The organism is Halorussus rarus, from assembly GCF_003369835.1.
GTDB classification, from domain to species: domain Archaea; phylum Halobacteriota; class Halobacteria; order Halobacteriales; family Haladaptataceae; genus Halorussus; species Halorussus rarus.
Genome location: NZ_QPMJ01000003.1, coordinates 1 through 223,039 on the forward strand (window position 1 = coordinate 1; position 223,039 = coordinate 223,039).

Here is a 223,039-nt window from a genome sequence, read left to right on the forward strand (position 1 = left end):
GCAACGAGGCGTTGAGCCCGCGAGCACTAACAGATCGCGCCACACACTCATCACCGCACTTGGTACCCGGACGAACTCGGGTCCAGGCGCAAACTGGATTGCACGTAATCATACGGTCGGCAATCGGTCATTGGACCACCGACACTGGCGGAGAAATTCGCGGTTCGATTCCGCGAGTCGGCGTTAAGGCGGCCACAGCGGCGGGGCGACACCCGTACCCATCCCGAACACGGCAGTTAAGCCCGCCTGCGTTTCGGCAAGTACTGGAGTGCGCGAGCCTCTGGAAACCCCGATTCGCCGCCTCCCACTCATCCAACGGCCCATCACAGCACCGCGCTGTGGTGGGCCGTTTTCATTTCGAACGCGGCCAGCCGAGACCGACGGCGAGCGACCGCTATGTTTAAGCGCGCGGAACGAATACCCGCAAGTAGCGCCAAGGTGGCAGAGTCCGGCCGAACGCAGCGGCCTGCAGAGCCGCCCACCGCCGGTTCAAATCCGGCCCTTGGCTTCTCTCGTTTCGATTCCGCCGAGCGATTCGTATCGCCCGGCCGGCCGTCAAGCGCTGTCGGTGGAAGGAGTAGATAACTCGACGGCGTCTCACAGCCGACTTCGGTCCTGCCCGACTCGGAGTTCCACGAGGGCCGCCGGAAGACACCGCGGCTCAGTTGGTCGCCGTGGTCACGTAGCCGTCGAAGTTGAGGATCACCCGCTGTGCGAAGTCGCCGAAGATCGCCTTCCCCGTCGGCGACCGGCTCCGGCCGACGATGAAGGCGTGGTCGCAGCCGTATTCGTCGCCGGCGTTGATCATCCGCTTCGCGCGCTCGTCCTCGTCGGCGACCGTCACGGCGATGTCGAACTCGATGTCGACTCCGTCGAGGACGTCCTCGGCTACTTCCCGGATGTCGTTGACCGCGCCCTCTATGACGGCGTCACTGCCGTAACTGACGTTCTCGACCCGGCCGATGGATTCGAGCGCCTCGATGTCCGCCTCGTACGATTCTTCGTCGAGGAACGCCAGCAGTAACAGGTCGGCGTCGGCGGAGGCCGCGTACTCGGCCGCCTCGCGCAGCAGATTCCTGTGGGTGACGGTGTCCTCGAAGACGACGAGCCCGTGGTTCATACCCCCATACGACGCCGAACCGGAATAAAACCATCGGCGGGGTGCGTATCCGCAATCCGCCCGGAGCGCGTTTCTGCCCCGAGTCTGCAGGGTCGGGCGCGATGCCGTCCCGCCGCCGGTCGCAGCGGGCGGACCGCGGCCGGCGTCCCGCGGAGCGAGATTGTTAAGTAGTGTTCGCCGTCTCTATGCAACAAATGCCACCGGCAGCCGACGACGGGCCGACGACGAAGGTCGGACGGCTCCTCGAGCGCTACGACCTCGGGGAGGCGTTCGGGGACCGACTCGAGGCCGCCTGGCTGGGCGAGGGCGTCGAGCGACGCAGCCTCCGCGATCTCGCCGACCTGTTCAACCGCGAACTGCTCGCGGTCGCGATGGAGGACGCGGGGATGGCGGCGCTCGACGGCGAGGTCGAGAACATCTACCGACTGCTGACCGACGACGACGTCTCCAGCGGGATGCGGACCGACGCCCGGCGCCGGCTCGACCGCAACGGCGTCGACGTCGAGTCGCTGGAGCGGGACTTCGTCTCCTACCAGGCGATACGAACGTACCTGAAGGACGTCCGCGAGGCGGAGTACGACGACTCGGCCGCCGACGACCGGGTCGAGAAGGTGGCCGAGAGCGTCCGGCGGCTCCGGTCCCGGACCGTCTCGGTCGCCGAGGGCAACCTCGACCAGCTCCGGAACGCCGACGAACTCGAACTCGGCGAGAGCCGCGTGCTCGTCGACGTCACCGTGCTCTGCGAGGACTGCGGCGCCCAGTACTCCTACGACGAGTTGCTCGAACGGGGCGGCTGCGACTGCGAGCCCGACGTCAGATCTCGGTGACGCGGTCGTACTCGTCGTCGAGCGCCTCGGCGTCCTCGATCAGCAGCGCCACGACCAGGTACGGCGCGAAGTCCGCGAAGTAGTCGACCAGCCCGGCGATCCGCTCGGAATCGATGGCCTCCAGCGAGTCGAGCAGCATGAACGGCACCTCCTCGTACAGCTCGTGGACCAGGTAGCCCGCCAGCGCGAAGATGAGTCCCGTGACCTCCCGCTCGCTTTCTGAGAGGTGGTCGACGGTGTCCTCGTAGGTTGCGCCGGAGTCCGTCGTGCGCACGACGTGGAGCTCGAACTGGGTCCGCTCGACCTTCTGGCGGCCCTCGCGGACTTCCCGGTCGACCCGCTCGATCCAGATGCGGTCGATGTTCTCGTACGCGAGGATGTCGAGGATGGCGGCCATGTGCTCGTTGAACTGCTCGATGGCTTCCTGCTCGACCTGGTCGATGCGGGTCCGGAGGTCGACCAGCTCGTCGCCGATCTCTTCGCGGCGCTGTTCGAGCGTCGACTCCTCGTCGAGCTGCTCCTCGATGACCTGGATCTCCTCGGTGACCGAGTCGAGTTCGGACTCGAGCTGGCCGAGCTCGAACTCGAGCTCGTTGGCCTCGCGGTGGTGTTCGAGCACCTCGCTGGTGCCGTCGCCGTCGTCGGCCTCCTCGACCTCCTCCTCGAGCGACTGGATCTCCTCGCGCAGCTCGTCGGCCCGGCGCTTGTGGTCGTCGAGTCGCTGTTCGCGCTCGTCGATCTCATCCTCGAGCCCCTCGACCCGCTGCTCGACCGTCTGGCGTCGCTGGACGCGTTCGCGGCGCTCGCGGCGCTCGCTCAACAGCGACTCGATGTCGTCCTCGAGTTCGGAGACGGCGTCGATCTTCTCGGCGCGCCGGTCTTTGAGCTCGTCGAGGGTGGTCTCGATGTTCGACTGGGCGACGGTCGACCCGCAGGTCCAGCAGGTCACCTCGGTGTCGGGCTCGACCAGCTGGTCGGTCACCGACCCGTCCTTCACCTGGGTGCCGCCGTCGTGCTGGAAGACCCGCTCGTCGTGGGAGCCGAGCATCTCCTCGTTGAACGAGATGGCGCTCTGGAGCTGGCTGATGTCGGCGTCGAGCCGCTGCTTCTCGTCGCGCAGCCGCTGGAGGCGCTCGTCGATCTCCTCGTCGGGCTCGGGGGCGTCGGGCAGTTCGTCGAGCTCCTCGCGGCAGTCCCGGAGTTCGGTCCGCAGCGAGTCGAGGCTCTCCTCCTCGGTGTCGATGTCGTACCGGACGTCCTCGAGCTCCGAACGCGTCTCGCGGAGCTCCGCGAGCGCGGAGTCGACCTCGCTCTCGCCCGCCTGGTCGTCCGGGTCGGCGTCGAGCGACTCGATCTCGGCCTCCTTCTCGGCGAGCGCCTCGCGGGTCTCCTCGATCTCGGCTTCGAGTTCGCTCCGGCGTTGCTCGAGCTCGGGGAGGTCGCGCTTGCGGTCCTCGATGTGCTCGAGTTGGGCGTCGATCTGGTCGCGTTCGGACTGTAGCGACTCGATCTCGGCCTCGATCTCGTCGGTGTCGATGGGCCGCATGATGATCTCGCGGAGGTCGTCGCCGCGGGCCACCGCCCGGCGGGCCTCGTTCTGCTCGAGCAGGAACGCGAACAGGTCGGCCAGCGAGGGGTCGTCGAGGTAGCTGTCGCCCGACCGGACGACGCCGTCCCCGTTGCGTTCGAGGGTCCGCCGGTAGGTCTCGTCGCCCATCCGGAGTTCGACGACGCCCGCCTCGGCGTCGCCCTTCAGGGTCGTCTCGTCGCTACCCATCGCGGTCATGACCGCCTGCAGGAACGAGGTCCGGTTCGTCGCGTTCCGCCCCGCGAGGACGGTGACCCCTGGCGACAGCTCCACGTCGGTCTCGTCGATGCCGCCCACGTTCTCTGCGTGGAGAGCGGCGACGTCCTGACTCGCTTGGTCCATACGCTTACGTACGGTAGCAATAGTATAACGATTTCCCTCGCGGAGTCCGGACATCGTGAACGTATTACGATTATTGCTTGAATTACTCTCTGTATTCGAGAAATAATCGCGGGGATTCGCGTGACCGACGAGACTCCGGACGTGCGTCCAGATTACCGCCGTCTCGCTCACCTGACGGGGCTTTTCCCGCGGGGCGACGGTGAGCGGCCGGGATTCCCCCTCCGCTCTCGACGAACGTCCGAGCCTATGCACGACAGGAATCAAATAGGTTCCTAGACCGGCAAACGAGCTGACTATTCTCGGAATATATTAGGAGATAATAACTCTGGATGGTCGGAGTATATCGTCCGGACACCTTCGGCTCACCTTAGTATTACTGCCGGAAATTATCCGCCTGGGCGACCGGCCGTTTCAGCCGTCACATGGTGCGCCGCCCGGCCGGTAGTCGCGGCTGATTCGTTCCCACTCGCCGGCCTGGAACCGGTGGTAACTCTCCGCGGCCAGCACGAGCGTCTCGCCGAAGGCCGAGGTCGTCGCGGACGTCGGTGTGCCGCTGGGTCACCGGCGCGATGGTCTCCACGGCCATCTCGCCGCCGACCGCGAAGGTCACGCCCCAGTAGGGGCCGGCGAACCCCATCCCCGTAATCACCGCCGGACCGACCCGACCCAGCGCAGCAGGAATTGTATCGGACTCAAACTGTCCCTCGGTCACGGGAACCGAGTCGCCGGTCCGCGAGACGCATTGAGAATCCGACGCGTTTCGCCGGCGCGCGGGTTTCGACGACTGTCGCATAAAGGTTCATGTGCTGTCGAACCGTCGGTGGGGTCGATGGAAGCAGACTGTACCCGCTGCGCCGGTCGCATCAGACGCGTCAACGGTACCGTGGCCTGCCCGAACTGCGGTTACGCGCCGGCCCACGGCGCCGACTGACGCGACTCGGACCGAGAGACGACTGTCGTATCGAACTGGAACTGTCGAACCGAACGGGGACAATCCAATCCCGCGTCTCGCTTCGAGGGTCGGGCCGACATCATACTTCCCGTCGCTGCGGGGCCTTCTGAGCGGTTACCCGAAGTTCGGTCCCTCGACCGCCTCGTCCTCGGCGGTCCGCCAGTCGTGCTCGGCCGACCACGACAGGTCGCGCTCGGCCTTCGCAGTGGTGAACGCCGACGCCTCGCCGTCGAAGGCGCTCGCGTCCGGACCCTCGTCGTACAGCGCTTCGAACAACTGCGCGGTCTCGACGCCGAGGTAGTTCTCCGGAGCGTGACACAGGTACGGCTCGTGGCCCTCGAAGTCCGCCCGGAGCGCCGCCTCGACGAACCCCGCGAAGTCCCGGACGTCGACGTACGACCAGAAGTTGCCGACCCCGCCGACGTCGGGCGCACCGGGCGGCGCGGACTCCAGGTCGTCGAGGTCGAACGACGCCCGGACGTCGGCGATCTCGTAGCGCCCGGGGTACTGTATCCACGAGGGGCGGACCGACGCAACGGGGACGCCGTCGCGCCGGGCCACCATCGCGGCGACCGCCTCGCCCGCGACCTTCGAGGCGCCGTAGGGGTCCTCGGGCCGGAGCGGGTGGGCCTCGTCGACGGGCAGGTACTCGGGTTTCAGCACCGAGTCGGCGAACGGGAAGCCGTAGGCCGACTCGCTCGACGCCCAGACGACCTTGGCGTCGGCCCGGCCGGCCGCGTCGAGCACCGCGTACGCGCTCAGGACGTTGTTCTCGAACACCCGCGACCCGGCGTGGTTCAGCGGGTCGGGTATCGCGGCGAGGTGGACGACCGCGTCGGGGCCGGCGTCGGCGATAAGTTCGCCCGCCTCGCCGCCGTCGGTCAGGTCGACCGCGAAGAAGTCCGCCCCGTCGGGCACGTCGCCCTCGGGGAGTCGCCGGTCGAGTCCGACGACGTCGTAGCCCTCGTCGAGTAGCCTGTCGACCACCCATCGGCCGGCGCCACCCAGCGCTCCGGTGACGACGACGCTGTCGATGTTCGCTGTCACGGTCGGGCGAACGCGGACCGCGGTAATGAATCCCGCGATGGCGGCGTCGGCTCCGCGTCGATGCGTTCCACGGCGGACGAGCGACCCCGCCGACGTCGAATCCGGCGACGCCGAACTCGCCGTGTGTCGGACCGGTTCGCGTCCGGCCAGACGGCCGTCGTCGGTCCCTGCGAAATATCGAGAACGACCGTTCTGATATCCAGAACGCTTATGTTCGTCGGCCGCAAGAATTACCTAACCATGGAGGCCAAACACCCTGTTCGCACCACCGAAAAGACGCTCCGGTTGGTCGAGGAGCTGATGGAGCAGGGGCAGTGCCGGGTGACCGAACTCGCCGACGCGCTCGACATGGGCAAGAGCACGGTCCACAACCACCTGACCACCCTCCGCGAGCACGGCTACGTCGAACAGGTCGGCGAGGAGTACCGGCTCGGGCTCAAGTTCCTCGAAGTGGGCGGCAACACCCGGAAGTCGATGGAGATCTACCAGGTCGCCGAGCCCGAGATCAAGCTGCTCGCCGAGGAGACCGGCGAACTCGCCAACCTGCTGGTCGAGGAGCAGGGACTGGGCGTCTACCTGATGCGGGCCAAGGGCGAGAAGGCCGTCGACCTCGACACCTACGCCGGCCTCCGGGTCAACCTCCACACCACCGCGCTCGGGAAGGCCATCCTCGCGTACCTCCCCGACGAGCGGGTCGACGAGATCGTCGAGCGCCGCGGCCTCGAGCGCAAGACGGCCGCGAGCATCGGATCGAGGGAAGAGCTGAACGAGTCGCTGGCGGCGGTCCGCGAGCGGGGCTACGCCATCGACGACGGCGAGCGCCTCGAGGGACTGCGCTGCATCGCCGCGCCCGTGAAGTCCTCCTCGGACGAGGTGCTGGGCGCGGTCAGCGTCTCGGCGCCCGCCCGCCGAGTGAGCGACGACGACCTCCACGGCGAGCTCTCCGAGCGCGTGCTCAACGCCGCGAACGTCATCGAACTCAACGTCAACTACTGACCCGGCGCGGTCCCGTTTTGCGCTGCGGAACGACTGCCCGGCATTTCAGAACGAGGTCTCCGACGGTCCGGTGCCGTCCGGCGCTCCTACTGGTCGCCGCTGCCCCAGCCGTAGGCCTGCCAGCCGCCGTCGGCGGTCAGGACCTCGCCCGTGACGAAGTTGTTCCGCCCGACGAGGAACAGCGCGCACTCGGCCATCTCCTCGACCGTGCCGAACCGGTGGAGGGGCGTCCGGTCGCGGATATCGTCGTCGGTGTACCCGCCCGAGCTCTGGGTCTGGTCGGTGATCTCGGTCCAGATGAACCCCGGCGCGAGCGCGTTGACGTAGACGTCGTGCTCGGCCCACTCGACCGCCAGCGTCCTGGTGAGGTTGTTCACGCCCGCCTTCGACGCGCAGTAGGGCGACCGGAGCTGGAGCCCCCGCCCGCCCATCAGCGAGGAGATGTTGAGGATGGCGCCCTCGCCGTCCTGCTCGATCATCTGCCGGCCGGCGGCCTGGCAGCCGATGAACGTCCCGACCAGGTCGACGTCGACGACCTTCCGCCACTCCTCGACGTCGAACTCCTCGGCCGGCCCGAGCGTCGTCACGCCGGCGTTATTCACCATGACGTCGAGCCGACCGAACTCCTCGACGGTCGTCTCGACCAGCGCCGCCATCTCGTCCTCGTCGGTGACGTCGGCCTCGACCCCGATGGCGGTGCCGCCGGCCTCTTCGATGTCCGCGGCGACCGACTCCGCGCGGTCGGCCGACCGGGAGTTGACGACGACGTTCGCGCCCTCCGCGGCGAACCGCTCGGCGATTCCCTTCCCGATGCCCTGGCTCGACCCGGTGACGATCGCGGTCTCCCCGCTCAGTCGCTCGCTCATACCCGATAACAGCGGCGAGTGCCGACTTCATTCTGTCGGTGCGGGGCGTCGCGACCGGCGGGTCGCCCCCGGGTCGGTCGCGACCGAGCGCGCGCGGCCGGCGTCCGGTCAGAGCCCGTAGAGTTCCTTCGGCCGGTCGTACGCGACGTGCTCGACGAGCCGCTCGGCGTTGCCGTACGGAATCCGGCCGCGCTCGACCATCCGGCCGACGACGTTCGCGAGCGTCCGCCGGAACATCTCGAACCGCGAGCCGTACGAGACCAGCTTCCGGGAGTCGCTGACCATCCCGGCGAAGTTCGCGAGCAGGTCGACCGACGCCACACGCTCCAGTTGGTTCTCGATGCCGAACGGGCTGTCGTTGAACCACCACGCCGGGCCGACGCTCACGTTGGGGTAGGCCCGGGCGACGACCGTCGCGTCCGGGTAGTGGGTCGGGTCGAGCACGTAGAGGACGATCTCCATCTCCCCGTCGAACGCGTCGAGGAAGTGGTCGAGGTCCGCGACGAGGTCGACGTCCTGGGTCGAGACGTCGCCGCCGGCGTTGGGGCCCAGTTCGTCGTACAGCGACGCGCGGTAGTCCCGGACCGCCCCGACGTGCAGCTGGGTCACCCACCCCGCCTCGCTGTTGAGCTCGCCGACGAACTCCAGCAGGAACGCCCGGTAGTCCTCGACTTCCTCCGGTGAGAGGTTCTCGCCGCGTCGGGCCTTCTCGTACACCGCGGCCGCCCGTTCGCGGCTCACGGGCTTCGACACCGGCTCGGTCCCCGTACCGATATCGCAGGCGACGCAGCCGCGCTCGTCGAAGTAGTCGTGGCTCGCTTCGAGCGCGTCGAGGAAGGCAGCGAAGCCGCCGCCGTCCACGTCGACGTCGGTGGCGTCGTCGAGCTCCGCGACGAACGACGACCACGACTCGGTGTCGATCTTCAGCGCGCGGTCGGGCCGCCACGTCGGCCGGACGTCGACGCCTTCGAACTCCTCGGCGGCCCGCTCGTGGTACGCGAGGTCGTCGGTCGGGTCGTCGCTGCTGCACAGCACCTCGACGTTCATGTCCCGGAGCACCTGCTGGGGACGCAACTCGGGCGCGGCGAGCTGGCGCTTGGTCTCGGTCCAGATGTCGTCGGCTGTGTCGGCGTTGATCGGTTCGCCGATGCCGAACCGCCGCTGCAGGTCGAGGTGGACCCACTCGTAGGTCGGGTTGCCCGCGAAGTCGGGGAACACCTCCGCGAGCGCGTCCCACTTCTCGCGGTTGCTCGCGCCGCCGGTGATCCTCTCCTCGGGGACGCCGCGCTTGCGCATCAGCTGCCAGACGTAGTGGTCGGTCGCGCCCTCGACCTCCCAGACGTCGCTCCACGGCTCGTTCTCGACGACCTCGGCGAGGTCGACGTGGTTGTGCGGATCGACGACGGGGAGGTCCTCGATAGACTCGTAGAGTCGATAGGCGGCGTCGCTGTCCAGCAGATACCGCTCGTCGATGAATCCCATGGACGCTAATGCCCGGACGTCGCCAATAAAGGTTCGCACGTCGGGGAATCATCGCGTCGAGGGAGCCGACGTAGCTTCGCGCTCGCACCCGACTGTCCAACCGGATTCCTGGCGGACTGAAAGGGCGAGGCGTGGTCGGCGAACCCCGACGAAGTAAGCACTGGAACGACCGAGCGAAGCGAGGGAGTGAAGCGCGCAGCGAGTCGCGGGAGTCCGAGCGCGCCGAGGGCTTTCGAGACCACGATGGTAACCACTCCGACGACTGTAATAGATAGTCGACGCCAGAAAGCCCTCGGCGCGCTCGCGGCCGCTGAGCAGGATAGGGCCTGCTCAGACGGCTCCTCTACGGCGCGAGCACGCCTCGCCCTTTCAGTCCGCCAGGAGTCGATTGGTCGGCCGGTCGTCGCTCGTGGGTCGGTTACCCTCCTCTGATTTTACTCCCCGTCGACCTGCTCCAGCAGTCCCTTCATGTAGCCGACCGCGAACAGCCGGCCCATGTCGGTGTAGCCCGACATCGCGGCCTCGCGATCCTCCTCGCCGAGCATCCGGGGGACGTGGTCGGGCCGGATGGGGCCGTCGAATCCGACGTCGCGGTAGGCCGCCATCGCGGCCAGCATGTCGGTCTGGCCCTCCTCGTGCCAGGTCTCGACGAACTCCTCGGCGGTCCCCTCCACGTCGCGGAAGTGGACGAAGTGGATGCGGTCGCCGAACCGACGAATCGTCTCGGGCACGTCCGCGCCCATCGCCGAGAAGTTCCCCTGGCAGAACGTGAGCCCGTGGTTCGGGCTGTCGTGGAGGTCGAGGATGCGCCGGACGTTCTCGACGGAGTTGACCAGCCGCGGCACCCCGCGGACCGACGCCACCGGCGGGTCGTCGGGGTGGAGCGCCAGCTTCACGCCGGCCTCCTCGGCCACCGGGACCACCTCGTCGAGGAAGTACTCTAGGTTCTCCCAGAGCTCGGCCTCGGTGACGCCAGCGGCGGGGTGCGCTGGCGCGCCCTCGGACTGGGCGTGGTCGTACGCCGTCGTCCGGGAGTCGCCCCGGAGCCCGACCGAGTCGGACGTCCGGAGCACGCCCACGGGGTTCTCGGTCCACACCCAGCAGTAGACGCCGATGCCGACCTCGCCCATGTTCCGGAGCAGGCGCTTGACGGTCGCGATCTCCTCGTCGCGGCCCTCCTCGCCGAGCACCGTCTTCGTCATCGGCGGGCGGTCCTCGACCACGTCGAGCGAGAGGCCGTGGTCGGCGAACCGGTTCTTGGTCCGCAGCAGCGAGTCGTACGTCCACCACTCCTCCTCCCCCCAGAACCGCACCACGGCGGTCGAGAGCCCGAGCTGCCGGGCGATGGTCCACCGCCGGTCGGACCGGGGCGGGAGCATCAGCGTCGTGTCCATGCCACCGGCTTCGGAAAGCGTCGTCAAATAGCTTGTGCGCCCGCCGGCCCGAGAACCGCGGGCCGCCCCGGTGCCGGTATCGCTCCTCCTCAGGAGTCCTCGCGGCCCTGCCGCTCGAGGACGTCGACGAACCGGTCGGCGAACTCGACCGTCCGCCTGGGTAGCCCGTACCGCTCGGTCTCCATGCCGTATTCGCGGAGCTCCGAGACCGTCTCCTCGGTGTGGGGCAGCGTCGTCACCGTCTCGCGCACGTCGATCTCGAGGACGCCGTCGTCGGTGTCCAGCCAGGGCTGGGTCCGCTGCTTCTGGTCGTACTCGATGGAGTAGGTGTCGCCGCCGACAGCGGCGACGACGTCGTCGACCGCGCCGACCTCGACGCGGTCGTCGTCCGCGACCAGGAACAGCGTCCCGTCGACGCACTCCGGCTCGTATCGTTCCATGCGGCGGGCTATACCCGCTCGCTCAATAATACTGTCGTCGCGGGCCGACCGCGGCCGCGTAAAAGAATCAGGTGGAACCGCGCGCCTCAGCGCTCGGCGCTCGCCTCGGGCTCCTCGGTGGCGCCCTCGAGGGGTTCGCTGTCCCAGTACTCGTGGTCCGGGTCCTCGCGGAAGCAGGCCGCCTTCCCGTCCGCGTCGTCGAGGTCCAGCAGCTCCGGCGTCTGCTCGCGGCACGCCTCGCGGGCGACCGGACACCGGGTGTGGAACCGGCAGCCAGACGGCGGGTCGACCGGGTCCGGCACGTCGATATCCCGGACGGGCGGCTCCTCGGCCTCCATGGCGTCGAGGTCGAGGTTCGGCGTCGCCCACCGGAGCACCTCGGTGTAGGGGTGGCGCGGGTCGTGGATGAGCCGCTCGGCCGACCCGATCTCGACGATCTCGCCAAGGTACATCACCGCGATGCGGCCGTCGCCGTGCTCGGCGAAGTACCGCGCGTTCGAGAGGTCGTGGGAGATGAACAGGAACGAGGTGTCGAACTCCGACTGGAGCTCGAGCATCAGGTCCATGATCTCGATGCGCAGCGACACGTCGACCGCGCTGATGGCCTCGTCGGCCAGGATGGCGTCGGGGTCCATCAGCAGGGCGCGGGCCAGCGCGACCCGCTGCTTCTCGCCGCCCGAGAGCTGGTGGGGGTACCGGTCGAGGAAGTCGTCGGCCGGCGTCATCCCGACCCGCTCGAGCAGCGAGTGCATCCGGCTCCGGCGCTCGGCCTGCCCGACGTTCGGGTGAGTGTGCCGGAGCGGCTCCGAGAGGATGTTGACGATGCGCCGGTTGGGGTTGAGCGCGCTGCCCGGGTCCTGGTGGATGATCTGCAGCGCCTGGCGGATCTCCTCGTGGGCGATCTCGACGTCGCCATCGCCGTCCTTGGCCTCCCAGACGTCCTGGCCGCGGTACTCGATGGACCCGCCGGTCGGGCGCTGGAGCCCGATCATCGTCTTGCCCAGCGTGGTCTTGCCACAGCCCGACTCGCCCAGGAGGCAGACCAGGTCCTGCTCGTGGATGTCGAGCGAGACGCCGTCGACCGCCCGCACCACGTCGGGGTCACTGGTGAACCGCTCGATGAGCCCCTGCTCCTTGTCGAAGTGGACCTCGACGTCGTCGAGCGACAGCAGCGGCGTCTCGCCGCCGGCCTCGGCACGGTCTCTCACCGTCGACCGCCCGGACTCGGCCGGCCGGTCGCCGACGAACTCCTCGGCGGTCTCGCCGAAGTTGAGCGGGATCTCCTCGCGGGCGTCCCGCCAGTGGTGGCACGCCGTCCGGTGGTTGTCCCCGCCGTCGATCGCGGCGAACGGCGGGTCGTCGGTCCGGCACTCCTCGGTCGCGAGCGGACACCGCGGGTGGAACCGGCAGCCCGACGGGAGGTTGACCGGCGCCGGCCCCTCGCCCTCGATGGGCTGCATCTCGGTCAGCGGCGCGTCGAGGTTCGGCGTCGCGTTCAGCAGCTTCCGGGTGTACGGGTGCGCGGAGTCGCCGATGATCTCGTCGCGCGGGCCGATCTCGGCGAACTGGAACGCGTAGATGATGGCCATCCGGTCGGCCAGCGACGCGACCAGCGGGAGGTCGTGGGTGATGAAGATGATGGTCAGGTCGTACTCGGTCTGGAGGTCGTCGAGCAGCTGCAGGATCGACCGCTGCATCAGCAGGTCGAGCGCGGCGGTCGGCTCGTCCATCACCAGCACCTCCGGGTCGAGCACCATGCTCAGCGCGATGAGCGCGCGCTGTTGCATCCCGCCCGACAGCTCGTGGGGGTACGAGTCGAGCACCCGCTCGGGTTCGAGGTAGAGGCTCTCGAGGAGCTCGCGCGCGAAATCCAGGCCCTCCGAGACGTCCTTGTCGTGGGCCTTGAGCGTCTCCTTGAAGTGGGCGCCGACCTTCATGGTCGGGTTGAACGAGCTCATCGCGCCCTGGAACACCATCGACACCTCCTCCCAGCGGAACTGCCGGAGCTCCTCGTCGGAGAGCTCCAGGACGTCGACGGTCGAGCCGTCCTCCCGGTTGTACTGGATGCTCCCGGTGAGCTTGCCGGGGTCGGGCACGGCGTCGAGCAGCGCGGAGGCGAACATCGACTTGCCGCTCCCGCTCTCGCCGACGATGCCCAGCACCTCGTGGCGGTCGATGTCGACGTTGACGTCCTCGAGGACGTACGTCTCACCGCCGCTGTAGGTGACGTTCGTGTCTCTGATCTCGAGGATGGGGTCCTCGACCACCTCGTTCGATACCGCCCGGTCGCTAGATGAACTGTCCACAGCCATTTACATCATCCCCGTGGTCGACGAACTACTCTCCTCCTCGACGGACTCGGACTCCCCGGTGAGCCGGGTCCGGACCCGGGGGTTGAAGATCCGGTCCATCCCCTGGCTCAGCAGGATGAGTCCGAACGCCAGCCCGACGATGGCGAGTATCGGTGCGAGCAGCCAGTAGAGCGTGTCCATGCCGAAGAGAGCGCCCTGGCTGTACGCGTTGTTCAAGGTGACGCCCCAGTTCTGTCCCGTGTAGGGCAGCACGCCGATGAAGTACAGCCCCACCGACGCGAAGATGGTGTACCGCGCCGCGAGCACGAAGTTGACCATCACGTACGGCATGATGTTCGGGAGCACGTCCTTCAGGATGATGCGGGGCGTGCTCGTTCCCATCGTCCGGGCGGCCTCGACGTAGCTCTCCTCGCGGATCGACAGCACCTGCGAGCGGATCGACCGGCCCAGGCCGGCCCAGTAGTTGATCGTGAGTATCACGCCGAGCAGGATGGGATTCTCCGGGCTCAGCGCGATGGCCAGCACGATGACCAGCGGGAGGCCGGGAATCGACATGAAGAAGTCCGAGATCGAGGTGATGACGGTGTCGACCGTGCCGCCCTTGTACCCCGACACCGTGCCGACCACGACCGCGACGCCGGTCGCCCACACGCCGCCCGCCAGCACCATCAGCAGGATGAACGGCGTGGAGTCGATGATGAGCGCCAGCAGGTCGACCCCCGACTTGGTCGCGCCGAGCGGGTACGCCCAGTTCTGGAACGGGCTGAGGAACCGCTCGGCCTGGTTCGGACTCGGCTCGCGCCAGAGGCCGAACACAGCCATCACCGCCATGAGAACGTAGACGCTCAGGATCAGGATACCGAGCCGGGTGCGCACGTCCGACCACGCGACGAGTGCCGGCTCGTATATCATCCGATTGTACCACTCCTCGAGCCGTTCGCGCCGGCTCATCTCGACCGACGACGCCTCCGCGCGCCAGTCGATGTCCTCCGAGGAGGAGTCCGACTCAGTAGCCATCCGAATCACCTGCGCTGATGCGCGGATCGATGAGCCCGTACGTCATGTCGGCGACGTAGACCGCGACCACCAGGGTGGTCGTGATGACCAGGAAGCAGCCCATCATGAGCGGGTAGTCGTTCGCGTTGACCGCGCTGATGAGGTAGTAGCCCAGCCCCGGGTACGAGAAGATCTGTTCGAGCACGACCGTCCCGCCGAGTCGGAACCCGATCAGCAGCAGCAGACCGGTGTACATCGGCAGGATGGCGTTGCTCGCGACGTACCGGGTCGCGATGCGGCCGTCCGAGAGCCCGCGGAGCCGGGCGACCTCGACGTACTCCTCGCCGAGCACCTGGATGCCGTTCCCGCGCATGTTGAGCGCGGTCGACCCGATGCCGCCGATGGCGAACGCCAGGATGGGCAGCGCGGCGTGGCGCAGTACGCTCGCGACGTACTCCACGGTGAGTCCGGCCTCGACGCCCCGGGCCACCGCGTTCCCGGTCGGGAACACGCGCCACAGGTACCCGAGGAAGAACACGAAGAGGACCGCGAAGATGTAGTAGGGCACCGACATCAGGAAGATGGACCCGCCCGAGGCCAGCTTGTCGAACTTCGAGCCCTCCCAGTACGCCTGGACGGCCCCGATGAGCACGCCGACCACGAACATCAGCACCGTGGACGTCACTACCAGGAACACCGTCCACGGGAGCGCCCGCGCGAGGACGTCCATCACCGGCGCGTTCAGCGAGATCGACCGCCCGAGGTCGAACTGGAACACGCCGACGATGTAGTCGAGGTACTGCTGCCAGAGCGGCGCGTCCGGCCGGATGTTCTGGAGCGCCTCGATCCGGGCGTTGACCTGTTCGGCGTCCATGCCCTGGCGGAGCAGTTGAACCCGCAACTGGGTGAACGGACCGCCGGGGAGCAGCCGAATCAGCCCGAACGACAGCGTCGCGACTGCGAGGATAGTTAACGGGATTCTAGCCGTTCGTCTGAGGTAGTAGTTCACCATTCGTTAATAAACGATAGTGCGGTCGATGGCCAAGAAACTATCCCTTGTACTGGAGGTCGCCCTCGTGGGTCCACCACCACTGGGGCCACTTGACCCGGCGGTTCTCGCTGCCCTCGGCGGCGGTAGTCCACTCGTCGTCCGTCGTCCACGACTGCTCGAACTTCGAGACCAGCCCGAGGAACGGCAGTTCGATGTGGCTGTGCCACGCCGCCTTCTGGACGAACGGCTTCGACTCCGCGTCGGTGGATTGCCGGGCGATCTTCTTGGCGGTCTCGAGCGGGTTGAGCGTCATCTCGCCGCCGTTGCGGCCGGGGATGGTCTGCTCGGTGTCGGCCTTCTCGCGGTAGTTGTGGCCGCCGCCGATGTCGGAGGCCCACAGCTGGTAGTACAGCGGGAAGTACGGGAACGCCGACCGCGACCCGCCGGGCAGCCAGTAGAAGCTCCCCATCTTGAAGTTGCTGTTGGAGTACTGGCCGAACCAGTCGTTGGTCGGCTTCGTGCTGACCGAGAAGTCGAAGCCGAAGTCGTTGAGCTGGCTGGTGACCGTCTGGGTCATCGTCGTCCAGTCGGTCCAGCCCGCCGGCGAGTAGTAGCTCCCGCCGAGCTTCTCCCCGTTCGAGTTCTGCCAGGTGCCGCCGTTCTTGGTGTAGCCGGCCTCCTCGAGGAGCGAGGCCGCCTTGTCGGTCTGGCTCGACTTCGCACCGTACGTCTCGAAGTCGTCGTACCAGTCGCCGAGCCAGTTCTCTTGATCCTCCGGCGCGACGCCGCAGGGGATCGGCGCCACGAACTTCGTCCGCGGGCCGGCGTTCTTGACCAGCGACTCGCGGTTGATGACGTGGGCGACCGCCTGGCGGACCTTCCGCTTCCCGAAGTCGGGGTCGTTGTGGTTGAACACGATGCCGTACCCCCACTTGGCCGGGATGTTGACCTCGACGACGTGGTCGGGGAACCGGTCGGCGATCTCCGGCGGCGTGAACAGGCTCGGCGCCGCGTCGATCTGGTCGCCCGCGATGAGCGCCTGGTGCTGGGGCGTGTTACCGCCGAAGCTCTCGATGGTGAAGTTCTGGAAGTTGACGTTCCCCGCGTTGTAGAACCGCTCGTTGCGCTCGAACTCGAAGGCCTGGCGGCCCTTGCTCACGAACGAGAACATGCCGCTGGCCACCGGGTCCTCGTACGCCCACTGGAGGTACTCCGACTCGGACTTGTCGAGCCACTGCTCGTGGGTCTCCTTCTTGGTGTCGGCGAAGAAGTTGGTGAGCTCGAACTTGACGATCTGGGGGTTCGTCGGCCCGGACAGCATCAGCTTGGCCGTCCGCTCGTCGACGATCTCGTAGTCGTCGAGGTAGCCCCAGAGCGTGTTGCCGGTCTTCTTCGCGAGCTGGAGCTGGACGTCGAGGTCCTCGGTCGTCCAGTCGTCGCCGTTGTCCCACTTGAGGTCCTCGCGGAAGGTGAGCGTGACCTCCTGGTTCTCGATCTGCAACTCCGAGAGCGCACCCTTCAGGAACTTCTTCTTGTTGAAGGAGTACTTCAGGAACGGCGCGAAGACGCTCCTGTGGGCGGGCCAACTGAAGTTCTGGCTCGCCGCCTGGTTGAAGTGGAGGTCGACCGGGTTGCCGGTGTAGGCCGCGACGTACTCGGCGTCGTGGACGTTCACGCTCCCCTCGGTGGTCGTCTCGGTGTCGTCGCCACCGTTCCCGCCCTCGGTGGTTCCCGACCCGGAGTCGGTCGTGGTCTCCTGCGACCCGTCGCCGCCTGAACAGCCGGCGAGCGCCGCCATGCCGGACGACCCGGCCACGGCAAGCATCTTGCGCCGGCTAATCATGTCACTGTACTCGCCCCGTCCGCTGTCGGATGACATAACATTGTATATGTTAACATAGGGGGTGATAAACATTGTGATGGTCATTCATTACCATGGACGTGGCGGACGGTCCGTCCGACTCCCGGTCGCCGGGCCTCGCTCGACCGAACGGCCGGACTCGGCCGTACGCTCGCTCGCGAGTGTGCCGGAGAACTGTCGCACCCGACCATCGCGTCGCATCGGGGAATCGCCGCGGCGCGGTTCGCGTTCGACCGGTCCGGCTCGGTGAACAGAACTCTTTTCCCGATTCCCGCCGCCCCGGTCATACGTCGATGAACGAGTACGACGACTGCTGGCTCCGGTACGAACCGGTCGCGGACGGCGAGCGCCGGGACGCGTACCGGCGCCGGTGTGCGCACGCGTACGTCGCGGAGAAGGCCCCCGAACTCGCCGCGGTCCGCGACGAACTCCGGCGGGCGCTCCCCGACCTGCTCGGCGAGGACCCCCACCTCTGGCAGCATCCCCCGGAGACGGTCGAGGGGTTCCTCGCCGTGGGCACCCCCGACGACATGGCGATGATCGCCGAGTCGGTTCCGGTCGAGGAGGTCGAGGCCCTCGCGGACGGCGGCTACCTGCTCCGCGCGGTGACGTGGAACGGCGCGGACTGTCTCGTCGTGACCGCCCCGTCCGACCGGGGGCTGGTGTACGGGACCTTCCACCTCCTCCGGCTGCTGAGCACCGGCGAACCGATCGACGATCTGGACGTCCGCGAGGAGCCGGCGTATCCGAACCGGCTCATCAACCACTGGGACACCCCGTTCCGCCGGTCGGTCGAGCGCGGGTACGGCGGCGAGTCCATCTTCGACTTCGAGCGGCTCCCCGACCTCCGGGAGCGCTACGAGGACTACGCACGGCTGCTGGCTTCGGTCGGAATCAACGGCGTCGTGCTCAACAACGTCAACACGACCAAGCCCCCGCGGCCGAGCGCCGACGAAGCGTTCGACGCGCTCGAGGGGTGGCAACTGCTCGAATCCCGGCGGCTCGAGGACCTCACCGGGCTGGCGTCGGTGTTCCGGCGCTACGGGATCCGGACCTACCTCTCGGTCAACTTCGCGGCGCCGATGCTGGTCGGCGACCTCGACACCGCCGACCCGCTCGCCGAGGACGTCCGGGCGTGGTGGCGCCGGAAGGCCGACGAGGTGTACGACCTGATCCCGGACTTCGGCGGATTCCTGGTCAAGGCCGACTCGGAGGGCCAGGCCGGCCCCTACGACTACGACCGCGACCACGTCGACGGCGCGAACGCCATCGCCGAGGCGCTCGCCCCCCACGGCGGTCGGGTCTGGTGGCGCGCGTTCGTCTACGGCTCCCACGAGGACCGGGCGGTCCAGGCGTACGACACCTTCGAACCGCTCGACGGCGAGTTCGCCGACAACGTCACCGTCCAGGTCAAGAACGGCCCCATCGACTTCCAGCCCCGCGAGCCCGTGTCGACGCTGTTCGGCGCGATGCCCGACACCGACCTCGGCCTGGAGCTCCAGGTCACCGGGGAGTACACCGGCCAGGGCGTCCACGCGACCTACCACCTCCCGATGTGGAAGGAGATCTTCGAGTTCGACACGCGCGCCGACGGTGAGGGGTCGTCCGTGAAGTCGCTGTTCCGCGACGACGGCGAGGGCGTCGTCGGGGTCGGCAGCGTCGGCGAGGACCGCACCTGGACCGGCCACTACCTCACGCAGGCGAACCTCTACGCCTTCGGCCGGGCGGCCTGGGACCCGGACCTGTCGACCGAGGCGGTGACCGAGGAGTGGGTCCGCCAGACGTTCGGCGCCGACGAGGCGGTCGTCGACACCGTGACCGAGATCCTGCTGGACTCGTGGGCGGCCAACGTCGACTACACCACCGGCGGCCTCGGACTGATGCACATGATGCACAACGGCGAGGAGTACCTCGAGAACCACTACTACCCCTCGCCCGGCGAGTGGCCCGGCTACCACGGCGCGACCGAGGACGGTATCGGCGTCGACCGGACGTCCACCGGGAGCGGCTACGCCGGCCAGTACCGCGACCCGGTCGCCGAGCGCTACGAGTCGGTCGAGACCTGTCCCGACGAGCTGCTGCTGTTCTTCCACCACCTCCCGTGGGACCGCGAACTCGCCGACGGGACCACCGTGGTCCAGCGGCTCTACGACAACTGCTTCGCCGGCGTCGCCGAGGTCGATCGCCTCCGGGGGCTGTGGGACGCCCTCGACGGGAAGATAGACGACCGGCGTCACCGCCACGTCGCCGCGCGCTTCGACGAGCAGGTCGCCCAGGCCGAGCGGTGGTGCGAGGTGCTCACCGAGTACTTCTACGAGCACTCCGGCATCCCGGACGAGCACGGCCGGGTTCCCGCCGAGTAGCGCCCGCACCACTACCTTTTTCATCCGTCTCCGCCGAAGCCGTATCATGTCGAAGACATCGGCGCTGCTCGACCTCCTCTGCGCCCAGCGCGGGCAGATGCGGGTGATCATCGGGGTCCTGGTCGCGATGGGCTTCCTCCTCGCGCTCTCGATCCCGTTCGTCGGCCCGGGCGACCGGGTCTACCCCATCCTCGTCATCGACATCGCGCTCGTGGTCGGGCTGTTCGTCCTCTTCAGCGCGACCTACTGGTACTGCACGAAGCGCGCGATGGACGACTGACTCCGTTCCGACGGCAGAACGTCCCTTCCTACGATTCGCCCGCCAGAAAGTCAGCCGTCTCGGCAGCGAGCGCCCGGACGTCCTCGTCGTCGTCCTCGTCCGCGACCCGTCGGAGTTCGGGCACCGCCGCGTCGTCGCCGAGGTGGCCGAGCGCCCGCACCGCGCGGGCGCGCACGACCGTTCCGTCGTGGTCGAGGCAGTCGACCAGCCGGTCGCTCGCGGGCGCGACGACCTCGGGGTCCGCGGCCGCCAGGTGGCCGAGCGCGTCGACCGCGCCGCCGGCGACGCCCGGGTCCACGTCGTCGAGCAGCGCGACGAGTTCGTCCACAGCGTCAAATGCCGGCTCGGGCTCCTCCTCGGTGACGGCGACCACGACGTTGACCAGCGTGCGCCGGCCGGAGGTCCGGCGCTTGCGCTCCCCTTCGACGTGCTCCGCGATGGTGCGCTGGGTCACCTGATCGTCGACGAGGTCGCCGACGCCCTCGGGTCCGGGGCCGGGTTCGGTGACCCGGACGGCGTCGGCCAGCCGGCCCGCGTGCGGCGCGACGAGGTCGGGCCGGGCGACGACGAGCTTCCCCAGCGCGGTCGCGGCGGTCAGTTGAACGTCGACGACCTCGTCGTCGGCCGCGTCGACCAGGCCGTCCAGCCGGTCCTCAAGCGCTCCCGGCTCGTCCCCGACTACCTCGTCGAGGACGGCGATGGCCCGCAGCGCGATCGCGGCGTTGTCGTCGTCGGCCAGCGCCGCGACGTCGTCGAGCAGCGGGCGCACGGCGTCGACGTTTGTCTCGGCGAGCGCCTCGCAGACGTCGACCCCCGTCTGTTTCACCATCGGGTTCGCGGAATCGAGGGCGGCCCGGACCTCGGTCTCGTCGACGTCCTCCGGGTTCACTGACTCCGGGTCGACCCCCTCCAGCGGCTTCGACGAATCAGTTGGCATGGACGTACGATGCGGTCCGTCCGGTAAATACGTGGGGGTCGGTCGGCCCTCACCAGCGGTGGTGGACGTGCTCGTAGACGTGCTCCTCGTAGACGTCCCGGACGCCGCCACGGGTCTCGTGGGAGAGCCGCGGGAGGTCGGCGGCCGCGGCGTTCTCCCGGACGTGGTCGGGCGTCGTCGACCCCGGAATCACGGTGGTCACCGCGTCGTGGTCGAGAATCCACCGGAGCGCGAACTGCGCCATCGTCGCGTCCTCGGGCACGTACTCCCGGAGGTCGTCGACCGCCGCCAGCCCCGCCTCGAACGGGACGCCGGCGAACGTCTCGCCGCCCTTGGTGCCGACGCCGGCGTCGACGCCCTCCTCGGCGGCCGCGCGCCGGTGGTCGTCCCGGCCGAAGTCCGCGGCGTCGTCGAACGCGTCGGCGAGCAGCCCCGAGGCCAGCGGGACGCGCACGATGAGGCCGACGTCGCGGCGGGCGGCCTCCTCGAAGAACAGTTCGCTCGGGCGCTGGCGGAGCGGGTTGAAGATGAACTGGACCGACTCGACCACCGGGTACTCGATGGCCTTGAGCCCCTCCTCCACCGTCTCGACGCTGACTCCGGCGTGGCGGATCTCGCCCTCCTCCTTCAGTCGTTCGAGCGCGTCGAAGACCTCGGGGTCGTAGAACGCCTCGGTGTCGGGGCAGTGGAGCTGGACAAGGTCGAGCGCGTCGACGCCGAGCCGCTCCTTCGAGCCCGCGACCGACTCGGCCAGCCCCTCGTAGGAGTGGCCGCCGTCGGGGTCGGGCGCGGCCTTGGTCGCGACGTAGACGCGCTCGTCGGGGTCGTCGGCAGCCAGCACCTCGCCGATGACGCGCTCGGCCCGGCCGTCGCCGTACACCTCGGCGGTGTCGAGGAAGTTGACCCCGGCGTCCAGCGCCGCCCGCACCGAATCGTGGGCGTCCTCGTCGCTCGCTTCGCCCCACGCGGGGCCGACGTTCCACGTCCCGAGCCCGATCTCCGTGACCTCGAATCCCGTGCTGCCGAGTGTTCGTCGTTGCATACCGATACCGAGGGAGCGCGGCGCTAAAAAACTCCCTCCGGCGGCAGTTCCATCCGACGGAATTCCAGTTGCCGGAACGTTCGGGGCAACAGAAAGATTATGCCACGGGTCTGCAAACCCGGGACTCACACCGATGGACACGCACACTGTTGCGGTGATCGGAACCGGACCCGACCCGGAGAACCCGACGGTAGACGGCTTCGCGATGGGGTACCGGCACGCCGAGGCGTACGCGAACCACGACCGGTGCCGGCTGGTCGCCTGCGCCGACATCGTCCCGGAGAACGCGACCGCGTTCGCCGAGACGTTCGACCTCCCGGCCGAGAACGTCTACGAGGACCACCGCGAGATGCTCCGGGAGGTCGCGCCCGACGTCGTCAGCGTGACCGTCCCGCCCGACATCCACCCGGACGTCGTCGTCGACTGCGCGAGCAGCGAGGGCGTCGCGGCCGTCCACTGCGAGAAGCCGATGGCCCTCACGTGGGCGGGCGCACGGCGCATGGTCGAGGCGTGCCGGGACCGCGACGTCCAGCTGACGTTCAACCGCCAGCGCCGGTTCGGCCGGCCGTTCACCGAGGCCGAGCGCCTGCTCGACGAGGGGGAGATCGGCGACCTCCGGCGGGTCGAGATCGGCTGGGGCGACTTCTACGACACCGGCGCCCACACCGTCGACCTCGCGGGGATGTTCAACGGCGACCGCCCGGCCGAGTGGGTGCTCGCCGGCCTCGACTACCGCGAGGAGGACGTCCGGTTCGGCGTCCACCAGGAGAACCAGATGTGGGCCCAGTGGCGCTACGAGAACGGCGTCCACGGCTGCGTCTCGACCGGCGAGGGGTCGGCGTTCGTCGGGGCCGCGCTCCTGCTCCGGGGCACCGACGGCGCCCTCCGCATCGACGCCGACGACGGGCCGATGCTCGAACTCGAGCAGGACGGCGCCCGCCGGGCCGTGGACGTCGACGGCGAGACGATGCACCACACGCCCGACGAGGACGGTCGATTCGGTTCGCGGTTCCACGACCGGGCCGTCGGGGAGGTCGTCGACGCGCTGGAGACCGGCCGGGAGTCGGTCCTCTCCGGCCGGGTCGGGCTAAACGCCGCCGAGATACTGTTCGGCGGCTACGAGTCGGTCCGCCGGCGCGGCCGGGTCGACTTCCCGCTGGAGATCGACGGGAATCCCCTCGAGGAGATGGTGGAGTCGGGTGCGCTCGCCCCGACCCCGCCGGCCGAGCTCGAGAGCCCGTAACGGCCGACCTACCGCCTCCCGATCGTTTCCTCCCTTCGTTCTTCGTTCCTCGCCGGCGAATATCGGTCCGAGAGCACCGCTGGCATCGCGATTCGGCTGTCCAAAGGATTTATCACACTCCGAGTAAACCTGTGTGAACAATGCACGAGGACGAGCCGCCGTACCTGCGCGCGGACGCACCCACCGGAGAGCGCGTCGACGACCTGTTGAGTCGGATGACCGACGCCGAGAAGGCCGGCCAGTTGGTCGGCACGTGGCTCGGCAACCTCGACTTCGCCGCGAACGAGTTCGAGGACGTCGCCGACGCGGTCCGGGACCACCACCTCGGGGTCGCCGCGCCGTTCGGCTGGGCCGGCTCGCCCGCCAAGCGAATCGGTGACGCGGTCGAGGCCGCCAACGGTCTCCAGCGCGTCGCGACCGAGGAGACCCGGCTGGGGATTCCGCTGCTGCTGAACGTCGACGCGGTCCACGGTCACGCGTACGTCGCCGGGTCGACCGTGTTCCCGAACGGACTCGGCGCCGCGGCGACCTGGGACCCCGAGGCCGTCGAGGAGGCGGCGAGTATCACGGCCACGGAGGTGCGCCGGACCGGCGCCCACCAGAACTACTCGCCGACCTGCGACGTCGGCCGCGAGCCCAGGTGGGGCCGCATCTTCGAGACGTTCGGCGAGAGCCCCCAACTCTGCGCCGAGCTGGCCGCGGCCAAGGTCCGGGGCTACCAGGGCGACGGGCTCGCCGACCCCGACTCGGTCGTCGCCACCGCGAAGCACTTCCCGGCGTACGGCGAGTCCGAGCGCGGCGAGGACGCCTCCCCGGTCGACGTCTCGGAATACAAGCTCCGGAACGTGTTCGTGCCGCCGTTCGAGGCCGCGCTCGACGCGGGCGTCGAGTCGGTGATGCCCTCGTACAACTCGATCAACGGCGAGCCGATGCACGGCTCGTCGTCGTTCCTGACCGACCTGCTCCGCGGGGAGCTGGGCTTCGAGGGCCACGTGGTCTCGGACTGGGCGGGCGTCCGCCACCTCGACCAGGACCACGGGACGGCCGCCGACGCCCGCGAGGCCGTCCGCCAGTCCCGCGAGGCGGGCCTCGACGTCGAGTCGGTCGGCCACGTCGAGCACGCCGCGCATCTGACCGACTTGCTCGAGTCCGGCGACCTCGACTCGGAGCTGGTCGACGCGGCCGTGCGACGGGTCCTCCGGCTCAAGTTCGAACTCGGCCTGTTCGAGGACCCGTACGTCGACGCGGACCGGGCGCACGAGACGCTGGCCTGCGACGACCACCGCCGGACCGCCCTGTCGGCCGCCCGCGACAGCATGACGCTGCTGAAGAACGACGGGCTCCTCCCGCTGTCGGGCGACGAGGACGTGTTCGTCGGCGGGCCGAACGCCGACAGTTTGGTCCACCAGCTCGGCGGCTGGAGCGTCACCGAACCGACCGACGTTCCGGGCGAGACGGTGCTCGAAGCGATTCGGAGTCGGGCCGGCGGGACCGTCACCTACGAGCGGGGGACAACGCTCAACGAGGGACTCGACGTCGACGCCGCGGTCGAGAAAGCCAGCGAGGCCGACGTCGCGGTGCTCGCGCTCGGCGAGGGGTGGTACCTCCACGAGTTCGGGCCGTCGGTCCAGGCGGGCATCGAGACCGGCGCGTGGCCGACCCGGACGGAGCTCGGGCTCTCGGACGCCCAGCGGGAGCTCGTCCGGCGGGTCCACGAGACCGGGACGCCCGTGGTCGGCGTCCTGATCACGGGCCGCCCGCTGGCGGTCGACTGGATGGACGAGAACGTTCCGGCGATCCTCATGGCCTACTACCCCGGGACCGAGGGCGGCACCGCGGTCGCCGAGACGCTGTTCGGCGACAACGACCCGAGCGGCCGGCTCCCGGTGTCGGTCCCGCGGTCGGTCGCCGACCTCCCCCAGCACTTCGACCACCTCGCGCACCCGACGCCCATCGGCGAGGACGAGCACCCCGACTCCTACGACCCGCTCTACGAGTTCGGCCACGGGCTGAGCTACGCCGAGTTCGCGTACGACGACCTCCGGGTGACGACCCCCGAGGCCGCGCCCGAGGGCGACGTCGAGGTCGCGGTGGAGGTCTCGAACGCCGGCGAGCGCCCGGGCACCGAGACGGTCCAGGCGTACGCCCGCCAGGAGACGAGCTCGCGGGTCCAGCCGACCCGGAAGCTGGTCGGCTTCGACCGCGTCGACCTGGCGCCCGGCGAGTCAGCGACCGTCTCGCTGACGATTCCCGTCGAGCACCTCGGCTTCTACAAGCCCCGAACTGGCCACGTCGTGGAGTCCGGCACGTACCGCGTCGCGGTCGGCGACGAGACGGCGTCGTTCGAGGTGGTCACGTCGCCCGCGGTGACGTCGACAGAATAGCGCCCCATCGACGCGAGGATTCCTGATGCCGAACAACGCGATTCGACGTGCGGGGCAAGGATTTTTTGAATCGCGGTCTCCGTTACAGGCATGATACACCAGGACGACGGCCCGGACGCGGTGCTCGCGGTCGACGGAGACCGCGGTCGGCGTGACGCGGCGGTCGACGCGCTCGACGACGCCGGCTTTCGCGCTCGGTCGGCCGAGACCTGCGAGGCGGCGCGCTCGGCGCTCGCCGACCGCCGTTACGACTGCGTCGTCACCTGCGCGGAACTGGCGGACGGCGACTACCGGGACGTACTCGCGGCGGCCGAGGCGGCCGACCCGTCGGTTCCGGTGGTCGTTCGCTCCGACGGGGTGGGCGCCGCCGAGGCGCTCGACGCGGGCGCGGCGGACCGCGTCGGGACGTCGGAGACGGCCGACCTGGTCGCGCGGGTCTGCCGCGTCGTCGACGACCGGCGGTCGCGGCGGGAACTCGAACGCGACAGCAGCATGCTCAACTCGTTCCTGGCGTCCATCCCCATCTCGGTCTACTTCAAGGACGAGCGCGGGCGCCACGTCCGGGTCAGCGACAGCATCACCGGGAGCGACGTCGACCGGCCCATCACCAACGAGGAGGGGAAGGTCCACCGGTCGGCCGAGGACGTCCTCGGCAAGACCGACTTCGACCTCTACCGCACCGGGTCCGCGGTCGAGGCGACCGCCGACGAGCGCCACGTGATGGAGACCGAGTCGCCCATCCTCGACAAGATCGAGAGCTACGCGGTCGCGGGGCTCGACACCGCCGCCGAGCACGGGTGGCACGGCTACTCCTCGACGTCGAAGGCGCCGTGGTACGACGCCGACGGGGAGCTGGCGGGCACCGTCGGCATCACGCTCGACATCACCGAGCGCAAGAAGTACGAGCAGCGCCTCGAGCGCCAGAACGAGCGGCTCGAGCAGTTCGCGAGCCTCCTCTCGCACGGCCTGCGCTACCCGCTCACCGTCGCGCGGGGCAACCTCGACCTCGTCGCCGGCGACGCCGACCGGGAGCGACTCGACGCCGTCGACGGGAGCCTGGACAGGATCGAGAAGCTGGTCGAGGACATCCTCGACCTCGTCCGGTACGGCTCGACCGTCGACGACGTCGCGGACGTCGACCTCGAGACGGTCGCGACCGCCGCGTGGGAGGCGGTCGACGCCGCCGACGCGATGGCGCTGGACGTGGACTCGACCGCGCCGATATCCGCCGACAGACCCCGCCTGCGGCGCCTCCTCGAGGACCTGTTCCGGAACGCCCGGGACCACGCCGGCCCCGACGCCACCGTCTCGGTCGGCGCGACGCCGACGGGGTTCTACGTCGCCGACGACGGGCCCGGCATCCCGCCGGACCGCCGCGACCGGGTGTTCGACCGGGGGTTCTCGACCGGCGACGGCGGTCGCGGGTTCGGTCTCACGATCGTCCGCCAGATCGCCGCGGCGCACGACTGGGGGGTCTCGGTCGACGAGGACGACGCGGGCGGCGCGCGCTTCGAGTTCGTCTGCGCCGGCATCGCCGACCTCGCGTAGTCAGCCTCGACCGGAACGCCGCTTTCCGGGAACCTCGACCGCCGAGAGTGAGACAGACGTGGTCGGGTCACCGAACCGGACTCGCACCGGGTTCACCGCGTCCGGCGCCCGACCGGGAACTCCGTAACCGTCGACCGGACCTCAGTAGCTGTCGTACACCGTCTTCTCGATGGTGTAGAACTCCAGCCCCTCGTCGCCCTGCTCGCGCCACGTCTCGCTCGACGACTGCTTGAACCCGCCGAACGGGACGTGGAGTTCGAGGCCGGTGGTCTTCGCGTTGACCTTGGCGACGCCCGCCTCGATCTCGTCGACGAACCGGTTGGCCTCGGTGTGGTCGTCGGTGACGACGCTGGCCGAGAGCCCGTAGTCGACGTCGTTGGCGACGTCGAGCCCTTCGTCGAAGTCGCTCACCTCGATGACCGCCACGACCGGTCCGAAGACCTCCTCCTGGGCGATCCGCATGTCGTTGTCGACGTCGGTGAAGACGGTCGGCTCGACGAAGTAGCCCTGCTCGGTCTCGGCCGACTCGGGGGTACCCCCGCCGGCCGCGAGGGTCGCGCCCTCGTCCTGCGCGATCTCGATGTAGTCGAGCGTGGACTCGAGCTCGTCGGCGCTGACCTGCGGCCCCATCTCGTGGTCGAGGCCGGGGCCGATGTCGACGGACTCGGCGCGGTCGACCAGTTCGTCGACGAACTCGTCGTAGACGTCCTCGTGGACCACGGCGCGCGAGCACGCGGTGCACGACTGGCCGGTGGTGCCGAACCCGCCGCTGGCGACGATGTCGGCCGCCTCCGCGGGGTCGGCCGAGGCGCTGACGACGGTCGGGTTCTTGCCGCCGAGCTCGGTCTGGACGCGCTTGCCCGCGTCGGTCGCCTGGTCGTACACCATCTGGCCGACCTCGCTGGAGCCGGTGAACGACACCGCGTCGACCGCGTCGTGCTCGATGAACTCGGTGCCGACCGTGCTGCCGGGCCCGGTGACGACGTTGAGCGCGCCGTCGGGGAGCCCCGCCTCGTCGAGCGCCTTCGCGAGTTCGACCGCGGGGCCGGGCGCGGCCGACGCCGGCTTGAGGACGACGGTGTTGCCGGCGGCGAGGGCGGGCGCGAGCTTCCAGGCCGGGATGGCGATGGGGTAGTTCCACGGCGTGATGAGCGCCGCGACCCCTACCGGCTCCTTCACCGTGTAGAGGTTCTGATCCCGTGTGCTCGGTCCCTTCACCGTGCCGCCCAGGTCGGCGGCCTTCCCCGCGAAGTAGTGGAAGATGTCGATTGCGCGCTGGACCTCGCCGCTCGCCTCGGCGTAGGCCTTCCCCTCCTCGGCGACGAGCTGCTCGGTCAGCTCCTCCTTGCGGTCGGCCAGCCGGTTGCCGGCCCGCCGCAGGATGCGGCCCCGCTCGGGCCCGGGCGTGGCGGCCCACTCGTCCCGTGCGGCGGCCGCGGCCTCGACGGCCTCGGTCGCGTCGGCCTCGCCGGACTGCTGGTAGCTCGCGACGACCTCGCTCGGGTCGGCGGGGTTCTCGACCTCGACGGTATCGCCGGTCTCGGACTCGACCCACTCTCCGTTGACGTAGTTCTTCTCCGGCATCGTCTCCCGTTACTCGAGCCGCACATACCACTGTTACGGTCTCGCGAAGTTTGCCCGGGCCGGCGCGGTCCACCGCAGTTCCCGCACCGGTCCACCGCAGTTCCCGGTCCGGTCCACTACACTTTTGCCGGTCGGCCCGGACCACGCGAGTATGGCAGTCGACGACTACCTGCGCGGCGTCCGGCGGCGCGACTGGGAGGAACTGGCGGAGGGCACGCTGCGGATCGCGATGGTCGGGCTCGGCTGGTGGACCCGCGAGCAGGCCATCCCCGCGGTCCGCGATTCGAAGTTCTGCGAGACGACCGTCGCGGTCAGCTCGAGTACTGAGAAGGCCGAGTCGGTCGCCGACGAGGCCGAGACCGGTACCATCGACACGGCCCTCACCTACGACGAGTTCGTCGACGGCGCCGCGACCGACGCGTACGACGCGGCGTACGTCTGCACCCCGAACGCCTACCACCTCCCGTACGTCGAGGCGGCCGCCGACCACGGCAAGGCGGTCCTCTGCGAGAAGCCGGTGGAGGCGACGGTCGACCGGGCCGAGGAGCTGGTCTCGGCCGTCGAGGACGCCGACGTCCCGCTGATGGTCGCCTACCGGATGCAGACCGACCCGCAAGTCCGGCGGATGCGCGAGCTGATCCGGGAGGGCGCCGTCGGCGACCCGGTCGCGGTCCACGGCCACATGGGCCAGCAGATGCTCGACGTGGTGTCGGGCGACCCCGACCAGTGGCGGCTCGACCCCGACCTCGCGGGCTACGGCGCGACCGTGATGGACCTGGGCATCTACCCGCTCAACACCGCGCGGTTCGTGCTCGACGCCGACCCGACGAGCGTCACCGCCCAGATGCACTCCGAAGACGAGGCGTTCAGGAAGGTGCCCGACCAGCACGCCACCTTCACCATCCAGTTCGACGACGGGACCTACGCCGCCTGCACCGCCAGTCAGCACGCCCACCTCTCGGGCCACTTCCGGGTCGTCGGCACCGACGGCGAACTGGTCCTGCAGCCGTCGTTCCTCGGCCAGACGCCCCAGACGTTGACGCTCCGCCAGCCCGACGGCCGGGAGGTCGAGATCGACGACGGCCGCCGGGACCTGATGGGCGACGAGATGACCGAGGAGTTCGACTACTTCGCCGACCGCGTCCTCCGGGAGGTGCCGCCGTCGCCCGACGGCGAGCACGCGCTGGTCGACATGCGGGCGCTCGGGGCCATCTACGAGGCCGCCGAGACCGGCGAGACGGTCGCGGTCGAGTAACCGGGCGGAGTCCCGGCTCGACGCCGGACACTCCGCGAGGGCCGCCCCGCCACCGTCTCACAATTCACAAGCTTTACTATCGATACTGGGAATATCTCGCACGCAATGGTTGACCACGCGAAGCTCCGCGACCCGAACGCGGAGTATACGATGCGGGACCTGTCGGGCGAGACGATGGGTCTCACCGCCGAGCGCGGCGGCGTGCGCGACGCCGAGATCACCGACGTCCAGACCACGATGGTCGACGGCAACTACCCCTGGATTCTGGTGCGGGTCTACACCGACGCCGGCGTCACCGGCATCGGCGAGTCCTACTGGGGCGGCGGCGACGCCGAGATCATCGAGCGGATGAAGCCGTTCGTGGTCGGCGAGAACCCCCTGGACATCGACCGGCTCTACGAGCACATGATCCAGAAGATGTCCGGCGAGGGCTCGATCTCCGGGAAGGTCATCTCGGCCATCTCGGGCATCGAGATCGCGCTCCACGACGTCGCCGGCAAACTCCTCGACGTCCCCGCCTACCAGCTCGTCGGCGGGAAGTACCGCGACGAGGTCCGGGTGTACTGCGACCTCCACACCGAGGACGAGGCCGACCCCCAGGCCTGCGCCGACGAGGGCGTTCGCGTGGTCGAGGAGCTGGGCTACGACGCCATCAAGTTCGACCTCGACGTCCCCTCCGGTCACGAGAAGGACCGCGCGAACCGCCACCTCCGCAACCCCGAGATCGACCACAAGGTCGAGATCGTCGAGGCCGTCACCGAGGCCGTCGGCGACCGGGCCGACGTCGCCTTCGACTGCCACTGGTCGTTCAGCGCCGGGAGCGCCAAGCGCCTCGCGAGCGCCCTCGAGGAGTACGACGTCTGGTGGCTCGAGGACCCCGTCCCGCCGGAGAACCACGACGTTCAGGCCAACGTCACCCAGTCGACGACGACCCCCATCGCGGTCGGCGAGAACGTCTACCGCAAGCACGGCCAGCGCACGCTGCTCGAACCCCAGGCGGTCGACATCATCGCGCCCGACCTGCCCCGGGTCGGCGGGATGCGCGAGACCCGGAAGATCGCCGACCTCGCGGAGATGTACTACATCCCGGTGGCGATGCACAACGTCTCCTCGCCGGTCGGCACGATGGCCTCCGCGCAGGTCGCTTCGGCCATCCCCAACTCGCTGGCGGTCGAGTACCACAGCTACCAGCTGGGCTGGTGGGAGGACCTCGTCGAGGAGGACGACCTCATCCGCGAGGGGCGCATGGAGATCCCCGAGGAGCCCGGCCTCGGCCTGACGCTCGACTTCGACGCGGTCGAGGAGCACATGGTCGAGGGCGAGGAGTTGTTCGACGAGGCGTAGCCGACGTCGAGCTCGCGGAGCTTCGCTCCGCGGCGTTCGATGAAGCGTAGCTTCGGCGAGTAGTCGGACCCCGGCGCTCGGCGCGACTTCCACCCGAATCGTCGCTCGCGCCCGTCGGCCGAGCGCCGCCGCACCCCCGTCGCCGCGTCTGTCCCCTCGCTCCGGCGATACTCTTTTAACGGTATCCACACATGAGCAACTATGCGCTACTACCGACTCCCGGGCAGAGAGTGCAGTTCTGACGCTGCGGCTCTCGTTGCAGTCGACGACGAAGGCTCCGCGTACGACCTGACGACCGCCTCGGCGGACCTCGGTTCGTTCACCGAGCTCTGCCGCGCGGCGAACGCCAACGGCGCGTCGATCGACGAGGTCGCGCGCAACCGCATTCCGGACGCCGAGGAGCTCGACGTCGCGAACCCGGGGGCCGACGCGCTCCAGCCGGTCGTCGCCGAGGAGGTGTGGGCCGCGGGCGTCACCTACCGCATCAGCGAGGAGGCCCGCAAGTCCGAGAGCGGCAAGCCGGAGGTCTACATCGACGTCTACGACAGCGAGCGCCCGGAGCTGTTCCTGAAGGCGACGCCCTCGCGCACGGTCGGCCCCCAGGAGGCGGTCGGCGTCCGGGGCGACTCGAACTGGAACGTGCCCGAGCCCGAACTCGGCGTCGTGCTCCACCGCGGCGAGATCGTCGGCTACACCATCGGCAACGACGTCTCCAGCCGGGACATCGAGGGCGAGAACCCGCTGTACCTCCCGCAGGCGAAGGTGTACGACCGGTGCTGCTCGCTGGGCCCGTGCGTCGCCTCGGCCGAGACCGTCGGCGACCCCCACGACCTCACGATGTCGCTGACCATCGAGCGCGACGGCGAGACGATGTTCGAGGACTCGACCTCGACCGGCGAGATGGCGACCAGCTGCGAGAAGCTGGTGTCGTACCTCCGGAAGCACAACAGCCTGCCCGAGACGCTGGTCCTGCTCACCGGGACCGCGCTCGTGCCCCCGGAGACGTTCACCCTCGTCGAGGGCGATGACGTCACCATCGACATCGACCGCATCGGACGACTCGTGAACGGTACGGTCACCGTCTGAGTCCGCCCGACGCGGTCGTCGACCGAGCCCAGACTCGCGCCACGAGAGCGTCGACGTATCGCACCAGAGCACCAACGCATCTGTCCTGTCACGGGGCGGCGTCCCGCGGCGTTCGAACGCGCCGGGGACGCCGACTTCCCACGCGAAATCTGACTCCGAGTACCGGACGCGAAACTCCGACTTCGACCCCCGAACGACGCGGCGACGCGACTGCCGGGACGAGAAATCGGAAAGGAACGAATTACGTCTCGCCGGCCTACTCGGCGTCCTCGACGCTGGTCTCTGTGAAGTAGGTCCGGCCGTTCGCCGGGACCTCCTTGGTCGCGGTCACCTCGAACGGTGCCGTGTCCGCGACGTCGCTCGCCGAGTGGCCGACGCGGAACTCGTAGGGGCCCGCCTCGACGGCCAGATCCATGTCGCGGTCGTGGAACGCGAGCTGGGAGGCGTCGACCTCGAAGCGGACGCGCTTTTCCTCGCCCGCGTCCAGGCGGACGCGCTCGAATCCGACGAGCTCCTGGACCGGTCGGGCCTGGCTCGGGTTCTCGGCGCTGGCGTAGAGCTGGACCACGTCGTGGCCCGCGCGGTCGCCGGCGTTCCGGACCGTCACCGTCGCCGCGATGCTCCCGGCGGGTTCGAGCTCGTCGGTCGACAGCGAGAGGTCGCGGTACTCGAACTCGGTGTAGCTCAGCCCGTGGCCGAACGGGTACAGCGGCGCGCTGTCGGAGTAGACGTACTCCTCGTTGGCGGTGTTGGGTTTGCGGCTGTAGTGGACCGGGAGCTGGCCGACCGACCGCGGGACCGAGACCGCGAGGTGACCGCCGGGGTTGTGCTCGCCGAACAGCACGCTCGCGACGCCCTCGCCGCCGCGCTCGCCGGGCAGCCACGCCTGCACGACCGCGGGAACGTTCTCGGCGATCCACTCGATGGAGTGGGGTTTGCCGCTGACCACGACGACGACCAGCGGCGTCCCGGTCTCGTGGACGGTCTCGACGAGCTCCCGCTGGACGCCCGGCAAATCGAGGTCGACCACGTCGCAGCCCTCGCCGCTGGTCGCGACGCTCGGGTTGTCGACCTGGGCCTCGTCGAAGTCCGAGAAGTCGACCGCCGAGCGCGCGCCGACGAACGCGACCGCGACGTCGGCGTCGGCTGCGGCGTCGGCAGCCGCGTCGAACTCGTCGGTCGAGGGGCCGGTCGTCGTACAGCCCCGCTCGTAGCTCACCTCGAAACCGGCCGCCTCGCCGCGGGCGGCGACCGCGTCGAGGGGCGTCGTCGCGTCGAGTTCGACCTCCTCCTCGGGGTAGTGGGCGGCGTAGGCGTAGTCGCCCAGCATCTCCTGGGCGTCGTCGGCCTTGGGTCCGACGACCGCCACGGAGTCGAGGTCGTCGCCGGTCAGCGGCAGGAGGTCGCCCTCGTTCTTCAGGAGGGTCATCGACTCCTCGGCGGCGCGGGTGGTCAGCTCCTCGGCCGCGTCGGTGCCGAACGGCTCGGCGGCGGCGTCGGCGTCGACGTACGGGTCGTCGAGCAGTCCCTTCCGGAGCTTCGCGCGGAGCACCCGGCGGACAGCGGCGTCGAGCGTCGCCTCGGCGAGCTCGCCGTTCTCTATGGCCTCGACGAGGTGCTCGCCGTAGCAGTCGGTGTACGGGAGCTCGACGTCGATGCCGGCCTCGACGGCCGCGACGCCGGCCTCGCGCTCGGAGGCCGCGACGCCGTGCTCGCTCCGGAGGAACTCGACGCTGTAGTAGTCCGAGACCACCGTGCCGTCGAAGCCCCACTCCCCGCGGAGCACGTCGGTCAGCAGCCACTCGTCGCTGGCGCACGGGATTCCGTCGATGTCGTGGTAGGCGTTCATGACCGCCTCGGCGTCGGCGGTCCGGACCGCGGCCTCGAACGGGAACAGGTGGGTCTCGCGGAGCTCGCGCCGGCCGACGTCGACCGAGCTCCGGTTCTTGCCGCCCTCGCCCGCGCCGTGGCCGGCGAAGTGCTTGAGCGTCGCCGCGATGCCGTCGCCGTCGCCCTGGAGCCCGTCGACGTAGCTGCACGCCATCGCCGCGACCAGGTACGGGTCCTCGCCGAACGTCTCCTCGACCCGGCCCCACCGGAGGTCCCGGGCCACGTCGAGCACCGGCGAGAGCGCGTGGGCCGTGCCGATGGCCTCGAGCTGCTCGCGGATGGTCGCGGTGACCTCCTCGACCAGGTCGGGCGACCAGGAGCTCGCCAGCCCCATCGTCTGGGGGAACGTGGTCCCCTGCGGTCCCATGTAGCCGCTCAAGCACTCCTCGTGGGGAATCGCCGGGATGCCGGGCCGCGTCTCCTCCTGCAGAAACTCCTGGAGCTCGTTGGTCCGCGCGGCGGCCTCCCGCGGGGGGAGACTCCCCTCGCCTCCGATGCGGGTCAGGTGGCCGATGCCGTCCGCGAGGTGCTCCTCGACCGCCGCCCGGTCGAGGCTCCCGTCGTCGTCGAGCAGCTTCTCGGCGTTCACCGAGCCGAGCTGGGCCGCCTTCTCCGCGACGGTCATCTCCTCGAGGAGTTCGTCGACGCGCCGGTCGACGGAGGGTCGATGGACTCCGTCCTCTGGTTGCGTTTGCATCACGTGTGTTCTCGTAATCGCGTCTCTTAATTGGTTCGGACGTGGTACCGCGTCGCCCGGTCCGTCGCGTCACGTGTCGGCTTGACACGGGGGTTCTCTATTTCAGAACGGGTTTCGACTCCACTTCCGTCACGAACGAGACGAGTGCCGCAGGTGAACGGTCGTTTAGCGGGTCGAACTGTCTGCTCTCGTGAGCGAATCCCAACCACGGACTACGGGTGAGAGAGATCCGCGTTCTGTAATAGAGAATCGAGTGGAATCTCGCGAACGTACCCGGCTGCTCATTCTGCGATCGTTCACCGGCTCTGTCGCCTGAAATGGACTTGTTTTCCCGCCCGATCAGGGTCCACGTCGACGCATGCCGGTAAGAATAACAGCATTAGTTTTGTTATACACGGCGGCATCATGTGAATCTGAAGAAATATTACGACCTTTAATTCCTGGTATGTCATTCCCAGGCGTTGCGAAGGTGTTGCGCATAATAGAACAGGTGCGTGGTATCACCGACGAATAGCTCTACCCGCTGCATCGGCTCGGGGCGTACACTTTCTATTCTGCTGCACCTGTCATTAGGGGATAAAGCTTAAGTCGTTCGCGCCTAATTAGAGAACGAGGAGTTACTTCTTTATCTAAAACATAAATTAATAAGGGCGACGGTACGCAAGCGTGGAACAAAAAAGGAACACCCGAGACAGCGACGGCGACGTCCCGACCGAACCACAACCCCTCCTCTCCGCCCGGTTCCGAACTCGAAACTACGGCCGCCGCCCGTCGAGCACCGGAATCTCCGCGACGCGCTCCTCGGGGAGGTCGTCCCAGAGCACGCCCGACGGCTTCTCGTGGCCCGTCTCGGTCCGGATCGTCCGCGTGGGCGTGACCACGAGGTCCATCGGCACGTCGTGGGCCTCGACCGCCACCGCCTCGTCGACCACCTGCGCGTCGTGGACCGTGGTCGCGACCGGCGTCTCGGCGTCCACGAGCTCCAGTTCCCGGAGGACCGCGTACTCGAGGTCGCTGTACCCCTCGCCCTTGCCGACGCGCGCGCCGTCGTCCGTGACCGCGACGCTGCCCGACACCACGAGGTCGACGGGCGCCACCTCCTCCGGTGCGACCTGCCTGGCGTACGACTCGACGTGCGAGACGGTCGGCGCGCTGTCGTACTCCTCGGCCGGAATCGCGCCGGGGTCGAGCTCGTAGAACGGCTCCTCGTCGCGGAGCCTGGGCACCGCCATGTAGACGGTCTTGCCCTCGCGGAGCGCGCGCCGCCGGACCGGCAGTTGTGGCGCGTCGGGGTTCGCTTTGATCGCGTCCGCCGCCTGCCATTCGTCGGTCTCGGCCAGTCGGTCGGCGGCGTCCTCGGCGCCGGCGACGTTCGGGATGCGGTCGTGGGGCGGGAACGGGAACCGGGCGATGCCCTCGGCTTCGAGGTGGTCCCAGATGCGCTCGCGGAGGTCCTGCTTGCTCGTACTCACACGTCACCGCCCTCCGTCGCACCGCCCTCCACAGACACCGGTTCGCCCCGCTTCGCACTCTCGGCCAGCAGTTCGTCGTAAGAGCCGTAAGCCCGCGGAATCCCGAGGTCGTCGGCGAAGGCCGCGGCCGCGTCGGCGTCGCGCGAGGCGACCGCCAGGACCACGTGGTCGGTGTCCTGAATCGCCGGCACGACCGCCGCGCGGCCGATGTTCGCGGTGCTGATGACGCCGAAGTTCATGTCCGACACGTCGCGCGCCCGGCGGAAAAATCACGCGCTCGGCGACCCGTTCCGCGACGATTCGCACTCGCCGCCCGCGAATCCCCTCGCCGGCGACGCGGCCCCGGTCTCGTCGCCGAAAAGTAATCATTAAACGGCCCGCGTCGAAACGCTTCGAACATGCAACGACGAGCCGCGACGGCGTACGCCGTCCTCTTCCTCGTGATCGCCGTGGGGTCCTACACGCTCATCGGCGTGGCCCAGGAGCCGGGGGTCGACCTCGAAGGGGAGACGTACGCCCAGAACGACACGGTCGCCGTCAACGGGTACGAGTACACGGTCTCCTCGGTCGGCGACGGCGAGGCGACGCTGGCACGGGTCAACGAGTCGGCGCGCTACACCGCGGAGTGGGCGAACAACTCGACCGTCCAGCTCGACAACTCCACGTACCGGGTCCTCATCCCCAACACCTCCGACCCGGGGCAGCTCACCGTCCGCCAGCAGTTCAACCTGAGCGACAACGTCACCACGGTCACGCAGGCCGACACGGAGTACGTCGTCGTGAACGGGACCGGCGACAACCGGTCGCTCGTCCCGGTCGACGAGTACAAACGCCAGCAGTTCGGCCAGCCCGACACCCGCCAGTACTCGGAGGGCCAGACCTTCCAGCTCGAGGGGAACCAGACGACCGTGACGAACATCACCGCCGACGCCGCGACCCTGGCCTGGACCGCACCGCGAACGGAGGAGACGTCGGTGGCCGAGGGCGCGCAGGTCGACCTTGGGCCGGAGAACGACAACCGGACGTTCGTCGGTCACTTCGTGAACGGGACGGTCGACGGCGAGCAGACGACGCTCGTCCAGCTATCGCCGGACGTCGACGAGTACCAGGAGCAGGTCGATGCCCGGGACCACTTCAACGAGCGCATCGCGGGCCTGTGGGGCGTGGCCATCCTGAGCGGGCTCACGGTCGCGCTGCTGTTCGGATTCGCCTTCCTGCCGAACAAGTAACGGTCCGGCTCTCGCTTTTTCACCGCGTTCGCTCGTCGCTTACCGTCGGACTTGATCCATCGAGCGCGTTTCTCCCGTCCGCGCCGCTGGCGCTCTGCTTCGAGGAGGATTCTCCGCGTCTGCTCGGAGTCCCGGCGAGCGCCGTGACGGTCGGCTCGGGACGTCAGTCCCGGGCCACCCACGCGAGTCCCGCGCCGATGGCGATGGCCGCCACCGCGCCGAGGCCCTGGCCGAGCAGCAGGAGCAGGCCGCCGGACTTGTACGCCCACGGCGTTCCGACGATGGTCGCGAGGCCGACGAGGACGAGCAGCACGCCGACGCCGACGCCGAGCGGTTCGAGCGCGTTCGCGTTCGCAGTCGCCATGTGTCGACCCTCCGGCTCCGAGCGGTTAACTGTTGCCGAAACGCGCGCAAGTGAACGACGCCGGCCGGAGCGCCGAGCCAGAGTGGTCGGAGAGCGCCGGCGGGAGAACGAGCCGCGTCAGTCGCGCGTGCGGTCGCTGTCGAGTTCGATGTCGGCCTCGTCCAGCAGCTCCTCGACCTCCTCGCGCTTCTCCTGGTGCTCGGCCAGGAACTCCCGCATCAGCTGTGCGGCCTGCTCCTTGCAGTCGCCGCAGAGCCGCTCGCCGCCGACGCACTCGTCGTACACCTCCCGGGCGAACTCGTCGTCGTCGCCCGCCAGCAGGTAGGCGTACAGCTCGTACACCGGACACTCGTCGGCCCGGCCGCCCAGTTCGCGCTGCTCCTCGGCGGTCTCGCGGCCGCCCGTGGTCGCGGCCTTCACCTTGTCGTAGCCGTCCTCGGGGTCGTCGAGCAGGCTGATGTGGCTGGCCGGCACCGACGAGGACATCTTCCCGCCGGTGAGCCCGGTCATGAACCGGTGGTAGATCGAGGAGGGCGCGACGAAGCCGTAGCCGCCGTGGTCGATCTCGACCTCGCGGGCCAGCTCCTCGGCCTCGTCGCGGTCGAGCTCGAACGAGTCGACGTGCTCCTCGAACACCCGCTTCTCGCCCTCGACGGCCCCGATAAGCGCCTCGAACGCCTCGTCGGTCGCGTTCCGGTCGAGGAACCGGACCCGGGGCCGCAGGGGCTCCTTGCCGGCCTCCCGGAGCTTCGCGACCGCGCCGTTCCGGGCGTCGTCCGCGGCCATCTCGTCTTCGAGCCAGTCGGCGGCGTCCTCGCAGCGAACCGGCTCGGCGTCGCCGCCCTCGGCGCGCTCCTCGGCCTCCTCGGAGAGCGCGGCGTAGGCGGCCGCGAGCAGTTCGCGCTCCTCGGGGTCGGCCTCGAAGCTGGCGTAGGCCTTCGTGACCCCGAAGTAGCGCATCCGGGCCGCGAGGTCGCGGGCGAGCCGGACGTGGGGGTCCTGGTCGGGCCCGACCGGGATGACCGTGGGCTTGGGCTCCTCCAGTTGGGGGTAGAGGATGTCGGCCATTTGGGTCACGACGCTCTGCATGTGCGAGACGCTGGTCTCGCCCGAGAACCCGTAGATGTTCTCGAGCTCCGAGAAATTGGCCTTTGACCCCAGCTCGAACGCGAGGTCCTGGACGTCGCGGTCGGCCGACTGGCGGTAGACGGTCCCCTCCTCGGGGTCGAACCCGAGCGCCAGCAGGCTCAGCAGGTAGTCCCGGGCGTGCTCGTCGATCTCGTCCCAGGTCATCCCGCGGGCGCTGTTGGCCTCCAGGTCGGCGATGAGCGCGTAGGCGTCGCCGCCCCGCTGCTGGTGCCAGATTATCTCGTCGAACACCAGCTTGTGGCCGATGTGGGGGTCGCCCGTCGGCATGAACCCCGAGAGCGCCGCGAAGGGCTCGTCGTTGCGCATCGCGTCGGCGACCCGCCGGTAGTCGCGGTGGCCGAAGATGACCCCGCGGCGCATCAGGTAGTGGGGGTCGGGCACCTCGGGCAGCACCTCGTCGAACTCCTCGATGCCGAACTCCTCGAACAGCTTCCGGTAGTCGGCGACGGTCGAGGAGCCCCAGGGGTCCAGCGTGGTCTCGTCCTCGCCGGTCGCGGTGCCGCCGTCGGTGCGGATTCGGGGCGACACGTCGGGCTCGCGCCAGCGTTCGCCCGACGCGCGGCTGTGGTCGTCGGGCGATACGTCGGTCTCGCGTGCGGATTCGTCACCGGTCATAGCGGAATCGACTGGCGGCGAGCCAATCTACTCCAGTGTAGGTGCTCGTCGGCGCAAAAAGGGTTCGCTTCGGCGGTGGCGTCATAGGGTCGATTGTAGCTGTTCTCGGTACTGTTCTCCATCCGAGATGTAGTGAGCGTCACAAGGTCCGACGATTGAACAGACGGTACGGAACTACAACCGACCCTATCGGGACCGCTCGCCGAGGGCGTCGGCGACGAGTCGCGACTCGGCGCGCCGGAGCAGGGTCGACGCGGTCGAGACCGCGCAGTCGAGTTCGGCGGCCACCGCCTCGACGTCGCCGTCTCGCGGCACCTCGTAGTAGCCGACGCCCCACGCCGCGGCGAGCGCCTCGCGCTGCCTGCCGGTGAGCGTCGCCCCCAGGCCGCGCGTGAACGGACCGACCGACAGCACGGTGACGTCCACCGCGTCGGGGAGCGCGTCGAGGAGGTCGCGGAGGTCGTCGCCGTGGCCGACGGCGGTGAGCCGCATCGTCCGGTCGGAACGGAACTCGACCGGCGGAACCACCACGACGGTGTTCCGCCGGAACGCGTCGAACAGCGGGGCGTCGCGGTCGGTGTTCGGCGCGCGGACGTACAGGAAGAACCCGTCGTCGCCGTCCGGCCGCAGGTCGTACTCGGCGACGTCGTCCCGCGCCGCGAGGACCGACTCGTAGGCCGCCGGGTCGCCCTCGACGTAGAACAGCAGGGTCCGGGTCCCGTCGCCGGTCTTGCCCTCAAGCAGCACTTCGCGCTCGACGGCCGGGGAGTCGCAGACGAACGCGTGCATCGGATGGATGGTCTCCGACGTGTGCTCGACCACGAGTTCGAGGGACTTCACGGGCGACCTATCGACGCCTTGTTACTTAAAGACCCGATGAGTATCGGGAATAGGACGGTCACCGTCACGCCCCGAGAGACGAGTATGCGGGACGCGATGGATTCTCCGGGAGACGAAGCGGGCACCGGACGGCGGGCTCACCTCGAACGGAGCAGGCGCGTGTGGGACCGCTGGAGCGACCACTACGGCTTGAGCGAGGCCGACTACGAACCGATGCGGGGGACGGCGGTCGAGTATTTGAACCTCGAACCGGGCGACGCCGTCCTGGACGTCGGCTGTGGCCCCGGCGTGAACTTCGCGTCGCTCCGGGACGCGGTCGGCCCCCACGGGCACATCGTCGGCGTCGATTACAGCCCGGCGATGGTCGACCGGGCCCGCGCTCGCGTCGCCGACCGCGGCTGGGAGAACGTCACCGTCCGCCGGGCCGACGCGGGGCGGGTGGACCTGCCTGCCGAGAGCTTCGACGCGACGCTCGCGACGCTCTCGCTGAGCGTGATGCCGTCACCCCGGGCCGTCGCCGAGCGCGTGCACGAGGCGCTCCGCCCGGGCGGTCGGTTCGTCGTCTTCGACGTCCGGGCGTTTCCGTCGGGACCCCTCCGGGTCGTGAATCCGCTGGTGCGGCGAGCACTCCACCTCGTCGGCAACTGGAACACCGAGGCCGACGTCCCGACCGCAATCGAGTCGGCGTTCGGCGAGTGCGAGGTCGTCGAGACGTACTTCGCGGGCCTGAACTACACCGCAGTTGCGACTCGCGACCTCAACTCCGGCGGTAGCGATCCGGGAAGTAACTAGACCGCGAACGAACGGCTCCCTCGTGGCTTCAGGGCGTCAGCCGCTTGACGGCCAGCCAGGACACGCCCTCCGCCCCGACGAGCGCGAAGATCATCCGCTTGCGGACCCCGTGGGCCAGCCGCACGTCGAGCGCGAGGTCCCGCGGCGAGAAGACGCGGTCGGCCGGCAGCACCCGGACCAGCGCCTCCGAGTGGCCCAGGTCGTCGACCGACTCCACGTCGGCGTAGGTCCGGAAGTCCGCGCCGAACTTGAAGCCGGTCTTGGGCACGACGCCGCGCTCGCGGAGCGCCCGGTACACCCGGAGCCGGCGGTCGAACCGCTCGCCCTCGACCTCGCGACCGCGCTCGCCGACCGTCCCGGGGTCGAGCGAGAGCGCGCGCTCGTCGGCGAGGTACGCGGCCTCGACCAGCGAGAGCTGGAGGGCGTGCGGCCGGTCGGGGTGGCCGTCGCGGTCGTCGAGCGGCTGGCCGTAGAACCCCCGTTCGTGGAGGACCTCGGGCGGGTCCCAGACCAGCACGCGGTCGTCCAGCAGATCGGCGGCGACGTCCCGGGGCAGGTCGGTGCCCGAACTCCCGCGGAGGTCCGCGCGGTCGGTCTCCAGGTAGGTGATCTCGCTCTCCTCGTCGACGACCGCCAGCACCGTCTCGCCCAGGTCATCGGCTGGCACCGCCGCGCGCTCGCCGACGACCCGGACCCGGTAGAGCACCGCGTCGTCCCACGGGCCCTTCCCGCGGGGATAGACCACGAGATCGACGTTCGACCGCGGGGCGTCGACCCACCCGTCGCGGGCGGGCGAGAGGTAGAACCCCCGGTCGCGCAGGTCGGCGTACACGAGGAATCGGGTGGCGATCTCGCCGCCCGCGTCGGCGAGCAGCTCCCGGAAGCCCATCCCCTCGACCGAATCGATGTCGCCCTTGAACAGCAGGTAGGCGGCCTCGACCCGCGAGAGCGCGATCTCCTGGCCGCCGAGCGGGCGGCCGTACCCGCTGGAGTCGTAGAAGCGCTGGCGGGCGTCGCCGCCGACCACCACCTCGCCGTCGCGCAGGCGTCCGTCCATGGTCGCCGTTCCGGTTCGCGGCGTCAAAGGGGCTCCGGTCTTTTGCGAGGTCGAGGACCGCTACGCAACCTACGAGCCCTTGGCCTTCTGTACCCAGTCCGGTTTATCGACCTCCGCGCTCCCGATGTCGCTGAACTCGCCGTTCGCCTCGAAGGACCCTTCGCTACTGGTCCCCTCGTAGCGGAACTCGACCGGCCACGCCGCCTCGCTGACGTACATTCTGCCGCTGGGGTCGCTCACCCACGAATCATCCCCCTCGCTAGTCCCCGTAATCGTCAGCGCCGCGACTGCCCTCCCGTCGCGTACCTCCACGCTGTCCACCGCGTACGTGAGGCTGTCGACGAAGTCCAGGTCCTCCCGTGCGGTATCGACCGCGGTCCTCCTGTCGAACCGATTCTCCCCGGTGCTCAGGTCGTACGCGCTGTATTCGACCTGACCGCCCAGCCCCTCGGCCATGTACACCTTGCTGCCGGACTGGTACGTGGCGTAGTTCACCGATCGCTCGCCGCTCGACGCTTGCACTCGCGTCAGCCCCTCCTCCGATTCGGGGTCGTACCGGGCGGTCTCGCTCACCTTGTAGGTGCTGTCGTCCGTCGATTCGATCTCGTAGTCTAAGGCGAAACTGGTGCTCTCGATGCCGTCGATCACCTGGTCGTTCAGGCGCTCGACGTCCGTGACGCCCTCCTCGGACAGCCCGTCCGGGTAATCGAAGTTGACCCTGGTGGTCGTCGAGTCTTTCACCGCGGCCTCGGTCCGTCTGTCGCTCTCCGTCGCGTCGGTCCCGGGCGTCGGACTCTCGTCACCCGTACACCCGCTCAGTGGAACTACTCCGGAAACTCCTGCCAGTGTCACGAAACGGCGTCTTTTCACAACAGAACGACAAGATTGAAAAGTGATAAATATTCGCTATCTGTGACATCGCGTATGACACGTGGCTTCGGAGAAGCGGAGTTCGCTTCTCGGCTGCCGGAAACGGTGACCGCCGTCGCCGGACTCGTCACGCAGCTCGGCGACATGTGGTTCGTCGTGGTCGGCATCTGCGCGCTCTTCGTGCTGGCGTCGCGGGACCGCTCGCTCACGGACGCGCCCGCGACCGACTGCGTCTACCTGCTCGCGCTGACCGTCGGCGCCTACTCGCTGACGGTCGCGCTCAAGCACGCCTTCGGCCTGCCCAGGCCGCCGGGAGCCGCCACCGCGACCCCGCCGGCGTGGATTCCCCAGTTCGGCCACGCCGCCTACGAGTCGATGGTGACCGGCGACAGCTACGGCTTTCCCAGCGGTCACGCGCTGAAGACGACCGCCGTCTACGGCGCCGGCGCGCTCGCGCTGGACGTCTGGGACCGCGAGCGCCGACTCGCCCTCGCGGCCGGAATCGGCGTCCTCGTCGCGGCGTCGCGGGTCGTCCTCGGCGTCCACTACGTCGTCGACGTGGTCGCCGGGGCGGCGGTCGGCGCGCTCTTCCTGGCCGTCGCCGTTCGATCGACCGACCAGCGACCGGCGCGGGCGCTCGCGCTCTCGACGGTTCTCGGCGCGCTCGCGGTCGGCGTCGCGGGCACGTCGAAGTCGGTCCTCGCGCTCTCGGCCGCGGCCGGCGGCCTGGTCGTCTGGGTCGGCACCGACCGGGTCCGCGCCGCGCGGACCGACGCGGCCGAGGGCTAACTGGGCGCTTCCTCCGTCGCTTCTCCTGCTTCTCCGTCGTTCATCTCGCGACAGTCGGGGGCGAGACACCCCGACTCCTCGCGTGCATCGCCGCCGTCGCCGTCTCCCCGGACCAGCGGCAGACCGCAGTCGCAGGTGCCGACCACCTCCCGGTCGGGGAGCGCGAACGTCGCCTCGCAGTCGGGGTAGCTCTCGCAGCCCAGGAAGAGGGTGCGCTCGCGCAGCACCCGGAGGTCGCCCCCGCAGTCGGGACACGACCACTCGCGGTCGAACCGCTCGCGGACCGCGGCGTCGAGGTCCTCGCAGTCGCGGTCGATGCACAGCTCGAAGCGCGCGCCGCGGTCGACCGCCATCCGCGGGAGGCCGCAGTCGCAGGTCGATTCGAGCGTCGCGGCGTCCCTCGGCAGGCCGTACTCGGCCGGGCAGCCCAGGCAGGTGACCGCCCCGCGGGCCCGGACGAGGGTGCCGTCGCAGTCGGGGCAGGTCCCCGCCTCGACGCCCGCCGGGGTCGCGGCGTGGCTGCCGCGGTGGGCCCGGCCGCGGCTCTCGACCCGGAGGCGCTCGCCGTCCTTGACCGCGACCAGGGCGAACCCGCCGTCGCCGTCGACCTCGCGGTGGACCGCGTTCGCGCGGGTGAGCCACGCGACCGGCTGGTACCCCGCGGCGTCGTGGACGAGCACGGTACCGTCTGGCTTGTGGACCACCACGACCCGGCCGCGCCGGCGGGTCGGCTCGCTCCCGGCGTCGTCGCTCGCGGTGTAGGTCGTGGTGCACTCTCCGGCGTAGACGTGGACTGTCTCGCTCACGGACCCGGTTCGTTCCGTCCTCGGCCTTAAACTCTCGCGCGGTCCGTGTCGTGACGGTTCATTTATATCTCGGGCGGACGACCTCCCCGCATGGTCTCCCGCGACACGAAGGAAACCGCGCTCCTGGTCGCCGTCGCAGTGGTCGGATTTCTCGCCGCCAACGCGCTCGACGCGCCGAGCGCCGTGGCCTGGGGTATCCTCATCGGAATCGGCGGCGTCGGTCCCACCGTGCGCGACGAGTGGCGCCGCCGGCAGGACGTCTGAGGAGTCGGCTCCGTCCCGGGACGCGTGACGACCCGCTCCCTCCGTCAGCCTCCCGATCTCGGAAAAACCTATCCCCGTCCGCCGCGTCGGTCGGGGCGTGCAATCGACGGCTGTGCTGTTCGACATGGACGGCGTCATCGTGAACTCTGAGCGCTACTGGGTCGAGACCGAACAGGAGGAGATCCTTCCCGCGGCGGTCGACGGCGAGCCCGACACCAGCGAGACCACCGGGATGAACTTCCGGGAGATATACGACTACCTCGAGGAGCGCCACGAGATGACCGCGAGCAAGGACGAGTTCGTCGCCCGCTACGAGGAGACGGCCCGCGACATCTACGGCGAGCGGGTCGACCTGATGGACGGGTTCGAGGACCTGGTCGCCGACCTCCGGAAGGACGGTCGGACCGTCGCGCTGGTCTCGTCGTCGCCCCGCGACTGGATCGACCGGATGCTCGACCGGTTCGACCTCCGCGAGGCGTTCGACGAGGTCATCAGCGCCGAGGAGATCGACGGGAGGAGCAAGCCCGAACCCGACGTCTACGAGTACGCCGCCGAGCGGGTCGGCGCGGAGCCCGAGGACTGCATCGCCGTCGAGGACTCCACGAACGGCGTGAAGTCGGCGAAGGCCGCCGGAATGAAGGCGGTCGGCTACCGGAACCAGTCCGACGAGGAGCTGGACCTCTCGGCGGCCGACGCGGTGGCCGCCTCGCCCGCGGAGCTGCGCGAGATACTGCTTGGCGAGTCGTAGTCGGCCCAGACGGCCGATTCCCGGATTCTCCGATTCGTCGCGAGCCTCCACCTTCATTGCGGTCGCGACCGAACCGACGAGCCATGCTCCCGGTAGCCGACGCGTTCGAGCACGAGTACCGCGGCTGCGACGTCGTCTACGGCCGCGGCTGCGCGGACCGACTGGGCGAGTACCTCGCCGACCGCGGCCTCGACCGCGCGCTGGTCGTCTGCGGGTCGAACGTCGGGGCCAACGACGACCTGATGGACCCGGTCCGGGCCGGCCTGGGCGACCGCCTCGTCGGCGTCTTCGACGGCACGACCCCGGAGAAACAGGCCGAGGCCGCCTTCGAGGCCATCGACGCGATGGAGGAGGCCGACGCCGACGTCCTGGTCGGCGTCGGCGGCGGCAGCAGCCTCGACGTGGCTCGGCAGGCCGGCGTCTTCGCGGCCGACGGGCGGTCGCTGGCGGACCTACGCGAGGAGGCCCGCGACGACGGGGAGGTCGCCCCGCCCGACCCGGACGCCGCCGAGCGACCGCCGGTCGTCGTCATCCCCACGACGTTCGCCGGCGCGGACGTTTCTGCCGGCGGCTCACTCGAGGTCCTCTCGGCCGGCGAGTCGCCGACCGGACAGCCGGTCACCGCCAGCGGCTCGGCGATGCCACTCGCGGACTTCGCCGACCCGGCGCTGTTCGAGACGACGCCCGCCGGCGCGCTGGCCGGGTCGGCGATGAACGGCGTCGACAAGGGTATCGAGACGCCCTACGCCCGGGACGCCGACCCCGTCAGCGACGCGACCGCGGTCCACGGCCTCCGGCTGCTGAGCGAAGCGCTTCCGGCGGTCGTGGGTGACGGGGGTTCGGAGGAAGACGCCGCCGCGCTGATGGACCGCGCGGTGGTCGGCGCGCTCCTGGTCCAGTTCGACCGGAAGCTCTCGGTCGTCCACGCGTTCGGCCACGGGTTCGCCCGCCGGTACGACGTCCAGCAGGGCGCGGTCCACGCGGTCGTGGTCCCCCACGTCCTCCGGTACCTCTTCTCGGCGGTCGACGCGGCCCGCGACCTGCTCGCCCAGGGATTCGGCGTCGAGACCGAGGGGCGTTCCGACGACGCGGTGGGCGAGGCGGTCGTCGACGCGGTGACGGAGCTCCGGGATTCGCTCGGCACGCCGACGCGTCTCCGCGACCTCCCTGAAACGCGCGAGGAGGACCTGCCCGCGATTGCGGAGTTCGTCGTCGACGACCGCGTCATGGAGCGGGCGCCTGCCGGCCTCGACGCCAGCGCCGAGGACGTCGAGGACGTGCTCCGCGAGGCGTGGTGAGGGCTCTCGGCGAGCGTTCTTGTCGGATTCGCCAGGGGACGCGCCCACCGTCCCCGACCTGTCCGCGACCATAGAGAAACGCCTTTGGGACCCCGACGCCGTGAAACGAACGATGGAAGTCGCCGAGGCCGTCCCCGACCCCGAGTTCGTCGAGGTGTTCCCGTTCGAGGAGTTCAACGACATGCAGCGCGAGGTCGTCGACGCGCTCGTCGCGACCGACGAGAACGTGGTCGCGAGCGCGCCGACCGCCAGCGGGAAGACCGCGCTGGCCGAACTCGCCATCTGTCGGACCCTGGAGGCCGGCGGCACCGCCCTCTTCGTCGCCCCGATGCGGGCGCTGACCAACGAGAAGGAGAGCGAGTGGGAGCGGTTCGAGGACCTGGGCTACTCGGTGTACGTCGTCACGGGCGAGCGCGACCTCAATCCCCGCCGGGCCGAGCGCGCCGACATCCTGGTGATGACTCCCGAGAAGGCCGATTCGGCGACCCGGAAGCACGACTCGCGCCGCTACGCCTTCATCCGCGAGGTCGACTGCTGCGTCATCGACGAGGTCCACCTGCTCGACTCCGAGAAGCGCGGCAGCGTCCTCGAAGTGACGGTCTCGCGGCTCCGGCGGCTCTGCGACCCCCGCGTGGTCGCGCTCTCGGCGACGATGCCCAACGTCGAGGACGTGGCGGCGTGGCTCGACGCCCCGCCCGAGACCACCTTCGAGTTCGGCGACGACTACCGGCCGGTCGACCTCCACTCGGGCGTCGAGACCTACACCCACGGCGACAACTCGTTCGCCGACAAGTACAGGCGGCTCTACCGCGCGCTCGACCTCGCCGAGCCCCACATCCGCGACGACGGCCAGGCGCTCGTGTTCGTCTCCTCCCGGCAGGACACCGTCCAGGCCGCCAAGAAGGCCCGCGACGAGCTCGCCGAGCGCGACGTCCCCATCGGCGCCCGCGGCGACTACGACTTCCACAACGACGCGAAGGAGCTCCAGAACGACACCCTCCGGCAGTCGGTGCTCGACGGAGTCGCCTTCCACCACGCCGGCCTCTCGAAGGCCGACAAGGACCGGGTCGAGGAGTGGTTCAAGCAGGGCAAGATAGAGCTGCTGTTCTCGACCTCGACGCTGGCGTGGGGCGTCAACCTCCCCGCGCGGTGCGTCGTGCTCCGGGACACGAAGCTCCACGACCCCCTCGAAGGCGAGGTCGACATGAGCCCGCTGGACATCCTCCAGATGCTCGGCCGGGCCGGCCGCCCGGAGTACGACGACGTGGGCTACGGCTGGGTGGTCTGCGACCGGTCGGAGGCAGACAAGTACCGCCGGCTGCTCCGGGACGGCAAGGAGATCGAGTCCCGGCTGGCCGAGGACATCGACGCCCACCTCAACGCCGAGATCGCGATGGGCACCATCCGCGGGCTCGAGGACGTGATGGAGTGGCTCGAGACCACCTTCTACTACGTCCGGGCGGAGTCGAACCCCGACGAGTACGACTTCGAGGGGCTGCGCGACCGGGTCCGGGCCACCCTCGAGCGCCTGGTCGACCGCGGGTTCGTCGAGACCGGCGACCAGCTCGACGTCTCGGCCACCCCGCTGGGCCGGCTCGCCTCGAAGTTCTACCTCCGGCTCGACACCGCCGGGGAGTTCCGCGACCTCGCCGAGCGCGAGACCGTCGAGGACGGCGACATCCTCCGGACGGTCGCGGACGCCGCGGAGTTCGACAGCGTGAGCGCCCGCCAGTCCGAGCGCGAGGCGGTCGACTCGGTGCTGGTGGGCCAGGGCGCGGGCGACCTCGACCCCGGCGCGCGCAAGGTGCTGGCCATCCTGCGCTCGACGATGACCGGCACCACGCCGGCCGAACTCCGGAGTGACGCCTGGGTCATCACCCAGAACGCGCTCCGGCTGCTCGCGGCGCTCCGGGCCTTCCTCGACCGGTTCGACCGGCCCCGGGCCGCCAACCTCGCCAGTCGAGTCGAGGCCCGCATCGAGCACGGCGTCAGCTCCGACGCGGTCGGGCTGACCGCCGTCGACGGCGTCGGCTCGGGCCGGGCGAGCAAGCTCGCCAAGGAGGGCATCGCCACGCCCGCCGACGTCCGGGAAGCGGGCGAGTCCGGCCTGGTCGACGCGGGCCTCTCGGCCGGGGTCGCCGAGGCGGTCCTCGAGAGCGCCGGCGACCTGCCCAGGGTCGACGTCGAGTGGGGTTCGTTCCCCGACTCGGTGCCGCAGGGCGAGAACGACATGCGCGAGGTGACGGTCCGGAACGCGGGCGACGGCGCCCAGGCCGGCGTCCGCGTGACGGTCAACGGCGTCGAGATGACCGAGACGACCACCTACCTCGACGGCGAGACCGCGGTCCCGGTCGGCGTCTTCGGCGGCGCCGACGACGAGATGGAGTACACCGTGGAGGTCGTCTTCCCGGAACTCCCGCTGCTTCCGGTGACCGACTCGCGGACGGTGCGGGTGGAGTGAGGACGCGGCTGCGCTGCGTCGCCCCGTCAGTCGGCGCTCGCGGCCGCCTTCTCGGCGGCCCGCTGGAGCATCCCGTTGTTCGTCGTGTAGTAGTAGTAGGCGCCGGCGCCGACCGCGGCGACCACGTTCGAGACGGTGACCGCCCAGAACACCGCGAGGACGCCGTAGTCCAGCACCAGCGCGCCGACCGCGGCGACAGGCAGTCGGACCGCCCAGTACTTCAGCAGGTTGGCGGCCAGGCTGACCTTCGTCCGGCCCGCGCCGTTGAATCCGGCCTCGAACAGGTACATCGCGCCGATGGCCCAGTAGCCGAACACGAGGATCTCGAGGTACCGGACGCTCAGCGCGACGCCCTCGGCCGACATGTCCGGCACGAACGTCGTGGCGATGAGCTCGGGCGCGACCCACTGGACCGTCCCGATGGCGGTCAGCCCGACCGCGGCGATGCCCGCGCCGAGCCACGTCGTCCGGCGCGCCCGGTCGGGTCGGTTCGCGCCGAGGTTCTGGCCGACGACGCTCTGGGCCGCGCTCATCAGCCCCTGGGCGGGGACGAAGGCGACGGTCGCGACCTGCGCGCCGATGTTGTACGCCGCGAGCGCGGCGGGGGTACCGACCGCCGAGATGACCGCGATGACGAGCACCCGGACCGACTGGCTGGCCGCGGTCTGGGCGCCCCGCGGGAGCCCGACGTCGATGATCTTCCGGTACTCGTCGCGGTCGAAGCCGACGGCCTCGCGGGTGAGCGCGAACCCGTCGCGGCCGCGCACGTAGAGGGTGAACATGACGAGGAAGCTGACGAGGTAGCCGCAACCGGTCGCCAGCGCCGCACCCTGCATCTCGAGCCGGGGGAACACCCACCAGCCGAGGATGAGGAACGGGTCGAGCGCGACGTTGGTGGCGACCGCCGAGACGTTGGCGTACATCGAGGCCCGGGAGTCGCCCCAGCCGATGAACCCGCCCTCGAGCGCGTCGCTCATGCTCGCGAACGGGAACAGGACCGCGAGCCACGCGAGGTAGGTGGCCGCGAGCGGCGTCACCGAGTCCCCCGAGAGCACCAGCGAGACGACGGCGTCGGCCCCGAGGAAGACGACGATGGCGACCGCGGTGCCGCCCGCGAGCGCGGCGGTCAGCCCGTGGAACGCGGTCCGGCGACCCCCGGCGAGGTCCTCGGCGCCCGCGCGCTGAGAGACGACGACCTGGGTCCCGGTCAGCAGCATCGTGGTGACGCTGAACAGCAGCGCGGTCACGGGGAACACCGCGCCGACGGCTGCCACGGCGGTCTCCCCTAGGCGGCCGACCCAGAACGTGTCGACCACCTGCTGGACGACGATCACGAGGTTCTGGACGACGAGCGGCGCCGCGAGAACCAGCAGTGAGCGCGCGAGCGACCCCTCCGTGATTTCGTCTCGCAATACGCCAGGCATCGTTTATATCGCTTAGTCAGTAAGAAAATATCGCATCTGATAATAAATTTTCCGATGCGTTCGCATTCCCTGGTGCGCGTCTCTCGGTACCAGTTAGCGCGATTGCGGGAACTCCGACCCGGTGTAATAAATAGCTACCCCTCCTCGATGCGGACATGCTCGGAGCGGAACGCCGCGCGGTCGCCACCCGCGCACCGGACCTCGCGTCGCTCACACCCGGTCGGACCGGGAACCTGAGCGTGCGCCGCGACGACCGATTCGCGGTCACGCCGACCGGCGTGGCCTACGACCGCATCGACGCCCCCGACGTCCCCGTCGTCTCGCTCGACGGCGAGCGGGTCGCCGGCGAGTCGGCCCCGTCGAGCGAGACCCCGATGCACGGCTCGGTGTACCGGGAGTTCGACGCGGGCGCCATCGTCCACACCCACTCGCCGTGGGCCTCGACGCTGGCGATTCTCCACGAGCCGATTCCGCCGGTCCACTACATGCTCGCGCTCGCGGGCACCACGGTGCCGGTCGCCGACTACGCTACCTATGGGACCGCCGAACTCGCCGCGAACGCGGTCGAGGCGATGGAGTCGGCCGACGCCGAGGCGTGCCTGCTCGCCAACCACGGCCTGCTCGCGACCGGCGACGATGCCGACGACGCGCTCGAGACCGCCGTCAACGTCGAGTACACCGCCCGCATCTACTGCCAGGCCAAGGCGTTCGGCGACCCGGTCGAGCTGAGTCACGAGGAGATGGCCGCCGTGGCCGAGAAGTTCGAGGGGTACGGCCAGGGCGACGGGTAGCCAGTCCTAGTTGCGCTCTCGGTGAAGTTCGTGTCCGAATTCGGTGGAAAACCGACTCGGCGCGTGCTGGCGCGCCCTCGTGGCGCGCCCATGCACGCGAGGGAGGCGGCCGCGTTCAGGCGGCCGCCGAGGCTGGGGAGGTGTGAGGCCCGCGGTCGCGGTGCCGTGCGGTAATTCAGAGGTGACGGCGGTAGCTAGCTCCACTCGCCTCTTCCCGTTCGCGCCGCCGTCTCGGTAGTCATTCTCCCAATCCAATCGAGAGAAACGTCTCCAGTCGAACCGCCTACGTCTCGGTGTTGGTGTTCTCGGTGTCCGTGTCGGTGTAGTCGGTCGTCGTCTCGGTCCGGGTCGTGGCGTCGCGCTGGCGACGCTCGCGCTTGGCCCGACGGCTCGCGCGGCCCATCTTGTAGGCGATGTACAGCAGGTAGACGCCCGCGACGCCGACGAGGGCGTAGATGAGGTACTCGACGGTCTCGCCCGGACCCTCCCTGAAGATCGGCGCGAGGAACATCTCGACGACGTTCACGGGGTCGCCCATGAGCCCCGTGACGCCGAGGATACCCCACGTTATCGCCCCGACGGCGACGAGCAGGATGGCGAACCAGTCCAAGCCGTTGGTCTTCATAGTGTGAGATAGGCGTTTGACGTGCTTTGTTATTGTGGCCTTATAGCGGCGGACGGCCGCTGGGCCTCGGTTCCGGTCCGTTTCGCGGAGTCGTGACGCCAGCCGGCGGACGGAACGGGAGGTCCGGCGGCGGCGAATGGTATCGTTACGGGGGTTTTCGCCGGGGCACCCCGGCCGAACGCCCGCCGCGACCCGGATACCCCACCCTTTTCACCACCCGCATCCAATACAGAGCCAATGAGTCGCCGCCGGAAACCCGATTGGCTGAAGATGCAACCGCCGTCCGGCCGGGAGTTCACGGGCATCAAGCGGACCCTGCGCGACCACGACCTCAACACCGTCTGCGAGGAGGCCAACTGCCCCAACCTCGGGGAGTGCTGGTCCGGGCGCAACTCCGACTCCGGGGGCACCGCGACGTTCATGCTGCTGGGCGACCAGTGCACCCGCAACTGCGGCTTCTGCGACGTCGACACCGGCGGCGGCCAGCCGCTCGACCCCGACGAGCCCGCGAACGTGGCCAGCGCCGTCGCCGAAATCGGCCTCGACTACGTGGTGCTGACGTCGGTCGACCGCGACGACCTGGAGGGCCAAGGCGCGGCCCACTTCGCCGAGACCATCCGGGAGATCAAGCGGCGCGACCCCTCGATCCTCGTCGAGGTGCTGATTCCGGACTTCCGGGGCGACGAGGACCTGATCCGCGAGATCATCGAGGCCGAACCGGACGTCATCGCTCACAACGTCGAGACCGTCGAGCGACTCCAGCAGCCGGTCCGGGACCCGCGTGCGGGCTACGAGCAGAGCCTCGGGGTGCTCGAGCAGGTCGAGCGGGAGTCGGACATCTACACCAAGACCAGCCTCATGCTCGGGGTCGGCGAGTACGACCACGAGGTGTACCAGACCCTCTCGGACCTCCGGGAGGCCGACGTCGACATCGTCACGCTCGGCCAGTACCTCCAGCCGTCGCGGGACCACCTCGACGTGTCGAGCTACGTCCACCCCGCGAAGTTCGAGACCTGGCGCCGGGTCGCCGAGGACGAACTCGACTTCCTCTACTGCGCCAGCGGGCCGATGGTCCGGTCGTCGTACAAGGCGGGCGAACTGTTCGTCGACGCCGTCCTCCGGGACGGCAAGACCGTCGAGCAGGCGCGCCGCGAGGCCCGCCGGGCCTCGGTTTGAGCGAGCGGTGGAACCGCGCGCAGGAAAGCCCGAAAGGATTCCGTCTAAGTGCGCGTCGGACCCCGCGAACCCAGTCGACCCACCCGAGTCGGCGACGACGCTCCGAGCCGGGCGACCCCTGCTACTGATTCCCACACCGGTTCGCGCAATACTTGCCATTCGTTCACCGAGGAGCGCCCTGAGAACGACACCGTCAGACGAACGCCTATTTTCCACGACAAAAGTTTAGAAATCGATGTTCGATTGGGTGTAAAATGGCTATTTGAGTGCCGAACCCGGGGGAGAATCGTACCTATGGAAAGTTAGTTACGAAAACCCTATATTGCGCGCGGGTGATTTAGTCGATATGTCAGGACGGGTTCGACCGTGAGCATCGTACACCGAGACCCGAAGGACCGCGTACAGGTCCTCGACGAGGACGGTACCGTGGTAGAGGGCGCGGACGTGCCCGACATCTCCGACGAGGAGATGCTGGACATGTACCGCGAGATGAAGTTGGTCCGGCACTTCGACGAGCGCGCGGTCTCGCTCAACCGGCAGGGGCGGATGGGCACCTACCCGCCGCTCGCCGGCCAGGAGGGCGCCCAGATCGGCAGCGCCCACGCGCTGGCCGCCGACGACTGGATGTTCCCGAGCTACCGGGAGCACGGCGCGGGGCTCGTCCGCGGGCTGTCGCTGGAGCAGACCCTGCTGTACTGGATGGGCCACGAGCAGGGCAACGCCATCCCCGACGACGCCAACATCTTCACCGTCGCGGTGCCCATCGCGACCCAGATCCCCCACGCGACCGGCGCGGCGTGGGCGTCGAAGCTGAAGGGCGAGCAGAAGGCGTTCCTCTGCTACTTCGGCGACGGCGCCACGTCGGAGGGCGACTTCCACGAGGGGCTGAACTTCGCCGGCGTCTTCGACACCCCCACGGTGTTCTTCTGCAACAACAACCAGTGGGCCATCTCGGTCCCGCGCGAGCGCCAGACCGCCTCGGCGACCATCGCCCAGAAGGCCCAGGCGTACGGCTTCGAGGGCGTGCAGGTCGACGGGATGGACCCGCTCGCGGTGTACAAGGCGACCAAGGACGCCGTCGAGAAGGCCAAGAACCCCGGCGAGGACGACCTCCGGCCGACGCTCATCGAGGCGGTCCAGTACCGCTACGGCGCCCACACCACGGCCGACGACCCCTCCGTGTACCGCGAGGACGAGGAGGTCGAGCGCTGGAAGCAGAAGGACCCCATCCCGCGCATGGAGAAGTTCCTGCGCAACCGGGGACTGCTCGACGAGGAGGCGGTCGCGACCGTCGAGGACGAGGTGAAAGAGCGGGTCGCCGACGCCATCGACGCGGCCGAGTCGGTCGAGCGCCCCGACCCCGAGGAGATATTCGCCCACGTCTACGCCGACATGCCCCGGCACCTCCGCGAGCAGCTCGAGGACTTCGAGGGGCTCCGCGAGCAGTACGGCGACGACGCGCTTCTGGAGGACTGACCATGAGTCAGGCAGAACAACAGCAAGAAACCGAGAACCTCACGCTGGTGCAGGCGGTTCGAGACGGACTGTACACCGAGATGCAGCGGGACGACGACGTGCTCGTGATGGGCGAGGACGTCGGCCGGAACGGCGGCGTGTTCCGCGCGACCGAGGGCCTGTTCGACGAGTTCGGCGACGACCGGGTCATCGACACCCCGCTGGCCGAGTCGGGCATCATCGGAACCGCCATCGGAATGGCGGCCTACGGGCTGAAGCCGGTGCCCGAGATCCAGTTCATGGGGTTCATCTACCCCGGCTTCGACCAGATCGTGAGCCACGCCGCCCGGCTCCGCACCCGGAGCCGCGGCCGGTTCACCTGCCCGATGGTCATCCGGGCGCCCTACGGCGGCGGCATCCGCGCCCCCGAGCACCACTCCGAGTCCACGGAGGCGTTCTTCGCCCACCAGCCGGGCCTGAAGGTCGTCATCCCCAGCACCCCGTACGACACCAAGGGGCTGCTCACGTCGGCCATCCGGGACCCCGACCCCGTGATGTTCCTCGAGCCGAAGCTCATCTACCGGGCGTTCCGCGGCGACGTGCCGACCGAGTCCTACGAGGTCCCCATCGGCGAGGCCGCCGTGCGGAAGGAAGGGTCGGACATCTCGGTGTTCACCTGGGGCGCGATGACCCGACCGACCGTCGAGGCCGCCGAGGACCTCGAGGGCGAGATCGACGTCGAGGTCGTCGACCTCCGGACCGTCTCGCCGCTCGACGAGGACGCCATCGTCGAGTCGTTCAAGAAGACCGGCCGGGCGGCGGTCGTCCACGAGGCGCCGAAGTCCGGCGGCCTCGGCGCCGAGATCACCTCCATCATCCAGGAGGAGGCGCTGCTCTACCAGGAGTCGCCGGTCGAGCGCATCACCGGGTTCGACACCCCGTTCCCGCTGTACGCGCTCGAGGACTACTACCTGCCCGAACCGGCCCGCATCAAGGAAGGCATCCGCGACGCGGTGGACTTCTAACATGGTCAGAGAGTTTAAGCTCCCCGACGTCGGCGAGGGCGTCGCCGAGGGCGAGATCGTCAGCTGGCTGGTCGAGGAGGGCGACCCGGTCTCCGAGGACCAGGCGGTCGCCGAGGTCGAGACCGACAAGGCCATCGTCGAGGTGCCCTCGCCGGTCGACGGCACGGTCCGCGAGATAATCCCCGAGGAGGGTGAGGTCGTCGCGGTCGGGTCGGTCATCATCACGTTCGACGTGGAGGGGGAGGAAGCAGAACCGACCGACGAGTCGACGACCGAATCGGCCGGGTCCGACCGGCAGCCCGAGTCGCAGGCCGAGACCGCCCAGGAGCCCGAGGTTTCGGGCGACAGCGGGGCCGAGGCCGGCGAGGTCTCGACGAGCGAGGGCCGGGTGTTCGCCGCGCCGAGCGCGCGCCGGCTCGCCCGCGAACTCGGCGTCGACCTCGCGGCGGTCGAGGGGTCGGGCCCGAGCGGCCGCGTGACCGAGTCCGACGTGCAACGGGCGGCGGATTCCGGCGGCACCGAGGAACCCGACGAGGACGCCGGCGGCCCCGAGCCGATGGACGGGTCGGGGAGCACCGGCGGTCCCGCGTCCACCGACGCGGTCGGCGTGGGTGACGGGTCGGCGCCCGGCGAAGGCGCGGGCTCGACCGGCGGAACTGCACCGGCCGGGGGCGCGCCGTCCAGCGTCGAGTCGGCCGACCGCGACCGGACGCTGGCCGCGCCCGCGACCCGGCGCGTCGCCGAGGAGCAGGGCGTCGACCTGAACGCGGTGCCCGCGTCCGAGCAGCGCGACGGCCAGGCGTTCGTCACCAGCGAGGCCGTGATGGAGTACGCCGAGGCCCAGCGGCAGGCCCAGCGCGAGCAGGCCGAGGCCGCCGCCGGAACGACCGAGGGCGAGCGGGTCGAGCGCATCGAGTACAGGGGCGTGCGCAAGACCATCGGCGACGCGATGTCGCGGTCGAAGTACACCGCGCCCCACGTCACCCACCACGACACCGCGGTCGTCGACGACCTGGTCGACACCCGCGAGCGGCTCAAGCCCGAGGCCGAGGAGCGGGGCATCCGGCTGACCTACATGCCGTTCGTGATGAAGGCGGCCGTGGCCGCGCTCAAGCAGCACCCCAAGCTGAACGCCGAACTCGACGAGGAGGCCGGCGAGATCCTCCGGAAGAACTACTACAACGTCGGCGTGGCGGCCGCGACCGACGCCGGCCTGATGGTGCCGGTCGTGGAGGACGTCGACAGAAAGGGCCTGCTCCAGATCTCCAGCGAGGTCAACGAGGTCGTCCAGAAGGCCCGCGACCGCTCGATCTCCCGGGACGAGCTCCAGGGCTCGACGTTCAGCGTCACCAACTTCGGCGCCGTCGGCGGCGAGTACGCCACGCCCATCCTCAACTACCCCGAGGCGGCCATCCTCGGCATCGGCAAGCTCGAACAGCGCCCGGTCGTCGAGGACGGGGAGGTCGTGGCGAAGCACACCCTGCCTATCTCGCTGACCATCGACCACCGCATCGTGGACGGCGCCGACGCCGCGGCGTTCGCCAACACGTTCATCGAGTACGTCGAGAACCCCGAACTCCTGCTGCTGGAGTAGGATCGGGCGGACTCTTTCGCGGGGACCGTGACGAACCCTCCGGTTCGCTTGGACCGTCGACCCATCCGGTCGCTAACGGGATTTTGCGCGGTGCGTACGTGTTGCCGACTGACCGTCCGACGCTCTGCCGTGGACCGGTGCTGTCCGGGAGGTGGCTCCAGCGGAATCAGGGTCGGTAGGATGGCGGAGGTTACGGGCGACAGCTTCCGAAACCAACTTACTCTGACGGAAGAATCGCGTCCGTATGGGACGAGAGCCCCCAGAAGCGGTGGCGACGACGTTCCTCGAGCGATTCGGTGACGGCGAGTTCGACGAGGCGGACGACCTGATCCATCCCGAGGGACCGCTGGAGGGCGCCGGTGACGCTGCGATGATTTTCTCGCTGATCCTGACCGATGTCCTCGCTACCCTCGTTCTGGGAGCAATTCCCATAGCGGTCACTGAAACGGCGATCGTCGAGGAAAGCCCGACTAAAGCAAGCGTCGAAGCGAGTCTCGACGTCGCCGGAGTGGCCGAAATCGATGCGCTCGTCGAGTTACGCCCCTGCGACGACGATGAACGCGACCTCGGCGACGGGAGACGCGACGGTTGGTGCGTCTGGAGCGTCGATACCGACCTGTGAGAGCCGTCTCGCTGATAAACTACTATACACCTCCTCGCTTACTGGCAAATATGGCCGAAGTCACGCTCCGCGACGTCGAGGCCGCCCGGGCGGCGTTCGACGACGCGGTGGTCCAGGAGACCGGCATCGACCGGAGTCGGTCGCTGAGCGAACTGACCGGCGCCGAGGTCCACCTCAAGATGGAGCACCTCCAGCGCACGGGGTCGTTCAAGACCCGGGGTGCGTTCAACAAGCTCCGGCAGCTCGACGGGCGCGGCGACGTCGACCGGGTCGTGGCCGCGAGCGCGGGCAACCACGCCCAGGGCGTCGCGCTGGCCGCGACGAACGTCGGCATCGACTCGACCATCGTGATGCCCGAGAACGCGCCCCAGGCGAAGGTCGAGGCCACCCGCGAGTACGGCGCGGACGTCGAGCTGCGCGGCGAGGACTTCCGGGCCGCGATGGAGTACGCCGAGTCGCTGACCGAGGCCGCGGGCACCGAGTTCGTCCACGCCTACGACGACCCGGCCATCGTCGCGGGCCAGGGCACCATCGGGATCGAGATCCACGAACAGCTACCGGAGGTCGACACCGTGGTCGTCCCCATCGGCGGGGGCGGGCTCGTCGGCGGCATCGGCGCCGCGCTGGCCGAACTCGACCCCGACGTCCGGGTCGTCGGCGTCCAGGCCGAGCGGGCCGCCACGGTGCCCGATAGCCTGGAGAAGGGACTGCCGACGACAATCGACTCCCCGGAGACCATCGCCGACGGCATCGCGACGGGGAGCGTCTCGGAGCTGACGCTCGGGCTCATCGACGCGCACGTCGACGAGGTGGTGACCGTCTCCGACGACGAGATCGCCCGCGCGGAGCTGCTGCTGCTGGAGCGGGCCAAGCAGCTGGTCGAGGCGGCGGGCGCTTCCTCCGTGGCCGCGGTGCTCTCCGACGACCTCGACGCGGCGGGCGAGACGGTCGTCCCGGTGCTGTCGGGCGGCAACATCGACATCTCGATGCTCCAGACCGTGCTCACCCAGGCGCTGACCGAGCGGAGCCAGCTGCTCCGGCTCCGGGTCCGCATCGACGACCAGCCCGGCGAGATGACGACGCTGTCGGGCATCATCGCCGACACCGGCGCGAACATCCGGACGGTCCGCCACGACCGCGCGGTCGACGACCTGCGCGTCGGCGAGGCCTACCTCGTGTTCCAGGTCGTGACCAGCGGCCGCGGCCACGCCGAGAACATCATCGAGCGGGTCAGGGACGCCGGCTACGAGGTCGAGCGGGTGGCGTAGCCGGGCCGACGTCTCTGCCGCGCGACACGACGGTGACGCCCGCGTCACCCGCCGACACCGACGCCGTCGGGCGACGTCGGCGTCCGCGAGCGCTTATGGGGGCGCCGCGAATACACCCGGACGAGACGCGGCGCGCGCCGGTCCCGTCTCACGTCCGAGCCGCCGACGCGCCGCGACCGACACCCATGCAACACGACAAAGCAGCCTTCGCCGCCGACGTCGAATACGACGAATCGCTCGACGACCTCCCGACCGACGCCGAACTCGAGGAGACCGTCTCGAACCTCGAGGACCGCGGCTTCGAGGTCGTCGTGGTCGACACCGCCGAGGACGCGCTCGCCGAGGTCAAATCCCGGATTCCGGCGGACGCGTCGGTGATGAACGGCCACTCCACCACGCTGGAGGAGATCGGCTTCACCGAGTACCTGAGCGAGGGCGACCACGACTGGGAGAACCTCCACGCCGAGATCTTCGCCATCGACGACGACGCCGAGCGCGCCCGGGCGCGCCGCGAGGCCCAGACCGCCGACTACTTCCTGGGCGGCGTCAACGCCATCGCGCAGTCGGGCGAACTCGTCGCGGCCGACGCCTCGGGCAGTCGGGTCGGCGCGTACCCCTTCGCGGCCGGGAACCTGCTGCTGGTCAGCGGGACCAACAAGGTGGTCGCGGACCTCGACGCCGCGCTCGACCGCGTCGAGAACGTCGCCTACCCGCTCGAGGACGCCCGGGCCCAGGAGGTGTACGGCGCGGGCAGCGCGGTCGCCAAGCAGCTCATCTACCGGTACGAGAACGACGAGGGCCGGACGACCGTCGTGCTCGTCCGCGACGAGTTCGGCTACTGAGGCCGGATTCCGGTACACGCTCCGTTTTCCCCTCTCCTCCCGCTCCGTTTCCGCACCGTCACGCGAAGCTCGGTTTCTATCGGTAGGCTAACTAATAAGTCGCCCTCCCGCGTGGGGTCTCGTATGGACTTCGAGCTCACCCCGTCCCAGCGAGCGCTCCAGGCGGACGTCCGCGAGTTCGTCGACGCCGAAATCCGCCCGCGCGCCATCGAACTCGACCGCGACGAGGAGTACCCCGGCGACGCGCTGTCCGAACTCGGCGACCGCGGCTACGCCGGCATCACGCTCCCCGAGGCGTACGGCGGCCGCGGCGAGGGGCTGGTCGAACTCGCGGTCCTCACCGAGGAGCTCGCGGCGGGGATGATGACCGTCGCCAGCGCGTTCGCGCTCAACCTCGGCGTCGCGACCGTCATCGAGCGGTTCGGCACCGAGGCCCAGAAGGAGCGATACCTCCCGGAGATGGCGAGCTACGACACCGTGGGCGCGCTCGGCCTCAGCGAGGCGAACGCCGGCGCGAACAAGCTGGAGATGGAGACCTCTGCTGAAAGGCAAGGCGACGAGTGGGTCGTCGACGGCCACAAGCAGTGGGTCACCAACTTCGAGCGCGCCGACGTCGTCCTCACCTACGCGAAGACCGGTCCCGACGCCGACGCGCCCCACAACATCAGCGCGTTCCTCGTCCCGACCGAGGAGTTCGAGGTCGAGGAGGTCTGGGAGACGCTGGGCGCGCGCAACGTGAAGTCGCCGCGGGTCAGCCTCGACGCGGTCCGCGTGCCCGACGAGAACATGGTCGGCGAGGAGGGCGAAGGGTACGTCCAGCGCGGCGAGGTCCACACCGGCGTGAACGTCCCGGCCCGCGGGGTCGGCATCGCCCGGGCCGCGCTCGAAGACACCGTCGCGTACACCAGCGACCGCGAGCAGTTCGACCAGCCCGTCGGCGACTTCCAGGGCGTCCGGTGGGACGTCGCGAAGATGGCCGAGCGCGCCGACGCCGCCCGACTGCTGACCCTCCGGGCCGCCGACCGGGCCGACCGGGGCGCGGACCCGACCCGCGAGATGGCGATGGCGAAGGTCCGCGCGACCGAGGCCGCGGTCGAGAACGCCAACGACGCGATGCAGCTCCACGGCGGCAAGGGGTACACCACCGAGCACCACGTCGAGCGCTACCTCCGGGACGCCCGGCTGCTGACCATCGCCGGCGGGCCGAACGAACTCCACAAGAACAAGCTGGCCGACGCGGTGTACGCGGAGTTCGAGTGAAACTCGTCGAGCACGAGTGACACGTTACCACGCGGAGCTCGCCGCAAAATCCACCTGATTTTTCACCCGCAAGCCCGACGTACTGACCATATGGTCGTCGGAGACATCTCGACCGGGACGGACGTGCTCGTAATCGGCGCGGGACCGGGCGGCTACGTCGCCGCCATCCGCGCGGGCCAGCTCGACCTCGACGTGACGCTGGTCGAGAAGGACGCCTACGGCGGGACCTGCCTCAACTACGGCTGCATCCCCTCGAAGGCGATGATCACCGCGTCGGACCTCGCCCACGAGGCGGGCCACGCCGAGGAGATGGGCATCTACGCCGACCCCGAGGTCGAGATGGGCGAGATGGTCGGCTGGAAGGACGGCGTGGTCGACCAGCTCACCGGGGGCGTCGAGAAGCTCTGCAAGGCCAACGGCGTCGAGCTGATGGAGGGCCGCGCGGAGTTCGCCGACGAGAAGAAGGCCCGCGTGGTCCACGGCGGCGAGGGCCAGGGCTCGGAGACCGTCGAGTTCGAGCAGGCCATCGTTTCGACTGGAAGTCGGCCCATCGAGGTGCCCGGCTTCGACTTCGGCGACGAGCCGGTGCTCGACTCCCGGCAGGCGCTCGCGCTCGACGAGATTCCCGAGAGCCTCGTCATCGTCGGCGCGGGCTACATCGGGATGGAGCTGGCGGGCGTGTTCGCCAAGCTCGGCACCGACGTCACCGTCGTCGAGATGCTCGACTCCGTGCTGCCGGGCTACGAGGACGACCTCGCCCGCCCGGTCAAGAAGAAGGCCGAGGAGCTCGGCATCGACTTCCACTTCGGCGAGGCCGCCAGCGACTGGGAGGAGTCGGGCGACGGCATCACCGTCCGGACCGAGAGCGTGGACCGCGAGGCGCAAAGCGCCTCGGACAGCGCGAACGGCGAAGCCGTGAGCGGCGACGTCTCGGAGTTCGGCGCCGAGAAGGTCCTCGTGGCGGTCGGCCGCGAGCCCGTCACCGACACCCTCGAACTCGACAACGCCGGCGTCGAGACCGACGAGAACGGCTTCATCCCGACCGACGACCGCGCGCGCACAGAGGTCGAGCACATCTACGCCATCGGCGACGTGGCCGGCGAACCCATGCTCGCCCACAAGGCCAGCAAGGAGGGCCAGGTCGCCGCGGAGGTCATCGCGGGCGAGCCCGCGGCGCTGGACTACCAGGCGGTCCCCGCCGCCGTCTTCACCGACCCCGAAATCGGCACGGTGGGCCTGACTGAGGAGGAGGCCGAGGCGGACGGCTTCGAGCCGGTAGTCGGCAAGTTCCCGTTCAACGCCTCGGGCCGGGCGCTCACCACGGGCCACGCCGACGGCTTCGTCCGGGTCGTCGCCGACGAGCCCAGCGGCTTCCTGCTGGGCGCCCAGATCGTCGGCCCGGAGGCCTCCGAACTCGTCGCGGAGCTCGGCCTCGCCATCGAGATGGGCGCGACCCTGGAGGACGTCGCGGCCACCATCCACACCCACCCGACGCTCTCGGAGGCCGTGATGGAGGCCGCCGAGAACGCGCTGGGCCACGCCATCCACACGCTGAACCGCTGAGTCCGCGCTCCTTCCTGGCCGGTGTTCCCGCGCCCCGATGGACCGCCCCGACTGCGTCGAGCCGAGCGGCCCGAGGCGGTCCGGCGCTCGACCGGCGGACGTTCTACCCCTCGTCACGGCCCGTTCGGCCGTTCGTGGCCACTCTTCCGCCCCTTTTCCGCCCGAAAGGAATATAACACGCTCGACGGAACCGACGTATCAACGGACGCATGAATCGCCGAACCCTCCTCCGACGCGGCGTCGCGGCGGCCGGCGTCGTCGGCACGGCAGGCTGTCTCGAGCGGGTCCCCCTGCTGTCGTCCGAGAACTCGGTGACGGTCCCGGACGCCGGGGACCCCACCTATCGCCGGTGGCTCCCCGGCACCGACGGGCTCGAATCGGTGGACGGCTACACCGTCCGGTACGAGTCGGTCGCGGACCTGCGGGGGGCACCCCGCATCGAGGCCGACCGGGACCTCCGGCGGTGGCTCGTCGCGGGCCGACTCGACCGCCTGCGGAAGCGCTGGGACGACTTCGGTATCGGGGTCGAGGACGTGGAAGACGTCGTCAGACTCGACGGGGCGGCCGACTACGCCGACCCGTCGCCCCGGGCGGACGTGGTCCGGGGCTCGTTCGACCCCGAGGCCGTCGGCGAGACGCTCGCCGAGAGCGACTTCGACCGGAGCGGGACGTACCGCGGATTTCGGGTCTTCCGACGGGGGTCGCCGCCCCGAGCGACCGGCGTCGGCGAGGGCGGCGTCGTCCACGTGCGGGCCGAAGCCCCGGAGGGGTTCCTGCGGCGCATCGCGGACGCGAGACGCGGCGAGGCGCCGCGACGTCACGAGACCGACGCCGACTTCGGGCGACTGGTCGAGGGGGTCGGCCAGCCCGCCGTCGGGGCGGTCTCGCGTCGCGCGGGCGCGTCGGAGCCGAATCCCGACGCGCTCCTGTTCGAGGGCGGCGTCGGCGTCGGCAAGGCGTGGTTCGTCGGGGACGCGGCCGTCTACGCCCGCTTCGTTCTCCCGTTCGGCTCCGAATCGGCGGCGGAGACCGACCCGGTGCGCGAGGCGATGACCGACGACGACCGGTTCGACGGCGTCGAGGTCTCCCGCACCGGCCGCGCCGTCTTCGCGGACGCGAGGATCGATCTCGATTCGTGAGGCGGTCCCGGCGTTCCCGGCTCCGTCGGTAGCGAGCGGAGAACTCCCGTCGAGTCCCGCCGGCATCGGGCCATTCAGGCAACCCTAGCGAACTATTATGTTGTTTGATACCGTATCACACGATATGCCCGACCGCAGTACAACCGGCGGCCTGTCTCCCTTCGAGCGGCTCCGATCGCGCTACGAGGACGAGGATCTGGTCTGTCCGAAGTGCGGCTACGACGACGCCGACGGGCGGTGGCTCGCCGCGACCGCGGGCGACCGCGTCCAGTACCGCCACCTCTGTCCGAGCTGCGGTTACGTCCGGCGTCGGACGTTCCGGTTCGGCGGGGAGTGACGCCCGCGAACTGATCGCTTCGCCCGCAGTGCCGCCGCCATCGGGCGAATAGGTCGCCCGCCGACCCCTCGGTTTCGGGTCCGCGACGGAACAGATTTATGTTGCGATGGTTGCTCGGTCGGAGGTATGGGACTGTCTGGCCCCGAGGGGTCCTCGGAGAACGAACACGGCTGGGAGGTCGTCGAGAACATCGACGTCGACGAGCCCGGCGCCGCGGCGAAGAACACCATCTACCGCTGGGTCGACACCGAGGCCGGCGTTGTGCTGTACTACTTCACCGGCGCCGAGAAGGGCGGGCTGACCGCGGTCCCGCTGGGCCAGACCGACCTGGCGTCCGGCGAGGAGTGACGCGGGGCGCAGGACGCGACCGTCGCCGCTCCGGCCGGTCGGGGCCGGCGCGCAGCTATTTCCGTCTGGCCGTCTAGCCGACTCTCATGGATTTCGATTCGGAGCGACGACGCTTCCTCGCGGCGGCGGCCGCGACCGGTGCGATGGGGCTGGCCGGGTGTGCGGGCTCTGACGGAGCGCCGGAAGACCGGACCGAGACGACCGACTCCGGCGCTCCGTCCGAACCGGGGGCGACCGAGACGACCGCTGCGGGCCCGCAGCTCCCCGACGCGGTCGGGCTCGAGACGCTGGCGACGGGGTTCGAAGTCCCGCTCGACGTGGCGTTCGCGCCCGACGCCGACCGGCGGTACGTCGCCGACCAGCCGGGTCGGGTGTTCGTCCACGATCCCGACGGGCTGCGCGACGAGCCGTTCCTCGACCTGCGCGAGACGGTCGTCACCGGGTACGAGATGGGGCTGCTCGGCCTCGCGCTCCACCCGGAGTTCGCCCAGAACCGCCGGACGTTCGTCCGGTACAGCGCCCCGCCGCGGGAGGGGACGCCCGACGGCTACAGCCACACGTTCGTGCTCGCGGAGTTCGAAGCGACCGACGACGGCACGGCGGTCCGCCCCGACTCCGAGCGGACGATCCTGGAGATTCCGGAGCCCCAGTCCAACCACAACGCCGGGTCCATCGTCTTCGGTCCGGAGGGGTACCTCTACGTCGGCGTCGGCGACGGCGGCGGGGGCGGCGACCAGGGCACCGGCCACGTCGGCGACTGGTACGACGAGGTCGACGGCGGCAACGGGCAGGACGTCACCGAGAACCTGCTCGGGAGCGTCCTGCGCATCGACGTGGACAGCGAGTCGCCGGAGGCGACTCGGACGGGAGGCGGTGGAACCGCCGACGGCGAGCCTTCCGGGGACCGCAACTACGCCGTTCCCGACGACAACCCGTTCGCGGGCGGCGGCGCGGGACTGCCCGAGCACTACGCCTGGGGCTTCCGGAACCCCTGGCGGATGGCGTTCGACCGCGGGCGCCTCCTGGTGGCCGACGTGGGCCAGAGCGCCTACGAGGAGGTGAACCTGGTCGAGCGCGGCGGCAACTACGGCTGGAACGTCCGGGAGGGCGCCCACTGCTTCTCGGCCGACGAGTGCCCGGACAGCACGCCCGACGACGTCCGGGGCGGCGAACTGCTGGTCGACCCCGTCGTCGAGTACCCCCACTCGGGAGACGGGGTCACCGGCGAATCGGTCATCGGCGGCAACGCCTACCGGGGGTCGGCGCTGCCGGGCCTGACCGGCGCGTACGTCTTCGCCGATTTGGCGGCCGAGGGGCAACTGTTGGCCGCGACGCCCGCCGACGAGGGGCTCTGGCCCATCAGCGTCGTGGAGGTGGCCGGCGACGACGCCGGGAAGGTCGGTCGCGTCTACTCGTTCGGCCGCGACGCCGACGGCGAACTCTACGTCCTCGCGAACGGCGAGGACGGCGGCGGCCTCCACCGCATCGTGCCGGCCTGACGACCCGTCTCGCGCGGCTCGGCCCGCGGGACTTTACCCCGCCAGTGTCAATACGAGGATATGGTCGGACTGCCGGACGAGCGCGAGCGCCTCGCGTGGTGGGGCTTCACCCTGCTGGTCGCGGCCGTGTTCGCGTTCACCCTCTGGGCGTTCGTCGGGACCGTGGTGCTCGGCGTGTTCATCTACTACGGGACGCGCCCGCTCTACCGCCGGCTCCGGACCGAGTTCACGTCGGACCACGCCGCCGACCTCACCCTCCTCATCGTGCTCGTCCCGGTGTTCGCGCTGGTCGGGTACACCGTCCTCGTCGGCCTCGACCAGTTGAGCCAGTTGACCGGGACCTACCCGGCGGTGTTTCGCGGCGAGATTTCGGAGTCGCCCGAGGAGGCGACGGGGGCGATCACGAACGCCACCGGCGTGCTCGGTTCCGGGTCCGGAGCCGGCGGGATGGGCGAGGCGTTCTCGACGGCCGTCGGGGTCCTGGGCGCCCTGACCGGCGGCCTGGCCCACCTCGTGCTCTCGTTCCTGCTGGCGTTCACGCTGCTGCGCGAGGACGACCGCATCGCGGCGTGGTTCACCGACCAGTTCGCCCCCGAGGGGTCGGCGGCCTACGCCTACGCGGTGTCCGTCGACGAGGACCTCCACACGGTGTACGTCGGCAACGTCCTGACGGTGTTCGCGGTCATCGTGCTGGGTCTGCTCGTGTACAACGGCCTCGACGTGTTCTCGCCGTCGACCATCGGCGTGCCCGTCCCGACGCTGCTCGCGCTGCTGACGGGGCTGGCGACGCTCGTGCCCCTCGTGGTCGGGAAGATAGTCTACGTCCCGGTCGGACTGTACCTCGCCTATCTGGCCGCCACCGGCCCCGGACCGCTCTGGTTCCCGGCGGCGTTCTTCCTCGCCTGCTTCGTCCTGCTCGACCTCCTGCCGGTCGCGGTCCTGCGGCCCTACATCGCCGGTCGGAACATCCACGGCGGGCTGATGATCTTCGCCTACATCGGCGGCACGATGCTGTTCGGCTGGTACGGGCTGTTCCTCGGCCCGCTGCTGGTCGTGGTCGGCGTCCACCTCGCCCGCATCGTGCTCCCGGCGCTGGTCCACGGCGACGCGGTCACCGGCGAGGTGCTGACCGCCGAGTCGCTCGGCACCGACCCGTCCTCGATAGTCGAGAGCCCCGCGACCGACGCCCCGGACGCGGACCCGACCGCCGACGAGCGGACGACCGACGGAGGGAAGGCCGACGAGCCCGAATCCCGGCACGAGACCGATGGGTGAGGACGCCGACCGGGACGACGATGCGGACGCCTTCCGGACGCCGGCGGGCCGCGGCCGGGCCGCCTTCGAGATCCGCGGCTCGGAGTTCGTCGGCCACCTCGGGCCCGCGGCCGACCGCGAGGCCGCCGAGGCGTTCGTCGCCGATGTCCGAAGCGAGCACGCCGACGCGACCCACAACGTGCCGGCCTACCGGGTCCGGGAGTCGGGCGGCCGGTCACAGGCGTCCGGCGACCGGTCGCGGAGCCGCGACTCCGGCGCCGGCCTGCTCCGGGAGTACGGCGACGACGACGGCGAGCCCTCCGGGTCGGCGGGCAAGCCCGCACTCAACGTCCTCCAGCGCGAGAGCGTCGAGAACGTCGTCGCGGTCGTGACCCGGTACTACGGCGGGACGAACCTCGGCGTGGGCGGCCTGGCGCGGGCCTACTCCCGGGCGGTCAAGGCGGCCCTGGACGACGCCGGCGTCGTCGAGCGGCGGCCCCGCGAGCGGTTCGACGTCGCGGTCGACTACGACGACTCGGGGACGGTCCGGGGGATTCTGGAGAGCGCGGGCGGCGAGGACGGCGTCGAGTTCGACGCCGACTACGCCGAACGCGTCGCGTTCGCGGTCCGGGCGCCGGTCGACCACGCTGCCGCGGTCCGCGACCGCATCCGGAGCGCGACGAGCGGCCGGGCCGACATCGACGCCGACGCGGAGTGACCGTGGAAAGTCCCGTCTCCTCAGCCGCCCAGCGGCACGCCGCCGAAGACGACCAGCGCGACCACCCAGTAGGCGACGTAGAGGCCGCCGAGCAGGTAGCCGTGCCACCGCTTCAGCCGACCCTGGTGGAAGAAGTACGCCGCGAGCGCGGTCACGACGACGACCGCCGGCAGGTGGAACGTCAGCACCGACGACGAGACGGTGACCTCGCTCAGCAGCATGATGACGCCGACGTTGCCGGTCACCGAGAAGAGCACGCTCCCGATGACGTTGCCGACGCCGATCTCGGGGACGCCCCGCCGAACCGGTTCGAGCGTGAGCAGCAGGTCCTCGAAGGTCAGGATGGCGGTCAGCACGGTCGCGCCGAAGACGGTCTCGTCGATGCCGAACCCCTCGACGACGACCCCCGACCCGGCCTCGAGCAGCATCGACGCCAGGACGATGCCGACCAGCGAGAGGACGGCGAGTCCGACCCACACGAATCCGGACCCGGACCGCCCGGCGATCAGGCGGTCCTCCGGGATGTCGGAGAGCGAGGCTGGGACGGCGGTTCCGCCGTCCGCCTGTATCGACTCGCCGAGCTCGGTGTTCCGGAAGACGGGGGTCTCGCGCCGGTACTCCCGGACGAGGAAGTAGCCGAACATCAGGACGAACGACCCGACCAGCAGGACGCCGTGGACGAGCGTCAGCGTCCGCGTGAGGACGAACGGGACCAGCAGCAGCGGCCCGAGCGCGAAGAGCGCGACGTAGTCGGTCGGCAGGTCCACCGGGAACGGCTCGACGATCGCGGCGAGCGCGAGCGTGATGCCGACGATGGCGAGCCCGGTCCCCAGCGCCGTCCCGAGCGCGGCCCCCTCGAGGCCGCCCGACGAGAGGACGAGCGCCAGCACCGTGTCGTCGAACTCGAACCCCGTGAAGACGATCGCGAGCGCGAACAGCGACATCTGCAGGCCGAACGCGGCCCGCGTGAGGTAGCTGATGAGCTTCTCGACGCAGAACGTCATCAGGGCCGCACCGCCCAGGAGGACGAGCACCGCCCCGACCAGACCCTGGCTCTCGACGAACCCCTCCAACGCGCCTTCGATACCGCCTTCTTCACCCTCTTCGCCCGATTCTCCCGCCTCCTGGGCGAGCGCCGGCGCGACCGCCACCCCCGCGACGAGCGACGCCACCAGCACGACGCCGAGTACCCTCCCCACCCGTGACATGGGTCCGAATCACGGCGTCGTCGTACATGTATCCTGTACTCCGCATAGCCGAGTCCGTTGAACGAACCTACACGCGCCGACCTCTCCCGTCAGGACGATGCGCTCGTCCCCTCGAGAGACGACGCCCCCGACCCCTCGCGGGACGACGCCCCGTCCTCTCCGACACACAAAACATATCGCCGGGAACGCCGAACAACTACGAAATGAGCGACGCCCCCAGCCCCGAGGCCGAGTCAGCCGGCGAGGACGACGCCGAGGACGACGCCGAGGCGGCCGACGACACCGCCGCCGGCGAGGCCGAGACCGTCGACCTCGACTTCGGCGAGACCGGCCGCATCCCCGCCGTCGCGCAGGACGCCGACACCGGCGAGGTGCTGATGCTCGCGTACGTCACGGCCGAGGCCGTCGAGCGGACCCGCGAGACGGGCCTGGCCCACTACTACTCCCGGAGCCGCGAGGAGCTGTGGCAGAAGGGGGCGACCAGCGGCCACGTCCAGCGCGTCCGGGAGGTCCGGGTCGACTGCGACGGCGACGCGCTGCTCTACCTGGTCGACCAGGAGGGCGGCGCGTGCCACACCGGCTACGAGTCGTGCTTCTACCGGACGCTCGACGGCGAGGTCGTCGGCGAGAAGGCCTTCGACCCCGAGGACGTCTACGAGTAACTCGACGCTACCCACCAAACACGATGAGCGACCAACAGCCCGCGACCGAGACCGACCTGCCCGCGGCGCTCGCCGACGCCGACGCCGCCTACCGCGAAATCGACGACCGCATCGCCGAGTACGGCGAGGGGACCGTCGAAGCGCTCGCCGACGCCTACGACGAGGCGACCCGCCTGCTCGACCGCTACGAGGGCCAGGCCACCGGCACCGGCCGCGAGAACTTCAAGAACTTCATCCAGTTCCAGGAGCAGTTCGGCACGCTCGTCGAGGACCTGTCCGACGACCTGCCCGAGCGCGACGCCTTCGAGGCCGCGAACGACCGGTTCGACAAGCGCCGGCTGAGCGAGGCCGACTTCGCGGCCGCCCGAGACCGCCTCGAAGCCGCGAGCGACATCGCCGGCCTGCTCGACGAGCGCCGCGAGGCGCTGGCCGAGTACCGCGAGGTCCGGCGCGACGTCGGGCGCGCGCTCGCCGACGTCAGGGAGGAGATCGACGACCGCGAGCGGCTGGTCGAACTCGACGCGGCCGACCTCGACGCGCCGGTCGAGGAGATCCGCGACCCCGTCGAGACGTACAACGACGCCGTGAGCGAGGCGTTCGCCGCGTTCAAGGCCGACGCCAGCGCCCGCGAACTGCTGGACTTCCTGGCCGCGACCCGCGACTACTCGCTGGTCGGGTTCCGCGACCCGCCCGAGAGCCTCCGGCGGTTCGTCGAGTCGAGCGACACCGGCACCGAGCCGGTCCCCGACCTGCTGGAGTACGCCCGCTACTCGAACTCCAAGCTCGACCACTACGTCGACGACCCGGCCGCGCTCAAGCGCGCCGTGGCGACAAACGAGACGTACCTCGAACGGCTGGACGCCGAGCCCCTGCAACTGGCGTGGCCGCCCCAGCCCGCGTCGGAGCTCCGGTGGCGAGTCGACGAACTGGTGTCGGTCGTCGCCCGGTTCGCGCCCGAGGACGTGGTGGCGGCGCTCCGCGAGGTCCAGTCGGTCGTCCGCGACGAGGAGCGGTTCGAGCACCTCCGGACCGTGGCCGAGGCCCGGACCGAGCTCTCGGCGGCCGAGCGCGAGAAGGTGGCCAGCGGGGCCGTCGAGGACGAACTCGACGTCCTCCGGGAGCGAAAGCGGCGACTCGAGGAGGCGCTGGCGGAGTACCCCGAGCGGTAGCGACGGGGAGCGCGAGTCTGGCCGCGACGCGCTCAGGGGGCCGGCCGTCCGTAGGCGTCGCGGAGCCGTGCGGCGACGTGGCCCGTGAAACAGCCCACCACCCCGGCGATCGGGATGCTCACGACGACGAGGCCGCCGACCTGGAGGGCGGTGAGGAGGGCGTAGTCGATCTTGTACCGGAGCACGTTCGTGGGCAGGACGATCCAGTTGTAGCAGATGAGGACCAGCAGCGAGAGCAACACCCCGAGGACCGCCGACGCGGCGCCGTCGACGAACTCGTTCTCGTAGGAGTCGCTGTTCCAGCCCGCGACCAGTCCGCCGGCGACGAACGAGGCGGTCGAGGGGAGCAGCGAGAAGAGCGGGAAGACGACCGCGAAGACGACGGCCTGGCAGAGGGACCCGAGGTAGACGGCTTTCCTATCCATTAATCGACATTCATCCGCTCCGGGTAAATAGATTTCTCCGAGAAAAAGCGGGATTCGAACAGCGTCAAGCCGCTCGCTACCCGGCGCAATCGCCCTACGCGTCGGCCTTCGCCGCCAGCAGCTGGCCCTCGAGCTCCTCGGCGAGCTCCTCGGCGCGGTCTGCGTCGCGGGCCTCGGCGTAGATGCGGACCATCGGCTCGGTGCCGCTTGGCCGTGCCAGCACCCAGGCGTCGCCGTAGTCGATGCGGTAGCCGTCGAGGGTCGTGGTGTCGGCGTCCGAGTCGGTGGCCTCGCGCTCGGCCGCGGCCAGGATGGCCTCGCGCTCGGCGTCGTCGTCGAACCCGATGTTGATCCGGACGTTGTGGTAGCCGTCGTAGGGCGCGACCACCTCGCTGGCCGGCCGGTCGGCCAGGAGCTCGAGGAACTTCGCGGCGGTGTAGGCGCCGTCGCGGGCCAGCCGGTAGCCGGGGAAGAAGATGCCGCCGTTGCCCTCGCCCGCGACCGGGACCGGCCGGTCCTGGCGCCGGAGCTCCCGGATGCGGGTGATGATGTTGGTCGATCCGATGGGCGTGAGTTCGAGGTAGGCGTCGCGGTCGTCGGCCACGTCGACCAGCCGCTGGGAGACGTTGACCGCCGAGACGACCGCGTCGCCGGGTTCGAGTTCGGCGGCCGCCAGCGCCGCCAGGGTGGCGTCGCCCTCGACGTACTCGCCGGTCTCGTCGTAGAAGATGGCCCGGTCGGCGTCGCCGTCGTGGGCGATACCGACGTCGGCGTCGCTGGCCCCCACGAGCCGGCCGAGGTCGCCGAGGTTCTCCGGGACGGGCTCGGGGTCCCGGCCGGGGAAGTGGCCGTCGGCCTGGCTGTTGGCGGTGACGACCCGGCAGCCGAGCCGCCGGAAGAACTCGGGGCTGGTGAGCGCGCCCGCGCCGTGGCCCGGGTCGAGCGCGACCGTGAGGTCGGCGTCCGCGATGGTCTCGCGGTCGACCGCCGCGAGCAGCTCGTCGACGTACGCCCGGCGCACGCCCTCGACGCGCCGGCTCTCGCCGGTCCGGCTCCACGACACCGACTCGAACTTCTCGGCGAGGAACTTCTGCTCGATGCGCTCGAGCGCCTCGACGGTGAGCTCCACGCCGTCGTCGCCGACCAGTTTGACGCCGTTGTACTCCGGCGGATTGTGCGAGGCGGTTATCATCACGACCGGAATCCCCTCGCGCTCGGCGTACGCCTGCGCGCCCGGCGTGGGAACGATACCGAGCCGGTCGACGTCCGCGCCGACGCTGGCCAGCCCGCTGGCGGCGGCGTCCGCGAGCATCCCGCCCGTGGCGCGGGTGTCCCTGGCGACCCCGACCCGATCGGCCCGCCAGGCCGTCCCCGCGGCCTTCGCGACCTTGAGCGCGAACTCCGGGGTCAGCTCCTCGTTGGCGACCCCCCGAGTACCACTCGACCCGAACACTTTCATGCCTCAGGGTCAGGATTCCCGGGCAAAAGTTATTCCGGAGCGTGCCGGCGCGAGCCAGAGGTTCTCAGTCGGCCCACCCGAGCTCGCGGTCGCACGTCCAATCCGAACGTTTTCACTCCCGGGCGACCCTCCTTCGGACATGGGCATCAGCATCGACGAGAAGCGGGTGTACGGCGCCAGCGAGGGGCCGACGCCGGTGTACGTCGCCGGCGAGTTCGGCGTCGCCCGCGTGGACACCTCCGACGACCTCGTGGGCGAGTTCGGCCTCGCCCGCCGGTGTACGGCCCGCGACGCCGCGGGCCGGGACGGCCGGCTCGCTGTCGCGACCGACGAGGACGTGCTGGTCGGTGCCGGGGACGACGCCGACGGCGAAAGCACTGCGGCGACGACGTTCGAGGCCCTCGACCTCGGCCCGGCCGCGGCGGTCGGCTTCGCCCCGGACGGCCGACTGGTGGTCGCCCGCGACGACGGGACGGTCGTCCGGCGAGCGACGGGCGGCGAGACGGCCGACGGGTCCGAGTCCGGCGACTGGACCGCCCTCGGCGAACTGGCCGGCGTGCGGGCAATCGACGGCGACTTCCTCGCCGCGGAGTCCGGCGTCTACCGCGCCGCGGACGACGGCCTGACCCGCGTCGGCCTCGACGACGCCCGGGACGTGACCGCCGCCGGCGTCCCGCTGGCCGCGACCGGCGAGGGCCTGTTCCGGCTCGGCAACGGCTGGCTGAGCGAGCGCGACGGCGCGTTCCGCGCGGTCGCCGCGGCGGAACCGACCACCGTTGACGACGACCGCCCGACGCTCCCCGAAGCGCACGCCGCGGGCGAGGACGGCCTGTTCGCCCGCGAGGGCGGCGGTGAGCGAACCGGGGGTGAGGGCGAACGAAGCGAGCCCGAACGACGGCAGACGTCGTCTGCCGGTAGCTCGCGAGCCTCGGCGGACGACGCGTCCGACGGCGAGTGGCGCGCGGTCGATCTGCCGGTCTCGGGCGACGTCGCGGCGCTGGACCGTGGCGAGGCCGGCGCCTACGCGGTCACCGAAGACGGGACCTTCCTGCTGACGGTCGGCGACGGCTGGAACCACCAGATACTCGGCCTCCGCGGCGTGCGGGCGGTCGCCGCGCCGCGGTAGGGCGTGCGGAGCGACGAGGCGGACCGCGATACGCGTTCTCAGCGCGTCGCGGCGACCAGCAGCACGAAGCCGAGGCCGACCGCGACGAGGGCGCCGACCCACATCACCACGGCCGCGAGGCTCGCGTCGACGGCCCCGCGGGTCGCCACGGAGACGACGACCAGCAGCATCGCCAGCGAGGCGAACAGCCCGAACACCAGCGGGACGGCTCTCGACACGACCGCGACTCCGCAGGCCCGCTCGATAAACCTTCGTCTCACGTCGTTCCGGACCGGCCGGGCGCGGACCGGAATCGATTCGCGTGGAGCCGGGCGAGCGCCGATTGAAAACCGATTTACCCGCCGACGTTCACCCCTCCCACATGATTGTCAGCGGGTCAGCCTCGCAGGTGCTGGCGGCCGAACTCGCGGCCGCGCTCGACGAACCCCTCGCCGGCGTCGAGTACGAGCGATTCCCGGACGGCGAACTGCTGGCGGCCGCGCCCGGGGTCGCCGCGGCGGACGTCGACCGGGTCGTGGTCGTCGCCTCGACCGTCTCCTCGGACGCCCACGTCGAACTCCTCCAGCTGCAGGACGCCGCCCGCGAGTGGGGCGCCGACGAGGTCGTGACCGTCCTGCCGTACATGGGCTACGCCCGCCAGGACGCCGCCTTCGAGGCTGGCCACCCGGTCTCGGCCCGCGCGGTCGCCCGGGCCGTCTCGTCGGGCACCGACCGCGTGCTCACGGTCAACCCCCACGAGGACGCGGTCTGCGACTTCTTTTCGGTGCCCGCCGAACCGGTCGACGCCGCGGGGCGACTCGCCGCCCCGCTGCCCGCCGACCTCGCCGACCCCGTCTTCCTCTCGCCCGACGAGGGCGCGCTCGACATCGCCGAGTCGGTCCGGGACGCCTACGGCGCCGGCGCGGTCGACTACTTCGAGAAGACCCGGATCTCGGGGTCGGAGGTCGAACTCACCCCGAGCGACGCCGACGTGGCGGGCCGGGACGTGGTCGTGACCGACGACATCATCGCCACCGGGTCGACGATGTCGGGCGCTGTCGAGATCCTGGCCGAGAGGGGCGCCGCCCGGGTGTTCGTCACCTGCGTCCACCCGATGCTGGCCGCCGACGCCTTCACGAAGCTCTCGAAGGCGGGCGTGGTGGGAATCTACGGGACCGACACCGTCGAGCGGCCGGTCAGCGAGGTGTCGGTCGCGCCCGTGCTCGCCGAGAAGTTGTAGGGGCAGTTCGGTGGACTGCTCGATACGTACGCGGTCAACAACTCCTTGTTCGTAGACCTATTAACGGATCTATGGCTCTCTCGGACAACATGGAGGAAGTGGAACCGACGGTGCTCATCGGACTCGGATTCGTCCTCTTTCTGATCCCCGAACCCGCGACGTCTACGCTCGGTATCGGCCTGATGTTACTGGGTATCGTCTGGTGGATCCAGTGGGCGTAACACCTGTCTACTGAATCCGGTCTACCACTCGAACTTCGCTCTCCGAGCACCGCCGGAGTCGAACTGCTGGAAATCCGCCGGGAACCGGAGGAACCCCGTCGGTTCCGACGCTACGCCTCGGCTTCCGCCAGCGGCGCGACCGCGATAGTCATCTCGACGCCCTCGACGTCCCACGACTTGCGGTGGCCGTCCTCGACGTCGCCCACCTCGTCGGCGCGGACTTCCTCGCGGACGAGGTCCATGCGCTCGGCGACGAGGTCGGCCACGCGGTCGTCGGCCACGTCGAGTTCGAGGCGGACCCGCTCCTCGATGTCCAAGTCCATCTCCTTGCGCATCTCCTGGACCCGGCGGATGACCTCGCGGGCGTACCCCTCGCTCTCGATGTCCTCGGTGAGCTCGGTGTCGACGTAGACCACGCCGCGCTGGTCGCCGTCGGCGTCGAAGCCGACGCCGGTGACGCCCGCGGGCGTCTCGGTGACGAACTCGACCATCTCGTCGGTGAGTTCGACGTCCTCCCCGAGGTCGTCCGCGACCGCGGTCTCGAGCGCCGCGAGGGTCGGTTCGGCCACGCTGGCGTCGTTGAGCGCCTGCATGACCCGGCCGGCGTCGTCGCCGAACTCCGGACCGAGCACGCTCATGTCGGCCTCGGCGCTGTACCGGAGCTCGCCCCAGTCGTCGCCGGGCGCGACGACTTCGATCTCGCGGGCGTTGAGCCGGTCGGCCAGCAGGTCGCGGTGGCGCTCGACCGCCTCGACCGTGCGCTCGTCGTCCGCGGTGACCACGATGCGCGTGACGGGCCACCGGAGCTTGCGCTCGGCCTGCTGGCGGGCGTTCGAGCCGGCCTCCTCGATGGCACGCAGCAGCGACACGTCGGTCTCGAGCTGGGCGTCCTCCCAGTACTCGTCGACCGCGGGCCAGTCGAGCATGTGGACCGTGTCGTACCCCTCCTCGCCGGTGAGGGTGCCGTAGATGGTCTCGGTGACGAAGGGGGCGTACGGCGCCAGCAGCGCGACGACCGTGGTCAGCACCTCGTAGAAGGTGGCGTAGGCCGCCAGCTTCGAGGCGCTGTCCTCCTCCTCCCACATGCGCTCGCGGACGACCTGGATGTAGAACCGCGAGACGTCCTCGACGACGAACTCCAGCAGCGCGTCGAGCGCCCGGTCCTGCCGGAACTCCTCCCAGTGGTCGGTCATCTCGGCGACGACCGTCTGGAGCCGGGCGAGCACCCACTCGTCGACCAGTTCGAGGTCGCCGTCGACGTCGTCGAGCGTGGTCTCCTGCGGGTCGAAGCCGTCGAGCCGCATGTACGGCAGCGGGAACCGGAACACGTTCCAGAGGATGTTGAGGTCCCGCTGCATCTCGGCGGTCTCGTCCCACGAGAACCGCATGTCCTCGCCCTGCGGGTTAGCCGAGAGCAGGAACATCCGCATCGGGTCCGTGCCGTGCTTCTCGATGACCTCGTGGGGGTCGACGAGGATGCCCTTGGACTTCGACATCCCGCGGCCGTCGGGCATGTTGGCGTAGCCGTGCATCAGCACCTCCTCGTAGGGGATCTCGCCGACCGCGGCGGTGCCCATGCCGAGCTGGGACCAGAACCACCCGCGGGTCTGGTCGTGGGCCTCCATGATGAGGTCGGCGGGCCACAGCTCCTCGAACCGGCTGTCGTCCTCGGGGTAGTCGAGGGTTCCCCACGAGGCGACCGAGGAGTCGAGCCACACGTCGAACACGTCCGGGACGCGGGTGTAGGTGGTGCCGTCCTCGGTGATGGTGAGGTCGTCGACGGTCCCCTTGTGGAGGTCGACGGAGTCGGGGTCGACGTCCTGGTCGACGCGCTCGGCGAGCTCCTCGCGGGTGCCGACGACCACGACGTCGTCCATCCCGCCGTCCCAGTCCTCGGGCGTCCAGATGGGGATGGGGATGCCCCAGTAGCGCTGCCGCGAGACGTTCCAGTCGGGCGCGTCCTCGACGAAATCCCGGAAGCGGTTGTCCCGGGCCCACTCGGGGTGCCACTCGCTGTCCTCGATGTTCTCCAGCAGTTCGTCCTTCACGTCGGTGATGGTGATGAACCACTGGTCGGTGACGATCTGGATGATGCCGGTGCCGCAGCGCCAGCAGTGGCCGTAGCTGTGGTGGGTCGTGCCCGCCGAGAGCATCAGGCCCGCGTCCTCCAGGTCGGCGATGATGTCGTCGTCGGCGTCCTTGACGTACTGGCCGGCGTACGCGCCCGCCCGGTCGTCGTAGACGCCGTCGCCGTCGACCGGACAGAAGATGTCGAGCCCGAGCTCGCGGCCCCGCTCGAAGTCCTCCTCACCGTGGCCCGGCGCGGAGTGGACCAGCCCGGTGCGGTCGACCTCGACGTAGTCGGCGGTGTAGACCTGCAGAGCGCCCTCGCCGGCGGGGTGGTCGGGCACTTCCTCGTCGAGCGGGTGGTCGTACTCCCAGCCGACCATCTCCTCGCCCGAGAACTCGCCCTCGACCTCGTAGTCGTCGTAGCGGCCCTCCTTCAGGACCTCCTCGACGCAGCCGTCGGCGAGGTAGAGGACCTCCTCCTCGCCGTCCTTCTCGGCGCGGACCTGCTGGTAGGTCACGTCGCCGTCGACCGCGACGAAGGTGTTTGCGGGGATGGTCCACGGCGTGGTGGTCCAGATGACGAGGTAGCCCTCGCGGTCGCGTAGGGGGAACTTGACGTAGATGGAGGGGTCCTCGACGTCCTCGTACTCGACCTCGTTGTTGGCGATGGCGGTCTCGCAGCGGGGACACTGCGAGATGGAGCGCTGACCCTGCTCGACCAACCCCTTCTCGTGGGCCTGCTCGAAGCCCCACCAGGCGGCCTCCATGTACTCCGGGTTGACGGTCTTGTACGGGTTCTCCCAGTCCATCCAGACGCCGAACGACTTGAAGTCCTCCTGGAGGCCCTCGAGCTGCTCCTCGGCGAACTCCTTGCACTCCTCGATGAAGTTCTCCTCGCCGAACTCCTCGATGTCCTTCTTGTTCTCGAAGCCGAGGTTCTCCTCGACCCGGGTCTCGATGGGCAGGCCGTGCATGTCGTAGCCGGGCCGGTCGGTCACGTCGTACCCGCACATTCGGAGGTACCGGATGTAGGCGTCCTTCAGCGTCTTGTTCCAGGTCGTGCCCATGTGGGCCGCCCCGGAGGTGTACGGCGGGCCGTCGACGAAGAAGTAGTCCTCGCCGTCGGCGCGGTGCTCCACGGTCTGCTCGTAGGCGTCGACCTCGTCCCAGTAGTCGAACACCCGGTCCTCGACCTCGTGGGGTTCGTACTGGTCGTCTACTTCGCCGAACCTGCTCATACCTCCTCTGTGCTCCTACGGAGTTAAATCGAGTTCGGTTGGGCAGTTAGGACTGTAACCGCCCGCGGTCCGGCGACCGACCTAGGGGTGACTCCGGCCGGTCCGGCGGCCGACCGACCGCCCTCGCTTCCGGTCGCCCTCGTCCTCGCCGTCGACCACACGTATTTTTACTATCAGCGGTCCAAGCCGTCGGTATGGCCGCGACGCCTCGGGACCGCCTCCTGAAGAACGCCACCGGCATAGCGAGCACCGTCGTCACCGGCGTCTGGCTCGCCGCCATGTTCACGGGCCAGGACTGGTGGCTCGCGGCGCTGCTGTTCGGCTACATCGTCGTCGTGCCGGTGGTCGCGATGCTGTTCGGCGACGAGGAGGACGTCGAGGAGTGGTGGGACGACGACGGCGAGGGGTGGTGGGACGACGGCGAGGGCGCGTGGACGGGCGAACGCGAGACCGACGAGTCCGACGCCGACGACCCCGCCGAGACCAACAACCGCGACGCGCTGGAGACCCTCCGCGACCGGTACGCTCGCGGGGAACTCACCGACGAGCAGTTCGAGCGCAAGCTCGAGCGGCTGCTCGACACCGAGTCGCTGGAGGACGTCGAGGACCGCGCGCGCCTCCGCGACGAGCAGACTGAGTCGTACGAGCGCTCCTCCTGATTTTCGCCGAACTCCCCGCGTTCAGACGACGTCGCGGAGCTGCCAGAGCGTCGATACCTCGTACGTCGGCGAGACGTCGGCGTCGGGCGCCGACCGACCCTCGCGTCGGACGAGCGCGGCGTCGATGCCGGCGTTGTCGGCCGCCGCGACGTCGACCGCGCGGTCGCCGACGTAGAGGGCGGACTCGGCGTCGAGCGTCTCCATCGCGGCCTCGACGTTGTGCGGGTCCGGCTTGCGGCGTTCGAGTCCCGAGGGCGTGAACCGACAGCCCCGCACCGTCTCGAAGCAGCCGGTCAGGTCGAACCGCCGCAGGAGAAAAGAGAGCACGCGCGGGTGGTTGTCGCTGACGACGCCCAGCGGGTGGCTCAGTTCTCGAATCGCGGCGGCGTCGTCGTACAGCGAGCGGAGCCCCGACCGGATCTCGGCCAGTTGCGCCCGGACACCTTCCCGGGCGGCCTCGGCGCAGAAGGCGTCGCGGTCGATGCCGGCCGCCCGGCAGCGCTCGGTGATGGACGAGACGTTGCCCCGGAAGAAGTCGGCGACCACCGTCTCGGGCGGGGCCGACAGGTCGAACCGCCGCTGGACCCGCCGCATCGCGTCGGTCATCGCCTCGCGGTCGGGTATCTCTGCGATGACGCCGTCGCAGTCGAACAGTACCGCGTCGTAGCTCATCCTGTCTGGACGGTATCGCGTTGGGACGTAAAACGCTACCTGATGGGAGGCGCTCGGGGGGTGAGCGCCGCTCACCCCGTGACCGCGACGCATCGAAACGCAGAAGTGTCACACCGCTGGCGTCTGAGACATGGACACCCCCGCGGAGGCCGCGCTGGAGCGCCTCGAGTTCCTGACCGCGTCCCCGAACCGCTATCGGCTGCTGCGGTCGCTCTCGGAGGGAGCGGCGTCGCCGGACGCGCTCGGCGACGGACTCGACCTCCCGCGGTCGACGCTCCGGCGGAACCTCACCGCCCTCGAGGAGCAGGGGTACGTCTCCCGTGCCGTCACGGAGAACCGGTACGAGATCACCGAGGCGGGCGAACTCGCGTGCGACGCGGTCGCCGACGCGCTCTCGACGGTCGACCTCGCGGCGTCGCTCGGCCCCTTCTTCGAGCGGTTCCCGGCCGAACTCCCCATCGGCACGGACGCGCTGGCGTCGTGCGACATCACGGTGTCGACGACAGACACCCCGTTCGAACCGCTCTATCACGTCCGCCGGAGCGTGCTGGACGCGACCCGTATCCGGGGGTTCGTGCCGACCATCAATCCGCTCTACCTCGACACGCTGCGCGAGTGCGTCGACGCGGACCTGACGCTCGACGTCGTCGCGCCGCCGACCGGGTACGAGTCCGCGAGTCCGGACTACGACGAGACGCTCCGTGCGCTCGGCGCCGCCGAGAACGTCACGCTCCGGGAGTCGTCCGCGGTGCCGGAGTACGCGCTCGGCATCGTCGACGAGACGGTCCTGCTCGGGGCGTTCGACGAGCGGATGCGGACCCACTCGGTGCTGCTGGCGCCGTCTCAGTCCGAACTGCTGACCTGGGCGGAGGAGCAGTACGATGACGTCGAGGCCATCGCGACGCCGCGGTGAAGAGCCCCGACCGGCACCCCGGGAGCGCCGGTGTGCGACGCCGGATAGAATCGAACAGCCTCAACCTTGATACGCCGCCCGGCCGAACGGTACCGAATACAACCATGAGCGAAGACGACTGCATCTTCTGCCAGATAGTCGACGGCGACATCCCGAGCCGAACCGTCTTCGAGGACGACACCGCGATGGCGTTCCTCGACGCCAACCCGCTGGCGCCGGGTCACACCCTCGTCATCCCGAAGGAGCATTACGAGACCTTAGAGGAGACGCCCGAGGACGTGGCCGCCCACGTGTTCGGCGTCCTCCACCGGCTCAACACCGCGGTCGAGCACGCCGTCGACGCCGACGGCACCAACGTCGCGTTCAACAACGGCGAGGCCGCCGGCCAGGAGGTCCCGCACGTCCACGGTCACATCATCCCCCGGTTCGAGGGCGACGGCGGCAACCCCATCCACGCCATCGCCGGCCAGCGTCCGGACCTCTCCGACGCGGAACTCGACGAGATCGCCGAGGAGATCCACAACCAGCGGTGAGCTGAGCTCGGCCGGCGCGGGACGGCGGCCTGACCCGCGGATTCGGGGTCCTCCGGACGCGCAGCGACGCGTCGAGCGCCAGCCGCACTCTTTTATATCTTCATAGTACAATGTAGGATCAATGTCGTACTCCACCGCAACGCTGGTCGGCGCGACCGGCGGCGCAGGCGCGACCCGACTCGCAGTCGAACTCGGCGCGACGCTCGCCCGCGACGGCCGGGCGGTCGCGGTGCTCGACGCCGCGTTCGCGACCGAGGGGCTGGCCCGCCACGTCTCGGGCCGGGTCGACCCGGACCTGACGAAGCTCCTGACCGAGGAGCGAACGCTCGACGACGGTCTCCGCGAGCACTCCGCCACCGCCGACCTCGACGGCCGACTCGACCTCTGCCCGGTCCACGCACCCTTCGAGCGACTGGCCCGCGCAAAGACCGCCGACGCCGCCCAGCGGTTCGAAGCCCTGCTCGACGAGGCGGCCGAGGACTACGACCACGTGTTAGTCGACGCCCCGCCGGTCGCCGCGAATCAGGCCGTCGCCGCCGCGACGGGGGCCGACCGGGTCGCGGTGGTCGCGCCCGCCAGCGAGCGCGGCGTGGACGCGGTCCAGCGCGCCCGCGGGCGCGTCGCCGACGTGGGCGCGAGCGTCGACGCCGTGGTCGCCAACCGGGTCGCCGCGGACGCCGACTGGCCCGACCGCGACGGCGATCCCGACCATCCGGTCCGGAGCGCCGACGCCGCCGTGCCCGAGAGCGCGGCGACCGACGCCGAATCGGTCCCGGCCAGCGCGCCGGACCCCGAAGCCGGCTTCGCGCCCGCGGTGGCGCGCGCCGCGGAGGTGGTCCTCGGCGTCGAACTGGACCTGGCGTTCGAGGAACCCGGGCTGCTCGACGTCGAGCCCGACGAACTGCTGCCGGACGCGCTCTCCTGAACCGGTTCGGCGGAGCGCCGACGAGCGACTTCAGAGCAGTTCGTCGCGCCCGCTCATCGTCTCCGAGAGGGCGTCGCGCTTGCGGACAGCCGCGTCCTCCTCGCGGGCGAACGCGCCCTCCACGACGTCGCTCGCCCCCGGGAGCGGGTCGTGGGTCTCGACGAACGCCGCCAGCGCGAACTCCGTCTCGGACGCGCCTGCGAGCTCGCGGGCCTCCGTCCGCGAGAGGTCGGCCGACAGCCAGTCCCGGAGGATTCGACGGGCCTCGGGCGTCAGGGGCGAGACGCCCTCGCAGCCGAGCAGGTGGAGGGTCTTGGCCGCGGTCACGGGTGCGACGCCCGCCTCGCGCGCGGCGTCGCCGACCGCCCGGCCGGCGGTGTGCCCCTCCAGCACTGCGGCCGCCGAGGCCGCGTCGCAGGGGAGGTCGTCGGCGAACGCCGCGAGTCGCTCCCGGAGGTCGGCCGGACTCTCCGCGGTGGCGTCGACCGACGCGACCCCGCGGTCGCGCTGCTCGGTGGTGACCTCGAGCCCGTCGGCGATGTCCGAGAGCGTCACGGCCGCAGGTTGTCACGTCACCGACTTAAATTCACCCGTCACTAGACGGGATGATAACGCGACTTCGACCGGAGCGTACCGATTACCGGTACGCTCCTCGGCGCGCCGCCGGGCGTTTCTCCGCGAATCGGCGTTCGTTTAAATACTATCTCGGGCGAAGTTTCGACTGTGATGAGCGAAGCAAACGCGGCGGCCCGGAGCTGCCCCGAATGCGACGGACGACTGACTCCCGACGGCGGCGAGACCGTCTGCGAGAAGTGCGGCCTCGTCGTCTCGGAGGACCGCATCGACCGCGGCCCCGAGTGGCGGTCGTTCGAGGACGACGACGCCCGCAAGAAGCGGACCGGCGCGCCGCTCACCCGGTCGCGCCACGACCGCGGGCTCACGACCGAGATGGGCCACGGAAACGACCTCCGACTCACCGGACGGAAGCGCCGTCGGGTCGCCCGGATGCGCAAGCACCACGAGCGCTCGCGCATCGGGTCGAAGACCGAGCGCAACCAGGTGTACGCGTTCACCGAGATCCGGCGGCTGGTCAGCTCGCTCGACCTCTCGAAGAACGTTCGGGACCGGGCCTGCGTCCTGTTCGAGTCGGCCCAGTCCGAGGACCTGCTCCGGGGCCGGTCGCTGGAGGGGTTCACCGCCGCGGTGGTGTACGCGACCTGCCGGACCGCGTCGGTCTCGCGCACGCTCGACGAGGTGCTCGAGGTGGCCCGCGCGAGTCGGAGCGAGTTGAAGGCCGCCTACGACGCGATGAACCAGGAACTCGGCCTCTCGACCGGACCGGTCGACCCCCGCGAGTACCTGCCGCGGTTCGCCAGCAAGCTCGACCTGCCGACCCAGATCGAACGCGAGGCCGCCGACCTGGTCGAACGCGGCCGCGAGGAGAACCTCATCTCGGGCCGGAACCCCGGCGGGTTCGCGGCGGCGTGCCTGTACGTCGCGGCCCGCGGGACCGACCACCAGCTGACCCAGGCGACGGCCGCGGAGGTGGCCGACGTGACCCCCGTGACGCTCCGGTCGTCGTACAGGGACCTACAGGACTGACGCCGGCGAACCGACGACGCGACGCGTCTCTTCTGCGAGGCCCGCGAACCGCCGAGCCGCGCGGCTCTCCGGCGCGACCGCGGCCACCGGCGAGCCGTGGCGCCCGGCCCGGCGGACCCGGTCGTCGTCGGGCACCGCCACGACCGGCGCGCCGAGGACCCGCCGGACCTCTCCGGTCGGGGGACGGTCGCCCGCCCGGTTCAGCGCGACCGCGGCCAGTCCGGCGTCGAGTTCGCGGGCCAGTTCGCGCGTCCGGACGGCGTCGGCCAGCGCGAACTCCCGGGCCGACGTGACCAGGACGCACGCGTCGGCCGCGAGCAGCGGCATCCCCGCGTCGGCAGCCATCCCGGCGGGGCAGTCGAGCACGACCCGGCCGTAGGCGTCCGCGACCGCTTCGACCGCTCCGACGAGGTCGCTCACGTCGCCGGCGCGCGCTCCGGCGAGCGTCCGACCGCAGGGGAGCAGGTCGACCGCCCCGTCCTCGCGGACCGCCTCGACCGGGTCGGCCCGGCCGGCCAGCACGTCGTGGAGGTCCGGGCCGCGGCGGGCGGTCAGGTCGGCCATCGAGAGGTCGGCGTCCACGACCACGGCGTCGAGTTCGCCGCCGAGGTTGAGCGCGACGGTGGACTTGCCGACGCCGCCCTTCCCGCCCGCGACCGCCAGGATCACGGCGACCTCCCGGAGCGTCCGACCCCGAGCGCGTCGATGCGCCGGGCCACGGCCGCGAGCGCGGGCCGGTCGGTCGGCGCCGGTTCGACCCGCGCAGGCGAATCGTCTCTGTCCACGCCCTCGCGTTCGCCGCCACTCCCGCGTTCGCGGTCGTTCCCGCACTCGGACCGCGCCTCCACGTCCGAGAGCCACGAGTCGACCGCCTCGGGGACCGGCGATTCCCCGTCCGTCCCGGCCTCGACGGTCGGCACGGCGTCGGCGGGCGGCCGGGGGTCGCCGAGCGACCGGACGACGCCCTCGGGGGACGCGTCGTCGACGACGGCGTCGGCGTCGCGCTCGGCCGCGTGGACGCCGGCTCGCTCGGTCCAGACGAGTTCGGCCGGTGGTTCGGCGGGCGGCGCCCGGACCGCGTAGCCGAGCGCGAGGCACTCGTCGGCAGCCACCGCGCCTTCGAACCCGCCGTCGTCCCACCCGGCCTCGGGCACGCCCTCCCGGCGCGGCGGCAGGACCGGACCGTCGAGGCGGTTCGCCACCCTGACGCGGCGGGCGGTCGCCGCCGGGTTCCGGACGAGCAGTTCCACGAGCGAGACGTCGGCCCGCGATTCGACGCGCCAGTCGAGTTCGACCATGGCCGGGGTTCGTCACGTCTTCGGGGATAAAAGTGGGCGCGCCGACCTGTGGCTCCGTAGCTCCCGGTGCAGGGTAAGTCAGATCCGAATCACGGGCCCGTCCAGCCACTGAGCCGCCGACTCCGCGTCTTCGAAGCCGTCGATCTCTCGCGCAAGCACGAGCGGGGCGTCCATCGCCGCCACTCGCGCGACTGCCAGCGCGGTCTCGGCGGACTCGTCGAGGTCGGCGCGGTTCGGCACCGCCTCGCGGGCGTCGGCGAGCGCGTCCCGGAGTTCGTCGGCGAGGTGGTCGCGGGCGGCCCGCCGGAGGTTGTCCGCGCGGTCCGCCAGTCGGAGTCGCTCGCGACGCTGCTCTCGGTTGGCGCGGGCTCGTTCGCGGGCGCTCGCCAGGGCCTGCTCGGCCGCGATGCGGTCTGTCTGGACCTCCGAGAGCCGGCGGGTCGCGTCCGCGAGCTCCGACTCGGCCGCGGCGGGGTCGGCGTCCGCGTCGCGGAGCGCCCTGACGCGCCCCTGAAGGGTCGCGACGCGTTCGCGCAGTTGCTCGGTGGCGTCGCCGGCCTCCGCGACCCGCCGCCGGGCCGCTTCGAGGTCGACCGCCGCCACGTCTAGTTCGTCGAGGCGCGCTTCGACCGCGGCGAGGTCGTCGGCCTGGGGCGCGACGTGACCCCGGGAGCGGGCCGCCGCCGCCAGGGCCGGCCGGACTGCAACGTCCATTTCGGCGCGAACCACGCCGACGCGGTCGTGGATGGGCCCGGGCGACGGACACTCGACGGCGAGCGAGGTATCGGCGGCGCTCCGGTCGCGGCCGCCGCTCTCGTCGCGAATCGCGGCGGCGACCCCCGATGGCGTGACGTCGTTCGCGACTCCGCGGTCGACGCTCCGGAGGTCGACGGCCCGGCCGGTCAGGATTTCGCCGGCGAGGTGCACCCTCATAGCTCGGCGTCGCGCATCGCCTCGGCGTCCGGGTGGTCGGTGCCGACCGCGAACTTGGCGTAGGGGGTGCTCGGCCGCTCGCGGTCCTCGTAGGCCGCGGCGGCCTCCCGAACCGCCTCGGGGACGGCCTCGAACTCGTTGAACGGCGCGGTGCGCTCGACCTGGACGTCGCCGGCGTGCTTCGCCCGGAGCCGGAGCGCGAGGAACGCGCCGAGCTCCGTCGCCTCCAGCAGCGCCGCCCGGCCGAACCGCTGGACGACTGTCTCCTCGTGTCCGTTACAGACGTTCCGGAGCGTCTGGCGAGCGGCCTGCGAGTACGTGACGACCAGCAGCACGCGAGCAGATTTCTTACCGAATCAATTTAAAATTAATCCACTTGGCGGGGATGCGAGTCTACCGGCTCCGGACCGTCCACTCCCCGTCGTCGAACTCGACGACCGTGTCGAACAGCGAGGTGAGCGTGCTGACGGTCTGCTGGTCGCAGGCGTCGGGGTCGAGGTGGAAGTGGGCGGTCACGTCGGCCGCGTCGAACCGCCCGGTCAGGACGTGGAGGAACTTGTAGGCGGTCTGGAGGTCGGCGTACTGGAGCAGCGCGGTCAGCGAATCGAAGCAGGCGACCGTCCGGGCGTCCGAGCCCTTCCAGGCCTTGAGGACCTCGCTGAGCTTGATCCCGAGACCGGTCAGGTCGCCCGGACTCGACAGCGTCTCCACGACGTCGTCGCTCGAACGGGGCGCGGCGTCGCCGCCGACGCTCGCGGCCGCCGACCGGGTCGTCTCGCCGACGCTGACGAACTGCATGTTCCGCGGTCGGCCGCCCGCGTGGTCGAGCCAGTCCTGCATGCACGCGTCGGGCGAGCGGGTGTACGTGACCCACAGCACGTTCTCGTCGTCCGTGTCGTCGAGCGTGAGGAGGTCGAGACACGCCTCGTCGGTCGCCTCGTGGATGGACGGCGCGAGCAGCAAGACGCAAGCGCCCCGCTCGAGGTCGGGGGCGAGCAGGTCGCCTTCGTCGTTGCCCTCCGTGTGCATCGGTGATCTCCGTCGTGTCGCGCCGCTTCGACCGCGGCCCAGCGGGCCGAATCAGTTTGTGTTCTACTAAGGGAACCTAGTTTATTTATCTTCCCCTCTGAATTACCTTACGAGCGACCCGTCAACGAAGTTTGTCGACCTCGAAGGCCGCGCCGTCCGTCTCGGGCGTCTCGCCCTCCGCGTCGAGCAGGTCGACCACGCGCTCGCGGGCCTGTTCGGGCGACTCGGCGACCACGACCAGGCCGTCGGCGCGTTCGTCCCCCGAGGCCCGGTAGGCGGCCAGCTCGTCGCTCTCGAACTCGGTGGCGTAGGTCCGGAGCACGGTCAGGACCCGCCGCTCGGTCGCGGCGAGGTCGGCCTCGCCCGACTCGAACTCGGCGAGCGCGTCCTCGACGTTCCGGAGGGCGGAGATGCGGTCCATCTTACGTCGTCCGCAGGTGGTCGGTCGAGGGCTCGTACACCTCGCCCTTTTGCTTGAGTTTGTCTATCTCGTGTTCGGCTTTCGACTGCTCCATGCCGATCTCGTCGGCGCGGGCCATCACCTCGTCGACGGGCGCGCCCTCCTCGTAGTCGTCCTCGATCTCGGCGATGAGCTGCTTGAGGTTCTTGATGCGGTCGCGCTGGGTCTTCGACGTCCCGGTCTCGACCACGTCGGCGTCGAACTGGCCGGTCTCGGGGTCGACGCCGATGTCCTGCAGGCACGACCGGGTGATCTCGACGGCGCGCTCGGCGTCGGCGATTTCGACCTCGTCCGAGAGCCGGACCCGGGCGCTGGCCTCCGCGAGCCGGACCAGCGCCTCGAGCTGGCGGGCGGTGACCGGGACCGGGGCGTCCTCGTCGGCTCCCTTCGACCGGAGGTCGACGTAGAAGTCCTCGATGGTCTCCATCGCCTCGTCGGTCATCGTCGGGAAGCAGTTGCGCTTCGAGTAGGCGATGTACTTCCGCAGGAGGTCCGGTTCGATGGTGGGCGCGACCTCCTGGGTCTGGTCGTCGACCTCCGCCTGGGAGATGTTCGGCGCACTCATCTCCGTGCGCTGGGTGTTCAGCTGGCCGGCGTAGTTCGTCTGGAGGATGTGTTCGGCCAGTCGCTTGTCCTCCTCCTCGTTGGGCTCGTCGGTGACGGTGAAGATGAGGTCGAAACGCGAGATGAGCGCGGGTTCGAGGTCGATCTGCTCGCCGATGGGTTCGTACTGGTCGAACCGCCCGTACTTGGGGTTGGCCGCCCCGAGGAGCGAACACCGGGACTTGAGCGTGGCGTTGATGCCCGCCTTCGAGACCGAGATCTTCTGCTGTTCGAGCGCCTCGTGCATCGCCGAGCGGTCGTCCGCGGCCATCTTGTCGAGCTCGTCCACCGCCGCGATGCCCTTGTCGGCGAGGACCAGCGCACCGGCTTCGAGGGTCCACTGCTGGCCGTCGCCGAAGTCGTCGCGGACCGCAGCCGCAGTCAGACCAGCCGAGGAGGAACCCTTCCCGGAGGTGTACACCGAGCGCGGGGCGATGTTCTGGACGTACGAAATCATCTGCGACTTCCCCGTACCGGGGTCCCCTATGAGGAGCATATGTAAGTCGCCCCGAATCCGGGACTCGTCCGGCAGATGTTTAGTCACGCCGGAGAACAGCTGGAGGATCATCGCCAGCTTCTCCTCGTCGTAGCCGTAGATGGCCGGCGCCATCGACTCGACCATCTGCTCGTAGATGTCGTCCTCGTTCGAGAGTTCGACGATCTCCTTCTTGTCCTCGTCGGTGATGTCCATCTCCTCGAACTCCTCGTCCTCGATGGTCACCGACATGCCGTCCATGTACACGTCGAAGACGGCGGACTTGTCCTGGTCGCTGCCCTGCTGTTCGAGGTGGAGGACGCCCGTGACCTTCACGTGGTCGCCGGGCGTGACCTCGCCCGTGATGTCGTCCTCGATGTGAACGTCGATGCTCTGTGGCGTCTCCCCACCCCGAAGGCCTTCGGGGCTCTCCTGCACGCGAATCTTCTGGGAGTCGACGAACTCCGACTGGTCGAAGTTGATCTGGAACGGGCCCTGGCGCTCGCAGCCCTGGCACTCGTGGGGCTCCTGGAAGTCGCCGCCGCTCTGGGGGATGTAGGTCAGCGTGCCGCAGCGCTGGCACTCGAAGGCGGCCTCCTGTATCTTGGGCCGGACGTTGGTCGCCTTCCGGACGATGCCCTGCACGCTGACCAGCGTGTTGACGTGGCGGGCCCGGATGTCCCGGATGTCGGTCTGCTCGTCCAGGTTCTCGATGCGGACGTGGGCCTGGCCGAGGCTCACGTCCACCGGGAGGTCGTAGAGCCGCAGCGCCTCCTCGGCGTACTCGCGAAGCTGTTCGGGCTGCGAGATGAAGTCGTCGGCGAGGTCCGCGTCGTACCGATAGAGGTCCGTCCAGTCGACGTACAGCGACCGCTGCTCGTTGGGGTAGTTCTGGGCGAGCTCCCCGATGTCGTCGCTGTAGTACCGCCGGTAGAACTGCTCGAAGTTGTCGATCAGCTCCGTGTTCTCCGCACGAGCCATTCATAGTGGCTTCGGGCCTCACCCTGTAAGAAGTTTCGTAAATGGACCGAAAGTGAAAGTGACCGCGGGCGTGGCCCAGCGGAAGATACGTATTGGTCGCGTTTCATGAACACGGCATGGCCGACGAGCGCTCACCGTGGCTGGTCCCCGGTCTGCTCGCGCTCGGCATCGTCGCCGTCGCGGCCGGGAGCGTCGTCGTCGCGTTCGCGACGACCGCGCCGTTCCCCGAACGGCCCCCCGAGAAGCCGGACACCCTCACCCGGGAGAACGTCACCGAGTTCGTCCAGCGGTACGAACACGCTCGCGTCTACGACCAAATCGCGGACGGCGCGAACCGGGTCGAGATCGACTGCGAGGCCGACCTGCTGGACCGGACCGACCGGGGATTCCGCGTCTCGGTCGCGTGCGAGGGGTACGCCAGCGGCCCGAACGTCGACGCCGACTACGCGGCGGAGCCGGTGACGTACCTCGTCAACGAGAGCGCGACCAGACGACTCGGTCCGGCGGACTGACCGGCCGGTCGACGGTGACCGTCGGCAGCAATCCGCGCTGACGACTGCCGGACGAATCGCGCCGGCGAGCAGCGTCCGCCGGCTCAGTCGTCACCGAGCAACCGGCGACCTGCCGTGACAGCACCGGCGCCCACCAGCGCGCCCAGTCCGTAGGCGTCGGCGTCCGGCGGCACGCGCTCGCCGACGTCCGCAAGCAGTTCGGACGCGCCGCCGAGCGGTCCCGGCGAGTCCGCCCCGCCGGCGTTCAGCAGCCACCCGGCCTCGCCGGCGTCGGTGGCGGTTCCGCCGGCGACCAGGAACTCGCCGCCGTCGACGGCGTGCACCGCCCGGCCCTCGCTGTGCTCGCCGTCGAAGTAGGTGGTCTCCCAGCGGAGTCGCCCGGACGGGTCCGTGCGGAGCACCCAGGCGCCCCGGGGACCGTTTTCCTCGGCGCTCGCCCGCTCGCGCGTGCCGACGAGCAGGTAGCCGTCGTCGACGGCCGCCACGTCGTGCAGCCAGTTCCACGGGCCCGTCGAGTGGGAGCGCTGCCAGCCGGGGGCCCCGTCCGCGGCGACGCGCAGGTGCCACCCCCGGCCGTCGTCGTCGACCGCGAACCGGCGATTGCCGAGGGCGACCGCGCCGCCCTCGTCGGCGTGAAGCGCCTCGATGCGGCTCCCCTTCCGCACGTCGGCGGTGTATCGCCACCGCGTCGTTCCGTCGGGGTCGAGGCGAACCACGAGAGCGGACTCGCCCTCGCCCGCATCCGGCCCGCCGGCGTCGCCCCGGTCCGCGGGCGTCGTCGACCCGCCGACGTACCAGGCGTCGCCGGCGGTGCTGACCGCGTTCAGCCGCCCCTCGCGGTCGGACTCCCCGAGCGTCCGCGCCCAGCGCCGGTGGCCCGCGAGCGAGACGCGGGCGACCCACGGTCGGGAGCCGGCGTCCCGGTCGAGCCGCCGCCGGCCGGCGACCAGATAGCCGTCGGGGACGCGGGCCAGCGCGTCGATACCCCCGCTGCCCGCGGTCGGCTGGAGGGTTCGGGTCCAGACCAGTTCGCCCGCCCCGTCGAGCCGGACCAGCCAGGGGTCGGCCGAGAGCGGTCCCTCGACCCACGGACCCCTCTCCCGGATGTTCGTCGTCCCCGCGAGCACCGCGCCGCCGTCGGGGTGAGCCGCGCCGGCGGCGAAACTGCTCGCCGCGGCGCCGAGCGTCCGTTGCCAGCGCGGCCGGCCGCTCGCGTCAGTCCGGACGACCAGTCCGCGGTAGTCGCGCTCACCGGCGATGCCGGCGAGCAGGTAGCCGTCCGATTGCGGGACTATCGCGTCGACATTCGCTAACTCCATCTTCTCGGCGTAGGTCCGGGTCCACGCGGCTGCGGGGGCGCCGGACGCCGCCGTCTGCGGCGAGCCGTCTGCGCCGCGACCGGTCGTCTCGGCGCCGCGGGCCGCCGCTGCTCGGCCACCGCCGGCCATCGTCGCTCCGGCGGCGCCGAGGGTCGCGAGGAACGTCCGTCTGGAGGGCATGGTCGACGGATTGTCTCATACCGGTAAGGTTCTTGTCGTCCGGGCGTCGCTTCTCCTGCCGGCGTCCGCCCACTGCCCCTGTGGAACTGTCGGTCGCGTACCCCTGCTGGAGGTCGTCACCATCGACACGACCAGCAGGGCCAGGAGAACCGCCGGGACCGCGAGAGCCCGCAGGACTGGCGCTGAACTGTCCCCCGGCTCTCAGTCATCGGCCGCGGCGGCGTCGGCCAGCGACGCCGGGTCGACCGGCGCGTACCTGGTTATCGAGGCGAAGACGTCGTCTTCCATCGCGAACCGCTCGCCCGACGTGACGCCGTAGGCCTCCCGGTCGCCGAACCGGGTCGCGACGAACCGCCGGGCGACGAGCGCCTTCCGGCCGTCCTCGTCCTCGTCGATCTGCCACTGGGCTCCTTCCAGCAGTAGCGCCGCGGTGACCACGTCGAAAAGCAGGTCAGCCAAGCGCTTCGCGTGATACTGGGCGTACTCGTCGTCCTCGGTCGCGAGCGTCCCAAGCGCGGTCTGGAGGTCGCGGAACTGCGACTCGACCTCCCCGGCCACCCGCTCCAGCGCCGGGTGATCGACGGCGTCGAGCTTCTCCTGCACGTACGGAATCAGCGCCTCGTGGGCCTGCTCGCGCTCCAGCGCCCGGAGCACGTCGAGCGCGAGGACGTTCGACGGGCCCTCCCAGATGGGGAGCACCTGCGCGTCCCGGAGGAGTCGCTCGGCGGTGTGCTCGCGCACGTAGCCGTTCCCGCCCAGGATCTCCATCGCGTACGACGTCGTGTCGACGGCCATCCGGCCGGTCCTGTACTTCGCGATCGGAATGAACAGTCGCATCAGTCGGTAGGCGTCGGAGTCGTCGCCGACGCGCTCGCGCTCGTCCAGCAGTCGGGCGGCCTCGAAGGAGAAGGCGGCCGCCGCCTCGTAGTCGACCGCCATGTCGACCAGGTCCCGGCGCATCAGGGGGTACTCGTCGATTGGGCTACCGAACGCCTCGCGCTGGGCGGCCCGGACCTTCGCCTCGAGGAGCGCCCGACCCATCACGCCGACCGCGCCCGCGGCGTTCGTGAGCCGTTCGAAGTTCATCATCTCGGCCATGTACCGGAACCCCTCGCGCTCCTCGCCGACGAGGTACGCCTCGGCGCCCCGGAACTCGATCTCGCCGGTCGGGACCGAGATGGTGCCGAGCTTGTCCTTCAGCCGCCGGAAGTGCGCGTCGTTGACCTCGCCGTCGGATATTGTCCGCGGCACGAGGAACAGCGATAGCCCCTCCACCCCGTCGGGCGCGTCCGGGGTGCGCGCGAGTGCGAGCGCACCCTCGGCGTCGATGTTCGAGCAGAACCACTTCTCGCCGTACAGCTCGTAGACGCCGTCCTCGTCGGTGGACTCGGCGCGCACCCGGTTGGCGCCCACGTCGGACCCGCCCTGCTCCTCGGTGAGGAACATGGCGCCCTCGATGTGGTCGTCCAGGTCGCGGGCGGTCAGCCCTTCGAGGTAGTCGCTCAGGGTGCCGTCGTCGAACTTCTCGAGCACGATGGCGGCCCCGGTGGTCATTGAGACCGGACAGCAGAACCCGATGTCGACGTAGCAGAGCAGCGCCTGCATCGTCAGCGCGTGGGTCAGCCCGACCGGCTCCTCCCGGCCCGGCGGCGCGTGGAAGGTGTCGTGGGTCAGGCCGAACTCCTCGTAGGCGATCTCCTCCTGCTCACGGAGCAGCGGGTGGTACTCGACCTCGTTGCGCCGCTCGCCGTACTTGTCGAACGACCTGAGCTCGTGGCCCTCCCGGTCGATGCGGTCGGCGGTGTCGGCCAGCCGGTGGCCGAGCACCTCGCCGAAGTCAGCGAGGACGTCTTCGGCCCACTCGAACTCGTCGTCGGGGTACGCGCGCCTGGCCTCGAACTGCAACGTCCGGTCGAGCTCCCAATAGTTGCAGTGGCGTCCCTCGTCGAGGTCGGCGTAGTCTATCGGCTCGGATGCCATTTGACTGACCCTTCGGCGGGGTGTGTCATAAATTCACGTCCGGGAGCGAATCGAGGAGCGGTGCTCGGCGCGTCGTCGCACTCACCGCTGGTCGGTCGAGAGGCGTCACCTCCTGCGTCCTCACCGTTCTCTCGGCGGTTTTCATCGACGATATGCAAGGGCGCGCCGAGAGGCGCCTGCAGTAAAAGGCCGAATGGGACCGCCGGAACTTCGCTTCGCTCGTTCCGAGCCTTGCCTCACTTCGTTCGGCAAGACGCCCGGATTCTGAACCGTCGCAAGACGGTCCGGGCGTGCGGCCTTCGGCCGTTCCGGGCTGCGACTTGCGGGGTTCGAATCCTCTATTCGCCCATTCTGCCGACGTGGAATGAGGCTCGCGCACGCTACGCGGCGCTCGCGGACTGCGTCGGCAGAATGGGACCGCCCGGATTCGAACCGGGGTTATCGGCACCCAAGGCCGAAAGGATACCAAGCTACCCCACGGTCCCGCACCAGACAGTAGCGCGGGAGTGACTGTAAAGCGTTTCGTTTGGAGCGGCGAACCGCCCGACCGCATCCTTACGCAACCGCCGTCATGGCGGTTACACGCCCCAGATGGCCGCGATGCCGGCGGTCGTGGCGATGGCGAACAGGACCTGGAGCGGCGCGCCCACGCGCACGTAGTCGGTGAACTTGTAGCCGCCAGGCCCGTAGACGAAGAGGTTGGTCTGGTAGCCGACCGGCGTCATGAACGCCGTGGAGGCCGCGAACGTGACCGCCAGCACGAACGAGAAGGCGTTGCCGCCCAGCTGGACGGCCGCCTCGGCCGCGACCGGAATCATCAGCACGACGCTGGCGTTGTTGCTGACGACGTTGGTCAGGACGGCCGTCACGACGTAGAACAGGCCGAGGACCGCGACGGCCGGCAGGACGTCGGCCGAGAGCACCAGCAGGTCGGCGATCAGGTCGGCCGCGCCGGTCTCCTCCATCGCGATGCCGAGCGGGATGACGCCCGCGAGCAGGAAGATGACGTCCCACTCGACGGCGTCGTACACCTCCGGGGGTTCGAGCACCCCGGTCAGCACCATCACCAGCGCGCCGGCGAGCGCCGACACCATGATGGGGAGCACGTCGAGCGCGGCCACCCCGACGACGGCCGCGACGATGCCGATGGCGAGCGGAATCTTCGACTCGCGGTAGTCCGGGCGCTCGACCTCCTGGGCCACGATGAAGTCGCGGTTGGCGTTGAGCCGGCCGATGCTGTCCGGCGTCGCGTAGACCAGCAGCGTGTCGCCCACCTGGAGCTCGGCGTGGTCCATGCGCTTGCGGATGTACTCCGGGCCGCGCCGGAGGGCCAGCACCGTCGCGTCGTAGCGGTCCCGGAAGTTGGCGGAGGCCAGCGTCTCGCCGACCAGCGACGACCGGGGCGCGACCACCACCTCCACCAGGTTGCGGTCCCGGTCGGCGGTCTCGAGCTCCTCCTCGGTCACGTCGGCGTTCGGGACCAGCGCGAGCCCCTCGGCGTCGATGAGGTCGAGCAGCGTGTCGCGGTCGGTCCGGACCGCGAAGATGTCGTCGGCCTGTATCTCCTTCGGGCCGAGCGGCTCGGCGAACGTCTGGCCCCCGCGGACGAGCTGGACGAGGTCGACGTCGAGGTCGGTCTCGGCGAGGGCGTTCGCAACGGTCCGGCCGACCAGCGGCGAGTCGGCCTGGACGACCACCTCGGTCAGGTACTCCTCGAGCTCGAACTCCTCGGTGAGGTCGTCCTCGGGCGGGATGCGCGCGGGAGTGAGCCACCGGCCGACCGTCATCAGGTACGCCGCGCCCACGACCGAGACGATGGCCCCGAGCGCGGTGAACTCGAACATCGAAAAGGCGTGGAGCTCCGGGAACAGCTCGGGGTTCTGCGCGCCGAGTCGGGCCGCGAGGTCGCTGGCCAGGATGTTGGTCGAGGTGCCGATGAGGGTGAGCGTCCCGCCGAACATCGAGGCGTACGACAGGGGCAACAGCAGCTTCGAGGGAGAGGTCTTGCCCTCGTGGGCGAGGTCGGTCACCATCGGCATCAGGATGGCGACCGCCGCCGTGTTGTTGATGAACCCGGAGATGGAGCCGACGACGCCGACGGTCGCGCCGAGCTGGCGGGTCTCGTCGTCGCCGGTGAACGCCGCGATCTTCCGGCCGAGGATCTGGACCGCGCCGGTGCGCTGGACCCCGTAGCTCAGGATGAACATCGCCAGCACCGTGATTGTCGCGGAGCTGGCGAACCCCGAGACGCCCTCGGCCGGCGACACCCCGGTCCACGGTTCGAGCACCATCAGCGCCACCATGATGCCGATGGCGGTGATGTCGATGGGGACGGGTTCGGTGGCGAACAGCGCCAGCGCCGCGAGCACGACGAGGAAGACGACCGCTATCTCCGGCGTCAGCGAGAGTACCACGTCCGGTTACAAGTCGGGGCGAGGGCAAAAAAGATGTGAATGCGGTACCTGGCGAACGTCACTCGCGCTCCCACACCGCAATCCGGCCGTCGCCGTCGACGGTGACCAGGAGCCCGTCGATTGTGAACTCGAACCGCCAGCGGCCGTCGCGCGACCGGCGCTCGAACAGCGCGTCGAGCGCCTCGAGGTCCACCGCCTCGTACAGCTCGAAGTCGGCGTCGGTCGGGTCCACGCCTTCGGCCGCGGCGACCGCGTCGATGACCGTCTCGCTGAGCGACGCGTCGCCGGCGGTGTCGTGGAAGGTCTCGTGAATCGGCGTCTGCCCCGAACGGAGCGTATTCCCGTCTGCTGTGGCCATCGACAGGGAGTTCTATCTTTCCGACCATTAAAGCCCGTCAGACGCTCGTCTGACGCGCGGCGGCGCGGCTCCTCGACGCATCGCCGAGAGGCAGTACGGCGTCAGTCCTCCTCGCCGTGGAGTTCGAGTTCGGCCACGATCTCGTAGGGGTGGCTGTCCTTCCGGATGCCGTCGAGGATCTTGAACGCCTCGTCGGGCGCGAGGAAGTGGGTGGTGACGACCCGGCCGAGGTCGGTCGGCTCCAGTCCGTCGATGAAGCCGTACTCCAGTAGCTTCCCGAGCGCGTGCTTGGTCGGGATCTCGCCGATCATCCGGTCGTTGAGCCGCTTGGCCCGGCCGCCCGCGACGGTGATGTTCGCCAGCGTCTCCTCGACCGCGGCGCTCTCGTCGTACAGCGTCCGGACGTCCTCCATCTCGCCCTTCAGCAGCTTGAACGCCACCTCGTCCTCGGTCATCTCCATGCTGTTGTGGTAGCCGGCGTCGGGCTCGACCAGGACGTACACCTTCCCGCGGTCGTGGTAGTCGGGCCGGCCCGCCCGGCCGAGCATCTGGTGGAACTCCTGGACCGAGAGCCACTCGATGCCCATCGCGAGCCGGTCGAAGATGACCTGCGAGGCCGGGAAGTCGACCCCGGCCGCGAGCGCGGCGGTCGTCACCACGGCCGCGAGGTCCTGGTTCGCGAACATGCGCTCGACCTTCTTCCGGCGGCCGTAGTCGAGGCCGGCGTGGTACGGCGCGGAGCTGTACTCCAGCCGGCGGGAGATCTCGTGGCACCGCCGCCGGGAGTTGGTGAAGATGATGGTCTGGCCCCGGTAGCCCTGCGAGGACTTGCTGTCGTACTCTCGTTTCACCAGCTTGTTCTCGATGTCGGGCTTCTCCTGGCCGTCGGCGAAGGTGACGTGGCGTTCGAGGGGCACCGGCCGCTCCTCGAACTCGACGAGGTTGGCTTCGAGGGACTGCGCGAGGTCGCCGGGGTTGCCGACGGTCGCCGAGAGGTACACCCACTGGGCCCCGCCGTAGCCGTCGCGGCGCTGCCGGCGCTGCTCGGCGTAGTGTTTCAGGCGCGCGATGAGCCCGTCGAGCCGGTGGCCGCGCTCCTGCTCCTTGAGGGTGTGGACCTCGTCGATGACGACCGTCCCGATGTCGCCGAGGTCGCGGCCGGTCCGGAGCGCGTGGTCGATGCCCTCGTAGGTGCCGACGATGACGTCGGCGTTCGGGTCGAAGGCGTGGCCGTCGTCTCTGACCCGGCTCGCGCCCACGCGGATGGTCACGTCCACGAGGTCGCCGTACTCCTCCTCGAAGTCCTCGTGCTTCTGATTGGCCAGCGCCACGAGGGGAACCAGGAACAGCATCTTGCCCCTTCCGTCGAGCACCCGGTCGATGCCGGTCATCTCGCCGACCAGCGTCTTGCCGGTCGCGGTGGCGCTCACCACCAGCTGGTCGTCGCCGTCGAGCAGCCCGTTCTCGACCGCGAGGCTCTGGACCGGCAGCAGCTCGTCGAACCGGTCCTCCAGCAGGTTCTGGATGCCCGGATGGAGCCCCAGCGAGTCGACCCGGACGTTCTCGACGTCCTCGACGTTCGCGCTTATCTCGTCGAACTTGGTGAGGTCGGGGTCGAGCTGTCCCTTCAACAGGTTCGTGATCCGCTCGAGGTCCTGGACCTCCAGCAGCAGCTCCTCGAGCCGGTCCTGGGCCTCGCGGGTCATGTCGCCCTGGAACGAGAGCTGGCGCTCCAGCTCCTCCTTGGCGCAGTCGGGACAGATGTGCTCGTCGCCCGTATCGACCGCGGTCTCGCTCGTGATTGGCGAGTACCGCCCGCTCGACGCGCAGAACCGACAGGTGCGGACGGCCTTCGCCTCCAGTTGGTAGCCGTCGAGCATCTCCTGGAGCTCCTCGCGGCCCTCCGGCGAGGTCTGCTCGGAGATGCGGATGCGGTCGGCTCTGCGCGCGATCTCGACGAACTGGTCGGGGTCGCGCGGCTCCTCGCTGGTCCCGCGCTTGACGCGGAACCTCCCGGGCCGGGGCCCGGCGCTGGTCTCCTTGAGTTCGAGTTTCGCTTGGAAGACGCGCTCGCCGTCCCGGTTCACCACGGCGGTGTAGTGACCCGACGACTCGTGGAGGAACAGCGCGTCGACCTGCGGGACCTGCTTCGACACGGTTCGGAGTAATAGCTCGCAGTATTTGAGCGGTTCGGAACCGCGAACCCGGCGACTCGCCCGCTGCGGCCCGGAGATTCGCGACGGGCCACTCCCGGACGTTCCTCGTTCGATTCCTCCGCAATCCGACACGGAAATGCAGCCATACTCGATGATAAGCCGACAATAACCACTGGGCCCAGCCGTTATTCCGGAGCTACCGCTCGGCAACCGGCAAATAACAAAGACCGATTCGTGGTAAGCGCCGGATGCGCACAGACCGACAAACCATGAGGGGGAGACACAACACGCGGTTACCAGAGCGGTTCGACGAACAAGTGACGCTTGAAATCGAGGACGACGCGGACGGCACGCCGACCATCCGGATGCAGGACGAGTCGGCGGCCGACGCGTGGATCTCCGCCGACATCAAGGCCCTCGTCTCGCTCCCCGAGTACGAGTAACGACCTCGACGCCTGCCTCGTTCTCGCCTGCTATTCCTCCGCCGACTACTCCACCAGTTCGATCTCGTCGTCGCCGTTCGGCACCGCACAGAGGAACGCGCCGGGCTCGTCGCCCTCGTTGCGGTACCAGTGGACGACGCCCGCGGGGATGAGCAGCGAGTCGCCCTCGCTGACGGTGTACTCCTCGTCGCCGATTCCCACGGTGTACTGGCCTTCGAGGACGTACTGCTCGTGTTCGACCTCGTTGGTGTGCTCGGGCACCGACGCGCCGGGGTCGAGCTCGAACCGGCGGATGGCGAAGTTCGGGGCACCCCGGCTCTCGTCGACGAGCACGCCCTTGCGCATCCCGTCGGCCGCGCCCACGTCCTCGTACTCGACGTCCTCGTTCCGACGAATCAGCGGCTTTGGTTGCTGACTCATGGGCGGGGGTACGCGCGGCAGTCGTAAAAAGCTGCGTCGAGCCGACGGACCGGACGAGGGGTGCGGTGAATCGGGACCAGACTCGGCGACTCAATCGGACTTCGGCGCCTCCGAGATCTCCGCGTAGGGCGTGAACCCGTCGTCGGGGGTCACCACGCCCGACCGGAGCGCGCAGGCCGCGGCGCCGAGCCCCCGCGAGGACAGCGGGCCGCGGCGCACGCACCGGAACGCGATGTTCTTGGCGGCGTTGTAGTCGTCGTGGGCCGACGCCTCGCACTTCAGGCACTCGAACTGCCGACGCTCGAGGTCGCGGTTCTGCGGATGGGTGAACCCGCACTCCATGCACCGCTGGCTGGTGTACTCGGGGTTGACCTCTACGACCGCGATGCCACGCTCGGCGGCGCGGTACTCCACGAACGAGAGGAGTCGCTCGAACAGCCACTCGTGGAGCGGGCCCGCCTCGGGGAGCAGTTCGCGGACCTCGCTCAGTTCGCCGAACGCGATGAGCTCGCAGTCGTACTCGTCGGCCTCGTCGACGATGCCGTTGGCCACCTCGTGGAGGCGCTGGCGGACGAACCCGTCGAGCCGCTCGCCGGCCTGCCGGAGGGTCCGGGCCGCGCTCCGGGTGCCGGTGGCGTCGAGCGACGCTCGGACCCGCTCGAACTCCTCGCGGCGGTGGTTGAGCTCGCCCGCGTCGAAGAACCGGGCGGTGCTGGTGACCGCGAGGTTCTCGACGCCGAGGTCGACGCCGAGCACCGTCGCGCCCTCGGTCGGCGGGTCGACCGCCGGGCTGGGCGTCCGGAATCCGAGGTGGAAGGTGAACTCCCCGTCGCGGTAGTGGAGGGCGCTCTTGGCCGGCTCCCAGCTCTCGTCGTCGAGGTACTGCGACTGGTAGCCGCCGTCCGCGGGGAGGTCGAACTCGCACCGGACGCGCTCGCCGGTCGTGGTGAGGCTGACCGTCCGGTCGTCGAACACCGTCATCGTCCGGGTGTCGAACGCGACGGTCGGGGTGGTGAACTCGGGCTTGCCGCCGTCGGGCCAGCCCGACGAGCCGCCGGTCGCGTCGCTCCCGGCGACGCCGTCCCGCTGGCGGCTGCGCTTGATGGCCTCGGCCGCGCGGTGGGTCGCCAGCACGGCGTGCTGGCTCCCGAGGTCGGTCTCCTCCCGCAGGCGGTCGTACGCGAGCTGCTGGACCTCGCTTCTCGTGTGACAGACACCCCAGGCCTCGTTGACCGCGAGCTGGCAGCCGCGCTTCCACTCCTCGACCAGCTCCCGAAGGCGTGTGGCGTCCGTCGGAGACACGGAAAGTCCGGTTACTGCCGTCCGTCTGCAATATTCGGTGTCTGCCACGTTGTACGTCAGTGTCTCAGGGGGCCTCTTGAATACTTTGACTTGGCCGCAAGGCCTAAGTTAATCCGATTATCGGCCCTTCGAAATCCGACGGTACGCGTCGACGCCTGCTCGCGGCCCTACTGTTAAGAGCCTGCCACAGCTAACCACACGTATGAGAAGCTTCACGGTCGGGCGGGCGTTCGGCATCCCCATCAAACTCGACCTGACGTTCCTGCTCATCCTGCCGGTGTTCGCGTGGCTCATCGGCTCGCAGGTGGGCCTCTGGGTGGACAACCTCAACTTCTTCCTGGACCCCGACCTCAGTCGGACCGCGCTCACGACGGGCAACCTGCAGTGGATTCTGGGCGCGGCCGCCGCCGTCGGGCTGTTCGCGGGGGTGGTGCTCCACGAGCTCGGCCACTCGCTGGTCGCGATGCGCTACGGGTTCCCCATCGACTCCATCACGCTGTGGATCTTCGGCGGCATCGCCCAGCTGACCGAACAGCCCGAGAACTGGAAGCAGGAGTTCGCCATCGCCATCGCGGGGCCGGCGGTCAGCGTCGCGCTGGGGGTCGTCTCCTACCTGGCGCTGTTCGCGGTCCCGGACGGGCTGCCGACGGTCCGGTTCCTCTTCGGCTACCTCGCGCTGATGAACGTCGCGCTGGCGGCGTTCAACCTCCTGCCGGGGTTCCCGATGGACGGCGGCCGGGTGCTCCGCGCGATCCTGGGCCGGACCCGGTCGTTCGCCGAGGCCACCCGGATCGCCGCCGAGGTGGGCAAGCTGTTCGCCATCCTGCTCGGCCTGTTCGGCCTGTTCGGCAACTGGCTGCTCATCGGCATCGCCTTCTTCATCTACATCGGCGCGACCAGCGAGGCCCAGCAGACCGTGATGAACGCGGCGTTCCGCGACGTGCGGGTCCGGGACGTGATGACCTCCGCGGACGACCTCGATACGGTCGAGCCCGACATGTCGGTCGCCGACCTGATGGAGACGATGTTCCGCCAGCGCCACACCGGCTACCCGGTACTCGAGGACGGCGAACTCGTCGGGATGGTGACCCTCGACGACGCCCGCGAGGTGACGGAGGTCGAGCGCGACGCCTACACCGTCGCGGACGTGATGAGCCGCGACCTCAAGACGATTCCCGCCTCCGACGACGCGATGTCGGCGTTCGAGAAGATCCAGCAGCACGGCGTCGGCCGCCTGCTGGTCATCGACGCCGAGGGCGAGCTCACCGGGCTGGTCTCGCGGACCGACCTGGTGACCGCCTTCGACATCATCCAGAAGAGCGGCCGGGCCGACCGGATCACCCCCGCCGACCAGCCCGTGAGCGAGGCCGAGCGGCCCTCCAGGTAGCATGTGCGGCAGACTCTCGCTGTTCGCGCCGCCCGGCCTGCTCGCCGAGCGGTTCGACGCCGACCCGGTCCGCGAGCTCGACCCCCGGTACAACGTCGCGCCCGGTCAGGACCACCCGGTCGTCCGGAACGACGACCCCGAGTCAATCCGCTTCCCGACGTGGGGACTCGTCCCGACGTGGGCCGACGGCCCGTCGTCGTCGGGGCACGTCAACGCCCGGGCCGAGACGCTGACCGAGAAGCCCAGCTTCCGCGAGGCGTTCGCCGAGCGCCGGTGTCTGGTCCTCGCGGACGGCTTCTACGACTGGAAGGGGACGCCCACCGGCAAGCAGCCCTACCGGGTCGAGCGCGAGGACCGCGAGCCGTTCGCGCTCGCGGGCCTGTGGGAGCCGGCACCGGGCGCGGACGACGGGGACGAGGGGAGTGCGAACGAAACCGACGGCGCCGGCGCGACCTTCACCGTCGTCACCACCGAGCCGAACGCCGTCGCCGAACCGGTCCACCACCGGATGCCGGTCGTGCTCGACCCCGAGGGCGAGCGCCGCTGGCTCCGCGAGGACGACCCCGAGGCGCTGACCGACCTGCTCGGCCCGTCGCCGACCCCGGAGATGCACGCGTATCCCGTTCCCTCGGCGCTCGGCGACCCCGCGAACGATTCGCCAGACCTGGTCGAGGAAGTGCCGGCCGAGGAGGACGTCCAGACCGGCCTTGACGAGTTCTGAGTCCCCGGGACCGCGACCCCGTCGTCAGGGCCGGTCGCCGACCGTCGCCTCGTTGTACTTCTGCTTGTAGCTCCCGCCGACGCCGAACTTCTGGAGGTCGGCCCACTGGTAGTGGAACCGCTCCTCGCTCTCGTGGTACACCGGGAGGTTCGCCATCGCCTCCCAGTTGGCCTCCTCCATGGTGATCGCCGCCTCGGTGCGCACCTGCCGGGCCTGGTCGGTCGGTGCGGGGTTGTTCTGTATCTTCTGCCACGCCTGGATCGCCCGCTGGGCCGACTGGGAGTCCTCCGGCCAGTTGTTGTACGACTCGGGCGCGCCCAGCGAGGGGTCCGACGTCGCCGGGTTGAGGTGCTTGACGAACGCGTCGGGTGCGGCCCACGGCACGATCCAGCCCAGCGTGAACGCGTCGACGTTGCCCTGTCGGACCTGCTTGAGCAGCGCCGAGAACGGGGCGACCCGCATGTTCAGGTCGATGTGGGCGCTGGCGAGCTTGTCCCGGAGGAGCTGGCCGACGCTCTGCCACGCCTGCGAGGACTCGTAGGCGATGAGCTCGAACGAGTACTTGTTGTTCGGGCCGTAGCCGGCCTCCTCCATCACCTGCCGGGCCTGGTCGAGCTGGGTCTGGTCGTACCCGTACGGGTAGTTCTGCTCGGCGTGCTGCTCGTAGGCCGACGCCCCGCCGGGGTACACCGGCGGCGCGGTGTAGTGGTAGGCCGCGCTGCCCCGGCCCTTGAACACCTGGTCGATGACCTGCTGCTGGTTCATCGCGTAGGCGGTCGCCTTCCGGGCCGGTTCCTCGACCCGGGTCATGTTGAACCCGATGTAGAAGACGTTGAGCGTGACCACCGAGAGGTAGTCGAGGGTCTCGCCGTTCCGGGCCGGCCCGTACGTGCCGACCTCCCGGCCCTTCTCGTCGGTGTTCTCGACGCTCACCTTGCTCTGGTCGTACCGGGAGGTCGGGATGGTGAACGCGTCGGCGTTCCGGTTCATCGCGTAGTTGTACCGGGCGTTCGGGCTGGTGATGATCTGCCAGTGGACCCGGTCGACCCGCGGTCCCGTCCCGTGGTAGTTCTCGAACGCCGAGACCACCGCCTCGGTCTCGCGCGACCAGTTCTCGAAGGTGAACGGGCCGGCGCCGACGGGGTTCGCGGTCGCGAACTGCTGGTAGTCCATCCGGCCGTCGTACCCCTGGATGTCCCCGACGATGCCCTCGGGCACGGCCGCGAACTGGTTGTTGGCGAGCACCTGCAGCACCGACGCGAACGGCTGCTCGATGTTCAGCCGGACCGTGTAGTCGCCGACCGCCTCGACGCCCATCGACTCCGGGACGTACGCGCCCTCGTCGTCGGTCTCGTGGACCACGCCGACCGACGTGAGGATGTCCGCCTTCGCCCGGGAGTTGTCCGAGGCGGCGAGCCGCTCCCACGAGTAGACGATGTCCTGGGCCGTCACCTCGTCGTCGTTGTGGAACTGCACCCCCTGCTTGAGGTCGAACGTGTACGTCGTGAAGTCGTCGGACCGCTCGTACCCCGCGGCGATGAGCGGTTCGACCGGGATGCCGCCGTCGGGCCAGTTCAGCAGGCCGTCGAATATCTGTCCCGTGACCTCGCCCGACGCCGTGTCGGAGGCCTTCACCGGGTCGAGCGTGCTCATCGACTGGTTGATGAGCCTCAGCGTCCCGCCGGACTGGCCCTGCGTCGTCGTCTGCTGGTCGGTCACTTCGCCGTCGCTCTCCGCCGCGCCCGTTCCCGTCAGCGCGACCGACGCCCCCGCCGCCCCGGTCGCCCGGAGGAACCCCCGCCGGGACACGTCGCCGTCGGCCCGCTCCGCGTCGTTGTTGGTAACCATTGCCACTCGCGAATCGGGAGAGTCGCGGAAGAAACCTGCAGGTCGTTTTCCACGGCGCCGAGAGAAACGCCGGATTTCCGATTGCGGCCCTAACAGAAACGTCCCGTCGGGGGACCGCCGGACCGCGCGGTGGTCGCGGAGTACCAAAGAGGGAGAGTGAGGAAGGGGGACGCATCGAATCGGTCGCGGAGAACCGAAAGGAGATAGCGAGACTGCACGGCGCCCCGGAACGAGAACTTTCGCGGGAGGGTTGGTGACACGACGGCGGGAGGCCAGCCCGCCACCAGAGCCTCCGGCGACGCCGGCGGCCGTCCGTTGCACGCTCTGCGCCCGAGCCGTCGGGCGCATCTACGTCTGATGGCCGATTCGGACTTTGTTATGGGCCGTGTTCCCGGCGGCAGGTCGCGGTTGTGGCGGGTTCAGTTGCGGGCTGACCGGACGTTTACGTCGGCTGAACCCGGCGTTCCGGAGAACGATCGCCGAAACAGTTCAGATGAGTAATGAATCTAGACGGAACTCTGCCTCGACTGTAGAAGCGTCGGATGGTGGACGATCCAGATGCGAGAATCGGACCCTGCGAGGCGCGCAACGAAGCGAGCACGTCTCGCAGGGTTCGATTCTCGCACCGATGGACTGTCGGCTCCTCGCTTCGTTCGTCGCCAGAAAGGTCCAGGTGCGAGAATCGAACCCGCGTCTCAGCCTCCACAAGGCTGAAGGATGGTCCACTACCCCAACCCGGACACGTACGTGGGGATAGTCGCCAGGAATTAAAATACGTTACGACTCCGCGCGATACTGGCAGTCGGTCACAGGCGGCGCGGTACCGGACGACCGCCGCGTCGTCGCCGACGCAGGCGGCCGCGCCGGCGCTGCCGGGCGACGACACCCTTTTGGGCGCCAGCACCCAACCAACGCCCAAGCGTGGCCGTCACAGACAAGATCTACGTCAAGAATCACCGCCAGATCGGCTCCCAGCTCGAGACCAACATCCCCAAGGGAGCGTTCAAGGGCGCGACCCTCGACATGCTGTTCCAGGGCGAGAACCTGGCGCAGCTCGACGACACGACCCAGGAGCGCGTCCTCGACTTCGCCGAGGACTTCCTCGACTGCGACTGCCAGTCCAACCCCTACTGCGGCTGCGCCGAGAAGAAGTTCATGCGCTACCTCCTCCGACTGCGCGAGCAGGGGCTCGGCCCGGAGGCCGTCGTCGACGTGATGACCGACGACTACATGGTGTACGCCTACCCCGGCGACATCCTCTCGTTCCTCGACGACTCGGTCCGGACGCTCGAGGCGGTCGAGGAGCTGGCCGACGTGGAGGGCGACGAGGAGGCGGCGGCAGAGGCCCGCGAGAAGAAGTCGACGCTGTCCGGGTAGTCACCCGATGCGGTAGGTGTCGTCGGTGTCGAGCTCGTCGTCCAGGTCCTCGAGATGGACGACCTCCTCGACGTCGTCGCGCTCCTCGACCTCCTGCTGGAGGCGGCTCGCGTACTGCTTGTACTCCTGGAGCTGCTCGCGGAGGTGCTCGGCCTCGAGTTCGAGGCGCTCGTGCTCCCGGACGAAGCTCTTGGGCACCTCGACCTTCGGGGGGAACTCCGCGCCGTCGGTCTCCTCGCCGATCTCGCTCTCCGGGACGACCTGGACCCGGCCGTCGTGGGCCACCAGCGTGTCCACGTAGTCGCGGAACACCGCCGAGAGCGAGATGTCCCGCTCCTCGGCGATCTCCCGGAGCGTCTCGAAGGAGTCCTCGTTGACCCGGAAGGAGATGGTCTTGTTCTTGTTACCCATTGGTGATACGTCGCACGCCGGACCACTTAAGGATTGGCAGCGCCCCGCTCGGTCCCGCGGAATCGACTCCCGGGCGCGCCGACTCGGCCGCGACTCGGCCTAACCCCGAATCTACGTGCTCGACGCACTTTACTTCGACCCCGATTCCGTTCGGCCGAGAACGGGCTGGCCTCCTCTTGAGTACCCGGTTCCTACCGTCGCGTATGACGACTTCCGAGCGGTATAGCTCCCCGCACGCTCGACTGACCCCGCCGCGCGACCGACGCGGTCCTCCGCGGGTTCGACGCGTCCGGCCGTGCCCCCGCCGGGGTTCGCCCTCCGACCAACGCGACGACCCGCCGGTGCCGGAGGTCGAATCGTGGTAGACCCGGCGCTCGCGAGCCGGCTTCAGTTCGCGGTGACGACCGTCGTCCACATCATCTTCCCCGTGATGAGTATGGGGCTCGCGCCGTTCCTCGTCTACTTCACGTGGAAGGAGGTCCGGACCGGCGAGGCCCTCTACGAGCGGCTCCGGCGGTTCTGGACCAAGATCTTCGCCGTGAGCTTCGCGGTCGGCACCGTCACCGGCCTGGTGCTGGAGTTCGAGTTCGGCACCAACTTCGCGGCGTTCTCGGCCGCCGCGGGCGAGCTGTTCGGCGGCCCGCTCGCGGTCGAGGGGATGATGGCGTTCTTCCTCGAAGCCACCTTCCTCGGGGTGTTCGTCTTCGGCCGCGAGCGGGTCTCCGACCGGCTCTACTTCCTGTCGTCGGTCATGGTCGGGCTCGGCACGTGGCTGTCGGCGGTCTGGATACTGGTCGCCAACTCCTGGATGCAGACGCCCCGGGGCTACGAGCTCGCCCGCGAGAGCGGCCGGCTGACCGTGCTGCTCACCGACCCCATCGCCGCGTACGCGAACCCCCGCTTCCCCTGGATGTTCGTCCACATGCAGAACGCCGCGGTCCTCTCGGTGGCGCTGTTCATGGCGGGCGTCGCGGCCTACCACGTCTACCGGCGCCGGCACCTCGGCGTGGTCGACGGGGGCAACCTCGACGCCGAGTTCTGGCGGGCGACCCTGAAGGTCGCGCTGGTCGTCCTGCTGATCACCGCGCCGCTCCAGGTGCTCCACGGCGACGCGTACGGCCGCCACGTCGCCGAGACCCAGCCCCAGAAGTTCGCCGCGATGGAGGCGGTCTGGGAGACCGACAGCTACGTCCCCGAGTACATCGTCGCGTTCCCGACCAGCGTCGACGACCTGCTCAACCCCCGGGCGAAGGACATCTTCGGCATCGGGATTCCGGGCGGGGCGTCGTGGCTCGCGTCGGGCGGGAACGCCCAGGCCGAGATCACCGGCCTGAACGAGTTCGAGGGCTCGCCGCCGGTCGCCGTCGTCTTCTGGTCGTTCCGGGCGATGGTCGCGCTCGGGTTCTGGTTCGTGCTGTTGGCGTTCTGGGCGGGCTACCGGTGGCGGACCGGCGAACTGTTCGAGGACCGCCTGCTCCACAAGGCCCTGATGGCGTCGTCGGTGCTGGGTATCCTCGGCGTCGAACTCGGCTGGATCGTCACCGAGGTCGGCCGCCAGCCGTGGGTCATCCAGGGCGTGATGCGGACGACCGAGGGCGTCTCGCCCGGTCTCACCGGCACGGAGGCGACCCTGACGCTGGCGGGGTTCGTCGGCGGCTACCTCGTCCTGCTGTCGCTGTACACCTACGTCGTCGGCCGACTGATCCGGCGCGGGCCGGAGACCGAGGACGGGGCCGAACCGACCCTCCCGGACCGCGAGCGCGACCCCGGCATCGCGCCGGCAGCGACGGAGGTGAGCGAGGATGATTGAACCGTCTCCCCTCCGGACCGTCTGGTTCGGGGTGGCGCTCTCGGACCTCTGGTTCGTCGTGGTGTTCTGGTTCCTCGCGATGTTCCTGTTCCTCGACGGCTGGGACTTCGGGGTGGGCGCCGTCTTCGCGCTCAGAGACGACCGCCACGAGCGCGAGCAGTGCCTCGCGGCCATCGGCCCGTTCTGGGACGGCAACGAGGTCTGGCTCGTCGTCTTCGGCGGCGGCCTGTTCGCGGCGTTTCCGGCGGTGTACGCCGCGCTGTTCAGCCGCCACTACCTCCTGCTGTTCGGCGTCCTCGGGACGCTCATCCTCCGCGGGATGGCCCCGGAGTTCTACGAGCAGCGCGAGGACGAGGCGTGGCGGCGGTGGTGGGGCCGGGCGTTCGTCGCCGGCAGCGTCGGCGCGCCCTTCCTGCTGGGGGTGTTCGCCGGCAACTGGCTGCTCGGAGTCGACGGCGTCGCGCTCGCCTCGGTCGTCGTCGGCCTCGCCGTGATCGCACTCAACGTCGCGTCGGGCGCGGCGTTCCTCCGGCTGAAGACCACCGGCGGGCTCCGCGACGAGATGCCGGCGCTCGGCGTCCGGGCGGCGGCGGCCTACCTCGCGCTCGTCGTGGTCGCGCTCGGCCTGCTGGCGCTCCGCCCCGGGTTCGGGGACGCGCTCCTGACGCCAGTCCCGGCCGCGCTCGTGGCCGGCTCGGTCCTGCTCGGGGTCGGCTACGTCCTGGCGGCCCGCCGGGACCGCCCCTACGTCGCGCTCGGCGCGGCGGGCGGACTGACCGGGGCGCTGGTCGCGCTGGTCGCGGCGCTGCTGTACCCGACCGTCGAGCCGATGACCGGCCTGACCGTCGAGGAGGCCATCATCGGCGCCCCCGCGGTGGAACTGCTGACCGTCGGGGCCGCGCTCCTCATCCCGCTGGTGCTCACCTACTTCGCGGTGCTGTACTCGGCGTTCAGCGGCCCCATCGACGCCGAGGAGTCGTACTGAGTCGCGCGCCGAGAGCTCTCGGTCCCGCGGCGACCTCTTCCGTCTCGAGGCCGACGTCCCCTTCCCGGTCGTTCGTCGGTATCCCGCTCCGCCGTCCCGACCGCTTGGTACTCGCTCCGCCGCTCCGACCGTTGGGTATTTACTCGTCAGGATTGTCGATAGTTCGCATGGTTATCAGGTTCCTGCGCGACCATCCGGTGCTGAGCGGCGGACTGCTCGTCGGTGCGGCGTTCGGCGTCGGTTCCGCGATCGACTCGCGGCTCGACCCCGCCGCGTGGCGTCCGCCGGACCCGCCCGACCTGCGCGGTGCGCTCGCGCAGAACCGCGCACTGACCGGGTCGGAAACCGTCGTCACCTGCGAGGGGCCGGAGGACGTCGCCTTCGACGACGAGGGCCGCCTCTACACCGGCGTGGCCGACGGCACGGTCAGGCGGACCGTCGACCCGGTCGACGCCGACGCGACCGACGCCGCGCTGGAGGTGTTCGCCCGCACCGGCGGGCGACCGCTCGCGCTTGAGTTCGACGGCGACGACCTGCTCGTGTGCGCCGAGGACGCCGGCCTGGTGTCGGTCGGGCCGGACGGCGACGTCGAGACGCTGGCGACCCGGGCCGGCGGTCGTTCCATCGCGTACGCCGACGACCTCCACGTCGCCGACGACGGGACGGTCTACTTCTCGGACGCGACCGTCCACGACCAGTACCAGGACGAACTGTTCGAGCTGCGGGACACCGGGCGGCTGCTGGCCTACCACCCCGACGAGGGGGAGACGACCGTCGAACTCGACGGGCTGGGGTTCGCGAACGGCGTCGCGCCCGGCCCGGACGGCGACTCGCTGCTGGTCACCGAGACCTCGCGGTACCGCGTCACCCGCTACTGGCACCGCGGCGACCGCGAGGGAGAGTCCGAGTACTTCGCCGAGAACCTCCCCGGATTCCCCGACAACGTCGACGCCGCCGGCGACGGAAGCTACTGGGTGGCGATTCCGGCTCTCCGCGACGAGACGATCGACCGGATTCACCGCCATCCGTGGGTCGTCCGCCAGCTCGGGAAGCTCCCCGAATCGGTCCTCGGGCAGGTCGCCGGTGAACCGTACGGACTGGTGCTCCGACTCGACGCCGACGGCGACGTCGTCGAGAGCCTCCACGACCCCACGGGCGGCGTGTTCGGCGTCACGTCCGCAACGCCTCGCGACGGCGCGCTCTACCTCGGGACCCTCTTCGGGAACCGCGTGGTCCGGTATCCGACGGAGTGACCGCGCCCGGAGCGTACCGGACCCGGCCGGACCGGACGTAGACCTCGGCCGTGTGTTCGCGGTCAGGAATTTTATACTCGCGTCCGTCGTGGTCCTCCAAGTGACAGTTCCGGACGCGCCGGTCGTCCTCCTGCAGGTCGACGTCTCGGACCTCGCTCTCGGCGGCTACATCGACCTGCTCTGGGACGTCGCGGTGTTCGTCGTCGTGTTCGCCGCGCTGTACCTGGTCGGGCGGAAGGTCGTCGTCCCGCTGGCCGAACGGGCGTTCGCCACGCGGCGGATCCAGGAGACCATCGCCAGCGCGCTGGTGCGGATCGTCCACGTGGCGGTGTTCCTGGCGGCGCTCCGGCTCGCGCTCGACACGGCGGACTACGGCTACCTGCTGTCGATTCCGCCGACGGTCATCGCCGCGCTCACGGTGGCGGCTGGGTTCGCCAGTCGCGACATCGCGGCCAACCTCGTCGGCGGCGTCTTCATCGTGACCGACCCGAAGTTCAACATCGGCGACTGGATCCGGTGGCAGGACAAGGAGGGCGTCATCGAGGACATCAGCTTCCGGGTGACCCGGGTCCGGACCTTCGACAACGAACTGCTGACCGTCCCGAACTCCCAGCTCGCCACCAACGCCGTAGTGAACGCGGTCGCCAAGTCGCCCCGGCGCATCTCCCACACCTTCCACGTGGCCGACGACGCCGACCTCGGCGAGGTGGCGTCGCTGCTCGTCGCGGAGGCGAAGGCTCACGACGACGTCCTCGACCGGCCGACCCCGACCGTCCGGGTGGTGAACCTCGACAACGGCCGGGCGGGCGTCCAGGCCAGGTACTGGATCGACAAGCCCTCACGCGAGGCGTTCGTCACCATCCGGTCGGAGTACCTCCAGCGGGTCAACCGGCGGCTCAACGAGGCGGGCATCGAACTGCCGCAGAACTGGTAGTCGGGCGGTCGAGCGAAGCACCGAACCGGGTCTCGTCGCGGCCGAACGTATAAATCACCCTCCGTTTGTCGGGCGAGCACTGATGGGGAACCGGTGCAGTACGAGTGGTAATGTCTACCGAAAGCCGGGAGACGTGGACCGTCGACACCGAACCGTCAGTCAGGCGCATCGACGACGTGGACCTCAACGAGTTCGCCACCGGGCCCATCGTCAAGTTCGTGGCCGCGTTCGCCGTCGGCGCGTTCTTCTTCCTCCTCCCGGTACCCTGGGAGGGGAGCATCACCGTCCCGTTCGACATCGCCGTCTCGTACCTCACCGAGAACTTCCCGGACGCGGTCGGGCTCTACGCGATGGCTATCATCGTCGCGGGCGCGGGGCTGACCACGCTCGCGAGGCTCGGCGTCGACGAACTCGGGCCGGTGGACCTCGACTACTTCGACAGCTCGAACGCCTTCTGGGCGCTCCGCGTCGCGGGGGCGCTGCTCGCCCCGGTGATGTTCCTCCGCGCCGGCCCCGACTGGCTCTGGGCGCCCGGCATCGGCGGGTTCATGTGGACGACGCTGGTGTACAGCGTCGGCGTCATCATCCCCATCGGCGCGGTGTTCATCACAATCTTCGTGGAACTGGGCGGCCTGGAGTTCGTGGGCACCCTCGCCCGGCCGGTGATGCACCCGCTGTTCAAGGTGCCGGGCCGGGCCGCCCTCGACAGCCTGGCGTCGTGGGTCGGCTCGTACAGCGTCGGCCTCTACGTCACCCGGAACGTCTTCGAGCGGGGCGGGTACAACAAGCGGGAGGTGTTCACCATCGCGACCTGCTTCTCGACGGTGAGCATCGGGTTCGTCGGCGTCGTCGCCAGCACGCTCGGGATGCTCCGGCTGTTCCCGGTCATCTTCGGCGCGTACTTCGCCTGCGTGGTCATCTGCGCCGTCATCCTGGTTCGGGTGCCGCCCATCAGCACCACGCCCGAGGAGTACATCGCGGACCCCGACCCCGAACTCCCCTTCTCGGGATCGCCCGGCGACTACGTCCGGCTCGCGCTCAGCGAGGCGGTCGGCAAGGCCGAGGAGGGCGAGACGTTCCTCGAGGCCTCGAAGCGCGGGTTCGTCGACGGGCTGAAACTCACCAGCCTCATCCTCGGCACCATCCTCGCGGTCGGCCTGGCGGCCGTGCTGGTCTCGGAGTACACTCCGACGTTCGAGATCATCGGCGCTCCCCTCGCGCCCGTGCTGGCGGCGCTCGGCCTGCCCAGCGCCGAGACCATCGCGCCCGCCGTCCTGGTCGGCATCACCGAGATGTACGTCCCGGTCCTGCTGGCGGCCGAGGCCGCGCCGAAGGCGAAGTTCTTCATCGCGGTGCTGTCGGTCTCCCAGCTCATCTTCTTCTCGAGCGTCGGCCCGATGATCATGGACATGTTCAGCGACGTCCCCGTCCGGTTCCGCGACCTCGTGGCGCTGTTCGTCATGCGGACGGTCATCCTCGTGCCGGTCATCGCCGGGATGACCCACCTCGTCGCGGCGCTCGGCCTGCTGTAGGCCGGCGCTGAATCCTCTACTTATAGGTGATCGATGAGCGCCCGCACCAGTTTGTTCTCCGCGCGCCGGAGGTGCTCCTCGAGGGTGCGGCGCTCGATGCCGAGTTCGGCCGCGACGTCCGCGGTCGTCACGTCGCGGGGAATCCGGTAGTACCCGAGGTCGGTCGCGGTCGCGAGCGCCTCGCGCTGGCGGGGCGAGAGGTCGGGCAGCGCCGAGTCGAGCGTGAGCAGCGGCCGGTCGGCCGCGACCGACTCGACCTCGCGCTTGGACTCGACGGTCACGCTGTGCTCGGCCGCCACGTCCCGGTAGAAGTCGGTGAGACTGCCCGGATCCAGCGCCAGCACCCGACACCACTTCACGCCGCGCTCGTACCGGAGCGGCGGGACGAGCAGGCAGCCGTGGGCCGCGAGCACCGTCTCGATGTTGTCGGGCTCCCGGTCCTTCAGGCAGTCGGCGGTGATGAGCAGTCGCTCGTCGCCCTCGACCAGACGCTCCCGGACGCCGACCGCTTCCTCGACGTGGGCGACGACCTCCTCGCCGCCCGCACCGCTGACGTGGAGCAGGTCGCAGTGGTCGTTGCACCAGAGTTCGACGGTGGTGTCGGTGCTGGTCGTGGCCTCGGCGTACGCGCCGGGGTGGTCGATTCCGAGCACGGCCTCGTGCATCGACCGGACGTTGCCGGCCGTGGTACTTAAATACCTCTCCGTAGGGCGGTATTCAGCTATTTGCGTCTCGCGCCCGAACGATGTGGTATGAGCGAAGGCCAACCGGAACAGCCAGGCGAAGAACGCGGCGACGCCGAGTCGGTGGACGAACAGGAGGTCGGAGCCGAATCGACGTGGGACATCGGGGAGCCCAGCGACCAGTGGAAGGAGTACCGGGGCGCGCCCACCGGTACCGACATCGAGTGCGAGGGGTGGCGACAGGAGGCCGCGCTCCGGATGCTGAACAACAACCTCGACCCGGAGGTGGCCGAGAAGCCCGAGGAGCTGGTGGTGTACGGCGGCACCGGTCGGGCCGCCCGGTCGTGGGACGCCTACGACGCCATCATGGCCGAACTGCGCGACCTGGACGACACCGAGACCCTGCTGGTCCAGTCGGGCAAACCCGTCGGGCGGTTCGAGACCCACGAGATGGCGCCGAGGGTGCTCATCGCCAACTCGAACCTCGTGGGCAAGTGGGACGACTGGGAGCACTTCCACGAGCTCGAGGCGAAGGGGCTCATCATGTACGGCCAGATGACCGCGGGGTCGTGGGCGTACATCGGCACCCAGGGCATCATCCAGGGGACCTACGAGACCCTCGCGGAGCTGGCCGAGCAGCACTACCCCGAGAACGATGGTCTCGAAGGCAAGATCGTCGTCACCGGCGGGCTCGGCGGGATGGGCGGCGCCCAGCCGCTCGCGGTCACGATGAACCACGGCGTCTGCATCGCCGCGGAGGTCGACGAGGAGCGCATCGACCGCCGCATCGAGACGGGCTACTGCCAGGAGAAGACCGACGACCTCGACGAGGCCATCGAGAAGGCCAGAGCGGCCGCCGAGGCCGGTGAAGCGTACTCCGTGGGCGTCCACGTGAACGCCGCCGACATGCTCGAAGGGATGCTGGAACGCGACTTCGTTCCCGACGTCGTCACCGACCAGACCAGCGCCCACGACGAACTCGAGGGCTACTACCCCTCGGGCTTCACGGTCGAGGAGGCCGACGAACTCCGCGACGAGGACCCCGAGACGTACGTCGAGGAGAGCCTCGACACGATGGAGCGCCACGTGCGGGGAATCCTCGACATGCAGGACGAGGGCGCAATCGCCTTCGAGTACGGCAACAACATCCGCGGGCAGGTCGAGGACCACCGCGACATGGACGAGGCCTTCGACTACCCCGGGTTCGTGCCCGCCTACATCCGGCCGCTGTTCTGCCGCGGGAAGGGCCCGTTCCGGTGGGCCGCGCTGTCGGGCGACCCCGAGGACATCCGCCGGACCGACGAGGCCGTCAAGGAGCTGTTCCCCGAGAAGGACCACCTCCACCGCTGGATCGACCTCGCACAGGAGCGGGTCGAGTTCCAGGGCCTCCCGTCGCGGGTCTGCTGGTTGGGGTACCAAGCCGCCGACGACGAAGACGGTCTCACCGAGCGCGCGCGGTTCGCGCTCCGCATCAACGAACTCGTGAGCGAGGGCGAGATTTCGGCGCCCGTCGTGGTCACCCGCGACCACCTCGACGCCGGGAGCGTCGCCAGCCCCAACCGGGAGACAGAGGCCATGCGCGACGGCTCGGACGCGGTCGCCGACTGGCCGATACTGAACGCCCTGCTCAACTGCGCGGCCGGGGCCGACATCGTGTCGGTCCACGACGGCGGCGGGGTCGGCATCGGCAACGCGCTCCACGCCAACAACCACGTCGTGCTCGACGGGTCGGACCTCGCCGCCGAGAAGGCCCGGCGGGTGTTCACCACCGACCCCGGCACGGGCGTCATCCGCCACGCCGACGCGGGCTACGACGAGGCGCTGGCCGAGGCCGACGAGTCGAACGTCGCGGTACCGATGCGGGACCGAGAATGACCGACCTCCGACGCACCTACGACTGGATGGGACCCTCAACAGACGCCAACGACGAACAGTTCGGCCACGTGGTCGAACTCGCGAGCATCGCCGACGCCGACCGCTTCGACGCCGTGCTGGTCGGCGAACCGTTCGACCGGGCGGTCATCGGTCGGAAGGGCGCCGCCGAGGGGCCGGCCGCGCTCCGCCGGCACCTCGCGGGCACCAAGACCCACCACTTCGACGCCGGCCCGGTCGGTTCCGTCGCCGACCTCGGCGACGTGACGCCGGGGGACGGCGAGGTCGAGTCGGTGGCCGACCTCCAGGCCCGCGTCCGGACCATCGCCGAGCGGGTCCACGACACCGATTCCCTCCCGGTGTTCCTCGGGGGCGACAACTCGCTGACCTACCCGAACGCCGCGCCCCTGCTCGACGAGGGAAGCCTCGGCGTCGTCAACTTCGACGCCCACCTCGACGTCCGGGAGGTCCGCGAGGGCCGCGGCCCGACCAGCGGAACGCCGTACCGCCAGCTCTACGAGGACGGACTCGACGCCTACGCCTGCGTCGGCGCGCGCCACTTCGAGACCTCCACGAGGTACGCCGAGTACGTCCGCGAGCGAGGCGACGAGGTCGTCACGGCCGAGGAGGTCGGCGACGACACCGTCGCGGCCGTGGATCGGGCGCTCGACGCGATGGGCGACGTCGACGCCGTCTACGTCAGCGTCGACCTCGACGTGCTCGACGCGCCGGCCGCGCCCGGGGTGAGCGCGCCCACGCCGGGCGGCGTCTCGACCCGGGAACTGTTCCGCGCCCTTCGACTGCTCGGCAACGAGGACCGCCTCGCCGGCTTCGAGGTCGTCGAGTGCGCGCCGCCGCTCGAGTCCGGCACCGCGAACCTGACCGCGACCGCCGGGTCGCGAGCGGTCGCCCACCTGCTCAGCGCCCGGCCCGAGGACGATTCGGGCCGGAGCGAGTCGAGCGACGGACCTAGCGACGAGGACGTCGACTTCGGCGGGACGGGAGGGCGACGATGACCCTGACCGCGGTCGTCCACGACGCCGCGGAGGTCGTCACGCTCGAATCCAGTGAGGACGACCCGGAGAGCGCGAGCGACGGCGAGGACGACGAGACCGACGGCATCGGCGAGACGCGACTCGGTATCTACGAGGACGCCGCCGTCGCCATCGAGGACGGCGAGGTCGCCCGCGTCGGTCCGACCGGCCCCGTCACCCGGGAATTCCCGCCGGAGAACGCGGCCTACACGGTCGACGCGACCGGGAAGTCGGTGATTCCCGGCTTCGTCGACCCCCACACCCACGCGCTGTTCGCGGGCGACCGGGCCGACGAGTTCGAGGCCAAGCTCCGGGGCAAGACCTACCAGGAGATCTTAGAGGAGGGCGGCGGCATCCTCCGGACGGTCCGGGCCGTCCGCGAGGCGAGCGACGAGGAACTGCTCGACAACCTGCTGGGCCACCTCGACGCGATGCTGGCCCACGGGACGACCACCGTCGAGGTCAAGTCGGGGTACGGCCTCGACACCGAGACCGAACTCCGGGTGCTCGACGTCATCGACCGGGCCGACGACGCCCACCCGGTCGACGTGGTCCCGACGTTCATGGGTGCCCACGCGGTGCCCGAGGACCGCGACGCCGACGACTACGTCGACGAGGTCATCGACGACCAGCTCCCCGAGGTCGAATCGCAGGGCATCGCCGAGTTCTGCGACGTGTTCTGCGAGGAGGGCGTCTTCGACGTCGAGCAGTCCCGCCGGGTGCTCGAGGCCGGTAAGGACGCGGGCCTGACCCCGAAGGTCCACGCCGAGGAGCTGGCGCACATCGGCGGAACCCAGTTGGCGGCCGAAGTCGGGGCCGCGAGCGCCGACCACCTGCTCCACTCGACCGAGGAGGACATCGCGGCGCTCGTCGAGAGCGACGTGGTCCCGGTGCTGCTCCCCGGCACCGCCTTCGGCCTGGGCGCCGGCTACGCCGACGCCCGCGCCTTCGTCGAGGCGGGCGCCGACGTGGCGATAGCGACCGACTTCAACCCCAACTGCTACAGCCAGAGCATGGGCTTCGCGGCCTCGCTCTCCTGCGTCGAGATGGGGATGACGCCCGCCGAGGCGCTCGTGGCCGCCACGACGAACGCCGCGGCCGCGCTCGACCTGCCCGAGACGGTCGGCACCCTCCGGCAGGGCGCGCCCGGCGACCTGGCGGTGCTCGACGCGCCGAGCCACGTCCACGTCCCGTACAACTTCGGCGTGAACGCGGTCGGAACGGTGCTGAAGGGCGGCGAGGTGGTCCACGGTGGCTGACGGCACGGTCGCCCGCGCCCGACGGGGTGATTCACCGTGACTGAGACCGGGTCGGCCGGCGACTCCGAACCGGTACGGGCCGACGGCGAGAGCCTGACCCCGGAGGACGTCGCCCGGGTCGCCCGCGAGGACGCCAGGGTGGCCGTGCCCGAGACGGCCCGCGAGCGGGTCCGGACCGCCCGCGAGCGCGTCGAGGAGGTGGTCGAGTCCGGCGAGGTCGTCTACGGGCTCAACACCGGCTTCGGCGAGCTCGTCGACGAGCGCATCCCCCAGGAGGACATCGAGCAGCTCCAGCTCAACCTGGTCCGGAGCCACGCCGCCGGCGCGGGCCGGGAGCTCCGCCGCGAGGAGGTCCGGGCGATGCTCCTGGGTCGCGTCAACGCGCTCGTCAAGGGCCACTCGGGCGTCCGGGAGGTCGTCGTCGACCACCTCGTCGCGATGCTGGACGAGGGCGTCCACCCGGTCGTGAAGTCCCGGGGCTCGCTCGGCGCGAGCGGCGACCTCGCGCCGCTGGCCCACCTCGCGCTCGTGCTGGTCGGCGAGGGTCGGGCCGACGTCGAGGTCGAAGATAGCGACGACGGTGACGCGGGCACCGAGCGCCTGCCAGGCGACGAGGCGCTCGCGGCCGCGGGCCTCGACCCCCTGACGCTCCGGGCCAAGGAGGGGCTCGCGCTCATCAACGGTACCCAGCTCTCGGCCGGCCTGGCGGCGCTCGCGGTCGTCGACGCCGAACGCGCGGTCCGGGCGGCCGACGTGGCCGGCTCGCTCACGACCGAGGTGACGATGGGCACCACCGCCTCCGCGGACGACTCCATCGCCCGGGTCCGGCCCCACGACGGCCACGCCGCGAGCGCCCGCAACGTCAAGCGACTGACCGCAGACTCCGAGATCGTCGAGTCCCACCGCAACTGCGACCGGGTACAGGACGCCTACTCCATCCGCTGTCTCCCGCAGGTCCACGGCGCGGTCCGGGACGCGGTCGACCACCTCAGGGACGCGGTGGAGGTGGAACTCAACAGCGCGACGGACAACCCGCTCATCTTCGACCCCGACGACACCGACGGCCGGGCCTCGGGCACCGAGAACGCGGCGGTGCTCTCGGGCGGGAACTTCCACGGCGACCCGCTCGCGCTCCCGCTGGACTACCTCACCAACGCGGTCACCGAACTCGCGGCCGTCTGCGAGCGTCGGGTCGACCGGATGGTCAACCCCAACGTCCAGGAGCCCCACCTGCCGCCGTTCCTGACCGAGGGCAGCGGCCTGCGCTCGGGCTACATGATCGCCCAGTACACCGCGGCCGCGCTCCTCAACGAGAACCGCGCGACCGGCCGACCGTCGATGGACAACACCCCGGTCAGCGGCAACCAGGAGGACCACGTGAGCATGAGCGCCCAGAGCGCCTTCGACGCCCGGGCGGCCGTCGAGAACGCGACGACCGTGGTCGGCATCGAACTGCTCTGCGCCGCGCAGGCCGCCGAGTTCATCGAGGAAGGTCTCGCCCACGGCGTCGGCACCGGCGCGGCCTACGAGGCGGTCCGCGAGGCGGTGCCGCCGCTGGTCGAGGACCGGCCCATCTACGAGGACGTCGAGCGGGCCGACGCGCTGGTCGCGTCGGGACTGCTCGAAGAACGGGTCGAGGCCGCGCTCGGCGAGTCGCTCGACTGAGCCCTCGCTCGGTCTATCGACCGACGCCGATGGCGAGGCCGACGGGGCGTCCCCGTCAGCCAAGCAGGTACCGGAGCCAGCCGTTCCGCCTCACGATCGCCGTCTCCTCGAGCGCCTCGTCGAGGCCGAGGATGCGGCCCGCGCCGAACGCCCCGAGGCCGAACAGCAGCATCGCGTAGACGACGTGGTCGTCGATGACGAGGCCGTTCTCCAGCGGCAGGCTGGCCGCCCAGTAGAACAGCATCATCACCGCACCCCAGAACGCGCTCCACCGGACGAACGCCCCGAGGAGCAGCGCGAGGCCGACCAGCGTCAGGCCCCACTGGTTCAGCGGGTCGATCAGCCAGAGCCAGTCGCCGGCCATGGTCGTCCAGACGCCGCTGAAGGGGTTGCCCGCCGGGATGGCGTTGCGCAGGAAACCCTCGGCGGACCACGCCGGGTCGAGCACCTTCGTGACGCCGGCGTAGAACAGCGTCCAGCCCATCACCAGCCGGAGCGCCAGCAGCGCGTAGCCGACCCACGTCTCGGAGTACTCGAAGTTGGTGCGTCGGCCGAACAGTTCGGTCTCGAGTTCGCGGGTGGACATGGTCGGTCACCTCACGTGCGATACTCGTTCCGGAGAGACCTTCAAACGGCGGCGCGAATCCCAGAACCTGGAAATCGGGTCGTAACCGGGCAAAAAGTGTTCCGGTCGTTTCCGGCGCGCGGGAGGCGGGGACCGATTTATGGGTTGGGGGTACATATCACGAAACATGTACCGGATACTCGCAGCCATCGGGACCGACGAGGACCGCGCGCTCGAACAGGCGAAGGCCATCGCCGGCCTGCCCCGCGACGGGGACGTCTCGGTCACGCTGTTCCACGACTTCGACGACACCAACCCGCAGGGAGCGTCGGTCCACCAGGTCGCGGCGGTGCGCCGGGCGGCCGAGTACCTCGAGGACGAGGGCATCGAGGTGACGTACGCCGAGTCCAGCGGCGACGCCGCCGAGGCCATCCTCGACACCGCCGACGAGACCGACGCCGACCTGCTGTGTCTCGCACCCCGCGGGCGGACCCCGGCGGGGAAGGCGCTGTTCGGCAGCGTGACCCAGCAGGTGCTGCTCGAGGGGTCCCGGCCGACGCTGGTCGTCGGGGCCGGCCAGTTCAGCGAGTGATCGGTCGGTCGAGCGGTCAGTCGGCCGTCCCGCGCGCCCGGCGGTCGATCTCCTCGGCGTCGTCGCTGTCGGACGACTCGCGGCCGTCGCCGGCCGCGCGGTCGTCCGTCACCCCGTCGGCGACCCGCTCGTCTCCGTCGTCGGCACTCCGACCGCCGGCGCCGGACGCCCGGAAGAGACCGTGCTCCTCGCAGTCGTACACCTCGCGGGCGACGTGTTCGCACGGCCGCCCGCAGTCCAGGCAGCGGGCGGTCGGCTCCTCGACGTCGGTCGCGGCGTCCATCTCGCGATACACCTCCCGCCACCCGGCGCTCGGCGACTCGCGGTCGTCAACCATCCCGACCTCCGGCGTCTCCGCTGCAGGGATCGGCCCTCGCACGGTCGGCAGTGCTCGATGTGACGCCGTCGCCGCCGCACCGGAAGCACCCCTCGCGGAGTCGCGGGTCGGTGGTCTCGAGGCCGCACCGCTCGCACCGCCAGTAGCGGTGGTCGCGGTCGCCGTCGCTGTCCCGGCCGACGTACGGGCCGGTGACCGTCCCGGTACTTTCTTGTAATCGTGGCGTATTCGTAGCCATTGGGCTGCTCGTTCGTGGGGCACGCCCAGCGTCCGGGTGCTGGTACCACCCGGCGCGTTTCGACGCGCGGTCGCTGGGCTACTTGTCGCGCTATTCTCTCTGATCCTCGGTAGTTCCCTGTCTCCCCGTCACCCCCGAAAGGCGGTTCCGCGCCGATTCAGCCGCGTCGCACCGAACCCGAGCCCGGAGTGTGAGCTACGCCTGCGGTTCGGGCTCGGTCGCGCCGTCGGATCCGGCATCGGCCGTCTCGCCCTCGACGTCGGCGTCCTCGCCGGTCCCGCTCTCGGCGGCCGCCTCGCTGTCGTCGGCGTCGCCGGCGCTCGGTCCGTCGTCGAGGCTCTCGAGCGCCGAGATGACCGTCTCGCGGTAGCGGTCGAGCGGGATATCGTACTCCTCCTCGGCCATCCGGGCGTACTCGTTGGTGTCGTCGTCGAACGCCTCGATCCGGTCGAGGGTCTGCTCGGCCGTCTCGACCACCCAGCGGTCGCGGGTGGCGGCGTCCACCGTCGTGATGGACTCGGGTCGCACGGAGACGTTGACGTTCCCGTCGTCGGTCTCGTAGGTCCGGGGCTTGCCGGCGATGGCGACGTAGGCCGGCGGTTCGAGCTCGCGGAGCATGCTCGCGGCCTCGGGCTGGTACTGGCCGGCGTAGACGAAGAACGGGTCGCCGTTCGGGTCCACGACCCGGCCCTGCCAGTACTCGCTGTCCTCGCCGACGTCCTCGGTCTCGGTCAGCGTGCCGGCGATGAAGATGCGGTTCGCGCGGGCGCCGGTCGGCAGCAGGACGTACACCGGGGCTCGCTCCTCGTCCGATTCCTTGAACGTGTGGGTCGCGTCGTTGAACTCGTCGGCGAACACGCGCCGGGCGACCTCTCTGGTGGGTGTTCCGCTCATGTCACATCGACCTCGCTCTGATGAGGACGTCTTCGGCATCCGTCGGCCCGGCGAGCTCCTCCATCTCGTCGACGAGGAGGTACCGGCCCATCGTGGGGCCGGCGACGCGGTAGTAGAGGCCGAGGGTCTTCTCGCGCATCTCCTCGGCGACGACGGTCGTGTCGAGCGCGTCCATCGCCATGTCCTGTGCTTCCTGGAGGCCGATGCCGGTCAGCTCCTCGGTGGCCTCCTTGTCGAAGATGACCTCGTGGACCTCGACGCCGTCGTCGAGGACCCCCTTGATGCGGAGGTCGAACTCGCCCTCGACCTCGCCGTGCTCGGAGCACCGTCCGTTCTGGAGGACGCGGGTGCAGCCCTCCTCGGGGCAGCGCTTGATGAGCCCGGACCCGCTCTGGATGTCCACCAGCGCGCCCGTCACCTCCTCGGTGTTGTCGCCGACCTCGATGTCCTCGTCGAGCTCCTCGACGGTGGTCGTCCGGTTGAGCTTCACCGAGTAGTCGCCCTGGTACTCGTCGGAGACCAGGTTACCGAGGCGGTAGACCGTCCCCTCCTCCAGCTCGGGGAGGTCGGAGTCGGCCCACTTGGTGAACTTGATGGTGCCCGTCTCGTCGCCGATCAGGCCGACCTGTCCGACGGCGTCGCTCCGGGGCTCCCAGAGGTCGACGACCTTGGCGGTGAGGGCGAGCCACATCTCGTCCTCGTCCACGTCCTCGACGTTCATCTCCTCGGAGCCGCCGCCCCCGCCGCTCCGGACGTCGTCGCGCTCGAGTCCCGCTTCGTCGAGGTAGTGACTGACGACGCTCCGGCGGGCCTCCTCGATGGGCACCCGGTACTCGTTGACGAGGTTGTCGAGTCGCTCCTCGACCTCCTCGACTGTCAGGTCCAAGTGTTCGGAGAACTGTTCGCGTACGTCTTCCGCGTGCTGGCGCACATCGCTCATTGTCGAATCCGTCTCCGCGTCGTTTTCTTCGGGAGACATGCGACGGGTTAGTGCGCTATGGTATAAAAACCTCGGTGTCCCCGGAGTGAAAGTGAAACTGAAGCCGTCGACCCGTCTCGCCCGGCTTCGCGGCTACCGGGCGTCGAGCGCGAGCGCCGCTCCCAGCCCCACGAGGAGCGACCCCGAGACCCACCGGAGACCGTCGGCGAGGCGGGGCCGGGCGCGGAACGCCGACCGGACCCCGCCCGAGAGCAGGCCGACGGTTCCGAGATAGGCCGCGGTCAGCGCGGCGTAGGTCCCGCCGAGCGCGAGCATCTCGGGGATGGGAGTGGCGCCCGAGGCGGCAGGTCCGCCGCCGGCGCCGACGAACTGCGGGAGGAACGCGAGGAAGAACAGCGCGACCTTCGGGTTGAGGACGTTGACCGTCACGCCCCGGAGGAAGCCGCGACGGAGGTCGGGGGCCGCCTCACCGCCCTCGGGCAGCCCATTTTCGTCGCTCACCAGGTCGAGGTCCTGGCCCCGCCACAGCGTCTTCGCGCCCAGATACACGAGGTAGGCCGCCCCGGCGTACTTGACCGCGGCGTAGGCCAGCGCCGAGGCCCGGAGGAGCGCCGCGAGGCCCAGCGTCGCCGCGGTGGTGTGGACCAGGATGCCCGTGCTGACCCCCAGCGCCGAGGCGAGGCCGCCGCGCTTGCCGGTCGAGACGCCCTGCGTGAGCACGAAGACGGTGTCCGGACCGGGCGTCAGGATGAGGGCCATCGCGGCCGTCACGAACAGGAGGTAGGCCTGGAGGTCGATGCTCGGGAGCATTCGCGTGGGTCGGCTATCGGGGATAGCGGAAATAAGCGTGGCGCTCGCTGCGAGCCGCGACGGACCGACCGCACGGTTCTTGGCGCCGGTCGCGCTATCACTTCCCGTGTTCCCCGGACCGGACGACCCCGAGGCCGACCGCGACCTCGAGAGTGGGCTCCGGGGCGTCTCGCCCGCGACGCTCCGGGCGTTCGTCCTCCTCGCGGTGTTGGTGCAGGCCGGACTGTTCGCCCTCGCGCTCGGGGGACTGCTCGTCGCGTTTCGCGGTCAGCGACTGCTCGGCGGCGCGCTGGCGGTCGGGGGAGCGCTCGCGCTCGCGTTCTCGGTGGTTCTCTACAGGCGACGTTGAGGCGGCCCCGCCCGACGAACAAGACCTAACTTCGCCGGACACGAACCTCTCTCCACATGGACGACCGCCTCGAAAGCTTCCTCCGCTCGAAGATCCGGTCGGCGGGGCGACAGTACGCCGACGCCAAGCGGGCCTACGCCAACGCCCGGAAGGCCGCCCTGGCCGACCTCCCGCAGGACGCCGAGGGGAAGGCGCGAATCGTCTGCCGCCGGTACGCCGAACGCCGGGCCGTCGAACTCGACGCCAGGGCACGGCCCGCCTGCTTCGACCCCGACCACCCCGACTGCGAGGGGTGCGTCCGCGACGTGCGCGACGGTCGGGTCGAGACGTGGTGACGATGCGGAACGCGGAGACGACGACCGTCGCGACCGACGGGGGACGCGACGACTCGCTCGACCGACCGGTGGTCGCGCTCGTGATGGCCGGCGGGACCGGCACCCGGCTCTACCCCGCCAGCAGGTCGGACCGCCCCAAGCAGTTCCTCTCGCTCGGAAACGGGGATGACGGCGCGGGTGCGGCCGATGACTCACTGCTCTCGCAGACGGTCTCTCGGGTCAGTTTCGCCGACGAGGTGTACGTCTCGACCGCCGAAGCCCACGCCGACCGCGTGCGCGAGGCGGTGCCCGAGGCGGGCGTCCTCGTGGAACCCGCCGCGAAGGACACCGGGCCGGCGCTGGTCTACGCCGCCCACCGCGTGCGCGAACAGGTCGGCGACTGCGTCCTGCTCTGCGTGCCGAGCGACCACCTGATCGCGGGCGACTTCGCGTCCGCGGTCCGGACCGCGGCCCGCGCTGCAGCCGAAACGAGGGGGCTTGTCGCGTTCGGCGTCGAACCGACTCGTCCCGCCACCGGCTACGGTTACATCGAACCCGACGAATCTGCCGGCGAGTGGGCCGAGATCGAGCAGTTCCGGGAGAAGCCCGACCGGGCGACCGCCGAGCGGTTCGTCGACCGAGGTTTCTACTGGAACGCCGGACTGTTCGCGTGGACGCCCCGAGCCCTGCTCCGGGCCGCCCGCGACTCGCCGCTCGGACCCCTGGTCGAGGCGCTCGAGGCCGGAGCGGCCGAACGGGGGTTCGCGGAGGTCGAGTCGGTCAGCGTCGACTACGCGATCATGGAGCGCACCGACGACGCCTACGTCGTGCCCGCCGACTTCGAGTGGGACGACGTGGGGTCGTGGGACGCGATCGAGCGCGTGGTCGAGACCGACGCGGACGGCAACGCGGTGCTCGGGGACGCGCTCGCCGTCGACGCCGCGGACAACGTCGTCGCGACCGACGGGGAGATCCACGTCAGCGTGGTCGGCGTCGACGACCTGGTCGTCGCGGCCTACGGCGACCGGGTGGTGGTCGTGCCGAAGGACGACGCCCAGCGCGTGCGCGAGGTCGTCGCGGAATTGCGCGAGCAGGGACGGTTCTGACGGCCGATTGAACTTTACGCTCGTTCGTCGTAGCGCCGGCGTATGGCCGACGCACCCGGCGTTCAGACCGTCGAGACCGAGGACGAGTTCATCCACGTCCGGTTCCGCGACCCCGACGACTTCGACACCATCCGGACGCCCGACTGGGCCGCGAAGGCCGCCCGCGACGTCTCGGAGGGCGCGGAGGTCCGGACCGGCAAGCGGAAGGACGGCGACGACTGGGAGGTCCAGAGCGTCCTCGTCAAGAAGAGCGTGGGCGAGGACAAGGCCCGCGAGCAGGCCGAGGAGATCGTCGAGAAGATTGAGTCGTGGTCGGCGTGTTGGCGGACCTCGGGGCAGTCCTGGACGGACGGTCGGGGTGCTCGTCCTGTCTCCGACCCGAAACTAAAAAATATCGCCTCTAATCGACAGAATCTTACTATTGATAGCTTCGTCCGAAATTTTATATATGGTCTTTGGAAACACCGCGGTGTTGATTTCCAATGGTTAACGAACTGGCGGCACTCGACCCCAAGGAGCTGATTCTCGTGCTCATCGCGCTGATGGGCGCGGTTCCGGTGGCGATACAGTACAGGGACCAGTCGCGGTGGTTCGCGCTCGGTTACGCGATGCTGGTGATCGGCGCGATAAGCACGAACCTCGAATCGTTCGTCCTCGGCGAGGTTCTGAACGGCGTCGAGCACGGCGTCGGCCTGATGGGGGCGGCGCTCGCATTCGCCGGAGCCGCGTACCTCCGACGGAAGAACGTCGTCCGCGACGACGAGGTGACCCCGACCGATGCCTAGCGTCACGCTGCTGTTCGACCTGATCGCGGTCGCCGGCTTCGGCGTGGCGGTCGGCTACGGGTTCCTGAACTACCGCGACGCCGACGTCGAGGCGAGCTTCTGGGTGAACTTCACGTTCGGGTCGGCGCTGGGACTGCTCTGGGCGACCGTCATCGCGCTGGAGGGGTTCGGGCTGAACGCCGCCATCCTCGACACCCTCAGCGTGTCGCTGATGACGGTCACGACCGGCGTGTTCGCCATCGGCTCGACCGGCGGCCTCGCCGTCGTCGAGGACATGAAGGGCGCGTTCGAGGACGCCGAGGCGTCGGCCCGCGAGGCCGAGGCGTCGCGCGAGCAGGCCGAGACCGCCAAGGAGGAGGCCGAGACCGCCAAAGAGGAGGCCCAACGCGAACGTCGCGAGGCCAAGCAGCTCAATGAGCACCTCGAGGAGAAGGCGGCGTCGATGAGCGCGACCATGGGTCGGGCCGCCGCGGGCGACCTCTCCCAGCGGATGGATCCCGAGAGCCGGAGCGAGGCGATGGAGCAGATTGCCGAGGAGTTCAACGCCATGATCACCGACCTCGAGCGCACGGTCGGCCGCATCAAGGAGTTCTCGGTCGAGGTCTCCAACGCCAGCGAGGAGGCCAGCGCGGGCGCCCGGGAGGTCGAGAGCGCGAGCGTGGAGGTCGCCGAGTCCGTCGAGGACATCTCGGCGGGCGCGACGGAGCAGTCCGAGCACGTCGACGAGGTCACGAGCGAGATGAGCACGCTGTCGGCGACCATCGAGGAGGTCGCGGCCTCCGCCGACGAGGTCGCGAACCTCTCCGAAGGGGCCGCGGAGAAGGGCGCGACCGGTCGCGAACTCTCCGACGAGGCGATGGACGAGATGGACCGGATCGAGGAGACGACGGTCGAGACGGTCGAGACGGTCGAGCAGCTCGACGACGAGATGGCCCAGATCGGCGACATCGTCGACATGATCGACGACATCGCCGAGCAGACCAACGTGCTCGCCCTGAACGCCTCCATCGAGGCCGCCCGCGCGGGCGAGGCCGGCGAGGGATTCGCGGTGGTCGCCAACGAGGTCAAGGAACTGGCGGCGGAGACCCGCGACGCCACCCAGGAGATCGACGATCTCATCGAGCGGGTCCAGGATTCGACGTCGGCGACGGTCGAGGACATGCAGGAGATGCGCGAGCGGGTCGACGTCGGCATGGAGACCATCGACGAGGGGCTGGGAACGCTCGACGAGGTCGTCGAGGACGTCGAGGAGGCCAACACGGGCATCCAGGAGATCCACGAGGCCACCGAGGACCAGGCGACCTCGACCGAGGAGGTCGTCTCGATGGCGAGCGAGGTCGCCGACATCAGCGAACGGACCGCCTCCGAGGCCGAGTCGGTGTCGGCGGCGGCCGAGGAGCAGACCGCGTCACTGAGCCAGGTCACCGGCGAGATCGGGACCCTCTCGCAGAAGTCCGACGAGCTCGACGAACTGCTCGACCGGTTCGCGATGTCGACCGGCGCGTCCGACGCCTCGTCCGGTCCCGACGACGATCCGGCGCCGACGGCCGACGGGACCGACCGGCCGCTAGCGGCCGACGGCGGCGACGACTTCGAGTGGGCTGAGGAGGACCGATGAGCGCCACCGAGTCGGACGGGTCGACCCCGGCCGAGGAATCCCGGAGCTCCGCGGTGCCCGAGTTCGCGCTCGGCTCCCAGCGGTGCTGCATGCGCATCGAGCGCGTGGTCGAGATCGTCCGGACCGGGTCGGTCACCCCGACGGCGACCACGTCGCCTGGATCGAGCCCGACGACGAGCTCGCGGCCCGGGTAGCTGCGAATCCGGGGAGACGACCGGAGGAACACCTGTCTGCGTTGCGGCCGCCGGCGTCGGTCAGCTCCGGAGCCGTCCGCCGTCGACGGGCACCGCCGCGCCGTTGACGAAGCTCGCGCGCTCGCTGCAGAGGAACGCGACCGCGTCGCCGAACTCCTCCGGTCGGCCCACGCGGTCGAGCGGGATGTCCTCGGCCCACGCCGCCAGCCCCTCGTCGTAGGTGTCGTACTCGCCGCGCTCGACCGCGGCCTCCACGAGGTCCCGGATGCGGGGCGTCTCGTGGGCGCCGGGCAGCACCGCGTTGACCCGCACGTCCGGGGCGAACTCGCGGGCCTGGGTCTTCATCAGGCCGATGACCCCGCGCCGGACCGCGTTCGAGAGCACGAGGCCGTCGATGGCCTCCCGGACGCTGGTGGAGGTGACGTTGACCACGCTGCCGGCGTCGCTCTCGACCAGGTGCGGGTGGGCGACCTTCGTCAGCCGGACCACGCTCATCACCAGCAGGTCGTAGGCCTCGTACCAGTCGCGCTCGGACGTCTCGAGGAAGGGGCCGCTCGGCGGACCGCCGGCCGAGGTCACGACGTGGTCGAGCCCGCCGAACTCCTCGACGGTGGCGTCGACCAGCGCCTCGATCTCGTCGGGGTCGGTGATGTCGGTCGGGACCGCCACCACCTCGCCGTCGCCCGCGGCGTCGATCTCCTCCTTCGCGTCTTCGAGTTTCTCCTCGCCGCGGGCGCAGACGGCGACGTTCGCGCCCTCGGCGGCCAGAGCCTTCGCGGAGGCTCTGCCCAGTCCGCTCGAGCTCGCCGTCACGAGTGCCGCGTTACCGTCCAGTCCCAGGTCCATGCCCGGTGGTTCGGAGGCCGCGACAATAGGTCTCGGGGTGGCGGTCAGTCGTTCGGGGGAGCATCGTGGCGGCCGGCCGACGGATTACGCTTGCGGACTGGCCTCGCGGGACTTCCGGACCGTCACCTCGCCGTCGGTGGTCACGCCGATGAGCAGGTCCTCCTGGACATCCCGGCCCTCGACCGCGTCGCCGGCCTCGTCGCTCACCCGCTTCATCAGCTCCGGGGCTGCGTGGTTCACCTTCACCCGGGCCTCGTCGCAGGCGTCGTAGACCCGCGACGGCACGTCGTAGAGGTCGGTGCCGCCCTCGACCACGACCCGGACCGGCGCGCGGAGCGCCTCGGCGAACGCGACCGTCTCGCGGGCCTTCGCGACGTTCTCGCGGGCGCTGGCCTCGACGCTCGAGACGTTGGCCCGGGAGGTGCCGAGCGACTCGGCGATGGCTGCCTGGGCGACTCCGCGCTCGCGGAGCGCCAGCACCTCGGCCTGCCGCCGGGTCAGGACGCTGGCGTCGGCGTCGAACCCCGCGCGGTCGAGTAGCTCGTCGACGTCGTACTCCTCGCTCACGGTCGACCACCTCGTGGTCCGGACCGGCTCCGCGCGTGGCACTCGGTCATGGCCCTACGTACGCGCTCGGCAGGAAAAAACCCGCGACGACCGGCGCCGACTCGGCCGGCCGTCGCGTACCGGGTGTCCGTCGCGACGAACGCTGTTGGGACTGTCCATCCCGCCGCGACTGCTCGGTCGCCCCGACTCAGCTCCCCCAGAAGTTGTCGCGGCTCCCCAGCTGGGGTCGCGACGGGCCGTCGTCTCCGTCCGCGTCGTCGTCGCCGCCGTCTTCGGCGTCCGAGTCGCCCTCGTCGGTCTCGTCGCCGGCGTCCGAGTCGGCCGCGTCCTCCTCCTCCTCGCCATCCATCGGCAGGCGCTCGAGCTCCTCGCCCTGGGCGTGGTTGCCGTAGACGTTCGTAATCTTCACCTTCGCGCGGGCTTCGGGCAGGACGCCGTCGACCATCACGATGAACCCGTCGTCGGTCCGGCCGACGCCCGCGCCGCTCTCGTGGATGTCCTCGACGTCCACGACGACCTCCTCGCCCGGCTGGACCGGAGCGGTCTTGAGGTCCTTGATGGGCTGGCTGTAGTGCTGGCACCACTCGGCCCCGCCGCGGTCGCCGTAGTGCTGGCACCCCATCCCCTCGATGCGTTCCTGAAAACTCGGGCACTCTTCGGCGAGTGGACAGTCCGGCATGGCTGTGGGTACTTGCCGGGCTACCTAAACCTTTACGTACCGACCCAACGTTTTACCGCGGTCACGCCCCGAGCGGCGCTCCCTCGTAAAACGTTGATTAAAAGCCGTCGTCACCCCCTCATTCGCGCCTCCGGCGCTCGGTCGAGGGTTCCTCGGCCCGCTCGCTCACCGCGTTCGCTCGCCGTGAAACCGGTTGCAGACCCCCGCTACTCGCCGGCGACCAGGTACGTCTTGCCGCCCTTGCGCTCGAGGTAGACGTCGTTCACGTCGGCGAACCACTCGCCGACGTACTCGGTCACGCGGCCGGTCTCGACGTCGGAGACGTCGAGGATGGTCCGGTCGTCGGCGTCGGCGGTGCGTTCTCCGCGAGCGAACTCGGCTATCATACTCCGGACTTATCGCGGGAGTTATATCAAGGTGAGCCACCCGGAGTGAAAGTGAAACTGACCGACTGCTCCGCCGTGCGACCGGTTCCCGGTGGGTGCCGTGGCCCGCGACCGTCCCCGTCGTCCCGGCGACTCCGGCCGGCCGGCGTTCAGATGTACGTGGCGGCGACGTAGGTGAGTATCGCCAGCAGGACCAGCGGGATGACGTGGAGTCCGAGGACGATCACCGAGATGAACAGCGACGACGACGGCCACGGCGAGGCGAGCAGGAACATGAGAATGAAGAACGCGAGGATGAACAGCGGGATGATGTTCACCGAGATGTCCAGCAGCGTCTCGCGGTTGAACACGGGATGGGCCATGCACGGGAGGGACGGTCGCGAGCGGTTTAACGTCGTTGGCTGGCGGACCGGGGCTCACCCGTAGAGGAGCTGCTCGGCCTGCGTCCGGCGCCGGTCGAGGTCGAAGCCCGGTTCGACCTCCGGCTCCGCGTCGAGGCGGTCGAGCACCAGCAGTGGGTCGGTCCCGCCGCGCTCGACGCGCTCCAGCAGGGCCTCGAGTTCGCTCCGGTAGAGCGCCAGCGAGTCGAGCAGTCCGACCGCGAGCGCCATCGCCGCGCCGGTCTCCCCGTCCGGGAACGCGTCGCTGATGGCCGCGAAGTCGGATTCGTCGGAGCCATTCTCTGAGGGTTCGAGCGACAGACACCGGGTGCAGACCGCCGCGAACTCGCTCTCCTCGGGCAGGTGCTCGCGCAGGTCCGCTGGCACTCGGAAGGTCACTTGGTCGCCGCCGCACTCGGGACAGGACATATCCGGGGTTGGTCGGCGGCGGTGAAAAGCGTAGGTGGACGCGGTGGCGGTGCGGTCTCCGTAGTTCTACTGCCAGCGAACGAACGTGAGCGAGCAGGCCAAGCGACGACCGGAGTGAAACGGAGGGAGGAGCGCAGGCTTTTCATCAACGTTTTGCCAGTGAGGGAGGCCGAGAGCAACTTGCTCTCGGCCGACCGAGCGCAGCAAAAGGTTGTTAGTCGTCCGCGGCGACGGTCTCGGCTTCCTCGGCGGCCTCGGCCTGGGCGGCCTCGCGCTCCTCTTTCTCCTCCTCCTCCTTCTTGGCCTTGATCTTCTTGAGGCGGAAGATCTCCTCGCGCTCCTGCTCCTCGAGCTTCTGCTCGATGTACTCCTGGTTCTCCTTGAGCTCGGGCAGCAGCTTGAACTCCAGCGCGTTCACGCGGCGCTTGGTGGTCTCGATTTCGGTCAGCATCTTCTTCATCGCGGTCTCGACCTCCGCGGCGAGGATGATGCTCTCGAGCAGTTCCTCGTAGGCCTCGGCGGCCTCGTCGATGCGGGCGCTGGTGCCGAGCACGCCGTACCCGCGCTCGTCGAGGCCCTTCTTGACCTTGCTGGACTCGATCTGGGGCACGACGACGCCCATGATGTTCTTCGATTCGGTGGTGATCTCGGGGTGCTCCTCGAGGGCGGCCGCCGCCCCGCGGACCGCCACGTCGCCCTCCATCGCCCGGGCCATGTTTATCTTCTGCTGGGCGACCTCGTAGTTGTCCTCCAGCCCCGCCCGCACGTCCTGGGCCTGGTCGAGGATGTCCATGAACTCCATGATGAGGCCGTCGCGCTTCTGCTCCAGCGTGTCGTGGCCCCGCTCGGACAGCTCGATGCGGTCCTCGATCTGCATCAAGTTCTTCCGGGTGGGCTTGACGTCGTTGGCCATCTTGGCAGATGCTTGTGGCTCGAGCGGGTTAACCTTTTACAGTCTGCGTGTCCCGCGCAGGCGCCGGATACCCCCGGCCTGGCCGGTAATCCCGGATTTATGCGATCCGGTTGCAGCCCGAACGAATCGACGGCTGGCGCCGCCGCTTGTCGGTCGGAGTCGTCCGGGAGAAAGGCGATTCTCGCAGTCGTTCGTCGGCGGCGACCGAGACCGCACCTGCGACCGAAAATCGGCGTCCGAGACGGCGGTCAGTCCGCCGCGACTTCCTCGGCCGTCTCTTCCTCGGCGTCTTCGGGGTAGTACTTCTCGATGAGTTCCTCGTCGATGCGGTTGAGCTCCTCCTTGGGGAACATCCCGAGCAGGTCCCAGCCGATGTCGAGGGTGTCGTCGATGTCGCGGTTGGTGTTGAACCCCTGGTCGACGAACTCCTCCTCGAACCGGTCGGCGAAGTCGAGGTACTGGTTGTCGCGCTCCGAGAGGGCCTCGCGGCCGACGATGTTCACGAGGTCGCGCAGGTCCTCGCCCTCCGCGTACGCGGCGTACATCTGGTCGGAGACGTCGCCGTGGTCCTCGCGGGTCAGCCCCTCGCCGATACCGTCGTCCATCAGGCGCGAGAGGCTCGGCAGGACGTTGATCGGCGGGGTGACGCCCTGGGAGTTGAGGTCGCGGTCGATGTAGATCTGTCCCTCGGTGATGTACCCGGTCAGGTCCGGAATCGGGTGGGTGTCGTCGTCGCCGGGCATCGTGAGGATGGGGATCTGGGTGACCGACCCCTCGCGGCCCTCGATGCGGCCCGCACGCTCGTAGAGCTGAGCGAGGTCGGTGTACATGTACCCGGGGTACCCCCGGCGGCCCGGCACCTCTTCACGCGCGGCGCCGATCTCGCGCAGGGCCTCGCAGTAGTTGGTCATGTCCGTAAGGATGACCAGCACGTGGTAGCCCTTGTCGAACGCGAGGTACTCGGCGGTGGTGAGCGCGAGCCGCGGCGTGACCGTCCGCTCGACCGCGGGGTCGTCCGCGAGGTTCATGAAGACGACCGAGCGCTCGAGCGCGCCCGTCCGCTCGAAGTCTTCCATGAACTCGTTGGCCTCCTCGGCCGTGATGCCCATCGCGCCGAAGACCACCGCGAACTCCGAGCCCTCGCCGTCCTCGCTCGCTTCCTCCTCCTCGGGCACGGTCGCCTGTCGCGCGATCTGGAGCGCGAGCTCGCTGTGTGGCAGCCCGGACCCGGAGAAGATGGGGAGCTTCTGCCCCCGGACCAGCGTGTTCATGCCGTCGATGGCCGAGACGCCGGTCTGGATGAACTCCTCGGGGTACTCGCGGGCGGTCGGGTTGATGGCCGCGCCGACGATGTCGCGTCGGTCGTCCGGGACGATCTCCGGGCCGCCGTCGATGGGGTTGCCGGAACCGTCGAGGACGCGTCCGAGCAGGTCCTCGGTGACGGGCATCTTCATCGTCTCGCCCAGGAACCGGACCGAGCTCTTGGTGTCGATACCTTCGGTCCCCTCGAACACCTGAATCGAGACGAGCCCGTCGCTCGACTCGAGGACCTGTCCGCGCTTGGTGTCGCCGTTCGGCGTCTCGATCTCGACGATCTCGTCGTAGCCGATGGGCTCGTCGACCTCGGCGAACACCAGCGGACCGCTGATCTCCGTGATGGTTTGGTACTCTTTCATGGTTCTAGTAGAGCTCTCGAAGCTGCGATTTCATGTCGTCTTCGAGGTCGGCGACGAACTCGTCGGCCTCGTCGTCGGGCGTCGTCGCGATGCGGTTCAGGCGCGGCGCGGCGTCGATGGCGGTGATCTCCTCGACCGGGACGCCGGCGTCGAGCGCCTCGAACGCCTCGTCGTTGAACGTCCGGATCGCCCCGAGGATGAGGTAGGACTTCTCGGGCGGACAGTTGGTGTCCACGTCGTGGAGCGCGTTCTGCTGGAGGAACGCCTCGCGGATGAAGCGGGCGACTTCCAGCGTCAGCTGCTGGTCCTCCGGCAGCGCGTCCTTGCCGACGAGCTGGACGATCTCCTGGAGTTCGTCCTCCTCGTCGAGCACGTCGACCGCCCACTGGCGCTGCTCGGGCCAGTCCTCGGCGACGTTCTCCTCGAACCACGGGTCGAGCTGGTCCTTGTACAGCGAGTACGACTCGTTCCAGTTGATGGCCGGGAAGTGGCGGCGCTCGGCCAGGTCGGCGTCGAGCGCCCAGAACGTCTTGACGATGCGCAGCGTGTTCTGGGTGACCGGCTCCGAGAAGTCGCCGCCGGGCGGGCTGACCGCGCCGACCACGGTGACCGACCCCTCGGTGTCGTTGATGTTCTCGAAGTAGCCGGCGCGCTCGTAGAACTCCGAGAGGCGCGCGGCCAGGTACGCGGGGTAGCCCTCCTCGCCGGGCATCTCCTCGAGCCGCGAGGAGATCTCGCGCATGGCCTCGGCCCACCGCGAGGTGGAGTCGGCCATCAGCGCGACGTCGTACCCCATGTCGCGGTAGAACTCCGCGATGGTGATACCCGTGTACACGCAGGATTCGCGGGCCGCGACGGGCATGTTCGACGTGTTGGCGATGAGGCAGGTCCGGGACATCAGCGGCTTCCCGGTGACCGGGTCCTCCAGGTTCGGGAAGTCCTCGATGACCTCGGTCATCTCGTTGCCGCGCTCGCCGCAGCCGATGTAGACGACGATGTCGGCGTCGGCCCACTTGGCCAGCTGCTGCTGGGTCACGGTCTTGCCCGAGCCGAACGGGCCCGGAATCGCCGCGGTGCCGCCCTTCGCCAGGGGGAACAGGCCGTCCTGCACGCGCTGGCCGGTCACGAGCGGCGTCCGGGGCGTCTTCTTGTCGGCGGAGGGCCGGGCCTCGCGGACCGGCCACTCCTGGCGCATCGAGATCTCCTCGCCGTTCGCGAGTTCGACCACGGTGTCCTCGACGGTGTGGTTGCCGCTCTTGACCTCGACGACCTCGCCGCCCTCGGAGTCGGGCGGGACCATCACCTTGTGGTCGATGCTCTCGGTCTCGGGCACGATGCCGAGGATGTCGCCGGGTTCGACGTCGTCTCCGGGCTCGACCTCGGGGGTGAACTCCCAGGTCTTCTCGAGGTCGATGCCGGGCGCGTCGACCCCGCGGTCGAGGAACGCGCCCATCTTCTCCTCGAGGACCGTCAGCGGGCGCTGGACGCCGTCGTAGATGGAGTCCAGCATGCCCGGGCCCAGGTCCACGGACAGGGGCTCGCCGGTGTTCTCGACCGGTTCGCCCGGCGCGACGTTCGAGGTCTCCTCGTAGACCTGTATCGTCGTCAGGTTGCCTTCGATCTCGATGACCTCGCCCATCAGCCCTTCCTCGCCGACGTACACCACGTCGTTCATCCGGGCGCCGAGGTCAGTGGCGGTCACGACCGGTCCACTCACGCTCTCGATGACGCCGTCCTCTCGAACCGCGTCGGAGTCAGTTGCTTGGCTCATTCGTTGTCACCTTGTTCGTCTTCGTCCATAAGGTCGATACCGATCGCACGCTTGATCTTGTCGCGCAGTCCGCCGCTCCCCGCGCCGCCGCCGATGGAGACCATCGTCGGCTCGACGCTCGTCTCGACGTCCTGGCGGACCTGCCGGGAGAGGTGGTCGAGGTCCTCGTCGTGCATCACGACGATGCCGACGTCGTCGTCGTCGAGGACGCGGGACACCGCGTCGTCGAGCTCCGTCTCCTTCTCGTCGTCCGGGACGTTCTCGAACTTCCGGACGCCGGCGAGCCGGAACCCGGTGGTGAACTCGGGACTGCCGACGACTGCGATCTCCTGGCTCATAGCATCACCAGTTCGCTCTCTATCTCGTCCTCGCTCAGGCCGGCCTCGCGGCCGCGAGCGATGGCGCGGATGTTGTCGACTTCGCGCTCCTTTGCCAGCACGTACGCCAGCACCGGACAGACCGACAGCGGGAAGACGTGCGAGAGGTGGTCGGAGTACTCCAGCAGTGCAGCGTCTAGTGCGTGCTCGAACCCGATGAGGCTGTCGGCGCGCTCGAGCTCGTCGAGCGCCGCCGACAGGTCGTCGCCGTAGGTGCTCTCGCGGATGAACGCCGTCAGCTCGTCGACGCTGGTCGACAGCTGGCTCAGCTCCGACGCGCGGAACAGCGTCCCGCCCTCGATGAAGTAGTCGGCGGGGTCGAGGTCCGCGCCCGACCGCGCGATGCGCAGCGCGTTCCGGGCGTTCCGGAAGTCGATCTCGGCCTGGAGGAACTCGACGTACAGCTGGGTGGCCCGGTCGTCCGTCTCGGTGACGCCGGACATGAGCCCCTCGTAGTACGTGCGGTCGACCGCGTTCTCCAGCGGGATCAGCACGCCGGTCGCCTCGTAGTCGTCGTAGGCCGCCTCGAGCACCTCGCCGTACCGGGTGCGGTCGAGCAGTTCGACGGCGTCCTCGATGGTGCCGACCTCGGAGAGCCGGTCGAGGAAGTCGCGGTCGAGCTCGCCGGCGTAGATGAGGTCCTCCCGGATGTCCTCGGGCGCCGCATCGGAGTAGAGCCCCCGGACGACCGTCTTGACGTTCCACGCGTCGAACTTCCGGAGGTACCGGGCGATGAACTCGTACAGCCGGCCGTCGGCCCACCGGAGCAGGTCGTTGAAGTGCTTGGCGAGGTTGCGGTTGAGCGCGTGCTCGATGAGGTCCACGCCGTCGTACCGGGAGCCGAGCGCGTTGATCTCGGTCTCGTACTCGGTCTCCTCCATGTACCGGGCGATCTCGCCCGGACCCATCCGGACGAGCTTCCGGTAGTCCTCGTCGTCGAACAGCGCCGCTCGCCGGGCCTGCACCCGGGCGGTGACGTACTCGTAGTTCGAGGCGCCCTCCGTCTCTCGTGCGGTCATTGCTCGAAGAGCCGCTTGCTGATGTCCTGGAGGTTGTCCTCCCAGACCTCCTCCAGCACCGAGTCGAACGTGTTGTTCACGCGGAGCCGCGACTCCCGGCTCTCGACCACGACGCCGCCGAGGCAGTCGTACTCCCCGGCGTACTCGTAGTTGTCGTAGTCGCCCACGACGTCGGTCAGCAGCTCGTCGTCGTCGTCGCGACCGTAGACGCGCACGGTGTCGCCGTCGTCGAACTCCTCGCTGGCCGCGTCGAGCAGCGCCCGCGTCAGCTCCTCGCGCCGGTCGCCCTCGAGGCCCGCGATGCGCTCCTCGACGTCCGCGCGGACGTCCTGCAGCACGTTCCGGCGGGCCTCGAGCCGCTTCTGCTTGGCCTCCAGCTTGGCGCTGGAGAGCTTCTGCTCGCGCTCCTGGGCGATGGCCTGTTCGGTCTCCCGCTCTTGCTCCGCGAGTATCTCCTCGGCGTCGGCTTCGGCCTCGGAGAGGATCTCCTCCGCGCGCTCGTCGCCCTCGGAACGAATCTCCTTCGCGCGCTCGCGGGCCTCGTTTCGAATATCCTCAACTACCGTGTCCAGACTCATTGATGAAGAGGGGAAAGGGGGTCTATTGCGGGACCAGGAACACTGCCACCAGCGCCAGGATGACGAGTGTCTCGGGCAGGACCGTCAGGATGAGGCCCGTACCGAAGAGGCTCTCGTCCTCCGCGATGGCACCGACTGCGGCGCTCCCGATGCCGCGCTCCGCGTAGCCGGCACCGAGGGCCGCGAGACCGACCGCGATGGCGGCGGCGGCCTTGTTCGGGATGGCCGGGGCGGCGGCAGCGCCTTCCTGTGCGAGCAATGCGGCGTCGGCGAATGCAGGTGCGAGTGCTTCGATCATGGTTTTACTGTGGCTCTCGTAACCGGACAGTCGTATTTCCCGCTACTGTGGTCATAAAGCTTCTCAAAAAAGTTCGGCAGACAGGCGGCACGAGTGCCGTAATCCCGGAATTGTGTCAGCCGGTGACACGGGTAACGAGGCCAAAAATGCGCTCGAACCGCGCCGAGAGGGCGGGTCAGTCCCGCGTGGTGAACGTCCGGTCGTAGCCGAACGGCCGGTACTCCTCGCCGCCGCCCTCGTAGAACTTCCCGAAGAACTCCACGTACTCGAGACGCACCGCCTGCAGCCCGGCGCTGGTGATACCGAGCGCCAGCACCAGCAGGTGGCCGAGCACGAGCACCAGGAGGCCGCCGATCAGGCCGCCGATGCCGGAGTGGACCAGCCCGGGGAACATGATGCTCGTGACCTCGTGGCCGTGGTACGAGTCGCCGACGTGGGGCATGTGGGTGAGCCCGAAGTGCCACGCGGCGTGGGTCCCTTCCCCGGTGACGTACACGCCGAAGAACAGGAGGTTGACCGCGAAGGCCATCCCCGCCTTGGCGAGCAGCACGGCGGCGATCCGGGTGTACGACAGCGCGTCCGAGAGGACGCTGAGGCTCTCGAGCGCGCCGATGACCACGCCGGGACCGCCGAAGTGCTTGACCTCACCGGCCAGGTACAGCAGGAACCCGACGCCGCCGACGGCGAGGCCGATGGTCCCGACCGCGGGCGAGAAGCCCGAGAAGCCGAACGCGAACGGCGCGCCGTCGAAGACGGTGTACAGGAAGTTCGGCTTCGTCCCGCTGGCCTGGGTGCTGAAGATCCACGTCCAGATGCCGGCGAACAGCAGGACCCACGAGCCGCTCTCGAGCACGGCGTCGACCGGGTCGTGGCCAACTTCCTCGACGAAGCCGAAGATGTAGCCCACCGTCATGTGGAGCAGCCCGGCGAGCACCGAGACGGTCATCCACGACAGCGCGAAGTTGGTGTTGACCGGCTGGAGCCCCTTCTTGATGGGCGGTCCGCCGAAGCCGAGCGCACCCTCCCAGAAGTACGACGCGATCAGGTGCAGGCCGAAGACCTCGCCGTACAGGATGCCGAACAGCGTGGTGAAGCCGCCGGCCCACAGCGCGATGCCGCCGAGGCTCTTGAACGCCTTGCTGTCGAAGCTGCTGTACAGCCAGTAGCCGATGCCCATGTACAGCAGCCCGTACCCGAGGTCCCCGATCATGAACCCGAAGAACGCCGGGAACGTCAGGAACAGCACGACCGTCGGGTCGAACTCGAAGTACCTCGGCCGGTTGATGGTCTCGACCAGCAGCTCGAACGGCTTGAACGCGCCGGGGTTGTCCTGGATGACGGGCGGCTGGTCGTCGTCCATCGTGGTGCCGCCGTCCGCGGCGACCTCGTCGCCCGCGTGCTCGTCCTGGGACGCGGGCTCCTCGTGGCCGTGCGCCGGCCCGGCGTCGTAGGAGGCCCGCTCGAGCTCGTCGACCTCGACGCGGTCGCCCACGGCGTCGCCGAGCGCGGTCGCCAGCTCGGTGTAGCGGTCGCTCGGGATCCAGCCCTCCGCCACGAACGCGTTCTCGGTGGTGGCGAAGCTGAGCGGCGCCTCGGCCTTCTGGACGTCGATGCTCAGCTTCTCCTCGGCCGCCAGCAGGAAGCCGCCGGCGTCGAGCTTGACGTTCTGGAGCTCGTTCTCGACGCTGTCGAGCTTCGACTCGAGCTTCTGGCGCTCGTGGCGGAGCTCGTCGACGTAGTTCTCGGGGCTCCCCTCGGCGTCGGGGATTTCCAGCGACGCGAAGTCGACGCCGACCAGCACCTCGTCGAGCGCGTCCTCGTCGGCGTCGGCCGCGGGGTAGGCGAAGACGGCGACCGTACCGTCGGCGGCGAACGTCTCGAACGCCCGGATCTCGCCGGCCGACTCCAGTGCGCCCTCGATCTCCTCGGCGTCGCCCTCGCCGACCGCGACCTGCAGGGTCTCGTAGCCCGACAGCAGGTCGAGGTCGATGCCGAGGTCGGCGAACGGTTCTACGGCGTCGAGTCGCTCCTCGACGTCGCGGAGGTCGTCCTCGAGCTCGCTCTGCCGGTCGTCGAGCTCGTTGACCTCATCGCGGACCGACGCGAGCTCCTCCTCGAGGGCCTCGTCGGTGACGATGCGGCTGGGGCCGGCGTCCTCCTCGTCGAGGTCGAGGATGCTCTCGAGCGACCGGACGGTGACGAGCTTCTCGGACGCCTCCTCGGCACCCTCGACGGGGTCGCCGGGCTCGAAGCCCTGCCAGGACCCGTCGTAGTTCGAGAGGTGGACCAGGTTCAGTTCGTGGACTGCCTCGATGACGTCGTCCATGACGGCGCGCGAGCCCGTCACGGACACCTTGCTCATTCGCTCAGGTCTGAGCATGCACCGCCTCCTCGAACAGGTCCACCACGTAGTCGGTTACTTCCTCCTCGTTTTCGCGCGCCCGCGACTCGAGCGCCTCGCGCTCGTCCTCGCCCTCGGCGAGTATCTCCTCGCGCTCGGCCTCGATTTCCTCGCGGGCCTCGGCGAGACGCTCCTCGTGGAGGTCGGACGCCTCCTCCTCGGCGTTCCGGCGGATCTCCTCCGCCTCCTCCCGAGCGTCGGAGATGCGCTGCTCGCGCTCCTCCTCGGCCTCGGCGACGATGTCGTCGGCCTCTTGCTCGGCCTCCTTGATTCGTTCGAGAACCTCTGGCCTCGGCATACTAATCACGCGAAAGTTGCAGAACCGCGTATATACTACTTGCGAACTTTCTCGTCTCGGGACTCTATGGCGTGTGTTCACATCTACCACTTACCGTTTCCGCGAACCTCGCCAGTCGCCGGTGGAGGCGCGCGGACGGAACAGCAGGATTATTTGGTCGGCGGTCCGAACTTTCGGCCGATGGGTATCCTCGAAGACAAGAATCGCGCGCGGCTCTTCTACAAGTACCTCTCGAAGGTGTACGACACCGTCAACCCGTTCATCTGGAACGAGCAGATGCGCGACGAGGCGCTGGGGCTGCTCGACATCCGGGAGGGCGACCGCGTGCTCGACGTGGGCTGTGGCACCGGCTTCGCGACCGAAGGCATCCTCGAGCACACCCGAAACGTCCACGGCCTCGACCAGAGCGTCCACCAGCTCGAGAAGGCGTGGGCCAAACTCGGCAAGCACGACCCCGTGAGCTTCTACCGGGGCGACGCCGAGCGCCTCCCGTTCGCGGACGACACCTTCGACGTCGTGTGGTCGTCGGGCTCCATCGAGTACTGGCCGAACCCGGTCGCCACCCTCCGGGACATGCGCCGCGTAGTCGAACCCGGCGGGCGGGTGCTCGTCGTCGGCCCCAACAACCCGAAGTCGTCGGTCATGCAGAAGGTCGCCGACGCCATCATGCTGTTCTACGACCGCGAGGAGGCCGACCGGATGTTCCGCGAGGCGGGGTACGTCGACATCGAGCACCACGAGATGGGGCCCGCGTACGAACCGGACATCGCCATCACGACCGTCGCGCGCGCTCCGGACGAGGAGTAACTCGCCGCCACTCGCGCATTTGCCGGCGTTCACGCGGTCTTCTCTACTTCTGCGACGACCATCCCGTCCACCGACAGCGTCACCTTCACGGCCGACCCCGGTTCGATCGTCGGGTCGTTGGTCCCCGCCAGTCGCAGACTCGCGGCCTCGCCGGCCTCCCAGCGCCCGTCGGTCGCGCTGTTGAACGGGCCGGTCGGTCCCGGTTCGAATCCGGACGCCGAGAAGAACGGCACCGGCGGCTGGGCGTCGAGCGGCGTCCCGCCGACGCGGACCCGAATCGTCACGTCCTCCACGTCCAGGGCGTCCCCGCCGCGGTGGACGAACGTCAGGCGGTCGGCGCCGGCGTCGACCCGGAGGTCGACGGCGGCTCGCGGCGCGGCCGACGGCGTCGTCGTTCCGAGCGCGACGCTCCCGACGACCCCCGCGAGCGCGGCGCTGACGGCCAGCAGGAGGACGATTCCGACGACGGGAGAGGTGGCGCGGTCCGGCACGCTGCGGATTCGACCCGGCTTCGGCCTTCAACCTTCGGCCGTCTCGCGAGTCGTACCGAGATTCCGAAGAGAACGTCGCGATTAGGACCGAGTTACCGACGGAATACGTCGACTGTCGCCGCCTTTCGCAATCGCGACGAGTGCGCTACGGCGCTTCGACGGGCGCCGCCGTCACGTTGACCGTCGTGAAGTCGTGGGTCGCGCTCACCCGGAACTGCTCGGCGGGGCCGAGCGTCCAGAGGACGCCGTCGGAACCGGTCCGACCGACCGCGTCGCCGGCCACGGTAATCTCTCCTTGAATCGGCGCCCCGGTGGCGTTCGTGAGCCTCACGCGGAGGGGCCCGCCGGCGAAGGTCCGGTTGACCGTGAGCGTGACGTTCTCCGAGGTGTTGCTCACCGCGGGCCCGGTCGGGAGCGGCGTCTGGCCGGTCAGCCGCTTGTACTGTATCTCTCGGAAGACCGACTCCGTCCCGCCGTCGTAGTACACCACGAGTTCGCCTTGGTCGTGCTGGAACGTTATCTGATAGATGTTCGTCGTCCCGTACCGGGAGTCGGCGCCCGTGAAACTGCTGTGGTTGTACGTCCACGGGTACTGGGCGATTACGCTCTGCCGCGCGGCCGTCATCGAGGAGTCCTTGGAGGACGCGGGGTTGCGGCGGTCGGTGCGGACGATTTCGCGGACGTACTCGCCGTTCACGATGGTCGAGAGGACCACGCCGTTCTCCGCGGTCGCCACGTACACTCGCGCCGGCGATTGCTCGCCGCGCATCGTCGCCGAGATCCGGTCCCGAATCGGCCCCTCGACGGTGACCAGTTTGCCCTTCAACGTGTTCGCCTCGGTCTGCATGCCGAACCGCGGGACGGCACTCGCGCGCGCCTGCATCGCGGTGATGAGCCGCTTGACGTCGGTCACCTCCGAGTCGATGGCGCCGAGCGTCCGGAGGTACTCGCTCTTCGAGATGGTCCCGTTCGAGAAGGCCTGGGTGGCCTGCTGCTCGGCGGCCTTCAGCGAGATGATCCGGTTCTCGATGCGGTACCGGTATCGGTTCAGGATCTGCTTCTTCTCCTCGGTCGAGTTGGCCGCCCGGAGCTGGCGGTCCAGCGCCTTCACGCCGAGTTCCGCCCGGAACTCGCCGCGGTCCATCGCGAGCGAGCTCCCGAGCGCGAGCGACGGCGCGTCGAACGCGGTGCGAGCCGGGGCGGTCCCGAGCGTCATGACGTTGGTCGTGTTCCTGTCGTCGGCCGACTGAGCGGCGTCGGCGGTGGGGGCGACGGCGGACGGCTGGGCGGCCGACCCGGTCGGGGCCGACGCCTGCACCGCGACTGCTCCGGGGGAGAGGGCGAGCAGTAAGGCCAGCATAACGGGGATGAATCGCATTACGTCCCCATCTCGGACAGCCACCGTTAAAATATTCCCGGATGGTCGACCCGACGACGAACCGTCGAGAACGGTCGAGACGTTTTACGGAGCCGTCTGATGTTTTATCTACGGATGGAAAGTATTTTCTTGTCGGCGCATTCACGCGATTGTATGCGGTCACTCGCCGCCCTCCTCGTCGTCCTCCTCGCCGTCAGCCCCGTCGCCGGCATCGGGGCGGGCCACTCGGTCGACGACAGAGCCGTCCCCGCCCACGCCGTCTCGGCGCCCGCGCCGGCGTTCGCCGCGGTCGACCAGACCGCGGCGAACGCGACGGTCAGCGACACCACCGAGATGCACCTCTCCCTCCGCGAGAACGGAAACGCCCGCTGGAACGTCACGCAGCGGTACGTCCTGCGCGGCGACGACGAAGTCGAGGCGTTCCGCCAGCTCGCCGTCACGTACGGGAACGGTAACGCCGACCTCGGCCTCTCGAAGGCGACGTTCACCCGCGTCGTCGAGCGCGTGAACGCCGACGCCGACCGGCGAATGGAACTCCGGAACGTCGCTCGGTCGACGTCCGTCCGGGACAACGGCACCGTCGGCGTCCTCACGCTGTCGTTCACGTGGACGAACTTCTCGCAGGTCCGCGAGAATCAGATCGTGCTCGGCGACGCGTTCTGGACGGCGTCCGGAACCTGGCTGCCGACGCTCGACGAGGATCAGACCCTCGTGATCGCGGTCCCCGACAACTACTACATCTCCGGGGGACGGCCCTCGGGCGGGACCATCCACAACAAGGGGACCGTCCTGCGGTACGAGGGGCCCCAGACGTTCGACCGCGGCGACTTCTCGGTGACCTACGCCCCGAAGAACACGGAGGACCCCGGAACCTCGAACGGGCTCGTCGACTTCTCGAGCACGTGGGGGCTCGTCTTCGTGGTTCTGCTCTTCAGCGGCGGGTTCGGCGCGTACGCCCTATCGCAGCGCCGCGACGCCGACCCGGAACCGGTCGCGGAGCCCGACGACGCTCCAGACCCGTCGCCGACCGCCCCGCCCGCGGCTGACGCCGACGACGGCGCAGCCTCGACGGCCGACGACGACGCTCCCGACACGGAACTACTCAGCGACGAGGAGCGCGTCCTGCGGCTGCTCCGGGACAACGACGGCCGGATGAAGCAGGGCCAGATCGTCAAGGAGACCAACTGGTCGAACGCGAAGGTGTCACAGCTGCTGTCGAAGATGGACGACAACGACGACGTCGACAAGCTCCGCATCGGCCGGGAGAACCTCATCACGCTCCCGGACGAGGACGTCGCAGACGTGGAGTGAGCCGGTAACTCCCCGGAACGAGCCGACCGAGCGCGACCGACCGAACAACGCAGGACATCGGGTCGCGGGTTTCGTAAACGTTTACCCCGAAGGCGGCGATTCATCGCGCATGAAGGTCCTGGTGACTGTGAAGGAGGTCGCCGAAGTCGCGGACGACTTCGAGATAGCGGGGACCGAGGTAGACGAGCGGTACCTCGAGTACGACCTGAACGAGTGGGACGACTACGCCGTCGAGGAGGCCGTCCAGCTGAAGGAGGACGGCCCGGCCGAGGAGGTCGTGACCGTGACCATCGGCCCGGAGCGGTCCGAGGAGACCATCCGGATGGCGCTGGCCAAGGGGGCCGACCGCGCGGTCCGCGTCTGGGACGACGCCCTCGAGGACGTCGACATGCTCGACGTCGAGACCAAGACCAACCTGCTCGAGGCCGTCGTCGAGGAGGAGGACCCGGACCTCGTGCTCACCGGCGTCCAGTCGGGCGACGACGCGCTCGGCGCGACCGGCGTCTCGCTGGCCGACGAGCTCGGCTTCCAGTGGGGCGCGGTCGTCAACGCGCTCGACTACGACGCCGACGAGAACGTCGCGCACGTCCACCGCGAGCTCGAGGGCGGCGTCGAGGAGCTCACCGACATCGACCTGCCCGCGGTCCTCACCATCCAGACCGGCATCAACGAGCCCCGGTACGCCAGCCTCCGGGGCATCCGCCAGGCCCAGAGCAAGGAGATCGCGCCCAAGACGCTCGACGACATCGGCCTCGACGCCGACGCCGTCGAGAGCGACCTGACGATGACGTCGATGTACGAACCCGAGAGCGAGAGCGACGCCGAGATCTTCGAGGGCGACGCGGGCGAGACCGCCGGGCGACTCGCTGAAGTCCTCCGCGAGAAGGGGGTGGCAGAATGACGGACGTTCTCGCTGTCACCGAGCACCGCCGCGGCGAGCTCCGCGACGTGAGCTTCGAGGTCATCACCGCCGGCCGTCAGCTCGCCGACCAGACCGGCGGCGACCTCCACCTCGCGGTCGTCGGCGGCGACACCGAGTCGTTCGCCGACACCCTCAACCGCGAGGGCGTCGACGCCATCCACACCGTCTCGGAGGGCGAGGAGTTCAACCACGACGTCTACGCCCAGGCCGTCGAGGCGCTCCACGCCGAGGTCGACCCCCAGGTCCTGCTGATGCCCAACAGCGTCAACGGCCTCGACTACGCGCCCGCGGTGGCCAACCGCCTCGACCTCCCGCTGGCGACCGACGCGGTCGACTTCGAGTACGACGACGGCCTGAGCGTGACCCGCGAGATGTACGGATCGAAGGTCGAGACCACCGTCGACGTCGGCGGCGACCGGCAGGCGGTCACCATCCGGGGCGCGGAGTGGCCCGCCGCCGAGGGCGTCGGCGACGCCGAGATCTCCGAGTTCGATGCCGACGTCGACACCGACACCGGGTCGACCGTCACCGGCTTCGAGGAGGTCGGCGGCGGCGACGTCGACATCAGCGAGGCCGACTTCATCGTCTCCATCGGCCGGGGCATCGAGGAGGAGGACAACCTCCCGCTCATCGAGGACCTGGTCGAGGCGACCGACGCGACGCTGGCCTCCTCGCGGCCCATCGTCGACAACGGCTGGCTCCCCAAGAACCGGCAGGTCGGCCAGTCGGGCAAGGTCGTCACGCCGACGGTGTACCTGGCCATCGGCATCTCGGGCGCGGTCCAGCACGTCGCCGGCATGAAGGGCAGCGACACCATCGTCGCGGTCAACACCGACCCGAACGCGCCCATCTTCGACATCGCCGACTACGGCATCGTCGGCGACCTGTTCGACGTGGTGCCCGAACTCATCGAGGAGTTCGAGTAAAAACGCTCTCGGCGCGGCCATCGGCTGCGCCTCGGTCGCTGTTATTGTTTCCATCAGGGCGAGGACTGTGTCGATAGCTGGAACTCCGCGGGGGTCCGTGTAGCATTCGCCGACGGCTCCGCTTCCTCATTTTCACTGTGTGCGTCTGCGGGTCACGTCCCGTCTCCGACGGCGTCGCGGACCAGCTTCGACTCGGCCTTCCGGAGGTGTTCGGACGCCGTGCCCGCCGAACAGCCCAGGCGGTCGGCGACCGCGTCGAGTGACCCCTCGCGGGGGACCTCGTAGTAGCCGACGTCGACGGCGGCGGCAAGTGCATCGCGCTGGCGGCCCGAGAGCAGCGACGTGGCGGCTCCGATGCCGCCGTCGTACTCGCCCGCGCGTTCGAGTTCGACCGTCGTCTCGTCCGGTATCGCCTCGACGGTCTCCCGCAACGCCGCAGACTCGCCGACGATCGTGAACCGGACCCGGCCGTCCCGCAGGTAGTCGAGCGGCGAGGCGACCACGACGCCGTCGCGCGCCAGCGCGTCTGCGACTCCCGTCCCGGCGTCGGTCGACTCGTCGACGACGTGGACGTAGAACGAGGAGTCGTCGACGGGCGTGACCGTGTACTCGCCGGCCGACAGCGAGGCGTCGAGCTCCGACTTGTAGGCCGCGCGGTCGCCCTCGACGTAGAACAGCAGCGTCTTGATACCGGCCCCGGTCGCGTTCCAGTGGAGCAGTCGATAGGTCTCCACCGCGTCGCTCTCGCCCGCGAACCGATGCATCGGATGGACCGTCTCCTCGGGATGAGACAGCGTCAGGCGGAGGTACTTCACGACGTCTGCTCGAGTTCGCTCGTGTCGGATGTAAGACTTATGAATGCCCCTAGCTGCTGCGGCAGAAGCGCCTCTGGACGCCGGCGACTACGTCTAAACGCCATGAGCGACAACCAGTCGCGCTCGCGGGTCCGCGACGCGCAGGTGAAGACCCGCGAGGCCCGTCGCAGCGATCAACTGGACGACCGCTTCAACTCGAAGCTACGGGAGGCGTTCGGCACCTCGCCGTTCATCCTCACCAAACTCGACAAGTTCATGAACTGGGTCCGGAGTTCGTCGATGTTCCTGTTGCAGTTCGGCATCGCGTGCTGCGCGATGGAGATGATGCACACCTTCGGCGTGAAACACGACCTCGACCGCTTCGGGTCGGGCGTCCCCCGGGCGTCGCCGCGGCAGGCCGACGTGATGATCGTGCCCGGGACCATCGTCTCGAAGTTCGGCCCGCGGCTCAAGCGGGTGTACGACCAGATGCCCGAGCCCAAGTTCGTCGTGAACATGGGCTCGTGCTCGATCTCTGGCGGACCCTTCCAGGAGGGGTACAACGTCATCAAGGGCGCCGAACAGATCATCCCGGTCGACATCCACGTTCCGGGCTGCCCGCCCCGCCCCGAAGCGCTGGTCTACGGTATCGTCAAGCTCCAGGAGCGGGTCGCCAACGGCGAGTCGAGCCCGGTCACGGTCAAGCCCTACGAGCTCCAGCGGTTCGGCGACCTCGAACAGGACGAACTCGTCGAGAAGCTTGCGGACCGTGTCGACGAGGACACCCTCGTCATGGAGTACGACTGGCGGCAGTCGCCGTAACTCGTCACGTATTTGTCGCGTCGGTCCCGACTCCCGGCCCGATGGAGTCCCCCGAAACCCGGCGCGCGCTGGCGGTCGTAGTTCTCGGCGTCCTCCTGCTCGCCGGCAGTCTCGCCCTCCTCGCCGCCTCGCTCTCGACCGACACCGCAGGCCGGTCGGCGAGCGCGAACGCGACAGGCGCCTCCGCCGTCGGTCCGGAGGTCGCGGCGCTCCACCGTGCGGGCGCGACCGGCGAGAACGTGACCGTCGGCGTCGTCGACGTGACGGGATTCGACACCGGTGCGGCCGCGCTCGACGGGCGGATCGTCGACGCCCGGGCGTTCGGCCCCGACGAGACGGTCGGCAACGGCGGCCGGAACGCCCACGGGACCGCGGCGGCCGAGACCGTCGCCCGCGTCGCGCCGGACGCCGACCTCTACCTGGCGACCATCGACTCGCCCGACGGCTTCCGGAAGGCGGTCGAGTGGCTGGTCGCCGAGGACGTCGACGTCGTGGTCGCGCCGGTGTCGTTCTACGGGATGCCCGGCGACGGCACCTCGCCCGTGGCCGACGTCGCCCGGCGCGCGACCGACGCGGGCGTCGTCTTCGTCTCGCCGACCGGCAACCTCGCGCGGAGCCACTGGTCCGGCCAGTATCGGGGCGTCGAGAACGGCACCGTCGCGTTCGGCGGGAGCACCCGCAACTACGTCCGTGGCGACGGCCGGGACGTGACGGTCTGGCTGTCGTGGGACCGCGCCCACCGCGAGCGGGACTACACCGCCGAACTCTACTGGACCGACGGGAGCCGGAGCCGGCTGGTCGCCCGGTCGTCGCCGTACCCCGGTGACGGAGTACCCAACGAGCGCATCGTCGCCCGGGTCCGGTCGGGAACCTACTACCTCCGGGTCCGCGGTCCCGCGAACGCGACCGGCGCCCGGCTCGAACTCTCCTCGCCGACCCACGACTTCCAGCACGTCCGGCCCGCGGGGAGCCTCGTCGCGCCCGCGAGCGCTCCGGCGGCGCTCGCGGTCGGCGCGTACGACGACGGCGCCGACCGGGTCGAACCGTTCAGCTCCCGAGGACCGACGCCGGACGACCGGACCGGGGTGGACCTCGTCGCGCCGAGCCACCCCGGCGCGGTCGACGCCGAGCGGTTCGTCGGTTCCTCGGCGGCCGCGAGCTACGCCGGCGGCGTCGCCGCGCTCCTCCTCGACGAGCGCCCCGGTCTCTCCCCCGAGGACGTAGAGCGCCGGCTGGAGGCGACCGCGGCCGACGTCGGGCGGCCCGGCGTCGACCCGGTCGCGGGCCACGGGCTGCTCCGCCCCGGTCCGGCGGTCGGCGCGGGCAACGCGACCGGTTAAACCCGGATTTAAGCTATGAACAGGATTTAGTGGTCGCTTTTCGGAGAGAGGGACAACGCGAACTGCACCATGTCGGGACTCATCGAACGACTCCAGGACCGGACCGCGAGCGGCGACGAGCAGCTGCGAGTCCTCGACGTCGAGGGCGAGGAGACCGACGACGTCCTCGACGCGCTCGGTCCCGAGACGCGCCGGGCGGTGTACCGGACTCTGTTCGAGTCGCCGGCCACGCCCTCGGAACTCGCCGAGCGCGTCGACACCTCGGTCCAGAACCTCCACTACCACCTCTCGACGCTCGAGGAGGCGGGCCTCATCGCGCCGGTCGACACCCGCTACTCCGAGAAGGGCAACGAGATGACGGTGTACGCGCCCGCCACCGACCCCCTCGTGCTGGTCGGCGACAGCGACGTCCGGCCGCAGGTCCGACACTCGCTGGCGGACGTCGTCGGCGGGCTCGGCATCCTGGCGGGCGCCAGCCTGCTGGTCCAGTGGGGCGTCGAGCGGCTCGCCAGCCCCGCGGTCGGCCGGGGCACCGTTGTCGGACCGGCGAGTCCGGCCGCCGACCCGACGACGGCCCGCGAGACCCTCGCGTGGGTCGTCTTCGACCTCGCGGAGCCCGGGGTCGTCTTCTTCTGCGGCTGTCTGGTCGTCGTCGCGGTCGCGGCGCTCGCGATGAAGCGGTAGCCGGCCGAAAAGAGCGCGGATCGGGCTCGCGAGTTCAGTTCCGGAAGAGCCCGAGGACGACGCCGACTCCCAGCACCGCGAGCACGCCGCCGGCCGCGATCATCCCGACGCCGCTCAGGAACCGGTCGCCGGACTCGCCGGCGCTCGAACCGTTCGCGCCGCCGCCCGAGACGGTTCCGATCGTCGTCGCGGTGTCGTTCGCCGACGCGCCGCTCTCCTCGGCCGAGTTGGCGGTCTCCTCGAAGACGACGACGCGTCCCTCGGCCGCGACCTCGCCGGTCGCGTTCGGGCCGTCGTACAGCCGCACGTCGTACGAACCTGGAGCCAGCGGCGCGTTTAACGACGTCTCGGAGCTGGCCTCGACGACGCGGGTCTCGTTGTCGTCGACGACCGCCAGCGTGGGCTCGTCGGTCCCCGCCCGGTTCGTGTGGAACAGGACGGTCGCGCGCCCGTCACCGTCCCGGTCGCGGACGGTTCCGTTGACGACGTAGTTGACCTCGGGGCCGCCGACCGAGACGGTGACGGCATCGGCGCCGCCGAACAGCACCTTTACCGAGGCGGTCCGGTTCTGCGTCACCTCCGTGATGGCCTGGACGGCGGGGCCGTCCGCGGCGGTCCCGCTCTCCTCGTCGGAGTCCGTTGCCGTCGACTCGCAGTCGGTTTTGCAGACGATCCTCCCGTCGGCTTCCGCCAGGACCGTCTCGCTCCGGTACACCCTGACGGCCACGTCCTGTTCGCCGAAGTCGCTCAGGTCCAGCGTGACGTTGAACGTTTGCTCGTCGGTGACCGCGGTCGTGTCCGTCAGTAAGAACGTGTCTCCTTCGACGTTGACACTGAGGGTGGTACCGGGCGACAGGTCCGTCTCGCCGCGGATCGTCTGGTTCGCGCCGGCTTCGAGGACCAGCTCCTCGCCGTCGGTGACGATGGCGGTTCCGTTCCCGTCGGGAGCCGCGGTCGCCGACGCTGCGGGTGTCGACGCCGCGGTGCCCGACGCGACTGCGAGGAGGGCGACCAGTGCGGCGGCCAACGCACGCCTTCCGGAGGTCATCCGCTCACCCCCGTTCGCTCCGGTCGTCCGGTCTCGGAGGGAGGCAGTACGTCGTTCGTCGGTTTCGTCGGGGACATGCGAGTCGACAGACGCAACCGCCCCAAAAAGCTGTCACGTTAGCTTAATTTGGGATTTAACCCAGGAGTCCGACGGAGGTCGGCGGGGTCTCTTGACTCGGTAACTTCGTCACGTACTTGTCCTACCGGTCCTGATTCCCGGCCAATGGATTACCCCGAGTCCCGGCGGGCGCTGGTCGAGGACCGGCTGGAGGTCGTCCTCGACCGGGTCGAACCGACGGAACTCGCCGAGGAGGTCCGCCACGTCGCGCTGTCGGGGGGCAAGCGCGTCCGGCCGACCGTCACCGTGCTCTCCTGCGAAGCGGCCGGGGGCGAGGCCGAGGACGCGGTCGACTTCGCGGTTGGGATCGAACTGGTCCACGACGCCTCGCTGGTCGTCGACGACGTCATCGACCGGTCGGACACCCGTCGGGGGAACGCGAGCGCGTGGGCCGAGTTCGGCTACGCGCCCGCCATCGTCGCCAGCGACGGCCTCATCGGCGAGGCCTTCGAGCTGTTCTCGCCCGACCCCCGGGCGATGGAGGCGGTCGCCGACGCGATGGTCGAACTCGGCGAGGGCGAGGCGACCGAACTCGTCGCCCGGCCGGCCGGCCGCGAGGAGTACATGGAGCTGGCCCGCCGGAAGACCGGGGCGCTGTTCCGGGCCGCCGCCGAACTCGGCGCCATCGCGGCCGACGCCGACCCCGCGACCGTCGAGGCGTTCGGCGAGTACGCCGAGAAGGTCGGCGTCGCGTTCCAGATCCGCGACGACGTGCTCGACGCGACCGCCGACGCCGACGACCTGGGCAAGCCGACCGGCCACGACGCCGAGATGGGCCGGCCCTCCATCGTCCGGGTGACCGACCTCGACGCCGACGAGGCGGCCGCCCTCGCCCACCGGCAGTCCGACGAGGCGCTGGCCGCGCTCGACCGGGCGGCCACGCCCGACCTCGCGGCGACCGACTACCTCCGGGACCTCGCGGAGTTCGTCGTCACCCGCGAGCACTAGCAGGCGTTTTCCACCGAGCGGCGGACTACGGTGCGTCACGGGTCGGTGGTGAGACTGTTCCTTTGCTCCGAGCGCTCCGGAATCGATGGTGAGTACAGAGCGTGTATCTCTCGTAATCGCCTTCAGTTCCGTTCTTTCAAACCCTGCACAGTATCCGTTGTTTCAGGGTTGTTCTCACACTGTCCATCATCGTATATTGAGAGGCGACTTTCGAATTCTACTTCGTTCTTCTCGAGTATCACCACCTCTGGTGAGCAACCCTGATTAGTTGGAAAATCTTCGTACGTTTGTCTGTAATCAGTCGGCCCAATCTGATGCCACGTTTCTCCGGCATCTATGCTAACATTCACGAGAAAGTCTGAATGACACGGTGGGACAAACTGCACAACCCACGAATTAGCAATTGTTCCCTCATCAGGAGTCGCCGCTGAAAGTTCGCCTTCCTTCCGATAGGTAGCTTCCCCGCCATTACCTTGGACGAGTAGGTAGTAATCCAGCGTTTGTCGAGTCCGATTGGTAACCTCGGCCCCGACTAACGGTGGCACACTCGGTTCGGTTGATTGGGCTTGGTTTCCCCAATCTGAACACCCGGCAAGACTCGTTAGAAGCGTCGCTCCCCCTGCCAGCACTGCACGTCGTCGAATGAGGCCGGAGGAAGACATTCATCTCGGCTACGATATGTCATCGTATGTATCTAATGGTGGTCTATCAGAATAGAGAGACGATAAGTTCGCACCACGCATCGAGCAACTCACGTTCTGGTCTGCGTCGACGTGTAGGCCGACCACGACTGGCTAGCCCGTCCCATCGCTACCCGACCTGCTCGGCCCGCCGGGACCGCCGCGACTCAGCGATGGCGAACGCGAGCGTACTGGTGAGCCCCAGCAGCGTTCCGATGGTGAGCATGACCGCGAGGTAGGTCAGCCGGGGCAGGTCGAGCGGAACCCGGCTCAGGAAGTACGCGCTGATTGCGTGGAGCACCAGGGCGATAGAGAGGACGTAGAACGGCGCGTTGAGGTAGCGCCACTGAAAGCGGTCGGCCAGGTACTCGTCGGTGATCTGACCGAGGCTGGTGGTGATGCCCGCGGCGGTGAACCACGTCACCGCGCCATATACCAGCGCCGCGAGGACGTGGAGCGGCCCCACCGCGCCGCCGGTCTCGCCCTTGACCGTCTCGAGCATCTCGACGCCGCGGACCCCGCCGATGACCAGCAGCGCCGCGGCGACGACGTAGGTGATGAGCGTGACCCGGCCGGCGTAGAGGCTGTTGCGGGCCTTCTCGGCCGCCCGGTCGAGCAGGCGCTCGACGCCGAGACCCCGACCGAGGACGTAGAGGCCGAGCAGCCCGGAGGTGACGCCGAACACCGCCGCGCCGGGCAACCCGAGCAGGTCCGAGACGATCGAGAGCGGGTAGATGAGCAGCAGGATGCCCAGCGGGACGAGGATGGTCCCGCGTGTCTCGGGGTCGTCGAGCACCTGCTTGATGGTGTAGTACATCGACTCGAGGTCCTGGGCCTGGCGGACGACCACCCGGCGGACGCCGTCGATGGGGACCCGCGACCGGATGACCGGGATGACGCTCTCGTCCTGGGCGCCGTCGGTCACGATGACCGCCTGTATCTCCTCGCTGGTCGAGAGGCTGGCCAGCACCTCGTCGACCTCGTCGCCGACCGCCCGGTTGGCCGCGATGTCGCCGCCCTCGGTGCCGGTCACGACCGCGACCTCGACCGTCTCGTCGTCGATGCGGTCGGCGAGGTGGACCCCCTCGAACATGACGTTGACGTCGCTGTCCTCGGGGTCGGCCGTGGCTAACGCCACCGCGGCGGCCTCGACGTCGTCGCGACCGATGACCGGCGTGTCGAAGTCCGTCTTGCGACCGAGGTCGTCGTCGAGGTCCACGCACAGGACCAGCAGCATTACTCGGGGCTATGCGGCCGGGGTTTAACTTCTTTCGGGACGGGTGCCGGAGGTCGGAAACCGATTGCCACTCGGTACCGTTTCGAGCGCCGCATCCGGCGATATGGTAACAGAAAGTTAATATACCGACAGTTTGGACTTCGATTCAACAGGTCCCCTCCATGCCCCCAACAATCGCAGTCGCCCACTATCCGGAAGGTGCTGGCCACGCTACGCGCATGCTAGCCATCGCCAACGCGCTCCGCGACCGGGGCGCCGAGGTGCTGCTGGCCGGCGGCGGCGCCGGCACCGAGTTCGTCTCGCTCCACGGGTACGACGAGTTCGAGCCGACGACCGTCGACTACATCGACACCTACCAGGGCGGGTCGCTCGGGCAGGTCCTCGCCCGGAGCGTCCCCGCCAGCGCCCGCCGGGTCGCCGAGTACGTCGACTGGCTCGGCGAGACAGACCCCGACGCGCTGGTCACCGACGACATGTTCGCCGCGATGGCCGCCTCCCGGACCGACGTGCCCCTCTACGTCCTGAAACACGACGTCCCCGGCCTCTACCGCGACCCCGTCGAGCGGAGCGGCGCCCGGTTCCACACGGCGTTCCAGTCGGCGGTCACCCGGGAGTTCTTCTACCCCGCCGTCTGGCCGCCCGCGGCCATCGACCCCGACTTCGCGACCCGCATTCCGCCGGTCTCGCTGGACGAGCCCGATCGGGAACTGGACGAATGCGACCGGGATGGCGGCGGCGAGGTGCGCGAGGCCGCCGACGTCGTCCTCGTGCCGAGCCACTACTCGGAGTTCGACCGCCTCGCGGCCCGCCTCGAACGCGAGGGCCACGACGTGCTCCACGTCGGCGCCGACGACTGGGAGCCCGTCCCGTCTCTGCTCCCGTACATCAGGGGCGCCGACGCGGTGGTCTGCTCGGGCTACTCGACCGTCATGGACGCCGCGGTCGCCGGCACGCCCTGCGTCGTCTGGCCCGAGACCGACGAGCAGGAGGCGGTCGCCGAGCAGTTGGCCCGGCCCGACGTCGACGGGTTCGCCGTGGCCGACGACGCCCTCGACGTGCTCGACGCCGTCGAGTCGCCGCCCTCGGCGACCCCGTCGGACAACGGGGCCGACGTCGTCGCCGAGCGGGTGGTCGAGGACCTCGCCGGCATCGCGGAATCGCGGATCGACGGGTCATCGCCGGCCGTCGCATCGTCGCCGGTCCCGGTCCCCGACGGCGGTCGGTCGCCGACGCGCCGGCGGACGGCCCTGTTCGACGGCGGGAAGGGACTGTCGCTCGCCGTCCGGACGCTGCTCGGCGTCGGTCTGTCGGTGCGGGACGCCCGGACCCGGCTCGTCGGGCGGGCCGAGCGTGCCGCGGCGTCGACGCTGAGCGGTGTCCTGCTGGCGGTGCTGGTCGTCAAGGGACTGACGGCGCGGGGACGGACGCGGCGATAGCGGCCGACGTACCTCGTTTCGCACGCTTTTTGAGGCTCGGCGCGCTATCCTGGGCTAACGAATGATCTCGAAGGGCTGCGAACAGTGCGCCAAGGGGGGCAAGATGGTGCTCTTCGTCTACGGCTACTGCGACCAGCGGGACTGCTTCTACTGTCCCCTCGGCGAGAACCGCAAGAACGTCACCGACGTCTACGCCAACGAGCGGAAGGTCGAGTCCGACGAGGACGTCGTCGCCGAGGCCGAGCGCATGGACGCGCTGGGCACCTCCATCACCGGCGGGGAGCCCCAGGAGGCGATGGAAAAGACCTGTCGGTACCTCTCGCTGCTCAAGGAGGAGTTCGGCGAGGACCACCACACGCACCTCTACACCGGCATCACGGGCGGCCGCGAGAACATGCGCCGGCTCTCGGAGGCCGGCCTCGACGAGATCCGGTTCCACCCGCCGCTGGACCTCTGGGGCGAGATGCACGGCACCGAGTGGGAGGACATCCTCTACGTCGCCCGCGAGGAGGGGCTGACCCCCGCGTTCGAGATTCCGGGCATCCGGGCCGAGGAGGAGTTCCTCGAGTTCTTGGACGAGGGCGCCGCGGAGTTCTGCAACGTCAACGAGTTCGAGATGAGCGACGGCAACTTCCGCCGGATGCAGGAGGAGGGCTACGAGCTCCAGGACGGTCACATGAGCGCGGTCGAGGGGTCGAAGGAGATCCTCGACCAGATGGGCGACCACGACCGGGTGTACTTCTGCACCTCCGTGTTCAAGGACGCCGCCCAGCACCGCAACCGGATGAAGCGCATGGCCCGGAACATCCGTCGGGAGTTCGACGAGGTGACCGACGACGGGACGCTGGTGTACGGCAAGACGTGGGAGACGAGACAGCGCCTCGAGGAGCTCGGCGTGCCCGAGGAGTTCTACACCGTCAAGTCCGACCACGTCGAGCTGGCGTGGTGGCTGCTCGAGGAGATGGTCCAGGAGGGCGACGTCGAGAAGGGCGAGATCGTCGAGCAGTACCCCACCGTCGACGGCCAGGTGGTCGAGCGGACGCCGCTGGCCTGAGTCGCTGCGAGCGAACGCAGTGAGCGAGCAGGATTTTGGTCCAGCTTTTACCAGCGAGGGAGCTACGGGCGGCCGAAGGCCGCGCGAGCGACCGAGCGCAGTAAAAGGTGGTCGCGCCAGGTCGTCGAACGGACGCCGCTGGCGTGAGATCCGGTCGCGCCGTCTCCTTCTGCCTCTCACTCTGGTGTCGTGGCGGCATCCTCGTCCTCGGATTCCGCGGTCGTCTCGGTGGTCGTTTCAGTTGCGGTCTCGGTTGTGGTTTCAGTTGTCGTTTCGGTAGTCGTTGCGGTGGTCGTTTCAGTCGTGGTCTCGGTCGTCGTTGCGGTGGTCGTCGTCTCCGCGGTCGTCTCCGTAGTCGTGGGTGTTCGTTCGGTCGTCGTCTCGGTCTCGGTCGTGGTTCCGGTGGTCCCCGATTCGGTCCCCTTGGTGGTCGTCTCGGTCGTCGTCGGTCCATCCGGCGCGGTCTCGTCGGTCGACGTCGACTTCCGGGACCCGGTCCCGGCCGTCCCGGAGCCGTCGTCCCCAGCGGGCGTCTCGTCCCCGCACGAGCCGTCCTCGAACAGCCGGACCTGGAAGTTCCCGCAGAAGCTGCGCTTGCCGGTCGGGCGGAAGCGATAGGCCTCGCCGACGGACGGCGAGGGCGAGTCGGAGCTCACGAGCAGGTAGAACTTCGTGCCGCTGCACGTCCGGCATCTGAACAGATTGCCGTCGTTGCACAGGCTCGACCCGACGTACTCGAACAGTTTGACGGTGCCGTCCTCCTCGGCGATCATCTCCTCGGACCCTCTGGTCACCCAGCCCGTAATTACGGAACGCGAACCGGTGGTCGTCCCCGGTACCAGGTCTGTTCCCAGAACCCCGGCCAGCAGCGCGCCCCCGGCGCTGAGGAATCCCCGGCGCGATGTCTCGTCCGTCATTCCCGTTCTCTCTCCCCTAATACGGATGGAAGGTAATAACGTGCATAGTAACCAATGTGATGGTTTCCTTCGCGGGTATTCCGACGGACCCATGGCCGGCCGACAGCGTCGTGTTCGACGAGCAACGGCATTCTGCCGGCAATCGCCGAACCCTCAACCGTTCGAACTGCCCTCCCTCGGGACCGAGTGGCTCGGCGTCGGCGCGTTCCTCGCGGTCGCGCGGCGCCGCTACCGGCTGTACATCTACACGTCGGGCGGGGCGGCGTAACACGCGGTAGCGGCTGTTTTCGGTGACTTTGGGGGTTCGCTCCCGTACACTCACGCCGAGGCGTTCGCGGCCCGACCGGTCGGCGGGTCCCGCGGATCGACGTCGACCTCCACCGTGCCGGTAACGGTCGTCCAGCCGTCCTGCGGGCCGCGGAGAGCGACCTCGACGCCGTCGCGGTAGGTGTCGTAGTTCCAGCCGAACATCCACCAGGCGTTCTCGCCCTGGACGCGCTCGACGACGTCCACCCTGACCGTCTCGTCGGCCTCGTAGGACGCGTACACGGCCGAGTCGTACTCGTAGCACCGGAGCCAGTCGGCGGCCGGGAAGCCGCAGGCGGTCGGTCGGCGGGCCGAGCGTGGACGGAACAGGGGCTCGCCGCTCCACGGGTCGGCGGTCTCGACCGCGCCGTCGGCCGGCACCGTCACGGTCAGCAGCGTCCCGGCGTCGGCGTCCCGCGTCATGTTGGGGTTCGCGGGGTCGTACTCGCCGGCCGGAATCTCGACGCGCTCGCCCCGACCGTCCGCCTCGACGTACTCGTAGTAGCGGGGCGCGACCGCGACCCGGTCGGCCCGGAGTCGGAGCATCGGCCCGCGCTCGGTCTCGACGACGTCGTAGGTGAAGTTGTCGTCCGCGGCGTTGCCCCGCTCGACCAGCGCCGCGTCGAGGGACGGGTCGTCGGCCCCGTCGACGCCGAGCGGAACCGGGACGTAGAGCGCGACGTTCTCCAGCGTCTCGTTGGTGTTCACCGCGAGCTCGTAGGTGTAGCCGCTCTCGTAGCTCGTCCGGTAGAGGTGCTCGGCGTACAGCCAGAGCCCGCCGGCCAGCACGGCGACGACGACCAGGGCGGCGGCCCCGGTCACGAGTCCGATGCGTCGCCAGTCGCGCCCCGACGGGTCGGACGGCTCCTCGTCGGCCGGCGCCGAGCTGTCGCTCATACGCCGAGTCCACACAGCAGGAGGCGAAAGAGGTGGCGGTCGGGCACACGTGACGAAGAGATGGCGGTCACGCGCCTGGGCCGCGTCGACCTCGAAGCCGTTTACACGCCGGTGGAGTAGCGCAGGATGCCGGCGACCCCGCCGAACGCCGACTGGAGCTGCTCGCCCTTCTCGAAGTCGGTCGAGATGAACTTGGTCTCCGTGCCGCGCTGCTCGGCGATGGTCATCAGGTGCTCGATGGCGTCCTCGCGCTCGACGACCTCGGCCTCGCTCCCGTCCTCGCAGGTGTGGTCGGGGGTGTCCTGGCGCTGGTCGACGAACTCGAACTCCTCCTTCTCGCCGCAGTCGTACACCACGACGTCCTTGCGGAGGTCCTCGGAGAGCAGGAGCCGGTCGACCGACCCCATCACCAGGTTCTTGCGGGTCGGCTCGAAGCCGTAGGTCGCCTTGTTGCCGTCGTGGAGCTGCTTGAAGAACTCCTCCATCTCCTTCTTGTCCTTCATCACCTCGGCGTCGGCCAGCGCCTCCTCGGCGCTGTCCACCAGGTCGTACAGCCCCGACTCGTCGGTGTAGGCCACGTCGAACTTGCCCAGCACCTTCTGCTGGATCTCGTGGTGGAGGTAGTCGCCGTCGAGGAACTCGTCCTTCGTCGGCGAGGGGCCGCCCACGAGCACGCCGTCTAACTCCTCGCGCTCGGGGACGAACAGGTCGTTGGCCATCTCGGCGACCTCCTGGTAGAAGTTGTCGATGGCCTCGAGCCGGAGCCGGGCGAACCGCTGGGCGGACTGACCGCCTTTGCGCTGCTTGCCCGGCACCAGCGAGGAGGCGGACTTGACGGGCTCGACCCGCTTGCCACGGAGCCAGCCGACGTTGGCCTCCCGCCGGTCGAGCACGACGAGGCCGTACAGCCCCTTGTCGGCCAGCATGTGCTCTAACGGCTCGGTCAGGAACGACGAGTCGCAGTGGTAGCGGAACGACTGGATGGGCTCGGGCGGGTCCTCCAGCACCCTCGTTATCATCTCGGTCTGACCGCCGCCGGAGTCGATGGCGCCGCTGAACAGGACGATGCCGTTGTCCGGCGGGTAGACGTCGTAGTAGCGCAGCCGGTCCTTGATGGAGGTGAGCGCGTCCTGGACGTTCGTGCGGGTCTGCTTCGACTTGATGTTCGACGCCTCGCTGTGCTCCTGGGTGACGTGGGCCACCACGTCGCTGATCTGCTTGTCGGGCGGAATGTAGATGGTGACGAGCTGAGTCCCGGACCCTTCGTAGTCCCTGAGGTCCTCGATGACCTTCTGGAACTCGTACTTCTTCCTGTCGGACTGCTCGCCGTCGTCGTCACTCATTACGGGTATCTAGCCGCCCCAGCCGGTAAGTAACCTGCGACCTTCAGTCCGCGAGTGCGCGCGCCGCGGGCGGGTTCGGCGCCGAATGGAGCCCGGCGCGGCCGCGTCGATCCGGGTCCGACGCCGACCTGTGCGTCCGGCGAGCGCCCCCGAACGGTACCGTCGACCGACGACCACCGACCGCTTCCTGAGGGACGACCGCCACTCGGTCGTCGGTCCCCGCCATCGAACCTGTCGTCCGGGACGGAGTAACTTTATATGCGTATCATGGTTCGGTTGGGACAACGAGTATCATGTCCGACACGGTATACGCGGTAGCGAGCGGCAAGGGAGGTGTCGGGAAGACAACGACGGCCATCAACCTCGGGGCGATGCTGGCCGACCGGGGCCACGCGGTCGTGGTCGTCGACACCGACCTCGGGATGGCGAACCTCGCGGACTTCCTCGACTTCGAGATCGAGACCCCGACGCTCCACGAGGTGCTGGCCGGCGAGGCGTCGTTCGCCGACGCCGTCTACGAGGCGCCGGGCGACATCGACGTCCTGCCGAGCGCGACCGACATCGAGGCGTTCGTCAAGTCCGACCCCGCGAACCTCCAGTCGGTGGTCGACGACCTCCGGGAGGAGTACGACTACGTCCTGCTCGACACGGGCGCGGGCGTCAGCTACGACACCCTGGTGCCGCTGGCGCTGGCCGACCGGGTGCTGCTGGTCGCGACGCCCGACGTCGCCTCGGTCCGGGACACCGCCAAGACCGGCGAGCTCGCCGAGCGGGTCGAGAGCGAGGTCAGGGGCGCCGTGCTGACCCAGCGCAGCAGCGACATCCTCAACGCCGACGACGTCGAGGAGACGCTGGGCACGGACGTCCTCGCGGTGGTTCCCCAGGACGAGGCGGTCCCGATGGGTATCGACGCCGGCCGGCCGCTTGCTGCGTTCGCCCCCAACGCTCCCGCCGGCCAGGCCTACCGCGACCTCGCCGCGGTGCTGACCGGGGACGCCGACCCCGACCCCGAACTCGACTTCGACGGCGCGGCCGACGGCGACGCGGCCGAATCGAGCGACGGCCTCGGCGCGGACGCCCTCAGCGGCTCCGAGCGGGCCGCGAACCTCCGGGATACCCTCGGCGACAGCGACGGGAGCGAGGGCCTGCTCGGCGGCGAACTCGCGAACGCGGCCGACGAGATCCGCGCCCAGGCGAAGGCGAACGCGGCCTCGTCGGCCGACCGGACCGACGCCGAAAGCGGGGACGAGAGCGCGGTCGACGCGGGAACCGCAGACCGCGACCCTCCCGCGACCGACCCTGACGAGGCCGACGGCGCGAAGGGCGACGAGGCGGCGTCGGCTGACGCGAGCGAGGACGAAGGCGAAGTGGCATCGGCTGGCGCGACTGAGGACGATGCGGCGTCGACCGGCGCGAGCGGGGCCCGGAGCGTCGACGACCTCCTCGACGAGCACATCAGCGACGAGCGCCTCGGCGGTCCCGCCGCATCGGGTGACGGCGACCCGCTCGCCCAGGTCGGCGAGGAGCTCTCCGGCGACGACGCGGCCGCCACCGGCGCGGGGAACGATGCGTCGGGTAGCACCGCCCCGGCGGACGGCGGGAGCGACGACCCGCTCGCGGCCGAGGACGGCGCCGCGGAGACCGGCGACCCCTTCGCCGAGGCGGAGGACCCGCTCGCCGCGGACGCGAGCGACGGCCAGTCCTCGTCGCCGGCCGAGACGCCCGGAGACGCGGCGACCAGCGAAACGTCCCGCGAAGCAGCGTCGACTTCCGGCACCGCCGACGAACCGGAGTCGGAGCCGGCGGTCGAGCCCGCCGAGGTTCGAACCGAGGCCGCCGAGGAGTCGAGCGAGTCGGCGACCGACCAGGAGGGGGACGACGTCGCGGGCGCGGTCCCGTTCGAGGAGCGGGACCTCCAGCGCCCCGCCGACGAGTCGGCCGAATCCCCCGACGGCGACGACGAAACCGAGGAAAAGGGTCGGGCCGACGAGGGGACGCGCGACGACGAACCCGGCGAGGACGGCGGCGTGCTGGGCCGCCTCGGGTCGATATTCAAGTAGAACCGACAACCTCTAAGGAGCTTCGCCGTCGAAGCTATCACCATGGCAGACGATAGTTCGGTTTCGTTCTGGTGGGTACTGCTGTTCGTGTTGCTGACGCTCGCGGTCACCGCCGGCGCGGTCCTCTTCGTCGGCGGCGACCTCATCGTCCCGCCGTCCGGGTTCGTGCTCCCCGTCTGATTCTGCGGTTGTCCGGTCCAGCGAACGCGTCGCCCGACTCCTACATCGACCGGGGTGCGGCGACGCCCAGGACCTGGAGGGCGTTGCCGACCGCGTGCTTCGACGCCGCGACCAGCGCCAGCCGCGCGTCCCGGAGGTCGTCGTCGACGTCGTCGGAAAGCACCGGGCACTCGCGGTAGAACGCGTTGAACGTCTCGGCGATCTCCCGGGTGTAGGTCGCGACCACGTGGGGTTCGAGGTCGGCGGCGGCCTCCTCGATGACGGCGGGGAAGCGCGCGACGACCTCCAGCAGTTCGCGCTCGGCCGCGGTGTCGAGCAGGTCGGCGTCGACGTCCCCGGCGAGTTCCGCCGACCCCGCGGGGTCGATGCCCGCCTCTTCGAGGATGCCGCAGCAGCGCGCGTGGACGTACTGGACGTACGGCGCGCTCTGGGCCTCGAAGTCGAGCGCCCGGTCCCACTCGAAGGTGATGGCCTTGGTCGGCTGCTTCGAGACGATGTCGTACCGGACCGCGCCGATGCCGACCTGCTCGGCGATGCGCTCGACGTCCTCGTCGGTCAGGTCGTCGTCGCGGATGCGGTCGTCGAGCCGGGTCTCGACCTCCTCGCGGGCCCGGTCGATGGCCTCGTCGAGCAGGTCGTCGAGGTCGATGCCGGTTCCCGCGCGCGTCGACATCTTCCCCTCGGGGAGGTTGACGTAGGAGTAGATGACCTGCTCCAGTTGGTCGGTGTCGTTGCCCAGCAGGTCGAGCGTGGCGGTCATCTGGTCGGCCTGGAGCTTGTGGTCCTCGCCGAGCACGGTGACGGCGCGGTCGTACTCGTCGAACTTCCACTCGTGGTGGGCGAGGTCGCGGGTCGCGTAGAGTGTGGTGCCGTCCGACCGCAGGAAGACGAAGTTCTTCTCGATGCCGAACGCCGAGAGGTCGAGCTGCCAGGCGTCCTCCTCGTAGACGGCCTCGTCCAGCTCCTTCAGGCGCTCGACCACGTCGTCGGCCGACCCGTCCCGGAGGAACCGGGTCTCCTTGACGAACTCGTCGAACTCCGCGGGGAGGCGGTCGAGCGTCTCGCGCATCCCGCCGAGCACGGTGTCGACGACCGCCTGGACGCGCTCGTAGGTCTCCGCGTCGCCCTCCTCCAGTCCCTGCATGATGGCCTGTATCTCGGCCTCCGCCGCCTCGACCTCGTCGGGGTCGCCGTTCTCCAGGAAGTCGTTGCCCGTCCGGTAGTAGCGCACCAGGTCGTAGTCGGCCTTGTCGCGCTCGGGCTCGGAGTCGAGGTCCGACTCGTCGAACGTCTCGTAGGCCCAGGTGAACACCGCCATCTGACGGCCCGCGTCGTTGACGTAGTAGTGGCGGTCGACGTCGTGGCCCGCGAACGAGAGGACCCGCGCCACCGCGTCGCCGACGATGGGGTTGCGCGCCCGGCCGACGTGGACCGGCCCGGTCGGGTTCGCGGAGGTGTGCTCGACGACGACCTGTTGGCCGGTGGAATCGAGGTGGCCGAAGTCGGCCGACTGGGCCTGCTCGACCGTGCCGGCGTAGTAGGCGTCGCTCGGCGCGAAGTTGACGTAGGCTCCCTGCGCCGAGGCGCCCTCGATCAGGTCGTACTCGGCGACGTCGATCTCGTCGGCAATCTGGCCTGCGACTTGGGGCGGGGGCGCGCCGACCTCGCCGGCCAGGCGGAACGCCGCGCTGGAGGCGAGCACGGCGTCGACGCCCTCCGGCGGGTCCTCGACCCCGAGGTCGTCGGTCGGCAGGTCGAGCGCGTCGAGCGCGGAGACGAGCGCGGCCTCCACCTCGTCCCGGAACTGGAGATACATGTTGGTGGTTGGTTTTCGACCGGCGGGTAAATGGGTTTCTGAACCGCGGCAGTCGGGGCGGCGCGGACGTAGGCCGAACGGCGACGCACGGACGAGACGTCCACTTCCGTCGGGCTCAGACGCGCTCGACCAAGGTGGCGATGCCCTGGCCGAAGCCGATACACATCGTGCAGAGGCCGTACCGACCGCCGCAGTCCTCGAGCTGGGCGGCGAGCTTGCCCAGCAGCACCGCGCCGGTCGCACCCAGCGGGTGGCCGTGGGCGATGGCGCCGCCCCAGACGTTGGTCCGGTCCCAGTCGGCGCCGGTCGCTTCGAGCCACGCCTGTACGACCGGGGCGAACGCCTCGTTGACCTCGAACCGGTCGACGTCGGCCACCGTCAGGTCGTTCTGATCGAGAATCTCCTCGGTCGCCGGAATCGGCCCCGTCAGCATCGTCTTCGGGTCGACGCCGACGACGTGGGTGTCGACGATGCGCACCGACGGCTCCCAGCCGCGGGCCTCGCAGGCCGACTCGGAGGCGACCAGCGTCGCCGCCGCCCCGTCGACGATGCCCGAGGAGTTGCCGGCGTGGACGACGCCGTCGCCCTCCTCGCGGAACACCAGCGGGAGCTCGTCCAGCGTCTCGCGGTCGGTCCCGGGTCGCGGGTGCTCGTCGCGCTCGACGGTGACGGCCTCGCCGTCGACCTCGGTCTCCACGGGGACGATCTGGTCGTCGTACTTCCCGGCCTCGGCCGCCTCGCCCCACCGCCGCTGGGAGTCGACCGCGATGCGGTCGGCCGCCTCGCGTGCGAACCCCCACTCGTCGGCGATGCGCTCGGCGCCCTCGCCCTGGGAGGTCAGCTCGTCGAAGTGCTCGAAGTACGTCTCGGTGACGTTGGCGGGGTCGGCGTAGCTGCGCTCGTCGGACGCGGCGTCGCTGGCCATCGGGACCCGGGTCATGTGCTCGACGCCGCCGGCGACCAGCACGTCGTGCATCCCGCCGCGGACCTGCCCGGCCGCGAAGTTGACGGCCTGCTGGCCCGACCCGCACATCCGGTTGAGTTGGACGCCGGGCACGTCCTCGCCCCAGCCGGCGACCATCGGGGCTATCCGGCCGACGTTGAGCCCCTGCTCGCCGACCGGCGTCACGCAGCCGTAGATGACGTCCTCGACGGCTTCGGCGCCGTCGAACCCGTTTCGCGCCTCCAGCGCCCGCAGGGGTTCGGCCGCGAGGTCCTGCGGATGGGTGTCGGTGAACGACCCGCCGCGCTTCCCGAGCGGCGTCCGCACCGCGTCGACGATGTACGCGTCTTCCATGGCGGGCGGATTCACGCCGACCGGCCTTTACACTTCGGGAACGCTCGGCACGCGAAGCGGCGTTCCGCGGTCGCGTTCCCGCCGGATCGCGCTCGCGCCGGTCGCCCCGACCGACTCCGTCCCTACCGGATCGCGTCCGCCTCGCGGAGCGCGGCGAGGTCCGCGTCGGCGAGGCCGACCTCCCGGAGCACCTCGTCGGTGTGCTGGCCGCGCTCCGGGACGCGCTCGTCGGTCGCCTCGGGTTCGGCGCTGCTCCGCCCGGGGAAGCCGACCCTCGGCGGAGCGTCGTCGGGGCGTTCCACGACGCCGCGGGCCTCGAACTGCGGGTGCTCGACCGCCTCCGCGGGCGTGTTGACCGGCGCCGTCATCGTCTCATCGCCCAGCGTCTCCAGCCAGCGCTCGCGCGACCGGCTCGCGAACAGGGCCGCGAGTTCGTCCCGCAGCGCCTCGCGGACGGCCGGGTCGTCGGTCCCGTGCTTGCCCGTCAGGTCCTCGCGGCCGACCGCCTCGCAGAACGCCGCCCAGAACGCGGGCTCCAGCGCCGCGAGCGTGACGTACCGCCCGTCCGCGCACTCGTAGACGTCGTACCACGGGACCCCGCCGGTCAGCTCCGTCTCGCCCGGCCGGGGGTTCCCGCCGGTCAGGGCCGGATACGCGACCGACTGGGAGAACGAGAGCACGACGTCCGACATCGCGACGTCGACGTACTCGCCGCCGGTGTTGCCGAGTTCGCGCGAGGCGAGCGCGCCCACGACCGCGAACGCGGCGAACAGCCCGCCGCCGAGGTCGGCGACCTGGTAGCCCGGAATCTGCGGCGGCGCGTCGGCGTCCTCGCGGGTCATGTCGAGCAGGCCGGCGAGGCCGACGTAGTTGAGGTCGTGGCCGGCCCGGTCGGCGTAGGGGCCGGTCTGCCCGTACCCCGAGAGCGAGCAGTAGACGAGCTCGCCGTTGTGCTTCCGGAGCGTCTCGTAGTCGACCCCCAGCCGGTCGACGACGCCCGGCCGGAACTGCTCGACCACGGCGTCGGCGGACTCGACCAGCGCGTAGAACGCCTCCCGGCCCGCCTCCGACTTGAGGTCGACGGCGACGCTGCGCTTGCCCCGGTTGACCGAGTCGAACATCGCGCCCACGTCGCGGTCGGTGAACGGCCCCATCTCCCTGGCGTAGTCGCCGCGGTCGGGGTCCTCGACCTTCACCACGTCCGCCCCGGCGTCGGCCAGCAGCTGGGTCGCGTACGGACCGGGCAGGAGCCGCGTCAGGTCGAGCACTCGAACGCCGTCGAGTCGCATAGCGCGACCTCGGCCGAGCGGACCTTAAAAGTCGGGGCGGCCGCGCACGCGACCCGGACGACCGCCGGCCCATCGCCGAGCTATATGTGGCGCGGCCGCCTCGGCATACGGTGACGAGACCATGTCCGATTCGACCTACGAGACCATCCGCGTCGAACGCGACGAGAGCGCGGCCACCGTGACGCTCGCCCGGCCGGACCACCTGAACTCGCTCACGCGGGAGCTGACCGAGGAACTGCGCGACGCGGTGACGGAACTGACCGCGGACGACGGTGTCCGGTGCATCGTCCTCGCGGGCGCGGGCGACGCCTTCGGCGCCGGCGCCGACCTCGCCCGACTCGACGGCGACGCCGGGGACGAACCGGTCATCCGGCAGCTCGCGTCGACGCTCCACGAGACGATTCGCCGGCTCCACCGGGCCGAGAAGCCGGTGGTGGTCGGCGTCGACGGGGTCGCGGCCGGCGCGGGGTTCAGCCTCGCGCTCTCGGGCGACGTGGTGCTCGCGAGCGACGAGGCGCGGTTCGAGTACGCCTACCCCCGGGTCGGACTCACCGGCGACGGCGGCTCGACCTTCCTCCTCCCGCGGCTGGTCGGCCTCCGCCGGGCGAAGGAGATCGCGCTGCTCGACGAGCCTATCGACCCCGAACGGGCGGTCGACCTCGGCATCGCGACCGAGGTCGTCGCCGACGACGAGTTCGACGACCGGCTCGACGAGCTCGCATCGCGGCTCGCAGAGGGGCCGACGAAGGCGCTCGGCCGGGTGAAGCGGCTCATGACCGAGGGGTTCGACCGCCGGCTCGAGGACCAGCTCGCCGCCGAGACGAACGCCATCGCCGAGTCGACCCGGACCGAGGACTACGCCAGGGGCCACGACGCCTTCTACGGCGACGACGACCCGGAGTTCGTCGGGCGGTGACCCACCCGTCCGGTGCCGAGACGAGCGCGCTCGAAGACCCGCAGTTAGCTACGCGTCGTCGTCCCGGAGCTTGAACTTCTGGACCTTCCCGCTGGGGTTCTTCGGCAGCTCCTCGACGAAGTAGTAGTCCCGGGGGCGCTTGAAGTCGGCCAGCGCGTCGCCCTCGGTGAGGTAGCGGTCGAGCTCGTCCCGGGAGGCGTCGCCCACGACGTAGGCGACCACGCGCTCGCCCCACTCGTCGTCGGGCTCGCCGACGACCGCGGCCTCGGCCACGTCCGGGTGCGAGAACAGCGCGTCCTCGACCTCGGTCGGGTAGACGTTCTCGCCGCCCGAGATGATCATGTCGTCTTTCCGGTCGACGACCCACAGGTAGCCGTCCTCGTCGCGGTAGCCCAGGTCGCCGGTGTAGTACCACTCCGCGCCGTCGGCCTCGCGGAGCGACTCGGCGGTCGCCTCCGGGCGGTTCCAGTACTCCCGCATCGTGCACGGCCCGGCGATGAGGATCTCGCCGACCTCGCCGCGCTCGACCGTCTCGGTCGGGTCCGCGTCGGGCTCGACGACCCGGACCGAGTGGTTGAGCGCGGGCAGGCCCGCGCAGCCCTGCTTCGATAGCTGGTCCTCGGGCGGCTGGAACACCCCGCAGGGGCCGATCTCGGTCATGCCGTACGCCTGGACGTAGTCCTCGCAGAGCTGGTCCATGCAGTCCTCGAGCACCTGCTCGGGCATCGGCGCGGCGCCGTAGAGCCCGACCCGGAGCGACGAGACGTCCACGTCCGTCTCCTTGGCGCCCTGCGCGAGCGCGTTCCACACCGTCGGCGCGGCGAACAGCAGGGTGACGCCGTGGTCCTCGATGGCCCGCAGCGCCTCCGCCGCCTCGAACTCGTGGTGGATGACGTTCGTCGCGCCGCGGGCCACGCGGCTGAACAGCATCGCGTGGAGCTCGGCGCAGTGGTACATCGGAAGGATGGTGAGCCCGGTGTCGTGGCGCGTGATGTTCAGCTCGCCGATGCACAGCAGGTTGTGCTCGACCATGTCGCGGTGCTCGTGGACGACGCCCTTCGGTCGCCCCGTCGTCCCCGAGGTGTAGATGAACGCGTAGACGTCGTCCTCCGCGACGTCCGCCGTCGGCGCGTCGGAGCTCCCCTCGTCGAGCAGCGCGTAGAAGTCGTCGGCGTAGTCGGGCGTCTCCCCGTCGATGGCCACGTAGTTCTCGACGGTCGCCAGCTCGGGCTTCGCGCCCTCGACCGCGTCGCGGGTCGCGGACTCGAAGAGGAGGGTGTGGGCCCCGGCGTCGTTCACGATGAACTCGACCTCGTCGGCGGACAGCCGGTAGTTCAGCGGCGTGAACACGGCGCCGAGCTTCGCGCACGCGTAGACGGTCACCGCCATCTCCGAGCCGTTGTACAGCACCGTCGCGACCCGGTCGCCCTTCTCGACGCCGAGGTCGGCGAGCGCGTTCGTGAGCCGGTTGACCCGCTCGTCGAACTCGGCGTAGGTCCACCGCTGGTCCCGCCGCGGGTAGACGATGGCGTCGCGGTCGGGGTGACGTTCGACGGTCTGTTCCAGGGTGTCACCTATCGTCGGATGCATGCTATCGGGTTCTCCACATCGTCTACTAACTTTTGTGGAGATTCACGCCAAACGATAGTGAATGAAATCGGGTCGGTCCGACGGCACCGGCACGACCGGGCGAGAGTAGCGTCGGCTCCGGACCTGTCAGCTGGCTGCCGGTGTTTCCTTACGGGAAGCCGTTGCAGTAGTCGACGCATGCCCACGAGACAGGCCGAAACCACGTGGCAAGGCGGCAAAGACGGTAGCGGCGACTTCGAGACCGAGAGCGGCCAGATAGCGGGGACGTTCCGGTTCCCGACCCGCTTCGAGGACGAGCAGGGAACGAACCCCGAGGAGCTCATCGGCGCGGCCCATTCGGGCTGCTTCTCGATGCAGCTGACGGCGTTCCTCGAAGAGGAGGGCTACGAGGCCGAGCGCATCCACACGGAGGCCGACGTCCACCTCGAGAAGGCCGACGGCGGCGGGTTCGAGATCCCGCGCATCGACCTGACGCTGGAGGCGGAGGTACCCGACGTCGACCAGGACACTTTCGACGAACTCGCCCAGAACGCCAAGGAGAACTGTCCGGTCTCGAAGGCGCTGGCCGGTCCCGAGATCGCGCTCGACGCGACGCTCCAGAGCTGAGCGGGCAACCGGCCGGCCGGAGGGTTGCGGTCAGCTACGCGCGGACGCCACCTTTGCTGTCGAGGTACGCTGTCGAGGTACGGGCTGGCGGCCGCGGCGGCCCGTTCGCGTACGGACGCGACGAACTCGCGTCGAGCGCCGGCCGTCCACCGGCACGTTCCGCTCGCCGAAGGAGTCGCAACTTCGTCCGGGGGTGCGAGTCCGATCGGACACAACGTATACTCCGATGCCGGTCGTAGTCTGTGGCATGGAAGCGATGGTCATCACTGACTTCGGCGGAACGGACGTCTTCGAGCGACGCGAGGTCGAGAAGCCGACTCCCGGGGCGACCGAGGTTCTCGTCCGCGTTCACGCCTCGTCGGTCAACCCCGTCGACACCAAGATCCGGCAGGCGGGGTCGTGGGCGGGCATCTCGCCGCCGACGGTGATCGGGTACGACGTCTCGGGCGTCGTCGAAGCCGTCGGCGAGGAGGTGACGGACTTCGCCGAGGGCGACGAGGTGTTCTACACCCCCGAGATATTCGGCGAGCAGGGGAGCTTCGCCGAGTACCACGTCGCCGACGAGTCGATCGTCGCGCGAAAGCCCGAGAACCTGTCGCACTCGGAGGCCGCGGCGCTCCCGCTCGCGGCCGCGACAGCCTGGGAGGCGATCGTCACCCGCGGCGACGTCGACGCGGGCGAGACCGTCCTCGTTCACGGTGCCGGCGGCGTCGGCGCGCACGCCGTCCAGATCGCGGCCGCGAGCGGCGCGCAGGTCGTCGCGACGGCGAGCCCCGAGACCGTCGAGCAGACCGAGGAGTTCGGCGCGACCCGCGCGATCGACTACGAGTCCGAGGACTTCGCCGACGTCGTCGAATCGGAGTTCGACGAACCGGTCGACCTCGTCTTCGACACCGTCGGCGGGGGGACGCTGGCCGAGAGCACCGGCGTCGTGCGGCCTCACGGCCGGCTGATCACCATCCTCGAACCCGAAGGCGAGTGGGGGTCGGCGTACCAGAAGAACCTCGACGTTCGCATGCTGTTCCTCGAGCGCGACCGCCGACCGCTCGACGCGCTCCGGCGACTCGCCGAGCGCGGTCACCTCGAGCCGGTGATCGACTCGGTGCTCCCGTTGGCGGAGGTCGCGAAGGCCCACGAGATGGTCGAGGAGGGCGGACTCACCGGAAAGGTGGTGCTGGACGTCGTCGGTGAGTAGCGGGGATCGGCGGGACCGGCGGGGTCACCTTCGAGTCCGTACACGCCGTCCGCGACGCGGCGCGAGGAAAGAACGTTTTAGCCTCGGCCGCTATCCGTCCTACAATGAGCGATTCCGGACCGAAGCAGGTGGACTCTCCCGAGTACCACCACGAGAACCACACCGCCGCCCAGACCTGCGGGTGGACCGCCAACGCCATGCGCGGCGAGGGGAAGTGTTATAAAAATATTTTCTACGGCATCGAGTCCCACCGCTGCATCCAGATGACGCCCGTGGTCAAGTGCAACGAGCGGTGCGTCTTCTGCTGGCGGGACCACGCCGGCCACGCCTACGAGCTGGGCGACGTCGAGTGGGACGACCCCGAGGCGGTCGTCGACGCCAGCATCGACCTCCAGCGCAAGCTGCTGTCGGGGTTCGGCGGCAACGACGAGGTGCCCCGCGAGCGCTTCGAGGAGTCGATGGAGCCCCGCCACGTCGCCATCAGCCTCGACGGCGAGCCCACCCTCTACCCCTACCTGCCGGAACTCATCGAGGCGTTCCACGACCGCGACATCACCACCTTCCTCGTCTCGAACGGGACCCGGCCGGAGGTCATCCGGGACTGCGACCCGACGCAGCTCTACGTCAGCGTCGACGCGCCCGAGCGGGCCACCTTCGACGAGGTGGTGAAGGCGATGGAGGACGACGCCTGGGAGAAGCTGGTCGACACGATGGACGTGCTCGCCGAGAAGGACGAGACCCGGACGGTGCTCCGCACCACGCTGGTCGGCGGCCAGAACGTCCACTCGCCCGACTGGTACGCCGGGTTCTACCGGCGCGCCGACCCCGACTTCGTGGAGCTCAAGTCCTACATGCACGTCGGCGAGTCCCGCGACCGCGTCGCCAGGGAGTCGATGCTCGACCACGAGGACGTCGTCGACTTCGCCGAGCGGATCCAGGCGCACATGCCCGACCACGAGCACCTCAAGGAGGTGCCGGTCTCGCGGGTCGCGCTGCTGTCGAAGACCGACGACACCTGGGTGCCGAAGCTGCGGAAGGACAGCGAGTTCTGGGCGCGGGACCCGATGACCGGGGACTGATCAGCTTTCAGCAAGTTTGACTGCTTTCTCGGTCAGGCGATATCGGTAAGCCTGTCTCCTGAAGATGATCTTATCGTATTCTCCCCTCTTGGTTATCGATTCGCTTCGTTCTATTGCTTCGATAGCTGAGTTTAGCTTTTCGAGAGAGTTCCCTCCTCGAAGATATGATTCAACTTTCTCTGGCATAATGCTGAATTCCTCTGCAAGGATACTGCGGAGCGTTCTTCCTGCACCGTCTGTTACAGCAATCGCTCCTTCTTCAGAGAACTGTGACTTTCTAGCGAAGTGGGGTTCTTCATCAATGTGAGCGATGAGCCCCTCAAGATTCTGCTCGACTTCCTCCTCAATTCGACCGTTAACAATCTCGTCAGTTCGTTCACTAATCACATAGTAGTCGGGACCCGGCGGTGAGACCTTTTGAACAAGGTCGATTTCAGAAAGATGATTTAGTACCGTTCCGGGAGTAAAATCAAACTCGATATCTAACTGCGATTCCATCTCACTTCTTTTCAGGCCTTCGTGATCCGGTTCGATTTCTGCTTCGAATAGTGCTCTTACTAACTTTACCTGATCATCGACGCTGCGCGTCTTCCCTTTTCTATCCCGGATTTCTTCTTCTACCTCTGGTATGTGCTCACTGTCGGTCGAAAACGTTTCTCTAACAGTTTTCGGAAGTTCAGGCCGGGGTGCATCTTCGTGACGCTCAATTTTCTCCGACTTCCGGGTGTTCTTGTACAACGCTCGTGCCACTGGTACGCCACGGAGGTAGTTGTACTCGTGGAGAACCTCGACGCCGTGCTCGGTGAAACCGTAGAACTTCGAGGGAAGGTCCCGCTTGTCCTCGCTCGGCTCGTAGCGATACAGGTCCAGAATGCCTGCATCAATGAGGTTGTCGAGCTGATCGCTGATTGCCGCCTTGCTCTTGGGAATCATGTAATCTAGCTCGTCGAGCGACGCGAGGTGCTTCGGATGGCCGAGGACGTATTGGACGATGAGATGGCGCGTCTCCTGCGAGAGGATATCGAAGATGCGGCGCTGCTCCTCGAACGGCCCGCCCTTACTTGCCGACGAGCTATCGCTCATACGATTTGCTTCGGAGGGATGACGAATAACACTTTTGGTCAACCAATCTGGTTTCTCGTAAAATTCCCATACCAGTTAGAAAGATATAAACGGAGTCAGTACGAGCCTTCGACCAATGGCAGACCCGTCGGTTCCTCCGAACGCGGACGAAATCGAGGCTGCCGTGGACGAAGCCCTTCACGGCCTCGAACTGGAGCCGCACGAGACGGCGAAGATTCTCGGGTTCGCAAACGAAGAACTATCACATCTCCAGACGCCGGAAACGTCCTACTTCGTCCTCGGGAGTTACCGAGACCCGTACGTCCGTCGACTGAGAACGGTCGAGAACGAACTGAACAAGCGACTCAATTCGTACGCTTTCGTCATGGGCGAACTCCGGGAGATTGGGCTCGACCGACTTCCGGAGTTCAGGATTCGGTTCCATCTCCTGGCATCGTACGCTGATTACGTCGTCGGAGTGTACGAGCAGGACGCAGGCGGCGAGGTGACGGAATTAGGGAAAGTGAGCGAAACGCCGTATTTCGAAAAGTCGTACGTACTTCCCAGGGACTACTGCTGGATGACGGGAGAGAACTTCAACGGCAAGGTAGACGCCGTTGCCGCTGCGATGGCGATTTCGTACAACGACGATCTCACAGAGGACGAGAAGACGAGCGAACTCGAATCACTGGCCGCAGAAGCACGGGAGAGCGGAATCGACGTTTCTCGAAATGATCTGGCTAACGCTGTAGAAGAACGCGAAGATGAGGATACGGTGTCTTACAGCTGGGTCCATCTCAACGAGTTCCGCCTCTTCGAGTTGCACGATCGGTGTCAGCCGTGGGTCGAAGAGTCAGAACTCCGCGATTCGACGGACATCGTGCCGACACCGAGTAGCCATCCCGATTGGGAAACAGAGTAGACGGCTTTCAAAGTCCGATTTTCGTAGATTAGAGCCGCTCGACCTCCTCCTGGGTCGCCTCGCTCTCGACGTTCCCCGTGTTCGTCGTCTCGGTCGGCTCGAACAGCAGCACCTCGGCCTCGCCCTCGTCGGCGACCGGCCGGTGCTCGACGCCCGCCGGTACCACCAGCAGCTCTCCCTCGTCCAGCGTCACGTCGTCCCGGTCCTCGAACTCGATGCGGAGCCGGCCGCGCCGGACCAGGAAGAGTTCGTCGGCCTCGTCGTGACGGTGCCAGACGAACTCGCCCTCCAGTTTGGCGAGCTTGACCGCCTGCCCGTTGAGCTCCGCCGCGAGCCGGGGCGCCCACTGCTCGTCGAACGAGTCGAACCCGTCGTCGAGGTTCACCTTCTCCATACCCGTCCGGTCGCCCGCGACCGGGAAAGGGCTGTGGTCGGATCGTATCGGCCTCGGTCGAGGGAAAAGAATAGGTGTCACCGTCCCCCAGTTCGACATCCGACCGACTCGCCCTGCCACTCCGTCCCACACCGTTCCAATTCTGGGGACCGTACCGCTTCCGTTATGCTTAAACCGCGAGCGGCCGGAGTGTCGGGTATGTCAGCGACACGGCCGCGCGCCGTCGGCTACGACGAGCTCGCGGCGCTCAAGCTCCTCGCGCTCGACGGCGGGCTCGACGGGGAGGTCAAGGTCTCCTGCTCGGGGCTCGCCGACCGGCTCGACGCCTCCAACCAGACCGCCTCGCGGCGGCTCCAGCAGCTCGACGAGGCCGGGCTGGTCGAGCGCGAGATGGTCAGCGACGGCCAGTGGGTCTCCGTCACCGAGGACGGCGAGTGGTCGCTCAAGCGCGAGTACGAGGACTACCGCCGCATCTTCGAGACGCCCGCGGGGATCGACCTGACCGGCGTCGTCACCAGCGGAATGGGCGAGGGCCGCCACTACATCTCGCTGCCGGGCTACATGGAGCAGTTCGAGGACCGGCTGGGCTACGAGCCGTTCCTCGGCACGCTCAACGTCGAGCTCTCCGACGAGAGCGTCCGGGCCCGGTCGGCGATGGAGGCGCTCGACCCGGTCCACATCGACGGCTGGGAGGACGACGACCGGACCTACGGTCCGGCGGTCTGCTACCCCGCGGTGGTCGAGACCCGGGACGGAGAGGTGTTCGAGCGGGCCCACACCATCGCGCCCGAGCGCACCCACCACGACGAGGACCAACTGGAGGTCATCGCGCCCGTCAAGCTCCGCGAGGAACTGGGGCTCGAGGACGGCGACCACGTGACCGTCCACGTCGAGGAGAAAGCATGAGCCAGGCCGCTGCGGGCGTCGAGGCCGCGGTCGAGGCGTTCCGCGAGGGGTCGCCCGTGCTGGTCCACGACGCCGCCGACCGCGAGGGCGAGACCGACCTCATCTACCCGGCGGGCGCGGTCGCCCCCGAGGACGTCTCGCGCATGCGCAACAACGCCGGCGGCCTCGTCTGCGTCGCGCTCGCAGACGAGGTGGCGGATGCCTTCGGACTTCCCTTCCTGGAGGACGCGCTCGACCACCCCGCGAGCGCGGCCCACGACCTGGGCTACGACGAGCGCTCGTCGTTCTCGCTCCCGGTCAACCACCGCGACACCTACACCGGCATCACCGACGAGGACCGCGCGACGACAATCGCGGAGTTAGCCGAGGCGGCCGCGGACCCCGACGCGACCGACTTCGCCGAGGAGTTCCGCGCGCCGGGCCACGTCCACCTGCTGCGGGCCGCCCCGGACCTGCTCGCCGACCGCGAGGGCCACACCGAACTCGGCATCGCGCTGGCCGCGGCCGCCGACCGCGAGCCCGCGGTCGTGGTCTGCGAGATGCTCGACGACGAGTCCGGCGAGGCGCTCGCGCCCGCCGACGCGCGCGCCTACGCCGAGCGCCACGGCTTCCCGTACCTGGAGGGCGCCGACCTCATCGAGCGCCTCGGCTGACGGAATCGAGGCCCCGGCCTCCTTTCTCCGGGTTCGTTCTCCTCCGGATCCGTCAGCAATCGCACAGCGACGCCGCTCGGGGCCGTTCGCCTAGGCCGATAGCCCCGACAGCACCTCGTCGGCGTCGTCGAGGTACGCGTCGAGGTGGTCGTCGGTGTGGGCCAGCGAGAGGTGGTGACGCTTGTAGGGGTTCGGGGTGAAGAAGTGGCCGCGCTCGCGCATCCCGGCCGCGAACTCGCGGAACCGCTCCTCGTCGAGGCCGGCCACGTCCGCGTAGTCGCGGGGCCGGCCGGTGACGCCGAACTGGACGCTGAAGATGCTCCCGTAGCCGACCACGCGCCCCTCGATGCCGCGGTCGGCGAGCAGATCCCGGAGTCCGGCCCGGTATCGGTCGCCGAGGTCGCCGACCCGCGCCGGGACGTCCTCGGACTCGACGAGGCCGAGCGTCTCGCGGGCGGCCGCGAGGCCCATCGGGCTCCCCGAGTAGGTGCCGCTGATGACGACGCCCGACTCGTTGTCGCCGCCGGCCTGCGCCAGCAGGTCCGCCCGGCCGCCGACCGCCGCGACCGGGTAGCCGTTGCCCATCGCCTTCGCGACGCAGGTCAGGTCGGGGTCGACGCCGAGCTCGGCCTGCATGCCGTTGGCCGAGTGGCGGAATCCGGTGATGACCTCGTCGAAGACGAGCGGGACGTCCCGGGCGTCGGTCTCTGCTTCGAGGGCATCGAGGAACGCGTCGGTCGGCCGCAGGCAGCCCACCGAGTGCGGGACGGGTTCGAGGATGACGCCCGCCAGGTCGTCGCCGTGGCGCTCCATCGCCGCGCGGAACGCCTCGGGGTCGTTGAACGGCACGACCACGGTGCTGTCGACCGCGGCCGAGAGCATCCCGTCGGACTCGGGGTAGGGGTCGAGTTCCGGGCTCGCGTCGCCACCGGTGTTTCGCCCGGCGACTTCCTCCGCAGGCGGATAGACGCTCACGTCCACGTAGTCGTGCCAGCCGTGGTAGCACCCCTCGAACTTCAGCAGCTTCTCGTTGCCGGTGTGGGCGCGGGCGAGCCGGATGGCGTGGTAGGTGGCCTCGCTGCCGCTGTTGCAGAAGTTGACCATCTCGACGCTCGGCAGCAGGTCGACGAGGCGCTCGGCCACCTCGACCTCGAGGTCGGTCGTCGCGGCGCCGTAGAGCACCCCCCGGTCGATGGCTTCCTTGGCTGCGGTATCGACCTCCTCGCGGCCGTGGCCCAGGAGAATCGGCCCGAACGCCAGGTGGTAGTCGGTGAGGGTCTCGCCGGCGACCGTCGCGAGGGTCGCCCCGTCTGCGGCCTCGAACGCGACGTCGCCGAGGTCGTAGGCCTGCGCCCGCAGGCCGGTCTGGGCCCCGCCGGGGATGACCGCCCGGGCCCGGGAGACGAGTCTGTCGGTGCGGTCGTCCATGAAGAAGGTGGTCGGTCGCGAGCTACGAGTCTTCTTCGGTGCCGGCGACCATGCCGGCGACGTTGCCGACGTTCATCGCGACCGCGAGCACCGCGGCGATGACGAAGACGATGAACGAGGAGATGGCGTTCATCTTCGGGGCGGTGCCGTACTTGATCATCGAGTACATCGAGGTCGTCAGCACGTCCATCGTGCCCTTCACGAAGTAGACCCGGATGAAGTCCTCGAACGAGCGGATCCAGGCGAACAGGAAGCCCGCGCCGATGGCGGGCGCCACGATGGGTAGCGTGATGTCCCGGAACACGGTGAGGGGGTCCGCACCGAGGTCGCGGGCCGCCTCCTCCAGCGACTCGTCGAACGTGTAGAGTCGCGACGTGACCATCAGGAGCACGAACGGGAAGCCGTACACGCTGTGGGTCAGCACCACGGTCAGGAACCCGGGAACGATGCCGAGCAGCGTGCGGAAGTAGATGAGCAGCGCGATGCCCAGCACCACGCCCGGGATCACCATCGGCAGGATGCCGAACGTCCGGTAGAGCTCCTTGAACGGGAAGTCGTACCGGGCGAGCGCGAAGCTCGCCAGCACCCCCAGCACGGTCGCGATGGCCGCCGACAGCGTCGCGATCTGGACGCTGTTCCAGAGCGCGAACATCAGGGTGCCGTCGGCGAACGTCGCAGCGTAGTGGTCGAGCGTGAACCCCCGGAACGGGAAGATGGTGCTCGCGTTGACAGCGAACGAGAGGAACATCATCACCGCGAGCGGTATCCACAGGAACACCAGCAGCGCGCCCGCGACCAGCCAGAGGCCGCGGCTCAGCAGCCACTCCTTGCGCTCGTGGTCCAGCAGGCGCGACGGGCTCGCGGTCTCGCGGGCCTCCTCGGTCGTGGAGCCGGTCTCGGTCGCCATCTCAGACGCCTCCCAGGTCCTCGATGCTGACGTACCGGAACGCGACCACGAACGCGACGACGATGCTGAGGACGATGAACATCGACGCGGCGCTGCCGTAGCCGATGGCGTACAGCGAGTTGATTCGGCTCTCGATGAGCTGGCCGATCATCAGCACCTTCCCCTGACCGAGGAACCGCGGCGTGATGAACGCGCCCAGCGCGGGCACGAACACGAACAGGCTCCCGCTGATCATCCCGGGGAGGACCAGCGGGAGGATGACGTCCTTCAGCGCGTCGACCCGGCTGGCGCCCAGGTCGCGCGCCGCCTCGACCAGCGAGAAGTCCAGTCCCTCGAGGCTGGCGTACAGCGACAGCAGCATGTACGGGAAGTACGCGTGGGTCAGCCCCACGATGATCGCCGGCACCCCGTAGCTGAGCAGGCCGACGGGTTCGCTCACCAGCCCGAGCCGTAGCAGCGCGCTGTTGATGACGCCGCTCTGGCCGAACATGAGGTACCACGAGTAGGCCCGCACCAGGTACATGGTGAAGAACGGCAGCAGCACCAGGAAGATGACCACCTTGAACGTGGTCCCGCCCCGCCGGGCCAGCAGGTACGCCAGCGGAAACGCCAGCACCAGGCACAGCACCGTCGTCACCGCCGCGATGAAGTACGACAGGAACAGCGACTCGAAGAACGCGCTGTTCCAGAACGCGCCCTGGTCGGCGCCGAGCCGGGCGTAGTTCTCCAGCGACGGCTGCCAGACGATCTGGTAGGCGTCGTTGACGTTCAGGAAGCTGACCGTCACCATGAACGTGAGCGGTGCGAGCAGCAGCAGCGCCAGCCAGACCAGCCCCGGTCCGGCGGTGATCGACAGCCGCGTCCCCCGCGAGGCGAACGCGCCGACGAACCGCTGGCGAAGCGTCTCCGACCGACGTGGTGAGTCTACGGACATGAGAGGAAGAACCGATTACGCGGTCTTGATCTCCTCCCACGCCTTGATCCAGGCATCCTCGTTCTCGACGGCCTTGAACGGGATCATCTGCTCGAGGCGCGAGGGGTCGACCGAGCCGTACATCTCGTTCTCCTCGTCGCTGAGGTGGTCCTGGGTGCTGGGGTTGGCGCTGGGCGAGTAGCCGACCTTGCCGAGCTTCGCGCCGAGCTTCGGCGCGATGAACTCGTTGACGACCTTCCAGGCCAGCTCCTTGTTCTCGGACTCCTTCGAGACGACGGCAGACTCGAACCACGCCAGCGACCCCTCCTTCGGGGCGGCCATCTCGGGCCAGTCGGTGCCGTTGGCCCACATCTCGACGATCTCGTTGCGGCCCGACTGGCCGATGACGAAGTTGCCCTGCTTGAGCGACTTGATGTAGGTCGGGTCGGCGGCGATGTACCCCTGGAGCAGGGGCTTCTGGTCGATCATCGTCTGCTTGACCTCGGCGATCTGGTCCTCCGAGAGGGTGACCTTCTGGCCCTCGAACGCGTCGCGCATCCCCAGGTAGAGCGCCGCGGCGCTCATCGCCTTGAAGTGGTTGTCGTACATGATGATGTCGCCCTCGTACTCGTCGGAGAACAGCTTCGCGTAGCTGGCTTCGTGGTCCTCGACCTCCCGGGAGTCGTAGGAGTAGCCGTACCAGCCGAACCGGATCGGGACGCCGTACATGTTCCCGCCGTCGGTGAACTGGTTGTCGGCGAAGCCCTGGAACACGTCGTAGACGTCGCTGTAGTTCGAGACGACGTCCTCGGGCACAGTGTCGACGAGCCCGGCGTCCATCATCTTCGGGACGTAGTTGTTGTTCGGGACCGCGATGTCGTACTGGGCGTTCTGCCCGGAGTTCCACGACGAGAACATCTTCGAGGAGGAGGTCGACTTCGTGAACTTGACGTTCACGTCGAGCCGGCTCTCGATGTCCTCCTTGAGGTCGGCGTACTCCTCCCACGTCAGGATGTTGATGGTCGCGGTGCCGCCGCTCCCGCCGCCGAAGCCGCCGATGCACCCCGCGGTGAGTCCGAGCGCGCCGGCGGCGCCCGTCGCCTTGAGGAACGTCCGACGGTCGTTACCGCTCGTCGTCGCCGATTCGTCTCCGCTGTCGTCCCAGTTCCTGGGCATGTCATGCCACCTCACAGAGACTTACCTTAATTCTTACTCAATCATCCCGTCAGAATTGGTAACACTGTACGGCATTTCGCGACAATATTGGAAAATTGCGAAAGTTTCACTATCGTAACTAAAATATCTGACGACAGTTCCGAAACAGTTTATGCGGAGCAGTGAGCTACGATGGCGTATGCCAACGGGTGTCGATGGGCTGATACGCCTCGACGGGGTCCGCAAGGAGTTCGGCGACGTGACCGCCGTCGAGAAGGTCGACCTGCAGGTGAACAAGGGCGAGTTCTTCTCGCTGGTCGGGCCGTCGGGCTGTGGCAAGACCACGACGCTCCGGATGATCAGCGGGTTCGAGACCCCGACACGGGGGTCGGTCCACATCGACGGGCGGGACATGGCGGGCGTGCCGCCGGACGCCCGGGACACCAACCTGGTGTTCCAGCACCACTCGCTGTTCCCCCACATGACCGTGGGCGAGAACGTCGCCTACGGGCTCGAGAAGGCCGGCGTCGAGGCGTCCGAGTGCGAGGAGTACGTCACCGAGTACCTCGACCTCGTCGACCTCGACGGGTACGAGGACCGCAGCCCCGACGACCTCTCGGGCGGCCAGCAGCAGCGGGTCGCACTGGCGCGGGCGCTGGTGAACGAACCCAGCGTCCTGCTGTTCGACGAACCGCTGTCGAGCCTCGACCGGAAGCTGCGCAAGCAGATGCAGGTCGAACTCCGGAAGATCCACGAGAAGACCCAGGGCGCGTTCTTCTACGTGACCCACGACCAGGAGGTCGCGATGACGCTCTCGGACCGCCTCGCGGTCATGAACGAGGGCCGCATCGAGCAGGTCGGTACGCCCGAGGAAATCTACCGGGAGCCCGCCAGCGAGTTCGTGGCGGACTTCATCGGCGACACCAACCTGCTCGACGGCCGCGCGACCGAGCGGGACGGCCGGACCACCGTCGAGGTCGGGGGCGACGCGGGCTTCTCGTTCGCGCCCGAGGACCGCGTGAGCCCCGGCGACGTGACCGTCTCGATCCGCCCGGAGGACTTCCGGCTCGCCGAGAACGGCGACGCGACCTTCGAGGGCGAGGTCGTCGAGCGGTACTTCCAGGGCGACCAGACCAACTACGTCGTCGACGCGGGCGCCGACGGCCTCTCGGAAGTCCAGGTCGTGATGCAGGGCCGCGACAGCCCGGCTTCGCCGGGCGAGCGCGCCGGGTTCGCCGTCGAACCGGACGCGCCGGTCGTCTTCGAGAAGTAGCCGGCGCCGGCGGGGACGCGGCTTCCCGTCGGGCGTCAGGTGCGCCGTCGAAGCCGACCGCCTCGTCGGACGTCGGGCGCTCGCCCGGCCGCCGGTACTGCGAACCGGTGTGCCGAACCGTGAAGACTCTTAAAGGAGGCCTCCGTTCGTGCACACGTATGAGCTTCGACGAGATGGACGTGGACACGATCTGGATGGACGGCGAGTTCGTCGACTGGGACGACGCCCAGGTCCACGTCCTCACCCACGGCCTGCACTACGGGAGCGGCGTGTTCGAGGGCGTTCGGTGCTACGACACCGAGAACGGCCCGGCCATCTTCCGGTGGGACGAGCACCTCGAGCGGCTGTACAACTCGGCTAAACCCTACGACCTCGACATCGACCACGAGCCCGCGGAGCTGACCGAGGCGACCGAGGAACTCATCCGCCGCCAGGACCTGGCGTCGTGCTACGTCCGGCCGGTCGTCTTCTACGGCTACAACAGCCTGGGCGTCAGCCCCGGCGACTGCCCGACCCGGACCGCCATCGCGGCGTGGCCGTGGGGCGCCTACCTCGGCGACGAGGCGCTGGAGAACGGGGTCGAGGTGATGGTGTCGTCGTGGCGCAAGCACGCCTCCAGCCAGATCCCGACCAACGCCAAGACCACCGGGCTGTACGTCAACAGCATGCTCGCGGGCGAGGAGGCCCGCCGGAACGGCTTCGCCGAGGCCATCGTGCTCAACAAGGAGGGCAACGTCGCCGAGGGGCCGGGCGAGAACCTCTTCCTCGTCCGCGACGGCGAGATCTACACGCCCGGGCTCTCCGAGAGCATCCTCGACGGCATCACCCGCGACTCGGTCATCACGCTGGCCGAGGAGCTGGGCTACGAGGTCCACGACGACGCGAGCATCTCGCGGGGCGAACTCAACACCGCCGACGAACTGTTCTTCACCGGGTCGGCCGCGGAGGTCACGCCCATCCGGAAGGTCGACAACGTCGTCATCGGGGACGGCGGCCGCGGCCCCGTCACCGAGGAGCTCCAGTCGCGGTTCTTCGACGTCGTGAACCGCCGTACCGACGACTACGAGGAGTGGTTCGAGTACGTCGAGGCGTAAGAGCTGCCGGGAGCACGGTCTCTGTATCCGGGGTCGGAACCGAAAACGCGCCGTGTCCTCGAATCGATGTGATGACCGACGCGCGGCGGGGCGTATTCGACGCACCTTCTTTTGCTTCAATCACGATTCAACCGAAAGACCGGCCGTATCTTTATTACCGAGTTGATTGGACAGGCGGGGTATGGAGGGTGGGATAGAGGACATCGAGTTCTTAGCGAGGTCGGCGACGCGAGTCCAACTGATGGACGCCTTACGCCGAGAAGGAGAACTGAGTAAACGCGAATTGCGAGAACGAATGGACGCGTCCCGGACGACCGTCCAGCGAAATCTGGAGGCGCTCGAAGACCGGGGATGGGTCCGGAACAGCAATCGAGCGTACTCACTGGCAACGTGTGGGGAGTTGATCGCTCGCGAATTCACCGGTCTCCGTGACACCGTTTCCGCTACCGAACGCCTCCAACCGGTTCTGAAGTGGCTCGACCGGTCGGAGCTGGACCTGGATCTTCGATTACTGTCCGAGGCAGATATCGTCACGGCTTCGGAGGGTGACCCGTGGGCGATGGTAAATCGGCACGTCAAACGGCTTCGGGAGGCCGAGAGCGTCCGGGCGATTCTACCGCTTACCGGACTTCACGCCATGGAAGTCACTCGTGATAGAGTTCTAGACGACGGTGCTCGTGTCGAATTCATCGGGACGTCGAACGTCGTCGACACCCTCCAGGCCAGTTCCGACTACAGGAAAATATACGACGACTTGATGAAATCCGAACGATTTGACCTGTATTCTACTGACGAAGAGACGCTTTACTATTTAGGGATTCTCGACGAGATCGTGCAGATTGGTGTCGATGAAGATGGCGAGCCGCGTGCACTTCTAGAGACCACGGACAGTGACGTGCACGGCTGGGCTCGCGATTCCTACGAGGCGCATCTGACTCGAGCGCAACCAGTGGTCGTGGACTGATAACCTCAACAGGCGGTGGTTCGGCCGACGGTTTCGCGCCGAGTGGTCGAGTGTGCAGGGGGCAACCGCTGTGCGCGGGGTACACTGACATTGGTTCTCGCGAGTCTTCTACGAGTACGCGGAACGTATGTCGGGGTGGACCGGGGAACTCCAGAACCGCCGTGAACACGCACACCTCCGGACACACTTCCGCTCGTCCGCGACAGGGTGACCTGTTATGGAGGCTATCACCGCTCACGAGACCGAAGAATCGAGTTCCGGGCGATATCACCTGTTGAACGAGGCCGAGACGGCGAGTTTGTGCGGGTCGATAAACGCCGAGAGTCAGTTTGCGGCCGACATCCGTCAACGGCTGTCACCGGAGACGGCCGAGCGGCGCGGACTGACCCTCTGTGGACGCTGTTCGTACATCGCCACTCAGCGAACTGTGGCGAAGCCGGAGGTAAGCGAGTGACGCGCCATTCAGATACGCGATGAGCACTACGGAGTAGCGGCTCCATCGAACCCGTTCCGGACCGGAGACTGGAGGAGGGAGTCGTCCCGTAGCTGCTCGCGGTGAACCGTCCGAACTGCGCTCCCGGACAGTGCTACTGGGGCGGCGGCGACTGGGTCTCCTTCTCGTCCTCGACGTCGATGGGGATGCCCGACTCGCTGGTCTCGCCGAACCCGGCGCTCAGCACGCGGGTCAGCGCGTCCTCGACGCTCTCGTCGGTCTCCTCGAACTCGTCGGGCTCGGCCTCGATGACGAACCCGGTCGTGATGTTCGGCGCGGTCGGCATGAAGAGGAGTTCGCGGCCGTCGTCGGTCTTCTTGCCCGTCTTGAACGCGGTCATCCGCATGCCCCCGAAGACGTACACCTTGACGGGGGCCTGGAGGTCGGTCGAGTCCGAGAGCGCGGTCTCGGCCGCCATCTTCGAGGCGTTGTAGACGACCCGGAGGCCGGGGAGCCGGTTCATCACGCCGTCGATGGCCCCCTCGACCAGCGACCCGACCGCGGTCCGCATCATGTAGCCGACGCTCAGGACGAGCATCGAGAAGACGACCAGGACCGTCGCGACCCGGATGGGCGGCGTGACGTCCTGGAGGAAGGGCAGGCCCGCTATCGCCAGGTAGAGCCACGCGATGATGTAGGCCGTGACGAGGATGGGCAAGATGACGACGAGTCCGCTCGCGATGTCGCGCTTCCACGAGGACATTTATCGGGTGTATCCGAGCGCAGGTTCATAAACTAGATGTTCTCTGGCGGGCTCCGCCGCCCGCCGAGTCTCAAACGATCCCCGTCCGAGCGCTCACCGACCCAGGACCGCCCGGAGCGCGAACAGCAGGTTCTCCTTGCGCTCGGCCGCGCGCCGGTAGAAGTACGACAGCCACTTGTCGCCGTAGGGGACGTACTGCCAGACCTCGTACTCCGACGCGAGTTCGTACTGGGCGTCCTCGCGCACGCCCATCAGCATCTGGACCTCGAAGTCGGTGCCGTACTCCTCGTGGAGCGCCTTCGCGCGGTCGATCATCTCCGGGTCGTGACTCCCGACCGCGATGCCGCCGTCGAAGTGCTCGAACATGTACTCCAGTTGCTCCCGGTAGGCGGCGTCGACCGCGGACTTCTCCTTGCGGGCGACGTCGGCCGGCGGGTCGTAGGCGCCCTTCACGAGCCGGACCTTCCCCGGGACGTCCGCGAGGCGCTCGAGGTCGTCGTCGGTGCGCCGGAGGTTCGCCTGGACGCAGACGCCGACGCCGCCCCCGTGTCGCCGGGCGAGCTTCTCGTAGGCGTCGAGGGTCGCGTCGGTCGTGGTGTGGTCCTCCATGTCGACCCAGACGAACACGCCGCGGTCGGCGGCGTAGTCGGCGATGCGCTCGACGTTCTCGCGGAACACCTCGGTCCCGGCGTCGAGGCCGATCTGGGAGGGCTTGACCGAGACGCAGGCGTCGACCGCGGTGTCCTCGATGTCGTCGACGAGCCGGAGGTACGCCTCGGCGTCCTCGTCGGCCGGGCCGCGGTCGTCGTAGTGCTCGCCCAGCAGGTTCAGGATGGCCCTGACGTTCCGGTCGTTCAGCTCCCGGGCGTGGTCGAGCGCCGTGGCCGGCGTCTCGCCGGCGACGAACCGACTGGCGACGGGGGGAATCATGGTCGGCTCTTGGAACCCCTCGTCTTATAACGTTGCCATCTGAGACACCGTCGCGAAAAATAGCCGCTCCGGTCGTCAGCGTCGCCCGCGGCGAGTCAGTTCGCTCAGGCCGTCTCGTTGCCGTCGGTCTCGTTACCGTCGGTCTGGTTGCCGTCACCGCCGCCGCCGGGCGAGAACTGGACGGTGACCATGCCGAGTTCGTTGTAGCCCTGGTTGCCGTAGTCGTTCTCGTCCGGGCCGTAGAACCCGTCGTAGTCGCCGGAGTCGATGCCGAACTGCTGGAAGTCGTCGGGGCCGAACGGCCCGAACGCGGGGCTCAGCGTGTACGTCTGTCCCTGCTGGACGTTCGCGCTCTCTTGGACGAACAGCAGCGCCCACGACTGGCGACCGACCTGGTAGTTGACCACCCGGGTGTTGAAGTTCGCGAACACCGCGGCGTCGTCGAACAGCAGCTCGTCGTTCGCATCGGTCAGGAAGTCGTTCTCCTCGTTCTCGAGCGGCGCCCAGTCTATCGACTCGGAGACGATTTCGAACTGCGCGCGGGGATGGAACTGAGTGCTGAACATCACTCCGCGCATCACGTTGCCGTCCTGGTTGCCGCCGTCCTGTGCCGCGACCGTGCCCGCCCCGGACAGCCCCGTGGCGAGGCCGCCCGACGCGATGGCGCTCTTCTTCATGAACGACCGGCGCGATTCGTCCGCGAGTCCGCCGAGGATACTGTCGTTGTCCGTCATCCTTGTGTGGTATAAGCTGAATCGGTTAGCGAACTATTCGGTTCAGATTCCGTCACGGTCGAACCATTCGTCGTCATCGTCGACGTTACCGACCGGCGAGAACGTCACGTTGATAAGGTTCGACGATGGCGTGTCGCCGCCGCCGTCGTTGGCGCCGTCGTCGTCGATGTCCGCCCAGTCCCCGCCGAGGCGGTAGAGGACGCCCTGCTGGATCTCGGCGTCCTCGTACGGGAAGAAGAACGCGAACATGTTCCGCGCGCCCGTGTACTGGATGAGCCGGTTGTCGAAACTGGACAGGAACTGCCCCTCGCCCGCTCCGGCGGGGGTCGACATTCCCTGGAGCTCGGTCGAGACGACGTGGAACTGCCCGTCCGGGAAGAACTGGTTCTGGAACATGTACGCCTCCCCGCCGCCGTCGTCTTGCAACGCACCTTCGTTCGCCGTGATGTCGCTGTTGTCGTTCCCCATCATTGTCTCAGAGAGTAGGATTGTCCCGCGTCAGGACATGCGTAACAACTCCGCCCACGCGGTTAATGGCGTTGGCCACTTCCTGATATAAGCCGCTTTTAGCCCTTCTAAAGGGAATTTTACTCGAATAACGGTTCCGACAATGCAACGTTACCGGGAGTTCGAGGAGGCCGCCCGTCCTTCGCCGCCGATGTCGATTCCGAAGTGATAGACGGCCGCCTGGGCGGCGAGACCCAGTCCCAGGAGTGCGAGGTTCCGTGCCGGTGCCCCCAGCGGGATGATCTCGATGGTGAGCTTCCGCGAGAACACCGGCCAGAACGGGCTGATCGGTTGCGTACCCGGGAGCAGGACGAGCATGTCGGCGATGACGTGACCCGAGACGCCGACGAACGTGCCGGCCGCCCCCCAGACGAACACGCGCTTCGGAGTCAGACTCGACCAGCGAGGCGTGGCCGACGAAGCGAGGTACGCCCGGTAGGCCGCCCAGCCGAGCGCGCCGACGACGCCCGCGGCGACCGCCGCGAAGAGGAACGTGTGGGTCACCCCGTGATGGGTCACGACCGGAAGGTGCTTGTCGAGGTCCGGAAGCAGGGCGACGAGGACCACGAACGCGGAGAACACCGTCCCGGCCTTCCGACCGAGGAACGATGCGAACGGTGCAGCGACGAGGAGCGCGACGCCGTAGTGGCCAGTCGGGTACATGAGAGACGGACTGCCCCGACTACGTCGCAGAGGTAGGTAACGGTTGTCGCCGACGGATCAGGCCGGAGCCAGGACGCCGAGACGACGGAACCCCCACCCGACGAGACCGATCCCCGCGATGACCCCGGCCCCGAGGACCGCGACCGGGAGCAGTTGCCCCGGGATCGGTCCGCGAAAGGGGTCGAAGAGCAGTTGCCAGAGGCAGTAGGAGACCAGCGTCGTCCCGACGATCACGGCCATCGGTTCGAGTGCGTCGGTCACGGTGGACGTACGCGCCCGCGCCCCGTAAGGCCACTCGCCGGGGACGAACCTCTGGTTCTTAAGGGTCGCCGGTCCGCGTATCGCCATATGGGTGTCATCGAGACCGTCGCGGTCGCGCTGTGGGCGATGTTGCCGGCCTACGTCCCGAACAACGCCGCGGTGCTGGCGGGCGGCGGCCGGCCCATCGACGCCGGGCGGACGTGGAACGGGCGCCGACTCCTCGGCGACGGCAAGACGTGGCGGGGCACCGCGGTCGGAACCGCCGTCGGGGCGGCGCTGGCGCTGGTCCTCAACGCGGTCGAACCCGCCGTCTCGGACCTGGTGGGCGTCGGCCTGCCGACGTTCCCGCTCGCGGTCGCTGTCGCGCTCCCGGCGGGCGCGATGCTCGGCGACATCGCGGCGTCGTTCCTCAAGCGCCGGACCGGCCGCGAGCGCGGCGCGGCGTTCCCCGGGGTCGACCAGCTCGACTTCGTGGTGTTCGCGCTCCTGCTGGCGTTCCTGGCCGCGCCCGACTGGTTCGGCGACGTGTTCACCGTCCCGGTGCTCGCGGTCGTCGTCGTCGCGACGCCGGTCTTGCACCTGGTGACGAACGGAATCGCGTACGTACTCGGGCTGAAGGACGAGCCCTGGTAAACCACTTTTTGCTGCGGTCGCGCCCCCAGAGGCGCTCCCTTGCAAAAACGTGGGAAAAACACCGTCAGAGCGACGCTCTGACGAGCCGTCGTTCGCGCCGCTCACGACGACACTTCGTCACCCCCTCACTCGCGCCTCCGGCGCTCGTCGAGGGTTCCTCGTGCCGCTCGCTCACTGCGTTCGCTCGCGGTGCAGACCGGGACTGCATCCCCCGACGCCGACCGCCGCACGACCCGGCCGGGAGTCGAGGTGTCCTGAAAATTTAAGCGCCCCGTCTCGGAATCACGGCCATGGACGGCCGCCTCTACGAGTACCGCCGGGCCCTGTTCGGCGGCGTACTTGCGCTCGTATTCGCCCCGGTACTCGCCAGCGCCGTCGTCGGATGGGAGCGGGCGACGGCTGTGCTGGGGCTGCTCGCCGCCGTTTTCGCACTCCTGTTGGTCCTCAAAGCGGCCAGCGCCTTCCTCGCTATCTTGGTCCGGTCCGTGCTGTGAGCGACCGGAGACCGTCGGACGGAGCGGGCTCGCGACTCTCTGACACTGAGATCCTTGGGGCCGAGGCTCCTTTAGCCTCGGCGTAATCTGTGATCCCGTTTGTATCCACGGGGCGGTTTGCGGCCATGACCATGGCGCGCCGCCGAACAGGACGCGACCGGCGAGAGGGGCGACCGAACTGGCAGTCTCGACCGCCATCAGGCGGTCACCTCCGGTGCGGCAGTGGTTGGCGCGCGGATCTCCGCTTGCGTTCCGGAAGCTGGTTTCGTCTTGTTACCTACTTCGTATCGGAACCTATTTGTGCGTTTGACAACGAGACGGATAGTAGCTACCAGCCATGTCGTCCATCCATTCCCAGCCCGACGGCGTCGAGGAGAAGAACCCCGGCGCGTGCCCGGTGGTCGAGGCCATCGAGCAGATTGGCTCGAAGTGGCGGCTCGTCGTGCTCAGCGACCTCCACGAGAGCGACGAGAAGCGTTTCAACGAACTCGAGCGCTCGACCGGCGCCAGCTCCCGGACGCTCTCGCGGGTGCTCGACGACCTCGAGGAGGCCGGCCTGGTGAACCGCCGGGTCGAGGACAAGCCCATCGCCACGTACTACAGCCTGACCGACAAGAGCCGCCAGCTCTGCCCCGTCTTCGAGGAGCTCGAATCCTGGGCCGACGAGTGGATCGACGCCGGCCCGGCCGACCCCGGCCCGGCCGACGACTGACTCGGTCCGAACGAACGATTTCTCTCCCGGACGTCGCGCGCCCGCGCCAAACGGAACCGCTTATCCGCCCGCCGCCCCGACTCACCGACGATGACCGACGAGGAACTCATCGCGGCGCTCCGGGACGCCGACGCGGTCCAGTACGGCGAGTTCGAGCTCTCGCACGGCGGCACCAGCGACTACTACGTCGACAAGTACCTCTTCGAGACCGACCCCGACTGCCTCGAACGCATCGCCCGGGCGTTCGCCGAGCGGGTCGGCGACGAGAAGCTCGCGGGCGTCGCGCTGGGGGGCGTCCCGCTGGTCGCGGCCACCAGCGTCGAGACCGGCAACCCCTACGTCATCGCCCGCAAGCAGCAGAAGGAGTACGGCACGGCCAACCTGGTCGAGGGCCGCCTGGCGGAGGGCGAGGAGGTCGTCGTCCTCGAGGACATCGCCACCACCGGACAGAGCGCCGCCGACGCCGTCGAGGCGCTCCGCGACGCGGGCGCGACGGTGAACCGCGTGCTCGTCGTGGTGGACCGCGAGGAGGGCGCGGCCGAGAACCTCGCCGACCACGGCGTGGAGCTCGAATCGCTGCTGACCGCGACCGACCTGCTCGACGCCGAGTAGCCGCGACGCAGTCTTCGCGTCCGACTACGACTTCGTGCGCGACGCCGCGACCGCGACCCCACGATTACGCAACCGACCCCGACCACGATTGCGCAGTTCTGCAGAAATTCCTCCGGTCGGCTATCGAGGTATTCAAGTTCGTGGGATGATTCGGCCGAGACATGAACCGAGCAGAGAAGGCGACCCTGCAGTTGCAGGCGGTCGCCGTCCTCCGGATGCTGAAGGAGACCCGGACCTACGACGAACTCGCGGCGGTGACGGGCCTCCCCGCGGGCGACCTCAACCGCTACGTCAACGGCCACGTCCTGCCGAGCGTCGACCGTGCGAAGGAGATCGTCGGCGGCGTCGGTCGCGAGGAGCTCGCCGAGGAACTCGAGGCCCGAATCCGGGTCGACGACGAGGGGTACGTCGACAACTCCGAGGTGGTCTTCGACCAGTCGTTCCTCGACCTGGTCGCCCCCGTGGCGGCCGAGACGTTCGACTTCGACCGCCCCGACGTGGTGCTGACCGCCGCGACCGACGGCATCACCCTCGGCGCGGCGATGGCGGGCTACTTCGACGCCCGGGTCGCCTACGCCAAGAAGTCCAAGGAGACCGCAGTCGAGGAGTTCATCGAGTCGCGCCAGCGCCTCCAGTCGGGCATCGAGCTCACCTACTACCTGCCGGCGTCGGCCATCGGCTCGGGCGAGACCGTGCTGGTGGTCGACGACCTCATCCGGTCGGGCGAGACCCAGGAGCTGCTGCTCGACATCGTGGACCGCGCCGACGCCGCGGTCGGCGGGGTCTTCGCGCTCATCGCGGCCGGCGAGGAGGGCATGGAGCGCGCGAAGAGCCGGACCGACGCCCCGGTCGGCGCGCTGACGACGTTCGTGGAGTGAGCCCCCCGACCGTCGCGCGGGTTTCACGCGGTACGCCGGCGCCCACTTCGCGAACGCGGGCGCGTCGGGTAATTGTGGGCACGTCCATGTGGTGTTCCGGATTTCTACCCGGTAATCGGCGGCGAATCGATGCACTGTTGTGCATATCTGCGTTCTCGCGATGAGAATACTTAAATATCCGTTCGCGAGTATGCCCACTCGTGCATCATGGGTATTGAAGAAACGACCGACGCGCGCTCCGACTCGGGCGTGACCGGCGCGCTCGCGGAGTACTTCGGCTTCGAGGAGCACGGCACGGACCTCCGGACCGAGATACTGGCGGGGCTGACGACGTTCCTGACGATGAGCTACATCGTCGTGGTCAACCCCGACATCCTGGCGCAGGCCATCCAGCTCCAGAACTACTCGGCCGCCCAGACCGAGTCGATGCTGGCGGTCGTCACCCTCATCGCGGCGGCCGTGGCGACGCTGACGATGGCGTTCTACGCCAACAGGCCGTTCGCGCAGGCGCCCGGCCTCGGCCTGAACGCCTTCTTCGCGATCACGGTCGTCATCGGGATGGGCATCGCGTGGCAGGTCGCGCTGGCGGCCGTCGTCGCGGAAGGGATCATCTTCATCGTGCTCACCGCCGTCGGCGCCCGCGAGTACGTCATCCGGCTGTTTCCCGAACCCGTGAAGTTCGCGGTCGGCACGGGTATCGGCCTGTTTCTCGCCATCATCGGCCTCGAGGCGATGGGTATCGTCACGGGCGAGGGCGGCACCATCGTCGCGCTCGCCCCGATCGGCCAGAGTCCGGTCGCCGTCGTCTCGGTCGTCGGCCTGTTCCTCACCTTCGCGCTCTACGCCCGGAACGTCCCCGGGTCGATCATCCTCGGCATCCTGCTGACGACCGGCATCGGCTACGCCGCCGAGTGGGCCGGTCTGGTCGGGGCCGGCACGCTCACCCCCGGCGCGGCCGCGACCACCTACGACATCACGCCGCTCGCCGGCGCCTTCCTCGACGGGCTCCGCGACATCGAGGCGTTCTCGTTCGCGCTCGTCGTCTTCACGTTCTTCTTCGTCGACTTCTTCGACACCGCGGGCACCCTGACGGGCGTCTCGCAGATCGCCGGCTTCCTCGACGAGGACGGCCACCTCCCGGACATCGACCGGCCCCTGATGGCCGACGCGGTCGGCACCACGGTCGGCGGGATGCTCGGCACCTCGACCGTCACGACCTACATCGAGTCGGCCTCCGGCGTCGAGGAGGGCGGCCGCACCGGGATGACCGCGCTGACGGTCGGCGTCCTGTTCCTGGTCTCGCTGGTGTTCGTGCCGGTCGCCGCCGCGATTCCGATGTACGCCTCCCACATCGCGCTGGTCGTCATCGGCGTCGTGATGCTCCAGAACGTCGTCGACATCGACTGGGACGACGTCACGAACGTCGTGCCCGCCGGCCTGACCATCCTCATCATGCCGTTCGCCTACTCGATCGCGTACGGCATCGCCGCGGGCATCGTCTCCTACCCCATCGTCAAGCTCGCCGCCGGCAAGCGCGAGGACGTCCGGCTCGGCCACTGGGTGCTGGCGGCCGCGTTCGTCGTCTACTTCTTCGTCCGGACCAGCGGGGTCCTCCAGGCCAGCGTCTGAGCCGCTCGGTCTCGCCTCCGACTCTTCTCCGCCTCTCTGCGTTCGGTTCTCGGGTCGAACCTCCTCGGACCTCGGTCACTCCCTTTGCGAGTCGTTGTCTTGCCGAGTAACAGTTATGTCGTCGGACGTCGATGTATATCTCGACAATGGACGAATACCAGCGCTCCGAGACCGACGACGGCCCGATAGCCAAGATATACTACGCCGACGAGGAGGCGACGAAGGTCGACGCCGCCTTCGTCATCGAGGACTGGGACTGGGTGGTCGGGTTCAACCAGGTCGCCACCGACGAGTACGACTACGTCTCGATTCCGGTCGAGAAGGTCATCGGCGTGATGTCCCCGGAGTACACCTCCTTCTCGCGCAACGGCAAGCGCGTGACCGCCTACGGCGTCGACGAGGAGGAGGCCGCGACGTTCGCCGACCGGCTGCCGGTCTGACCGCCGCGCCCCAATTTTAATCCCCTCCGCTTGCGTGGAAACCGACATGAACGCTCCCTCCTCCGACGCCCTCCGCGGGGTTCCGCGCCGGTGGCTGGTGCGAGGCGCGGTCGCGCTCCTCGTCCTCGGACTGGTCGCGCCCGCCGGCATCTCCGGCGCGACGTTCCTCGCCACGAGCGAGGACCCGACCAACCTCCGGGCCTCGGTCGACGACCCCGCGAACGGCACCACGGTCATCTCCATCCAGGGCTTCCACTTCCAGGGGATGGCCAACGCCAACAAGCCCGCGCGCCTCGTCGCGGTCGGGCCCCGGGGCGAGGTGCAGTGGGTCCACAACGGCTCGGGGTTCGACGCGCGGTGGTTCTACGACGTCGACCCGCTCGACAACCGCAATCTGCTGGTGACCGCGACGACGCCCAACGCGACGCTCGTCTACGAGTTCGACCCCGCGACCCGGGAGCGCGTCTGGACCGAGCGCCTGCCCATCCACGACACCCACGACGTCGACCTCATCAACGGCGACCAGCTGCTCGTCGCCAACATGCGCGAACCGGACCGCGGCGACCGCATCTTCGTCTACAACATGACCACCGACGAGACGGTCTGGGAGTGGGAGTTCGCCGACCACGGCTACCCCGAGTCGGGTGGCGGTCGGGCGAAGGACTGGACCCACGTCAACGACATCGACAAGATCGGCGACGGCGAGTACCTCGTCTCGCCCCGGAACTTCGATCAGGTCGTCGTCGTGAACCGCTCGACTGACGAGGTGACGATGCAGTTGGGCAGCGACGGGAACCACGACGTGCTGTACGAGCAGCACAACCCCCAGTACCTCCGCGAGGCGAACGGGACGCCGACCGTGCTCGTGGCCGACAGCGAGAACGACCGCATCGTGGAGTACGCCCGAGAGAGCGAGGGCGATTGGACGAAGACCTGGAGCGTCGGCACGCAGGGGCTCAACTGGCCGCGGGACGCCGACCGCCTCCCGAACGGCAACACGCTCGTCGTCGACACCATGCACCACCGCGTCTTCGAGGTGACTCCGACCGGCGAGGTCGTCTGGGAGTTCCACGCGCCGTGGGCGCCCTACGACGTCGAGCGCATCACCTACGGCGACGAACCCGGCGGCCCGACCATGCGGGAACTCGGCAAGACGGGTGACTACGAACTCAGCGGGAGCCGGCTCGCGGTCGGCGGCGACACCAAGACCGTCTCGTTCTGGCTGGCCGCGGCGTTCGAGGGCACGCCGCTGGCCGACCGGGCGAACCACGCCGCCCGGCTCTGGGCCCACGTCACGCCGTGGATCCGCCCGGTCTGGATGTCGAGCTGGGAGTTCCTCGGCGCGGTGCTGGCCGGCGCGGTCGTCGTCGCGTGGGGCCTCGGCGAGACGATCTACCAGCGCCGCCGCATCCGGCGCGGGGTCTCGCGCATCGTCAGGCGAGTGCGCCGACCGGTGGAGTGAGAGGTGCGATTGGAGGGGCCGAATCGAAACCGTCGCGCTCGATGGATTTTCCTCTCGGCGCACGCCGGCGCGGTCTTCAGGACCGCACCGATGCGTGCGAGGGAGGCGGGAGGCCCGCGGTCGCGGTGCTGTGCGGTACATTTGTGACGGCAGTAGCTAGCTATCTCTTATCCGTCCACTTTCTGCCACCTGTTGAGTATTTCCGCCGTCTCCCTCCGAGGTCTCGTCACGCGCTTCCGGCACCACCACGTTCTTACCCGGCAAGTACCTACGAACGGACATGCCGAACCTCGAACTGTACGAACTCCAGGGCTGCCCGTACTGCGCGAAGGTCACCGACAAACTCGACGAACTCGATCTCGACTACCAGTCCCACATGGTGCCGAGCGCCCACGCCGAGCGCGACGAGGTCGAGGAGGTCAGCGGCCAGACCGGCGTGCCCGTGCTGGTCGACGAGGAGAAGGGCGTCGAAGGGATGGCCGAGAGCGACGACATCGTCGAGTACCTCGAGGAGACGTACGGCGACGGGCAGGCGGCCTGAGCCGTCCGGTGACGGCCCCGCTCGAATCCCGATTCTCAGCCGAACCTGTTTATCGCCGCAGTGAGGGCCACCATTACGACGAGGGCGACGACCCCGGTCGCGACCGCGAGCAGGACCGCGCTCTCACCGCCGACCGTCGATTCGGCGACGGAGAACCCGAGAGCACCGCCGACGCCGCCGATGACCATCTGCTTCCACGTTTCGTCGGGCGTCTCGAACGCGCGGCGGTTCATCGCCCGACCGTTATACTCCCGATAGCAAAAGGCTTCACGCCGGCTTCTCGCCGCGCTCGCGGATGAGTTCCCGGAGCTCGTCGGGGTCGTCGATGTCCTCGAGCTCCTCGCGCTCGACCAGGCCGGTGCCGTCGACGCTCTCGCGCTTGGCCTCGTCGACGAAGTAGACCGAGCGCGTCCGGGCGACCTGACCGATGGAGGACATGATGCGGGCGCGCTTCTCGGCGGCCTTGGTGAACGCCGAGTGGCCCGTCAGGACGTTCTCGTGGCTGGTTTCGTCCTCGCTGACCGTCTTGAACGGCGCGCGGACCGTGGGGTGGACCTCGAAGCCCGCGCGGGTCAGCACCGTGACGATGCGCTCGTCGTCGCGCTCGGGCTCGGGGTCCTCGGGCGTGGGCTCGCCCTCGCGGACCTCCTCGGCCCCGTCGAGCACGTCCACGGGGCTGGTGAGGTCGCCCTCGAACATGTCTTCGAGCTCGAGCGCCACCTCGACGCTGGCGTTCATGCCGTCCTCGTACTTCGAGACGGTGCGCCGGGAGACGCCGAGCTCCGAGGCCAGCCGGCCCAGGCTCCAGTCGCGCTCCTCGCGCTCGTCGCGCAGGACGTCGCCGTCGATGTTGACGTAGAGGCCGCCCGGCGCGGCGTACACCAGCGGCGACATCCCCTCGACGAACAGTTCCATGGCGGTGTCGGGGCTCAGGACCGGGACGCCGTGCCGGAAGTAGACCACGCCCGGCTCGAGCTCCTCGTCGCGGGTCCGGAGACCGACGACGACCGGGGTCGCGCTGAGGTACTCCCCGAGTCGCCGCATCTCCAGACCCGTCTCTCCGTCGAACGCGTCGACGTTCGCCAGTATCTTGAGCAAGAGCAGGTCGCGGCCGCGCCGCGCGGCCACGTCGAAGCTCTTGGGTCGGATTGCGCACCGGTCGCTAACGGTGAACCCCGCGTCCTCCAGCATTGCGGTCACGTTCCCGACCAGTGCAGACCGGGACATATCCGCATGTAAGTGATTCCCCTATATATACATTGTGCCGACCTCACCCCGGCGACTGCTTGCGATTGGCCGCGTACGGAACGGTAGCTTGATTACCGAAGACGGGGTCGGTCCGAAAGTCGTTAATCCGACACGGTCCAACCCGAGACAGTGACGGTAATCGGCGTCGACGACACCGACTCCCGCGAGCGCGGGATGTGCACGACCTACCTCGCGGCCCGCCTGGCCGAGCGCCTCCGCGACGATGGCAGCGAGGACGCGACCGACTCCGCGAGCGTCGAGCGCCTGCTGCTCGTCAGGCTCAACCCCGCGGTCGAGCACAAGACCCGCGGCAACGCCGCGCTCGCGGTCCACACCGACGCCGATCCCGACGCCGCCTTCGACATCGCCCGCGAGGAGGTCGAGGCGGTCGCCGAGACCGACGACCCCCGGACCAACCCCGGCCTGGTCGTCGCGCCGGGCGACCCCGACGACGTCCCGGACGCCGTCGCCGACTTCGCACGCGCGGCGGTCCGGGACCACCTCTCGGTCGAGACTGCAGACGAGCGCATCGCGGCCGCGGGCTACCGGAGCGCCGGATGGAAGCTGGGCCGCGGGAAGATCGGCGCGCTGGCGGCGGTCGGCGCGTGGGCGGCGTTCGAGGACCGCGACGACGCGGAGGGCGAGGACGGCGACGTCGCCCACCCCTGGACCTACGAGTGCATCTCCTACCGCGAGCCCGAACGGGTCGGCACGCCCCGCGAGGTCGACGCCGACTCGGTGTTCGCGGCCGCGGATGCGGCCTACCCCGCGGCCTGGGACACCGTCGACCGCGAGACCGGCCAGCTGGTCTGCGTCCCGCACACTCTCGGGCCCATCCTCCACGGTATCCGGGGCGACGACCCCGAGACGGTCCGGACGGTCGCCGCGGCCATCGAGAGCGAACCCGTCTCGCGCCGCGCGGTCTTCGTGACGAACCAGGGCACCGACGCCCACCTCCGCGACGGTGACCTCGCCGACGTCGAGGACGGCCGGGCCTACCGCGTCGAGGGGACCGTCGCCGAGGCGCCCGAGACCCGCCGCGGCGGCCACGTCTTCTTCCCGCTGGCGGACCCCGAATCAGACGCGGAACTCCGGTGCGCCGCCTTCGAACCGACCAAGCGCTTCCGGGACCGGGTCCGGGCGCTCCGGCCCGGCGACCGCATCGCGGCCTGCGGCGAGGTGTCGGGCGGGACCCTGAAGCTGGAGAAGTTCGCGGTGCGCGAACTGGACCGGACCGAACTCGTCACGCCCGATTGTCCCGACTGCGGCCGGTCGATGGAGAGCGCAGGCGCCGGCCAGGGTTACCGGTGTCGGGACTGCGGGACCACCGCGCCGGGGAAGGTCGAGCGCGAGGTCGACCGGGAACTGGAGATCGGCTGGTACGAGGTGCCGCCCGAGGCCAGGCGCCACATCGCCAAGCCGCTGGTCCGGGGCGGGTTCGACGCGCCGATTCACCCGGAGAAGTGACTCAGTCGAGCGCCGCCATCGCCGCCTCGACCCGGTCGCGGACGTGCGGTCGGAGGTCGTACCCGTCGTCGGCCAGTTCGTCCGCGTGGAAGAAGCGGACCGAACTGGCGTCGGTGCCGGCGGTCGGTTCGCCCGTCGACTCGGACGCCCTGACGGCGAATCCCACGTTGAGCACGTACTTCTCCCCCGTCGAGTCGAGCAGGTCCGTCCCGACGAGCGTGAGGGTCCCGGGGGCGACCGACACGCCCGCTTCCTCGCGGAGTTCGCGGACGACCCCGACACGAGGGTGCTCGTCGGCCTCGAGGTGACCGCCGGGGACCGTCCACTCGCCGGCTCCCGGCGGGGCCGCCCGGCGGACGAGCAGCGCCGAATCGTCGCGGACGACGGTCACGTCGGCTCCCGGCGTGGGGTTGTGGTACACGACGCGCTCGCAGGCGGGACAGTACCGGCGCTCGCGGTCGTCCGTCCGACGGTCCGCGAGTTCGCCGCCGCAGTACGGGCAGTAATCGGCGACCTCCTGGGTCATTTGCCGACTCATCGAAGTGTCAACTCATAGCCGTTACTGGATCGCCGAGAAGACTCCTCCCTTCCTACCCCAATCTACTCCACGCCTTCTCGAAGCGCTCGCCGTGCGGCGGGTGGAACGCCCCGCCGGTCCGGGCGAACGACTCCGGGGTGAACCACCCCACGTCGGCGACCTCCGGGCCGGCTGCCGGTTCCCCGTCGGTCCCCTCGCGTCGGACCGCGAACCCGATCGAGACGATGCGCTTGCCCTCGAACTGGTCGGCGGCGAAGGTGTCGAGCAGGAGGAGGTCGTCCGGGTCGACCCCGACGCCGGTCTCCTCGCGGAGCTCGCGGGCGGCCGCCTCCCGCGGACTCTCCTCCACTTCGAGGTGGCCGCCGGGGACCGCCCAGTCGCCGACCCCGGGTTCGACCGCGCGCTCGGTCAGCAGGACGCCCGCGTGGTCGACCACCGCGACGCCCGCGGTCGGAGCGGGGTTCCGCCAGACCACTCGCTCGCAGTCGGGACAGTACTGGCGCTCGCGCCCCTCGATTTCGCGTGCAGTGAGCTCGGTTCCGCACTGCGGGCAGTAGTTCGCGGGGTAGGTGGTCATGATTTCAGCCCGCTCCCGGTCAGCGGGACGACCACGTCGTCGCTCGGTTCGAGGATCCCGCGCTCGCGGTAGGCGGCCACCGCGGCGGGCGCGACCGCCGAGGTGGGTTCGACGTAGAAGCCCCCGCGGCGCAGGCGGTCGAGCGCCGCGTCGACCGGGTCGGCGCCGAGCGCGATGGCGTCGCCCCCGGTCTCCTCGATGGCGTCGAGGATCTGTTCCTTCCGGACGGGGTCGACGATCTGGATGCCGTCGGCGGTCGAGTTGTCGCCCTCGGTCGCCTCGCTGCCGTGGAGCGCCGCCGCGATGGGCGCGTAGCCGGCGGCCTGCGCGCCGAGTAGTTTCGGCATCTCGTCGGTCCAGCCGGCGTCCTTCAGCGCGCGGAAGCCCCGGTAGGCCCCCAGGAAGAGCGTGCCGTGACCCAGCGGCGTGACCACCGCGTTCGGAACGTCCCAGTCGCGCTGGGCCGCGACCTCGAAGGCGAAGGTCTGGGTGCCCGCGAAGAACGTGGGGTTCCAGGCGTGGCTGGCGTACCAGCCCGCCTCGTCGTCTGATTCGACCGTCTCCACGCAGGCGTCGGTCACGTCCCGGCGCGAGCCCTCGATTCTGACGGGGGTCGCGCCGACGCGTTCGATAGCCGCCAGCTTCGACGCCTTGGCGTCGGCCGGCACGTAGATGTCGGCGTCGATGCCGGCCCGGGCGGCGTACTGGGCGACGGCGGCGCCCGCGTTGCCCGAGGAGTCCTCGACGACCTTCTCGACGCCCAAATCGGCGGCTCGCGAGAGGGTCGCGGTCGCGCCGCGGTCCTTGAAACTCCCCGAGGGGAACACGTACTCCAGCTTGAACTGGACGTTCGGGCCCCAGTCGGCGGTGGAGTTCGAATCGACTTCGGCGTCGACGAGCGGCGTGAACCCCTCGCCCAGCGTGACGCGGGGCGTGACCGGCAGGAACTCCTCGAACGCCCACAGCCCCGTCCGCGTGTCCAACTCCGCGAAGTCGGGCGCGGGACCGTCGGGTAGCGGTCGGTCGGCGAACTCCAGCGGATGGCCGCAATCGCAGCGCCACGGTTCGTCCGGGCCGGCGTGGTAGGTCCGGCCGCAGTCCGGGCAGGCGAGGTCGGTCGGCATACCCATCACTGTCGGACTCAGGAACCAATAGTTGTCGAAGGGACCGCGCTATCGTCGGTCAGAACTCGTCGACGTCGGTGCCGACCGAGCAGACGTACTCGCCGGTCGCGACCTGCGGGAGCCGGCGCGAGCGCCAGAAGATGCCCCTGTCGTCGGCGGTCACCTCGGCCTTGAGCTGGCCGAACGGGTCGGTCACCTCGAAGATGACGTCGCCGACCTCCACCCGGTCGCCCAGGTCCTTCCGGAACCGGACAAGCCCGCCCGAGGGCGAGCCGTAGCGGTCGAACCCCGTGGCGCGGGTCTGGGGCCGGCGGTCGACGTCGCCGTCGAGGAAGCCGTAGTACCGCAGCACGTTGAACAGGCCGTCGACGCCGTACCGGATGCTCTCCTCGTCCCAGCCGATGCAGCCCCCGAGCTCCGGGTCGACCGTCGGGATGCCCTCGTCCGGGCCGACGCGGGCGAGCTGGCCCTCCGGACCCTTCTGGTCGAGGACGTGGCCGCAGCCGAACACCTTCGCGAGCTCCAGGCACTCCTCGTGGAGCCGGTGGCGCTGGCCGCACCGGACCCGGACCTCGTTGAGCATCCGGCTGGTCGAGCCCTGGTGGAGGTCGAGGATGAGGTCCGCCCGGGTGGCCGCCTCGAAGGTGGCGGCCGCGATGCGCTCGCTGGAGGTCCCCGACTCGTCGCCGGGGTAGGTGCGGTTCATCTTGGTGTCGTCGATGGGGTTGCGGTGCTCGGCCACCTGGAACGCGTGGTAGTTGACGATGCCGGTGACCAGCACGGTACCCGAGAGGTCCTCGGGCGAGATGCGGGGGATCGCCCGCTGGATCACGCCGAGCCCGTTGAGCTCGTCGCCGTCACTGACCGCCTGCACGTACAGCGTCGGGCCGTCCTCCGCGCCGTTGACCACCGCGACCGGCAGGCCGAAGTCGCCGCCGTCGCGCGTTTCGCCGACCTGCAACCGCCCGGTGTCCACCTCGCCGGGCGCAGCACTCGCCGTTCCGAGCGTCTTCATTACCCATAACCGACGGCTACACGCCCTTTAGCGGTTCGGTCTGACCGTCGGCGGCGTCGGACTCGCCGACGCCGAACTGCCGGTTCCTCCGGCCGGCTTCGACCTATCGAGCCGTCCCCCACCGTCCGTAGACGAACGTATCGGCATCTCCCCGGGAGTTTAGTCGGTCGGTTTCCATCCCTCTCACATGGCGACCGACCGCGAGCGCGCCGACCCCTTCGCGGCGTTCCGGCAGTTCCTCGCGCTCGAGCGGGACGTCCTCGTCCTCTCGCTGGCGATGTTCGCGTTCAGCCTCGGTTTCCAGATGACCGGCCGGTACATGGGCCGGTACCTGGGCGTCCTCGGGGCGAGCAGCCTGGTCATCGGCCTCTACGGGAGCCTGGGCAACCTCATCGGCGCGGTCTACCCGTACCCCGGCGGGGCGGTCTCGGACCGCATCGGCTCGCGGACCGCGCTGACCGCGTTCGGGCTGGCCTCGACGCTGGGCTTCCTGCTGTGGTTCCTCGCGCCCGAGTTCGACGTCCTGCCGGTGCCGGGCTGGGCGTGGATCTTCGTCGGCCTGCTGCTCGCGCAGGCCTGGAAGTCGTTCGGGCTCGGCGCGACGTTCGCCATCGTCAAGCAGAGCGTCCCGCCCGAGGAGCTGGCGACCGGGTTCGCCAGCACCGAGACGTTCCGCCGGACCGCCTTCCTGCTCGGCCCGCTCATCGCGGCCGGCCTGCTGGCGACGTACGAGTTCGAGGTCGGCTTCCGCTACGTGCTGGCGGTCGCGGCCGGGTTCGGGCTGGTGGCGACCGTCGCCCAGCACGTGTTGTACGACGCCGGCCGTGACTCGTTCGGCAAGGAGTTCGAGGGCGTCGCCCAGATTCTCGACGACCTCCGGGGAATGCCGGCGGTGCTCCGGCCCCTGCTCGTCGGCGACACCCTCGTCCGGTTCGCGAACGGGATGGTGTACGTCTTCGTCGTGCTCGTGGTGACCCAGTACCTCGAAGTGAGCGCGACCCTCCCGGTGGTGGGCTTCCTGGGTCCCGACGCCTTCTTCGGGGTCCTGCTGGCCGTGGAGATGGCGGTCGCGCTGGCGGTGATGATTCCGGTCTCGAAGCTCGCCCGCCGGGTCGGCCTCAAGCCGGTGGTCGCGCTCGGGTTCGTCGTCTACGCCGTCTTCCCGGCGCTGCTGGTCAACGTGCCCGCCGACGGCCTGACCGTCGCGGGCCTCGCGCTCTCGGAGACCGCGCTGGTCACGCTGCTGTTCGCGGTCTCGGGGCTCCGGTTCGCCGGGCTCCCGGCCCACAAGGCGCTCATCGTCGGCCCGGCCGAGAAGGACGCCGGCGGCCGGGTGGTCGGGTCGTACTACCTCGCGCGCAACGCGGTCGTCGTCCCGAGCGCGGCAGTCGGCGGCTGGATCTACGGCTTCTCGCCGCCGCTGGCGTTCGGGCTGGCGACCGCCGTCGGCCTGGTCGGGACCGGCTACTTCCTCGTCTTCGGGAAGGAGCTTCCGGCGTACCGGTGACGGTCGGCTCTCGGAATCTATTCCTCGGAGCGCTCCGCGTCTCCCTCGCGCCCACTGCTCGCCCGCGATAGCGCCGCCCGCGTCTCCGCGGCGAGTTCCGCGGTCAGGTCCTCGGCCGAGACCACTTCCTCGGCGAGGCCGGCGCTCTGGCCGGCGTACAGCGGGAGCGCCTCGACGTCGCCGGTCGTCCCGGGGAGCGCCAGCGAGTCCTCGTAGCGCTCGACCGGGTCGCCGTCGGGTCCCTCCGCGACGACCTCGCCCTCGCCCGGTCGCTCGCCGCGCGGCGGGCCGCCCGCCGCCTCCCAGTCGTCGACCGTGGCGTTCCGGAGGACGCGGTGGGGCGCGTCCGGCCACCCCTCGTCGAACAGCGTCCCGTAGTAGGTGTCGGTCTCGGCGGCGTCGACGACGCGCTCGCGGTACCGGTCGTGGACCCGCGCCTCCGCCGTCGCCAGGAACCGGGTGCCGAGCCACGCCGCGTCGGCGCCGAGCGTCAGCGCCGCGGCGACACCCCGGCCGTCGGCGATGCCGCCAGCCGACACGACCGGGACGTCGACCGCGTCGACCACGCGGGGGACCAGCGGCATGGTCGCGACCTCGCTCTCGACGTGGCCGCCGGCCTCCCAGCCCTGCGCGACGACCGCGTCCGCGCCGGCCCGGGCCGCGCCGCGGGCGGCGTCGGCGCTGCCGACCGACTGGAGGACGACCCCGCCCGCGTCGCGGACCCGCTCGACGTGCTCGTCGCCCGCGCCGAACGAGAAGGAGACGACGTCGACGCCCGCCGCGAGGCAGGCGTCGAGGTGGTCCCCGGTGGGCACCGCCTTCGCGTCGTCGTCCATCACGACGTTCACGCCGAACGCGCCGTCGGTCAGGCGCCGCGTCTCGCGGACGGTCTCGCGGGTCTCCTCCGGGCTCCGCCACGTGACCGCGAGCATCCCGAGGCCGCCGGCGTCCGCGACCGCGGCGGCGAGTTCGGGACAGGTCGCGCTCCCGACGGGGGCCTGGACTATCGGCACGTCGAGGTCGAGCAGGTCGGTGAACCGGGTGTCGAGCGGGGCCATCTCTCGGTCGGAGCTACCGCGACCGGCAGGAAAAAACGCCGGGTCTGGAATTCGGAACATCTGCGTGCCCGACCCGGCGGACTGAACGGGCGGCGGTCGGTCCCGCTCCGTCCCGGCTACGGCCATCCTTTTCCCCCGCGCGCTCCTCCTGCGTCCATGGACGTTCTTCTCATCGGCGGTACGGGGCTCATTAGCACCGGTATCGCGCGCCAGCTCGCGGACTCCGACCACGACGTCACCTGCTTCACGCGGGGCGAGACCGAGGCGCGGGTTCCCGACGCGGTCTCGTTCGTCCGCGGCGACCGGAACGACGACGCCGACCTCGCGGGCGCCCGAGGGGCCGTCGACCCCGACTGCGTCATCGACATGGTGTGTTTCACGCCCGAGCAGGCCCGGGCCGCGGTCGACGTCTTCGAGGGCATCGAGCAGTACGTCTTCTGTTCGACGGTCGACGTCTACCACCGGCCGCTCGACGCGAACCCCGCGACCGAGGAGGCCCGGCGCGACCCGCCGGTCAGCGAGTACGGCGCCAACAAGGCCGCCGCCGAGGACGCGTTCCGCGAGGCGGACGCCGACGGCGCGTTCGCCGCCACCATCATCCGGCCGTGGAGCACCTACGGCGAGGGTGGCGCGGTCCTCCACACGCTCGGGACCGGCACCTACTACGTCGACCGCATCCGGAAGGGGGAGCCGATTCTCGTCCACGGCGACGGCACCTCGCTGTGGGGGCCGTGCCACCGCGACGACGTGGCGCGGGCGTTGGTCGCGGCGGTGGGCAGCGAGGCGGCCTACGGCGAGGCCTACCACGTCACGAGCGAGGAGGTCATCACGTGGAACCAGTACCACCGCCGGGTCGCGAGCGCGCTCGACGCGCCCGACCCCGACCTCGTCCACGTCCCGACCGACCTCCTGGTCCGGGCGCTCCCCGACCGGACCGACATGCTCGAGGACCACTTCCGGTACAGCACCGTCTTCGACAACCGGAAGGCACGCCGGGACCTCGACTTCGCGTACACGGTCGGCTTCGAGGAGGGCGTCGCCCGCACGGTGGCGTGGCTCGACGAGCGCGACCGGATCGACCCGTGGGACGCGACGAACGACGACGCCGTCGTCGAGGCGTGGCGGCGCTCCGGGGACGCGTTCGTCGAGACGGTCCGCGAAAGGTCGTAGCGGTGGTCCCGCGGTCGGCGCTCGGACGCCCGACGCCGCGAACCGACGCGCCTTTCGTCCGGCCGGTCCAACGTCTGACCATGTCCGGGAACGTCCCCGAGCGACCGCGGGCCAACTTCGCGGCGGCGCTGAACGTCCGGCGGAACGCCGTCCGCGGGTTCGCGTTCAGCCTGCTGTTCACCGCGGCGGTGCTCGCGGTGTTCGTCTTCGTCCCGGGGACGCACCAACCCGCGGTGTACTACCTCGGACTGGGGTTCGTGCTGGTCACGGCGCTGGGGGCGCTGACGACGACGGTGCTGACGCTGGTGTCGGCCTACAACCTCGCCCGGGAGACAGATCTCGACTGAGTCCGCGTCGCGGCCCGCTCCGATGGGACGCTGCCGGACCGGTAAGCCTACTGAAATTGAAAATTTAATGCGTCCCGGGGGCTCGGTCAGCCCATGCGAGCGTACCTCTACCTGGCCGCGGCCATCGCCGCCGAAGTCGCGGGAACGACCGCGCTCAAGTTCTCCGACGGGTTCGAGAACCTGCTGCCGACGGCTGTCGTCCTCGTCGGCTACATCGGCTCGTTCTACCTGCTCAGTCTCGTGTTGCAGGACCTGCCCGTCGGGCTGGTGTACGCCACCTGGTCCGCGGTCGGCATCGTGGCCGCCGCCCTCGTCGGGGTCGTCCTGTTCGACGAGTCGGTCGACGCGGCCGCGCTCGCCGGGATGGCGCTCATCGTCGCCGGCGTCCTCGTCCTGAATCTCCTCTCCGAGTCGTACTCGCCGGCCCACTGAGCCTACTCCGCCGAGTACTCGTCGCCGGTCAGCTCCGCCAGCCGCTCGGCGCCCGACCGGGTCCCCTTGGCGATGAACACGTCGCCGGCCCGGAGTTCCGTGTCCGGACCGGGCTGGATGACCCAGTCGCCGCCGCGCTCGCCCCGGTCGTCGCCCGGGCGCCGGACCGCGATGACCCGCATCCCGGTCTCGGTCTTGACCTCGCGGGCGCCCAGGGTCACGCCGTCGAACTCGCTGCCCGGCGCGACCGTCAGCCGGACGATGACCTCGTCGCTCTCCTCGACCGCCTGCTCGACGACCGGGTGGGTCCCCAGCCCCCGGAGCACGCCCTCGCTGATCTCGACCGCGGCGTCGCTGATCACCTCGGTTGCGTTGGCGAGGTGGACCAGCCCCCGAAGCGAGACCGGGTCGTCGACCCGGGCGGCCGCCCGGAGGGTCCACGCCTCGAAGCGCGACTGGAGGGCGTCGACCTCGGCCTCGAGCTCGACCACCTCCTCGGCGACCGCCGCGCTGTCGAAGAGCACGCTGCCGTACGCGAGGTCGACCGCGAGCTCGCTGATGTTCTTCATCAGCACGATGGAGTCGACCGCGCGCTCGAGGTCATCGATGCCGGGCTCGGGCGGTTCGGGCGGTTCGTAGGCCTCCCCGGTGGCCTGCCGGTACACCGCCGCGATGCCCTCGTCGGGGCCCCGCAGGAGCACGGTGTCGCCGGCTTCGAGCGCGGTGTCGCGGTCGGGGTTCGTGATCCAGTCCTCCCCCCGCCGGATGGCGATGACCCGCACGCCGGTCTCGGTCTCGACGTTGGCCGCGCCGAGCGTCCGGCCAGCGAGGCCGGCGTCGGCGGCGACCCCCGCGCGGACGAGCGTCTCGACCGCCTCGGGGAGCGCGGCCCGCATCGCGTCGGGCAGGCCGATGTCCTCGAGGACGACCTTGGCGATGTCGCCGGCGGCGTCGCTTATCTTCTCGGCCGCGCCGACCACGCCGAGCACCGGCGCCAGCTGCTCGGCGTCCTCGGGGCTCCTGGCGGCCATCAGCAGGCTCATCCGGGCCCGCATCTGGAGCACGTCCATCCGGGCTTCGAGGTCGAGCACCTCGCGGGCGATGTCGTCGCTCCCGTTGAGCACGGCCGAGTACGAGAGGTCGATGAGGAGCTCGGCGGTGTCCTTCATCTCCGCCAGCACCGCCTTGACGCTGACGGGCTCGTACGTCACCTCGCCGCCCGGCCTGTCCATGGCGGAGGGTTGTGCGCCTCCGGATAAAAACGTTCGTAGCCGTTCGCCCCGACGGGCCGCTCGGAACCGAGAGGAAAGATAATGCTTTTCCGGTCCTGTCGAGAAGTATCAGGGTATGTCAGACGAGGTCAAGAAAGGGCTGGAGGGCGTCGTCGTCGCAGAATCGGGACTCAGCTTCATCAACGGCGACGAGGGACGCCTCATCTACCGCGGGTACGAGATCGAGGACCTCGCCCGGAACGCGAGCTACGAGGAGGTGCTCTACCTGCTCTGGCACGGTGAACTCCCGACGCGCGACGAGCTCGAGGCGTTCTCGGAGTCGATGGCCGCCGAGCGAGCCGTCGACGACGACGTGCTCGACACGGTCCGGAAGCTCGCCGAGGCCGACGAGGAGCCGATGGCCGCGCTCCGGACCGCGGTGTCGATGCTCTCGGCCTACGACCCCGACGACTCCGAGGCCGACCCTACCGACCGCGAGATCAACCTCCGGAAGGGCCGGCGCATCACCGCCAAGATGCCCACCATCGTCGCGGCGCTCAAGCGCTTCCGGAACGGCAACGAGGCGGTCGAGCCCCGCGAGGACCTGAGCCACGCCGCGAACTTCCTCTACATGCTCAACGACGAGGAGCCCGACGACGTGCTGGCCGAGACGTTCGACATGGCGCTGGTGCTCCACGCCGACCACGGCCTGAACGCCTCGACGTTCTCCTCGATGGTGACCTCCTCGACGCTGTCTGACCTCCACAGCGCCATCACCAGCGCCATCGGGACGCTCGCCGGCCCGCTCCACGGCGGCGCCAACCAGAACGTCATGAAGATGCTCAAGGAGCTCGACGAGAGCGGCAAGGACGCCAAGACGTGGGTCGACGACGCCCTCGACCGCGGCGACCGCATCATGGGCTTCGGCCACCGCGTCTACAACGTCAAGGACCCCCGCGCGAAGATCCTCGGCGAGAAGAGCGAGGAGCTCGGCGAGGCCGCCGGCGACACCAAGTGGTACGAGATGTCGGTCGAGATCGAGGAGTACATGCAGGACAACAAGGGGCTGGCGCCCAACGTCGACTTCTACTCGGCGTCGACCTACTACCAGATGGGCATCCCCATCGACCTCTACACCCCCATCTTCGCCATGTCGCGGTCGGGCGGCTGGATCGGCCACGTGCTCGAGCAGTACGAGGACAACCGGCTCATCCGGCCGCGGGCGAAGTACACCGGGTCGGACCACGAGGACTGGGTGCCGCTCGACGAGCGGTAGGACTGCGAGCGACCGTCCCGCTGCGGCTGTTTTTGATCAACCTTTTGCCAGCGCCGGAGCGAGCGAAGCGAGCGACGAGCGCAGCAAAAGGTTGCGGACGACCGGCTCATCCGGCCCCGGGCGAAGTACACCGGCTCGGACCACGAGGACTGGGTCCCGCTCGGCGAGCGGTAACGTAGTCCAACGTTCTCCGCTTCGGACCAGACGGCCGTGAGCACGACCGGAATCGCCGAGTCTCTGTGGCGAACACAGGCGGTGTCACTCCCCTTTCGTCGCGAACCACCGTCTCAGGGCGTAGCCGGCGGCCCCGAGGGAGGCGAGTCCCGCCGCGATGCCCACACCCAGCCTCCCAGCACCCGGTAGGCCGCCGTCCCGGTCCGTCTCGATGTCCTGCGGGCCGGTCCACCCCTCGTGGTGGCCCAGCGTTCCCAGGTTCACGCGCGAGTCCTCGCTCGCCCCCGTGACGCCCGCGTCCAGGGCGTAGACGTTGCCATCGTTGCTCCCGACGAAGATGGTCCCGTCGACCACTGTCGGCCCCGAATCGACGGGCCCGCCGGTCCCGAAGCGCCAGCGCTCGGTCCCGTCGGTCGCGTCCAGGGCGACCACGTCGCCGTCGCGGTTGCCGAGGAAGACGGTGCCGCCGGCCACCGTCGGCGACGACCCGACCGCTCCGCCGGTTTCGACGCGCCAGCGTTCGGTCCCGTCGGAAGCTATCGCGTACACGCGACCGTCCAGACTCCCAGCGTAGACGATACCGTCGGCAACTGTTGGCGACGAGACGACCATCGCGTCGGTCGCGAACCGCCAGCGTTCGGTTCCGTCGGTCGCGTCCAGGGCGTAGACGTTGCCATCGTTGCAGCCGACGAAGACGGTTCCGTCGGCGACGGTCGGGGACGAGAACACCGCGTCGCCGGTGTCGAAGCGCCAGCGTTCGCTCCCGTCGTCGGCGTCGATGGCGTACGCGGCCCCGGCGTCGGTTCCGACGAAGACGGTGCCGCCGACCACCGTCGGCGACGACCCGACCTGGTCGTCGGTCCCGAACTGCCAGCGTTCGCTCCCGTCGCTCGCGTCTATCGCGTAGACGCGACCCGACTGATTCCCGAAGTAGACGGTGTCGTCGACCACCGTCGGCGACGACCACACCGCCCCCGGGCGGCGGTCCCCCGTGGCCGCGTCGAACTGCCAGCGTTCGCTCCCGTCACTCGCTTCCAGCGCGTACACCTCGTCCCCGCCGCTCACGGCGTACGCGGTCCCGTCGACGACCGTCGGCGACGACTGCACGGCCGCCGCCCCGTCGCTCCAGCGCTCAGTCCCGTCACCAGCGGCGAGCGCGTACGTGCGGTCACCTCCGGCGAACACGATGCCGTCGACGACCGTGGGGGACGAGGGACCCCAGAGGCCGGTTTCAAAGCGCCACTGCTCCCTCCCCGGTTCCGTTGCGGTTGCACGACCGGGGAGTGCGTCGGTCGTGAACACACCAACACCGATTCTGGCCGTCGCCCGCAGTACGTCGCGGCGTTCGAGTCCCCGATCGCTCGATGGGTGCGATCCGGCCGAACTCCTAGTCGGATGTAATTCCACTGTTACTTCCCCGGATGACTTCCCGGTCACATATCGGTGACGGTCGAGTCGCCGTCGGCTGACGAACGCTCCCCTTCGGCACGCGCCCAGTACTCGGGACCGTTCCGTTGCTCTGCGAGGACGGGACTTCCCCTCTCACGCCCGCTCGACGCTCCCCGCTCGCGCATCGTGGCGGTCGCCCTCCCGGCCCAGTCGCCCCACCGGAACCCCGCGCCGACGACCAGCGTCATCCAGACGCGGTAGCCGAGGATGCCGGCGTAGGCGCCGCCGACGCCGAAGCCGAGGCGGACGCCGACCAGCCACGAGCGCCCGACCACGGACCGGACCATCTCGGTGGTGCGCGCGACGAGCGGCATCCGGGTGTCACTGCTACCCTGGTGCGATCCCGAGTGCGAGGATGCGCCGCCAGACGCGGACAGCCGACTGCGCACGGACCCTGTCGTGAAGTGTCCGTTCGGGGGCGAGAAGTCGAGTGTACCGGAACGCGAAAGCCGGTCGGCGTCCCAGGGTCGCGCATGGACGTCTTCGTCTACGGAACGCTGACCGACCCCGAGCAGATCGCCCGGGTCGTCTCGGAGTTCGAGTTCCGCGGGCCCGCTGTCCTGGAGGGCCTCCACCGCGTCGACGGCGAGTACCCCACGCTCGCGCCGGGCGGGACGGTGCCGGGGCGGGTCCTCCGGACCCCCGAGGTCGAGGCGCTCGACGCGTACGAAGGAGTCGCGACCGGACTGTACGTCCGGGTGTCGGTCCCGCTGGTCCGCGGTGAGTCGGGGGACGACTTCGCCGGCGAGTCGAACGCCAACGGTGACGAGTCGAACGCCGATACCGGCGAGCGCGAGGTCGACGTGTACGTCGGCGACCCGGACGCCCTGGGCGCCGACGTCGAGTGGCCCGCCGCGGAGCCGTTCCCCGCGGCGGTCGAGCGATTCTGTCGCGGGAACGAGGTCGTAGTTCAACCGAGGCCGTGATAACGGCCAATAGGTTTATACGATGAATTCAACGTGTGCCGCCCGTCAGACGGGCGTCTCATCACGCCGCTGTCCTGTACTTTCACTTTCACCGCGTCCACCGGGGCTTTAAGTACCACCCGTGCGACTCTCCGGATGCGCGTCACACGCTTCGCGCCCACTTCCCCTTTCCCCCTGTTCCCGCGCTGGTCAGTGCCGACGGCGTGGACGCCGTGGGTCGGACGCCGACCGCCGCGCCGGGAGCAACAGTTGAAAAAGGGTTAAAGAGACACCGGGATTAGGGTGCGGTATGATAGACCTCTCGGACGTTCTCGACGCCCGCGTCCGCGTCGAGGAGACCGCCCGGCGGACGCCCCTCGACTACTCGCACACCTTCTCGGACATGACCGGGGCGGAGGTCCACCTCAAACTGGAGACGTTCCAGCGCACGGGGTCGTTCAAGATCCGCGGGGCGACCAACCGCATCGCGACCCTCTCGGACGACGAGCGGGCCGCGGGCGTCGTCACCGCGAGCGCGGGCAACCACGCCCAGGGCGTCGCGCTGGCGGCGACCCGGAGCGGCGTCGACTCGAAGATCGTGATGCCCGAGAACGCGCCCATCTCGAAGATCGAGGCGACCCGGAGCTACGGCGCGACGGTCGTGCTCCACGGCGACGACTACGACGAGGCCCAGGCGAAGGCCCACGAGATAGAGCGCGAGGAGGGCCGGACCTACGTCCACGCCTTCGACGACGAACTGGTGATGGCCGGCCAGGGCACCATCGGCCTCGAGATCATCGAGGACCTGCCGGAGATCGACGCAGTCGTCGTCCCCATCGGCGGCGGCGGGCTCATCTCCGGCATCGCGACCGCCATCAAGAAGCAGAAGCCCGAGGCCCGCGTCGTGGGCGTCCAGGCCGAGGGCGCCTCCAGCGCGGCCCAGTCGCTCCGGAAAGGGGAGGTCCACACCCTCGACGCGGTCGACACCATCGCGGACGGCATCGCCACCCGGAGCGTCGGCGAGAAGCCGTTCGAGGTCATCGAGGAGCGGGTCGACGAGGTCGTGACGGTCTCGGACTCGGAGATCGCGGTCGCGGTCACCCACCTGCTCGAGCGGGCGAAGACGCTCGTGGAGGGCGCGGGCGCGGTGCCGCTGGCCGCCATGCTGTCGGGGGCCATCGAGTACGAGGACGACGAGGTGGTCGTCCCGGTGCTGTCGGGCGGCAACATCGACATGAACACGCTCACGACCGTCATCATGCGGGGGCTGGTCGAGACCGGCCGGTACGTCAAGGTCCGGACCGTGCTCAAGGACCGGCCGGGCGCGCTCGACGACCTCATCGACATCATCTCGGCCCAGCGCGCGAACATCTACGGCATCCAGCACGACCGGACCTCCCGGGACATCGCGATGAACGCCGCGGAGGTCGAACTCGACCTCGAGACCCGGGGCCAGGACCACGTCGAGGAGCTGCTGGCCGCGCTGCGCGAGGAGGGGTTCGACGTCGAGGTGCTGGCGTAGACGGAACGTCGGGGGACGCCGCGAGCCGGGGCTGCCCGGGGTGTCGGCGCGGAGCGCAGGGTTGCCCAGGTTTAAGTTCCGGGGCGCGAACAAAGCGATATGAAGCGCATCATCAGCACCCAGGACGCGCCGGAGGCGGTCGGCGCGTACAGCCAGGCGACGACCAACGGCGACGTGGTGTTCACGGCGGGCCAGATTCCGATGACGCCCGACGGCGACCTGCTCGACGACGAGGAGATCGCGGTCCAGACCCGCCAGAGCCTCGAGAACGTCAAGGCCATCCTCGAGGAGGAGGGCCTGACGATGCAGGACGTGCTGAAGGTCACCGTCTTCCTCGACGACATCGACAACTTCGACGAGATGAACGACGCCTACCGGGAGTACTTCCAGGACAACCCGCCGGCCCGGAGCGCGGTCGAGGCCGGCAGTCTCCCGAAGGGTGTCGGCGTCGAGATCGAGGCCATCGCCGCGAACGATTGATACTGTCGGCTGTAAGTACGTAAGAATCCCAACTATGCTCGTTTCACGGACTTGTACGGCATTTCTGGGTAACCCTCGAGTCGTCGAATTACAGCCGACAGTATGACATGACGCTGGAGCTTGGCCCGATCCGCCCGCGCGCGAAGGCCAGCGTCCTCTGGGGCGTCGTCGGTCTCCTCGCCTTCCTGGTCGCGCTCCAGGGGTACGAACTGGCGACGGGGTACCGCTACCCGGTCGCGGTCAAGGCCGGCGTCGCGCTGGCGGTCGGCGTGGGCGCGACCGGCCTCTCCTACGCGCTGGAGGGTCGGCTGTTCACGTAGAAAGGAAGATTTAAACGCGGGACGGGACTACGAATCACCGCGGGCCGGGATGGCCGAATGGCAAAGCGCACGCCTGGAAAGCGTGTCCCCTTACGGGGTTCTGGGTTCAAATCCCAGTCCCGGCGCTTCTCTGCGAACATCACGGCGAGCAGCCCGTCTGCTCGCCAACTCCGTGAGCGGAAATCGCCACAGAGCTGGATTTGAACCCCTGCCAGTCACAGCCCGCGGAACGAGCGAAGCGAGTGAGCAGGACTGTCTGGCTCCGGTTCAATTCCCAGTCCCAACGTACCCTCCTGTGAACGACGCTGCGAGCGCCTCGTCTGTTCGAGCGCCTCGTGCATTCGATTCACGTCCGGTCGACGAGAACCGATCTCGCTGCGACGCTCGCCGGTCGATCCGGACGCGACCGATATCATAAGAACATCTACACAAATGGGGTTCGGTAAACTCCGCTACAGAAACGTAATTCAGATTATGTTTATGGCCGCGGCGGTCGTCCGTTCAACCGTGATGAGACGCCTACCGCACTACGACCCGCCCCGGCACCGCGACCCGGCGTACACCGGCAGTATCGGCCCCACGCTCGTGGCGTGGGCAGTGCTGGCGCTTGCGACGGTCGCGGCGGTGGTGGCCGTTCACTACCCCATCGCCGCCGCGGGAACAACCGCGCTCGCCGTCCCGACCTGGCTGACCGCTCGGACCCTCCGCCGCGTCCACCGGACTCGCCGGCGGACCGGCCGCACGAGCACGGTCTGCGTTCCGAAGATCGGCCTCTGCGTCGAGGTCTGATTTCCGCTGGCGGTCGCGGCCCTCCGCTCTTCTTTAAGTTGTTCTGGCGATAACGGAAAGATACGAGGAGTTCTCCCCGAACGCCGACTCCGTCGAGCCGTCGCTTCCCGTCTCGTTCCCCATCAGTCCGCCCGCAACCCCATTTGAGCGCCCGCTCCGCGATTCGGCCGCCGGTTCGCTCGCAGGGGACCGCTCGGACCCCGCGCCTGCGGGCGAGGCGTCTGTACGACTGCCTTGGGGTGACGTGGAATCGGGTGTCGTCTCTGTCATCGGTAGAGTTTCCTCCGGAAGTAGTATCGCGTGGCGATGCCGACCGCGTAGAACGACAGCACGACCGCGAGCAGGACCAGCACGAGCCCCCACGCGAAGTTGTCCGGGTTGTCGAGCGGACCGGCGACGCCCGCGGTGACGAGCGCGTACACCTGGTAGGGGAGCGCGCTGGTCGCCTGCAGGAGCTCGGGGTTCGTGACGAACGGCGGCGACGCGGTGAACTGGAAGCCGCCGACGACGTCCACCGTCTGGGTTCCGGGGAGGAACGTCCCGCCCGCCATCGTCAGCAGGATAGGGGCGGTCTCGCCCGCGACCCGGCCGACCCCCAGGATGACGCCAGTGACGACCCCCGGGAGCGCGGCCGGCAGGACCACGCTCCGAATCGTCTGCCACTTCGTGACCCCGAGCGCGGCGCTGGCGTCGCGGTACTCGTCGGGCACCGCGAGCATCGCCTCCCGCCCGGTGATGACGACCAGCGGGAGCAGCATGAACCCGAGCGTGAGCATCCCCGACAGCAGCGACTTCTGGCCGCCGAACCGCGGCACGAGGAACGCGTAGCCGAACAGCCCGTAGACGATGCTGGGCGTGCTCCACAGCCCGTTGGTCGCGATCTCGACGACCTCGGTGAACCGGCCCTCGTCGGCGTACTCGCTCAGGAAGACCGCCGCGCCGACGCCAAGCGGGACCGCGAACAGCACCGCGCCCACCACCAGCCACACCGTGCCGGCGATGGCGGGCAGGACGCCGTCGACCTCGGCCAGCAGCGAGACGCCGTTCATGAGGAACGGCCACGACACCGGCCAGACGACGGTGTAGCTGACGCCGAACAGGGCGATGGTCGTCGACGGGCCGGCGCCGGCCTCGGCCGCGATTCCCTGGACGAGACCGGGGAACCCCTTGGCGACGACGAACGCCACCAGCCCGAACAGGACCGCGACGATGGCTCCGGCGTTGAGGTAGAGGAGGACGTGCGCGCCGACGTGCCGGCCGCGCGCCCCGAAGCCGCCGTAGGCCTTCGCGGCCGACCACCCGGTGACCAGCGAACAGAACATCACCGCGGTCGGGACGACGAACCGGGGGAAGAACGTCGCGCGGAGCCCGCCGGGCGCCCACGACCACTGCTGGCCGATGGTGCCGGTGACGAAGACGAGCCCGGCGAACAGCGCCAGCGCGCCCGCCGGCAGCGTCGACCCGACGTCCTCGCGGGGGACGACCGTCGCGGCGAACGCGATCACGGCCGCCGCGAGCGCGGCGACCAGCCACCCGCCGAGCCCGAGCCCGAACGTCTGCGACCCGACGAGTCCGCCGACGACGAACCAGACGGCCGCGAACGCGGTGGCCGCGACCAGGCCGGCGTCCGCCTGCGGTTCGGCCGGGAGGACTTCGAGGCGCGACCCGACGCCGAAGCCGACGACGGTCGCACCGAGGACAGCGAGCAGCGCGCCGAGCGCGGTCACCACGGGGACGCCGGCGACCGCGTCGGTCATCGCGACCAGCTCGAAGTGGGCGGCGAGCGCGAGCGCGAACAGCAGCGCCGAGAGCCCGACCGTCCCGGCCGCGAGCAGTTCGGGGAGCGAGGTGCCCTCGCGGACGAGCGCGTCCCGCTCGGCGGCGGTGCCGCGGTCGTCGCCGGAGTCTCGGCCCGCGCCGGCGTCCCGCTCCGCGCCGGTGACGCCGCCCATCACCGGTCACCTCCGAGCTTCTGCTTCATGCGCTTCTCAATGAGCCGGGAGCCGACGCTCAGGAACAGGACGGTCACGAACAGCACCACGCCGGCCGCGAACAGCGCGTTCATCTGGAGCCCGTGGGAGCTGCCGTACCGGGCCGCGATGAGGCTGGTGAGCGTCTCGTACCCGTAGAACACGTTGTAGACGGGGTCCGGGAGCGCGGGACTGTTCCGGAGCATCACGGTCGCGGCCATGGTCTCGCCGATGGCCCGGCCGACCCCGAGCAGCACCGCGGCCGACACGCCCGAGAACGCCGCCGGCAGCGTGATAGTCGACATCGTCTGCCAGTCGGTCGTACCGAGCGCGAGCGACCCGCTCTTCATCGACTCGGGCACGCTGTTGAGCGCGTCCTCGGCGACCGACACCACCGTCGGTAACGCCATCAGGCCGACGACGACGCCGACGAACAGGTAGGTCCCCTGTCCGACCAGCTCGAACTGGTCGCTGGCCCACGGGCTGAGGATGGTGAAGCCGATGAACCCGTAGACGATGGAGGGAATCCCCGCCAGGATCTCGACGCCGGGCTTGACGAGCTCCCGGACCGCGGGCGGCGCGACCTCGCCGATGAACAGCGCGGCCGCGACCCCGAGCGGCCCGGCGACCAGCGTCGCGATGACGGTCACCACGACCGTCCCGTGGATCATCGGGACGAGCGAGAACCGCTTTGCGGTCACGGGGTCCCAGTTCGTCTCGGTGAACAGCCGCAGCCCCGGGACCGACACGCCGACCACCTCCGCGGAGGCGTACTCGAACGCCGGCCACGCCTCCAGGAAGATGAACACCGTGATGAGTCCCAGTATCAGGATGGTCGAGATGGTCGTCGCCAGCGCGAGAGCGTGCGCCGTTACCGCTTGGTGGCGGACCCAGCCGTACCCGACCGCCACCAGAAACGCGAGGAACGCCACCACCGTCAGCGGTGACATCACGAGGAAGCCGACGAACGTGCCCAGCAGCGCCAGCGAGCCGATCGCGCCCGCCGCGAGCGCCTCGTTCTCGGCGTCCTCGACGAGGTCGCGGGCCTCGGTCAGCCGCCGCCGGAGCGCCCCTCGTAGTCCGGTCCAGTCAGTCTCGATCAGCGTTGCCATTTTTGTGTAATGTGATTCGGATGCGGTCGAAAACGGAACGACGAGGGCGAGGACGGCGCGAGCGATGCGGCCGGTCGCCGAGCGAACGCCCGGGGCCGGCCGGGCGCTCTACGCCTGGTCGGGGAGCTTCGCCTTCTCCTTCTCGATGTCCTTCGTCGGGAGCGGGATGTAGTTGTTCGCCTCCACGAACACCTTCTGGCCGAACGTCGTCAGGAACATGTTGATGAACGCGGCCTCGCGCTCGTCCACGCCGCTCGGGTGCTCGTCGGTCTTCTTGGTGTACATGTGGAGGTCCCGGTTGAGCGGGTAGTCGCTGTCGAAGATGGTGTGGCTCGCGTTCTTGTCGGGCTCGTAGGTCGTGCCGTCGAACTCGATGGCGATGGGCCTGACCTGCTCGCCGGTGAACGCCAGCGCCATGTACGCGATGGCGCCCTCGTTCTGCTGGACGACCGTCTTGACCTGCTGGTTCTGGCCCTTCCGGGTGTCGACGCCCGGCATCGGGGCCTCGGCGTCGCCGAGCATGTTGAGCCGGAACGCGGTGTCCGTCCCCGAGCCCTCGGCGCGGCCCACGCAGTAGATCTCCTTGTCCGGACCGCCGACCTCGCTCCAGTTGGTGATCTCGTCCTGGTAGATCTGCTTGATCTGCTCGCCCGTGAGCTTCCGGACGCCGGCGTCCCAGATGTCCTTGCTCACGACGACGGGCTGGCCGTCGCGCCCGACGACGTGGTCGACGTACTCCTCTTTGGCCTTCGAGTCGCTGATGCCGAGTTCGGCCGTGATGGGACCCGAGGAGTTGCCGATGTCGACCAGGCCGTCACGGACCGACTTGCAGCCGGTGCCGGAGTGGCTCAGGGCGACGCTGGTCGCGTACGGCGGGGTCGCCTGCTGCCCGGTCGCCTCGAAGCCGTAGAGGCCCGCGAAGTAGTCGGCGAGGCGCTCGTCGGTCTGGATCTGCTCCCAGCCGGGGACCGACCCCTCGTCGTTCGAGCCCCAGTACTCGCCGTCGTCGGCGGGCGCGTTGGAGTTCCAGTAGGAGCTCCCCTTGTTCGAGATGGGGTACACCGTCGAGGAGCCCTCTGCGGTGAGCATCGAGGTGTCCATCGCGTTGCTCTCCCGGGGCGTCTCGTCGGACCCCTCGGTGGCGTCCGTCGACCCCTCGGTCGCGTCGTCATCCGACCCGTCGGCCGTCGTCGTGTCGTTGCCCGAACCGCCGGTGCATCCGGCGAGGGCCGTGGTCGCACCTGCACCGGACGCGAGCAGGAACATCCGGCGCGATACGCTGTCAGACTGCCGTCCGTTGTCAGACGTCATCACGTAGAGAGAGCCCCAACTCGATTAAGTACCCTTATAATTGCTGAATATATCACCGCTGTCGGGTAATAGCCGACCTGACGAGGTGGTCGTGAAACACTCTCATGGGTACTCTACATAGACCACGCAGTTACGCCACTGACAATAATATAGATATACCGACAAAATTGATGACGCCAACCGACGCGGTCGCTGTGACCGCTGCACCTGCCCCTGAATACCGATCGAAATACCTGCTGGGGCCGAATACTGGTATAAACCCCTGGGCCACGCTCGACCCCTGCCGCGCCGAATCTCGGACGGCAAATCCCGGCGTATCGTCCGGTACTACGCTCGTCCGGTCCGATTTCTCGAACCCCTGCCTGACAGTTCGGCGTGTTACCAAGTAGCTTGGAAGCGAACATTTATATAGAATCACAATCATACTTTCTGGTGTACTATGAGTCAGCGAGGACAGCGGATGCAAGGCCAGCCGATGATCGTAATGTCCGAGGACTCCCAGCGAGTCAAGGACAAGGACGCCCAGGAGCACAACATCACCGCGGCCCGCGCGGTCGCCGACGCGGTCCGCTCGACGCTCGGCCCGAAAGGGATGGACAAGATGCTCGTCGACTCGATGGGCGACGTCACCATCACGAACGACGGCGTGACCATCCTGAAGGAGATGGACATCGACAACCCGACGGCCGAGATGATCATCGAGGTCGCCGAGACCCAGGAGGACGAGGCCGGCGACGGGACCACGACGGCCGTCGCGGTGACGGGTGAGCTCCTCAAGAACGCCGAGGACCTCCTCGAGCAGGACATCCACCCGACCGCCATCATCAAGGGCTTCCACCTCGCCAGCGAGAAGGCCCGCGAGGAGATCAACAACGTCGCCGAGGACGTCGACCCCGGCGACGAGGAGCTCCTCCGCAAGGTGGCCGAGACGTCGATGACCGGCAAGGGCGCCGAGCTCAACAAGGAGCGCCTGAGCGAGATTATCGTCGACGCGGTCCAGCAGGTCACCGTCGACGGCACGGTCGACCTCGAGTACGTCAAGACCGAGACCCAGACCGGCCGCTCGGCCGGCGAGTCCGAGCTCCTGAAGGGCGCGGTCATCAGCAAGGACCCGGTCCACGACAACATGCCCAAGAGCGTCGAGGACGCCGACGTCCTCCTGCTCAACGAGGCGGTCGAGATCGAGGAGACCGACGTCGACACCAGCGTCAACATCGAGAACCCCGACCAGCTCCAGAGCTTCCTCGACCAGGAGGAGCAGCAGCTCCGCGAGAAGGTCGACAAGATCGTCGAGACCGGCGCCGACGTCGTCTTCTGCCAGAAGGGCATCGACGACATGGCCCAGCACTACCTCGCCAAGGAGGGCATCCTGGCGGTCCGCCGGGTCAAGAAGAGCGACATCGGCTTCCTCAAGGAGGTCCTCGGCGCGAGCGTCGTCTCGGACCTCGACAGCGTCTCGGCCGACGACCTGGGCCACGGCGACGTGACCCGCGACGACGGCGACGAGCTGTTCTACGTCGAGGGCGATGACAGCCACGGCGTCACGCTCCTGCTCCGGGGCTCGACCGACCACGTGGTCGACGAGCTCGAGCGGGGCGTCACCGACGCGCTCGACGTGGTCGCCCAGACCGTCTCGGACGGCCGCGTCGTCGCGGGCGGCGGCGCCATCGAAGTCGAGATCGCGGGTCGGCTCCGCGACTACGCCGACTCCGTCGAGGGCCGCGAGCAGCTCGCGGTCGAAGCGTTTGCGGACTCGCTCGAACTCGTCCCGCGCGTCCTCGCCGAGAACGCCGGCCTCGACTCCATCGACACGCTCGTCGACCTGCGCTCGGCCCACGAGTCCGACGAGCAGCGCGCCGGCCTGAACGTCGAGAGCGGCGACGTCGTCGACACCCTCGACGCGGGCGTCGTCGAGCCGGCCCACGCCAAGGAGCAGGCCGTCTCCAGCGCCACCGAGGCCGCGAACCTCGTGCTCAAGATCGACGACATCATCTCCGCCGGCGACCTGTCGACCGACAAGGGCGACGACGAAGGCGGCGCCGGCGGTATGGGCGGCGGCATGGGCGGCATGGGCGGCATGGGCGGCGCAATGTGATGCAGGCCGAAGGCTAAATCACACCGCCCAACCGCACCGCGTCCACTTCGCAACCGCTCCGCACGTCCCGGTTCGCAACCGTCCGGGTGACCGACTTTCGTATTTCTTTCGGCTCCGTCCTTCCGAGTGCCGGCAGTACGGCGTCTGCCCCCGCCTGACCGCCGTGGCAAACACTGCACGATTCGGCATCGTTTTAGGTAATTTATAGTGCCGGCAGTCGAACCACTTCGTATGGACACGCTGCTGCTCAACCGGGACGCCGTCGACGAGAACACCCAGATGCCGGAGGTCATTCGGGCGGTCGAGGACGCGTTCGCCGCGTACGCCCGCGGGGACGCCCAGATGCCCGCCAAGTCCTACATCGACCTGCCCCAGTACAACGGCGACTTCCGGTCGATGCCCGCGTACCTGGAGGCCGAGGACTGGGACGCCGCCGGCATCAAGTGGGTCAACGTCCACCCCGACAACCCCGACGAGTTCGACCTGCCGACCGTGATGGGCACGATGGTCTACTCCGACCCCGAGACCGCGTTCCCGCTGGCCATCATGGACGGCACCGAGCTCACGATGAAGCGGACCGGCGCGGCCGCCGCGGTCGCCACCGACCACCTCGCGGTCGAGGACGCCACCTCGATGGGTATCGTCGGCGCGGGCGTCCAGTCGTACACGCAACTGGAGGCCATCGCCCAAATCCGCCCCATCGAGACTGTCGTCGTCAGCGACCCCGACGAGGAGGCGGTCGCGGACTTCATCGACTACTTCGAGGGGGCGTTCGACGTCCGGGCCGGCTCCATCGAGGAGGCCGCGCAGTGCGACGTGCTTTCGACCGTGACGCCGGTCGAGGACCCCATCGTCTCCCGGGAGGCCATCGGCGAGCGCACCCACGTCAACGCGATGGGCGCCGACGCCGAGGGCAAGCACGAGCTCGCCGACGAGATTCTGTTCGACGCCAAACTCGTCATCGACGACCACGCCCAGACCACCCACTCGGGCGAGATCAACGTCCCGTACCGCGAGGGCGTCCTGACCGACGACGACATCTACGGCGAACTCGGTGACATCGTGGTCGGCGATCAGGACGGCCGGACCCCCGAGGACGGCATCACGGTGTTCGACTCGACCGGCCTCGCCATCCAGGACGTGGCCGCGGCTCACGTCGTCTACGAGCACGCCGACGACAACGACAACGGCTACCCCTTCGACCTCATCGGCACCGAGACCCAGTAGCCCGAGACACAGTGGCGGACGTCAGGGGACCCGGTCGGTCGGCGCCTTCCGGGCGAAGTAGCCAGTTACCTTCGAGACCAGCCACACGATGACGATGAACGGCAGGAGCGGCACCAGCAGCACCAGCAGCCCCAGCCCGTACGCGATGCCGATGGTGGTCATCTCGGCGTCGGGCCGCCCGCGGTAGCCCGGGGTCACCGTCCGCACGAC

Annotated in this window: 216 protein-coding genes, 4 tRNA genes, 1 rRNA gene and 1 pseudogene (1 of these 222 cut by a window edge); 112 read left to right on the plus strand and 110 right to left on the minus strand. The window is 69.3% G+C overall.

Annotated features, from left to right (window positions below; all coding sequences use genetic code 11):
- The first annotated feature begins 184 nt into the window (after positions 1–184).
- A 5S ribosomal RNA gene (gene rrf, locus DVR07_RS16165) occupies positions 185–306 on the plus strand.
- A 126-nt stretch (positions 307–432) separates the two neighbouring features.
- A tRNA-Cys gene (locus tag DVR07_RS16170) sits at positions 433–508 on the plus strand.
- A 153-nt stretch (positions 509–661) separates the two neighbouring features.
- Here DVR07_RS16170 and DVR07_RS16175 read toward each other — a convergent pair.
- Positions 662–1,120 (minus strand): universal stress protein, encoded by a 459-nt coding sequence (locus DVR07_RS16175; RefSeq protein ID WP_115798366.1) that lies wholly within the window; start codon positions 1,118–1,120, stop codon positions 662–664.
- Positions 1,121–1,314: 194 nt separating this feature from the next.
- On the opposite strand from DVR07_RS16175, the gene rdfA reads away from it, so the two are divergent.
- Entirely contained in the window at positions 1,315–1,947 is a 633-nt protein-coding gene (rdfA, locus tag DVR07_RS16180) for a rod-determining factor RdfA (RefSeq protein WP_115798367.1), read from the plus strand.
- Here rdfA and DVR07_RS16185 read toward each other — a convergent pair.
- Positions 1,934–3,877 carry an archaea-specific SMC-related protein gene (locus tag DVR07_RS16185; RefSeq protein WP_115798368.1) on the minus strand — a complete coding sequence of 648 codons (1,944 nt, stop codon included), beginning with the start codon at positions 3,875–3,877 and terminating at the stop codon, positions 1,934–1,936. The two genes, rdfA and DVR07_RS16185, sit on opposite strands and share 14 nt — an antisense overlap.
- Before the next feature lie 1,066 nt (positions 3,878–4,943).
- The gene (locus tag DVR07_RS16195; RefSeq protein ID WP_240318896.1) at positions 4,944–5,876 is read right to left on the minus strand and encodes an NAD-dependent epimerase/dehydratase family protein; all 933 of its coding nucleotides are present in this window, start codon (positions 5,874–5,876) and stop codon (positions 4,944–4,946) included.
- A gap of 240 nt (positions 5,877–6,116) precedes the next feature.
- Here DVR07_RS16195 and DVR07_RS16200 point away from each other — a divergent pair, with 240 nt between their 5' ends.
- A complete protein-coding gene (locus tag DVR07_RS16200; RefSeq protein ID WP_115798812.1) occupies positions 6,117–6,872 on the plus strand; it encodes an IclR family transcriptional regulator in 756 nt (251 codons plus the stop codon).
- A gap of 86 nt (positions 6,873–6,958) precedes the next feature.
- Here DVR07_RS16200 and DVR07_RS16205 read toward each other — a convergent pair whose 3' ends face one another.
- The 8 genes from DVR07_RS16205 to DVR07_RS16240 all read right to left on the minus strand — a co-directional run bounded on the left by DVR07_RS16205 (position 6,959) and on the right by DVR07_RS16240 (position 17,178).
- The gene (locus tag DVR07_RS16205) at positions 6,959–7,738 is read right to left on the minus strand and encodes an SDR family NAD(P)-dependent oxidoreductase (protein ID WP_115798370.1); all 780 of its coding nucleotides are present in this window, start codon (positions 7,736–7,738) and stop codon (positions 6,959–6,961) included.
- 108 nt (positions 7,739–7,846) lie between these two features.
- Positions 7,847–9,220, minus strand: a complete 1,374-nt coding sequence (uxaC, locus tag DVR07_RS16210; RefSeq protein ID WP_115798371.1) for a glucuronate isomerase — start codon at positions 9,218–9,220, stop codon at positions 7,847–7,849.
- Positions 9,221–9,654: 434 nt separating this feature from the next.
- Complete coding sequence (locus tag DVR07_RS16215) at positions 9,655–10,614, minus strand: mannonate dehydratase (RefSeq protein ID WP_205254557.1); 960 nt, start codon at positions 10,612–10,614, stop codon at positions 9,655–9,657.
- An 89-nt stretch (positions 10,615–10,703) separates the two neighbouring features.
- The gene (locus tag DVR07_RS16220) at positions 10,704–11,054 is read right to left on the minus strand and encodes a hypothetical protein (protein ID WP_115798372.1); all 351 of its coding nucleotides are present in this window, start codon (positions 11,052–11,054) and stop codon (positions 10,704–10,706) included.
- An 86-nt stretch (positions 11,055–11,140) separates the two neighbouring features.
- Positions 11,141–13,366: an ABC transporter ATP-binding protein gene (locus DVR07_RS16225; RefSeq protein WP_115798373.1), complete on the minus strand. Its 2,226-nt coding sequence runs from the start codon at positions 13,364–13,366 to the stop codon at positions 11,141–11,143.
- A complete protein-coding gene (locus tag DVR07_RS16230) occupies positions 13,367–14,383 on the minus strand; it encodes an ABC transporter permease (RefSeq protein ID WP_193570231.1) in 1,017 nt (338 codons plus the stop codon).
- Positions 14,373–15,374: an ABC transporter permease gene (locus DVR07_RS16235; protein ID WP_193570232.1), complete on the minus strand. Its 1,002-nt coding sequence runs from the start codon at positions 15,372–15,374 to the stop codon at positions 14,373–14,375. The genes DVR07_RS16230 and DVR07_RS16235 overlap by 11 nt, the downstream gene beginning before the upstream one ends.
- 37 nt (positions 15,375–15,411) lie before the next feature.
- On the minus strand, positions 15,412–17,178 hold the full coding sequence (locus tag DVR07_RS16240; protein ID WP_115798375.1) for an ABC transporter substrate-binding protein: 1,767 nt from the start codon (positions 17,176–17,178) through the stop codon (positions 15,412–15,414).
- A gap of 329 nt (positions 17,179–17,507) precedes the next feature.
- On the opposite strand from DVR07_RS16240, the gene DVR07_RS16245 reads away from it, so the two are divergent.
- On the plus strand, positions 17,508–19,577 hold the full coding sequence (locus tag DVR07_RS16245) for an alpha-glucuronidase family glycosyl hydrolase (RefSeq protein ID WP_115798376.1): 2,070 nt from the start codon (positions 17,508–17,510) through the stop codon (positions 19,575–19,577).
- Positions 19,578–19,623: 46 nt separating this feature from the next.
- Entirely contained in the window at positions 19,624–19,857 is a 234-nt protein-coding gene (locus DVR07_RS16250; protein ID WP_115798377.1) for a hypothetical protein, read from the plus strand.
- A 28-nt stretch (positions 19,858–19,885) separates the two neighbouring features.
- Here the strand turns inward: DVR07_RS16250 and DVR07_RS16255 are convergent, their stop codons facing one another.
- Together DVR07_RS16255 and DVR07_RS16260 are read right to left on the minus strand one after the other, a co-directional pair.
- On the minus strand, positions 19,886–20,794 hold the full coding sequence (locus DVR07_RS16255; RefSeq protein ID WP_193570233.1) for a HEAT repeat domain-containing protein: 909 nt from the start codon (positions 20,792–20,794) through the stop codon (positions 19,886–19,888).
- Positions 20,795–20,843: 49 nt separating this feature from the next.
- Positions 20,844–21,836, minus strand: a complete 993-nt coding sequence (locus DVR07_RS16260; protein ID WP_115798378.1) for an aldo/keto reductase — start codon at positions 21,834–21,836, stop codon at positions 20,844–20,846.
- A 133-nt stretch (positions 21,837–21,969) separates the two neighbouring features.
- Between DVR07_RS16260 and DVR07_RS16265 the strand changes: the two genes are divergently transcribed.
- The 3 genes from DVR07_RS16265 to DVR07_RS16275 all read left to right on the plus strand — a co-directional run bounded on the left by DVR07_RS16265 (position 21,970) and on the right by DVR07_RS16275 (position 27,011).
- Positions 21,970–23,079, plus strand: a complete 1,110-nt coding sequence (locus DVR07_RS16265) for a Gfo/Idh/MocA family protein (protein WP_193570234.1) — start codon at positions 21,970–21,972, stop codon at positions 23,077–23,079.
- Between the two features lie 140 nt (positions 23,080–23,219).
- Entirely contained in the window at positions 23,220–25,463 is a 2,244-nt protein-coding gene (locus DVR07_RS16270; protein ID WP_193570235.1) for a glycoside hydrolase family 3 N-terminal domain-containing protein, read from the plus strand.
- Between the two features lie 90 nt (positions 25,464–25,553).
- Positions 25,554–27,011: a sensor histidine kinase gene (locus DVR07_RS16275; protein ID WP_115798379.1), complete on the plus strand. Its 1,458-nt coding sequence runs from the start codon at positions 25,554–25,556 to the stop codon at positions 27,009–27,011.
- A 141-nt stretch (positions 27,012–27,152) separates the two neighbouring features.
- Here the strand turns inward: DVR07_RS16275 and xacF are convergent, their stop codons facing one another.
- On the minus strand, positions 27,153–28,595 hold the full coding sequence (gene xacF, locus DVR07_RS16280; protein ID WP_115798380.1) for a 2,5-dioxovalerate dehydrogenase: 1,443 nt from the start codon (positions 28,593–28,595) through the stop codon (positions 27,153–27,155).
- Between the two features lie 151 nt (positions 28,596–28,746).
- Here xacF and gfo6 point away from each other — a divergent pair, with 151 nt between their 5' ends.
- The 3 genes from gfo6 to DVR07_RS16295 all read left to right on the plus strand — a co-directional run bounded on the left by gfo6 (position 28,747) and on the right by DVR07_RS16295 (position 32,280).
- The gene (gene gfo6, locus DVR07_RS16285) at positions 28,747–29,850 is read left to right on the plus strand and encodes a D-xylose 1-dehydrogenase Gfo6 (protein ID WP_115798381.1); all 1,104 of its coding nucleotides are present in this window, start codon (positions 28,747–28,749) and stop codon (positions 29,848–29,850) included.
- Between the two features lie 105 nt (positions 29,851–29,955).
- Entirely contained in the window at positions 29,956–31,194 is a 1,239-nt protein-coding gene (locus tag DVR07_RS16290) for a mandelate racemase/muconate lactonizing enzyme family protein (RefSeq protein WP_115798382.1), read from the plus strand.
- 201 nt (positions 31,195–31,395) lie between these two features.
- Positions 31,396–32,280: a fumarylacetoacetate hydrolase family protein gene (locus tag DVR07_RS16295; protein ID WP_115798383.1), complete on the plus strand. Its 885-nt coding sequence runs from the start codon at positions 31,396–31,398 to the stop codon at positions 32,278–32,280.
- A gap of 256 nt (positions 32,281–32,536) precedes the next feature.
- On the opposite strand, the gene DVR07_RS16300 is transcribed toward DVR07_RS16295, so the two are convergent.
- The 3 genes from DVR07_RS16300 to DVR07_RS16310 form a co-directional block, all read right to left on the minus strand.
- Complete coding sequence (locus tag DVR07_RS16300) at positions 32,537–34,867, minus strand: glycoside hydrolase family 3 N-terminal domain-containing protein (RefSeq protein WP_193570236.1); 2,331 nt, start codon at positions 34,865–34,867, stop codon at positions 32,537–32,539.
- Between the two features lie 755 nt (positions 34,868–35,622).
- Entirely contained in the window at positions 35,623–36,339 is a 717-nt protein-coding gene (locus DVR07_RS16305; protein WP_115798384.1) for a 5-formyltetrahydrofolate cyclo-ligase, read from the minus strand.
- A complete protein-coding gene (locus DVR07_RS16310) occupies positions 36,336–36,578 on the minus strand; it encodes a hypothetical protein (protein WP_193570237.1) in 243 nt (80 codons plus the stop codon). Before DVR07_RS16310 ends, DVR07_RS16305 begins: the two co-directional genes overlap by 4 nt.
- A 159-nt stretch (positions 36,579–36,737) precedes the next feature.
- Here DVR07_RS16310 and DVR07_RS16315 point away from each other — a divergent pair, with 159 nt between their 5' ends.
- Positions 36,738–37,568, plus strand: coding sequence for a hypothetical protein (locus DVR07_RS16315; protein ID WP_115798385.1), 831 nt, complete (start codon positions 36,738–36,740; stop codon positions 37,566–37,568).
- A gap of 163 nt (positions 37,569–37,731) precedes the next feature.
- On the opposite strand, the gene DVR07_RS16320 is transcribed toward DVR07_RS16315, so the two are convergent.
- The 3 genes from DVR07_RS16320 to DVR07_RS16330 form a co-directional block, all read right to left on the minus strand.
- Positions 37,732–37,932, minus strand: coding sequence for a hypothetical protein (locus DVR07_RS16320; protein WP_115798386.1), 201 nt, complete (start codon positions 37,930–37,932; stop codon positions 37,732–37,734).
- A 117-nt stretch (positions 37,933–38,049) separates the two neighbouring features.
- Positions 38,050–39,696 carry a tryptophan--tRNA ligase gene (locus DVR07_RS16325; RefSeq protein ID WP_115798387.1) on the minus strand — a complete coding sequence of 549 codons (1,647 nt, stop codon included), beginning with the start codon at positions 39,694–39,696 and terminating at the stop codon, positions 38,050–38,052.
- A 186-nt stretch (positions 39,697–39,882) separates the two neighbouring features.
- Positions 39,883–40,536: a helix-turn-helix domain-containing protein gene (locus tag DVR07_RS16330; protein WP_115798388.1), complete on the minus strand. Its 654-nt coding sequence runs from the start codon at positions 40,534–40,536 to the stop codon at positions 39,883–39,885.
- A gap of 36 nt (positions 40,537–40,572) precedes the next feature.
- Between DVR07_RS16330 and DVR07_RS16335 the strand changes: the two genes are divergently transcribed.
- Complete coding sequence (locus DVR07_RS16335) at positions 40,573–41,328, plus strand: class I SAM-dependent methyltransferase (RefSeq protein ID WP_205254558.1); 756 nt, start codon at positions 40,573–40,575, stop codon at positions 41,326–41,328.
- Positions 41,329–41,356: 28 nt separating this feature from the next.
- Here DVR07_RS16335 and endA read toward each other — a convergent pair whose 3' ends face one another.
- Together endA and DVR07_RS16345 are read right to left on the minus strand one after the other, a co-directional pair.
- Positions 41,357–42,385, minus strand: coding sequence for a tRNA-intron lyase (gene endA, locus DVR07_RS16340; protein WP_115798390.1), 1,029 nt, complete (start codon positions 42,383–42,385; stop codon positions 41,357–41,359).
- A 69-nt stretch (positions 42,386–42,454) separates the two neighbouring features.
- Positions 42,455–43,255 (minus strand): DUF7537 family lipoprotein, encoded by an 801-nt coding sequence (locus tag DVR07_RS16345; protein WP_449272233.1) that lies wholly within the window; start codon positions 43,253–43,255, stop codon positions 42,455–42,457.
- Between the two features lie 54 nt (positions 43,256–43,309).
- Between DVR07_RS16345 and DVR07_RS16350 the strand changes: the two genes are divergently transcribed.
- Positions 43,310–44,044 carry a phosphatase PAP2 family protein gene (locus DVR07_RS16350; protein ID WP_115798392.1) on the plus strand — a complete coding sequence of 245 codons (735 nt, stop codon included), beginning with the start codon at positions 43,310–43,312 and terminating at the stop codon, positions 44,042–44,044.
- Here DVR07_RS16350 and DVR07_RS16355 read toward each other — a convergent pair.
- Complete coding sequence (locus DVR07_RS16355; protein ID WP_115798393.1) at positions 44,041–44,850, minus strand: topoisomerase DNA-binding C4 zinc finger domain-containing protein; 810 nt, start codon at positions 44,848–44,850, stop codon at positions 44,041–44,043. The genes DVR07_RS16350 and DVR07_RS16355 overlap by 4 nt on opposite strands.
- 90 nt (positions 44,851–44,940) lie before the next feature.
- Here DVR07_RS16355 and DVR07_RS21810 point away from each other — a divergent pair, with 90 nt between their 5' ends.
- From DVR07_RS21810 to DVR07_RS16370, 4 genes are all read left to right on the plus strand, one after another.
- Complete coding sequence (locus tag DVR07_RS21810) at positions 44,941–45,114, plus strand: hypothetical protein (protein ID WP_162829609.1); 174 nt, start codon at positions 44,941–44,943, stop codon at positions 45,112–45,114.
- Positions 45,115–45,211: 97 nt separating this feature from the next.
- Positions 45,212–45,862, plus strand: a complete 651-nt coding sequence (locus DVR07_RS16360; RefSeq protein WP_240318897.1) for an HAD family hydrolase — start codon at positions 45,212–45,214, stop codon at positions 45,860–45,862.
- An 83-nt stretch (positions 45,863–45,945) separates the two neighbouring features.
- Positions 45,946–47,160, plus strand: a complete 1,215-nt coding sequence (locus DVR07_RS16365) for an iron-containing alcohol dehydrogenase family protein (protein ID WP_115798394.1) — start codon at positions 45,946–45,948, stop codon at positions 47,158–47,160.
- A gap of 112 nt (positions 47,161–47,272) precedes the next feature.
- On the plus strand, positions 47,273–49,621 hold the full coding sequence (locus tag DVR07_RS16370; RefSeq protein ID WP_115798395.1) for a DEAD/DEAH box helicase: 2,349 nt from the start codon (positions 47,273–47,275) through the stop codon (positions 49,619–49,621).
- Positions 49,622–49,647: 26 nt separating this feature from the next.
- Here the strand turns inward: DVR07_RS16370 and DVR07_RS16375 are convergent, their stop codons facing one another.
- The gene (locus DVR07_RS16375; RefSeq protein ID WP_115798396.1) at positions 49,648–51,045 is read right to left on the minus strand and encodes an MATE family efflux transporter; all 1,398 of its coding nucleotides are present in this window, start codon (positions 51,043–51,045) and stop codon (positions 49,648–49,650) included.
- Between the two features lie 155 nt (positions 51,046–51,200).
- On the opposite strand from DVR07_RS16375, the gene DVR07_RS16380 reads away from it, so the two are divergent.
- A complete protein-coding gene (locus tag DVR07_RS16380) occupies positions 51,201–51,836 on the plus strand; it encodes a class II aldolase/adducin family protein (protein ID WP_115798397.1) in 636 nt (211 codons plus the stop codon).
- A gap of 283 nt (positions 51,837–52,119) precedes the next feature.
- Here DVR07_RS16380 and DVR07_RS16385 read toward each other — a convergent pair whose 3' ends face one another.
- Positions 52,120–52,461, minus strand: a complete 342-nt coding sequence (locus DVR07_RS16385) for a DUF378 domain-containing protein (protein ID WP_115798398.1) — start codon at positions 52,459–52,461, stop codon at positions 52,120–52,122.
- Positions 52,462–52,698: 237 nt separating this feature from the next.
- On the opposite strand from DVR07_RS16385, the gene lipA reads away from it, so the two are divergent.
- From lipA to DVR07_RS16460, 15 genes are all read left to right on the plus strand, one after another.
- Complete coding sequence (lipA, locus tag DVR07_RS16390; RefSeq protein WP_115798399.1) at positions 52,699–53,637, plus strand: lipoyl synthase; 939 nt, start codon at positions 52,699–52,701, stop codon at positions 53,635–53,637.
- Positions 53,638–54,003: 366 nt separating this feature from the next.
- Complete coding sequence (pdhA, locus tag DVR07_RS16395) at positions 54,004–55,113, plus strand: pyruvate dehydrogenase (acetyl-transferring) E1 component subunit alpha (protein WP_115798400.1); 1,110 nt, start codon at positions 54,004–54,006, stop codon at positions 55,111–55,113.
- 2 nt (positions 55,114–55,115) lie between these two features.
- Entirely contained in the window at positions 55,116–56,117 is a 1,002-nt protein-coding gene (locus tag DVR07_RS16400) for an alpha-ketoacid dehydrogenase subunit beta (protein WP_115798401.1), read from the plus strand.
- Between the two features lies 1 nt (position 56,118).
- Entirely contained in the window at positions 56,119–57,711 is a 1,593-nt protein-coding gene (locus tag DVR07_RS16405) for a 2-oxo acid dehydrogenase subunit E2 (RefSeq protein ID WP_115798402.1), read from the plus strand.
- 244 nt (positions 57,712–57,955) lie between these two features.
- The gene (locus tag DVR07_RS16410) at positions 57,956–58,333 is read left to right on the plus strand and encodes a hypothetical protein (protein WP_115798403.1); all 378 of its coding nucleotides are present in this window, start codon (positions 57,956–57,958) and stop codon (positions 58,331–58,333) included.
- Positions 58,334–58,383: 50 nt separating this feature from the next.
- The gene (ilvA, locus tag DVR07_RS16415; RefSeq protein ID WP_115798404.1) at positions 58,384–59,601 is read left to right on the plus strand and encodes a threonine ammonia-lyase; all 1,218 of its coding nucleotides are present in this window, start codon (positions 58,384–58,386) and stop codon (positions 59,599–59,601) included.
- A gap of 185 nt (positions 59,602–59,786) precedes the next feature.
- Entirely contained in the window at positions 59,787–60,443 is a 657-nt protein-coding gene (locus DVR07_RS16420; RefSeq protein ID WP_115798405.1) for a lactate utilization protein, read from the plus strand.
- 123 nt (positions 60,444–60,566) lie between these two features.
- On the plus strand, positions 60,567–61,703 hold the full coding sequence (locus DVR07_RS16425) for an acyl-CoA dehydrogenase family protein (RefSeq protein ID WP_115798406.1): 1,137 nt from the start codon (positions 60,567–60,569) through the stop codon (positions 61,701–61,703).
- Positions 61,704–61,793: 90 nt separating this feature from the next.
- On the plus strand, positions 61,794–63,266 hold the full coding sequence (gene lpdA, locus DVR07_RS16430) for a dihydrolipoyl dehydrogenase (protein WP_115798407.1): 1,473 nt from the start codon (positions 61,794–61,796) through the stop codon (positions 63,264–63,266).
- Positions 63,267–63,475: 209 nt separating this feature from the next.
- On the plus strand, positions 63,476–64,405 hold the full coding sequence (locus DVR07_RS16435) for a hypothetical protein (RefSeq protein WP_115798408.1): 930 nt from the start codon (positions 63,476–63,478) through the stop codon (positions 64,403–64,405).
- Positions 64,406–64,529: 124 nt separating this feature from the next.
- The gene (locus tag DVR07_RS16440; protein WP_115798409.1) at positions 64,530–64,742 is read left to right on the plus strand and encodes an HVO_0649 family zinc finger protein; all 213 of its coding nucleotides are present in this window, start codon (positions 64,530–64,532) and stop codon (positions 64,740–64,742) included.
- Positions 64,743–64,868: 126 nt separating this feature from the next.
- Positions 64,869–65,090 carry a hypothetical protein gene (locus DVR07_RS16445; RefSeq protein WP_115798410.1) on the plus strand — a complete coding sequence of 74 codons (222 nt, stop codon included), beginning with the start codon at positions 64,869–64,871 and terminating at the stop codon, positions 65,088–65,090.
- A gap of 86 nt (positions 65,091–65,176) precedes the next feature.
- Positions 65,177–66,589 carry a PQQ-dependent sugar dehydrogenase gene (locus DVR07_RS16450; RefSeq protein WP_115798411.1) on the plus strand — a complete coding sequence of 471 codons (1,413 nt, stop codon included), beginning with the start codon at positions 65,177–65,179 and terminating at the stop codon, positions 66,587–66,589.
- Positions 66,590–66,649: 60 nt separating this feature from the next.
- Positions 66,650–67,864 (plus strand): AI-2E family transporter, encoded by a 1,215-nt coding sequence (locus DVR07_RS16455; RefSeq protein WP_115798412.1) that lies wholly within the window; start codon positions 66,650–66,652, stop codon positions 67,862–67,864.
- Entirely contained in the window at positions 67,857–68,561 is a 705-nt protein-coding gene (locus DVR07_RS16460) for an IMPACT family protein (protein WP_115798413.1), read from the plus strand. Before DVR07_RS16455 ends, DVR07_RS16460 begins: the two co-directional genes overlap by 8 nt.
- Positions 68,562–68,581: 20 nt before the next feature.
- Here DVR07_RS16460 and DVR07_RS16465 read toward each other — a convergent pair whose 3' ends face one another.
- The gene (locus tag DVR07_RS16465; RefSeq protein WP_115798414.1) at positions 68,582–69,769 is read right to left on the minus strand and encodes a sodium:calcium antiporter; all 1,188 of its coding nucleotides are present in this window, start codon (positions 69,767–69,769) and stop codon (positions 68,582–68,584) included.
- 203 nt (positions 69,770–69,972) lie between these two features.
- On the opposite strand from DVR07_RS16465, the gene hisI reads away from it, so the two are divergent.
- Together hisI and DVR07_RS16475 are read left to right on the plus strand one after the other, a co-directional pair.
- On the plus strand, positions 69,973–70,431 hold the full coding sequence (gene hisI, locus DVR07_RS16470) for a phosphoribosyl-AMP cyclohydrolase (RefSeq protein ID WP_115798415.1): 459 nt from the start codon (positions 69,973–69,975) through the stop codon (positions 70,429–70,431).
- Between the two features lie 23 nt (positions 70,432–70,454).
- Positions 70,455–71,600, plus strand: a complete 1,146-nt coding sequence (locus DVR07_RS16475; RefSeq protein ID WP_115798416.1) for a DUF7118 family protein — start codon at positions 70,455–70,457, stop codon at positions 71,598–71,600.
- Between the two features lie 32 nt (positions 71,601–71,632).
- On the opposite strand, the gene DVR07_RS16480 is transcribed toward DVR07_RS16475, so the two are convergent.
- On the minus strand, positions 71,633–72,025 hold the full coding sequence (locus DVR07_RS16480; protein WP_115798417.1) for a DUF5518 domain-containing protein: 393 nt from the start codon (positions 72,023–72,025) through the stop codon (positions 71,633–71,635).
- 94 nt (positions 72,026–72,119) lie between these two features.
- A complete protein-coding gene (glmM, locus tag DVR07_RS16485; protein ID WP_115798418.1) occupies positions 72,120–73,484 on the minus strand; it encodes a phosphoglucosamine mutase in 1,365 nt (454 codons plus the stop codon).
- Between the two features lie 139 nt (positions 73,485–73,623).
- Between glmM and DVR07_RS16490 the strand changes: the two genes are divergently transcribed.
- Complete coding sequence (locus tag DVR07_RS16490; protein ID WP_115798419.1) at positions 73,624–74,610, plus strand: HVO_0234 family beta-propeller protein; 987 nt, start codon at positions 73,624–73,626, stop codon at positions 74,608–74,610.
- 38 nt (positions 74,611–74,648) lie between these two features.
- Here DVR07_RS16490 and DVR07_RS16495 read toward each other — a convergent pair whose 3' ends face one another.
- Positions 74,649–74,828 carry a hypothetical protein gene (locus DVR07_RS16495; protein ID WP_115798420.1) on the minus strand — a complete coding sequence of 60 codons (180 nt, stop codon included), beginning with the start codon at positions 74,826–74,828 and terminating at the stop codon, positions 74,649–74,651.
- Between the two features lie 143 nt (positions 74,829–74,971).
- Between DVR07_RS16495 and DVR07_RS16500 the strand changes: the two genes are divergently transcribed.
- Both DVR07_RS16500 and DVR07_RS22550 read left to right on the plus strand, forming a co-directional pair.
- Positions 74,972–75,829, plus strand: a complete 858-nt coding sequence (locus DVR07_RS16500; protein ID WP_115798421.1) for a ribose-phosphate diphosphokinase — start codon at positions 74,972–74,974, stop codon at positions 75,827–75,829.
- An 89-nt stretch (positions 75,830–75,918) separates the two neighbouring features.
- Positions 75,919–76,050: a hypothetical protein gene (locus DVR07_RS22550; RefSeq protein ID WP_255457613.1), complete on the plus strand. Its 132-nt coding sequence runs from the start codon at positions 75,919–75,921 to the stop codon at positions 76,048–76,050.
- Positions 76,051–76,160: 110 nt separating this feature from the next.
- Here DVR07_RS22550 and ileS read toward each other — a convergent pair whose 3' ends face one another.
- Entirely contained in the window at positions 76,161–79,358 is a 3,198-nt protein-coding gene (gene ileS / locus DVR07_RS16505) for an isoleucine--tRNA ligase (protein ID WP_115798422.1), read from the minus strand.
- 194 nt (positions 79,359–79,552) lie between these two features.
- Between ileS and DVR07_RS16510 the strand changes: the two genes are divergently transcribed.
- Positions 79,553–80,017, plus strand: coding sequence for an SHOCT domain-containing protein (locus DVR07_RS16510; protein WP_115798423.1), 465 nt, complete (start codon positions 79,553–79,555; stop codon positions 80,015–80,017).
- A 21-nt stretch (positions 80,018–80,038) separates the two neighbouring features.
- Here DVR07_RS16510 and DVR07_RS16515 read toward each other — a convergent pair whose 3' ends face one another.
- Entirely contained in the window at positions 80,039–80,689 is a 651-nt protein-coding gene (locus tag DVR07_RS16515) for an HAD family hydrolase (protein ID WP_115798424.1), read from the minus strand.
- Between the two features lie 130 nt (positions 80,690–80,819).
- Here DVR07_RS16515 and DVR07_RS16520 point away from each other — a divergent pair, with 130 nt between their 5' ends.
- The 3 genes from DVR07_RS16520 to DVR07_RS16530 all read left to right on the plus strand — a co-directional run bounded on the left by DVR07_RS16520 (position 80,820) and on the right by DVR07_RS16530 (position 83,060).
- A complete protein-coding gene (locus tag DVR07_RS16520) occupies positions 80,820–81,602 on the plus strand; it encodes a helix-turn-helix transcriptional regulator (protein ID WP_115798425.1) in 783 nt (260 codons plus the stop codon).
- Between the two features lie 104 nt (positions 81,603–81,706).
- Positions 81,707–82,135, plus strand: coding sequence for an HIT family protein (locus tag DVR07_RS16525; protein WP_115798426.1), 429 nt, complete (start codon positions 81,707–81,709; stop codon positions 82,133–82,135).
- Between the two features lie 121 nt (positions 82,136–82,256).
- Entirely contained in the window at positions 82,257–83,060 is an 804-nt protein-coding gene (locus tag DVR07_RS16530; protein ID WP_115798427.1) for an AAA family ATPase, read from the plus strand.
- Positions 83,061–83,090: 30 nt separating this feature from the next.
- Here the strand turns inward: DVR07_RS16530 and DVR07_RS16535 are convergent, their stop codons facing one another.
- Complete coding sequence (locus DVR07_RS16535; protein WP_115798428.1) at positions 83,091–83,615, minus strand: DUF7858 family protein; 525 nt, start codon at positions 83,613–83,615, stop codon at positions 83,091–83,093.
- A 171-nt stretch (positions 83,616–83,786) separates the two neighbouring features.
- On the opposite strand from DVR07_RS16535, the gene DVR07_RS16540 reads away from it, so the two are divergent.
- On the plus strand, positions 83,787–84,662 hold the full coding sequence (locus DVR07_RS16540; protein ID WP_115798429.1) for a transcription initiation factor IIB: 876 nt from the start codon (positions 83,787–83,789) through the stop codon (positions 84,660–84,662).
- Here DVR07_RS16540 and DVR07_RS16545 read toward each other — a convergent pair.
- The 7 genes from DVR07_RS16545 to DVR07_RS16575 form a co-directional block, all read right to left on the minus strand.
- Positions 84,651–85,331 carry a MinD/ParA family ATP-binding protein gene (locus tag DVR07_RS16545; RefSeq protein ID WP_115798430.1) on the minus strand — a complete coding sequence of 227 codons (681 nt, stop codon included), beginning with the start codon at positions 85,329–85,331 and terminating at the stop codon, positions 84,651–84,653. The genes DVR07_RS16540 and DVR07_RS16545 overlap by 12 nt on opposite strands.
- A complete protein-coding gene (locus DVR07_RS16550) occupies positions 85,328–85,960 on the minus strand; it encodes a DUF7857 domain-containing protein (protein WP_115798431.1) in 633 nt (210 codons plus the stop codon). Before DVR07_RS16550 ends, DVR07_RS16545 begins: the two co-directional genes overlap by 4 nt.
- Positions 85,961–86,038: 78 nt before the next feature.
- Positions 86,039–86,893 carry a DUF7856 family protein gene (locus tag DVR07_RS16555; RefSeq protein WP_115798432.1) on the minus strand — a complete coding sequence of 285 codons (855 nt, stop codon included), beginning with the start codon at positions 86,891–86,893 and terminating at the stop codon, positions 86,039–86,041.
- On the minus strand, positions 86,890–87,228 hold the full coding sequence (locus DVR07_RS16560; protein ID WP_115798433.1) for a DUF7855 family protein: 339 nt from the start codon (positions 87,226–87,228) through the stop codon (positions 86,890–86,892). Before DVR07_RS16560 ends, DVR07_RS16555 begins: the two co-directional genes overlap by 4 nt.
- Positions 87,229–87,286: 58 nt before the next feature.
- Positions 87,287–87,922: a DUF7504 family protein gene (locus DVR07_RS16565; protein ID WP_240147608.1), complete on the minus strand. Its 636-nt coding sequence runs from the start codon at positions 87,920–87,922 to the stop codon at positions 87,287–87,289.
- A gap of 121 nt (positions 87,923–88,043) precedes the next feature.
- Positions 88,044–88,343 (minus strand): DUF7854 family protein, encoded by a 300-nt coding sequence (locus DVR07_RS16570; RefSeq protein ID WP_115798434.1) that lies wholly within the window; start codon positions 88,341–88,343, stop codon positions 88,044–88,046.
- A 1-nt stretch (position 88,344) separates the two neighbouring features.
- Positions 88,345–90,441, minus strand: coding sequence for a minichromosome maintenance protein MCM (locus DVR07_RS16575; RefSeq protein WP_115798435.1), 2,097 nt, complete (start codon positions 90,439–90,441; stop codon positions 88,345–88,347).
- Between the two features lie 116 nt (positions 90,442–90,557).
- Here DVR07_RS16575 and DVR07_RS16580 point away from each other — a divergent pair, with 116 nt between their 5' ends.
- Complete coding sequence (locus tag DVR07_RS16580; protein WP_115798436.1) at positions 90,558–90,953, plus strand: hypothetical protein; 396 nt, start codon at positions 90,558–90,560, stop codon at positions 90,951–90,953.
- Between the two features lie 83 nt (positions 90,954–91,036).
- On the opposite strand, the gene DVR07_RS16585 is transcribed toward DVR07_RS16580, so the two are convergent.
- The 6 genes from DVR07_RS16585 to DVR07_RS16610 form a co-directional block, all read right to left on the minus strand.
- The gene (locus DVR07_RS16585) at positions 91,037–92,452 is read right to left on the minus strand and encodes a hypothetical protein (protein ID WP_115798437.1); all 1,416 of its coding nucleotides are present in this window, start codon (positions 92,450–92,452) and stop codon (positions 91,037–91,039) included.
- Between the two features lie 201 nt (positions 92,453–92,653).
- A complete protein-coding gene (locus DVR07_RS16590) occupies positions 92,654–94,432 on the minus strand; it encodes an acyl-CoA dehydrogenase family protein (RefSeq protein WP_115798438.1) in 1,779 nt (592 codons plus the stop codon).
- Between the two features lie 412 nt (positions 94,433–94,844).
- Positions 94,845–94,917 (minus strand) — tRNA-Pro (locus tag DVR07_RS16595).
- Positions 94,918–95,010: 93 nt separating this feature from the next.
- Complete coding sequence (locus DVR07_RS16600; RefSeq protein WP_394338820.1) at positions 95,011–96,846, minus strand: SLC13 family permease; 1,836 nt, start codon at positions 96,844–96,846, stop codon at positions 95,011–95,013.
- Positions 96,847–96,904: 58 nt separating this feature from the next.
- Positions 96,905–97,204, minus strand: a complete 300-nt coding sequence (locus DVR07_RS16605; protein ID WP_115798439.1) for a HalOD1 output domain-containing protein — start codon at positions 97,202–97,204, stop codon at positions 96,905–96,907.
- 101 nt (positions 97,205–97,305) lie between these two features.
- Positions 97,306–99,360, minus strand: a complete 2,055-nt coding sequence (locus DVR07_RS16610; RefSeq protein ID WP_115798440.1) for a DEAD/DEAH box helicase — start codon at positions 99,358–99,360, stop codon at positions 97,306–97,308.
- Between the two features lie 269 nt (positions 99,361–99,629).
- Between DVR07_RS16610 and DVR07_RS21815 the strand changes: the two genes are divergently transcribed.
- Positions 99,630–99,803, plus strand: coding sequence for a hypothetical protein (locus DVR07_RS21815; protein ID WP_162829610.1), 174 nt, complete (start codon positions 99,630–99,632; stop codon positions 99,801–99,803).
- A gap of 45 nt (positions 99,804–99,848) precedes the next feature.
- On the opposite strand, the gene DVR07_RS16615 is transcribed toward DVR07_RS21815, so the two are convergent.
- Positions 99,849–100,223, minus strand: a complete 375-nt coding sequence (locus DVR07_RS16615; RefSeq protein ID WP_115798441.1) for a cupin domain-containing protein — start codon at positions 100,221–100,223, stop codon at positions 99,849–99,851.
- Between the two features lie 90 nt (positions 100,224–100,313).
- Complete coding sequence (locus DVR07_RS16620; protein ID WP_115798442.1) at positions 100,314–101,573, minus strand: RNA-guided endonuclease InsQ/TnpB family protein; 1,260 nt, start codon at positions 101,571–101,573, stop codon at positions 100,314–100,316.
- 154 nt (positions 101,574–101,727) lie between these two features.
- Between DVR07_RS16620 and DVR07_RS16625 the strand changes: the two genes are divergently transcribed.
- The gene (locus tag DVR07_RS16625) at positions 101,728–102,912 is read left to right on the plus strand and encodes a CBS domain-containing protein (protein WP_115798443.1); all 1,185 of its coding nucleotides are present in this window, start codon (positions 101,728–101,730) and stop codon (positions 102,910–102,912) included.
- A gap of 1 nt (position 102,913) precedes the next feature.
- Positions 102,914–103,633 carry an SOS response-associated peptidase gene (locus DVR07_RS16630; RefSeq protein WP_115798444.1) on the plus strand — a complete coding sequence of 240 codons (720 nt, stop codon included), beginning with the start codon at positions 102,914–102,916 and terminating at the stop codon, positions 103,631–103,633.
- Positions 103,634–103,657: 24 nt separating this feature from the next.
- On the opposite strand, the gene DVR07_RS16635 is transcribed toward DVR07_RS16630, so the two are convergent.
- Together DVR07_RS16635 and DVR07_RS16640 are read right to left on the minus strand one after the other, a co-directional pair.
- Positions 103,658–105,481 (minus strand): ABC transporter substrate-binding protein, encoded by a 1,824-nt coding sequence (locus tag DVR07_RS16635; RefSeq protein ID WP_115798445.1) that lies wholly within the window; start codon positions 105,479–105,481, stop codon positions 103,658–103,660.
- Positions 105,482–106,148: 667 nt separating this feature from the next.
- Positions 106,149–106,221 (minus strand) — tRNA-His (locus DVR07_RS16640).
- Positions 106,222–106,402: 181 nt separating this feature from the next.
- Here DVR07_RS16640 and DVR07_RS16645 point away from each other — a divergent pair.
- Positions 106,403–106,858, plus strand: coding sequence for a DUF5814 domain-containing protein (locus tag DVR07_RS16645; RefSeq protein WP_115798446.1), 456 nt, complete (start codon positions 106,403–106,405; stop codon positions 106,856–106,858).
- Here DVR07_RS16645 and DVR07_RS16650 read toward each other — a convergent pair whose 3' ends face one another.
- Entirely contained in the window at positions 106,859–107,269 is a 411-nt protein-coding gene (locus DVR07_RS16650; RefSeq protein ID WP_115798447.1) for a ribbon-helix-helix protein, CopG family, read from the minus strand.
- A 358-nt stretch (positions 107,270–107,627) separates the two neighbouring features.
- Here DVR07_RS16650 and DVR07_RS16655 point away from each other — a divergent pair, with 358 nt between their 5' ends.
- From DVR07_RS16655 to DVR07_RS16675, 5 genes are all read left to right on the plus strand, one after another.
- Complete coding sequence (locus tag DVR07_RS16655; RefSeq protein ID WP_115798448.1) at positions 107,628–109,079, plus strand: cytochrome ubiquinol oxidase subunit I; 1,452 nt, start codon at positions 107,628–107,630, stop codon at positions 109,077–109,079.
- Entirely contained in the window at positions 109,072–110,064 is a 993-nt protein-coding gene (locus DVR07_RS16660) for a cytochrome d ubiquinol oxidase subunit II (protein ID WP_115798449.1), read from the plus strand. Before DVR07_RS16655 ends, DVR07_RS16660 begins: the two co-directional genes overlap by 8 nt.
- A 167-nt stretch (positions 110,065–110,231) precedes the next feature.
- Positions 110,232–111,317, plus strand: a complete 1,086-nt coding sequence (locus DVR07_RS16665) for an SMP-30/gluconolactonase/LRE family protein (protein WP_115798450.1) — start codon at positions 110,232–110,234, stop codon at positions 111,315–111,317.
- Between the two features lie 100 nt (positions 111,318–111,417).
- Positions 111,418–112,251 carry a mechanosensitive ion channel family protein gene (locus tag DVR07_RS16670; RefSeq protein ID WP_162829611.1) on the plus strand — a complete coding sequence of 278 codons (834 nt, stop codon included), beginning with the start codon at positions 111,418–111,420 and terminating at the stop codon, positions 112,249–112,251.
- 110 nt (positions 112,252–112,361) lie between these two features.
- Positions 112,362–113,783, plus strand: a complete 1,422-nt coding sequence (locus DVR07_RS16675) for a YjiH family protein (protein WP_115798451.1) — start codon at positions 112,362–112,364, stop codon at positions 113,781–113,783.
- 20 nt (positions 113,784–113,803) lie between these two features.
- Here DVR07_RS16675 and DVR07_RS16680 read toward each other — a convergent pair whose 3' ends face one another.
- On the minus strand, positions 113,804–114,448 hold the full coding sequence (locus DVR07_RS16680; RefSeq protein WP_115798452.1) for a helix-turn-helix domain-containing protein: 645 nt from the start codon (positions 114,446–114,448) through the stop codon (positions 113,804–113,806).
- A gap of 87 nt (positions 114,449–114,535) precedes the next feature.
- Between DVR07_RS16680 and hutU the strand changes: the two genes are divergently transcribed.
- Genes hutU through hutH form a run of 4 tightly spaced genes read left to right on the plus strand, consistent with a single transcriptional unit; the run spans position 114,536 to position 120,296 of the window.
- Complete coding sequence (gene hutU, locus DVR07_RS16685) at positions 114,536–116,341, plus strand: urocanate hydratase (protein ID WP_115798453.1); 1,806 nt, start codon at positions 114,536–114,538, stop codon at positions 116,339–116,341.
- The gene (gene hutG, locus DVR07_RS16690; RefSeq protein WP_115798454.1) at positions 116,338–117,354 is read left to right on the plus strand and encodes a formimidoylglutamase; all 1,017 of its coding nucleotides are present in this window, start codon (positions 116,338–116,340) and stop codon (positions 117,352–117,354) included. Before hutU ends, hutG begins: the two co-directional genes overlap by 4 nt.
- Complete coding sequence (gene hutI, locus DVR07_RS16695; protein ID WP_115798455.1) at positions 117,351–118,631, plus strand: imidazolonepropionase; 1,281 nt, start codon at positions 117,351–117,353, stop codon at positions 118,629–118,631. Before hutG ends, hutI begins: the two co-directional genes overlap by 4 nt.
- A gap of 36 nt (positions 118,632–118,667) precedes the next feature.
- The gene (hutH, locus tag DVR07_RS16700; RefSeq protein ID WP_115798456.1) at positions 118,668–120,296 is read left to right on the plus strand and encodes a histidine ammonia-lyase; all 1,629 of its coding nucleotides are present in this window, start codon (positions 118,668–118,670) and stop codon (positions 120,294–120,296) included.
- Between the two features lie 55 nt (positions 120,297–120,351).
- On the opposite strand, the gene DVR07_RS16705 is transcribed toward hutH, so the two are convergent.
- A complete protein-coding gene (locus DVR07_RS16705; RefSeq protein ID WP_115798457.1) occupies positions 120,352–120,882 on the minus strand; it encodes a DoxX family membrane protein in 531 nt (176 codons plus the stop codon).
- Positions 120,883–121,048: 166 nt separating this feature from the next.
- Here DVR07_RS16705 and DVR07_RS16710 point away from each other — a divergent pair, with 166 nt between their 5' ends.
- On the plus strand, positions 121,049–121,453 hold the full coding sequence (locus DVR07_RS16710; protein WP_115798458.1) for a universal stress protein: 405 nt from the start codon (positions 121,049–121,051) through the stop codon (positions 121,451–121,453).
- 16 nt (positions 121,454–121,469) lie between these two features.
- On the opposite strand, the gene DVR07_RS16715 is transcribed toward DVR07_RS16710, so the two are convergent.
- The 5 genes from DVR07_RS16715 to DVR07_RS16730 all read right to left on the minus strand — a co-directional run bounded on the left by DVR07_RS16715 (position 121,470) and on the right by DVR07_RS16730 (position 124,672).
- A complete protein-coding gene (locus tag DVR07_RS16715) occupies positions 121,470–121,790 on the minus strand; it encodes a hypothetical protein (RefSeq protein ID WP_115798459.1) in 321 nt (106 codons plus the stop codon).
- Positions 121,783–122,028 (minus strand): hypothetical protein, encoded by a 246-nt coding sequence (locus DVR07_RS21820; RefSeq protein ID WP_162829612.1) that lies wholly within the window; start codon positions 122,026–122,028, stop codon positions 121,783–121,785. The genes DVR07_RS16715 and DVR07_RS21820 overlap by 8 nt, the downstream gene beginning before the upstream one ends.
- A 195-nt stretch (positions 122,029–122,223) precedes the next feature.
- On the minus strand, positions 122,224–122,922 hold the full coding sequence (locus DVR07_RS16720) for an RPA family protein (protein WP_115798460.1): 699 nt from the start codon (positions 122,920–122,922) through the stop codon (positions 122,224–122,226).
- 1 nt (position 122,923) lies between these two features.
- Positions 122,924–123,862, minus strand: a complete 939-nt coding sequence (locus DVR07_RS16725) for a replication factor A (RefSeq protein WP_115798823.1) — start codon at positions 123,860–123,862, stop codon at positions 122,924–122,926.
- A gap of 132 nt (positions 123,863–123,994) precedes the next feature.
- Positions 123,995–124,672: a LysE family translocator gene (locus DVR07_RS16730; RefSeq protein WP_115798461.1), complete on the minus strand. Its 678-nt coding sequence runs from the start codon at positions 124,670–124,672 to the stop codon at positions 123,995–123,997.
- A gap of 106 nt (positions 124,673–124,778) precedes the next feature.
- Here DVR07_RS16730 and DVR07_RS16735 point away from each other — a divergent pair, with 106 nt between their 5' ends.
- The 7 genes and pseudogenes from DVR07_RS16735 to DVR07_RS16765 all read left to right on the plus strand — a co-directional run bounded on the left by DVR07_RS16735 (position 124,779) and on the right by DVR07_RS16765 (position 129,038).
- Positions 124,779–125,021, plus strand: coding sequence for a DUF7322 domain-containing protein (locus DVR07_RS16735; RefSeq protein ID WP_115798462.1), 243 nt, complete (start codon positions 124,779–124,781; stop codon positions 125,019–125,021).
- A 56-nt stretch (positions 125,022–125,077) separates the two neighbouring features.
- Positions 125,078–125,356: a DUF7091 family protein gene (locus DVR07_RS16740; RefSeq protein ID WP_115798463.1), complete on the plus strand. Its 279-nt coding sequence runs from the start codon at positions 125,078–125,080 to the stop codon at positions 125,354–125,356.
- A 2-nt stretch (positions 125,357–125,358) separates the two neighbouring features.
- Positions 125,359–126,441, plus strand: a complete 1,083-nt coding sequence (locus DVR07_RS16745; protein ID WP_115798464.1) for a mannose-1-phosphate guanylyltransferase — start codon at positions 125,359–125,361, stop codon at positions 126,439–126,441.
- Positions 126,442–126,483: 42 nt separating this feature from the next.
- Positions 126,484–126,750, plus strand: a pseudogene (locus DVR07_RS22640) (hypothetical protein); the annotation flags it as partial.
- 173 nt (positions 126,751–126,923) lie between these two features.
- Positions 126,924–127,226 (plus strand): hypothetical protein, encoded by a 303-nt coding sequence (locus DVR07_RS16755; RefSeq protein WP_115798465.1) that lies wholly within the window; start codon positions 126,924–126,926, stop codon positions 127,224–127,226.
- Complete coding sequence (locus DVR07_RS16760; protein ID WP_115798466.1) at positions 127,219–128,844, plus strand: methyl-accepting chemotaxis protein; 1,626 nt, start codon at positions 127,219–127,221, stop codon at positions 128,842–128,844. The genes DVR07_RS16755 and DVR07_RS16760 overlap by 8 nt, the downstream gene beginning before the upstream one ends.
- Positions 128,841–129,038: a hypothetical protein gene (locus tag DVR07_RS16765; RefSeq protein WP_115798467.1), complete on the plus strand. Its 198-nt coding sequence runs from the start codon at positions 128,841–128,843 to the stop codon at positions 129,036–129,038. Before DVR07_RS16760 ends, DVR07_RS16765 begins: the two co-directional genes overlap by 4 nt.
- A 60-nt stretch (positions 129,039–129,098) precedes the next feature.
- Here the strand turns inward: DVR07_RS16765 and DVR07_RS16770 are convergent, their stop codons facing one another.
- From DVR07_RS16770 to ahaH, 15 genes are all read right to left on the minus strand, one after another.
- Complete coding sequence (locus DVR07_RS16770) at positions 129,099–129,884, minus strand: SDR family oxidoreductase (RefSeq protein WP_115798468.1); 786 nt, start codon at positions 129,882–129,884, stop codon at positions 129,099–129,101.
- Between the two features lie 84 nt (positions 129,885–129,968).
- The gene (locus DVR07_RS16775; RefSeq protein ID WP_115798824.1) at positions 129,969–130,451 is read right to left on the minus strand and encodes a Tfx family DNA-binding protein; all 483 of its coding nucleotides are present in this window, start codon (positions 130,449–130,451) and stop codon (positions 129,969–129,971) included.
- A 187-nt stretch (positions 130,452–130,638) separates the two neighbouring features.
- A complete protein-coding gene (locus tag DVR07_RS16780; RefSeq protein ID WP_115798469.1) occupies positions 130,639–131,130 on the minus strand; it encodes a TRAM domain-containing protein in 492 nt (163 codons plus the stop codon).
- Positions 131,131–131,336: 206 nt separating this feature from the next.
- Positions 131,337–131,516, minus strand: a complete 180-nt coding sequence (locus DVR07_RS16785) for a hypothetical protein (protein WP_115798470.1) — start codon at positions 131,514–131,516, stop codon at positions 131,337–131,339.
- Positions 131,517–131,665: 149 nt separating this feature from the next.
- Entirely contained in the window at positions 131,666–131,878 is a 213-nt protein-coding gene (locus DVR07_RS16790; RefSeq protein ID WP_115798471.1) for a DUF6684 family protein, read from the minus strand.
- 54 nt (positions 131,879–131,932) lie between these two features.
- On the minus strand, positions 131,933–132,325 hold the full coding sequence (locus DVR07_RS16795) for a DUF6276 family protein (RefSeq protein WP_115798472.1): 393 nt from the start codon (positions 132,323–132,325) through the stop codon (positions 131,933–131,935).
- 214 nt (positions 132,326–132,539) lie between these two features.
- Positions 132,540–133,238 (minus strand): V-type ATP synthase subunit D, encoded by a 699-nt coding sequence (locus tag DVR07_RS16800; RefSeq protein ID WP_115798473.1) that lies wholly within the window; start codon positions 133,236–133,238, stop codon positions 132,540–132,542.
- A gap of 248 nt (positions 133,239–133,486) precedes the next feature.
- On the minus strand, positions 133,487–134,914 hold the full coding sequence (locus DVR07_RS16805; RefSeq protein ID WP_115798474.1) for an ATP synthase subunit B: 1,428 nt from the start codon (positions 134,912–134,914) through the stop codon (positions 133,487–133,489).
- 4 nt (positions 134,915–134,918) lie between these two features.
- Entirely contained in the window at positions 134,919–136,685 is a 1,767-nt protein-coding gene (locus tag DVR07_RS16810; protein WP_115798475.1) for an ATP synthase subunit A, read from the minus strand.
- On the minus strand, positions 136,682–137,023 hold the full coding sequence (locus tag DVR07_RS16815; protein WP_115798476.1) for a V-type ATP synthase subunit F: 342 nt from the start codon (positions 137,021–137,023) through the stop codon (positions 136,682–136,684). The genes DVR07_RS16810 and DVR07_RS16815 overlap by 4 nt, the downstream gene beginning before the upstream one ends.
- Complete coding sequence (locus DVR07_RS16820; RefSeq protein ID WP_115798477.1) at positions 137,020–138,081, minus strand: V-type ATP synthase subunit C; 1,062 nt, start codon at positions 138,079–138,081, stop codon at positions 137,020–137,022. Before DVR07_RS16820 ends, DVR07_RS16815 begins: the two co-directional genes overlap by 4 nt.
- The gene (locus DVR07_RS16825; RefSeq protein WP_115798478.1) at positions 138,078–138,659 is read right to left on the minus strand and encodes a V-type ATP synthase subunit E; all 582 of its coding nucleotides are present in this window, start codon (positions 138,657–138,659) and stop codon (positions 138,078–138,080) included. The genes DVR07_RS16820 and DVR07_RS16825 overlap by 4 nt, the downstream gene beginning before the upstream one ends.
- Positions 138,660–138,681: 22 nt before the next feature.
- Positions 138,682–138,957 carry a F0F1 ATP synthase subunit C gene (locus DVR07_RS16830; protein WP_115798479.1) on the minus strand — a complete coding sequence of 92 codons (276 nt, stop codon included), beginning with the start codon at positions 138,955–138,957 and terminating at the stop codon, positions 138,682–138,684.
- A gap of 175 nt (positions 138,958–139,132) precedes the next feature.
- Positions 139,133–141,337: a V-type ATP synthase subunit I gene (locus DVR07_RS16835; RefSeq protein WP_115798480.1), complete on the minus strand. Its 2,205-nt coding sequence runs from the start codon at positions 141,335–141,337 to the stop codon at positions 139,133–139,135.
- Entirely contained in the window at positions 141,324–141,656 is a 333-nt protein-coding gene (gene ahaH / locus DVR07_RS16840; RefSeq protein ID WP_115798481.1) for an ATP synthase archaeal subunit H, read from the minus strand. Before ahaH ends, DVR07_RS16835 begins: the two co-directional genes overlap by 14 nt.
- A 180-nt stretch (positions 141,657–141,836) precedes the next feature.
- On the opposite strand from ahaH, the gene DVR07_RS16845 reads away from it, so the two are divergent.
- Positions 141,837–142,463, plus strand: coding sequence for a methyltransferase domain-containing protein (locus DVR07_RS16845; RefSeq protein ID WP_115798482.1), 627 nt, complete (start codon positions 141,837–141,839; stop codon positions 142,461–142,463).
- A gap of 29 nt (positions 142,464–142,492) precedes the next feature.
- On the opposite strand, the gene DVR07_RS16850 is transcribed toward DVR07_RS16845, so the two are convergent.
- Together DVR07_RS16850 and DVR07_RS16855 are read right to left on the minus strand one after the other, a co-directional pair.
- A complete protein-coding gene (locus DVR07_RS16850) occupies positions 142,493–142,954 on the minus strand; it encodes a type IV pilin (RefSeq protein ID WP_115798483.1) in 462 nt (153 codons plus the stop codon).
- Positions 142,955–143,099: 145 nt separating this feature from the next.
- Positions 143,100–144,332, minus strand: a complete 1,233-nt coding sequence (locus DVR07_RS16855) for a DUF7094 domain-containing protein (protein ID WP_115798484.1) — start codon at positions 144,330–144,332, stop codon at positions 143,100–143,102.
- Positions 144,333–144,485: 153 nt separating this feature from the next.
- Here DVR07_RS16855 and DVR07_RS16860 point away from each other — a divergent pair, with 153 nt between their 5' ends.
- The 3 genes from DVR07_RS16860 (at position 144,486) to DVR07_RS16870 (ending at position 147,491) form a co-directional block, all read left to right on the plus strand.
- Positions 144,486–145,643 (plus strand): helix-turn-helix transcriptional regulator, encoded by a 1,158-nt coding sequence (locus DVR07_RS16860; protein WP_115798485.1) that lies wholly within the window; start codon positions 144,486–144,488, stop codon positions 145,641–145,643.
- A 109-nt stretch (positions 145,644–145,752) separates the two neighbouring features.
- On the plus strand, positions 145,753–146,544 hold the full coding sequence (locus DVR07_RS16865; RefSeq protein ID WP_115798486.1) for an electron transfer flavoprotein subunit beta/FixA family protein: 792 nt from the start codon (positions 145,753–145,755) through the stop codon (positions 146,542–146,544).
- Positions 146,541–147,491, plus strand: coding sequence for an electron transfer flavoprotein subunit alpha/FixB family protein (locus tag DVR07_RS16870; protein WP_115798487.1), 951 nt, complete (start codon positions 146,541–146,543; stop codon positions 147,489–147,491). The genes DVR07_RS16865 and DVR07_RS16870 overlap by 4 nt, the downstream gene beginning before the upstream one ends.
- Positions 147,492–147,643: 152 nt before the next feature.
- Here the strand turns inward: DVR07_RS16870 and DVR07_RS16875 are convergent, their stop codons facing one another.
- The gene (locus DVR07_RS16875) at positions 147,644–148,306 is read right to left on the minus strand and encodes a helix-turn-helix domain-containing protein (protein ID WP_115798488.1); all 663 of its coding nucleotides are present in this window, start codon (positions 148,304–148,306) and stop codon (positions 147,644–147,646) included.
- 102 nt (positions 148,307–148,408) lie between these two features.
- On the opposite strand from DVR07_RS16875, the gene DVR07_RS16880 reads away from it, so the two are divergent.
- The 3 genes from DVR07_RS16880 (at position 148,409) to DVR07_RS16890 (ending at position 151,131) form a co-directional block, all read left to right on the plus strand.
- On the plus strand, positions 148,409–149,107 hold the full coding sequence (locus DVR07_RS16880) for an NADH-quinone oxidoreductase subunit B (protein WP_115798489.1): 699 nt from the start codon (positions 148,409–148,411) through the stop codon (positions 149,105–149,107).
- A gap of 41 nt (positions 149,108–149,148) precedes the next feature.
- Positions 149,149–150,447, plus strand: coding sequence for a S8 family serine peptidase (locus DVR07_RS16885; protein ID WP_115798490.1), 1,299 nt, complete (start codon positions 149,149–149,151; stop codon positions 150,445–150,447).
- A gap of 69 nt (positions 150,448–150,516) precedes the next feature.
- Positions 150,517–151,131 (plus strand): ArsR/SmtB family transcription factor, encoded by a 615-nt coding sequence (locus tag DVR07_RS16890; RefSeq protein ID WP_115798491.1) that lies wholly within the window; start codon positions 150,517–150,519, stop codon positions 151,129–151,131.
- A gap of 34 nt (positions 151,132–151,165) precedes the next feature.
- Here the strand turns inward: DVR07_RS16890 and DVR07_RS16895 are convergent, their stop codons facing one another.
- On the minus strand, positions 151,166–152,179 hold the full coding sequence (locus DVR07_RS16895; protein WP_162829613.1) for a BGTF surface domain-containing protein: 1,014 nt from the start codon (positions 152,177–152,179) through the stop codon (positions 151,166–151,168).
- Positions 152,180–152,401: 222 nt separating this feature from the next.
- On the opposite strand from DVR07_RS16895, the gene DVR07_RS16900 reads away from it, so the two are divergent.
- Positions 152,402–153,244, plus strand: a complete 843-nt coding sequence (locus DVR07_RS16900; RefSeq protein ID WP_115798493.1) for a polyprenyl synthetase family protein — start codon at positions 152,402–152,404, stop codon at positions 153,242–153,244.
- Between the two features lie 810 nt (positions 153,245–154,054).
- On the opposite strand, the gene DVR07_RS16905 is transcribed toward DVR07_RS16900, so the two are convergent.
- Positions 154,055–155,161 carry a DUF373 family protein gene (locus DVR07_RS16905; protein ID WP_115798494.1) on the minus strand — a complete coding sequence of 369 codons (1,107 nt, stop codon included), beginning with the start codon at positions 155,159–155,161 and terminating at the stop codon, positions 154,055–154,057.
- A gap of 218 nt (positions 155,162–155,379) precedes the next feature.
- Here DVR07_RS16905 and DVR07_RS16910 point away from each other — a divergent pair, with 218 nt between their 5' ends.
- Positions 155,380–156,597 carry a glycosyltransferase gene (locus tag DVR07_RS16910; protein ID WP_193570239.1) on the plus strand — a complete coding sequence of 406 codons (1,218 nt, stop codon included), beginning with the start codon at positions 155,380–155,382 and terminating at the stop codon, positions 156,595–156,597.
- Positions 156,598–156,658: 61 nt separating this feature from the next.
- Positions 156,659–157,651 carry a radical SAM protein gene (locus DVR07_RS16915; protein ID WP_115798495.1) on the plus strand — a complete coding sequence of 331 codons (993 nt, stop codon included), beginning with the start codon at positions 156,659–156,661 and terminating at the stop codon, positions 157,649–157,651.
- Between the two features lie 176 nt (positions 157,652–157,827).
- Here the strand turns inward: DVR07_RS16915 and DVR07_RS21825 are convergent, their stop codons facing one another.
- The 3 genes from DVR07_RS21825 to prf1 form a co-directional block, all read right to left on the minus strand.
- Entirely contained in the window at positions 157,828–158,568 is a 741-nt protein-coding gene (locus DVR07_RS21825) for a hypothetical protein (protein WP_162829614.1), read from the minus strand.
- 318 nt (positions 158,569–158,886) lie between these two features.
- Positions 158,887–159,771 (minus strand): hypothetical protein, encoded by an 885-nt coding sequence (locus DVR07_RS16925; RefSeq protein WP_115798496.1) that lies wholly within the window; start codon positions 159,769–159,771, stop codon positions 158,887–158,889.
- A 101-nt stretch (positions 159,772–159,872) separates the two neighbouring features.
- On the minus strand, positions 159,873–161,114 hold the full coding sequence (gene prf1 / locus DVR07_RS16930; protein WP_115798497.1) for a peptide chain release factor aRF-1: 1,242 nt from the start codon (positions 161,112–161,114) through the stop codon (positions 159,873–159,875).
- 293 nt (positions 161,115–161,407) lie between these two features.
- Between prf1 and minD the strand changes: the two genes are divergently transcribed.
- On the plus strand, positions 161,408–163,174 hold the full coding sequence (gene minD, locus DVR07_RS22430) for a cell division ATPase MinD (protein WP_115798498.1): 1,767 nt from the start codon (positions 161,408–161,410) through the stop codon (positions 163,172–163,174).
- A 42-nt stretch (positions 163,175–163,216) separates the two neighbouring features.
- Entirely contained in the window at positions 163,217–163,354 is a 138-nt protein-coding gene (locus DVR07_RS22200) for a hypothetical protein (protein ID WP_165881769.1), read from the plus strand.
- Positions 163,355–163,394: 40 nt separating this feature from the next.
- Here the strand turns inward: DVR07_RS22200 and argS are convergent, their stop codons facing one another.
- The 3 genes from argS to DVR07_RS16950 form a co-directional block, all read right to left on the minus strand.
- Positions 163,395–165,170, minus strand: a complete 1,776-nt coding sequence (gene argS / locus DVR07_RS16940; protein WP_115798499.1) for an arginine--tRNA ligase — start codon at positions 165,168–165,170, stop codon at positions 163,395–163,397.
- 115 nt (positions 165,171–165,285) lie between these two features.
- Entirely contained in the window at positions 165,286–166,467 is a 1,182-nt protein-coding gene (locus tag DVR07_RS16945) for a thiolase family protein (RefSeq protein WP_115798500.1), read from the minus strand.
- A 122-nt stretch (positions 166,468–166,589) separates the two neighbouring features.
- Entirely contained in the window at positions 166,590–167,756 is a 1,167-nt protein-coding gene (locus DVR07_RS16950; protein ID WP_115798501.1) for a CaiB/BaiF CoA transferase family protein, read from the minus strand.
- A gap of 121 nt (positions 167,757–167,877) precedes the next feature.
- Between DVR07_RS16950 and DVR07_RS16955 the strand changes: the two genes are divergently transcribed.
- Positions 167,878–168,672 (plus strand): enoyl-CoA hydratase/isomerase family protein, encoded by a 795-nt coding sequence (locus DVR07_RS16955; RefSeq protein ID WP_115798502.1) that lies wholly within the window; start codon positions 167,878–167,880, stop codon positions 168,670–168,672.
- A 48-nt stretch (positions 168,673–168,720) separates the two neighbouring features.
- On the opposite strand, the gene DVR07_RS16960 is transcribed toward DVR07_RS16955, so the two are convergent.
- Positions 168,721–170,262, minus strand: coding sequence for a fatty acid--CoA ligase (locus tag DVR07_RS16960; protein ID WP_115798503.1), 1,542 nt, complete (start codon positions 170,260–170,262; stop codon positions 168,721–168,723).
- 177 nt (positions 170,263–170,439) lie between these two features.
- On the opposite strand from DVR07_RS16960, the gene DVR07_RS16965 reads away from it, so the two are divergent.
- The 3 genes from DVR07_RS16965 to twy1 all read left to right on the plus strand — a co-directional run bounded on the left by DVR07_RS16965 (position 170,440) and on the right by twy1 (position 173,142).
- Entirely contained in the window at positions 170,440–170,868 is a 429-nt protein-coding gene (locus DVR07_RS16965; RefSeq protein ID WP_115798504.1) for an OsmC family protein, read from the plus strand.
- Between the two features lie 247 nt (positions 170,869–171,115).
- On the plus strand, positions 171,116–172,063 hold the full coding sequence (locus tag DVR07_RS16970; protein ID WP_115798505.1) for a zinc-binding dehydrogenase: 948 nt from the start codon (positions 171,116–171,118) through the stop codon (positions 172,061–172,063).
- Positions 172,064–172,167: 104 nt separating this feature from the next.
- The gene (gene twy1 / locus DVR07_RS16975; protein ID WP_115798506.1) at positions 172,168–173,142 is read left to right on the plus strand and encodes a 4-demethylwyosine synthase TYW1; all 975 of its coding nucleotides are present in this window, start codon (positions 172,168–172,170) and stop codon (positions 173,140–173,142) included.
- On the opposite strand, the gene DVR07_RS16980 is transcribed toward twy1, so the two are convergent.
- Entirely contained in the window at positions 173,143–174,225 is a 1,083-nt protein-coding gene (locus DVR07_RS16980; RefSeq protein WP_115798507.1) for a hypothetical protein, read from the minus strand. It lies immediately after the preceding gene.
- Positions 174,226–174,340: 115 nt separating this feature from the next.
- On the opposite strand from DVR07_RS16980, the gene DVR07_RS16985 reads away from it, so the two are divergent.
- On the plus strand, positions 174,341–175,126 hold the full coding sequence (locus DVR07_RS16985) for a hypothetical protein (protein WP_115798508.1): 786 nt from the start codon (positions 174,341–174,343) through the stop codon (positions 175,124–175,126).
- A 28-nt stretch (positions 175,127–175,154) separates the two neighbouring features.
- On the opposite strand, the gene DVR07_RS16990 is transcribed toward DVR07_RS16985, so the two are convergent.
- The gene (locus tag DVR07_RS16990; protein ID WP_115798509.1) at positions 175,155–175,520 is read right to left on the minus strand and encodes a cupin domain-containing protein; all 366 of its coding nucleotides are present in this window, start codon (positions 175,518–175,520) and stop codon (positions 175,155–175,157) included.
- Between the two features lie 198 nt (positions 175,521–175,718).
- Here DVR07_RS16990 and DVR07_RS16995 point away from each other — a divergent pair, with 198 nt between their 5' ends.
- The gene (locus tag DVR07_RS16995) at positions 175,719–176,426 is read left to right on the plus strand and encodes a DUF120 domain-containing protein (protein ID WP_115798510.1); all 708 of its coding nucleotides are present in this window, start codon (positions 175,719–175,721) and stop codon (positions 176,424–176,426) included.
- On the plus strand, positions 176,423–177,079 hold the full coding sequence (gene ribB, locus DVR07_RS17000) for a 3,4-dihydroxy-2-butanone-4-phosphate synthase (protein ID WP_115798511.1): 657 nt from the start codon (positions 176,423–176,425) through the stop codon (positions 177,077–177,079). The genes DVR07_RS16995 and ribB overlap by 4 nt, the downstream gene beginning before the upstream one ends.
- Positions 177,080–177,169: 90 nt before the next feature.
- Here the strand turns inward: ribB and DVR07_RS17005 are convergent, their stop codons facing one another.
- Genes DVR07_RS17005 through DVR07_RS17020 form a run of 4 tightly spaced genes read right to left on the minus strand, consistent with a single transcriptional unit; the run spans position 177,170 to position 181,503 of the window.
- Positions 177,170–178,507, minus strand: coding sequence for an aspartate aminotransferase family protein (locus tag DVR07_RS17005; protein WP_115798512.1), 1,338 nt, complete (start codon positions 178,505–178,507; stop codon positions 177,170–177,172).
- A 22-nt stretch (positions 178,508–178,529) separates the two neighbouring features.
- Complete coding sequence (locus tag DVR07_RS17010) at positions 178,530–179,414, minus strand: ABC transporter permease (protein WP_115798513.1); 885 nt, start codon at positions 179,412–179,414, stop codon at positions 178,530–178,532.
- A gap of 1 nt (position 179,415) precedes the next feature.
- Entirely contained in the window at positions 179,416–180,348 is a 933-nt protein-coding gene (locus DVR07_RS17015) for an ABC transporter permease (protein ID WP_115798514.1), read from the minus strand.
- A 15-nt stretch (positions 180,349–180,363) separates the two neighbouring features.
- Positions 180,364–181,503 (minus strand): ABC transporter substrate-binding protein, encoded by a 1,140-nt coding sequence (locus tag DVR07_RS17020; RefSeq protein ID WP_115798515.1) that lies wholly within the window; start codon positions 181,501–181,503, stop codon positions 180,364–180,366.
- A gap of 178 nt (positions 181,504–181,681) precedes the next feature.
- Here DVR07_RS17020 and DVR07_RS17025 point away from each other — a divergent pair, with 178 nt between their 5' ends.
- From DVR07_RS17025 to DVR07_RS17035, 3 genes are all read left to right on the plus strand, one after another.
- Positions 181,682–182,755, plus strand: coding sequence for an ABC transporter ATP-binding protein (locus DVR07_RS17025; protein WP_115798516.1), 1,074 nt, complete (start codon positions 181,682–181,684; stop codon positions 182,753–182,755).
- Positions 182,756–182,913: 158 nt separating this feature from the next.
- The gene (locus tag DVR07_RS17030; protein WP_115798517.1) at positions 182,914–183,849 is read left to right on the plus strand and encodes a branched-chain amino acid transaminase; all 936 of its coding nucleotides are present in this window, start codon (positions 182,914–182,916) and stop codon (positions 183,847–183,849) included.
- A gap of 181 nt (positions 183,850–184,030) precedes the next feature.
- Positions 184,031–184,813, plus strand: a complete 783-nt coding sequence (locus DVR07_RS17035) for a helix-turn-helix transcriptional regulator (RefSeq protein ID WP_115798518.1) — start codon at positions 184,031–184,033, stop codon at positions 184,811–184,813.
- Positions 184,814–185,400: 587 nt separating this feature from the next.
- Here DVR07_RS17035 and DVR07_RS17045 read toward each other — a convergent pair.
- From DVR07_RS17045 to DVR07_RS17070, 6 genes are all read right to left on the minus strand, one after another.
- Complete coding sequence (locus DVR07_RS17045) at positions 185,401–186,009, minus strand: DUF502 domain-containing protein (RefSeq protein WP_115798520.1); 609 nt, start codon at positions 186,007–186,009, stop codon at positions 185,401–185,403.
- Positions 186,010–186,102: 93 nt separating this feature from the next.
- Positions 186,103–186,939, minus strand: a complete 837-nt coding sequence (locus DVR07_RS17050; protein ID WP_115798521.1) for a proline dehydrogenase family protein — start codon at positions 186,937–186,939, stop codon at positions 186,103–186,105.
- 104 nt (positions 186,940–187,043) lie between these two features.
- Positions 187,044–187,673 carry a twin-arginine translocation signal domain-containing protein gene (locus tag DVR07_RS17055; protein WP_115798522.1) on the minus strand — a complete coding sequence of 210 codons (630 nt, stop codon included), beginning with the start codon at positions 187,671–187,673 and terminating at the stop codon, positions 187,044–187,046.
- Positions 187,674–187,715: 42 nt separating this feature from the next.
- Positions 187,716–188,144 carry a hypothetical protein gene (locus tag DVR07_RS17060; RefSeq protein ID WP_115798523.1) on the minus strand — a complete coding sequence of 143 codons (429 nt, stop codon included), beginning with the start codon at positions 188,142–188,144 and terminating at the stop codon, positions 187,716–187,718.
- Between the two features lie 147 nt (positions 188,145–188,291).
- The gene (locus DVR07_RS17065; RefSeq protein WP_115798524.1) at positions 188,292–188,843 is read right to left on the minus strand and encodes a metal-dependent hydrolase; all 552 of its coding nucleotides are present in this window, start codon (positions 188,841–188,843) and stop codon (positions 188,292–188,294) included.
- Positions 188,844–188,900: 57 nt separating this feature from the next.
- Complete coding sequence (locus DVR07_RS17070) at positions 188,901–189,104, minus strand: hypothetical protein (RefSeq protein ID WP_162829615.1); 204 nt, start codon at positions 189,102–189,104, stop codon at positions 188,901–188,903.
- Between the two features lie 87 nt (positions 189,105–189,191).
- Between DVR07_RS17070 and DVR07_RS17075 the strand changes: the two genes are divergently transcribed.
- The 9 genes from DVR07_RS17075 (at position 189,192) to DVR07_RS17115 (ending at position 196,505) form a co-directional block, all read left to right on the plus strand.
- Complete coding sequence (locus DVR07_RS17075) at positions 189,192–189,737, plus strand: CDP-2,3-bis-(O-geranylgeranyl)-sn-glycerol synthase (protein ID WP_115798526.1); 546 nt, start codon at positions 189,192–189,194, stop codon at positions 189,735–189,737.
- A gap of 290 nt (positions 189,738–190,027) precedes the next feature.
- Positions 190,028–190,231 (plus strand): hypothetical protein, encoded by a 204-nt coding sequence (locus DVR07_RS17080; protein WP_115798527.1) that lies wholly within the window; start codon positions 190,028–190,030, stop codon positions 190,229–190,231.
- A gap of 337 nt (positions 190,232–190,568) precedes the next feature.
- Positions 190,569–190,943, plus strand: a complete 375-nt coding sequence (locus DVR07_RS17085; RefSeq protein WP_115798528.1) for a winged helix-turn-helix transcriptional regulator — start codon at positions 190,569–190,571, stop codon at positions 190,941–190,943.
- A 90-nt stretch (positions 190,944–191,033) separates the two neighbouring features.
- Positions 191,034–191,555 carry an orotate phosphoribosyltransferase gene (pyrE, locus tag DVR07_RS17090; RefSeq protein WP_115798529.1) on the plus strand — a complete coding sequence of 174 codons (522 nt, stop codon included), beginning with the start codon at positions 191,034–191,036 and terminating at the stop codon, positions 191,553–191,555.
- 161 nt (positions 191,556–191,716) lie between these two features.
- A complete protein-coding gene (locus DVR07_RS17095) occupies positions 191,717–192,433 on the plus strand; it encodes a phosphoribosyltransferase family protein (RefSeq protein ID WP_115798530.1) in 717 nt (238 codons plus the stop codon).
- A gap of 207 nt (positions 192,434–192,640) precedes the next feature.
- Positions 192,641–194,062 (plus strand): NCS2 family permease, encoded by a 1,422-nt coding sequence (locus DVR07_RS17100; RefSeq protein WP_115798531.1) that lies wholly within the window; start codon positions 192,641–192,643, stop codon positions 194,060–194,062.
- A 146-nt stretch (positions 194,063–194,208) separates the two neighbouring features.
- Complete coding sequence (locus DVR07_RS17105) at positions 194,209–194,502, plus strand: hypothetical protein (RefSeq protein WP_115798532.1); 294 nt, start codon at positions 194,209–194,211, stop codon at positions 194,500–194,502.
- Positions 194,503–194,548: 46 nt separating this feature from the next.
- Positions 194,549–195,964: an aryl-sulfate sulfotransferase gene (locus DVR07_RS17110; protein ID WP_115798533.1), complete on the plus strand. Its 1,416-nt coding sequence runs from the start codon at positions 194,549–194,551 to the stop codon at positions 195,962–195,964.
- A 280-nt stretch (positions 195,965–196,244) separates the two neighbouring features.
- Positions 196,245–196,505 (plus strand): glutathione S-transferase N-terminal domain-containing protein, encoded by a 261-nt coding sequence (locus DVR07_RS17115; RefSeq protein WP_115798534.1) that lies wholly within the window; start codon positions 196,245–196,247, stop codon positions 196,503–196,505.
- A gap of 35 nt (positions 196,506–196,540) precedes the next feature.
- On the opposite strand, the gene DVR07_RS17120 is transcribed toward DVR07_RS17115, so the two are convergent.
- Positions 196,541–196,738: a hypothetical protein gene (locus tag DVR07_RS17120; protein WP_115798535.1), complete on the minus strand. Its 198-nt coding sequence runs from the start codon at positions 196,736–196,738 to the stop codon at positions 196,541–196,543.
- A 34-nt stretch (positions 196,739–196,772) separates the two neighbouring features.
- A complete protein-coding gene (locus tag DVR07_RS17125) occupies positions 196,773–197,732 on the minus strand; it encodes a transcriptional regulator (protein WP_115798536.1) in 960 nt (319 codons plus the stop codon).
- A 150-nt stretch (positions 197,733–197,882) separates the two neighbouring features.
- On the opposite strand from DVR07_RS17125, the gene DVR07_RS17130 reads away from it, so the two are divergent.
- Positions 197,883–199,220: a tRNA(Ile)(2)-agmatinylcytidine synthase gene (locus DVR07_RS17130; protein ID WP_115798537.1), complete on the plus strand. Its 1,338-nt coding sequence runs from the start codon at positions 197,883–197,885 to the stop codon at positions 199,218–199,220.
- Between the two features lies 1 nt (position 199,221).
- Here the strand turns inward: DVR07_RS17130 and DVR07_RS17135 are convergent, their stop codons facing one another.
- From DVR07_RS17135 to DVR07_RS17150, 4 genes are all read right to left on the minus strand, one after another.
- On the minus strand, positions 199,222–199,746 hold the full coding sequence (locus DVR07_RS17135) for an NUDIX domain-containing protein (RefSeq protein ID WP_115798538.1): 525 nt from the start codon (positions 199,744–199,746) through the stop codon (positions 199,222–199,224).
- 64 nt (positions 199,747–199,810) lie between these two features.
- Positions 199,811–200,335: an NUDIX hydrolase gene (locus DVR07_RS17140; RefSeq protein WP_115798539.1), complete on the minus strand. Its 525-nt coding sequence runs from the start codon at positions 200,333–200,335 to the stop codon at positions 199,811–199,813.
- Entirely contained in the window at positions 200,332–201,459 is a 1,128-nt protein-coding gene (locus DVR07_RS17145; protein ID WP_115798540.1) for a pyridoxal-phosphate dependent enzyme, read from the minus strand. The genes DVR07_RS17140 and DVR07_RS17145 overlap by 4 nt, the downstream gene beginning before the upstream one ends.
- 58 nt (positions 201,460–201,517) lie before the next feature.
- A complete protein-coding gene (locus DVR07_RS17150) occupies positions 201,518–202,474 on the minus strand; it encodes a succinylglutamate desuccinylase/aspartoacylase family protein (protein WP_115798541.1) in 957 nt (318 codons plus the stop codon).
- A gap of 187 nt (positions 202,475–202,661) precedes the next feature.
- Here DVR07_RS17150 and DVR07_RS17155 point away from each other — a divergent pair, with 187 nt between their 5' ends.
- Complete coding sequence (locus DVR07_RS17155) at positions 202,662–203,981, plus strand: MFS transporter (protein WP_115798542.1); 1,320 nt, start codon at positions 202,662–202,664, stop codon at positions 203,979–203,981.
- A 17-nt stretch (positions 203,982–203,998) separates the two neighbouring features.
- On the opposite strand, the gene DVR07_RS17160 is transcribed toward DVR07_RS17155, so the two are convergent.
- Positions 203,999–205,039, minus strand: a complete 1,041-nt coding sequence (locus DVR07_RS17160; RefSeq protein WP_115798543.1) for an NAD(P)H-dependent flavin oxidoreductase — start codon at positions 205,037–205,039, stop codon at positions 203,999–204,001.
- Between the two features lie 156 nt (positions 205,040–205,195).
- Here DVR07_RS17160 and DVR07_RS17165 point away from each other — a divergent pair, with 156 nt between their 5' ends.
- The 3 genes from DVR07_RS17165 to DVR07_RS17175 all read left to right on the plus strand — a co-directional run bounded on the left by DVR07_RS17165 (position 205,196) and on the right by DVR07_RS17175 (position 206,988).
- A complete protein-coding gene (locus DVR07_RS17165) occupies positions 205,196–206,209 on the plus strand; it encodes an NAD-dependent epimerase/dehydratase family protein (protein WP_115798544.1) in 1,014 nt (337 codons plus the stop codon).
- Between the two features lie 80 nt (positions 206,210–206,289).
- Positions 206,290–206,556: a DUF7536 family protein gene (locus tag DVR07_RS17170; protein WP_115798545.1), complete on the plus strand. Its 267-nt coding sequence runs from the start codon at positions 206,290–206,292 to the stop codon at positions 206,554–206,556.
- 93 nt (positions 206,557–206,649) lie between these two features.
- Positions 206,650–206,988 (plus strand): DMT family transporter, encoded by a 339-nt coding sequence (locus tag DVR07_RS17175; protein WP_115798546.1) that lies wholly within the window; start codon positions 206,650–206,652, stop codon positions 206,986–206,988.
- A gap of 2 nt (positions 206,989–206,990) precedes the next feature.
- On the opposite strand, the gene DVR07_RS17180 is transcribed toward DVR07_RS17175, so the two are convergent.
- Positions 206,991–208,220: a potassium channel family protein gene (locus DVR07_RS17180; RefSeq protein ID WP_115798547.1), complete on the minus strand. Its 1,230-nt coding sequence runs from the start codon at positions 208,218–208,220 to the stop codon at positions 206,991–206,993.
- A 115-nt stretch (positions 208,221–208,335) separates the two neighbouring features.
- Between DVR07_RS17180 and citZ the strand changes: the two genes are divergently transcribed.
- Positions 208,336–209,475: a citrate synthase gene (gene citZ, locus DVR07_RS17185; protein WP_115798548.1), complete on the plus strand. Its 1,140-nt coding sequence runs from the start codon at positions 208,336–208,338 to the stop codon at positions 209,473–209,475.
- A gap of 258 nt (positions 209,476–209,733) precedes the next feature.
- On the opposite strand, the gene DVR07_RS17190 is transcribed toward citZ, so the two are convergent.
- Together DVR07_RS17190 and DVR07_RS17195 are read right to left on the minus strand one after the other, a co-directional pair.
- A complete protein-coding gene (locus DVR07_RS17190) occupies positions 209,734–210,951 on the minus strand; it encodes an outer membrane protein assembly factor BamB family protein (RefSeq protein WP_162829616.1) in 1,218 nt (405 codons plus the stop codon).
- A gap of 131 nt (positions 210,952–211,082) precedes the next feature.
- Entirely contained in the window at positions 211,083–211,412 is a 330-nt protein-coding gene (locus DVR07_RS17195) for a hypothetical protein (protein ID WP_115798550.1), read from the minus strand.
- Between the two features lie 159 nt (positions 211,413–211,571).
- On the opposite strand from DVR07_RS17195, the gene DVR07_RS17200 reads away from it, so the two are divergent.
- From DVR07_RS17200 to DVR07_RS17225, 6 genes are all read left to right on the plus strand, one after another.
- Complete coding sequence (locus DVR07_RS17200) at positions 211,572–212,024, plus strand: gamma-glutamylcyclotransferase family protein (protein ID WP_115798551.1); 453 nt, start codon at positions 211,572–211,574, stop codon at positions 212,022–212,024.
- Between the two features lie 289 nt (positions 212,025–212,313).
- Positions 212,314–213,525 carry a threonine ammonia-lyase gene (gene ilvA / locus DVR07_RS17205; RefSeq protein ID WP_115798552.1) on the plus strand — a complete coding sequence of 404 codons (1,212 nt, stop codon included), beginning with the start codon at positions 212,314–212,316 and terminating at the stop codon, positions 213,523–213,525.
- 99 nt (positions 213,526–213,624) lie between these two features.
- Positions 213,625–214,005: a Rid family detoxifying hydrolase gene (locus DVR07_RS17210; RefSeq protein WP_115798553.1), complete on the plus strand. Its 381-nt coding sequence runs from the start codon at positions 213,625–213,627 to the stop codon at positions 214,003–214,005.
- A 107-nt stretch (positions 214,006–214,112) separates the two neighbouring features.
- Complete coding sequence (locus DVR07_RS17215; protein ID WP_193570240.1) at positions 214,113–214,325, plus strand: hypothetical protein; 213 nt, start codon at positions 214,113–214,115, stop codon at positions 214,323–214,325.
- Positions 214,326–214,368: 43 nt separating this feature from the next.
- Positions 214,369–214,450 (plus strand) — tRNA-Ser (locus tag DVR07_RS17220).
- 385 nt (positions 214,451–214,835) lie between these two features.
- A complete protein-coding gene (locus tag DVR07_RS17225; protein WP_115798554.1) occupies positions 214,836–215,114 on the plus strand; it encodes a hypothetical protein in 279 nt (92 codons plus the stop codon).
- Between the two features lie 266 nt (positions 215,115–215,380).
- Here DVR07_RS17225 and pstA read toward each other — a convergent pair whose 3' ends face one another.
- The 3 genes from pstA to DVR07_RS17240 all read right to left on the minus strand — a co-directional run bounded on the left by pstA (position 215,381) and on the right by DVR07_RS17240 (position 219,507).
- The gene (pstA, locus tag DVR07_RS17230; RefSeq protein WP_115798555.1) at positions 215,381–217,066 is read right to left on the minus strand and encodes a phosphate ABC transporter permease PstA; all 1,686 of its coding nucleotides are present in this window, start codon (positions 217,064–217,066) and stop codon (positions 215,381–215,383) included.
- Positions 217,066–218,196 carry a phosphate ABC transporter permease subunit PstC gene (gene pstC / locus DVR07_RS17235; protein WP_115798556.1) on the minus strand — a complete coding sequence of 377 codons (1,131 nt, stop codon included), beginning with the start codon at positions 218,194–218,196 and terminating at the stop codon, positions 217,066–217,068. Before pstC ends, pstA begins: the two co-directional genes overlap by 1 nt.
- A 108-nt stretch (positions 218,197–218,304) precedes the next feature.
- Positions 218,305–219,507, minus strand: a complete 1,203-nt coding sequence (locus tag DVR07_RS17240) for a substrate-binding domain-containing protein (protein WP_115798557.1) — start codon at positions 219,505–219,507, stop codon at positions 218,305–218,307.
- A 439-nt stretch (positions 219,508–219,946) separates the two neighbouring features.
- Between DVR07_RS17240 and thsB the strand changes: the two genes are divergently transcribed.
- Both thsB and DVR07_RS17250 read left to right on the plus strand, forming a co-directional pair.
- Complete coding sequence (gene thsB / locus DVR07_RS17245) at positions 219,947–221,602, plus strand: thermosome subunit beta (protein ID WP_115798558.1); 1,656 nt, start codon at positions 219,947–219,949, stop codon at positions 221,600–221,602.
- A gap of 231 nt (positions 221,603–221,833) precedes the next feature.
- The gene (locus tag DVR07_RS17250) at positions 221,834–222,829 is read left to right on the plus strand and encodes an ornithine cyclodeaminase family protein (RefSeq protein ID WP_115798559.1); all 996 of its coding nucleotides are present in this window, start codon (positions 221,834–221,836) and stop codon (positions 222,827–222,829) included.
- Positions 222,830–222,850: 21 nt separating this feature from the next.
- Here the strand turns inward: DVR07_RS17250 and DVR07_RS17255 are convergent, their stop codons facing one another.
- A protein-coding gene (locus DVR07_RS17255) for a DUF7535 family protein (RefSeq protein WP_240147610.1) crosses the window boundary here: on the minus strand, positions 222,851–223,039 show its 3' portion. It continues 60 nt past the right edge of the window; only the last 189 of its 249 coding nucleotides appear in the window; its start codon lies beyond the right edge, outside the window — the gene reads right to left on this strand; it ends in the stop codon at positions 222,851–222,853.

Bases quoted from the DNA above. Each gene is read 5' to 3' on its own strand.
- DVR07_RS16230 (WP_193570231.1), bottom strand. From the start codon at position 14,383: ATGGCTACTGAGTCGGACTCCTCCTCGGAGGACATCGACTGGCGCGCG.
- DVR07_RS16830 (WP_115798479.1), bottom strand. From the start codon at position 138,957: ATGATCGAAGCACTCGCACCTGCATTCGCCGACGCCGCATTGCTCGCA.
- ahaH (WP_115798481.1), bottom strand. From the start codon at position 141,656: ATGCCGAGGCCAGAGGTTCTCGAACGAATCAAGGAGGCCGAGCAAGAG.
- DVR07_RS16945 (WP_115798500.1), bottom strand. From the start codon at position 166,467: ATGGAAGACGCGTACATCGTCGACGCGGTGCGGACGCCGCTCGGGAAG.
- DVR07_RS16270 (WP_193570235.1), top strand. From the start codon at position 23,220: ATGCACGAGGACGAGCCGCCGTACCTGCGCGCGGACGCACCCACCGGA.
- DVR07_RS17150 (WP_115798541.1), bottom strand. From the start codon at position 202,474: ATGAAGACGCTCGGAACGGCGAGTGCTGCGCCCGGCGAGGTGGACACC.
- DVR07_RS17225 (WP_115798554.1), top strand. From the start codon at position 214,836: ATGAGACGCCTACCGCACTACGACCCGCCCCGGCACCGCGACCCGGCG.
- DVR07_RS16820 (WP_115798477.1), bottom strand. From the start codon at position 138,081: ATGACCGCACGAGAGACGGAGGGCGCCTCGAACTACGAGTACGTCACC.
- DVR07_RS16205 (WP_115798370.1), bottom strand. From the start codon at position 7,738: ATGAGCGAGCGACTGAGCGGGGAGACCGCGATCGTCACCGGGTCGAGC.
- DVR07_RS21815 (WP_162829610.1), top strand. From the start codon at position 99,630: ATGAGGGGGAGACACAACACGCGGTTACCAGAGCGGTTCGACGAACAA.
- DVR07_RS16385 (WP_115798398.1), bottom strand. From the start codon at position 52,461: ATGAAGACCAACGGCTTGGACTGGTTCGCCATCCTGCTCGTCGCCGTC.
- DVR07_RS16740 (WP_115798463.1), top strand. From the start codon at position 125,078: ATGGACGACCGCCTCGAAAGCTTCCTCCGCTCGAAGATCCGGTCGGCG.
- DVR07_RS16800 (WP_115798473.1), bottom strand. From the start codon at position 133,238: ATGGCCAACGACGTCAAGCCCACCCGGAAGAACTTGATGCAGATCGAG.
- DVR07_RS16575 (WP_115798435.1), bottom strand. From the start codon at position 90,441: ATGGCTCGTGCGGAGAACACGGAGCTGATCGACAACTTCGAGCAGTTC.
- DVR07_RS16725 (WP_115798823.1), bottom strand. From the start codon at position 123,862: ATGAGCGATGTGCGCCAGCACGCGGAAGACGTACGCGAACAGTTCTCC.
- DVR07_RS17010 (WP_115798513.1), bottom strand. From the start codon at position 179,414: ATGGCGACCGAGACCGGCTCCACGACCGAGGAGGCCCGCGAGACCGCG.
- DVR07_RS17060 (WP_115798523.1), bottom strand. From the start codon at position 188,144: ATGATGGGGAACGACAACAGCGACATCACGGCGAACGAAGGTGCGTTG.
- DVR07_RS16660 (WP_115798449.1), top strand. From the start codon at position 109,072: ATGATTGAACCGTCTCCCCTCCGGACCGTCTGGTTCGGGGTGGCGCTC.
- DVR07_RS17095 (WP_115798530.1), top strand. From the start codon at position 191,717: ATGAACCGAGCAGAGAAGGCGACCCTGCAGTTGCAGGCGGTCGCCGTC.
- DVR07_RS16985 (WP_115798508.1), top strand. From the start codon at position 174,341: ATGGCAGACCCGTCGGTTCCTCCGAACGCGGACGAAATCGAGGCTGCC.
- lipA (WP_115798399.1), top strand. From the start codon at position 52,699: ATGAGTCGCCGCCGGAAACCCGATTGGCTGAAGATGCAACCGCCGTCC.
- DVR07_RS16200 (WP_115798812.1), top strand. From the start codon at position 6,117: ATGGAGGCCAAACACCCTGTTCGCACCACCGAAAAGACGCTCCGGTTG.
- DVR07_RS16675 (WP_115798451.1), top strand. From the start codon at position 112,362: ATGTCTACCGAAAGCCGGGAGACGTGGACCGTCGACACCGAACCGTCA.
- DVR07_RS16550 (WP_115798431.1), bottom strand. From the start codon at position 85,960: ATGGTCGAACTCGACTGGCGCGTCGAATCGCGGGCCGACGTCTCGCTC.
- DVR07_RS16420 (WP_115798405.1), top strand. From the start codon at position 59,787: ATGCAACACGACAAAGCAGCCTTCGCCGCCGACGTCGAATACGACGAA.
- xacF (WP_115798380.1), bottom strand. From the start codon at position 28,595: ATGCCGGAGAAGAACTACGTCAACGGAGAGTGGGTCGAGTCCGAGACC.
- pstA (WP_115798555.1), bottom strand. From the start codon at position 217,066: ATGGGCGGCGTCACCGGCGCGGAGCGGGACGCCGGCGCGGGCCGAGAC.
- DVR07_RS16745 (WP_115798464.1), top strand. From the start codon at position 125,359: ATGCGGAACGCGGAGACGACGACCGTCGCGACCGACGGGGGACGCGAC.
- DVR07_RS16770 (WP_115798468.1), bottom strand. From the start codon at position 129,884: ATGGACCTGGGACTGGACGGTAACGCGGCACTCGTGACGGCGAGCTCG.
- DVR07_RS17200 (WP_115798551.1), top strand. From the start codon at position 211,572: ATGGACGTCTTCGTCTACGGAACGCTGACCGACCCCGAGCAGATCGCC.
- ribB (WP_115798511.1), top strand. From the start codon at position 176,423: ATGAGCCAGGCCGCTGCGGGCGTCGAGGCCGCGGTCGAGGCGTTCCGC.
- DVR07_RS16970 (WP_115798505.1), top strand. From the start codon at position 171,116: ATGGAAGCGATGGTCATCACTGACTTCGGCGGAACGGACGTCTTCGAG.
- DVR07_RS16515 (WP_115798424.1), bottom strand. From the start codon at position 80,689: ATGAGCTACGACGCGGTACTGTTCGACTGCGACGGCGTCATCGCAGAG.
- DVR07_RS16400 (WP_115798401.1), top strand. From the start codon at position 55,116: ATGAGTCAGGCAGAACAACAGCAAGAAACCGAGAACCTCACGCTGGTG.
- DVR07_RS16950 (WP_115798501.1), bottom strand. From the start codon at position 167,756: ATGCGACTCGACGGCGTTCGAGTGCTCGACCTGACGCGGCTCCTGCCC.
- DVR07_RS16715 (WP_115798459.1), bottom strand. From the start codon at position 121,790: ATGGTTGACGACCGCGAGTCGCCGAGCGCCGGGTGGCGGGAGGTGTAT.
- prf1 (WP_115798497.1), bottom strand. From the start codon at position 161,114: ATGAGTGACGACGACGGCGAGCAGTCCGACAGGAAGAAGTACGAGTTC.
- DVR07_RS17195 (WP_115798550.1), bottom strand. From the start codon at position 211,412: ATGCCGCTCGTCGCGCGCACCACCGAGATGGTCCGGTCCGTGGTCGGG.
- DVR07_RS17215 (WP_193570240.1), top strand. From the start codon at position 214,113: ATGACGCTGGAGCTTGGCCCGATCCGCCCGCGCGCGAAGGCCAGCGTC.
- DVR07_RS16910 (WP_193570239.1), top strand. From the start codon at position 155,380: ATGCTAGCCATCGCCAACGCGCTCCGCGACCGGGGCGCCGAGGTGCTG.
- DVR07_RS16960 (WP_115798503.1), bottom strand. From the start codon at position 170,262: ATGCATCCGACGATAGGTGACACCCTGGAACAGACCGTCGAACGTCAC.
- DVR07_RS16890 (WP_115798491.1), top strand. From the start codon at position 150,517: ATGTCGGGACTCATCGAACGACTCCAGGACCGGACCGCGAGCGGCGAC.
- DVR07_RS17005 (WP_115798512.1), bottom strand. From the start codon at position 178,507: ATGGACGACCGCACCGACAGACTCGTCTCCCGGGCCCGGGCGGTCATC.
- DVR07_RS16635 (WP_115798445.1), bottom strand. From the start codon at position 105,481: ATGGTTACCAACAACGACGCGGAGCGGGCCGACGGCGACGTGTCCCGG.
- DVR07_RS16510 (WP_115798423.1), top strand. From the start codon at position 79,553: ATGGCCGCGACGCCTCGGGACCGCCTCCTGAAGAACGCCACCGGCATA.
- DVR07_RS17240 (WP_115798557.1), bottom strand. From the start codon at position 219,507: ATGACGTCTGACAACGGACGGCAGTCTGACAGCGTATCGCGCCGGATG.
- DVR07_RS16450 (WP_115798411.1), top strand. From the start codon at position 65,177: ATGGATTTCGATTCGGAGCGACGACGCTTCCTCGCGGCGGCGGCCGCG.
- pyrE (WP_115798529.1), top strand. From the start codon at position 191,034: ATGACCGACGAGGAACTCATCGCGGCGCTCCGGGACGCCGACGCGGTC.
- DVR07_RS16785 (WP_115798470.1), bottom strand. From the start codon at position 131,516: ATGATAGCCGAGTTCGCTCGCGGAGAACGCACCGCCGACGCCGACGAC.
- DVR07_RS16630 (WP_115798444.1), top strand. From the start codon at position 102,914: ATGTGCGGCAGACTCTCGCTGTTCGCGCCGCCCGGCCTGCTCGCCGAG.
- DVR07_RS17140 (WP_115798539.1), bottom strand. From the start codon at position 200,335: ATGACCACCTACCCCGCGAACTACTGCCCGCAGTGCGGAACCGAGCTC.
- DVR07_RS16240 (WP_115798375.1), bottom strand. From the start codon at position 17,178: ATGCTTGCCGTGGCCGGGTCGTCCGGCATGGCGGCGCTCGCCGGCTGT.
- hutU (WP_115798453.1), top strand. From the start codon at position 114,536: ATGAGCGAAGGCCAACCGGAACAGCCAGGCGAAGAACGCGGCGACGCC.
- DVR07_RS16710 (WP_115798458.1), top strand. From the start codon at position 121,049: ATGTACCGGATACTCGCAGCCATCGGGACCGACGAGGACCGCGCGCTC.
- DVR07_RS16870 (WP_115798487.1), top strand. From the start codon at position 146,541: ATGACGGACGTTCTCGCTGTCACCGAGCACCGCCGCGGCGAGCTCCGC.
- DVR07_RS16300 (WP_193570236.1), bottom strand. From the start codon at position 34,867: ATGCAAACGCAACCAGAGGACGGAGTCCATCGACCCTCCGTCGACCGG.
- DVR07_RS16540 (WP_115798429.1), top strand. From the start codon at position 83,787: ATGAGCGAAGCAAACGCGGCGGCCCGGAGCTGCCCCGAATGCGACGGA.
- DVR07_RS17115 (WP_115798534.1), top strand. From the start codon at position 196,245: ATGCCGAACCTCGAACTGTACGAACTCCAGGGCTGCCCGTACTGCGCG.
- citZ (WP_115798548.1), top strand. From the start codon at position 208,336: ATGTCAGACGAGGTCAAGAAAGGGCTGGAGGGCGTCGTCGTCGCAGAA.
- DVR07_RS16845 (WP_115798482.1), top strand. From the start codon at position 141,837: ATGGGTATCCTCGAAGACAAGAATCGCGCGCGGCTCTTCTACAAGTAC.
- DVR07_RS16465 (WP_115798414.1), bottom strand. From the start codon at position 69,769: ATGTCACGGGTGGGGAGGGTACTCGGCGTCGTGCTGGTGGCGTCGCTC.
- DVR07_RS17050 (WP_115798521.1), bottom strand. From the start codon at position 186,939: ATGATTCCCCCCGTCGCCAGTCGGTTCGTCGCCGGCGAGACGCCGGCC.
- DVR07_RS16855 (WP_115798484.1), bottom strand. From the start codon at position 144,332: ATGCGATTCATCCCCGTTATGCTGGCCTTACTGCTCGCCCTCTCCCCC.
- DVR07_RS17120 (WP_115798535.1), bottom strand. From the start codon at position 196,738: ATGAACCGCCGCGCGTTCGAGACGCCCGACGAAACGTGGAAGCAGATG.
- hutI (WP_115798455.1), top strand. From the start codon at position 117,351: ATGACCCTGACCGCGGTCGTCCACGACGCCGCGGAGGTCGTCACGCTC.
- DVR07_RS17165 (WP_115798544.1), top strand. From the start codon at position 205,196: ATGGACGTTCTTCTCATCGGCGGTACGGGGCTCATTAGCACCGGTATC.
- DVR07_RS16365 (WP_115798394.1), top strand. From the start codon at position 45,946: ATGCTCCCGGTAGCCGACGCGTTCGAGCACGAGTACCGCGGCTGCGAC.
- DVR07_RS16275 (WP_115798379.1), top strand. From the start codon at position 25,554: ATGATACACCAGGACGACGGCCCGGACGCGGTGCTCGCGGTCGACGGA.
- DVR07_RS17065 (WP_115798524.1), bottom strand. From the start codon at position 188,843: ATGTACCCGACTGGCCACTACGGCGTCGCGCTCCTCGTCGCTGCACCG.
- DVR07_RS16760 (WP_115798466.1), top strand. From the start codon at position 127,219: ATGCCTAGCGTCACGCTGCTGTTCGACCTGATCGCGGTCGCCGGCTTC.
- DVR07_RS17030 (WP_115798517.1), top strand. From the start codon at position 182,914: ATGAGCTTCGACGAGATGGACGTGGACACGATCTGGATGGACGGCGAG.
- DVR07_RS16525 (WP_115798426.1), top strand. From the start codon at position 81,707: ATGAGCGAAGACGACTGCATCTTCTGCCAGATAGTCGACGGCGACATC.
- DVR07_RS16865 (WP_115798486.1), top strand. From the start codon at position 145,753: ATGAAGGTCCTGGTGACTGTGAAGGAGGTCGCCGAAGTCGCGGACGAC.
- DVR07_RS16650 (WP_115798447.1), bottom strand. From the start codon at position 107,269: ATGGGTAACAAGAACAAGACCATCTCCTTCCGGGTCAACGAGGACTCC.
- rdfA (WP_115798367.1), top strand. From the start codon at position 1,315: ATGCCACCGGCAGCCGACGACGGGCCGACGACGAAGGTCGGACGGCTC.
- DVR07_RS16590 (WP_115798438.1), bottom strand. From the start codon at position 94,432: ATGGCATCCGAGCCGATAGACTACGCCGACCTCGACGAGGGACGCCAC.
- DVR07_RS16990 (WP_115798509.1), bottom strand. From the start codon at position 175,520: ATGGAGAAGGTGAACCTCGACGACGGGTTCGACTCGTTCGACGAGCAG.
- DVR07_RS16315 (WP_115798385.1), top strand. From the start codon at position 36,738: ATGCAACGACGAGCCGCGACGGCGTACGCCGTCCTCTTCCTCGTGATC.
- DVR07_RS17125 (WP_115798536.1), bottom strand. From the start codon at position 197,732: ATGTCCCGGTCTGCACTGGTCGGGAACGTGACCGCAATGCTGGAGGAC.
- DVR07_RS17025 (WP_115798516.1), top strand. From the start codon at position 181,682: ATGCCAACGGGTGTCGATGGGCTGATACGCCTCGACGGGGTCCGCAAG.
- DVR07_RS17020 (WP_115798515.1), bottom strand. From the start codon at position 181,503: ATGCCCAGGAACTGGGACGACAGCGGAGACGAATCGGCGACGACGAGC.
- DVR07_RS16605 (WP_115798439.1), bottom strand. From the start codon at position 97,204: ATGGCCACAGCAGACGGGAATACGCTCCGTTCGGGGCAGACGCCGATT.
- hutG (WP_115798454.1), top strand. From the start codon at position 116,338: ATGACCGACCTCCGACGCACCTACGACTGGATGGGACCCTCAACAGAC.
- DVR07_RS16445 (WP_115798410.1), top strand. From the start codon at position 64,869: ATGGGACTGTCTGGCCCCGAGGGGTCCTCGGAGAACGAACACGGCTGG.
- DVR07_RS16755 (WP_115798465.1), top strand. From the start codon at position 126,924: ATGGTTAACGAACTGGCGGCACTCGACCCCAAGGAGCTGATTCTCGTG.
- DVR07_RS17170 (WP_115798545.1), top strand. From the start codon at position 206,290: ATGTCCGGGAACGTCCCCGAGCGACCGCGGGCCAACTTCGCGGCGGCG.
- DVR07_RS17085 (WP_115798528.1), top strand. From the start codon at position 190,569: ATGTCGTCCATCCATTCCCAGCCCGACGGCGTCGAGGAGAAGAACCCC.
- lpdA (WP_115798407.1), top strand. From the start codon at position 61,794: ATGGTCGTCGGAGACATCTCGACCGGGACGGACGTGCTCGTAATCGGC.
- DVR07_RS16810 (WP_115798475.1), bottom strand. From the start codon at position 136,685: ATGAGCCAAGCAACTGACTCCGACGCGGTTCGAGAGGACGGCGTCATC.
- DVR07_RS16885 (WP_115798490.1), top strand. From the start codon at position 149,149: ATGGAGTCCCCCGAAACCCGGCGCGCGCTGGCGGTCGTAGTTCTCGGC.
- DVR07_RS16780 (WP_115798469.1), bottom strand. From the start codon at position 131,130: ATGCCGGACTGTCCACTCGCCGAAGAGTGCCCGAGTTTTCAGGAACGC.
- DVR07_RS17210 (WP_115798553.1), top strand. From the start codon at position 213,625: ATGAAGCGCATCATCAGCACCCAGGACGCGCCGGAGGCGGTCGGCGCG.
- DVR07_RS16350 (WP_115798392.1), top strand. From the start codon at position 43,310: ATGACACGTGGCTTCGGAGAAGCGGAGTTCGCTTCTCGGCTGCCGGAA.
- DVR07_RS16455 (WP_115798412.1), top strand. From the start codon at position 66,650: ATGGTCGGACTGCCGGACGAGCGCGAGCGCCTCGCGTGGTGGGGCTTC.
- DVR07_RS16490 (WP_115798419.1), top strand. From the start codon at position 73,624: ATGGGCATCAGCATCGACGAGAAGCGGGTGTACGGCGCCAGCGAGGGG.
- DVR07_RS17055 (WP_115798522.1), bottom strand. From the start codon at position 187,673: ATGACGGACAACGACAGTATCCTCGGCGGACTCGCGGACGAATCGCGC.
- DVR07_RS16260 (WP_115798378.1), bottom strand. From the start codon at position 21,836: ATGCAACGACGAACACTCGGCAGCACGGGATTCGAGGTCACGGAGATC.
- DVR07_RS16325 (WP_115798387.1), bottom strand. From the start codon at position 39,696: ATGACCGGTGACGAATCCGCACGCGAGACCGACGTATCGCCCGACGAC.
- DVR07_RS16965 (WP_115798504.1), top strand. From the start codon at position 170,440: ATGCCCACGAGACAGGCCGAAACCACGTGGCAAGGCGGCAAAGACGGT.
- DVR07_RS16290 (WP_115798382.1), top strand. From the start codon at position 29,956: ATGGTTGACCACGCGAAGCTCCGCGACCCGAACGCGGAGTATACGATG.
- DVR07_RS16310 (WP_193570237.1), bottom strand. From the start codon at position 36,578: ATGAACTTCGGCGTCATCAGCACCGCGAACATCGGCCGCGCGGCGGTC.
- DVR07_RS17105 (WP_115798532.1), top strand. From the start codon at position 194,209: ATGGACGAATACCAGCGCTCCGAGACCGACGACGGCCCGATAGCCAAG.
- DVR07_RS16895 (WP_162829613.1), bottom strand. From the start codon at position 152,179: ATGACCTCCGGAAGGCGTGCGTTGGCCGCCGCACTGGTCGCCCTCCTC.
- DVR07_RS16250 (WP_115798377.1), top strand. From the start codon at position 19,624: ATGTCGAAGACATCGGCGCTGCTCGACCTCCTCTGCGCCCAGCGCGGG.
- DVR07_RS16795 (WP_115798472.1), bottom strand. From the start codon at position 132,325: ATGTCCTGTCCCGAGTGCGGCGGCGACCAAGTGACCTTCCGAGTGCCA.
- DVR07_RS16175 (WP_115798366.1), bottom strand. From the start codon at position 1,120: ATGAACCACGGGCTCGTCGTCTTCGAGGACACCGTCACCCACAGGAAT.
- DVR07_RS16530 (WP_115798427.1), top strand. From the start codon at position 82,257: ATGTCGTACTCCACCGCAACGCTGGTCGGCGCGACCGGCGGCGCAGGC.
- DVR07_RS16680 (WP_115798452.1), bottom strand. From the start codon at position 114,448: ATGCACGAGGCCGTGCTCGGAATCGACCACCCCGGCGCGTACGCCGAG.
- endA (WP_115798390.1), bottom strand. From the start codon at position 42,385: ATGGACGGACGCCTGCGCGACGGCGAGGTGGTGGTCGGCGGCGACGCC.
- DVR07_RS16905 (WP_115798494.1), bottom strand. From the start codon at position 155,161: ATGCTGCTGGTCCTGTGCGTGGACCTCGACGACGACCTCGGTCGCAAG.
- minD (WP_115798498.1), top strand. From the start codon at position 161,408: ATGTCCGACACGGTATACGCGGTAGCGAGCGGCAAGGGAGGTGTCGGG.
- DVR07_RS16925 (WP_115798496.1), bottom strand. From the start codon at position 159,771: ATGAGCGACAGCTCGGCGCCGGCCGACGAGGAGCCGTCCGACCCGTCG.
- DVR07_RS16235 (WP_193570232.1), bottom strand. From the start codon at position 15,374: ATGGTGAACTACTACCTCAGACGAACGGCTAGAATCCCGTTAACTATC.
- DVR07_RS16955 (WP_115798502.1), top strand. From the start codon at position 167,878: ATGTCCGATTCGACCTACGAGACCATCCGCGTCGAACGCGACGAGAGC.
- ilvA (WP_115798552.1), top strand. From the start codon at position 212,314: ATGATAGACCTCTCGGACGTTCTCGACGCCCGCGTCCGCGTCGAGGAG.
- DVR07_RS16265 (WP_193570234.1), top strand. From the start codon at position 21,970: ATGGACACGCACACTGTTGCGGTGATCGGAACCGGACCCGACCCGGAG.
- DVR07_RS17035 (WP_115798518.1), top strand. From the start codon at position 184,031: ATGGAGGGTGGGATAGAGGACATCGAGTTCTTAGCGAGGTCGGCGACG.
- DVR07_RS16880 (WP_115798489.1), top strand. From the start codon at position 148,409: ATGAGCGACAACCAGTCGCGCTCGCGGGTCCGCGACGCGCAGGTGAAG.
- DVR07_RS16475 (WP_115798416.1), top strand. From the start codon at position 70,455: ATGAGCGACCAACAGCCCGCGACCGAGACCGACCTGCCCGCGGCGCTC.
- DVR07_RS21820 (WP_162829612.1), bottom strand. From the start codon at position 122,028: ATGGCTACGAATACGCCACGATTACAAGAAAGTACCGGGACGGTCACC.
- DVR07_RS21825 (WP_162829614.1), bottom strand. From the start codon at position 158,568: ATGACGGACGAGACATCGCGCCGGGGATTCCTCAGCGCCGGGGGCGCG.
- DVR07_RS16625 (WP_115798443.1), top strand. From the start codon at position 101,728: ATGAGAAGCTTCACGGTCGGGCGGGCGTTCGGCATCCCCATCAAACTC.
- DVR07_RS16295 (WP_115798383.1), top strand. From the start codon at position 31,396: ATGCGCTACTACCGACTCCCGGGCAGAGAGTGCAGTTCTGACGCTGCG.
- DVR07_RS16185 (WP_115798368.1), bottom strand. From the start codon at position 3,877: ATGGACCAAGCGAGTCAGGACGTCGCCGCTCTCCACGCAGAGAACGTG.
- DVR07_RS16555 (WP_115798432.1), bottom strand. From the start codon at position 86,893: ATGAGGGTGCACCTCGCCGGCGAAATCCTGACCGGCCGGGCCGTCGAC.
- DVR07_RS16440 (WP_115798409.1), top strand. From the start codon at position 64,530: ATGCCCGACCGCAGTACAACCGGCGGCCTGTCTCCCTTCGAGCGGCTC.
- DVR07_RS16580 (WP_115798436.1), top strand. From the start codon at position 90,558: ATGGCCGACGAGCGCTCACCGTGGCTGGTCCCCGGTCTGCTCGCGCTC.
- DVR07_RS16225 (WP_115798373.1), bottom strand. From the start codon at position 13,366: ATGGCTGTGGACAGTTCATCTAGCGACCGGGCGGTATCGAACGAGGTG.
- DVR07_RS16980 (WP_115798507.1), bottom strand. From the start codon at position 174,225: ATGAGCGATAGCTCGTCGGCAAGTAAGGGCGGGCCGTTCGAGGAGCAG.
- DVR07_RS22200 (WP_165881769.1), top strand. From the start codon at position 163,217: ATGGCAGACGATAGTTCGGTTTCGTTCTGGTGGGTACTGCTGTTCGTG.
- DVR07_RS16215 (WP_205254557.1), bottom strand. From the start codon at position 10,614: ATGGACACGACGCTGATGCTCCCGCCCCGGTCCGACCGGCGGTGGACC.
- DVR07_RS16765 (WP_115798467.1), top strand. From the start codon at position 128,841: ATGAGCGCCACCGAGTCGGACGGGTCGACCCCGGCCGAGGAATCCCGG.
- DVR07_RS16435 (WP_115798408.1), top strand. From the start codon at position 63,476: ATGAATCGCCGAACCCTCCTCCGACGCGGCGTCGCGGCGGCCGGCGTC.
- DVR07_RS17155 (WP_115798542.1), top strand. From the start codon at position 202,662: ATGGCGACCGACCGCGAGCGCGCCGACCCCTTCGCGGCGTTCCGGCAG.
- DVR07_RS17110 (WP_115798533.1), top strand. From the start codon at position 194,549: ATGAACGCTCCCTCCTCCGACGCCCTCCGCGGGGTTCCGCGCCGGTGG.
- DVR07_RS17250 (WP_115798559.1), top strand. From the start codon at position 221,834: ATGGACACGCTGCTGCTCAACCGGGACGCCGTCGACGAGAACACCCAG.
- hisI (WP_115798415.1), top strand. From the start codon at position 69,973: ATGAGCGACGCCCCCAGCCCCGAGGCCGAGTCAGCCGGCGAGGACGAC.
- ilvA (WP_115798404.1), top strand. From the start codon at position 58,384: ATGGCCGAAGTCACGCTCCGCGACGTCGAGGCCGCCCGGGCGGCGTTC.
- DVR07_RS16835 (WP_115798480.1), bottom strand. From the start codon at position 141,337: ATGCTCAGACCTGAGCGAATGAGCAAGGTGTCCGTGACGGGCTCGCGC.
- twy1 (WP_115798506.1), top strand. From the start codon at position 172,168: ATGAGCGATTCCGGACCGAAGCAGGTGGACTCTCCCGAGTACCACCAC.
- argS (WP_115798499.1), bottom strand. From the start codon at position 165,170: ATGTATCTCCAGTTCCGGGACGAGGTGGAGGCCGCGCTCGTCTCCGCG.
- DVR07_RS16730 (WP_115798461.1), bottom strand. From the start codon at position 124,672: ATGCTCCCGAGCATCGACCTCCAGGCCTACCTCCTGTTCGTGACGGCC.
- DVR07_RS16860 (WP_115798485.1), top strand. From the start codon at position 144,486: ATGCGGTCACTCGCCGCCCTCCTCGTCGTCCTCCTCGCCGTCAGCCCC.
- DVR07_RS21810 (WP_162829609.1), top strand. From the start codon at position 44,941: ATGGTCTCCCGCGACACGAAGGAAACCGCGCTCCTGGTCGCCGTCGCA.
- DVR07_RS16790 (WP_115798471.1), bottom strand. From the start codon at position 131,878: ATGGCCCATCCCGTGTTCAACCGCGAGACGCTGCTGGACATCTCGGTG.
- DVR07_RS16815 (WP_115798476.1), bottom strand. From the start codon at position 137,023: ATGAGCCAGGAGATCGCAGTCGTCGGCAGTCCCGAGTTCACCACCGGG.
- ileS (WP_115798422.1), bottom strand. From the start codon at position 79,358: ATGAGCAGGTTCGGCGAAGTAGACGACCAGTACGAACCCCACGAGGTC.
- DVR07_RS17015 (WP_115798514.1), bottom strand. From the start codon at position 180,348: ATGTCCGTAGACTCACCACGTCGGTCGGAGACGCTTCGCCAGCGGTTC.
- DVR07_RS17080 (WP_115798527.1), top strand. From the start codon at position 190,028: ATGGACGGCCGCCTCTACGAGTACCGCCGGGCCCTGTTCGGCGGCGTA.
- DVR07_RS16995 (WP_115798510.1), top strand. From the start codon at position 175,719: ATGTCAGCGACACGGCCGCGCGCCGTCGGCTACGACGAGCTCGCGGCG.
- glmM (WP_115798418.1), bottom strand. From the start codon at position 73,484: ATGAAAGTGTTCGGGTCGAGTGGTACTCGGGGGGTCGCCAACGAGGAG.
- DVR07_RS16720 (WP_115798460.1), bottom strand. From the start codon at position 122,922: ATGAGCGGAACACCCACCAGAGAGGTCGCCCGGCGCGTGTTCGCCGAC.
- pstC (WP_115798556.1), bottom strand. From the start codon at position 218,196: ATGGCAACGCTGATCGAGACTGACTGGACCGGACTACGAGGGGCGCTC.
- uxaC (WP_115798371.1), bottom strand. From the start codon at position 9,220: ATGGGATTCATCGACGAGCGGTATCTGCTGGACAGCGACGCCGCCTAT.
- DVR07_RS16425 (WP_115798406.1), top strand. From the start codon at position 60,567: ATGGACTTCGAGCTCACCCCGTCCCAGCGAGCGCTCCAGGCGGACGTC.
- DVR07_RS16220 (WP_115798372.1), bottom strand. From the start codon at position 11,054: ATGGAACGATACGAGCCGGAGTGCGTCGACGGGACGCTGTTCCTGGTC.
- DVR07_RS22550 (WP_255457613.1), top strand. From the start codon at position 75,919: ATGGAGGAAGTGGAACCGACGGTGCTCATCGGACTCGGATTCGTCCTC.
- DVR07_RS17160 (WP_115798543.1), bottom strand. From the start codon at position 205,039: ATGGCCCCGCTCGACACCCGGTTCACCGACCTGCTCGACCTCGACGTG.
- DVR07_RS16320 (WP_115798386.1), bottom strand. From the start codon at position 37,932: ATGGCGACTGCGAACGCGAACGCGCTCGAACCGCTCGGCGTCGGCGTC.
- DVR07_RS16255 (WP_193570233.1), bottom strand. From the start codon at position 20,794: ATGCCAACTGATTCGTCGAAGCCGCTGGAGGGGGTCGACCCGGAGTCA.
- DVR07_RS16615 (WP_115798441.1), bottom strand. From the start codon at position 100,223: ATGAGTCAGCAACCAAAGCCGCTGATTCGTCGGAACGAGGACGTCGAG.
- DVR07_RS16370 (WP_115798395.1), top strand. From the start codon at position 47,273: ATGGAAGTCGCCGAGGCCGTCCCCGACCCCGAGTTCGTCGAGGTGTTC.
- DVR07_RS16805 (WP_115798474.1), bottom strand. From the start codon at position 134,914: ATGAAAGAGTACCAAACCATCACGGAGATCAGCGGTCCGCTGGTGTTC.
- DVR07_RS16375 (WP_115798396.1), bottom strand. From the start codon at position 51,045: ATGCCTGGCGTATTGCGAGACGAAATCACGGAGGGGTCGCTCGCGCGC.
- gfo6 (WP_115798381.1), top strand. From the start codon at position 28,747: ATGGCAGTCGACGACTACCTGCGCGGCGTCCGGCGGCGCGACTGGGAG.
- DVR07_RS17175 (WP_115798546.1), top strand. From the start codon at position 206,650: ATGCGAGCGTACCTCTACCTGGCCGCGGCCATCGCCGCCGAAGTCGCG.
- DVR07_RS16825 (WP_115798478.1), bottom strand. From the start codon at position 138,659: ATGAGTCTGGACACGGTAGTTGAGGATATTCGAAACGAGGCCCGCGAG.
- DVR07_RS17075 (WP_115798526.1), top strand. From the start codon at position 189,192: ATGGGTGTCATCGAGACCGTCGCGGTCGCGCTGTGGGCGATGTTGCCG.
- DVR07_RS16585 (WP_115798437.1), bottom strand. From the start codon at position 92,452: ATGCCCTCCAGACGGACGTTCCTCGCGACCCTCGGCGCCGCCGGAGCG.
- DVR07_RS17180 (WP_115798547.1), bottom strand. From the start codon at position 208,220: ATGGACAGGCCGGGCGGCGAGGTGACGTACGAGCCCGTCAGCGTCAAG.
- DVR07_RS17045 (WP_115798520.1), bottom strand. From the start codon at position 186,009: ATGTCCTCGTGGAAGCGCGACATCGCGAGCGGACTCGTCGTCATCTTG.
- DVR07_RS17135 (WP_115798538.1), bottom strand. From the start codon at position 199,746: ATGACCCAGGAGGTCGCCGATTACTGCCCGTACTGCGGCGGCGAACTC.
- DVR07_RS16900 (WP_115798493.1), top strand. From the start codon at position 152,402: ATGGATTACCCCGAGTCCCGGCGGGCGCTGGTCGAGGACCGGCTGGAG.
- DVR07_RS16405 (WP_115798402.1), top strand. From the start codon at position 56,119: ATGGTCAGAGAGTTTAAGCTCCCCGACGTCGGCGAGGGCGTCGCCGAG.
- DVR07_RS16410 (WP_115798403.1), top strand. From the start codon at position 57,956: ATGGGACGAGAGCCCCCAGAAGCGGTGGCGACGACGTTCCTCGAGCGA.
- DVR07_RS16335 (WP_205254558.1), top strand. From the start codon at position 40,573: ATGAGTATCGGGAATAGGACGGTCACCGTCACGCCCCGAGAGACGAGT.
- DVR07_RS17100 (WP_115798531.1), top strand. From the start codon at position 192,641: ATGGGTATTGAAGAAACGACCGACGCGCGCTCCGACTCGGGCGTGACC.
- DVR07_RS16380 (WP_115798397.1), top strand. From the start codon at position 51,201: ATGCTCGGAGCGGAACGCCGCGCGGTCGCCACCCGCGCACCGGACCTC.
- DVR07_RS17145 (WP_115798540.1), bottom strand. From the start codon at position 201,459: ATGCCGACCGACCTCGCCTGCCCGGACTGCGGCCGGACCTACCACGCC.
- DVR07_RS16460 (WP_115798413.1), top strand. From the start codon at position 67,857: ATGGGTGAGGACGCCGACCGGGACGACGATGCGGACGCCTTCCGGACG.
- DVR07_RS16705 (WP_115798457.1), bottom strand. From the start codon at position 120,882: ATGTCCACCCGCGAACTCGAGACCGAACTGTTCGGCCGACGCACCAAC.
- DVR07_RS16500 (WP_115798421.1), top strand. From the start codon at position 74,972: ATGATTGTCAGCGGGTCAGCCTCGCAGGTGCTGGCGGCCGAACTCGCG.
- DVR07_RS16480 (WP_115798417.1), bottom strand. From the start codon at position 72,025: ATGGATAGGAAAGCCGTCTACCTCGGGTCCCTCTGCCAGGCCGTCGTC.
- DVR07_RS16570 (WP_115798434.1), bottom strand. From the start codon at position 88,343: ATGGACCGCATCTCCGCCCTCCGGAACGTCGAGGACGCGCTCGCCGAG.
- DVR07_RS16245 (WP_115798376.1), top strand. From the start codon at position 17,508: ATGAACGAGTACGACGACTGCTGGCTCCGGTACGAACCGGTCGCGGAC.
- DVR07_RS16915 (WP_115798495.1), top strand. From the start codon at position 156,659: ATGATCTCGAAGGGCTGCGAACAGTGCGCCAAGGGGGGCAAGATGGTG.
- thsB (WP_115798558.1), top strand. From the start codon at position 219,947: ATGAGTCAGCGAGGACAGCGGATGCAAGGCCAGCCGATGATCGTAATG.
- DVR07_RS16565 (WP_240147608.1), bottom strand. From the start codon at position 87,922: ATGCACACGGAGGGCAACGACGAAGGCGACCTGCTCGCCCCCGACCTC.
- DVR07_RS16665 (WP_115798450.1), top strand. From the start codon at position 110,232: ATGGTTATCAGGTTCCTGCGCGACCATCCGGTGCTGAGCGGCGGACTG.
- DVR07_RS16520 (WP_115798425.1), top strand. From the start codon at position 80,820: ATGGACACCCCCGCGGAGGCCGCGCTGGAGCGCCTCGAGTTCCTGACC.